The following is a 230,686-nucleotide window of genomic DNA, read 5'->3' on the forward strand; positions in this document are numbered from 1 at the left end:
GACACGGGCGGCACGGGCGTCATCCTCGCCGGTGAGCGGGCGGAGGGCCCGCTCTGGCCGGGCGTGCACGCCGGGCAGGCCGTGCCCGGCCGCGCCAAGCTCGTGCGCCGCGGCCAGCCGCCCCGCCTCGTGCAGATCGCCCACCGGCAGGAGTCCCCGCCGCAGCAGGACGGGGCTGAAGCCGCGCTCGATGCGCTGGCGGAGACGACCGTGGTGGCGGGCTAGGCGGTCGGCAGCGCGACGACGACGTCGATCTCGACCAGGATGTTGGCGAGGTCGCTGCCGACGGTGGTGCGCACGGGGTACGGCTCGCTGAAGAAGCCGGCGTATGCCACGTTGTACTCGGCGAAATCGCGGTGCAGGTGCTGCAGGTGCGCGGTGGTCTTGACGACGTCGTCCATCGTGGCGCCGACCTCGTTCAGCACGGCCTGGATGTTGCGCAGCACCTGGGCGGTCTGCTCGGCGACGCCGCCGGGCACGACCTCGCCGGTGGCCGGGTCCTGCGGGCCGAAGCCGGCGGTGAACAGGAAGCCGTTGGCGACGACACCGTGGCTGTAGGGCCCGGCGGGCTTCGGGGCGTTCGGGATGGTGATGGCCTGCTTGGTCATGAGGATTCCTTGCTGTGAGTGAGTGCGAACCAGTATGAGCGCGGATGCCGTCGCACACGGCATCCGCTCGGGACTAGCCCAGTTGCGCGCTGATGCGAGCGGTCGTGTCGAGCAGGTCGGGCAGGTGGCGCCGGAGTGCGTCCAGGTCGTTGACGACCTTGATAGAGCTGATGGAGAGGGCGCCGAGCACGGTGCCGGTGGAGTTGGCGATGGGGGCGGCGATGCAGTTCATGAAGTCCTCGAACTCGCTGTCGTCGACGCCCCACCCGCGGCCGGAGATCGTGGCGAGATCGGCGTCGAGGCTGGCGCGGGAGGTGTGCGTGGTGCCGGTGAACGCCGTCCACTCGGTGCCGGCCAGCAGCTCGTCGCGGCGTTGGCTCGGCAGCTGCGCCAGGATCACCTTGCCGACCCCGGTGGCCTGCGGCAACACCGGCAGGCCGATCCGCGAGTACATGCGCACACTGGAATCTCCCTCGACCTTGTCGATGTAGACGACGCTGCGCTCCAGCAGCTGGGCCAGGTGCACGGTCGTGCCGACGCGGCGCTGCAGGGCCCGCAGCTCCTCGTGGGCGACGCGGCGCAGGTCGAAGTTGTCGAGCGCCTGCTGCGCGATCGCGATGATGCGGGTGCCGATGGCGTACTGCCCGTCGGCTCGGTGCATCACGAAACCGGCGCGCTCGAGCGTCTGCAGCTGGCGGAACACGGTCGTGCGGTGCACCTCGAAGTGGGTGGCGACCTCGTTCAGGCTGCGCGGGCTGGCGGCGAGCAACTCGATGATCTCGGTCGCACGGTGGATTGTCTGTGACACGGCGATCTCCCCTAGAGTGAACTCACTAGCCATTCTTGCACAGGCTGTTGCAGCATATGCACACCGCGCCGGCGTGGGTGGACAGGCAACGACCGGCCGAGCGCCGAGAAACCGAGGAATGGTGCCCGACTGGATCCTGCGCGGCGGCGAGGTGATCGACGGACTCGGCGGTGCGCGCTTCCGCGCCGACGTGCACATCAGCGCCGGCCGGATCAGCGCGATCGTGCCTGTCGAATCGGCCTCAAGGGTTGAGCCGGTCGTAACCCAGGCCCGCATCCTCGACGTCGCCGGGCTGATCGTCGCCCCGGGCTTCATCGACATGCACGCCCACTCCGACCTCGCCGTGCTCGCCGACCCGGCCCACCTCGCCAAGGTGCAGCAGGGCGTCACCCTCGAGGTCGTCGGCCAGGACGGCCTCGGCTACTCGCCCGTCACCGACGCCACCATGGCGGCGACGCGCGCCCAGCTCGCCGGCTGGAACGGCGCCCCCGAGCTCGACTACGCCTGGCGAAGCGTCGCCGACTACCTCGACCGCGTCGACGGGGGAGCGGCGACGAACGTCGCCGTGCTCGTGCCGCACGGCACCGCGCGCATGAACGTGATGGGCATGGATGCGGCATCCGCGAGCCCGGAGCAGCTCGACCAGATCCGCGCATATGTCGATCAGGGCATGCGCGACGGGGCCGTCGGGATGTCGACCGGGCTGACGTATGCGCCCGGCATGTACGCCAGCGACGCCGAGCTCGCGCACGCCCTCGCGGCGGTGCGCGCACACGGCGGCTACTACTGCCCGCACCACCGGAACTACGGCGCCGAGGTCGTGCAGGGCTACGCCGACTGCCTCGAGCTGGCCGCCCGCGCCGGGGTGCCTCTGCACCTGGCGCACTGCCACGTGAACTTCCCGCTGAACCGCGGCCGCGCCCCCGAGGTGCTCGCCGCGATCGACGCGGCCATCGCCGCCGGCGGCGACGTCACCCTTGACGCCTACCCGTACCTCTCCAGCGCCACCTACCTCTCCTCCATGCTGCCCGGCTGGGCGCAGTCCGACGGCGCCGACGCCACCCTGGCGCTGCTCGCCGACCCGGCCACCCGCGCAGCCATCCTGCACGAGCTCGAGGTCACCGGCTCCGACGGCCAGCACGGCGTGCCCGTCGACTGGCAGACGATCTCGATCTCGGCCGTCGCCGACCCGGCCAACGCCTGGGCCGTCGGCCACACCATCGCGGAGCTCGCCACAGCACGGGGCATCGCCCCCGGCGAGCTCTTCGCCGAGCTGCTCATCGCCGACCGGCTGGGCCCCGGCTGCCTGATGGCGGTCGGCAACGCCGAGAACATGGAGGCGGTGATGCTGCACGGCGCGCACACCGTCGGCACCGACGGCATCCTCGTCGGCGAGAAGCCGCACCCGCGCGGCTGGGGCTCCTTCCCGCTCTGGCTCGGCCACTTCGCCCGGGACAGGGGGCTGCTCAGCCTCGAAGAAGCCGTGCTGCACGCCACCTCGCGCCCGGCCGCCCGCCTCGGCCTCCTCGATCGCGGTGTCGTCGCGGTCGGCAACTGGGCAGACCTCGTCCTGCTTGACCCGGATGCCGTCGGCTCCCCGGCCAGCTATGACGAGCCGACGTTGCCGCCGACCGGCATCCCGCACGTGTTCGTCAACGGCGTGCCCACCCTGCTGGACGGCCGCCGCACCGCCGAGCTGCCCGGCCGCGCCATCCGCGGCGCCGGGGCGCAGACCGCGCGCGGCGACCTGTCAAACCACCCGGGCACCGCGCCCGCGCACCGAGGAGACACGCATGACTGAGCTGCCGACCACCGCCCGGGGCGCCGCGCCCGAGGCCCTCTGCATCGGCGAGACGATGGTGATGCTCGTGCCGGAGCCGGGGGAGCCGTTGGCGCACGCGGAATCCGTCGCCACGCACATCGGCGGCGCCGAGTCCAACGTCGCCTCTGGCCTGGCCAGCCTCGGCATCGGCGCCGAGTGGTTCAGCCGCCTCGGCGCCGACCCGCTGGCCGCGCGCATCCTCGGCGAGCTGCAGGCACGCGGCGTCGACACCCGCGGCGTCACGACCGATCCCAGCCGGCCCACCGGCCTCTACCTCAAAGACCACGGTTCCGGCTCCAGCCGGGTGTACTACTACCGTGCGGGCTCCGCGGCCTCGGCCCTCGGCCCCGCCGACCTCGACGCCCTCGCCCTGGAGAGCCGCCGCCTCGTGCACGTCTCCGGCATCACCGCTGCCCTCTCCGACAGCTGCGACGCGCTGCTGCAGCGCATCCTCGTCGAGCGGGCCGCTGCCATCACCGCCGCCGTCAGCTTCGACGTCAACTATCGCCCGGCGCTGTGGGGCATCGCCGAGGCGGCGCCGCGCCTGCTCGAGCTGGCCCGCGCCGCCGACCTCGTCATCGTCGGCCGCGACGAGGCCGAGACGCTCTGGGGAACGACCGACGCCGCCAGCGTGCGGGCGCTGATCCCGGATGCCGCGCAGCTCGTCGTGAAGGACGCGGAGTTCGGCGCCACCCAGTTCGACGCGCACGGCGCCAGCTACGTGCCCGCGCTGCGCGTGGACGTGGTCGAGGCCGTCGGCGCCGGCGATGCCTTCGCGGCCGGCTACCTCGCCGCCTGGCTGAGCGGCACCGACACGGCGACGGCGCTCCGGCTCGGCCACATCATGGCCGGGTACACCCTCGGCGCGGTCAGCGACATCGTCGACCTGCCGTCCCCCGAGCTGCTGTTCGCGCTCGCCCAGACTCCCGACGACGAGTGGCAGGCGCTGCGGCTGCCCGCCCCCTCCGTCGTCTCCCACCGCTCCCAGCCCACCACGTAGAAAGAGGCCACCATGGCGAACGACATCGAAACCCTGCTCGGCGAATCGCCGATCATGGCCATCCTCCGCAATATGACACCGGACGCGGCCGTCGCCCTCGCTCACCGCGCCTGGGACCTCGGCATCGACCTCGTCGAGGTGCCGATCCAGACCCCGGATGCCGTGCCCAGCCTGGAGGCCGTCATCCGCGCCGGAGCCGAGCGCGGCAAGCTCGTCGGCTCCGGCACGATCGTCACGGTGGAGCAGGTGGAGGTGAGCAAGCGCCTCGGCGCCGCGTTCTCGGTGGCGCCCGGCCTGAACCGGGACGTGGCCGAGGCCAGCACGCGCCTCGCCGTGCCGCACCTGCCCGGCATCGCGACCGCCACCGAGATCCAGGACGCCGTCGGCATGGGCTTCACCTGGGTGAAGGCGTTCCCGGCCGCGGTGCTCGGCACAAGTTGGTTCGCCACCATGCGAGGGCCGTTCCCGAACGTGCGCTTCGTGGCCACCGGTGGAATGGATGCCGGCAACGCCCGCGCCTTCCTCGCGGCCGGCGTCTCGACCGTCGCCGTCGGCGCGGCCCTCGCCGACCCGAACCAGGTCGACCTCCTCGCCGAGATCCTCGCGGAACCGCGCTCATGAGCCACCCGCTGGACATCGCGCCGAGCTGGGCGGACAAGGGCATCTGGCGGCCGGAGGGGGAACCCAGCGCCGATCTCGAGGGCCATCTGGCCGAGCGGCCCGCACTTTTCGGAGGCAGCAGCGCCTGGCCGGTCATGGTTCTGCGCGAGGAGGAACTCGCCCACAACCTCGCCGCCCTCGCCGCATTCTCTGAACGGCATGAGCTGCTGTTCGCGCCGCACGGCAAGACCTCGATGGCGCCACAGCTCTGGCAGCGCCAGATCGACGCGGGCGCCTGGGGCATCACCGTGGCGACCCCGGCACAGCTCCTCATCGCGCGCCGGGCCGGTATCGCCCGGGTGCTGCTGGCCAACGAGGTTCTCGACACGACCGCGCTCGACTGGATCGCCGCCGAGCTGGCCACGGAGCCCGGCTTCGAGTTCGCCTGCCTCGTGGACTCCGCGGCCGGCGTGCGCGCGGCGGCGGCGGCCGGCCTCGCACACGGCCTGGACTCCGCGCGCGGCGGGTTCCCGGTGCTCATCGACCTCGGCTTCCCCGGCGGGCGCACAGGGTTGCGCAGTGTCGCCGAGGCGCGCGAGCTCGCCGGGCTGGTCGCCGCCACCCCCGGCATCCGGATCGCGGGCGTCTCCTCCTACGAGGGAGGGCTGCCCACCGTCGAGGAGGTGCAGGACTACTTCGCCCGCGTGCGCACCCTCGTCGAGGAGCTCGCCGCCGCCGGCCAGCTGCCCGCCGACGCGATCGTCACCGCCGGAGGCAGCGCCTACTTCGATCAGGTCGCCAGTGAGCTCTCGATCGGCTGGGCACGCGGGGTGCTGCCCGGCGCCCGGGTCGTGCTGCGCAGCGGCGCCTACGTCAGCCACGACCACGGCACATACGTGCGCAAGACGGCATACAACCGCATCCCCGCCGAGGGCGCCCTCGCCGGCGCGCTCCAGGTGTGGGCGCAGGTGCTCTCGGCACCCGAACCCGGGCTCGCCCTCGTCGGCATGGGCAAGCGCGACGCCCCCTACGACTCGGGGCTGCCCGTCCCGCTGCTGCTGCGCCGCGCGGATGCCGCAGGCCGGCTGGCCGAGTCGGTGAACGAGTCGATCGCCGGCGCCGAGATCACGGCGCTCGACGATCACCACGGCTACCTGAAACTGCCAGAGGGGGTTACGGTGCAGCCCGGCGACCTCGTCGCCTTCGGCATCTCGCACCCGTGCACGGCGTTCGACAAGTGGCGCAACATCCCCGTGGTCGACGCCAACGATACGATCGTCGACGTCGTGCGCACCTATCTCTAACGCACGACCCCGCCAGCTCCAAAGCATTCCCTGAAAGGCATACTCATGAACGCAACGCTCCTTGTCGGCGGATACACCGGTGATTCCGGAGCCGGGGTCGGCATCGAGACGGTGCGGGCGCGGAGCGCCGCCGGGCTCGAGGCGGTCGGTACCGCCGTGCCGGCCGACTCGCCGTCTTACCTCGCGCGACACCCGCGCCTCGACGTCGTCTACGCCGCGTGCGAGCAGATCGCCGAGGTGCGGGCGTTCACCGTGCGCGACGGCGGCCAGGTGCTCGAGCCGCTCGGCGCGGCCTGGGGGGCGGGCAGCCTGGTCTGTCACGTCGCCGTGGACCCGCACGGCCGCTGGCTCGTCGCGAGCAGCTACGGCGACGGCGTCGTGCACCTGTACACCCTCGACGAGAACGGGGCGATTACAGCCAGCTTCGAGGGCCCGGCCGCGATCGACCGCGCAGCTGCCGCGGCCGGCACCCCGCCCCGCCCGAGTCGGGCGCACGCCGCCCTCGCCCTCCCGGACGGCCGCATTGCCACGACCGACCTCGGGCATGATCTGCTGCGCATCTGGAGCGTGGTCGAGGGCGCCGGCGGGCTCGCGCTCGCGTTGGAGCAGGAGCTGGCGCTGCCCGCCGGGAGCGGGCCGCGCCTGTTGGACCTGCACCCGAACGGCTGCATCTACATCATCACCGAGTACTCCATCGAGATCCTCGTCGTCGCTCCGAACCCCGCGGACGACACATATTCACTCGCAGGCATATTCCCGATCCTGACCGACGGCGAGGCGCCGGCCGAGGGCGACGCGGGCGGACACATCAGCATCGACGCGGACGCCGCCCGCGTCTACCTGACGGTGCGCCGGCGCAACACGCTGCACACCTTCGGAATCGCGGATGACGGCCGCACGCCGCACCCGCTGGCCGAGACCGCCAGCGGCGGCAGCTGGCCGCGGCACCACCTGCAGCAGGGCGACCAGCTCCACGTCACGAACCAGCTCTCGAACATCGTCACCACCTTCCAGCTCGACGCCGACGGCATCCCGCGCTCCGTGCTCGGCGAGCTCGCCACCGGCTCGCCCAGCTGCCTCCTCCCGCTCTAGGCGCCCGTCGGTCACCAACCCCGCACGCAGCCCGCCCGCCCCGTCGGCTCGAGGGCGCGCCAGCGACCGAAGCCAACCCTCGCCCCCGCCCCAATCCGCCATTCCCCGAACTCCCTCAGATCGGCCTGCCCGTTCCGCGACGAACGAACATAGACTGGCGACGAGGGAGCTCGTCGGAATCGGGGTCGTTTCACTCGGGGTCGGCACTTGGCTCTCGAACTGTGGAGCGACGATGGGGAGTTACACGTGCAGCACACCGACATTCCGAGCAGAGACAGCATCCTGAGCCTCGCCACCGCGCGAGATCCACTGAGCGTGTCGATCTATCTGCCGACCAGCCCATTGCCGCAGGAGTCCGAAGCCTCCCGCATCGCCCTGCGCAACCAGGTCGATGAGGCGCAACGCCAGCTGCTTGCGGTCGGGGCCGACAAACGCGAGGTGGCCGCGATCACCGAGCAGATCGGCGACTTCATCGCCGACCGCGCGTTCTGGACCCACCTCTCCAACAGCCTCGCGATCTTCGTGACGCCGACCTCGTTGAAGACCTACCGCCTGCCGAACCGCCTCGAGGCGGCCGTCGAGGTGGCCGACCGCTTCTACGTGAAGCCGTTGATGCGGGCGGCGACCTTCCCGCAGACCGCCTACGTGCTCGCCCTCGCCCAGAACTCCGTGCGGCTGCTGGAGATCAGCGCCGACGACGTCCCGCACCGCATCACGGTGGACGGCATGCCGGAGAACGTCGCAGACGGCGCCGGGCTCGACCCGATCGCGGGTCGTTCACCGGTCGGCCACCAGACGGGAGGGCGCGCGGGCGGTGGCAATACCCCCGCCGGGCGGGTTCAGGGTGCAGAGGGGCAGAAGGTGCGCATGGCCGAGTACTCGCGCGCGATCGTGCGCGCGCTCCGGCCGCTGTTCAACGGCCTGAACGTGCCGCTGATCATCGCCGGGGCCGAGCCGCTCGTCAGCATCTTCCGCAGCGTCGCCACCTACCCGCACCTGGCTAGCCAGACGATCACGGGCAATCCGGAGGAGATTCCGGATGCCGATCTGGCGGCATCCGCCCGGCTGATCCTCGACGAGATCTACGCGGCCCAGCTGGCTGCGCTGCGCGACAACTTCGCCGACAGGCACGCGAACGGGCGGGCGTCCACCGACCTCAGCGACGTCGCACGCGCGGCCACCTTCGGCGCGATCGAGACGCTGTTCGTCGACATCGACCGCTCCATCCCCGGCCGGATCGACTCGGAGTCCGGGGCCGTGACCGTCGCGGATGAGGACAACGCCGTCAACTACGGCGTCGTCGACGAGATCCTGCGGCGCGCGCTGCTCAGCGGCTCGCAGATCTTCGCGGTGCGCGCGGAGGACGTGCCGGGCGGCGGCGCCTTCGCCGCCACCCTGCGCTTCGCGGCGTAGCCCAGGCGACGACGAAAACAACACGGCGGCGGCGCGACTCCATTGGGGTCGCGCCGCTTCCCCGTCGACGGTGCCCGGCGTTTCCCGAACAAGTCATTGTCAGGAATCCTAACTAACCGCTACGCTGGCATCGTTCGCGCCGATCGGGGGACGGCAAGCATCACAGAGGACCGCGCCCCGTGGCACACGCGTGAACATCTCACCCCGTGCTGACCACGCGAGACGAAGGCGTCCATGACTGAGAGCAACCGAACCCCCGGTGCAGACGGAGCGGCACCCGGCGCCGCTCCGAGCCCTGCGCCCACAGACCCGACCGCGCACGAGGGCGAAGAGCACGCGCGGCGACACTTCACCCTCGTACTCACCTCGCTGCTCGTGCTCGTCGTGCTGGTGGCCGCGGTGGCGGTCGTGATCGCCGCGATCGTCCTGGCGCGCGGCGGGCCGGTCGGGGGCGCGGATGCCGACGACGCCGGCGCCGCAGACGGGGCCGCGCTGGGAGACGGCGTCGCAGCGGCGAGCGGGCCCGGCAGCCTGGCCTGGGCCAGCCCGCTCGGCGCCGAGAGCTGGGGCACCCCGGCCGTCGCCGGTGACCTCGTGCTCGCCGGCGCCAACAACGGTGTGCTCTCCGCCTTCACCCATGCGGACGGCGAGAAGGCGTGGGAGTTCGACACCGGCGGCCAGGTCCGCAGCGCGGCGCTCGTGGGAGGCGACGCCGTCTACGTCACCAGCGACAGCGGAATGGTCTTCGCACTCGCCGTCGACGGCTCAGAGCTCTGGCGCGTCGACACCGGCGCCGGGCCGGTGCGGAGGGTCTGGGACGACTTCGGCTCGCGCCCGGCGCTCCTCGGGGATGCGCTCTTCGTCGGCACCGCGGACGGCCGGCTGCTCGCCCTCGCGGCCTCCGACGGGAGCCAGCTCTGGGAGTACGCCACCGGCGCCCCGATGCGCTCCGACCTCACGACGGGCGACGGCCGGGTCTACGCCATCGGCCGCGACGGCGTGGTGCACGCCGTCGACGCGGCATCCGGCACAGCGGTCTGGACCAAGCCACTCCGCGGGGACGGCACCACCTCGCCCGGATTCAGCGACGGCGTGCTCGTCGTCGGCAGCCGGGCGCTCCAGGTTCTCGGGCTCGATGCGGCGACGGGCGAGGAGCTGTGGAGCTCGTCCTACGGGGCATCCTGGGTGCAGTCCGGCGCCACGATCGTGGGCGACCGGGTGACGATCGGCAGCTCAGACATCGGCGAGGTGCGACAGCTCGACCTCGCCACGGGCGCCCCGGCGTGGGTGGCCACGATCGGCGGCTGGCCGTGGGGGATCCCGGCGCATGCCGGCGGCGTCTTCTACGCCAGCAACATCTCGACCGAGGGCATGCAGCCGTGGGAGGCCTCTCTGTTCGCCCTCGACGGCGCCAGCGGCGACGTGCTCTGGAGCGCGGCGACGGGCCCGGCGGCGGAGTGGGCGGTCGACGGCCAGGCCATGTTCGGCATCGCCGGATCTCCCGTCGTCGCTGACGACCTCGTGATCGTGGCCGGCCTCGACGGCGTGCTCTCGGCGTTCCGCCGCTAGGCGCCGCCGGACACGAGAGGGGCCCGGCCGCGAATGCGACCGGGCCCCTCTGTTCCTGCGGGAGTGGCTAGTAGCCGACCACCGGGCCGAACGCGTCGGCCAGCGGCGAGCGGTGCGCGGTGCGCAGCTCGTCGAGGGTCGCGGCGAACTCGCCCTGGATGTCGAGGCCGGAGGTCTCGGAATCCGTCACACCGATGCGGATCACCTCGTACTCGCGACCCTCGCAGAGGCCGCGGAACTTGACGTCGTCCTCGCGCGGGACGCTGACGATCACGCGACCGGTCGACTCCGAGAAGAGGGCCGTCGCTGCGTCGATGCCGTCGCGCTCCATCAGGTCGCCGAGCCAGACGCGGGCGCCGACGCCGAAACGCAGAACAGACTCCACCAGCGCCTGGCCGAGGCCGCCGTCGGAGAGGTCGTGGGCGCTGTCGATGAGGCCCTCGACGGAGGCCGCGTGCAGCAGCCCGGCGAGGCGCTTCTCGGCTGCCAGGTCCACGGCCGGCGGGCGCCCGCCGAGGTGGTCGTGCACGACGCCGGCCCACGCCGAGCCGTCGAGCTCCAGCGCGGTGGTGCCGAGCAGGTAGATGTTGTGTCCGTCGTCCTGCCAGCCGGACGGGATGCGGCGGGCGACGTCGTCGATCACGCCGAGCACGGCGACAACCGGCGTCGGGTGGATCGGGGCGTCGCCGGTCTGGTTGTAGAACGAGACGTTGCCGCCGGTGACGGGAACCTCCAGCTCGAGGCATCCGTCGGAGAGGCCCTCGACGGCCTGGCTGAACTGCCACATGACCTCGGGGTTCTCGGGGGAGCCGAAGTTCAGGCAGTCCGAGATGGCGACCGGCACGGCGCCGGTGGCGGCGACGTTGCGGTAGGCCTCGGCCAGCGCCAGGCGCGCACCCTGCTTCGGGTCGAGCTGGCAGAAGCGGCCGTTCGCGTCGGTGGCGACGGCGAAGCCGAGCCCGCTCTCCTCGTCGATGCGCACCATGCCGCCGTCGTCGGGGAAGGCGAGGGCGGTGTTGCCGCCGACGTAGTGGTCGTACTGGCTGGTGATCCAGCTCTTGTCGGCCAGGTTGGGGCTGCCGACCAGCTGCAGAAGCTGGGCGCGGAGCTCCGCGGCATCCGTCGGGCGGGCCAGCTTCGAGGCGCTGTCGGCCTGCAGGGCGTCGATCCACGTCGGGTAAGCAACGGGGCGGTCGTAGACCGGGCCGTCGACGGCGACCGTGTTCGGGTCGACGTTGACGATCTCCTCGCCGTGCCAGTTGATGACGAGGCGGCCGGTGTCGGTCACCTCGCCGAGCACGCTGGTCTCGACATCCCACTTCTTGACGACCTCGAGGAAGCCGGCGAGTTTCTCCGGGGTGACGATCGCCATCATGCGCTCCTGGCTCTCCGACATGAGGATCTCCTCAGCGGTGAGCGACGGGTCGCGCAGCAGCACGTTCTCGAGGGCGATGACCATGCCGCCGTCGCCGTTGGCCGCGAGCTCGCTGGTCGCACAGCTGATGCCGGCGGCGCCCAGGTCCTGGATGCCCTCGACGAGCTCGTTCTTGAACAGCTCGAGGCAGCACTCGATGAGCACCTTCTCGGCGAAGGGGTCGCCGACCTGCACGGCGGGGCGCTTGGTGGGGCCGCCCTCGTCGAAGCTGTCGGAGGCCAGGATCGACGCGCCGCCGATGCCGTCGCCACCGGTGCGCGCACCGAACAGCACGACCTTGTTGCCGACGCCGCGGGCGTTGGCCAGGTGCAGGTCCTCGTGGCGCAGCACGCCGACGGCGAGGGCGTTCACGAGCGGGTTGGCCTGGTAGACCGAGTCGAAATAGGTCTCGCCGCCGATGTTCGGCAGTCCGAGGCAGTTGCCGTAGAAGCTGATGCCGCTGACGACGCCGTGCACGACGCGGGCGGTGTCGGGGTGGTTGATGTCGCCGAAGCGGAGGGCGTCCATCACGGCGACCGGGCGGGCGCCCATCGAGATGATGTCGCGGACGATGCCGCCGACGCCGGTGGCCGCGCCCTGGAACGGCTCGATGTAGCTGGGGTGGTTGTGGCTCTCGATCTTGAAGGTGACCGCCCAGCCCTCGCCCACGTCGACGACGCCGGCGTTCTCGCCCATGCCGACCATGAGGTTCTTCTTCATGGCGGGGGAGACCTTCTGGCCGAACTGGCGCAGGTAGTTCTTCGAGCTCTTGTAGGAGCAGTGCTCGCTCCACATGACCGAGTACATGGCGAGCTCGCCGCTGGTGGGGCGACGGCCGAGGATCTTCTTGATCTGCTCGTACTCGTCGGGCTTGAGGCCGAGAGCGCCGTAGGGCTGCTCCTTCTCGGGCGTCGCGGCGGCATTCTGAACGGTGTCGGCGACACCGCGGCCCGCAGAAGCAGGCGCAGAAGTAGTGGCAGGGTTTTCGGTCACGAGTGGCGCTCTCCCAAAGCAATGGCACGGCCCGGGATGGCGGGCACGGCTGGCGGATGCTGGCTTCGCCCAGTCTATCGTTCAGCTCTGGGTCCTCCGCCCTCGTGCCCCCGGCCGCCGCGCCTAGGCTGGATGGGCCGATTCCCGGCGCACAGAAGGAGCACAATGGTCAACGCACACGCCGGATTCACGACGTCGGGAGGCGCTGCCGGCGCCGTCTCCGCTGGGAGCGGGGCCGAGCGGATGCCGCGGGCCCGCCGCACCGCGCTGACCCTCGCCGCCGCGCTTCTCAGCGTGCTGCTCGTCGTGCTGCTGAGCGGCTGCTCGAGCAAGCCGCCCGTCGTCGCCTCTGCCGACGCGGCATCCGTCGACGTCGCCGCGACCATCACGGTCAAGGACATGGCGTTCAGCCCGGCCGAGGTCACGATCAAGCTCGGCCAGGCGGTGACCTGGGTCTTCGACGACGGCGTCGTCAAGCACGACGTGGTCGCCGCCGACGGCAGCTTCGTCAGCGAGCTGATGACGCAGGGCAGCTACACGCACGTCTTCACCGAGGCCGGCAGCTTCGACTACGGGTGCAGCCCGCACCCGCGCATGCTCGGCGTCGTCACCGTCGAGTAGCGCCCCCCGCCGACGCCGGTTGATTTCGACAAGCTCAATCAGCGGGAACCCGCCCCGCCCGCGGGTCGACCCCCACCCGCCGTTCGAGCCCCCGCTGGTCGAGCGACCCCCGCTGGTCGAGTAGCGAGGAACGAGCGTATCGAGACCTCGCACCCTGCACAGTTTCCAGCCGTGTCGGCCGTCGATGCGGCCCCGCGCTGGCCTACTCGACCGACGGGATGGGCGCGCCAGCCTGAGCAGCGCCCGCCGCGAATGCCGTCGCGTGCGTGTGCCCGCCGGCCGGCTCGTCGACGAGGTGCGGGCGCCCGCCGGCATCCCGTCGCCAGCGATCGCCGCGCGCATCCGTGAAGCGCAGGCACGGAACGGCCCGCGTCGCGTGCTCGCCCGGTGCGGCAACGCGGGTGAGCCCGGGCTCGACATGCGCGAGGCGCAGCGTGACGCCATCGTCAAGCTCCACGCCCACGTCGAGAATCAGGTGGTGCGACTGGTTCGAGACGACGAGCTCCTTGTCGGCCACCCATGCGGTGACCCGGTCGGCGTGCTCGCGCTTGGCCAGCAGCCAGTCGTGCAGTTCGCGCCGGTGCCGGGCGGCCCGCTCGCGGTGGATCTGCCAGAACGCGGTGCCGAAGGCGGCGATGGTGCCGATCGAGCCGGCCCAGGTGGCGAAGTCGCCGTATCGCTGGGGCATCGTTCCTCCTCCTGCCCGCGAGGGGCGAACGGGGTGAACGATCCATCCTCACGCAGAAGCGCGCCCGGCGCCAGAGGGCCGGGCGCGCTTCGGAGCGTGCGGGTGTGAGGCTACTTCCAGCCGCCGGGAGGGCCGACGATCAGCAGCACCGTCATGATGCCGGCGATGCCGACGACGAAGATGCCGATGAGTGCGGCCGGGTGGTTGAGGAACCAGCGCATGGTGCGGTCGATCCAGTGCTTGTCGCGCGGGTCGTCGCTCAGCTCGCGGCGCCACGGGCCGTTCAGGCGGCCGGTGCGGTCGGCCCAGATGTCGAACGGCACGGTGGCGTATGGCACGATCGCGGTCGCGACGCCGAGCACGATCAGCGGGATCGACCAGCGCTGGTTCACGCCGACGAGCACGGCCGTGAAGGCGTAGGTGAGGAACACCAGACCGTGGATCGACCCGGCGATGAGCACGGGCAATCCGCCGGCATCGAAGCCGTACTTGAGGATCATGGCGCCGATCAGGCCGGTCCAGGTGATGGCCTCGGCTATGGCAAGCGTGCGGTAAAAAAGGCGTGGTGACACGGGGTAAGCACTCCAAAGTGGTGGGGGGTAATCCATCCTCTCAGCCGCGGCATCCATTTGGCATACGTCAAAAGGTTGAACATCGCCGAGGCTCACTCAGTTGTTTTGATTATATCAAAACAACTGCTAGCGTTGAGTTATGACCACGGATGCCGCACACGAGAGCACAGAGGGGCGCCTGCGCTCCGCCGGGCTCAAGGTCACGGCGCCGCGTCTCGCGGTGCTCGACGCCTTCCCGGCCGACCCCATCCACCTGAGCGCCGACGAGGTCTACGCCCGGGTCGCCCCCGCGCTGCCGAGCACCTCGCTGCAGGCCGTCTACGGCGTGCTCGCCGCGCTGGTCGCGTCCGGCCTGTTGCGCAAAATCGAGCCGGCCGGCTCGGCCGCCCGCTACGAGAAGCGCATCGGCGACAACCACCACCACCTCATCTGCCGTGGCTGCAACGCCATCGAGGATGTCGACTGCGTCATCGGCGAGGCGCCCTGCCTCACGCCGAGCGACACGCACGGCTTCCGGCTGCAGGCCGCCGACGTCACCTTCTGGGGCCTCTGCCCCAGCTGCCAGGCCGCGCTCGCCGAGTAAGCCGGCATCCGCTCACCGCAGGCACTGCGCCCAACCACCGCTGGTTGAGCCTGCCGAAGCCTGCCCACACGCCTCTTCGACCCACCGAACACCAACAGAGAAGGAAGCCATGTCGGAATTCACGACCACGCAAACCGGAACCCCCGTCGCCAGCGACGAGCACTCGCTCACCGCCGGAGCGAACGGGGCCACCGCGCTGCACGACCGTTACCTCGTCGAGAAGCTCGCGCAGTTCGCCCGTGAGCGCACCCCCGAGCGCGTCGTGCACGCCAAGGGCGGCGGAGCATTCGGCACCTTCGAGGTGACCGGTGACGTGTCGGCGTACACCCGTGCCGCCGTGTTCCAGCCGGGCGCGAGCAGCGAGACGCTGCAGCGCTTCTCCAGCGTCGCCGGCGAGCAGGGCTCGCCCGACACCTGGCGCGACGTCCGCGGCTTCTCGGTGAAGTTCTACACCACCGAGGGCAACTACGACATCGTCGGCAACAACACCCCGGTGTTCTTCATCCGCGACGGCATCAAGTTCCCCGACTTCATCCACTCGCAGAAGCGCCTCCCGGGCTCCGGCCTGCGCGACGCCGACATGCAGTGGGACTTCTGGAGCCTCTCGCCCGAGAGCGCCCACCAGGTCACCTACCTCATGGGCGACCGCGGCCTGCCGCGCTCGTGGCGCGAAATGCCCGGCTTCGGCTCGCACACCTACCAGTGGATCAACGCCGCCGGTGAGCGCTTCTGGGTCAAGTACCACTTCACCTCCAACCAGGGCAACATCGAGATCGACGCCGCCGAGGCCGAGATCATCGCCGGTGCGGACGCCGACCACTACCGCCGCGACCTCTACGAGGCCATCGAGGCCGGCAACTTCCCGTCGTGGGACCTGCACGTGCAGATCATGCCCTACGAGGACGCGAAGTCGTACCGCTTCAACCCGTTCGACCTCACCAAGGTGTGGCCGCACGCGGACTACCCGCTGATCAAGGTGGGCACGCACACCCTGAACCGCAACCCGCAGAACTTCTTCGCCGAGATCGAGCAGGCCGCCTTCTCGCCCGCGAACACCGTTCCCGGCATCGACATCAGCCCCGACAAGATGCTGATGGCCCGCGTGTTCAGCTACCCGGACGCCCAGCGCTACCGCGTCGGCACCAACTACAACCAGATCCCCGTGAACGCGCCGCACGCGGCCCCCGTGCACAACTACTCGCAGGACGGCGCCCAGCGCCACGGCTTCAACTCGCCGTCGACGCCGGTGTACGCACCGAACTCGTTCGGCGGCCCGGCGGCCTCCGTCGAGGCGGCCGGCATGGGCACCTGGGAGAGCGACGGCGAGCTCGTGCGCGCCGCAGCCACCCTGCACTCGGAGGACAGCGACTTCGGCCAGGCCGGAACGCTCTACCGCTCGGTCTTCGACGATGCAGCCAAGGCTCGCTTCGTCGATACCCTCACCGGCCAGGGCTCCTCGATCACAATCGACGAGATCCGCGAGCGCTTCTTCCAGTACTGGACCAACGTCGACGCCGAGCTCGGCGCCACGCTCCGCGTGACCGTCGCGGCGGTCCTCGCGGCCTAAGTCACACCCCGTACCGTCCGGGCGCTCCCCACGGGGCGCCCGGGCGGAACACCAGGGCATTCGGTAGCCCACCAGCCACTGGGTGCCCAACCGACGCCGTCCAAAGAAGCTCTGCGTTCACATATGAACCCGCATGCGACTCGCGTGTGGACAAGGAGAAGAAATGAACTCGTACGTCACCACCAGCAACACCGCCTGCCGCCTCTCGAGCGGCTACGTCAGCACGGATGCCGCGGCGCCCGTGGCCGCCGGCTACGTCTCGCTGCCGGCATCCGCCGCCGCCCCGGCCGTGGGCAGCTACGTGAAGAGCGAGCTCGGCCGCGCGTCCCGCTACGTGCTGGCCAGCTAGCAGCTAGCAGCTAGCAGCTAGCAGCCAGCAGCTCGCAGCTCGTGCTCGTCGAAGCGCCCCGACCCCGCGTGGGTCGGGGCGCTTCCGCGTATCCGCCCGGCCGCCCATCGACTACGCGAAAAGTGCGCCACCCGGCGTGCGGAGGCGCACTTTTCGCGTAGTCGATGCGGCGAGCGTGGGCGGATGCGGCGGGCGCGCGCGGCTAGCCGGGCCAGCCCGCCTCGCGCAGCGCCGACCGCACCCTCGCGACGGTCGCGTCCTGGCGCACGAAGAGCCCGTGGGTACGCACCTGGATCACCGCCCAGCCGGCGCGGCGCAGTGCGTCGAGGCGCGTCTGGTCGCGCTCGTACTGTCGTGTGCTGGTGCGGTGCTGGTCGCCGTCATACTCGACGATGACGCGCCACTCGGGGTACGCCATGTCGACGCGTCCGATCAGCAGCCCCAACCGGTCGCGCACGGCGTGGTTGAGCAACGGCTCCGGTAGCCCCGCATCGAGCAGCAGCAGGCGGAGCAGCGTCTCGGGGCGCGACTCCGCGCCGACGCGCACCCGGGCGAGCGCCCGCAGCGCGGCCCGCTTGGCGCGCCCGCGGTAGAGCTCCAGCCGGGCGGCCAGCTCGGTGATGCTGGTGAACGGTCGCGGGTCGCCCGGGTCGCGCTGCTGCGGGTCGAGAACGAGATGGTCGCCGACGACCACGAGCTCCTCTGGCGCGAGCACAGCAGCCAGCGTCACCCAGCTTGCGGCGGGGTCGGTGACCGGCAGGCCGAATCGCCGGATGGGCGCAAGACCCGTCGCGGGGAGCTGATGGCTGATGATCCCGCGTGTCTGGGGCGGCCGCTGCGGCGCGGAGACCGAAATGTGCAGCGGCTCGCCTGCCGTGAACGGCACCGGGAGCGGCGCTCCCCAGAGGCGTGCCGCGGTCAGGTGGCTGAACACCTGGCCGGGGCGCATGCGCTCGGCGTATGCGGCGCACATCTCGAGCACGCCGGGTTCGGGCATGAGCGAACTCTCATACGGGGAATCCCCTGGAACGCTCGTGCCGGCGGCGGCGCGAACCCCGTGGAACGGGCTCACCAGATCGGCGCTGCGCAGCCGGGCGACACTGATCCCGGCGGAGCGCGCCTCGCGCACCGAGAATGCGCGCCCGGAGAACTCGGGAGGCAGGGGTACGAGCCTGGGCATGCCCACATGATCGCGCACCGCGCAGGCGCCTGCAGAAGTTATCCACAGGCGCCGCCGTCCTGCGGCGCGCGTCTGAGCGCCCCAGCGCCATCCGCCTCATCGACTACGCGAAAAGTGCGCCAAACGCTCCGGCTTGGCGCACTTTTCGCGTAGTCGATGCGCCGCGCGCGCACGCAGAAGCGCCCGGCCCCGCGGATGCGGGAGCCGGGCGCTTCGTGAAGCGGGTGGCGCGAGGCGCGAGGCCTACGCGTTGACCAGTGCCTGCTTGATCACCGAGGTGAAGAAGGCGAGGCCGTCGACGCCGGAGCGCATGGCGACATCCGTGTCGGGGCCGAAGCCGGCCTCGACGGCGTGCTCGGGGTGCGGCATCAGGCCGACCACGTTGCCGCGGGCGTTGCGCACGCCGGCGATGTCGTTGAGCGAGCCGTTCGGGTTCACGTCCGCGTAGCGGAACATGACCTGGCCCTCGCCCTCGAGACGCGCGAGCGTCTCGGCATCGGCGATGAATCCGCCCTCGCCGTTCTTCAGCGGGATGGTGATCTCCTGGCCGACGGCGAAGTCGCTGGTCCAGGCGGAGTCGGTGTTCTCGACGCGCAGCTTCTGGTCGCGGCAGACGAAGTTGCCGTGGTCGTTGCGGATCAGGCCGCCGTCGACGAGGTGCGCCTCGGCGAGCATCTGGAAGCCATTGCAGATGCCGAGAACGGGCATGCCCTTGTTTGCGGCGTCGATGACCTCGGTCATGATCGGCGAGAGGCTGGCGATCGCGCCGCAGCGCAGGTAGTCGCCGTAGCTGAAGCCGCCGGGCAGCACGAGGGCGTCGACGCCCTCGAGGCTGTGCGAGCCGTGCCAGAGGGCAACGGGCTCGGCGCCGGCCAGACGCACGGCGCGCTGGGCGTCGCGGTCGTCGAGCGAGCCGGGGAAGGTGACGACGCCGATCTTCATCAGTGCGTCTCTCCGGCGGGGGTCTCGTAGTGGATGCCCACCACGTCTTCAATCACCGAGTTGGAGAGGATCTCCGCGGCGATCTGCTCGACCTCGGCGCGCACGGCGTCGGTGATCGGTCCGTCAACGGTGATCTCGAAGCGCTTTCCGATGCGCACGGAGCTGATTCCGTCCTTACCGATTCGGGCGAGGGCGCCGGCTACGGCCTTGCCCTGCGGGTCCAGCAGTTCGGCCTTCGGCATTACTTCGACGACGATCGTGGGCACCGTGATTCTCCATCCGGAGTTGAGAGGGGTGGGGTCGAGTCCAATTCTAGCCCGCGCCCCGACACCGCTCCGGACCGCCCGACCGCCCGGCCGCAAGCTGGGCAGCACCCGAGCACCGGCGCCCAAGCCTTGCCGCCTCGGGGGCGCGCGACTACCGTGCACTAGGTGAGCTTTATTCAGATCGAGGGTCTGGTGAAGATCTACCGGCCCAAGGGCGCCGACCCGGTGCATGCACTCGACGGCGTCGACCTCGACGTGCGGCAGGGCACCGTGCGTGCGCTGCTCGGCCCGAACGGCGCGGGCAAGACCACCATGGTCAAGGCGCTGACGACGCTGATCAGGCCGGATGCCGGCCGCGCCACGATCGACGGCATCGACGTGGTGCGTGACGCGCACCGCATCCGCCCGATCATCGGCGTCTCCGGCCAGTACGCCGCCGTCGACGAGAACCTCACCGGATTCGAGAACCTCGAGATGGTCGGCCGGCTCTACCACCTGGGCGCGAAGGCCTCCAAGCGCCGGGCGCAGGAGCTGATCGACGCCTTCGAGCTGACCGAGGCGCAGAACCGCCCGGTCAAGGGCTTCTCGGGCGGCATGCGGCGGCGCATCGACCTGGCCGGCGCCATCTTCTCCCGCCCGCCGGTGCTGTTCCTCGACGAGCCGACGACGGGCCTGGACCCGCGCAGTCGGCTCGGCATGTGGGACGTCATCACGTCGCTGGTGAGCGAGGGCACGACGGTGCTGCTGACCACGCAGTACCTCGAGGAGGCCGACCGCCTGGCCGACGACATCTCGGTGATCGACGGAGGCAAGCTGATCGCTGAGGGCACCGCCGACGAGCTCAAGGCGCAGATCGGCGGCCAGCAGATCGAGCTGACGCTGATGGACGCCGCCGACGGCGGCGTGGCCGGCGAGATCCTGCGCCGGCACGGCGAGGCCCAGCCGCACGTGGGCGGCGACGGCCGGGAGCTCTCCGTCGGGGTGCGCGAGGGCCCGATCGCGCTGGAGCGGGTGCTCGGCGAGCTGAACGCCGCCGGCATCCGTCTGCACGATGCCGGCATGCGCCGGCCAACCCTCGACGATGTGTTCCTCAAACTCACCGGGCATTCCGCCGGCGGCGAGGAGGAGCAAGACGCGGAGGTGAAGTCATGAGCGGCCAGCGCACCGAATCGACCGGCTCGGCCGATTCAACCGACTCGCTCGCGGCGACCGAGGTCAAGGAGGCCGTCGTCGGCACCGGGCTGCCGAATGCCGCCAGCATTCCGACATCCGTCGGCACCTGGATCAGCGACGGCTGGATCACGACCCGGCGCAACCTCATCAAGATCAAGCGGGTGCCGGACATCCTGGTCTTCACGACCCTGCAACCGATCATGTTCGTGCTGTTGTTCACCTACATCTACTCGGGCGTCATCACGATCCCCGGCAGCAGCTACACCGAGTTCATCATGGCCGGCATCTTCGCCCAGACCGTGGTGTTCGGCTCCACCTACTCCGGCTCGGCGATGGCGCAGGACCTGAAGGACGGCATCATCGACCGCTTCCGCACCCTGCCGATGAGCCCGTCGGCCGTGCTGATCGGGCGCACGAACGGCGACCTCTGCATCAACGGGCTCTCGATGGTCGTGATGATGCTCACCGGCCTGATCGTCGGCTGGCGCATCAACTCCAGCTTCTGGGAGGGCGTCGCCGGCGTCGCCCTGCTCCTGCTGTTCGCCTACGCCTTCTCCTGGGTGATGGCGTTCGTCGGCATGAGCGTGCGCAGCCCCGAGGTGATCAACAACGTGGCGTTCCTGATCCTATTCCCGCTGACGTTCATCTCCAACGCGTTCGTGCCGGCCGAGACGCTGCCGCCGGTGCTGCAGACCATCGCCGAGTACAACCCGGTGTCGGCGCTGGTGCAGGCGGCCCGCGAGCTGTTCGGCAACGTGCCGCCGGGCGCCCCGGTCGGCGACGCCTGGACCCAGCAGAACCCGATCGCGACGGTGCTGATCGGCGTCGCCGTGATGCTCGGGGTGTTCGTGCCGCTGTGCATCCGCAAGTTCGTGCGGATCAGCTCGCACTGACGGCGGATGCCGGGCCCGGACGGCGCTGGCCGCCTACTGCTTCTCGGCGAGCACCGCCACGAGCGTGTCGCGGGCGGCGGCCAGGCCGCGGTAGACCTCGTCGAAGCTCGTCGACAGCGGGGCCAGGCCGATGCGGAGGCCGCCCGGGTCGCGGTAGTCGGGGATCACTTCCTGCGTCCAGAGCCGGGCGTTCACCTCGCGCATCGCGGGGTGGTGCAGGGTGACGTGCCCGCCGCGCTCGGCCGGGTCGGCCGGCGTCGCCAGGGTCGCGCCGAGCGGCGCCAGCCACGCCTCGTGCAGGCAGATCGCATACGCCGTCAGCGCCTCCGACTTCGCGCGGATGGCGGCCATGCCCGCCTCCTCGATCATCTCCAGCGTGTCCTGCATCGCGAGCATGCCCACGATGGAGGCGGTGCCGCTGACGAAGCGCTGCATGCCGGGCGCCGGCTCATACCGGGGCCCCATCGCGAACATGTCGCTGGTGCCCCACCAGCCCTGGATCGGCTGGGACAGCTCGCCCTGCAGCCCCTCTCGCACGTAGGCGAAGGCGGGGGAGCCCGGGCCGCCGTTCAAGTACTTGTAGGTGCAGCCGACGGCCAGGTCGAAGCCCCAGGCGTCCGCCTCCACCGCGGTCGCGCCGGCCGAGTGGCAGAGGTCCCAGAGGATGAGCGCGCCGGCCTCGTGCGCGATGCGGGTGAGCTCGGCGGCATCCGCCAGATGGGCGGAGCGGTAGGCGACGTGCGAGAGCACGACGAGCGCCGTCTTCGGGCCGACGACGCCGGAAAGCTGCTCGGCGGTCACGCCGGCGCTCGTGTCGACCTCGATCCAGCGCAGGGTGAGGCCGCGCTCCTTCGCGATGCCGTCGAGCACGTAGCGGTCGGTCGGGAAGTTGTCGGTGTCGAGCACGATCTCGGTGCGCTCCGGGTCGCGCGCCACCTGGGCGTCGACAGCGGCGCGGGAGAGCTTGTACAGCAGCACCGTGGTGGAATCGCCGATGACGGTCTGACCAGCGGCCGCGCCGATCACGGAGGCGCCGATCCGGTCGCCGATCTCGTAGGGCAGGCGCAGCCAGTTCTCGTCCCAGCCGCGGATCAGCCGGCCGGCCCACTCCTCGCGGAGGAAGGTCTCGACCCGCTCGATCGCCGAAACCGGCGGGCGCCCGAGCGAGTTGCCGTCGAAGTAGACCAGGTCGCTGTCGGCCCCGGCGAAGCGGGCGCGGTAGTGGGCGAGCGGGTCTGCGGCATCCGCCTGCCGGGCAAAGGCGAGCAGGGCGTCGCTGCCGGTGCTGTCGGTGCCGGCGCTGACACTGCCTGCGCTGACGGTGCCCGCCGCCGTGGTGCCCGGTGCGCCGTTGAGCGGTGAGTCGGATGCGCCGGCGGCGCGGTGCAGGCCGGGGCCCGGCTTCGGGAACGGGGTCATGGCAGGGTCTCCTCGAGCTGGGCGGTCGTGGTGCCGCGGGCTCCGGCGAGCCAGCGGGCGGTGTCAGAACTGTAGCCGGTGGTGGGCGGGGTTCCGGGGACCCAAGCCAGGCGCGGCCCGATCGCGGCCTGCGGTGCGGGGTCGCCGCCGGCGATGCTGGCGACGAGGGCATCCGGGGTCAGCCCGGCCGCGGCCAGGGCGAGCAGCTCGCGCTCGTTCACCCCCTTCGGCAGCGGACCGTTGCCGAGGTCGGTGCCGTACAGCACGCGCCCGCCGGCCGCGGCGAAGCGGCGCACGTTGTCGATGGCGGTCAGGCGCTCGGGCGTCTCCGCGCCCCAGCCGTGGATGTCGAGCGTGGAGATCCAGGCCAGCCCGGCGCCGGCCATGCGCTCGAGCAGGGCGTCGCCGAGCCGCTCGGTGAATGGGGCGTGGGCGAGGGTGGACACCCCGGCGGTCAGCGCCCGCTCGGCCTGCCCGGCGCCCTCGGTGTGCGCGACGACGGGGAGGCCGTTCGCGCGGGCGGCTGCCACGACGGCGAAGGCCACGGCGTCGGCCGGGACCGGCCCGGCGACGCTGTTGAACATGAGCTTGATCACGCTGGCGCCGGCTGCTGCCTGGGCGGCGACGGCATCCGCTGCCGCCCCGGATTCGGCGGCGTCGGCGGCGAGCTCGACCGTGGCGCCGGCCGGCGCCCAGCCGGAGGCGCTCGGGTAGCCGCCCGCGCAGCTGAGGAAGGCGCCGGCGATGCGCACCTCGGGCAGCGTCGAGCCCGCGGCCGCGCCGGCGGCGAGCCAGGCGGCGGCGTCGGCGGGGATCCAGCCGAGGTCGGTGACGCTCGTGATGCCGCCGGGCAGCAGCAGCTCCGGCTCGCCCAGGCCGAGGTGCACGTGGTGATCGGTGAGGGTCGGGAACAGCGTGCCGGGCAGCTCGAGATCGACGGGCGCCGCGGCGCGGCCAGAGCCGGGCAGCGGATGCAGCAGACGGCCCCTTTTGGATTCGCGCAGTGCGAACACGGCCGGCCCGCGCCATCCGCCCGACCACCACTGCTGCACGCCGAGGTGGAGCACGGCCGGGCGCACGGTCAGCGGCCGATTTCGGTGCGCACCGCGTAGAGCTCGGGGAAGAAGGTGAGCTCCAGCGCCTTCTGCAGGAACGCGGCGCCGGTCGATCCGCCGGTGCCGGTCTTCATGCCGATGGTGCGCTGCACAGTCTTCAGGTGCCGGAACCGCCAGAGCTGGAAGTTCTCCTCCAGGTCGACGAACTCCTCGCACGCCTCGTACGCCGACCAGTTCTCGCTGGCATGCTCGTAGATGTTCGTGAACACGGGCACCAGCTCCGGGTCGAGCACCCACGCCTCGGTCACGTCGCGCTCCAGCACGGATACCGGCACGGCATGCCCGGCCCGGTGCAGGTAGCGCAGGAACTCGTCGTAGATGCTGGGCGCCTCGAGCAGTTCGCTGAGCAGGGCGGAAGCCGCGGCATCCGCCTGGAACACGCTCAACATGCGCCGGTTCTTGTTGCCGAGCACGAACTCGACCGCGCGGTACTGCCACGACTGGAAGCCGCTGGAGTTGCCGAGGAAGCCGCGGAACTCGGCGTACTCGGTGGGGGTGAGGGTGGCCAGCACCGACCACTGCTCGGTGAGCGTGCGCTGGATGTGCTTGACCCGGGCGATGCGCTTGAGCGCGGGGGCGAGCTGGTCGGCGCGGAGCAGGTCGCGGGCGCTGGCCAGCTCGTGCAGCACGAGCTTGAGCCAGAGCTCGGTGGTCTGGTGCTGCACGATGAAGAGCAGCTCGTCGTGGTGCTCCGGCGTGCTCACCGGCAGCTGGGCCGAGAGCAGGGTGTCCAGCTGCAGGTAGCCGCCGTAGCTCATCCGCTCGCTGAAGTCGGTCACGATGCCGGGATCGAAATCACGGGTGTTCTTCTCGACCGACACAGTTCTCCTCGCACGACACGTCTCGCAGCCCAGCGGCTGCTCTGTGTATTTTCCCGCCGAACGGGGCCGCGGCGCAATGTGACCGGCCGCCGGCCGGTGCGCGGTCGCTTGGGCTGGAGAGCGTCCTAGGTATCGAAATCGGCACGCGCGTATGCTGGAAACATGAGCTCTTCCGACGGAGCCGCACGCGCGCGCCGTCCCGGCAGCGCACCGCCGGGACGGCGTAAAGACGCACAGCGCAACTACGACCGCCTGCTGCTGGAGGCGCGCCGCGTCGTGGCCGAGCAGGGCAGCGCGGCGTCGCTCGAGGAGATCGCGCGGCGCGCGGAACTCGGCATCGCGACCCTCTACCGGCACTTCCCGAATCGCACGGAACTGCTGCGGGCGCTCTACGAGCAGGCGCTCGCCGAGGTGGAGGCCGCGGCATCCGATGCCCGCGCCGCCCCGAACGCCTGGCAGGGCCTCGCGGGCTACGTGGAGCGGCTGGCCGCCTGGCTGATCGAGGACCCTGGTCTGCTCCCGATCATCGAGCACCTGGGCGCGGCCGAGCCCGATTACCGCCCGGGCGGCACCCTGGAGCGGCCACTGGCCGAGCTCATCGCCCGGGCGCAGGCGGCCGGCGAGCTGCGTCCCGACGTCGACGTGGCCGACCTGGCCCGCCTGATCACGATGCTCGGCGGGCTGTCGCGCGGCCGCGGACCGGCCGTGGCACGCAGCTGGCGCCGCGAGCTGGGGATCGTGCTGGACGGGCTGCGCGCCGAGAACGTGCGCAACCCGCTGCCGGGCGAACCTGCCGGCTAGGCCGTGCGCACCCGGATGACGTTCGCCCACGGGTCGTCGAAGCTGAGCGTCTGACCGTCGTTGCGCACGCCCACCTTGTGGTGCGTCATCCGCTCCTCCAGGGCGCCGAGGGAGTCGGCATCCGGCACCAGGATCTCGACCTGGCCGAGGCCGAGGGCCAGCTGGCGGCGGCCGGCGCCGCGGCTGTTCCACGTGTTCATGGCCATGTGGTGGTGGTAGCCGCCGGCCGAGACGAAGAGGGCGCTGCCGCCCATCTCGGCGGTGGAGTCGAAGCCGAGCGTGTCCACGTAGAAATCGCGGGCGCTGGCCACGTCGCCGACCGAGAGGTGCACGTGCCCGACGACGGCGCCGCCGACAACGGGGTCGGCCACGCCGGCCTCGGTGAGGTGGGCCTGCAGGTAGGCGTTGGGGTCGAGGGCGAGGGTGGCCATCTCGATGGAGCCGTGGGTCCAGCTCCACTCGGTGCGGCTGCGGTCCCAGTACAGCTCGATGCCGTTGCCCTCCGGGTCGTTGAAGTAGAACGCCTCGCTGACGAGGTGGTCGGCGCTGCCGGTGAAGGTGTTCGGGTGGCGGCTGGCGACCGAGTAGACGGCGGCGGCGAGGGCGGCCTGGGTCTCGAACAGGATCGCGGTGTGGAACAGCCCGGCGGCGCGCGGCTCGGGGTTCGCGAGCTCGGGGGCGTGCTGCAGGATGACGATCGGGGTGGTGCCGCGGCCGAGCACGGCGACGCTGCCCTCGTGGCTGAGCAGCTGCAGGGTGACCGCATCGCGGTAGTACGCGATCATGGCGTCGAGGTTGCCGACGCGGAGGGTCACCGCTCCCATCCCGGTGTCGGGGGCGAGCAGGTCGGCGGCGCTACGTGCAGGAGTTGGTGCGGTCATGCAGTGTGCAACGGATGCCGCCGCCGCCATATTCCGCGAGGCTGCCTCCGCCGCTGGCTCCGGGGCTTCGGGGGCTGCGCTGCTCCTTCGTCGCGGCGCGGCCCCCTCCAGCCGGCGTGAATCTCCCGTCGGCTCGAGGGAGCGCCCACATCCGTTGGTCGAGTAGCGAGGAACGAGCGTATCGAGACCTCGCACGTGGAACGGTTTTCCGCCGGATACCGGGTCTCGATACGGCCCTGGCGGGCCTACTCGACCAGCGGTGCGGAATTGGCGGGCCCGCTCGACCGGCGGTGGCCGCCCGCATCCGTTGGTCGAGTAGCGAGGAACGAGCGTATCGAGACCTCGCACGTGGCACGGTGTCCCGTTGGCTCCGGGGCTTCGGGGGCTGCGCTGCTCCTTCGTCGCGGCGCGGCCCCCTCCAGCCGGCGTGAATCTCCCGTTGGCTCGAGGGAGCTTGCGACCGAAGCCAACCTCGCCCCGTGCGAACCCGTTGGTCGAGTAGCGAGGAACGAGCGTATCGAGACCTCGCACGTGGTGCGCGGGCGACGGGCCCGGGCCGCTAGAGCGCAGTCAGCCGCCCGAGCAGCTCGCGGTAGCGGGCCGCCGTCTGCTCGACGATCTCGGCCGGAAGCTCGGGCGGGGTGCCCTGCTGGTCCCAGTTGGCGGCGAGCCAGTCGCGCACGATCTGCTTGTCGAAGCTGGCCATGCGCGCCTCCGGGGTGGTGCCGGCGGCGTACGCCTCGCCGTCCCAGTAGCGGCTGGAGTCGCTCGTGAGCACCTCGTCGCCGAGGCGGATCACGCCGGTCTCGCGGTCGGCGCCGAACTCGAACTTGGTGTCGGCCAGGATCAGCCCGTGCGCCTCGGCGATGGCGGAGGCGTCGGCGAAGATCTGCAGCGACAGCGCGCGGAGCTCGGCCGCGACATCCGGGCCCACCAGCTCGACCGTGCGCTCGTAGCTGATGTTCTCGTCGTGCTCGCCCATCGGGGCCTTCCACGCCGGGGTGTAGATCGGCTCGGGCAGGCGGTCGCCGTTCTGCAGGCCGGCGGGCAGCGGGATGCCGCACACCGTCTGCGAGGTCTGGTATTCCTTCCAGCCGCTGCCGGTCAGGTAACCGCGGACGACGCACTCGACCGGGAACATGTCCAGGGTGCGCACCAGCATCGAGCGGCCGGCGACGGCGGCGGGGATGCGGCTGGCGCCGTCCAGGCCGTGGTCGGCGATGAGGTGGTTGGGCACGCGCAGCTGGTCGAACCACCAGAGGCTGAGGGTGGTGAGCAGCTCGCCCTTGCCGGGGATGCCGGGCTCGAGCACGTGGTCGAAGGCGCTCACCCGGTCGCTGGCGACAACGAGCACCTCGGGGCTGGCGGCGAGCGGGTCGCCCGTCCAGGTGTCGTCGTCGGTCATCGTCGCGCTCGGCACGTAGAGGTCGCGCACCTTGCCTGAGTACACGTGGGTCCAGCCCGGGAGGTCGACGGCGGACGATGCTGAGGGCTGGGTCTCGTTGGTCACGGAACCATTCTCGCGCACATCCGCGGACGCCCCGACGACATCCGCACGCGCCCGAGTCGCTGGCGGGGGAGCGCGGGAGCGGCAGGATGGGCGCTACTCTTCCGAGTGCATCCTGCGTTTCCACCGAGAAGGGCGGTCTCCCGGTCCATGACGATCAACTGGTTCACCGACACGCTGGGCACCGAGATGGTGCTGCTCGGCCTGGCGTTCGTGCTCTCCGCCGTGATCGGCCTCGAGCGGCTCTGGCATCGCAAGAGCACCGGGCTGCGCACGCACACGCTCGTCGGCGTCGGCTCGGCCCTGTTCACCCTCGTCTCGGCCTACGGCTTCAGCCAGGTGACCGACCCGAACGCGGTCGTCGACCCCTCGCGCATCGCGGCACAGGTGGTCTCCGGCATCGGCTTCCTCGGCGCGGGCGTAATCTTCGTGCGGCAGAACGTCGTCAACGGCCTGACGACCGCCGCGTCGATCTGGATGACGGCCGCCGTCGGCATGGCCTGCGGCGCCGGCATGCCGGTGCTCGCCAGCGCCGCCACCGTCATGCACCTGTTCACGACCACGCTGCTCTCGCGCTTCGGCCGGCGCCTGCGCCCTGTCCCCGAGGACACCGTCGTCGTGCAGTACAAGGGCGGCCGGGAGGTGCTGAGCGAGGTCCTCGCCGCGGCGACCTCGCTCGGGCTGCGCACCTCGCTGACGAGCACGAAGGCCATCGAGACGCCGAGCGGGGCCGAGCGGATCGAGGCGGTGCTCACCTTCGACAGCGCGGGGCGCCGGGCGCAGCAGCAGCTGCTCCAGGACCTCTCCGGCATCCGCGGCGTCGTCTCGGTGGCGCTCGCCGACGAGGACTCGGACTAGCCGGCCGCGCGCCGCAGCACACGCCGCCGCCAGAAATGTTTACGTTGACACAATTTCGATGTTTACGTTGACATTTCAGTCAGGGCGGCCCTACTCTGGCGGTGTCAGGCACCCGAACCGGCGTTGTCCTTCGACGCACGGCGGTGCGCGAAAGACGAACAGAGAGGTTCGCAGAATGCAACGTCGCACCGTGCGGCTCATCACCGCGATCGCGACGGCCGCCTTGGCCGTGTCGATCGCCACCCCCGTGTACGCAGAGACCCCGACACCCGTCCCGCCGATCCCCGTGCTCACCGGGGCCGAGCTCTCCGCGTCCTGGGCCGCCCCGCTCAGCACCCGCGGCCGCTACGTCGTCGACGCCAACGGCAACCGCTTCAAGCTGAAGTCGGCGAACTGGGACGGCGCCCAAGGGCACTGGAACGGCACGCAGCCGAAGTCCGACCCGGCCAACCACAACAACGGGCTCACCTACGACATCCCGTTGGGGCTCGACCGGGTGCCGCTGAACACGCTCATGGCCGACTTCCACGCGGTCGGCATCAACAGCATCCGCCTGCCGTTCTCCAACGAGATGCTGGGCATGACGGCGCCGGTCCCGGATGCCGCCGTGCTGGCGAACCCGCAGCTAAAGGGCAAGACACCGCTGCAGATCTTCGACGCGGCGGTGGCCGCGCTCACCGCCGACGGCTTCGCCGTCATCCTGAACAACCACAGCACGACCTCGCGCTGGTGTTGCGGCGAGAACGACGGCAACTCCAAGCCGCACAGCAGCCAGACCCTCGACAAGTTCGTCAGCGACTGGGCGTTCCTGGCCGCGCGCTACGCCGACAACCCGCGCGTGGTCGGCATGGACCTCCGCAACGAGGTGCGCCGCGACATCACGGACGACCCCAACTGGGGCATGGGCGACGCCAACGACCTGTACAAGGCGTACCAGCTGGCGGCGATCGCCATCCAGAAGGTGAACCCGAACACGCTGATCGTGATGGAGGGCATCAACTGGCAGGGCATCCCGCTCGACGGCTTCTTCCACGAGCGGCCCAACCTGCGCCCCGTCGCGACGACGTCGAACACGATCCTGTTCCCCGACAAGCTCGTGTACTCCTCGCACGTCTACGGCTTCACCGGCCCGAAGCACACCGGGGCCACCGGCCTGGGCGAGACCCACGACCCGCGCTACCGCGACATGACCGCCACCGAGCTCTCCACGGCGCTGAAGGCGGAGTCGCTGTTCGTGACGACCACGGGCCAGCACTACACGGCCCCGGTCTGGGTGAGCGAGTTCGGCACCACCGGCGCCGGCCAGGACAACCCCAAGGAGATCGCCTGGTGGGGCAACCTCATCGACGTGTTCGTCGCCAACGACACCGACTTCGCCGTCTGGCCGCTCGTCACCCACGCCACCGACGCGGGCGTGTTCAGCGACAAGTTCGCGCTGATCGGCTACTCGGCCAGCGGCACCAAGTTCAGCATCGCGGATGACTGGCGCTACCCGGCGTGGAGCAAGCTCGTCACCGCGAACGGCAAGACGGGCCCCGTCGCCGTCGAGGCCCGCTGGAACATGCTCGGCAGCGACAGCCACCAGCCAGACACCAACGCCTCGCTGCGCATGCAGACCCAGCCCGACTGGGACACCGGCAAGTGGAAGGGCAGCTGCCCCGACTCGGAGCGGCTGGTCGGCGTCTCGCGCAGCGCGAACCGCGCGCTGTGCACCGACAACGCGCAGCCGGCCCTGGGCAACGCGTACACCGCGGTGAGCAATGAGTCCACGGTGACGCACGACTGGGCGGGCGGATACAGCAAGCTGCAGTGCCCGAGCGGCCAGATCGCCACCGGCCTCAGCCTGAACAACACCACGACGAACAAGTGGGCGACGTCCAAGCTGCTCTGCACGCAGAGCAGCGACGCCCTGCCCGCCAGCCAGGGCCGCACGCTGTGGTTCGACAAGGCCGACAACCGCCCGGCCGGTGTCGGCTCACGGGCGAGCGACTGGGCGCCCGGCAAGTTCAAGGGCCAGTGCAACAACAACGAGTACATCGCCGGTGTCGCGTACACCTACCGCTGGAACAACGGCGGCGTGCCGAGCGCGCTGCTCTGCAAGCCGCTGAGCTAGCGGCACGCCAACGCCAGCCGAAACGGCTGAGGGCCGGACTGCCATGCGGCGGTCCGGCCCTCAGTTCGTGTGTGCTGCGTGCCCCTAGCCGGCGACGCGGGCGGCGATGTCCGTGCGGAACTGCGCCCCCTCGAGGCCGATCAGCGCGAGCGCCTCGTAGGCGCGGGCGCGGGCGGCGGCGAAGTCGGGTGCGGTCGCCACGACGTTGAGCACGCGGCCGCCGGTCGAGACCAGGGCGCCGTCGCGGAAGGCGGTCGCCGCGTGGGCGATGTGCACGCCGGGCACGGCCGCTGCGGCATCCAGCCCGCTGATCTCGCGACCGGTCGCGGGCGTTTCCGGGTAGTTCTCGCTGGCCAGCACCACGGTGACGGCCACGTCGGCGGCGAACTCGGGGTTCTCGCGGGAGCCTAGGGCACCGGTCGCGGCGTCGAACAGCAGGCCGGAGAGCGGCGTGACGAGGCGGGGCAGCACGACCTGCGTCTCCGGGTCGCCGAAGCGGGCGTTGAACTCGATCACGCGGATGCCGCGGGCGGTCAGGATCAGGCCGCAGTAGAGCAGGCCGATGAACGGCGTCTGCTCGGTGGCCAGCTGGCGCACGGTGGGCAGCGCGATGGTGGCCTGCACCTCGGCGACGAACTCCGCCTCGCTGCCGAACTCGGCGTCGAGCCAGGGCAGCGGCGAGTACGCGCCCATGCCGCCGGTGTTGGGGCCGGCGTCGCCGTCGGCGAGGCGCTTGTAGTCCTGGGCGGGGGAGAGCGGCAGCACGTTGTGGCCGTCGCTGAGGAAGAAGAGGGAGACCTCCTGGCCGTCGAGGAACTCCTCGACCAGCACGCTGCCGTGCTCCAGCCAGTGCGCGGCGTGGTTGATGGCGGCGTCGCGGGCCTCGGTGACGAGCACGCCCTTGCCTGCGGCCAGGCCGTCGGCCTTGATCACGTAGGGCGAGCCGAACTCGTCGATGGCGGCGGTGGCCTCGGCGAGGGTGCCTGCGCGCACGGCGCGGCCGGTGGGAACGCCGGCCTCGTCCATGATGCGCTTGGCGAAGGTCTTGGAGCCCTCGAGCTGGGCCGCGGCCTGCGCCGGGCCGAAGACGGGGATGCCGCGGGTGCGCAGGGCGTCGGCGACGCCGGCGACGAGCGGGGCCTCCGGGCCGATGACGACGAGCTGCACATTGTTGTCCATCGCGAAGTCGGCGACGGCGGCGGGGTCGTTGGCGTCGAGGGCGACGGTGCTCACCGAGCCGGCGCCTTCCGCACCGGCATCCGCGGCGATCCCGGCATTGCCGGGCGCGGCGATGATCTCGTGGGCGTCGCCGCCACGAGTCTCCTCTGCCAGGAGGGCGGTGATGATGGCGTGCTCGCGGGCACCGGAACCAAGGACCAGAATTCTCACCGGTTCAGGCTACCGGATGCCGGATGCGCCCGCGCCCGGCCGGCGCCCACGGCTCGCGCCCACGGCTCGCGCCTGTCGAAACCCCACGCTGGCTCGAGGGCGCCTGCGACCGCAGCGCACACGCTCGCGGCCCTCGTTTCGGCTCGCGGCCCCGGACATACCGAGGGCCGCGAGCGCAAACGAGGGCCGCGACGGCGGTTGCCGCTCACGCCCGCCGGCTGAGCCCGCCGGCTGAGCCCGCCGGAGCCCACCCCGCGCGATACCGTTGACCCATGGCACGAGCACGCATCGACGACGCACAGGGCCGGGCGGCCGTCGCCGCCTGGCGGGCCGATTCCACGGGCGCCAGCCGCGACATCCGCGCCCTCGCCGTGCGCTACACCCTGCAGCTGCTCGCCGAGCTCGCCCCCGGCAACACCCTCGAGGTGCGCGTGCCGCCGTTCGGCGCCGTGCAGTGCATCGAGGGCCCCCGGCACACCCGCGGCACCCCGCCGAACGTGATCGAGACGGATGCCGCCACCTGGCTGTCCCTCGCCACGGGCGAGCGTCCGTGGGCCGAGGCGCTCGACTCCGGGGCCGTGCACGCCTCCGGTCAGCGCGCCGACCTCGCCGAGCAGCTGCCGCTGCTGCAATAGTCGCTCCGCTCGGAACTCACGCTGGCTCGAAGGAGCAGCCGAGGAACGAGGCCGCGACTGAAGCCAAGCTCCTGCCGCACACCGTGTGCGGCGTGCACGGGCTTCGCTCGTTCCTCGCTCAGCCGACGGGGGATGCCGGCGTCAGCGCAGCGGGACGATCAGCGGAGCCCCCGTGCGCGGGTGCTCGAACACCTCGACCGCCTGGCCGTAGACCTCGCCGATGCGCTCGGCGGTGAGCACATCGCGGGGCGTGCCCGTGGCCACGACGCGGCCGTGCTGCAGCAGCGTCACCCGGTCGGCGTAGGCGGCGGCCAGGCTGAGGTCGTGCACGACGACGATCACGGTGGCGCCGGATGTCGCGCGCTCCCGCACCAGGCGCAGCACGTCCTCCTGGTGCTTGAGGTCGAGGGCGGCGGTCGGCTCGTCCAGCATCAGCAGCGACGCGCCCTGCGCGAGCACCCGCGCCAGGGCTGCCCGGGCACGCTCGCCGCCGGACAGCGACGGCACGGTGCGCCCGGCCAGCGCCTCGATGTCGCAGAGCGCCATGGCCTCCGCGACGAGGCGCTCGTCGTCGTCCTCCGCGGCGGTGCCCTGCCAGGGCGACCGGCCCATCTCGACGACCTGGCGCACGGTGAACGGGAAGTACACGTCGTGTTGCTGCAGCAACACGGCCCGCTCGCGGGCCAGCTCGCGCAGCTTCCAGTCGCCGAGCGGGCGGCCGTCGAGGCTCACGCCGCCGGCGCTCGGCCGCACGTCGCCTGCCAGGGCGCCGAGCAGCGTCGACTTGCCTGCGCCGTTCGGGCCGAGCAGTGCGTGCAGCTCACCGGGGCGGGCCGTGAAGTCGACGCCGTCCAGCAGGCGGGCGCCGTCGACGGTCACGCCGAGTCCGGTGGCGTTCAGGCGCGCGGAGACGGGCGCCGCGGCATCCGTCGGTGCGGTGAAGGTGGCGGTGTCGCTCATGCCCAGCCTCCCGAACGGCGCCGGGTGCGCCGCAGCAGCCAGAAGAAGAACGGGCCGCCGACGAGCGAGGTGAGCATGCCGATCGGCAGGTCGGCCATCGGCACCGCGGTGCGGGCGACCAGGTCGGCGCCGGCCATCAGCAGTGCGCCGCCGAGCACGCTGGCGATCAGCAGCGGACGGTGAGCCGGGCCGAGCACCATGCGCATGAGGTGCGGGATGACGAGGCCGACGAAGGCGATGATGCCGGCGAAGGCGACGGCGGCCGACACGAGCACGGCGACGACCACGATGACAAGGATGCGCACGAACTCGACGTTGACGCCGAGGTGGCGGGCGCCGCGCTCGCCGAGCGAGAACAGGTCGAGCGTGCGAGCCAGGCCGAAGGCGATGATCAGGCCGATCAGCACGAGCGGCGCGATGATCGCGATCTGCTCCCAGCGGGCGCCGTTCAGGCTGCCGAGCTGCCAGAAGATGATCTGCTCGCGCGAGGCGCTGTCGCCGAGGAAGGTGAGCAGGGCGAGGGCCGAGCCCGCGAAGGCGTTGATCGCGATGCCGGTCAGCACCAGGGTCACCACCTCGGTCTTGCCGCGGGTGCGGCTGGCGAAGTAGACGAACAGCGTGGTGGCGAGGCCGGCGACGAAGGCGGCCGCGGCCACGCTCCACTCGCCGAGGAAGGTCCAGCCGAACACGATCGCGGTGGCGGCGCCGAGCGCGGCACCGGCCGACACCCCGACGACGCTCGGCTCGGCGAGCGGGTTGGAGAACACGGCCTGCATGAGGGTTCCGGATGCCGCCAGGGCCGCACCGATCAGCAGGGCGAGCACGATCCGCGGGAAGCGGATCGTCCAGAGCGCCACGTCGTGCGTCGGGCTCGCGGCGGGGCCGACGTCGAAGCCCATCGCCCGCAGCACGGAGCCGATGACCTCGCCGGGCGCGATCGAGAGTTGCCCGCTGCCGGCGGAGACCAGGAACACCACGACGAGCGCGACCGAGAGGGCGGCGAACAGGATGCCGGCCCGCTTCGCGCTGGGCGCGCCCTTCTTCGCTGCTGGCGTGGTCTCGACGCGCTCAACCGGCGGGCTGAGCTGCTCCTCCGAAACCGTGGCGCTACTCACCGATCGGGCCAGACTGCTCCGGCGCGTATACGGCGCGGGCCAGGGCGTCGAGCACCTGCGGGGTGCGCGGGCCGAAACTCAGGATCTCGGTGTCGCTCATGTCCACGAAGCGCCGGTTCTGCCCGGCCGGCGTGCTGGCCAGCGCGGGGATGCTCTCCAGCAGCCCGTCGACGCCGTTCACAGAGTCGAGTCCCTTGGTCATCAGCAGCACAAGGTCGGGCGCCGCCTCGACGAGCGCCTCGGCGGTGACGGGGCGCATGCCCTGCCAGCCGATCTCCCCGGCGACGTCGCGTCCGCCGATGCTCGTGATCAGGGCGTCGGCCCCGGACTCCTCGCCGAACAGGTAGTAGACCCCGGCACTGCCGCGCAGGTAGAGGAACAGCATGCGCGGGCGCTCGGCGGGGTCGGTCGGGGCGATCGCCTCGACGTCGGCCTGCACCGCTGCGAGGTCCGCGTGCAGCTGCGCGGTGAGGCGCTCGCCAGCATCCGGCACCCCGAGGGCGGCGGCGACCTGCTCGATGACGGTGCCGATCGTGTCGATGTTGCGCTTGGAGGTGGTGATCACGACCGGGATGCCGGCATCGCGCAGCTGCTCGATGACGGCGGGCGGGCCGAGCGTCGTGTCGGTGAGGATCACGGTCGGGGCGAGCCCGAGGATCGGCTCGGCCGAGAGCTGGTGGCCGCCCGTGGTGACGAGGGGGAGGCCGGCCGCCTCCGCGAAACCCGTGGAGCTGTCGCGGCCGACGACGCGGTCGCCCAGGCCGAGGCCGAACACGGTGGCGGCGAGGGAGCCGGAGACGTCGACGGCCAGGATGCGCGACGCGTCGGTCACGGTGACCTCGGTGCCCTTGTCATCGATGACGGTGACGGGCAGCTGCGGCTCGTCGGGGGAGTCGATCGCGGTGATCCCGGCGTCGGCCAGGCAGGCGGTCGACGGCCCGACCCAGTCACGCGGGGCGTCGAGCACGGCCAGCTCGGTGAGCGGGATCTCGGATGCCACGCACTCACGCTGCGCGCTCTCTGCGGTGCCGGGGCCGGCGGTGGGGCCGGCACACCCCGTCAGCATCAGCAGGGTCAGCGTTGCACCGATGAACGCGGGGGTTCCGAACCGGAACGGGCGCCGTCCGGCACGGGAAGAGAGGGGGGAGCTCATAAGAATTTAGCTTAGCCTAACCTAAGAGTTGACAGTCTCCTGTGAATCTGACTACGGTTAGGCAAGCCTTAGCTAACCATGCTCCGGCGTCAAAAACCAATCCAGCCCACGCGAACGATGACCGTTCCCTACGTGGGCTCCTTCTTGCCTGGAGAAGCCGCGTCGTGAAGACACTGCAGCAGCATCGTGCCCGCCCACAGAGATGGCTAGCCACACTCACAATCGCGGTTCTCGCGCTCGGGGCCCCGCTGGCCACCGCCGCACCCGCCTTCGCGGACACGGCGCTGCCCGCCGTCGAGCAGGTGCTCCCCGAGCAGACGCCGGCTGAGCAGCCCCCCGCCGCGGCAACTCCGGCGGATGAGTCCCGTGCAGAGGAGGCGCCCGCAGAGGAGGCGCCCGAGAGCTGGGACGCGGTCCAGAACGCTCCCGTCTCCACGTTGAGCGCTGAGGCGCCCGCTCCGGCTCCGGCCGTTGCAGCCACCCCGGTGGTCACGCTCTCCGAAGCGCCGCACGATGGCGGCGCCGTCGTCGTGCGTGGCACCGGCTTCGCCGCAGCCACCCCCGGCGTCTACCTCGGTGTCGGCATCGCCGGGTCCGACGGCTTCTACAGCCCGGGCCTGGTGGCATCCGAGACCGTCTGGATTTCGATCGAGAACATCGCCGGGTCCTCCGACGCCGGCAAGACCGCGCCGATGAACTCGGACGGCAGCTTCGAGGTCACCGTCACCGTTCCCGCGGTGAGCGACGCCGTTCCGAGTTACGCCGTGTACACCTCCAAGGCGCACGGCCAGGGCTTCATGGACAAGAGCCAGAACACGGCAACAGTCGTGAGCTACGCCGCGGCGCCGCCTGCTGTGGTCGCCCCGGTGCTGACGCTGTCGAAGTCGACGGGTCTGCTCGCTGAGGGCGAGACGGTGACGGTGACGGGCACCGGGTATGACCCGGCCGTGCCGATGTACCTGATCGTGTGCTCGGACGTTCCGGTCGAGGATGTGAACTTCACGTTCGCGTCGAAGTGCACGACGGGTGCGAAGTTGATCAAGCCGAACCCGTCGGCGTCTCCGAACCAGGTCAAGCTGGAGGAGGACGGTTCGTTCACGACTGAGTTCCTGGTGACCGACAAGGGTGCCTCCGGCACCGCGGTGTACACGGTCGCTGATCACACGGCGATGCAGAACCGCACCCAGGACGTGAAGGTCGCTGTGAGCTTTGCCCCGCCGGTCCCGCAGGGGCCGGTGCTGACGCTGTCGAAGTCGACGGGTCTGCTCGCTGAGGGTGAGACGGTGACGGTGACGGGCACCGGGTACGACCCGGCCGTGCCGATGTACCTGATCGTGTGCTCGGACGTTCCGGTCGAGGATGTGAACTTCACGTTCGCGTCGAAGTGCACGACGGGTGCGAAGTTGATCAAGCCGAACCCGTCGGCGTCTCCGAACCAGGTCAAGCTGGAGGAGGACGGTTCGTTCACGACTGAGTTCCTGGTGACCGACAAGGGTGCCTCGGGCACCGCGGTGTACACGGTCGCTGATCACACGGCGATGCAGAACCGCACCCAGGACGTGAAGGTCGCTGTGAGCTTCGCCCCGAAGGTCGTCGGCCCCGCCGTCACCGCATCTGTCGCGTCGGCGTCGGCGTCGAGCGGACTCTCGGTGCGCCTCGTCGGTTCCGACTTCGGCGTTACGAAGTCCGTGTACGCGGCGATCATCGAGAAGGGCACCGAGTCGTCGGTGACCGCCGATTCCGGCTTTGCCGTGATGGAGTACTGGCCGGAAGCGGTTGTGGGTGGTGTCTTCGACAAGAAGCTCGTCGCGCCGACAGCAGTGCTGGATCGCAGCAAGCAGTACGAGGTGCTGGTCTGGAGACAGCACTCGCTCCCGAACGCCGACACCATCTACGCTCGTGCCGATGTGACCCCGACGTCCGGCCAGTGGGACGCACTGTTCCCGGCTCCGCAGCCGGGCGCAGAGGCGACCACGACGACGCTGAGCGTCGACAAGACGGCCGTCGTCGAGGGCGCCACCGTCACGGCCACCGCCGTGATCGCGCCGGTCACGGCATCCGGAACCGTCAGCTTCCTCAACGGCTCCACCGTCGTGGCGAAGGATGTCGCCGTCACCGGCGGCACCGCGACCGCATCGCTGAAGCTCGCCAAGATCGGCACAGCCTCGCTGACCGCCGTCTTCACGCCCGCCAAGAACGCGCTCTTCCTCACCAGCACCTCGGCCGCCGTCTCGGTGGCGGTCGCGGCCAAGCCCGTCACCCCGCCGGCCGCCCAGACCGGTGAGCTCTCCTGGGGCATCTACGGCGCGTTCCGTGACTACATCACCGGGCCCATCGCGAAGGGCGAGGTCGCGCTGAGCGACGGCGCCTCCGCGTCGGGCAGCGGCTACCTGTTCGCGCAGACCGGCGGCACCGTCGACCTGCAGGCAGGCAAGGGCGCCGCGGACTACAGCGGCGCCGTGCGCTTCACCGGCCATCACGGTGCGCTCGACGTGACCATCGGCTCCCCGACGCTGCGCCTCGACAGCAAGACGACGGCAACGCTCCGCGTCGTCGTCAACGGCACCCGCGTCGACTTCGCAACCGTCAACCTGGCGGCTGCCGGCACCAGCACCGACAAGGACAAGACCCTCTTCGTCGACGCCCCCGTGACCCTCAGCGAGGCCGGAGCAGTCGCCTTCCTGGGCAACTACCCCGCCGGAACCGTGATCGACCCGATCACCGTCGCCTTCAGCACCGGCGCAACTGAGCCGGTCGAGACCGTCGGCACCCGCACGGCCCTCAGCGTCGACAAGGACACCGTCGTCGTCGGCGGCTCCGTCAAGCTGAGCGCCACCGTCACGCCGGCCAGCGCCCAGGGCAGCGTCATCTTCGCCGCCAACGGCAGCCAGCTCGGCGCCGCGGTGCGCGTTGCCGACGGCCAGGCCTCGGCCGACGCCGTTCTGCGCACCGTGGGCAGCATCGCGCTGACCGCGCGCTTCGTGCCGGATGCCGGTTTCGGCGCGAGCAGCTCTGCTGCGAGCACCGTGAAGGTGACGAGCTCCGTGCTGCCGCCGGTCAAGCCCCCGGTGATCACCCCGCCGACGACGCCCGTCGTTCCCCCCGTTGTCGCCCCGACCGTGCAGGGCGGATCGCTCAGCTGGGGACTCGGAAGCGTCTTCCGCAACTACATCACCGGACCCATCGCCAAGGGCTCGATCAGCGTCGGCAGCGGCGCCACCTCCTCCGGCGGCGTGTTCCAGTTCGGCCAGAGCGGCGGAAGCTTCGACCAGGGCAGCGGAACGGGCACGGCCGACTACGCCGGCAGCGTGCGCTTCACCGGGCACGGCGGCATCCTCGACCTGACCTTCGCCAACCCGACGCTCAGCGTGACGAGCGCCACCAGCGCACTGCTCTCGCTCTCCGTGAACGGCGGCCGCGTCGACTTCGCCACGGTCAACCTGGGCTCGGCAGCGCGCTCCAGCCTGAACGGTGCGACCGTCTTCAGCGGTGCCCCGGTCACGCTGACCGCCGCCGGCGCGAGCGCCTTCCAGGGCTACTACAGCGCTGGTGAGGTCCTCGACCCGATGACCGTGACCATCGGCGCCGCAGCCGCAGCGCCGTCCGGCACCACCGGGACGATCGCCACGGCATCCGTCAACACGCCCGCCCAGGGCGCCGTCCCGGCCAGCCCGCCGGCCACCACCGGCATCACGCTCACACCGGAGGTGCTCGGCTCGATCGCAGCCGGCGGCCAGATCTCCTTCGAGGCCGACGGCTTCCAGCCCAACGAGACCGGCATCCGCGTCGTGATCTACTCGACGCCGACCGTTCTGGCCGAGAACCTCACCGCCGACGCCAACGGCGTCGTGCGCTGGAGCGGCACGCTGCCGGCCACGCTGACCGGCGAGCACACGCTCACCGTGCAGGGCTCGATCAGCAAGGGTGTCGTCATCACGATCCCCGAGCGCGCCGTGGTCGGCTTCTGCCCGGTCGAGGGCGCGACGCTGGACTGGGGCTTCAAGCAGAGCTTCCTCGCCTACATCAGCAGCGGCATCGCCAACGGCGGCTGGGAGCTCGCCGGCGGCACCACCGAGGCCGACGGACTGTTCCACTGGGCAGACGGCACCGGCAGCATCGACCAGAAGAGCGGCGCAGGGCTCGTGTCCTACCTCGGCAGCATCCGGTTCACGGGCCACGACGGCGCACTGGACACCACCGTCGCCAACCCGCGCATCGAGCTGGTCAGCGAGACCGAGGGCTACCTCGTGCTCGACGTCACCGGCACCACCCAGCAGGGCGAGCCGATCGACGGCCAGGCATTGCGCTTCGGCCAGCTGACGCTCGGCGCCGGCAGCCTCGAGGTGACGGAGGCCGGTATCACCGGCACCGACATCGAGGCCGTGCTGACGGATGCCGGGGCCGCAGCCTTCGGCACCTACCCCGCCGGGGACGCCCTCGACCCGATCAGCTTCACGCTGCCGACCGCCGACTGCGCAGTCGTGGCCGCAGAGGCCGAGTCGAGCGAGGCCGGCCCGAGCGACAAGACGGTGACCGCCATCAGCGCGGACGTCGCCGAGCAGGGCGTCAGCTGGATCGTCTGGGTTCTGGCCGCGGTGCTCGCCGCTGCCCTGGCTGTGATCGTGGTGCTGCTGGCCAAGCGGCGTCGAGCGGGGGCTGACGCCTCGGCCGAGTAACACGGCGATTGCATGATGCGGGGCCCTCACCGAGATCGGTGGGGGCCCCGTTCGTGTGCCCGGGATCTGGCCCCCCGCTCTCGCCGGGTGCGCCCGCACACAGAATGGTGCGCGACAATAGAAGTGTGAGTGAAACCGCCGCGTCAGAACCCGTCCAGCCCCGGCCCGAGACCGAGCCGGCTCAGGGTGCGCCTGTGCCGCACGAGCCGGTGGAGACCGTCGTCGCGCACGAGACGCTGCGCGTGCGCCGCGCCCCCAAGGTCACCCGGTTCCTCGCGATCGGCGTCGGCGTCGGCGTCGTGGCCGCGCTGATCCTCACCATGATCTTCCCCGAGAACGACGACTACGACCGCGGTCAGGTCTTCGGTTTCCTGCTGCTCTTCTGCGGTGCGGTGGGCCTCGGCCTGGGCGCACTGACCGCCCTGATTCTCGACCGCCGCGCTGCCCGTCGATCCGTCACTGTCGTGGCCGATAGAATTGACGCGCACTCGGGCGACAACTCACAGTAAGGGGCCTCGACTTGGCCAGCGGCGACGGACTTCTCAACCATGATCTGCTCCCCGGCGAGAAGGGACCACAGGATGCCTGCGGTGTCTTCGGCGTCTGGGCTCCCGGCGAGGAGGTGGCCAAGCTCAGCTACTTCGGGCTCTACGCGCTGCAACACCGCGGCCAGGAGTCAGCCGGCATCGCGACCAGCGATGGCAGCAAGATCCTCATCTACAAGGACATGGGCCTTGTCTCGCAGGTCTTCAACGAGACCGCGCTGAACACCCTCACCGGCCACATCGCCGTCGGGCACACGCGCTACTCGACCACCGGGTCCTCCAGCTGGCAGAACGCGCAGCCGACGCTCGGCCGCACCTCGACCGGCACCGTCGCCCTCGGCCACAACGGCAACCTCACCAACACGGCCGAGCTGCTCGAACTGGTGCACGAGCGCTACCCGGAGACGGATGGCGAGCTGCGCCGCGGCAACACGACCGACACCGCCGTCGTCACCGCGCTGCTGACCGGCGACACGAACCACACGCTCGAGCAGACCGCCCTCGAGGTGCTGCCGCGCCTGCGCGGCGCCTACTGCCTCGTCTTCATGGACGAGCACACCCTCTACGCCGCCCGCGACCCGCAGGGCGTGCGCCCGCTGGTGCTCGGCCGTCTCGACCGCGGCTGGGTCGTGGCATCCGAGACCGCCGCCCTCGACATCGTCGGCGCCGCCTTCGTGCGCGAGGTGGAGCCGGGCGAGCTGATCACCATCGACGAGGACGGCCTGCGCTCGCAGCGCTTCGCCGAGTCCAAGCCGGCCGGATGCGTGTTCGAGTACGTCTACCTGGCGCGCCCCGACACCGCGATCGCCGGCCGCGGCGTGCACGAGGCCCGCGTCGAGATGGGCCGCCGCCTCGCCGCGGAGCACCCCGTCGAGGCCGACCTCGTCATCCCCACCCCCGAGTCGGGTACCCCCGCCGCCATCGGCTACGCCCAGGCCAGCGGCATCCCGTTCGGCCAGGGCCTGGTCAAGAACTCCTACGTCGGCCGCACCTTCATCCAGCCGTCGCAGACCATTCGCCAGCGCGGCATCAAGCTCAAGCTGAACCCGCTGAAAGAGGTCATCAAGGGCAAGCGCCTCATCGTGGTGGACGACTCGATCGTGCGCGGCAACACGCAGCGCGCCCTCGTCTCGATGCTGCGCGAGGCCGGCGCCGCCGAGGTGCACGTGCGCATCTCCAGCCCGCCCATCACCTGGCCCTGCTTCTACGGAATCGACTTCGCCACCAAGGCCGAGCTCGTCGCCTCCGGCCTCGGCGTCGACGAGGTGCGCCAGTCGATCGGCGCCGACTCGCTCGGCTACCTCTCCGAGGACGGCATGATCGAGGCCACCGAGCAGCCGCGCGAGCGCCTCTGCACCGCCTGCTTCACCGGCAAGTACCCGATCCCGCTGCCCCAGTCGCAGCACCTCGGCAAGAACCTGCTCGAGCGCCCCGTCGCCTCGAACGGCTGCGAGCCGGGCCCGGATGCCGAGTTCGAGAGCGTGCTCGAGGTGGGCATGCCCCTCGTCATCGGCGACCCCGGCCGCCAGGAATAGTAGTCCTTCACGTCGGCTGAAGGAGCGCCCCATCACGTCGGCTGAAGGAGCGCCACATCACGTCGGCTGAAGGAGCGCCAGCGACTGAAGCCCGGTTTCCGGCGTGAGAGATCGTTTCGCGAAGCCGCTCAGGGCTTCGCTCGTTCCTCGCTCAGCCGACGGGGGAGGCGGCTCTGCCGGCCGGAGAGCGATCAGGCGAGCTCGGCGATGATGGGCCGCAGCGCGTCGGTGAACCCGGTCGGGTCGGTGCGCAGCGTGTCGGTGATGGCGACGCTCGTGCGCCCGATCCACCAGGCACCGGATGCCGCAAGCGGCAGCAGCTGCACGGTGAGCTCGAACACGCGCGCCCGCCGGCCGTGCACCCGCTCGTTCTCGGCGATCAACCCCGCGTAGGCGAGCTTCAGCGAGCCGCGCGGTTCGTGCTGGTAGTCGGCGAATCGTCGCGCCGCGGCATCCGACCACGCCACCGCCGCCTCGGCGTACGGGGTGATCGCCTCGAGCAGCAGCTCGGCGCCCCGCACGGGGAGGGCGACCAGGTCGCCGAAACCCGGTGCCAGCTCCAGCGGGATCGGTGACGGATAGCGCTCGGGCTCGACGGTGCTCGCCCACCACAGCAGCCACTGCGTCTCAAGCTGGCTGCGCTCTGGCTCCGGGATCAGCTCGAAGGGCAGCGGCGCGGCCGGCTGGGCGTCGGCGGGCGGGGGAGTGAGCGCTGAGTGCTGGGGCTGCCTGAGCAGCGCGTGGTGCAGCGGGTGGCGCAGCTCACGCAACGCGGTTCCGTCGGAGACCCCGATCACGCCCTGCAGCCGGGGCAGCTCCACCGGGGCTTCGATGCCGATGCGGTCGCGCAGGTAGAGGGCGAGCAACACCTGACGGTTCGCCTCTTCACGAACCGACCACCATGCCGCGCCGGAGCCCCACATAGGGTCAGTGTAGCCCGCGCGCCCGCGCCCGGCTCCGGAGATTTCCGTGGATTTCCGGGGATTGTCGGGGCAGGGTGAAGCCGGGGCGGCGCCGTCGAAATCTGGCGCCCGCGCGCCCGGTACCCTATAAGGGTGACCGAGAATTCTTACGCCGCAGCAGGCGTCGACACAGCAGCCGGCGACCTTGCGGTCGAACTCATGAAGGCGGCCGTCTCCAAGACGCACGGCCCGAACGTCCTGGGTGGTGTCGGCGGCTTCGCCGGCCTCTTCGACGTGTCATTCCTCACCGCGTACAAGCGGCCCCTGCTGGCCACCTCGACCGACGGCGTCGGCACCAAGGTCGCCATCGCGCAGGCCCTCGACAAGCACGACACCATCGGCCAGGACCTGGTCGGCATGGTCGTCGACGACATCATCGTGGTGGGTGCCAAGCCCATCTTCATGACCGACTACATCGCCTGCGGCAAGGTCGTCCCCGCCCGCATCGCCTCGATCGTCGAGGGCATTGCCAAGGCCTGCTCCGCCACCGGCACCGCGCTCGTCGGCGGCGAGACCGCCGAGCACCCCGGCCTCCTCGGCCCGGACGACTACGACGTGGCCGGCGCCGCCGTCGGCGTCGTCGAGGGTGACGCCGTGCTCGGCGCCGACCGGGTGCAGCACGGCGACGTCGTCATCGCCATGGCCTCCTCCGGCATCCACTCCAACGGCTTCTCGCTGGTGCGCCACATCCTCGCCCAGAACAAGATCGGCTACACCGACCACTCCAACGAGTTCGGCGGCGTCGTCGGCGAGGTGCTCCTCGAGCCGACCCGCCTCTACACCGGCCCGCTCGTCAGCGTGCTCGAAGACCCGGCCCTCGCCGGCAGCGTGCACTCCCTCAGCCACGTCACCGGCGGTGGCATCGCCGCCAACCTCGCCCGCGTGCTGCCGGTCGGCTCCTGGGTCGAGGTGGACCGCGCCAGCTGGTCGCCGAACAGCGTGTTCCGCGTGCTGAGCGACCTCGCCGGCACCAGCCTGGAGAGCGCCGAGGGCACCTGGAACCTCGGCATCGGCATGTTCGCCGTCGTGGCCGCGGATTCCGCCTCCAGCGTCATCGCCAAGCTCGAGTCCGAGGGCATCCACTCCTGGGTCGCCGGCCGTGTCTCGACGACGCCGCGTGACTTCACCGGTTTCGAGCAGGGCGCCAAGGGCGTCGACGGCGGCGCCGTGCGCCTGGTCGGCAGCTACGCCGCCTAGTCAGCTCGCTCCAGAAGAGCCCGCCCCAGACGAACCCGTCGGTCACACCGTGGCCGGCGGGTTCTTTCTGTGCGCGGCCCGTGGCAGCCCGAAAAATGGCATGCGAAAAGCCGTGAGCTCAGCGTTGAAACGCTGAGCTCACGGCATCCAGTGCGGAGAAAAGACTAAGCGCGCTTCTGCTCGTCTTCGGTCGCGTAGGTGTCCTCGTACGGTGTGGCCTCATACTCAGGCCACTTGGCGAGGTCTTCGTCGAGACGATCCCCACCAGGTCGAACATCACCACTATGCGTGAGTTCGCGTTCGAGAGCACCGTAGTTGGTGTCGGGGCTGAAGTACTTCAGCTCACGGGCTACCTTGGTGTGCTTTGCTTTTTGACGGCCGCGCCCCATGCGAGACCCCCTTACGATGACAGGCCGGTTGCTAATGATGCGCCCGGGATTTACCGATAAAAAGTATGAAAACTAACTGCCAGTTTAGCATGTAGGGTGCACAGTGCCGGTGGCCGCTTCAGAGACAGAGAATGGGACGAGGTTTGATGAGATTCGACCGTGATGTGCCGGTCGTTGTCATCGGATCTGGGCAGGCCGGGCTGGCCGTTTCCTACTACCTGCGCCGCTTCGATTTGGTGGCCGGGCAGGACTTCGTGGTCCTGGACCGGGGGCCAGACGCCGGCGGCGCCTGGCAGCACCGGTGGCCAAGCCTGCGGCTCGGCTCCGCCCACCGTGTTCACGATCTGCCCGGGATGGCCGAGCTCGACCTGAGCTTCGACACCGCCGCGCGGGACGTGCCGGCCCGCGATATCGTCGCCGACTACTACCGGCGCTACGAGGAGCACTTCCAGCTGCACGTCGAGCGGCCCGTCACCGTGCGCTCGGTCGTGAACAGCGGGGCGGACCTAGTGGTGCACACCGACAGGGGCTCCATCGGCACGCGCTTCGTCGTGAACGCGACGGGCACCTGGGGTGCCCCATTCATCCCGCACTACCCGGGGGTGATGGATTTCGCCGGGCGCCATCTGCACACCGCGGACTACGTCTCGGCCGAGGACTTCCGCGACAAGAACGTCATCGTCGTCGGCGGCGGCACCTCGGCGATCGGATTCATGCTCGAGCTGGAGGGTGTGGCGTCCGGCCTCACCTGGGTGGCGCGCCGGCCGATCGACTGGCTCGACAGCGAGCAGCTCGACGTGGAGGGGGCGGCCGAGGCGGTCGCCGCGCAAGACAGGGCGGCGCGGGCGGGGCAGGCGCTGCCGAGCATCGTCAGCGGCACCGGCGTGCCCAAGACCCGGCGCATCGCGGCCGGCATCCACCGCGGCCTGCTCGTGGCCAAGCCGATGTTCAGCGTGCTCGAGCCCGGCGGCGCCCGCTGGGCCGACGGCAGCGTCGTCCCGGCCGACGCGATCATCTGGGCGACGGGCTTCCGGCCGGAGCTGCGTCACCTCGCGCCGCTGAAGCTGCGCGAGGCCGCGGGCGGCGTGACCGTGGGCTCCGGGGCCTCGTGGACCGACCCGCGCATCTTCCTCGCCGGCTACGGCCCGCAGGCGTCCACGATCGGCGCCAGCAGGGCGGGCCGCACGATCGCCCGCCAGATCATGGCGCTGCTCTAGCCGTTCCCGTTGGCTCACGCTCCCCGTTGGCTCGAGGGAGCGTGCGACTGAAGCCAACAGGCGGCCACCGCCCAAACCCGCTGGTCGAGTAGCGAGGAACGAGCGTATCGAGACCTTGTGCGTGGAACTGTTTCGAGTCGTGTCAGGGTCTCGATACGGCCCTGGCGGGCCTACTCGACCAGCGGGCGGGGGCCGCCGCTGGCGGGCCTACTCGACCAGCGGGTGCTGGCGGGCCTAATCGACCAGCGGGTGCTGGCGGGCCTACTCGACCAGCGGGTGGGGGACCGTCACCGGCCGGGCCGCGCCTACCGCTTGTTGCGGGGCGGCCGGTTGCGCGTCGTGGTGCCGGAGGCCGGGGCGATCGGCTTGCGCTGCACCGGGCGCACGGGGCGCACTGGCTCGCCGCGGCGGTCCTGGCCGGGGACCGGGCGCGAGCGGCGTCCGTAGATCAGCTCGCTGGAGTCCAGCAGCCACGGCACCAGAGCAATCGTCACGCCGTGCACCAGCATCAGTTTCTGCCGCACCCGGCGCGCCTTGTGGTTGTGCAGCAGCCCCTCCCACCAGTGCCCGACGATGTACTGCGGCATGTAGATCGTGGTCACCTCGGAGCCGTGCTCCTCCCGCCGCGACTTCACGTACTGGATCAACGGGTGGCTGATGTCGCGGTACGGCGAGCTGATCACCCGCAGCGGCACCTGGATGTTCATGCGCACCCAGTCCTTCTTCAACTGCCTGGTCTGCTCGTCGTCGATCGAGACGTGCACCGCCTCCAGCGACTCGTGCCGCGCGGCGATCGCATAGTCGAGGGCCTTGAGCACGGGCTTCTGCATGTTGCCGACGAGCACGATGGCGTGGTCGCCCTGCGAGCCGAACATCGTGGTCGGATCCACCTCGATCTCCCGCGCCACGTCGCGGTAGTAGCGATTCACGCCGAGCATCAGCAGGAACAGCACCGGCATCATCAGGAAGACGAGCCAGGCGCCGTGGGTGAACTTGGTGATGGTCACGACCAGCAGCACCACCGCGGTCATCACGGCGCCGAGCGCATTGATGGTGAGGCCGCGCCAGATGGCGCCGCGGTCCGGTTTCGGTTGTTTCAGTGCGCGCAGCCAGTGCACCACCATGCCGGTCTGGCCGAGGGTGAACGAGACGAAGACGCCGATGATGTAGAGCTGGATCAGCACGGTGAGGTTCGCCTGGAACACGGCGAGGATGACGATCGCCGCCAGCGCCAGTAGCAGCACGCCGTTCGAGTAGATTAGGCGGTCGCCGCGGGTGCTCAGCGACTTCGGCGCGTAGCCGTCCTTGGCGAGCACCGAGCCGAGCAGTGGGAAGCCGTTGAAGGCCGTGTTGGCGGCGAGCAGCAGCACGAGTGCGGTGGCGGCCTGGATGATGAAGAACAGGATCGTGTTGTTGCCGAAGGTCGCGGCGGCCACCTGCGCCATCAGGCTGCGCTGCGGCTTGGTCTCGCAGTCGACGAAGCCGATCAGATTGCAGGCACTCTCGGCGTAATGCACCTGGGTGATCAGGGCGAGGGTGGTGAGGCCGGCGAACAGCGCGATCGCGATGCCGCCCATCAACACGAGCGTGCGCTGGGCGTTCTTGATCTTGGGCGCCCGGAACGCCGGCACGCCGTTCGAGATGGCCTCCACGCCGGTGAGCGCACTGCATCCGCTGGCGAAGGAGCGCAGCAGCAGCAGGATGACGGCGGCCTGGGTCAGCTGCTCGGCCTGCACGGCATAGCCGGCCGACTCGGCGACCGGGGCATCGCCGAGCAGGGTGCGGGCGAGGCCAACGACGATCATCAACGCGACACTGCTGATGAAGAGGTAGGTGGGGATGGCGAACGCCTTGCTCGACTCGCTGACACCGCGCAGGTTGACCGCGGCGAGGATGATGACGAAGACGACCGCCAGCTCGACGCGGAACGGGTTGAGCTCTGGAATGGCCGAGATGATGTTGTCGACGCCGGAGGCCACCGAGACGACGACGGTCATGACGTAGTCGACGAGCAGGGCGGATGCCACGACGAGGCCGGACTTCTCGCCGAGGTTGCGGCTGGCCACCTCGTAGTCGCCGCCGCCGGACGGGTACGCCTTGATCAGCTGGCGGTAGCTGGCGACGACGGTGACGAGCAGCACGACGACGGCGAGGGCCACCCAGGGGGCGAAGCTGAGGAAGGCGAGGCCACCGATCATCAGGATCATCAGCAGCTCCTGCGGCGCGTACGCCACGGAGGAGAGCGGGTCGCTGGCAAAGATCGGCAGGGCGAGGTGCTTGGGCAGCAGCTGTCCTTCGAGCTTCTCGCTGGGGAGAGGATCCCCGATGATCCAGTGTTTTGCGGAACGCGGTTCCGCAGGTATTGAGGGGAGGTCTTTCGTCACGGCTGGTCAGCCTACGCCTGCGCGCGGGAAAGGCAAGCGGTCCTCACGGAATCCTCACGGTCGCCGGCCCCTGCGGTGATTTCGTGCGTGCGGGGCGGGATCTGCGCCGAACTGAGCGCCGAGCTGAGCGCCGATCTATGCGCTGAGTGCGCGGGCGGCGATGATGTGGCGGTACTCCGAGCCGCTCCGCTTGAGTGTGCGCCGGCCGGACTGGTCCAGGTGCACGAGCCCCGAGCAGCCCTCGGCGCTCTGCACCGCCTCGGCCGTGTCGAGCAGCGAGCAATAGAAGTAGCCCCGCACGTCGACGCCGGTGGCTTCGGCATCCAGCACGGCGCCGAGGTGCGCGCGCAGGAACGCGGTGCGCTCGGCATCGTCCACGACGCCGTCGGGCTCGACGGTGTCGTCGGTGACGGCCCCGTTCTCGGTGACGAACAGCTCGACGTGGGCGGGACCGGTGTACTCGGCCTCGACCTGGACGAGGGTCTCCCGCAGTCCGTCTGGCCGCACCGCCCAGTCGATCGCGGTGAGCGGCGACCACGGCAGCGGGGGCGACGGCATCCGGGTCGGGTCGCCGACGCCGGGGGTGGGCGGCGCGCCCGCCGGCTCGCTCGCGGTCGCGCCGAGGTAGTAGTTGACGCCGAGCAGGTCGATCGGCTGCGCGATCTTCTCGAGGTCGCCGGCGTGCACATGCTGCTGCAGGCGGATGCCGGCGGCATCCTCGAGGAAGTCCTCCGGGTAGCTGGCGCGGAAGATCGGGTCGAGGCTGGCCCGGTTGAACTGGGCGTCGACACGGCGGGCGGCGTCGAGGTCGCCTGCGCTGCGTGGATCGGCCGGCAGTGCGGCGGTCAGGTTCAGCGTCACGCCCAGCCGGATCTCGGAATCCTGCTCGCGCAGCGCCTCGGCAGCCAGGCCATGGGCGAGCAGCCGGTGGTGTGGCGCGGCCGGACCCTCGGCGAGGTCGAGCCCGCCGGGCCCCCACGGTTCGCCCAGCGTCAGCCAGACGGGCACCCGGTCGCCGAGCGCCGCGTGCAGGCCGGACGCATAGTCGGCGAAGCGGTGGGCGGTGTCGCGGTTCGCCCAGCCGCCCCGCTCCGCGAGCGGCTGTGGCAGCTCGCCGCGGTACAGGGTCAGCCAGGGCATGACGCCGGCACTCAGCAGTTCGTCGACCAGCCGCGAGTAGGCGTCGATGTGGCGGGGCTCCGGCGGCCCGCCGCTGGGGCAGACGCGCGCCCACGAGCTGGAGAAGCGGTAGGCCTGCAGGCCGATCTCGCTCATCAGCGCAACGTCGTCGGCCGCGCCGTCGCTCTGCCCGGCGGCGGTCGCCGCGCCGAACAGGAAGTCGGCGGGGAAGTGGCGAGCCGAGCCGGCATCGCCCTGGGGAGCCCGGAGATTGCTCATGCCCTCATTGTTCGCCTGTTCCGGCGATTCGTACACCGCCTGGCTCGGATTGCATGCCCGAGCCGCGCGCTGCTCTGTGCGTTACTCCGCGCCGACGGCGGCGATCACGCGGGAGAGGGTGGTGCGCAGTTCGGCGAGCTCGTCCAGGCTCATGCCGAGGCGGGCGATGATCTGCGGCGGGATCTGCAGCGCCTGCTCGCGGAGGGCCAGGCCGGCATCCGTCAACGACACGTCGAGGGCGCGCTCGTCGTGCGGATTGCGGGCGCGGGTGACGTAGCCGATGCCCTCCAGCCGCTTGAGCAGGGGCGAGAGGGTGGCCGGCTCCAGCTGCAGCGCCTCGCCGAGCTCGCGCACGGTGCGCGGGCTCGCCTGCCAGAGGGCGAGCATCACGAGATACTGCGGGTGGGTGAGGCCGAGCGGCTCGAGGATGGGGCGGTAGGCGCCGATCACGCCGCGCGCGGCCACGGCCAAGCCGAAGCAGACCTGGCTCTCGAGCGCGAGCAGGTCGACGGGGGCCGTCTCATCCTGAGTCTTCGCCGGTGTGCTGCTCACTCGTGTCGCCTGCCTTCGCATCTCCTGTGTGCCTGTCCCCACGGTTTGGGGACCCGGGAATCAGTTAGTACACTAACCATTATGGCACGAAGCAAAAATGACGGCGCGGGCGGAAAGCTCGCAGGGCTCTTCGATCGACTCAACCGGAAGCTCGTGCCCTACATCGGCCCGCCCCCGCTCGGGCCGTACAACGAGACCCCGCCGGCCGTGCCGGCGCCGCGGCTCTGCCCGCTCTGCGGCATCCCGATGGACGAGCACGAGATCGACCGCTCGGGCGAGCGCACCCAGCTGTACTGCCCGCGCCCCGAGTAGCCGCACCCCGCACTTCGCGCGCACTCCGCGCTCGCGCACCTCGCACCTCGCACGCGCACCCCGCACCGCACACCCCGCGCTCGCGCGTCACGCGCACTCTGCGCCACTTCGTCGGGCTCCGCGCCACATCATGTGGCGCGGAGCCCGACGAAGTGGCGCAGGGCGCGTGCCGAGGGTCGCGGTCGGAGGCTGCGGCGACCGCTGCCGCTGCGGCGACCGCTGCCGCTGCGACGACCGCTGCCGCTGCGGCGACCGCTGCCGCTACGGGGCCCGCAGCAGGCCGAGTACCTCCGCGCGCACGGCGTCCAGCCGCTCGCGCAGCACGGTCGCCGCCTCGATCGGCACGTTGGCCCGGGCCGCCTGCGTGCGCAGCTCCGTGCGCATCTCCTGCCGGAACTGGTTCAGCGTCAGCTCGGCGTCGTGCATGGCCCTGGCCGACTCCTGCATCGCCTGCGCGTTCGCTCCCGCTGAAGCCGCGGCCTTCGCCGACTCCGTCTTGCCGGCCTGCTTGGCGCTCCGCGCGGCGCTCGCCAGATCGGCGCGGAGGCTCCGCATTGCGTCGTTGACTCCGGCCCGCACCTCGTCGGCGATGCGTCGCACCGAGTCAGTCATCGCCTCCTCGATCGAGTCGAGCTCGCCGCGGCGGGCCTCCAGTTCGGCCCGGCCGGCATCCGTGATCGAGTAGGTCGTCTTGCGCCCGTCGGTCTCCTTGCTGACCAGCCCCTCCTCCTCGAGCTTGGCCAGGCGCGGGTAGATCGTGCCGGCGCTCGGGATGTAGCTGCCGCCGAAGCGGTCGCTCAGAGCCTGGATCAGCTCGTAGCCGTGCCGCGGCTGCTCGGCGAGGAGGGCGAGCAGGTACAGTCGCAGGCTGCCGTGGGCGAACACCGGCGGGGTCATGCCGACGCCTCGCCGTCGTGGGTGACCGTGAAGCCGGTGTCGGAGTCGGGTGTGGAGGCCCCGTGCCGGCGCACGATCGAGATGTTGCCGGAGACCGAGTTCGCCTGCAGGTCGAGCCAGCTGCCGGAGAGCTCGCCGATGACGCGCTCGAAGCCCTTGCCGAGGGTGCCCTTGAAGTTGGTGTCGTCGAGGAAGACGGTGCCGGCGACCGTGTTCACCCGGTAGCGCTCGCCGCGGCCGGCGTCCATGCGCACGGTGAGGTCGCCCGAGACGGTGTTGGTGTTGACCTCCGCCGGGGTTCCGACGACGTCGAGGATCATGTTGCCGGAGACGCCGTCGGCGCTGAATCGGGTGATCGCGCCGCTGGCGACGACATCGCCGGAGACGGTGTTGATGTCGATGCGCCCGGTGTGGTGGCCGACCGAGATCTCGCCGTTGACCGTGTTGACGTCGAGGTCGCCGATCAGGTGGTCGACGACGACGTCGCCGGTCACCGTGCTGAGCTTGGCGTCGGAGACGAAGCCGGAGACGAGCGCGGATGCCGAGACGACGCCGAGCTTGATGGCGACGTCGCGCGGAAGGAGCACGCTCACCTCGGCCTTGGCGCTGCCGGTGAACCCCTTAAACACGTCCAGGAAGTTGTCCCAGCGCAGCTGGGGGTGGTCGATCTCGAGGCGGTCGCCGTCGATCTCCACCCTGAGCTCCTTGCCGGTCACCGAGTTCACCTCGACGCGGGCGCCGGGCTCGTCGTGGGCGAGCACGTCGATCTTTCCGCCGATCATGCCGACCTTGAGTTTGCGCACGAGTTCCAGGTCGATGACCTTGCTGTCGCCGGGCTGAATGAGCCACTTCTCGATTGCCATTGCGTTCTCCTTGTGTGGGCGGCGGGTGCCGAACCGGTGCACACGCGATATATCGCGTGTTACTGAAATTCACGATATATCGCGTTTCCGCGGGCGTCAAGTGAAAGTTGCCGGGAGTTGTTGACATTGACGCAACGTCAACTTCTAGGCTCGAGTCATGCGGAGGTCTTACCGGCATCCGTCTGGGGAACCCGACACGGAAGGGGGGCGCACATGGACTGGTCGATCCAGGAGATCGCCAAGCTGGCCGGCACGACGAGCCGCACGCTGCGGCACTACGACGAGACCGGCCTGCTGGCGCCGAGCCGCGTCGGTGCCAACGGATACCGCCACTACGACCAGGCCGCGCTCGTGCGGCTGCAGCGCATCCTGCTGCTGCGCGAGCTCGGCCTGGGGCTGCCCGCCATCGCCGAGGTGCTCGCCAACGAGCGCGACGAGGGGCAGGCGCTGCGCGGCCACTTGGACTGGCTGCAGCAGGAGCAGCACCGGCTGGCGCGGCAGATCGCCTCGGTGCGGCACACGATTCACACTCTGGAAGAAGGGAAGCAGCTCATGGCTGAGAACATGTTCGACGGCTTCGACAACTCGCAGTACAAAGACGAGGTCGAAGAGCGATGGGGACAGGCGGCGTACGCGACAGGCGACGCCTGGTGGAGCTCGATGAGCGACGCCGAGAAGGGCGACTGGCAGGCGCGGCAGAAGCAACTCGCCGCCGACTGGGCGGCTGCCGCGGCGCGCGGCGTCGACCCGGGCAGCGACGAGGCGCAGGCGCTCGCCCTCCGGCACTTCGAGTGGCTGCGGGGGATCCCGGGCACGCCGGGCGGCGGCACGAGCGGCCCGCCCCGCGACTACCTGCTCGGGCTGGCCGAGATGTACGTGGCCGACGAGCGCTTCGCCGCGAACTACGGCGGCACCACCGGCGCCGAGTTCGTGCGGGCCGCCCTGACCGTCTTCGCCGACCGCCAGCTCTAGCCGCCTGGTTCAGCCCCGGCCGCCCGCGCCCGCTGGCTCGAGGGAGCGTGCGACCGAGGCCACCACCCCGTCGGCTCCGGGGGATTGCCCCCGTGACGGTTCCGCGCGGCCCGCGTAACGTTGCACACGACGGACCGCGGCTCCCGCATGGGTCGCCGCCACAGAGGAGAACGATCATGCGCACCACAGTTCGAGCAGTCACGGCCGCGGCCGGCATCGCCATCGCGGCGCTGGCCCTCAGCGGATGCTCCCTGCTGCCCGCCCACAAGACGACGGACACCGCGACGCTCACCGACTCGGTCAGCACGATCCACTTCGAGGCGAGCAGCGGCAGCATCTCGGTGCACGGCGTGGCGGGAGCCACCGACATCCGCATCGAGCGCGAGATCAACTACTGGGGCAATAAGCGAGAGTTCGGCGCGACGTACGAGGTCGGCAGCGGCGAGCTGCTGCTGAGCGGGTGCGGCAACCGCTGCAGCATCGACTACACGGTCGAACTGCCTATCGGCGTCGACGTGAGCGGGGTCACCGAGAACGGGTCGATCGAATTGGAGGGCGTGAACGACGTCGACGTGGCGACCAGCAACGGCCGCATCTCGCTCGAGGAGGTGGCCGGCAAGGTGGAGGCCTCCACCAGCAACGGTCGGATCGAGGGCAGCGAGCTGAATGGCTCGGGCATCCGGGTCAAGACCTCGAACGGCTCGATCGAGCTGGAACTCGAGAAGGCGCAGAACGTGCGTGCGAACACCTCCAACGGCTCCATCACGGTGCACGTGCCGAGCGGCTCGTTCCAGGTCGAGGCCGAGACATCGCTCGGCTCCAGGAACATCAACATCCCCACCGATCCGAACGGCGACTTCCTGCTCGAGCTCGGCACCTCCAACGGTTCCATCACGGTCCAGCCGCTGGACGCCGGCAACTAGTCGCGTCTCCCCGCTGGTCCAGCACGTCGAGACTCCGCTGGTCGATCCCGTCGAGACTCCGCTGGTCGAGTAGCGAGGAACGAGCGTATCGAGACCTCGTGCGTGGCACGGTTCCGGCTTGGATGCCGGGTCTCGATACGGCCCTGGCGGGCCTACTCGACCAGCGGGGAGGGGCTGTTGGCCGTCCCGCCAGCGGGGAGGGGCCGTTGGCCGTCCTGCCAGCGGGGGAGGTGCTGTCGGCCGTCCTGCCAGCGGGGAGGGGCTGTTGGCCGTCCCGCCAGCGGGGAGCTGCGGTCGGCCGTTCGAGAACTCAGGACCACAGCGCCGCTGGCCTCGCCGACGACGTGTCGTGCCGCTGGTCCTGAGTTTGTGTCTGCCGTGCCCGCGGAACCGCTCGGTCACCGGGCACGGGGCCGGCGCCGTGCCACTATGGTCCCTGTGAGCCGCCCCGACCAGCCCGACGTGCCGCTCATCCTGCCGCGCCTCGAAGGCCCCGCTCTCAGCATGCGGGCGTTTCGGGGCGACGACGTCGATGCCATCCGAGAAGCCGGCCGCGACCGACTGGTCCCGCTGATCACCACGGTGCCGGAAGACGCCGACCAGGAGCAGGCGCTGGCCTTCATCCGACGGCAGCATGATCGGCTGCGACGACGTGCGGGCTACTCCTTCGCCATCGCGGATGCCGACGACGTGGCCATCGGGCAGATCGGCCTCTGGCTGCGCGACGAGCGTCACGGGCGGGCCAGCATCGGCTACTGGCTCCGCCCATCAGCACGCGGGCGCGGCCTTGCCGCCGCCGCCCTCGCGGTGCTCTGCGACTGGGCGTGCACGCTGCCCCAGCTGAACCGCCTCGAGCTCTACGTCGAACCGTGGAACGAGGCATCCTGGCGCACCGCCGAGCGCGCCGGCTTCGTGCGCGAGGGGCTGATGCGCTCGTGGCAGATCGTGGATGGAACGCCGCGAGACATGTACATGTACTCGCTGCTCACGGCCACGCAGCGCTAGCGGGCGGCGCGAAGCTCCGGGTGCCGGTCGGGCACCGCGCGGTAGCCGTCGCGAGCGGCGGTCACCACCGCCGCGATGACGGCCCAGGCGGCGAGGAGTGCGAGTGCGATCATGAGGAGAAGCATGACGAGTGGTTCCTTTCTGTGCGTTGGATTCCGGTGGCAGAGCCCCGGATGCCGCTAACCCGCGGCCGGGTCGAGCACGGGCGCCGCGGCATCCGTGGCCCGCGGCTTGATGGCGAAGAACGGGATGGCCCACTGGCAGAGCGGTCCGACGAGCACGGCGAACGCGGCGGTGCCGAGCCCGACGTTGCCGCCGAGGATCCAGCCGAGCGTGACGACCGTCAGCTCGATGCCGGTGCGCACCTTCCAGATCGCCCAGCCGGTGCGGGCGTTCAGCCCTGTCATCAGCCCGTCGCGCGGGCCGGGGCCGAAATGCGCGCCGATGTACAGCCCGGTCGCGACCGCCAGCACGAGCAGCCCGGCCACGAACAGCAGGATGCGCACCCAGAGGTCGAGCCCGGTCGGGATCAGCGCCAGGCCAATGTCGGCTGCGGGGCCGACGAGCAGGGCGTTCAGCACCGTGCCGATGCCGGGCTTCTGCCGCAACGGGATCCAGACCAACAGCACGACAGCGCTGGTCAGCACGGTGATGAGGCCGAAGCTCAGGCCGGTGTGCTTCGCGATGCCCTGCGTCAGCACGTCCCAGGGGGCGGCGCCGATCTCGCCGCGCACGATGAGCGCGATCCCGATCCCGTAGAGGAACAGGCCGACGAGCAGCTGGGCGAAGCGCAGCGGGAGCCGGCCGGTGACGGGGGGCAGGGAGTGAGTCGAAGAAGCCACCTTGCAATCCAATTGCATAAGTGGCCTTCCCTCCAATAGCCAATTCGCCTAAAGTGGCCTCATGGTCACCGCCTTGTCCACCGTGCTCAGCAGCGGCGCGCGCACCCTCAGCGCCCGTGCCCTGGCCCCGCTGCTCGGCGAGTGGCGGGATGCCGGCCCCGCCTACGGCGCGCTCGCCGACCGCATCCGCCTGCTCGTCATCGACGGCCGCATCCCCGTCGAGACCCGGCTGCCCGCCGAGCGCGAGCTCGCCGAGCACCTCGAGCTCAGCCGCACCACCGTCACCGCCGCCTACCGGCAGCTGCGCGAGCTCGGGTTCCTGCAGAGCGTGCGCGGCTCCGGCAGCATCACCTGCCTGAACGGCAGCCCCGGCATGCTCTCCGTTCCCGGCGACCGCGGCTACCTCGACCTCAGCAAGGCGGCCATGCCGGCGCTGCCCTGGCTCACCGACGCCAGCCGCCGCGCCGTCGACGAGCTGCCGCGCCACCTCGGCGACGCCGGCTACGACCCCGTCGGCATCCCCGAGCTGCGCGCCGCCATCGCCGAGCGCTACACCGCACGCGGGCTGCCCACCCGGCCAGAGCAGATCATGGTCACGATCGGCGCCCAGCACGCCATCGCCCTGCTCTCCCGGGCGCTCATCGGCCGCGGCGACCGCGCCCTGATCGAGCAACCGACCTACCCGCACGCCTACGAGGCGCTGCGGGCCGCCGGCGCGCGGCTGGTGCCGGTGAGCGCCACACCGCAGTCGCCGAGACCGGATGCCGGCGAGCGCGGCGTGGAGACCGCCGGCTTCGAGCAGGCGATCCGGCAGTCCAACCCCGCCATGGGCTACCTCATGCCCGACTTCCACAACCCGACCGGGCGCTCCCTCGACGCCGTCCAGCGGGAGCGGATCCTGGCCGCCGCCGCCAAGCAGGGCACCGTCATCGTGGCCGATGAGACCACGGCCGAACTCGACATCGACCGGCCTGACGCCCCGCTGCCGATGGCCGCCTACGGCGACGCCGTGCTCGTCGGCTCGCTCGGCAAGACGGTGTGGGGCGGCATCCGCATCGGCTGGATCCGCGCCGAGAAGCCGCTGATCCGCAAGCTCATCGGGCTGCGCGCGCCGGGCGACCTGGGCACCCCGATTCTGGAGCAGCTCATCGCGACCGAGCTGCTGCCTGACATGCCGCGCATCCTCGAGTTGCGCAGCGCCCAGCTCCGCGCGGGACGCGACCACCTCGAGCAGCTGCTCGCCGAGCGGTTCCCGCAGTGGACCGTGCCGCACGTGCACGGCGGCCTGGCCACCTGGGTGAACCTCGGCTCCCCGGTCAGCTCGCAGCTCGCCCTCGCCGCCCGCAACCACGGGCTGCTCATCGCGGCCGGGCCGCGCTTCGGCATCGACGGTGCGTTCGAGCGCTTCCTCCGGCTGCCGATCAGCTACTCGGCCGAGGAGACGACGCGGGCCGTCGACGCGCTCGGCCTCGCCTGGGGCTCGCTGCTGCGGCATCCGGTGCCGGATGCCGGCTACCTCGCCGACGTCGTCTAACGCGCGGAAGCCCCGGCCGAACAACACCATCCAGCGGATGACGCCGCGCCCGCCGCGCCCTGCAAGAATGGCGCAATGCACCTTCTCGCTGCGCTCTCCATGAAGAACCGCGCGCTGATCGCACTGACCACGGTGGTCGTGATGATCTTCGGCGGTCTCGCCCTCACCAGCCTCAAGCAGGAGCTCGCGCCGTCGATCGCCTTCCCGCAGCTGGCGATCATGACGACGTACCCCGGCGCATCGCCCGACGTAGTGAACACCGACGTGTCCACGCCGATCGAGACCGCGATCCAGGGCGTCACCGGCCTGGAGTCCACGTCGACCACCAGCGAGACGGGCGTCTCCATCGTCAGCGCCTCCTTCACCTACGGCACCGACATGGCCTTCGCCGAGCAGAAGCTGCTCAGCGCGATCAACCGCATCTCCAGCCAGCTGCCCTCCGGCGCCGAGCCGCAGGTGCTCGCGCTCAGCCTCGACGACTTCCCCGTCATCCAGGTGGCCGTCACCGGCGCGGATGACGTCAGCGCGCTCTCCGACGAGATCTCCCGCACCACCCTGGGCGAGCTGCAGGACATCGACGGCGTGCGCGAGGCGAGCATCGTCGGCAAGGTCGGCCAGCGCGTCACGATCACCCCGAACATGGCCGAGCTCACCGCCCGCGGCATCTCGGTCACCGCCATCACCGACGCCCTCTCGCAGAACGGCGTGCTGCTGCCCGGCGGCACGATCACCGAGGACGACAAGACCTTCTCCGTGCAGACCGGCACGCGCATCACCACCCTCGACGAGCTCGCCGCGCTGCCCGTGCTGGGCGCGACCCAGGCCGCCCCGGTCGACGCCGATGCCTTCCCGGATGCCGACAGCGGCGCGCTCGGCGGCGATGCGGGAGCGCAGGCGCAGGCCCAGGGCCAGGCGCAGGCGCAGGCCGCCGCCCAGGCCGCGCGCACCCCGCTGCCCACGACGATCTCCGACGTGGCGACCGTCGCCCTCGAGAACAACCCGGCCACGAGCATCTCCCGCGTCGACGGCCAGCCGGCGCTGACCATCGCGATCACCAAGCTGCCCGCGGCCAACACCGTCGACGTGTCCAACGCCGTGCGCGACCTGCTGCCGTCGCTGCAGAGCTCGCTGGACACCACGAACCCCGGAGCCACCTTCACGGTCGTCTTCGACCAGGCGCCGTTCATCGAGCAGTCGATCGAGTCGCTCGCCGTCGAGGGCGCGCTCGGCCTCGTCTTCGCCGTGCTCGTCATCCTGCTGTTCCTGCTCTCGGTGCGGGCCACCTTGGTCACCGCGATCTCCATCCCGACCTCGGTGATGATCACCTTCATCGGGCTGCAGGCCGCCGACTACACCCTCAACATCCTCACCCTCGGTGCGCTCACCATCGCGATCGGGCGCGTCGTCGACGACTCCATCGTCGTCATCGAGAACATCAAGCGGCACCTCGTCGCCGGGCCGGACAAGGCCGCGACCATCGTCAGGGCCGTCAAGGAGGTGGCCGGCGCCATCACCGCGTCGACCATCACCACGGTGGCCGTGTTCGTGCCGATTGCGCTCGTCGAGGGCGTCACCGGCGAGCTGTTCCGGCCGTTCTCGCTCACCGTGACGATCGCCCTGCTCGCCTCCCTGCTCGTCTCCCTCACGATCGTGCCGGTGCTCGCCTACTGGCTCCTCAAGCCCTCCGAGGCGCACAAGCACTCGGGCACCTCGACAGAGGCGCTGGCCGAGGAGACCGGCATCGATGAGCTGGAGCACCCCTCCCGCCTGCAGAAGGGCTACCTGCCCATCATCCGCTGGACCCTGAACCACGGCGTCGCCACCCTGCTGGTGGCCGTGCTCATCCTCGGCGGCACCATCGCAATGCTGCCGCTGATGAAGACGAACTTCCTCGGCGACTCCGGCCAGAACACCTTCCAGGTCAGCCAGGAACTGCCAGTCGGCACCAGCCTGGCCGCGCTCGACTCCGCCTCGACCGAGGTCGAGCAGGTACTGCGCGACACCGACGGCGTCGAGATCGTGCAGACCTCGATCGGCGGCGGCACCGGGCTGCGGGCCGTCTTCGGCGGCGGCAGCTCCACCATCACCTACTCGATCACCACCGCCGACGGTGCAGACAACGCGGCGATCCAGGCCGAGGTGCGCACAGAGCTGGACAAGCTGACGGATGTCGGCGACGTGACCATCGCCGCCTCGAGCGGCTTCGGCGCCTCCAGCGACATCGAGGTCGACATCACCGCCTCCAACGCGGCCGACCTCCAGCAGGCGACGGACACCATCGAGTCCGCGCTCAGCAAGCTGGACGCCGTCTCGCAGACCAGCACCAACCTCTCCGAGTCGCGCACCTACATCGCGGTGCAGGTCGACCGCGACGAGGCGGCCGCGGCCGGCTACAGCGAGGTCGCGCTCGGCAGCGTGGTGTCCCAGGCGATGCAGCCGCGCCAGGCCGGCTCGATCGTGATCGACGAGAACACGCTCACCATCTACATCGCCTCGGCGAACCCGCCGAGCACGATCGAGGCGCTGGCCGCGCTCGAGATCCCGACGGTGACGGGGCCGGTGCGCCTGGACTCGCTGGCGAGCGTCGCCCAGGCGGAGGGGCCGGCATCCATCACCACCGTGCGGGGCCTGCGCAGCGCGACCGTCACCGCCACCCCGAACAGCGACGACCTCGGCACCGCCAGCGCCGAGGTCTCCCAGGCTGTCGACGCGGCCGACATCCCGGCCGGCACGACGGCGTCGATCGGCGGCGTGACGGCCGACCAGGCCGACGCCTTCTCGCAGCTCGGCCTGGCGCTGCTCGTGGCGATCCTGATCGTCTACATCGTCATGGTGGCGACGTTCCGCTCGCTGCTGCAGCCGCTGCTGCTGCTCGTGTCCGTGCCGTTCGCGGCGACCGGCGCGATCGCGCTGCAGGTGATCTCCGGTGTGCCGCTCGGCGTCGCCTCGCTGATCGGCGTGCTCATGCTGATCGGCATCGTCGTCACCAACGCCATCGTGCTCGTCGACCTCGTGAACCAGTACCGCGACCGGGGCATGCGTGTGCGCGACGCCCTCGAGCACGGTGCCTCCCGGCGTCTGCGCCCGATCCTGATGACCGCGCTGGCCACGATCTTCGCGCTGCTGCCGATGGCGCTCGGCATCACCGGCCACGGCGGCTTCATCTCGCAGCCGCTCGCGATCGTCGTCATCGGCGGTCTCGTCTCGTCGACCCTGCTGACGCTCGTGGTGCTGCCCGTGCTCTACTCGCTCGTCGAGGGCGGGCGCGAGAAGCGCAGGCTGCGCAAGGCCGAGGCGGATGCCGCGGCCGAGGGCCCCGCCGCGGAGCCGGAGCCGGTCCCCGCCGCCTAGCTGTACTGCCCAGGGACGTTGGTTGAATCGGTGTGACGACTCGCTGTAGTCCTTCGGGAATGAGTGAGGACCTCCTGCTGCAGAGTGGAGCTGCTTAGAAACCAGTTCTGCGAGACCAGGAGGCCCTCATGTCCCACGCTAACGCTGCGCTGACTCCACGCCAAAGGCTGCGCATGGCGCGCCTGATCGTGGACGACCGTTGGCCGATCTCGCAGGCCGCGAGACAGTTCAACTGCTCCTGGCCGACCGCCAAGCGGTGGGCTGAACGTTACGCGGCGATGGGTGAGGACGGCATGCAGGACCGCTCCTCCCGGCCGCACCGGAACCCGAACAGGACCCCGCAGCGGCTGGTGCGGAAGATCGTGCATCTGCGGTGGAAGAAGCGTTTGGGGCCGGTCGCGATCGGCGCGAAAGTGGGCATGCCCGCGTCGACCGTGCACGCCGTGTTGACCCGGTGCCGGCTGAACCGGTTGAGTCACGTCGACAAGCGCACCGGGGAAGTCGTGCGGCGCTACGAGCACGACAAGCCGGGGGCGATGATCCACGTCGACGTGAAGAAGCTCGGCAACATCCCCGATGGCGGCGGCTGGCGTTACCTGGGCAAGCAGCAGGGCGGCAAGAACCGGGCCGCGACCGTTGGCGCGGGCCGGAGCAAGCGCCGGCAGCCGCTGGTCGGGACGGCGTTCGTGCACACCGTCATCGACGACCACTCCCGCGTCGCCTACGCCGAGATCCACGCCGACGAGCAAGCGGTCACCGCCGTGGGTGTGCTCCGCCGGGCCGTGTCCTGGTTCGCCGCCCGAGGCATCACGGTCGAACGGGTCCTCTCCGACAACGGCTCTGCCTACAAGTCCCACCTCTGGCGCGACACCTGCACCGAGTTGAACATCACACCCAAGAAGACCCGCCCCTACCGGCCACAGACCAACGGGAAGATCGAACGCTTCCACCGCACCCTCGCCGACGGCTGGGCATTCTCACGGTTCTACGCGTCCGAGTCAGCCCGCCGGAACGCCCTCCCGGCCTGGCTCCACGAATACAATCACCACAGGCCCCACACGGCCATCGGGAGCAAACCACCCATCAGCCGGTTAACCAACCTTGCTGGGCAGTACACCTAGCCCGCGCCGCGGGCAGACGACGGCAGCGATACTGGAGGGATGACGCACGACTTCGACAAGGCGTACTGGGAGCAGAAGCACCAGGACGAGAGCCACGCCAGCGAGTCGGCCGGCACCGGCGAGACGCCGCCGCATCCCTACCTCGCGGCGGAGACCGCCGGCCTGACCCCCGGCACGGCGCTGGACGCAGGGTGTGGCACCGGCGCCGAGGCGGTCTGGCTGGCCGCCAACGGCTGGCAGGTCACCGGCGCCGACATCTCGGACACGGCGCTCGCCCGGGCGGCGGCGCGGGCGGATGCCGCGGGCGTCACCGACACGGTGCGCTGGGTCCTGGCCGACCTCACCGCGTGGGAGCCGGAGCGGACGTTCGAGCTGATCACCAGCAGCTACACCCACCCGAACATCCCGCAGCTCGACTTCTACGAGCACATCGCCCGCTGGGTCGCGCCCGGCGGCACGCTGTTGATCATCGGGCACCTGCACGACGACGCCGCTGGACACGGGCACGGGCATGGCACTGAGCCCGCCGGCCACGAACACGGCGTCCACGAACACGGCGGCCACGACGAGAACCCGCCCGCCAAGGCGACGGTCACCCTCGCCGACATCCGGGAGCGCCTGGCATCCGCCGGCTGGGTCATCGAGACTGCCGAGGAGCACGACCGCACGCTGACGAGCCCGGGCGGCCGGGCGGTCTCGCTGCGCGATGTCGTGGTGCGCGCCCGCCGCGGCTGAACACTCGCGCGGCATCCGCTGCGGGGCAATACTGGGAGCATGACGCTCGCACGCAGCACCAAACTCACCGTTGTCGGAGCCGGCAGTGTCGGCTCCTCGCTGGCCTACGCGGCCCTCATCCGCGGCTCGGCCCGCGAGGTCGTGCTCTACGACATCGCCACCGCTCGGGTCGAGGCCGAGGTGCTCGACCTCGCGCACGGCACGCCGTTCACGGGCGCCTCCCGCATCACGGGGGGCAGCGACATCGAGGTGACCGCAGAGTCGGATGTCGTCGTCATCACCGCCGGCGCCAAGCAGCGGCCGGGGCAGACCCGGCTCGAGCTGGCCGGCGTCAACGTCGGGATCCTCGCGCAGATGATGCCGCGGCTGGCCGAGCTCTCCCCGAACGCGGTGTTCGTGCTGGTGACCAACCCGTGCGACGTGCTGACCGCCGTCGCCGAGCGCATCACTGACCTGCCGCCCGGGCGCATCTTCAGCTCGGGCACCGTGCTCGACTCCGCCCGGCTGCGCTGGCTCGTGGCCGAGTCGGCGGGCGTGGCCCCGCAGAGCGTGCACGCGCTGATCGTCGGCGAGCACGGTGACACCGAGTTCCCGCTGTGGTCCACGGCGACCATCGGGCAGACCCCGCTGAGCGAATGGACGGATGCCGCGGGCGCCCTGCTGTTCCCGCGCGAGCGGCTCGAGACTCTCACCCACGATGTCGTCAACGCCGCGTACAAGATCATCGAGGGCAAGGGCGCGACGAACTACGCCATCGGCCTCTCCGGCGCCCGCATCGTGGAGGCCGTGCTCAAGGACGAGCGCCGCATCCTCCCCGTCTCCAGCGTGCTGCACGGCTTCCGGGGCATCGACGGCGTCGCCCTCAGCCTGCCGTCCATCGTCGGGGCGGGCGGCGTGCACCGGGTGCTCGACATGCCGCTCGACGCCCGCGAGGAGCAGCTGCTGCAGAACTCGGCGGAGGCCCTGCGCGCCTCCATCGCGCTCTTCTCCTAGGCTGCTGGGCATGGCCACCCCCGACTTCGTGCTCACCCTCCGCGAGAAGATCGGCACCGCGCCGCTCTGGTTGAGCGGGGCGACCGCCGTCGTGCTGCGCGGCGACCCGGCATCCGGCAGCCAGCAGGTGCTGCTCGTGCGCCGCGCCGACAACGGCGCCTGGACGCCGGTGACCGGCATCATCGACCCCGCTGAGGAGCCGGCGGATGCCGCGGCGCGCGAGGTGCTCGAGGAGGCGGGCGTCGTCGCCGAGGTGGAGCGGCTCGCCTGGGTGCAGGCGCTGCCGGAGCGCGCCTACACGAACGGCGACCGGGCGGCCTACCTCGACCTGGTGTTCCGCTGCCGCTGGGTGAGCGGCGAGCCGCACCCCGCCGACGGCGAGAACACCGAGGCGGCCTGGTTCGCGCTCGACGCTCTGCCGGAGATCTCGGCGAACATGCGGCAGCGCATCGCCGAGGCGCTGCAGCCCGACGGCCCCACCCGCTTCAACCGCAGCTAGCCCGGCCGACAGGGGGACCCGATGCGCATCTTGATTCTGGGCGGCACCGCCTGGCTCGGCCGCGAGATCGCCGGGCAGGCCCTGGCGCGCGGGCACGCGGTGGCCTGCCTGGCTCGCGGCGAATCCGGCGAGGTGCCTTCCGGTGCGGAGCTGATCGCGACCGATCGCGCTCTGCCCGACGCGTACGCGCCCGCCGCGACCCGGCAGTGGGACGCCGTGGTCGAGCTCTCCTGGCAGCCCGGTTTCGTGCGCTCCGCCCTGGCCGCGCTGGGCGGGCAGGCCGGCCACTGGACGCTCATCTCCTCGACCAGCGTCTACGCCACGGCCGCCGAGCCCGGCGCCGACGAGTCGGCCGAGCCGCTGGCGGCGCTCGACGGGGATCACGCCACCCGGGCCGAGTACGGCGAGGCCAAGGCGGCGGCGGAACTCGCCTCCCGTGCCGTGCTGGAGGACCGCCTGCTCATCGTGCGGCCGGGGGTGATCGGCGGCCCCGGCGACGAGACCGGGCGCAGCGGCGCCTGGGCGGCCCGTGCGGCGCGGGCGCCGGACGAGCCGATGCTGGTCGCCGCCGAGGCGTCGCTGCCGACCCAGGTCGTCGACGTGCGCGACCTCGCCGCGTTCGTCCTCGACTCGGCAGAGCGCGGGAGCGTCGGAACCGTCAACGCGGTGGGCCCGGTCGTGCCGCTGGGGGAGTGGATCGACCTCAGCCGTCGGGCCGGCGGGCACCGCGCCGGCACGGTCGCGGCGTCATCAGCGTGGCTCCGCGCGCAGGGCGTCGAGCAGTTCATGGGCGAGGAATCGCTGGCACTCTGGCTGGCCGACCCCGACTTCGCCGGCTTCTCTGCCCGCTCCGGCCACGCGGCCGTCTCCGCCGGGCTCCGCCATCGCCCCCGCGCCGCGCTGCTGGCCGACGTGTTGAGCTGGGAGCGCGCGCAGGGGCTCGACCGCCCACGGAGGGCCGGGCTGAGCGCCGCGCGCGAATCCGAGCTGCTGCGCCTGCTCGCCGCCGAACACTGAGGTTCCGCGCCTCCCGCGCCTTATCGACTACGCGAAAAGTGCGCCACGATGCGGGCCTTGGCGCACTTTTCGCGCAGTCGATTCCCGCATCCCCCGCCCGCGCGCCGTGGCGGTCCGGCGTCTGGCCGCACAGACTGCGCGCCGCGCGGATGCCTGTCGCGCCGGCATCCGGATTGCTAACGTCGAGGCTGTGACGACGTTGACACCACACCCCGACCACCAGCCCGTTCTGCCGCACGACCCGCTCTGGCCGCGCCTGGGCGGCTGGCCGGCGCCGGAGGCGCTCATGCCCGGCGCCCACATCGACCTGGCGATCGTCGGGCTGCCGGCCTGGCGCACCTCGCTGTCCACCACGAACGCGGGGGAGACGCCCGACGCGATCCGCGCCGTGCTGCCGCGCTACTCCGACGCGCTCATCGCCGACCGGGGCGTGCGCGGGGAGCCCCGCAGCATCGCCGACCTCACGATCGTCGACCTGGGCAACGTGCACGAGCCGGACGGCCCGGCGGGGGAGAAGCGCGCGCTCGCCGCCCTCGCCCGGGCCGCCGGGCTGGCCGACATGGTGGTCGCCCTCGGCGGCGACAACTCCGTGACCGTCTCCGCCGCGCTCGGCGTCTGGGGTGAGCAGCTGCCGAGCGCCGGGCTCATCACACTGGACGCCCACTACGACCTGCGCGACGGCGTGAACAACGGCTCGCCCGTGCGGCGGCTGGTGGAGGCGGGCCTGGCCGGCACCCGGATCGTGCAGATCGGCATCGCCGACTTCGCGAACTCGCGCCGCTACGCCGAGAGGGCCCGCGACTACGGCATCACCGTCGTGCACCGCGACGAGTTGCACCGCCGCCCGATGGCCGACGTCATGGCCGAGGCTCTCGACATCGCCGGCGCGGCCGGCGGCCCCGTGCACGTCGACCTGGACGTGGACGTCTGCGACCGCTCCGTGGCGCCGGGCTGCCCGGCCTCCGTGCCCGGAGGCATCTCGGCGTACGAGCTGCGCCAAGCGGCCCGCGCGGCCGGCGCCGACGCCCGGGTGCGTTCCCTCGACATCGCCGAGGTCGACGCGACGGCGGATGCCGCGGACGGCCGCACCGTGCGCCTGGCCGCGCTCTGCGTGCTCGAAGTCGCAGCCGGGCTCGCCCTGCGCTGATTCGCCCTGCGGCCAAGAGGCCGCGCTCTGGCGCCCCGTTGCTCGACGCCCCGCACGCCGGCGCCGCTCACGCCGATCACCCCCGTGCGCCGCGCACGGGGGTGATCGGTGTGACTGCGGCCGCTATTTGACACCAGCGAGGTTTTCGGTGAAACTCGGATTTGATAGATCCTATTGGATCTTTACTTTCTCAGAGTGGAGGGAACCGGATGTTTTTTCGCACCAAGACCGTTCGAGGGCTGTTTGCAGCCACCGCAATCGCAGCGCTCGCGCTTTCAACCGCGGGATGCACCAGCAAGTCCGACGGCAGCACTGACCCAGGAGCCGCAGCCGGTGGTGAGCTGAGCTCCATCAAGGTCGCGCTGGTTCCCGGCGGCTCGCACCCCTACTTCCAGCCGTGGGCCGAGGCGGGCGAACAGGCCGCCACTGACTTCGGTCTGGGCGGCGCGACGGTCAACGAGACCGCCGAGTGGGACCAGGCCAAGCAGAACGAGGTGCTGAACTCGCTGGCGGCGCAGGGCTACAACTCCTTCGGAATCTTCGGCGTCTCGCCCACCGACATCAACACGACCTTCGCCTCCCTCAAGAAGCAGGGCTTCGCCGTCGGATCGCTCGGCTCCTGCCCGGCCGGCGACACGAACGAGGCCGACTTCTGCCTCTCCACCGACACCGAGGTCGCCGCATACAAGGCCGCCCAGGCCGCGATCGAGGCGATGGGCAACACCGGCACGCTGGTGCACCTCACCGGAAACAACGTTGACGCGAACACCCAGCGTCGCATCAAGGGCGTCGAGAAGGCCGTCGCCGAGACGAACGGCGCTGTCACGCTGTTCCCCGCCGTCACCGACATCGACAAGGACCTCTCCACCGCGCAGAAGGCCGTCGCCGACCTGCTCGCCGCCAAGGGCAGTGAGATCAACGGCTTCGTCTCGACGGCGTACAACCCGGCCGTCGCCTCGGCCTCGGCCGTCAAGGCCTCCGGCCTGCCGATCGTCGTCGTGGCGATCGATGACGACAAGGCCATCCTCGACGGGATCAAGGACGGCTCCGTCTCGGCGACCGTCGTACAGAACCCCGTCGGCCAGGCCTACGTCGGCTCCTGGGTGCTCGCCCAGCTGCAGACGGGCACCTGCACCATGAAGACGCCCGGCGTCACGGTCGACTCCGGCTCCTTCGTCGTGACCTCGGCGAATGCGGCCACGTACGCGGAGGAACAGTCCGCTGCCTCGGACCAGATCATGGACGCCTTCGCCAACGACCTGCTCACCTGCAACTAAGAATCAAGAAACACGGGTATTCGACACCATGACAACGATTGCTGCCGCACGCGCCTGGCTCATTGACCTCGAGGTCGAGACGCTGCGTACCGACGCCGTGCAGAGTTTCATCAAGCAAGAGACGATCTTCGTAGAGATCGATGACGCCGATGGGCGCACCGGTGTCGGATACTCGTACACGATCGGGACGGGTGGTCGCGCAGTGCTTTCGATGCTGCGCGACCACCTCATCCCGCGCCTGGTCGGGCTCGACAGCCGCAACATCGAGGCCATCTGGGGCTCGTTGTTCTGGTCGACGCACTCGACCACCGTCGGCGCCATCACGTCGCTCGCGCTGGCCGCGGTCGACACCGCGCTGTGGGACCTCAAGGGCAAGCGCACCAGCGAGCCGCTCTGGCGCATGGCCGGCGGCTTCCGCCGCGAGGTGCCGCTCTACGACACCGAGGGCGGCTGGCTGCACCTCAGCACCGACGACCTCGTCGCCGGCGCACTCGAATCGAAGAGCAAGGGCCTGCGCGGCGTCAAGCTCAAGGTGGGCAAGCCCTCCATCGCCGAGGACCGCGACCGGCTGCTCGCGGTGCGCGCCGCCGTTGGCCCCGAGATGCACATCATGGTCGACGCCAACCAGTCGATGACCGCCTCCGAGGCCATCCGTCGGGCGGCGGCCTTCACCGACGCCGACCTGTTCTGGCTCGAGGAGCCCCTGCCCGCAGACGACGTCAGCGGGCACGCCCGGCTGGCCGCCTCGACCAGCATCCCCATCGCTGTCGGCGAGTCGATGTACTCCGTGGCCCAGTTCCGCGACTACCTGCACCGCGGTGCAGCCGGCATCGTGCAGGTCGACGTCGCGAGGATCGGCGGAATCACGCCGTGGCTCAAGGTGGCGCACCTGGCCGAGGCCTACAACACCGTGGTCTGCCCGCACTTCCTCATGGAGCTGCACGTGAGCCTCGTCGCCGCGATCCCGAACGGCGAGTACGTCGAGCACATCCCTCAGCTGCGCGGCATCACCCACAGCCCGATGCAGATCGTGGACGGTCTCGCCGTCGCCCCAGAGACGCCGGGCCTCGGCATCGACTGGAACCGGGACGAGATCGACAACCGGAGGGTGTCATGAGCGGCCGCACGCGTGTGACCCGGCTGGCGGCCGACCAGCGCGTCGGCCTCATCGTGCTCATCCTCGTGCTCGTCGCGGCGATCGGCACGGCGAAGCCGATGTTCTTCTCCACCCAGTTCATCATCGCCCCGATGCTCACGAGCATCGCGATCTTCACCGTCGTCGGGCTCGCCCAGATGATGGTGCTCTCGGTCGGCCAGATGAACCTCGCGGTCGGCGGCATGGCGGCGGCCGGCGCAATGGTCGCCGGCATCGCCTACCAGGCGCTCGGCGTCCCGCTCATCGTCGGCCTCGTCATCGGCCTCGCCGCGAGCGGACTGATCGGCGCGGTGTGCGGGCTCCTGGTCGCCAAGGCCGGGGTCAACTCCTTCGTCGTCACGCTGGCGATGAGCTTCGCGCTGCTCGGGCTCGTCCCCAGCACCTATGCCTGGGTGAGCCCGGGCGCGGCGATCACGGTCGACACCCCGGGCCTGGCCGAGCTGGGCCGCGCGACGACCGCCGATCTCTGCATCGGCGACGTCTGCGGGCCGGAGGGCATCCCGCTCATCCTGTTCATCGCGCTGGCCGCGATGGCCGTCATCTGGTTCCTGTTCGCCCGCATGCGCGTCGGGCGGGAGACCCTGCTCACCGGATCGAGCGAGAAGGCGGCACTGCTCTCGTCGATCCCGGTGGCTCGGCGCATCGTCACCGTGCACACCCTCTCCGGCGTGCTGGCAGGCCTGGCCGGCTTCATGCTCGGCGCGAGCACGGGCTCCTTCACGCCGGGCATCGGCCAGGAGTTCATGCTGCAGTCCTTCCTCGGCCCGATCCTGGGCGGAACCCTGCTGGCCGGCGGCTACGTCTCGGTCATCGGCACGTTCTTGGGCATCGCGCTCACCGTGGTGATCCGGCAGGGGCTCCTGCTCTTCGGCGTGGGCATCGAGGGCCTGAACATCCTGCTCGGGTCGATCCTCTTGATCGCACTGTCCTTTGACCGAGTTCGGGATGCCGTCGGCAAACGCTCCGCACTCGGCGCCGCTCGGCGGCCAGAACCTGTTATTGAGGAGGAGGCACGATGAACAACGCCAGCCTTGCGCGCGTCCTGCACAGCCCCAACACCCCCCTGGCCATCGTCGTCGTCCTCGGCGTGGCCGTGCTCACGGTGCAGTCCGGCGGGAGCTTCCTCTCGCCGATCTCCGTGCAGACCTTCTTCCAGTTCCTCGCGATCCCCATCGTGATCGGGCTGGCCCAGATGGCCACGCTCGCCGTCGGCCAGCTCAACCTCGCGGTGGGGGCGATCGGCGGGTTCTCCGCCTGCCTCGCGGCGATCTTCATGGCGGACTTCGGCCTGCCCGGCTGGCTCGGCGGCATCGCCGCGATCCTCATAGGCCTGGCCTGCGGTTTCGCCAACGGCCTGCTGGTCGTCTTCACCCGCATCAACGGCTTCGTCGTGACGCTGGCCACGATGACGATCCTGAGCGGTGCCCAGTACGCGCTCGTCGGAACCCGCACCATCACCGCGGATGCCTGGCCAGAGCTCCAGGCCATCGGCCGGGCGCAGCCGCTCGGCATCCCGCTGATCTTCTGGATCGCCGTGGCCATCGCCGTGGTGCTCGCCATCGTCTACCGGCACGCCCTGCTCGCCCGCGACATGCTGGCCAGCGGCGGCAACCCGCTCGCGGCCACCCTGAGCGGAATCTCGAACAACCGCAGCCTCGTTGCGGCGCACGCCCTGTCCGGTCTGCTCTGCGGCTTCGCGGCGCTCATCGTGCTCGCCTCGCTGCCCGGGGCCAACAAGTCCGTCGGCGGTGACTGGCTGCTCTCGAGCTTCGCCGCCCCGATCATCGGCGGCGTGTCGCTGGTCGGCGGGACCGTCGCGGTGCTCGGCACCGTGCTCGCGGCGACAATCGTCCGCCTCGTCGACAGCGCCCGCGCCGCCTTCCAGCTCGACCCGAGCTGGGTGAACTTCGTGATCGGCGCCGTCGTGCTGGGGACCGTGGCGTTCGACCGAGTTCGCGCCCGCCGTCAGTCCGGTGCGCAGCGTCGCCAGAGCAAGACCCCGGATGCGCCGCCCACCGCCGCCGTCCGTGCCGTTGAAGGAGCATGACCATGGCTACGAGCCCATACGCCCTTGAGGTCAGAGGGATCACGAAGAGCTTCCCCGGCGTTCGCGCCCTCGACAACGTCAATCTGCGCCTGAAGCCCGGCGAGGTGCACGCCCTCCTCGGCGAGAACGGGGCAGGCAAGTCCACGCTGATCAAGATCCTGACCGGCATCCAGCCCGCCGACTCCGGATCAATCCTTGTCCGCGGCCAGGAGCGCACCTTCCAGTCCGCCCACGCGGCCACGATGGCCGGCATCGGGGTCGTGCACCAGGAGCGCAACGTCATCGCCGACTTCACCGTCGCCGAGAACATCGTGCTCGGCAACACCCCCCGGCTCCGCGGCGGGCGGGTCGACTGGAAGGCCGTCGACTCCGGCGCCAAGCGCGTGCTGGACATGCTCGACTTCCCGATCGATCCCAGCATGCCGACACGCCTGCTCTCCTCCGCCCAGACGCAACTGGTTGAGATCGCGCGCGGCCTGTACGCGGACAGCGCCGTGCTCCTGCTCGACGAGCCGACCGCCTCCATCAGCGAGGCGGAGTCGACGCTGCTGTTCGACGTCGTGCACCGCCTCACCGCGCAGGGGCGGGCGATCCTCTTCGTCAGCCACAAGCTCGAAGAGGTCTTCGCGCACTGTGACACTGTCACGGTGTTCCGGGATGGCCGGTCGGTCGCCGAGTCGGAACCGCTCTCGGCGTACACCCGCGACAGCATCGTCGACCTGCTCGTCGGGCGCACGCTCAGCAAGCTCGACGTGCCGGAGCGCTCGCCCGATGTTTCGGGAACGCCGGCCCTGGAACTCGTCGGCGTCGACACGGCGACGGGGCACCACGGCATCGACCTGAACGTGCACTCCGGCGAGATCCTCGGGCTCTACGGCCTCGTTGGCGCAGGGCGGACGGAGCTGGCCCGGGCCGTTCTCGGCCTCGACCAGATCACCTCCGGTGACCTCAAGGTCAACGGCACGCCCGCTGTCATCCGCTCGGTTGGGGATGCCCTCGAACGATTCGGGATCGGCTACGTCACCGAGGACCGCAAAGCCGAGGGGCTCTTCCTCGACCAGACGGTGGCCAAGAACCTCACGGTGACGATTCTGAAGAAGCTCTCCAACGGGCTGGGCGTCGTGCGGGAGAAGGCGGCGCGCCAGGCCGCCGACGACTACATTTCGTCGCTCGACATCAAGGTGGCCTCGCGCGACCAACTCGTCGGAACGCTCTCTGGCGGAAACCAGCAGAAGGTCTCGCTGGGCAAGTGGCTGGCCGCGAAGACCGAGATTCTCATCATCGACGAGCCGACCGTCGGCATCGACGTGCGCACGAAGGGCGCCTTCTACACGCTGATCTGGCAGCTGGCCCTCGAGGGCAAGGCCGTCATCGTGATCTCGAGTGACCTGGCCGAGATGGTCACCCTCGTCGACCGCATCGCAGTGATGCAGGACTTCGCGATCACGGGAGAGGTCGTCAACACCCACGACTACGAGCAGATGAGCAAGGCCGTCATCCGGCTCATCCACGAGGAACAGCCCGCTCCGGCCGGTGGGCGATGAGTGTCGCGGCCCGCCAGCCCCGTCTGGCACACTGATGAGCATGCCAGCCCCTGGACCGAACCGCATCGCGCGCAGCGTCTTGTCTGACGAGACATATTTTGTGATCCGCGACATGCTGCTCGACCATCGCATCGCACCGGGGCAACGCGTCAACATCGAGGCGCTCGCCGCCGATCTCGGCGTCTCGCCCACGCCCGTTCGGGAGGCGCTCGCCCGGCTGGAATCGGACGGCCTCGTCGTCAAGACGCCGTTGCGCGGGTACTCATCGACCCAGCTGCTCGGGGTGCGCGAGTTCACCGAGCTGTCGCAGTTCCGCGACCTCATCGAGCCGTGGACGGCCGCGCAGGCTGCCCGCAGCATCGACGAGGCCGGCATCGAGGCCATCCGCGACGAGCTCGCGAATGCGCGCGCCGCCATCCTGCGCGAAGCGGATGGGGCGGGCAGCTACGCCGCGCTGACCGAGCACGACGCGCGATTCCACTCGCTGATCGCGCGGCTGGCCGGCAACGAGCTCATGGTCCAGGCCTTCGAGCGCACCCACTTCCACCTGCACTTCCTGCGGCTCTACATGGCCTCCCTCGCGCAGACCTCCAGGCCGGAGGACGAGGCGCGGCTCATAGCGAATGCGTTCGGCGACTACTACCGCAGCGACGGTGGTTCGCTGGCCCTCGACGAGCACACCGCCATCGCAGAGGCGATCATCGAACATCGGGCCGAGGATGCCGCCCGGCTCATCCGTGAGCACATCGAGTCATCGCAGCGGCGCTTCGAACCCGTCGTCGCGCTGCTCGAGCGCGAGGGATGACGGCGCGCTGAGGGCCCCGGCCCTCAGCCGCCCGCGGGCGTGAGGCGCTCGCGCAGGAACGCGACGACCCGCTCCCGGGCGAGCAGCGCCGGGTGGCCCGGCGTCTCGCGCAGCTCGGTGGTGAGCACCGAGTGCGCGCCGCTCGGGAATCCGGTGGGGTTGCCCGGCGAGGAGTCCAGGGTGATCACCTCGAAGGCGTCGCCGAGGCGCTGCTTCAGCGTGCGGAATCGGGCGCCGCGCGAGACGGCGTCGTTGCTGAAGCGCAGGCCCAGGGCGCAGAGCTCGCCGGATGCCGCGCGCTCGGCCACCCGGTCGAACTCGGCCGCGCTCATCCCCGGGTCGGCGCGCCGCCGCGCGCCGAGGGGGAACGGCACAGACGGCTGGCTGGCGACCGCGGCCAGCACGGTGTCGTCGACGGCGGCGGCCAGCGCGAAGCCCCCGCTGAAGCACATGCCGATCACGCCGACCCCGCTGCCCGGGGTCCGGGCCGCGAGCTCGGCCGCCACCGCGCGCAGGTAGCCGGTGATCGGGCGCCGGGCGTTCACCGCGAACGCGCGGAACTCGGCAGAGACGCACAGCCGCGCCACGATCGGAAGCACGGTGCCCGTCGTCGCGGCCCGGCCCGGCTCGCCGAACGGCGACGGCACGACGACCGTGAAACCCTCGCCGACGAGGTGCTCGGCCAGGCCCAGCACCTCGGGGGTGATGCCGGGAATCTCGGGGATCAGCACGACCCCCGGGCCGGCACCCTTCTCGAAGCAGTCGTGGCTGAGGCCGGCGCCCGAGAACGGGCGTTTCACCCAGCCGTCGAGCGTGGCGGTCGGTGCATGCTGTGACGTCATCGGGCTCCTCGGCAGGACGGGACGGGCGGGGCAGGGCGGGGCAGGGCGGGCAGCGGCAGGCTGCGCCGCTCCGACACAGTCTGGCCCGCCCTGGCCTGCAGAACGACGAGTGACGCGGTGCCGGCAGAAAAAACAGGAGCAGACGGGAGCGGCGCGGATATGCGGCCCCGCTCCGCTCTCCTCCTGTTTTTTCGCGGCACCTATTCACAGCAGAGCGCGCCGATTATGGGGTGACGGGGCGGGGCTGGCTGTGTAGTCTCGGCGGTGGAAGCGGGGCCATCATGAAGACGCTCATACTTGTTCGACACGCCAAATCGAGCTGGGACGAACCCAGCCTCGTCGATGAGGCCCGCCCGTTGAACAAACGGGGCCGCCACGACGCACCGGAGATGGGCCGCCGCCTGCTCGCCCGGGGCGTCGTCCCCGAGACCATCCTGGCCAGCCCCGCCGTCCGCGCCCGCACGACCGCCGAGCTGATCGCCCTCGAGATCGGCGCCGAGGACGCCGTCGTCATCGACCACCGGCTCTACGCGACGAGCGCCTCCGGCATGCTCGCGGTCATCCGCGAGCAGGATGACGCGATCGACAGCCTGATGGTGGTCGGCCACGATCCGGAGATGAGCGATCTGGCCCACCGCTTCTCGCCGCTGTCACCGCCGATGGTCACCTGCGCCGTGCTCGAGCTGCAGTTCGACCGGGACAGCTGGACGGGCATCGAGCCGTCCGGCCTCAGCTCCAAGCACTTCGACTCACCGAAGGCGGGCGAGAAGGCCGGGGTGGGCGCAGAGGCACACGCCGGGGCGGGTGCCGAGCAGGCGCCGCGGCCCGGCTCGCGCGCCGACTAGGCGACGAGCACGCCGTCCTTCCACACCCGCTCGACCAGCGGGACCCCGGGCCGGTAGGCGAGGTGCACGTAGCTCGGCGCGCGCAGTTGCACCAGGTCGGCCCGCGCGCCGACGCCGAGCCGGCCGACATCCGTGCGCCGCAGGGCCGCGGCCCCGCCGGCCGTCGCCGCCCACAGCGCCTCGGCCGGGGTCAGGCCCATGTCGCGCACGGCGACCGCGATGCAGAACGGCATCGAGGAGGTGAAGCTCGAGCCGGGGTTGGTGTCGCAGGCGATGGCGACCGTCACGCCGGCGTCGAGCAGCCGGCGGCCGCTCGGGTACGGCTGCCTGGTCGAGAACTCGACGCCGGGCAGCAGGGTCGCGACCGTGCCGGAGCCGGCCAGTGCGGCGACATCCTCGTCGCTCAGGTAGGTGCAGTGGTCGACGGATGCCGCCCCCAGCTCGACCGCGAGCCGCACCCCGTCGCCCGGCCCCAGCTGGCTGGCGTGCACCCGCGGCAGCAGCCCGGCGGCGATGCCGGCCGAGAGGACGCGGCGGCTCTGCTCCACCGTGAACGCGCCCGTCTCGCAGAACACGTCCACCCACTTCGCGTTCGGCGCGCAGGCGGTCAGCATCGGGCCGACGACCAGGTCCACGTACTCGTCGGAGCGGCCGGCGTACTCGGCAGGCACGACGTGCGCGCCGAGGAAGGTGACCTCGTCGGTGGCCTCGGCGGCCAACCGGACGAGCCGTTCCTCGCTCTCGACCGAGAGGCCGTAGCCGCTCTTGATCTCCACGGTGGTCGTGCCCTGCGCCCGCAGCTCGGCGATGAACCCGGCCAGGCGGGCGCGCAGCTCCTCGTCTGTGGCTGCCCGGGTCGCGGCGACCGTCGAGCGGATGCCGCCGGCCTCATAGCTCCGGCCGGCCATCCGAGCCTCGAACTCGGCGGCCCGGTCCCCGCCGAACACGAGGTGGCTGTGGCTGTCGACGAACCCCGGGATCACGCAGGCGCCGCCCGCGCTCAGCCGTGCGAGCGCCGACAGCGGGCCGAGGCCGAGCTCGGCGATGGCGGCGGCCGCGTCCACGGCCGCCCCGACCCAGGCCACCCGGCCGTCGGTCACGAGCAGGGCGGCATCCGTCAGCTCGCCGGTCGCGCCAGTGCCGAGGCTCGGGTCGTTCGTGACCAGCAGGCCGATGTCGCTGAGCAGTGTCGTCGTCATGGCCCTAGCCTTCCAGCATGGGCACGCGGAGGCCCCGCTCCGCGGCCACCTCGACGGCGCGCGGGTAGCCGGCGTCGACGTGGCGCATCACCCCGGTGCCCGGGTCGTTCACCAGCACGCGGGCGATCTTCTCCGCGGCGAGGTCGGTGCCATCGGCGACGATCACCTGGCCGGCGTGGATGGAGCGGCCGATGCCGACGCCGCCGCCGTGGTGGATGGACACCCAGGTGGCCCCGGACGCCGTGTTCAGCAGCGCGTTCAGCAGGGGCCAGTCTGCGATGGCGTCCGAGCCGTCGGCCATGGCCTCGGTCTCGCGATACGGCGAGGCGACGGAACCGGAGTCGAGGTGGTCGCGGCCGATCACGATCGGTGCGCTCAGCTCGCCCGAGGCGACCATCTCGTTGAACTTGAGCCCGGCCAGGTGCCTCTCCTTGTAGCCGAGCCAGCAGATGCGGGCGGGCAGGCCCTCGAACTGCACCTTCTCTCCGGCGGCGGTGATCCAGCGCTTGAGGTGCTCGTCCGCCGGGAACAGCTCGAGGATCGCCTTGTCGGTCGCGGCGATGTCGGCCGGGTCGCCGGAGAGCGCCGCCCAGCGGAATGGCCCCTTGCCCTCGGCGAACAGCGGGCGGATGTAGGCGGGCACGAATCCGGGGAAGGCGAAGGCGCGCTCGTAGCCGCCGAGCTCGGCCTCCGCGCGGATCGAGTTGCCGTAGTCGAAGACCTCGGCGCCGGCATCCTGGAACTCGACCATCGCCTGCACCTGCTTGGCCATCGACGCCCGGGCGCGGGTGGTGAACTCCTCGGGTGCGGATGCCGCCAGCTCCCGCCAGTCGTCGACGGAGACGCCCTCTGGCAGGTAGGCGAGCGGGTCGTGCGCACTGGTCTGGTCGGTGACGATGTCGATCGGCACCCTGCGCGCCAGCAGCTCGGTGAACACGGTCGCCGCATTGCCGACGAGGCCGACGCTCAGCGCGCGGCGCTCGGACTTGGCGGCGAGCACCCGGGCGATGGCATCGTCGATGTCGGCGGTCATCTCGTCGAGGTAGCCCTTGGCGACGCGGCGCTGCAGCCGGGTGGCGTCGACGTCCACGATCAGCACGACGCCCTCGTTCATGGTGACGGCGAGCGGCTGTGCGCCGCCCATCCCTCCGCAGCCCCCGGTCAGGGTGAGCGTGCCGGCGAGGCTGCTGGTGTGCGGGTCGTCGCCGCGGGCCGTCGCGAGCTTGGCCGCGATCGCCGCGAACGTCTCGTAGGTGCCCTGCAGGATGCCCTGGGTGCCGATGTAGATCCAGGAACCGGCCGTCATCTGTCCGTACATGGTCAGGCCGAGCGCCTCGAGCCGGCGGAACTCCGGCCACGTCGCCCAGTCTCCGACGAGGTTGGAGTTGGCGATGAGCACTCTCGGGGCCCACTCGTGCGTGCGGAACACCCCGACCGGCTTGCCGGACTGCACCAGCAGCGTCTCGTCGGAGTCGAGGCTCTCAAGCGTGCGGACGATGGCGTCGTAGGCCTCCCAGCTGCGCGCCGCCTTGCCGGTGCCGCCGTAGACGACGAGCTCGTCCGGGTGCTCGGCGACCTCGGGGTCGAGGTTGTTCATCAGCATCCGCAGCGGCCCCTCGGTCTGCCAGCTCTTGGCGCTGAGGGCCGTGCCGCGGGCGGCGCGGACGATACGGGGTCCTGACATGGTGCACTCCTTCGTGGTGGGGCGGCCGTGGTTGAGCCGGTCCGTCCCGTTGCCTGGGCCGGGCTCTCCCGCTGGTTGAGCCTGTCGAAACCCCTCACTACCGATTCGACACCGAACGGATGCCGCGTACAACGCGCACCGGCTAGCCTGTGTCTGTAATCACAGACGTGTTGCGACGCAGACGCGCGGGCCCCGGCCCACGGAAGGAGCCCGATGGTCTCGAGCAAGGTGCCCGCCGCCGACCACACGCTGCGGATCCTCTCGTTCCTCTCGACGCAGCGCGGCCCCGTCGCCGCGGCGACGATCGCCGCCGCCCTCGACATCCCGCGCTCGAGCATCTACCACCTGCTGGCGGTGCTCACCCAGCACGGCTTCGTGCTGCACCTGCCGGAGGCCAAGCGCTACGGGCTCGGGCCGGCCGCGTTCGAGCTGAGCGGCGGCTTCTCTCGCCAGGAACCACTCACCCGCATCGGCCAGCCGCTGCTCGCCGGTCTCGTCGACCGGGTGGGCGAGAGCGGGCACCTCGTCGTGCTGCACGGCCGCGACGTGCTCTACATCGCCGAGGAGCGCGCGCCGCGCCGCCCGCGACTCGTCACCGACGTCGGCATCCGCCTGCCCGCCCACCTCACCGCCAGCGGGCGGGCCATGCTGGCCACCCTGCCGCCGGCGCAGCTGCGCGCCCTGTACCCGGATGCCGCGGCTTTCGTCGACCGCAACGGGCAGCCGCCGCACAGCTACGGCGAGCTCAAGCAGTTGCTGCACGCCGTGCGCGAGCGCGGCTACGCCATCGAGGACAGCGCCGTCACCCAGGACTTCGCCTCGATCGCCGTCGCCGTGCGTGACCACGTCGGCTGGCCTGCAGCCGGGATCGCGCTCACCTTTCCAGAAGATGCCGTCGCGCCGGGGCGCTGGCCGAAACTCGCCGCGCAGATCGGCGAGGTCGCGGAGGAGCTGGCCCGCCGCATCCGCGGCTCCGCCCGCTGACCCCGGGCACTGACCCCGCCCGCTGACCCCGGGCGCTGGCGCCTGGGTCAGCCGACGGTGACGCCGCGAGCGGCGAGGAACGGGATGGGGTCGGTGCGCACGCCGTCGATGGCGACCTCGAAGTGCAGGTGGCAGCCGGTGGAGACTCCCGTGCTGCCGGACAATCCGATCGCCTCTCCGGCCGCAACGGCCTGGCCGACGACCACGGCGATGCCGCCGTCGACGAGGTGCGCGTAGCTGGTGGTGACGCCGTTGCCGTGGTCGATCACGATGCGGTTGCCGAGCCCTGAGAACGCGCCAGCGGCGCTGACCGTGCCAGCGGATGCCGCCACGATCCACGCGTTGCAGCCGGTGCCGATGTCGACGGCGTAGTGGAACGGGCCAGCGCCGGCCGGCCTCTCGGGCCGCGGGCCGAAGGTGTCGGTGATCGGGCCTGAGCCCGGCGCTGTCCATGCCGCGTCGATCAGCCGGCCGTCGTCGAGGGGAGCCGGCGGCAGTGCAGCGACCTGCGTGGCCGCGGCTCCGGCCACCCGGAGTGCGGCGACGGCGGCCGTCGCGGCCGTGACCGCGGCCTCGGCCGCCTCCAGCTCGGTGCGCGCCTCGTCGAGCGGGAGCTGCCCAGCGGCAGTGAAGGCCTGGTCTGCGTGGGCGCGGGCGGCCACGGCGCGGTCATGGTCGCGGTCAGCGCGGGCCGCGAGCACCTCGGGGTCTACGCTCTGGCTGTTGAGCCGTTCGACCGTCGAGAGTTCGCCCAGGAGTGCCTCTTCCGACGAGTCACCGAAGAGCACATCGAGCGGGCTCACGCCCTGCCGCGGGGAGCCGGTCGGCCGCATCGCCTGCACCAGGAGCCGGGTGGAGGTGTCTGCCACGGCCTCCGCCGTGGTCGCGGCATCGGCCAGAGCGGTGGCGGCCAGCAGCGCGGCGTCGTACTCGGACTGCACGAAGTTGTAGCGGGCCTGGGCCCTCGTCAGCTCCGACTTGCTCTTCGCGAGCACCAGCGAGGCGCGGCTCATCGCGGCCGAATTGCGTGTCGCCGCGAGGCGGGCGACGGCCAGGCCGGTGTTCGCGGGCGTCGTCACGGTGAGCCGGGGCGGTGTCGGTCGAACGCCGGGCACCGGGCGCGGGGTCGTTGTCGGGGTCGTCGTCGGGGTCGCCGTGGGCGTGGGCGTCGGCGTCACCGTGGGTGTGGGCGTCGGCGTCGGCGTCGGCGTCACGGTGGGCGTGGGCGTCGGCGTGGGAATGGGAGTGGGCGACGGCGTCGGAGTGGGAGTGGGGGTCGGCGTCGGCGTCGGCGTCGGCGTCGACGTGGGTGTCGGAGTCGCGGTCGGTGTCGGCACGGGCGTCACCGCCGGCGCGGGCGTCACGGTCGGAGTCGTGACCGGAGTCGGTGCCGGCGTGGCTGTCGGGTCCGGCGTGGCTGCTGGAGGGGGCGTGGCCGCTGGTGTCGCCGTCGGATCCACCGCCGTGGGCGTGGGCCCTGGATCTGTCGGGGCCGGGCCGGCCGGGTCGCTGACCGCGGCGCTCTCCTGGCTGGCCGCGAGGTCGGCAGCCTCCAGGGACTGGTCGTCGGCACTCGCGGTGGACGTCGCGCCGGCGATCGCGAGGGCCATCGTCAGCGTGAGCGCGATGGCTGACCGGTTCCGCCGCCCAGGGCGGCCCGGGTCCAATCCAGGGTCGTTCGCGAAGCGCAGTGTCATGACAGAAACCATCCATATTCGGGTTATGGACAGCCGGCCGAGAGGTCAGCCCCGTCAGTCTGTCACCCAGATGGGGCGCGCACAATGGCTTGGCGCAATTGTGGTCGTGCGCGGGTGGGCGGGCGCGGGCCCCGCCAGCATGCCGATCTAGGCGAGCGGGCCGGTCACCGCGCTCGCGGAATCCAGCACGCGCCCGCTCTGCACCAGCTCGACGACGGCCTCGATCTCGGGGGACAGGTAACGGTCCTGGCCGGGGCCGCCCGATGCGGCGTTGACGAGCAGGGTCACGGCGCCGGTCGCGGCACCGGGGGTGAGCGGGGCGCGCAGGGCGAGGCCGCGCGCCGCGGTGAGCAGTTCGATGGCGAGCACCCGGCCGAGCCCGTCGATGGAACGTCGCAGCTTGCGGGCGGCGGCCCAGCCCATCGACACGTGGTCCTCCTGCATGGCCGAGCTCGGGATCGAGTCCACGGATGCCGGCACGGCCAGCCTCTTCATCTCGCTCACGATGCCGGCCGCCGTGTACTGGGCGATCATGAGGCCGGAGTCGACGCCGACCTCGTGTGCGAGGAACGGCGGCAGGCCCTGGTTGCGGGCCCGGTCGAGGAAGCGGTCGGTGCGGCGCTCGCTCATGCTGGCCACGTCGGCGGCCGCGATGGCGAGGAAATCGAGCACATAGGCGACGGGGGCGCCGTGGAAGTTGCCGTTGGACTCCACCCGGCCGTCGAGGGTGAGCACCGGGTTGTCCACGGCGCTGGCCAGCTCGGCGTGCGCGACGTTCGTGGCGTGGGCGACGGTGTCGCGGGCCGCGCCGTGCACGATGGGGGCGCAGCGCAGCGAGTAGGCGTCCTGCACGCGCGTGCACTCCGGCCCCTTGTGGCTCGCGACGATCGGCGAGCCGGCCAGGATCGTGCGGAAGTTCGCGGCGGAGAGGGCCTGCCCGGCCTGCGGCCGGAGCTTGTGCAGATCGGCGGCGAAGACGGCGTCCGTGCCCATCAGCCCCTCGACACTCATCGAGGCGGCGATGTCGGCGGTCTGCAACAGCGCGCCGAGATCGTGGATCGCGAGCGAGAGCATGCCGAGCATGCCGTCGGTGCCGTTGATGAGGGCCAGGCCCTCCTTCTCGCCCAGCTGCAGCGGGGCGATGCCGGCCTGGGAGAGGGCGGATGCCGCGCTCATCAGAATTTCGTCGTCTGAGTCGTTGCCGGCCGACGCGATGGTTGGGTCCGGGATTCCCGTTGTCGAGAGTGCCTGGTTCTGGGCTGCCGCCTTGCGAAGGCCAGATTCGCTGGCGCGAATCTCACCTTCGCCCATGGCCACCAGCGCGCAGTGCGCGAGCGGGGCGAGGTCGCCAGAGCAGCCGAGCGAGCCGTACTCGCGCACGACCGGGGTGATGCCGGCGTTCAGGACGGCGGCGTAGGTCTCGGCGGTGACCCGGCGCACACCGGTGCGGCCGGTCATCAGGGTGCTGAGGCGCAGCAGCATGAGCGCTCGCACGACCTCCCGCTCGACCTCGGCGCCGGAGCCGGCCGCGTGCGAGCGGACGAGGCTGACCTGCAGCTGGGCACGCCGGTCGGCCTCGATGTACGTCGTGGCGAGGGCGCCGAAGCCTGTCGAGATGCCGTAGTGCGCGGCCGGGTCGGCGGCCAGGTCGTCGATGATGGCGCGGCTGGCGGCGACGGCGTCCAGCGCGGCCGGGTCGAGCACGATCTGCGCGTTGTGCCGGGCGACGGCCACGACCTCCGCGATGCTGAGCGGCCCCTGGCCGACGGTCACGGTGCTGGCGGCGGAGGGTGCTGAGATGCTCATGATTCCAGTGCACAGCACGCCGGTCGGCCCGGCAACGCGAGACGGGGTTCTGCCGTCTGTAATGCCAGACAGGCGCGCGCTCTAGCGCCGCGGCTCCAGCCAAGGCCGGAGCAGCCGGGTCACGGCCGGGAGCATCAGGTACGTCATGATCGGCGTGAGGCAGAGCGTCGTGATGAGCGCGCGCAGTGCAAGGGGGAGGTCGTCCCAGCCGGGAACCAGCCAGGCGGTCAGATAGGCGAAGACGACGTTCAGCGGGAAGAAGCCGAGCCAGATGGTCGTGGCCTGCTTCCAACGCGGCGGCACGGGCGTGCTGCCGCCCGAGTGCTCGACGGTGACCACGGTGGGCTCGTCGAACCAGCCCTCGATGCCGGTGCGCCGCTCGGTCTTCTGCTCGTGCGCGAAGCCGCTGCCGCTCTCCAGCCACCAGGCACGCTCGGGGGATTGTTCCCAGCGCAGCAGCGCGGCGTCATCCGCGAATCGGTAGAGCATGTGCCAGGTCGTGGAGCTCGCTCCGGCGCGCACCCAGCCGGAGCCGAGGAAGCCGGGGTACTGGGTGGCGAGATTGATGCCGGTCTGCATCCACGCCGTCGCCTCCGCGATGCGCGCCGGGTCGACGGTGCGCTCGATCGAGACGGTGATGGGGGTTGTCGTCATGAGTCAAGCTCAACACACTCATGTGTCGGCAATGTGACGGGGCGGCGCGTTGGGCGCCGGCTCCGGCGACGCCGGTGGCGGGTGAAAACGGCCGCAGGCGTGGGAGGCCTCAGGCGGGGACGATCTCTGCCGTCGGGTCGAGCGCGGGGTAGAGGGCGTCGAGCGCGTCGACGAGCGGCGCGAGCTCCGGCACCTGCCTGGCCTCCTCGACGGCGGCGTGGAGGGTCGCCTCGTGGGTGGGGCGTGCCTTCTCGAGCAGCGCCTGGCCGGCCGCGGTGAGCTCGGTGTAGATGCCGCGGCGGTCGTCGGCGCAGAGGATCCGCGTGAGCAGCCCGCGGTCTTCGAGGCGGGTGACCAGCCGGGTGGTCGCACTGCTGGAGAGCGCGGTCGCTCGGGCGAGCTGCTGCATGCGCATGTGCCAGCCATCCTGGCGGCTCAGTGCGTCGAGCACGGTGAACTCGACGACCGAGAGCTGGTGCTCACCCTGGAGCGCCTTCTCGAGAGCGGATTCAATGATTCCGTGCACCGCGGCGAGCGCGCGCCACCCCTGGGCTCGGATCTCAACGGCGTCGTCGGCGATGCCCATCGGTGCTCCTTCCTGGTGCGGTCACTGCGTATGCGAAAACCATACCAGCTTGCGCAGATATAACGCGTGTGCAAGCATTTAGGGAGCGTCTGCAACTACTGCGCACGCAGATAGTTGCAGACGCATCAAACAATGAAGGAGAACCACCTCGTGCCCCTCGCGCTGTATGCACTGGCCATCGGCGGCTTCGCCATCGGGCTCACCGAGTTCGTGATCATGGGGCTCCTGCCCGAGGTCGCCGCGGACTTCGCCGTGTCCGAGACGGCCGCCGGATACCTCATCTCGGGCTACGCGCTGAGCGTGGCGCTCGGCGCCATCGCCCTCACCGCCATGCTGACCAGGGTCGACCGCAAGAAGGCCCTCCTCGGACTGATGGTCCTGTTCATCGCCGGCAACCTACTGTCGGCGCTCGCCCCCGACTACACCACGATGATGATCGGGCGCATCGTCGCCGCGCTCTGCCATGGGGCGTTCTTCGGAATCGGCGCGGTCGTCGCCGCGCAGCTCGTCGCCCCGAACAAGCGGGCGGCCGCCCTCTCGATCATGTTCGCCGGCCTCACCATCGCCAACGTCATGGGCGTGCCGCTCGGCACCCTGCTCGGTCAGGCGGCCGGCTGGCGGTCGACGTTCTGGGCCATCACGCTCATGGGCGTCCTCTCCTTCGCCGCGATCGCTCTGCTCGTGCCCGCGCGGACAGGGGCGGATGCCGCACGCAACCCCGACGGGCTGCGCGGGGAGTTCCGGGTGTTCCGCAGCCCGCAGGTCTGGCTGTCCATCGGCATCACCGTGCTCGGCTACGGCGGAATGTTCGGCGCGTTCACCTACATCGCCTTCACCCTCACCGAGGTGAGCGGATTCGTCGCTGCCAGCGTGCCCTGGCTGCTGATGCTCTTCGGCGCCGGACTCTTCGTCGGCAACATCATCGGGGGCCGCCTGGCAGACAAGAGCCTCGGGCTCACCCTGCTCGTCCTGCTCGTCGCGCTCACCGCGGTGCTCGCCGTCTTCGCCCTGACGGCCGGCAACCAGGCCATGACGCTGCTCTCGCTCGTGCTGATGGGCGGCTTCGGCTTCGCCACCGTCCCCGGGCTGCAGATGCGCGTCATGGCGCACGCCGCCGAGGCCCCGACGCTGGCGTCCTCCGCGAACATCGCCGCCTTCAACGTGGGCAACGCGCTCGGCGCCTGGGTCGGCGGGCTGACCCTCGCGGCCGGCCTCGGCTTCACCTCGCCCATCTGGGCCGGTGCCGTCGTGACCGTCGGCGGGCTCGCCGTCCTCCTCGTCGCGGCCTTCGCACCGGGTGGCGAGTTCAGGCGGCCGGCACGCACGCCCCGCGGCACCCCCACCCTGACCACCCCCGTTCCCACCCACTAGGAGAAACCATGCCCGCAACGACAACACTCGTGCCCACGCTCACGCTGAACAACGGCGTCGAAATTCCGCAGATCGGCTTCGGCGTCTTCCAGGTGCCGGATGACGCCACAGAGGCCGCGGTCAGCGCCGCGCTCGAGGCCGGCTACCGCAGCATCGACACCGCCTCGATCTACGGCAACGAGAAGGGCGTGGGGCGGGCGCTCGCCGCATCCGGAATCGCCCGCGACGAGCTCTTCGTCACCAGCAAGCTCTGGAACAGCGATCAGGGCGCCCCGGCCGCCGCGGCATTCGAGCGGAGCCTGGACGCGCTCGGCCTCGACCGGCTCGACCTCTTCCTCATTCACTGGCCGGCCCCCGCCAACGACCTCTATCTGCAGAGCTGGGAGGCCCTCGAGCTTCTGGCGGCGAGCGGCCGGAGCCGCGCGATCGGCGTCTCCAACTTCCTGCCGGAGCACCTCGAGCGCGTGATCGCGCTCGGCGGCACCGTGCCGGCCGTCAACCAGATCGAGCTGCACCCCGCGCTCCGACAGCGGGAGACCGCGGCGTTCAACACGGCGCACGGAATCGCAACGGAGGCGTGGAGCCCACTCGCCCAGGGCGGGATGCTCGCAGACCCGGAGATCGTCGGGCTCGCCCGGGCGCTCGGGCGCACCCCGGCGCAGCTCATCCTGCGCTGGCACCTGCAGCAGGGGCGGATCGCCATCCCCAAGTCGGTGACGCCCGCGCGTATCGCCGAGAACCTCGCCGTGTTCGACTTCGAGCTGGATGACGCGGCCATGGGCGCGATCGACGCGCTCGAGCCGGAGGGCGGTGCCGGCCGCGTCGGGCCGCACCCGGCCGAGTTCAACGGCTAGACCCCGGGCCGGCCCCACCGCTGAGCGCAGCTCGCTGGGGCGCGGCCCCGGCGAGCGCGTCGTGGAAGAACGCCGCGACGCGCTCGCGCATCGCAGCGTCGAGGATGCCGATGGAGTGGTCGTCGCCGGGAGCGGTGACGAGCTCCACGCCGACGCCGGCGGCAGCGAGGGCGGCGGCGAAGTTCTGCGACTGGGCCAGCGGGATGAACTCCGCGTCGGCGTGACCGATGAGGAACGGCGGGTCGCTCTGGTCGATGAACGTCGAGGGGGAGGCGTCCTCCGCCTGCGGGCAGAGCGCCCACTCCGCGCAGCCGAGGTACCGGCTGATGATGTCCTGCACGAGCGCGTTGCCGCCATCGCGCACCACGGCGGCCCGGCGCAGGTCGATCGGCGCCGAGAGCTCGGCGACCGCCGCGACCCGGCTGCCGCGGTCGAGCGGCCCGGTGCCGCGGGTGCCGAGCAGCGCGGCCAGGTTGCCGCCGGCCGAGCCGCCGAAGGCGCCCAGCCGTGCCGGGTCGATGCCGAAGCGCTCCGCATTGGCGGGGGCGCGCACCCAGCGGGCGGCGAGCTCGACGTCGTCGATCGCGGCGGGGAACAGGCTCTCCGGCACCAGCCGGTAGTTCAGCGAGTAGGCCACGAAGCCTTCGCTGGCCAGCCACTGGCAGACCGCGCGCCAGTCGGCGTTGGCCTTGTCGCCGCGCGCCCAGCTGCCGCCGTGAATGGAGAGCACCGCCGGCCGCTCGGTGCCGGCCTCGGCCGGCGCGCAGACGTCGAGGGTGAGCAGGGTGCCGTCGGCCCGCGTGCCGTACACCACGTCCTCGGTGACACGGATGTCGGTCGGGGCCGCGAAGGTGCGGATCCCGATGATCTCCGGCGTGACGAGCTCCGACGTCGTCGTGCCCGATTCCGGCTGGATCTCGTGCACCCCGATGTGGAAACCGCTGAGCAGGGCGGTGGCGAGCAGCCCGGTGCAGGCCGCGGCGAGCACGGCAAACGCCCGTGTGCGGCGCGAGCGGCCGACGAGGGCGGGCTTCGATTTCACTGATGCTCCGGGTGCGCAACGGTGCGAGGGGTGGTGGTGCGAGTGAGACGAGCGTAGGGCACCGGCGGGGGCGGCGCGAATCGGCCGCCGGGCCCGTCGTTTCGTCTACTCCCCGGCAAGCGGCTTCGCCAGGCAGATGCTGTGCGCCTCGCCGATGTATTGCCCGAACTGCGGGATCTCCCGGTAGCCGTGCTTGCCGTAGAGCGCGAGGGCGGAGGCGTGCAGATCGCCCGTCTCCAGCACCAGGCGGCGGATGCCGCGCTCCGCTGCATCCGCCTCGATCCGGCGCAGCAGGGCGCCGGCCACGCCCAGGCCGCGGGCGCGCTCGCCGACGAACATGCGCTTCAGCTCGGCGTCGCCGGGCCGGCCGCCGTCGGCATCCGGCTCCAGCGCGACGAGCGCCGCGAGGCCGAGCGCACGGCCGCCCTCGTCGCGGGCGACATAGACGCGCACACTCGAGCGCTCCAGTGCGTCGACGTCGAGCAGGAAGTTGCTCTCCGGCGGGTAGCCGAGGCTCCGGGCGTAGACCGTGCTCTGCTCGAGCAGCGCCAGCAGCTCGTCTTGGCGCGGTGCCTCGACGTCGATGCTCAGGGCGGGCCTGGGTGCGGTCGGGCGGAGTTCTGCTGTCGTCATGGCGCGAGCCTACGGGCGAGACGTTTCGGCGGGGTTTCGGGGCGATTGCTGGGCGCCCCGGGCCCGGCCCGGTCGGAGGGGTGCGCCGTTCAGGGCGACTTCTCAGCCGGCATCCGGTAATGTAGACAAGTCGGCTCTAGACACCGCATGTGTAATGCGGATGGGTTTGTAAGTCTGGTGGGCCGGTTTCGCAACAATTCTGTTGGCGAAAAATCACAATGTATGTGAACGGCCCCGGTCATTACTCCCCGGGTTCTCAGTTGCGGTGCGCTCAGTGAAGCGCAGCGCTGTTCTGCCATGTACTCGAACAAAACCCAGGAAATCTCTATGTCGAATAACCACAATTCTTCGGGTCGCACGGCCAAGAACTACGATCCTTCCTACGCCAAGGGCGGCAGCAAGGGCGGGCCCAAGGGCGCCGGCTCTCGCGCACCCGGCCACCGCGGCCACCGTCCGGAAGAGGGCGGCCCCAAGAAGGCTCGCTGGAACGCCGACGAGCGCGCAGCCCGCGCCGGCGGAAACGACCGGCCCGCATACGGCAACGACCGCCCGGCCCGCGGCAACGACCGCCCGTCCTACGGCAGCGACCGTGGCGCGCGCTCCGAGCGCCCGTCCTACGGCGACCGCGCCCCGCGCACCGACCGCCCGGCCTACAACAACGACCGCGGCAACGACCGCGGCAACGACCGCGGCGAGCGTCCCTCCTACGGCGCCCGCTCCGAGCGCCCCTCATACGGCGCCGACCGCGGCGCACGCAGCGAGCGCCCCTCCTACGGCGACCGCCCGCAGCGCGGCAACGACCGCCCGTCCTACGGCAGCGACCGCGGCGCGCGTTCCGAGCGTCCCTCCTACAACAACGACCGCGGCAACGACCGTGGCGCACGCCCGGCCTACGGCCAGGGCAGCGAGCGTCCCGCCTACGGTGACCGCCCGCAGCGTGGCAACGACCGCCCGTCCTACGGCAGCGACCGCGGCGCGCGTTCCGAGCGTCCCTCCTACAACAACGACCGCGGCAATGACCGTGGCGCACGCCCGGCCTACGGCCAGGGCAGCGAGCGTCCCGCTTACGGCGACCGCCCGCAGCGCGGCAACGACCGCCCGTCCTACGGCAGCGACCGCGGTGCACGCTCCGAGCGCCCCGCATACGACGCCAACCGCAACGACCGCGGCGACCGCCCGGCCTACGGCCAGCGCCCGTCGTACAACGACCGCCCGCAGCGTCCGGAGCGCACCGAGCGCCCCGCCTACAACGCCGACCGCGCCCCGCGCAAGGACTTCGCCGACCGGGCCGACCGCCCGCGTCGCAACTTCGACGAGCGCCCCCCGCGCCGCGACAACTTCGACCGTCCCGGCTTCCAGAAGTCGGACCGCAGCGACTCGAGCTTCTACCCGAAGCGCGACTTCTCCGGAACCGCGGGCAAGGGCCACTTCACCCCGCAGGATGACGTCGTGCTCGAGCGCCTCGAGGCCGAGGCCATTCAGGCCTCCGATGTCGTCGGCATGAGCTTCGGCGATCTGGGCCTCGGCGGCAACATCGTTGCTGCCCTTGCCGAGCTCGGCGCACCGAGCCCGTTCCCGATCCAGGCTGCGACCATCCCCGACGTTCTCGCCGGCAAGGATGTACTCGGCCGCGGCAAGACCGGCTCGGGCAAGACCATCGCCTTCGGCGCACCGCTCGTCGAGAAGCTGATGGAGAACGGCGGCGGCAAGAAGCGCGCCATGTCGCGCAAGCCCCGCGCCCTGATCCTCGCCCCGACCCGCGAGCTCGCCCTGCAGATCGACCGCACGGTGCAGCCCATCGCGCGCTCCGTCGGCCTGTTCACCACGCAGATCTACGGCGGCGTGCCGCAGCACCGCCAGGTGGGCGCGCTGCAGCGCGGCGTCGACATCATCGTCGGCACCCCCGGCCGCATCGAGGACCTGATCAACCAGGGCCGCCTCGACCTCAGCCAGGTCACCATCACGGTGCTCGACGAGGCCGACCACATGTGCGACCTCGGCTTCCTGGAGCCGGTGCAGCGCATCCTCCGCGAGACCGCCGACGGCGGCCAGAAGCTGCTGTTCTCGGCCACGCTCGACAAGGGCGTCGCCGCCCTCGTCAAGGAGTTCCTGCCCTCCCCGTCGGTGCACGAGGTTGCCGGTGAAGACCAGGCCTCCTCGACCATCGACCACCGCGTGCTCCTCATCGAGCAGCGCGACAAGACCCGCATCATCGAGCAGCTGGCCGACCGCGACGGCAAGACCCTGGTCTTCGCCCGCACCCGCGCCTTCGCCGAGCAGCTCGCCGACCAGCTCGACGACGCCGGCATCCCGGCCGTCTCGCTGCACGGCGACCTCAACCAGGCCCGCCGCACCCGCAACCTGGCGCAGCTGACCAGCGGCCGCGTCAGCGTGCTGGTGGCCACGGATGTCGCGGCTCGCGGCATCCACGTCGACGACATCGACCTGGTGATCCAGGCCGACGCCCCCGACGAGTACAAGACGTACCTGCACCGCGCCGGCCGCACCGGCCGCGCCGGCAAGCAGGGCACCGTCGTGACGCTCATCCCCAAGCAGCGCCAGCGCCGCATGGCCGAGCTGCTCGAGCGCGCCGAGATCGAGGCCGACTTCGTCCAGGCCTTCCCCGGCGACGCACTCGTGTCGCAGATCGCCGGCCACGCGCCGGCCAACGCGTAGTCACACGCAGAACCCCTGGGCCCGCTCGACCTTCCGGTCGGGCGGGCCCTTCTACATACCCGGGGCACCATCGGATGCGGGCCGCACCCCGAACGGGCGGGCCCAATGCGCGCTCGCCTCTCGCACTCGGCCGGTGCGCGCCGCTAAGCTCTGCGGCAACCGCGTGCGAAGGAGCCCACCGTGACCGAAGCCAACGATCGACCCGACTCCGCCTCTGACCCCGTGCCCGTCGGCACCCCGGGGTCGGCGCCTGTCGGAGCGCCCGCCGGCGACCCGGGAGGCAAGCCGGCTGCGGCGGTCACCAGGGCCACGCTGCTCTGGATCGGGGCCGGCGTCGTGCTGCTCGCCTTCGTCGCCTCCTTCCTCGGATCCAGCATGGCCGCGGCGACGGCGGAGCCCGCCCCGGCGCCCACCGTCTATGTGACGGCGACGCCCGAGCCGAGCGCGCCGGCGCCCGAGCCGAGCGAGCCGCCGCTGGACCAGGCTGCGCTCGACGCGATGATCGCCGAGTTGATGCCAACCGGCTCGATCGTGCGGGCCGGCGTCGGGGCCCCGTCGGTGGACGCCGGCTTCGACGGCGACCTCTACATCGACCTGCAGAGCGCCAACGTGTACCTGCGTCAGGACGGCGTGTGGACCTCCGTCGGCAACATCAAGCAGAACGCCGCGGAGAACCTGGCCGGCGAGCAGGGCGAGCAGGGGGAGACAGGCGCGACCGGCGCCCAGGGCGAGCCGGGCAAGCCAGGCAAGCCGGGCGAGCCCGGGGTCGCCGGCACGCAGGTGTCGCTCGGCACGGGCAGCCCGGACCCGGCGGCCGCGTGCGGCGCGGACGGCGACATCTACCTCGACACCGCCAGCATGGCCTTCTACACCTGCTCCGCGGGGGCGTGGGTCGCGCAGCAGTAACGCGGTGGGCGGCCCGGCGCGGAGGGAATGCCAGCGGCATCCGCCGTGTTATGTCAACAGCGGATCGGGACAGTCACGGCGTGGGCGCAGCCAACACGCAGCGTGCACGCAGCGGCGGGTGTTCTGATCGCAGGGAAGTGCCAACGATGTCGAGCCGCGCCGGCCAGGCCGCGCGCGGGTCGAGATCGATCCGGTGGAGCAGAGAGGGGCCGCGATGAGCACCAACTACGTGGACATTGAAGACAGCGCCGGCGTGCTGCGCCGTTACCGTCACCACGCGAACGGCCGCGGCTTCGTCTCGGCCGAGGCCACGGTGCACCGCACCGCCTACATCGCGCGGGGGAGCTACGTCGACCCCGGGGCCGAGGTCCATGCCGAGGCTCAGATCGGCCCGGACAGCTGGATCGAGCCGGGCGCGATCGTCGGAGCCGAGGCACGCCTGGGGGCGCGGGCCCACCTCGCGCCACACGCCGTCGTCGGGGTGCGGGCGCGGCTCGGCAACCGGGTCACCGTCGGCAAGGGTGCTCGCATCGGCGAAGGCGCCCGCGTGGGCGACGATGAGACGATCCCGGCCGGGGCCACCATCCCGGGCACCCGACCGGTCGCACCGAGCCGAGCCCACCTGGGGCTCGCCGCCTAGCCGAGCCCGTGTACCGCTAGCCGACTTCCTGGCTGATCGTGCTCCAGCCCTGTTCGCTGACGGCCACCTGCAGCGAGGCGTGAATCTGCTCCTTCATCGCCTCGACGTGGCTGATCAGCCCGATGGTGCGGCCTCCCGTGCGCAGCCCGTCGAGTGTCGTCATCGCGATCTCGAGCGTCTCGGCGTCCAACGACCCGAATCCCTCGTCGATGAAGAGGGTGTCGAGAGTGATGCCGCCGGCCCGTCCGGTGACGACCTCGGCCAGGCCGAGAGCCAGGGCGAGGGACGCCAGGAACGTCTCGCCGCCCGAGAGCGAGTGCGTCGGCCGCTGCGCCCCGGTGTGGCTGTCGAGGATCGCCAGGCCGAGACCGGACTGCGTGGAGCGGTAGCCGACGGCGTCGTCGTGCTCGAGCAGGTAGCGGCCGCCGCTCATCTGGTGCAGTCGGGCGTTCGCCGCTGCCACGATCTCCTCGAGCTCCGCGGCGAGCACGAAGCTCTCCAAGCGCATCCTCCGGTCGTTCGGCGCGTCACCTTTGACCGTCGCGGCCAGGCGCGCCACGACCTCGTGACGGTCGATCAGCTCCGCGGATGCCGCCAACGCCGTCTCGACGGTGTCGACGAGCTCACTCAGGCTGGCCGCGTGCGCGGTGAGCGTCGCCCGCCGGGCGAGGGCCTCGTCGCGGGCCGAGCGGGCGAGCCGCACGGCCTCCTCCGACTCCTCGAGCTCGACCTCTTCGCTCGGCAGCCCGGCGAGTTCGGGCTCGGCGAGCGTCGCCTTTGCCGCCGCGACCGCGTCATCGTGCGCCCGGAGGCCCGCCCCCAGCTCCGCGCGCCGCTCGGCGTCGAGGTGCGCCGCCACGACGGCCGCGGCACTCTCGAAGCCCTGCTTGTCCAGCCGCGCGCGCTGTTCGGAGTCGGCGGAGGTGGCGGCAGAACCGGCCACCGAGACGGCGTTCTGGGCTGCGGCGAGGGCACGCGCCGCCGTCAAGGTGAGGGCGAGCGCCTCGCTGCGGGCCGCGATCGTGACATAGCCGGCGCGCTGCTCCGCCACGCGCTGCTCGGCCGCCTCGCTGCGGGTGCGCGCCGCGGTTGAGGCGGCGGCGGCGCGGGCGAGGGTCTCGCGGCACGCGGCCACCGCCGCGGTGAGCGTCGCGAGTTCGGCATGGTGCTCGCCGAGTGTGGCGGCCAGCTCGTCGGACTCGGCGGCTGCGGCCGCGGCCAGCGCCACCGAGGTCTCGGCGAGCAGGATCTTGGCCTCGAGCAGCTGGGTGGGCAGCGTGCCGGCGAGGGCCGTCGCCGCGGCGAGCTCGGAGTCCAGGGCGTGGGCGGCCTCGCGTGCCGTGTCGGCGACGGCGCGGCACGCGGCCAGCTCGGCCTCGGCGGCGGCGATGTCGTCCGGGCCCACCGCGTCGGCGGAGGCGGCGGCCGGGTGCGGGTGCTCGTGGGCGCCGCAGACGGCGCAGGGCTCGCCGAAGCGCAGCTCGAGGGCGAGCTCGGCGGCATGCCCGCTCAGGCGTCGTGCCCGCAGCCGGTCGAGCCTGGCGGATGCCGCCGTGCTCTCCTGGCCGGCCCCGAACTCCCGCGCGCGGGCCTCCGCGAGCTCGGGCTGCAGTGCGGCCACCCGCTGGGCCTGGGCGAGCGTCGCCGCCAGGCGGTCCCGCTCGGCGGACTCCGGGTCGAGCCGCGCCGCCGCCAACCGCAGCTCGCCCAGGCGCGCCGTGTCGGCCGCGATCAACGCCGGCAGCGCGGTGGAGCGCTCGACGGCCTCGGCCAGGGCCGTCTCGGCCGCCGTGTGCTCCCGGGCGTGCTGCTCCTGGGCGTTGTGCAGCGCCGGAAGCTCGCGCTCCAGAGCCAGCGTCTCGTTGACGGCGCCCTGTTCCTGCGTCGCCGACTCGATGAGCCTGGCCAGTTCTGCCGGGGCGGTGCTGTCCGGGGCGCCGGGCAGGACCACGAACGCGGACTGCGCCTGCGCGACCGCGTCCTCGGCGGCCCGCAGTGCCGCGCGGGCGCGCTCGGCGGCCGTCACGGCTCCGAGGGCCACATCGGCGCGGGCGGCCGCGGCCAACGCGGCGCGCTCGGCGTCGATCGTCTCCGTTGCCGCGCGCAGCTCGGCCAGGCGCGCCTCCGCGGCGGCCCGGCGCTGCTGCGCGGTGCGCAGCGCGATGCGGGCGTCGTGGGCGGCGTCGGCGGCGGCGAACTGCGCGTCGGCCGTCTCGGCCGCGTCCATCGCCTGCCGGACGAGCAGCTGGCCGTCATCCGTCAGCGCCGCCAGCCACGGGGTGAGCTGCTCGGCCGTGTGGGACTCGGGCACCGCGGCGGCCTCAGCGGAGACGCCCAGGGCTCGCGCCGCCGATGACGCCTGCTCCACCAGCTGCTCGAGGGCGGCCCGCCGCGCGCCGAGCTCGCCGTCGAGCTGCTTGCGCCGCTCGGTGAGCGTGGCCTCGTAGTCCTGGAACCGCCGGGTGCCGAAGAGCGAGCGCAGCACCTCTTGGCGGGCCTCGCTCTTGGCCAGCAGGAACTGCTGGAACCGGTTTTGTGCCAGCAGGATCACCTGCAAGAACTGGTCTTTGTTCAGGCCGACGAGCTCGGCGATCCGCGGGCCCACCTCGCGCGGCTGTGCCTCGATGCCGTGCCACTCGGTGCCGCGCAGCTCGAACAGCTCCGCGGTCGCCTTCTGCTTGGTGGTGCCGGTGCCGCGTGCCTTCTGCCGCTCGAACTCGGGCGCCCGCTCCACCCGGTACCGGGTGTCGCCCGCCGTGAACTCGAGCGTGACGAGGCTCGGGTCGTCCGGGCCGGCGTGGTCGCTGCGGAGCCGGGCCTTGGTGCCGTCGTAGCGCGGCACGCTGTCGTACAGCGCGAAGCAGATCGCGTCGAGGATGCTCGACTTGCCGGCCCCGGTCTTGCCGCCCATCAGGAAGATTCCGTCGTCGGCGAAGGCGTCGAAGTCGACGTGCTGCAGCGACTTGTACGGCCCGAAGCCCTGCACGCTCAGCTTGTTGATCCTCATGCCGCGCCCCCTGCCGGTGCGCCGGCCAACTCGCCGGCCAGTTCGCCGGACCGGGCCGCCTCGTTCGTGGCGATCACCTCGGCCAGGATCTCCCGTTCGGCGTCGCTGGCACCGTCGCCGTTCCGCACGTGCTCGAGGAACCCGGCGACGATCTCGGCGTCGCTCTTGGCCTTGACCCGCTCGGCGTAGCTGGCCTCGGATGCCGCGGCCACCACGCTCGGCTGGTGGCTGAGGTCGGCGCACCAGCGGTAGCGCTGCTGCAGTTTGCGCATGGCGTCCAGCGGCCGGGACTGGTCGGTGAGTATCGCGCGCACCCAGTCGCCCTCGGCGGGGGTGTGCACGGCATCCGTCAGCAGCTCCTCCAGCGTGCCGGTGAGCACGCTGAGCGCGCGCGGCACGGGCAGCGGCAGCCACTCCACCGCGTCCAGGCCGTCGGGGCCGAGCTCGACCAGCCAGCCGCCGCGCTGCTTGCCCGCCTCACTGAACGAGTAGTGCACCGGGGCGCCAGAGTAGCGGGCCCGCTCGCTCAGCGTCGAGCGGCCGTGGATGTGCCCGAGGGCGACGTAGTCCGGACCGTCGAAGGTGCGAAGCGGCACCAGGTCGAGGCCGCCTGCGGTGATGTCGCGCACGACGTCGTCGACGAAGGGTGCCGCGCTGGTGTCGTCGGCAGGGCCGACGTTCACCGCGAAGCAGTGCGAGATCGCGACGCTGCGCCCGCCGCGCTCGGCCAGGTCGGCGCGGACCCGGTCCATGGCGAAGCCGAGGGTCTGCGCGTGCGTGCGCAGCTCGGCCTCCGGGTACCGGCCGCGCACCAGCGCCGGCTCCAGATAGGGGATGCCGTAGAAGTGCACAGGCCCGTGCTCGTCCGCCAGCGTCACCGGCCGGTCGTGCTGCTCCGGCCGGGCGATCACGTGCACCCCGCCGAAGGAGGCGAACTCGGACTGGAAGCCGAGCCGGGTCGCCGAGTCATGATTGCCGCTGGTGAGGATGACGGTGGCGCCCGCCGCGCGGATGGCGCCGAGTGCGCGCGTCAACAGCTCGTAGCTGTCGCGCGACGGCACCGCCGAGTCGAACACATCGCCCGCGACGATGACCACGTCGATGTCGCGTTGCCGCACCTCGACCGAGAGCGCGGCCAGCACCTGATCGAGCGCCGCGAGGGTGGAGTGCCCATGGAAGGTGCGCCCGACGTGCCAATCCGAGGTGTGCAGAATCCGCATGACTACAAGCTAGCGCCGACCGCTGACAGAACAGCGGAAACGCGTTCCGGCTCGCTGGCTAGCTGGCCAGCAGTCGCAGCGTCTGCTCGCGGCCCGGCGTGCGGTCCAGCGGCTCGTCGGCGAAGCTGCCGCCGATGGCCGACACCATGACCTCGTCGACGCCGTGCTCGGCGGCGAACGCCGCCAGCTCTGCCCGGGCGGTCTCCGGCGTGCCGATCAGCCAGCGCGACTCTGCCGCAGCGATGAACGCCGCGCGAGCGGCATCCGGGGCCTCGATCTCTGCGGCCTGGGCCTGCTCCACCGTCTCCAGTGCGGTGAGCCGCTGGCCGGAGCGCAGCCTGGCCATCATGCGCAACTGCGGAAGGGCGCGGGCCCGCGCCTCCTCGAGCGTCGGCGCCACCGAGGCGTTCAGGGTGAGGAAGCTCTGCGGCGTCGGGTGCGCCTCGCTCGGCTGGTACTCGGTGCGGTAGAGGCGCATCGCTGCGGCCAGCCCCTCGCCGCTGAAGTGGTTGGCGAAGACGTAGGGCAGGCCGAGCCGGGCGGCGAGCCTGGCCGAGTAGTCGCTGGAGCCGAGCAGCCAGATCGTCGGGGCGCCGGATGCCGCAGGCGTCGCGTGCACGACGTACTCCTGCCCGCTGGTGAGTGTGAACGCGGCACCGCCCGGCTGCAGCAGCGCCTGGATCTCGCCGATGTTCTCGGGGAACCGCGACACCTCGCTGGTCGCGCCGCTCTGGTTCAGCAGCGCGGTGATCACCGGGTCGCTGCCGGGGGCGCGGCCGAGGCCCAGGTCGATGCGGCCCGGCGCGATCGCCTCGAGCGCGGCGAACTGCTCCGCCACGACGAGCGGGGCGTGGTTGGGCAGCATCACGCCGCCGGAGCCGACCCGGATCCGCTCCGTGCGGCTCGCGATCGCGGCGATCAGCACCGGGGGAGTGGTCGAGGCCACGGCGGGCATGTTGTGGTGCTCGGCCAGCCAGTAGCGCTCGAAGCCGAGCTCGTCGGCGGTCTGGGCGAGTGAGACGGATGCCGCCACGGCCTGGGCGCTGCTCTGCCCGCTGCGCACAGGCACCAGGTCGAGCACGGAGAGGCGGGGCAGGGCGGGCGCGGGGGTGTGTGCTGCGGTAGTCATCGCTCGGTCAAACCGGCGGGGCCGTTCCGGTATTCCAATCGGAAACCGCGCGGCCAGCTTTCAGGCAAGCCCAAGGCCGAAGTGACAGACTCGACAAGGCCCTTGAGCGGAATACGCCGAGTGGCCGCCCCTGCGGCGATCCCCTGCAGCCGCTCCCGACGCGAATCGAGAACCTCACCAGCATGAAAAAGACATCACCGCTCGGCCGCCTGGCGCCGCTGGCGCTCCTGGCCGCCTCCGCGCTCGTCCTCACCGGTTGTGCATCCGGTGAGAGTAACTCCACTGCCTCCCCCTCGTCCTCGGCCGAGGCCTGTGGCGAGTACACCTCGGGCTCGCAAAGCAAGTCCGTCAAGGTCACCGGTGACCACGGCAGCGAAGTCACCGCCGAGTTCAAGACCCCGTTCACCGCGACGGAACTGCAGCGCACGATCGTGGAGGAGGGCGACGGCGAGGTCACCGCCCCCGGCCAGACCGTCGAGCTGCGCATCAACGTCTTCGGTGGCAACACCGGCGAGCTCGCGATCTCGGAGACCTCCGAGTTCATCGCCGGCGACCCGCAGATCTTCCCGGCCTTCATCGCCGGCATCGACTGCGTCCCGGTCGGCTCCCGCGTCGTCACCACCGTGCCGGCCGATGAGCTGTTCGGGGATGCCGGCAGCGAGGGCCTCGGCATTGCCGGCGGCGAGAGCGTCGTCATCGTCACCGACGTGCTCAGCATCGTTCCGCCGCTGACGCCCGCCGCCTGGACCGAGAACCCGCCGACGGTTCAGTTCAACGGCGACGAGCCGCCCGTGCTCACCCTGCCAGAGGGCGGACCGCGCCCCGAGCTGCTCATCGACGTCATTGAAGAAGGCGACGGCGCGACCGTCAAGGCCGGCGACTCCGTCACCGTGAACTACCAGGGCACGAACTGGGACACCGGTGAGATCTTCGACCAGAGCTACGGCAAGCAGCCGGCCACGTTCGCCACCACCGGCGTCGTGAAGGGCTTCGGCGCCGCACTGGTCGGCCAGAAGGTCGGCACCAAGCTCGTCGTGTCGATCCCGCCGGAGTACGGCTACGGCGTCGCGGGCAGCAGCGAGCACGAGCTCGCCGGCCAGACCCTCGTCTTCGTGATCGAGATCCTCGACGTGGCCTCGACGCCAGCACAGTAAGCAGAACTGCAACGCACGAAGGCCCGCTCCTCTCGGAGCGGGCCTTCGTGCGTATCCGCGTTGCTCTGCGTTCAGCGCGCGGCGAGAGCGCGCTTAGATCGCGGCGAGCTCGGTGAGCTTGGCGTGCAGCTCGGAGTCGCGGGGCTCCACCATGTGGCTGGCATCCGGGAACACGATCACGGGGATGTTCGTGCGGCCGCTGATGGCCTTGGCGCGGTCGGCGCCCTCGATCTCGACCTCGAGGTCGACGTAGTCGTAGTCGACGCCCAAGGTGTCGAGCAGCGACTTCGAGCGGCGGCAGTCGCTGCACCAGGTCGCACCGAACATGGTGATGCGGTCGAAGGTCTCGGCGGGAGCAGAAGATTCAGTCATGGCCATCATGCTAAGGGGTCGGAGCTGAGCGATACTCTGGAGAGGGCCGCATGTGCGGTCGACACCGGGCTCGAAGACGGCAGGGCAGAGATGGCGCGGCGCAGGCGGAGGGACTTCACGCCGTTCAACGATGAGGCGCTGCCCCGGCGCGAGGAGGCCAGCCTCGCCGAGCAGGTCGAGGAGGGCGTGATGCTCGCCGAGTTCGGCGCGCGCATGGCCCTGAAGAACCAGATCATCGTCGGCGTGCTCACCGAGCCGGATGACTTCGGGACGGAGCAGATCCGGGCCGCAGCCCGCGCCGCCCTCTATGAGGAGGTGCAGCAGGAGGACGAGTCCGCGTCGATCGCCGAGGAGGAGCGCGACTCGGCAGCGAACCGCGAGGGCAAGGCGCTGCACCACCACGACTACCGCACCGACGACGTGGCGAACCTGCGCCGCCGCGAGAAGATGCACGCCGCCGTCGCGGAGCGGCTCTGGCGTCTGCGTGAGGACCGCGAGTACCTCGACGGCTTCATCGCCCGGGCGCAGGCGGATGCCTGGGGCGAGATCTCGGCGGCGATCGAGGCGAAGCTCGACGCGGTCTGGCCGGAGCTCGTGGTTGAGGACAAGGCGACCGGCACGGCCGAGAGGCGGCTCAAGGAGCTGCGCAAGCAGATCCGCCGCGAGGCCCGGCGCTCCCGCCGCGGCTGGTAGCCCACCGCTCCCGTTCTGCGTTCTAGGAGACGAAGCCAGTCATCTCGACGAGCCGGAGCCGCACAGCTGCCGCTAGGCGGTTGCCGCCGCGCCCCGCGCCTTCGTCAGCGTGCTGCCCACCCAACCGAGCAGAACCGACACGACGCCGACGCCGATCGCGAACAGCGCGATGCCGAAGGAGATCACCGAGGTGAACAGCGACGCGCGCAGGAACGACGCGTTCATCACGACGGCGCGCCGCGGGTCGTCCTGGGCGAGCTGCGCATACGTCTGCCCGTCGCTCATGGCGAGGGCGTGCGTGTTGATGATGTCGGCCTGGGCATATGCGGTCAACGGCCCGGCGACCGGCCATCCTTGGAGGAATGCGGCATCGTCGCTCACCGTGATGCCCTCCGCGCGGAGCTTCATGCTCACCGCGATCCAGGCGATGACGCCGACCACAATGAAGACGAAGCCGAGGACGACGACGGCGACGCTCGCTGTGTGCGCCAGGCGCAGCTTCTGGTCAAGGGTGCTGGTGGTTCCGGACATCTGTGATCCTCCCCGAATCGAATGATGCTCGCAGCGTATCGACCCTGACCGCCCGCGCAACAGGGGCTGAGCGATCGGCGTCTCCGAGTGGGCTGCCCTGAACGCTACGCAATTGGTCGCCCGAGCCGCGGTGGCGCCGCCGGCTGTGCCAGATTGGCAGACATGACCGACACCGATGCCGACACCGCCGCGCCCCGTCCCGAAGCCGCGCCACTGCCCGCCGCGCTCGCCGCAGTACTCGACCACCTCGTGCTGGCCGGCCCCGATCTCGGAGCCGCCGTCGCGCACGTCGCCCGACTCACCGGCGTCACCGCCGCGCCGGGCGGTCGACACGCCATCGGCACCGCGAACGCCCTCATCGCCTTCACCGTCGCAGGCGCCCGCGGCCCGCACTACCTCGAGATCATTGGCCCCGACCCCGAGGGGGAGCAGCCGGCATCCGCAATCGCCACCTTCGGCATCGACACTCTGCAGGCGCCGACTCTCAGCAGCTACGCCGTGCATTCGGATGCCGCCGCACCCGCGGACATCGCAGAGCTGGCGGCGCGCGGCACCGACGCCGGCCTGCCACTCGGCGAGGTCGCGGCGCAGTCGCGCACGAAGCCTGACGGCAGCGTGCTCGCGTGGAGCTACACGGCCCCGCCGAGCCGGGTATCGCCGGTCGTGCCCTTCCTGATCGACTGGGGCAGCACCGCCCACCCCGGGCTGAGCGACCTGCCCACGCTCGAGCTCGTCGCGCTGCGCGGCGAGCACCCGGCGGCGGGATCGCTGCGCGCGCAGCTCGACGCGCTCGGCGTTCCGCTCGACCTCGTGCCCGGTGCGGTTCCGGCGCTGGTTGCCACGGTGCGCGGACCACTCGGGGAGGCCGAACTGCGCTGAACGCTGGCCCCCGCATCCGCCCGATCAGCGGCGTGCCCGGAGCGTCGCCGCGGCAGCGCCAGGAGCGGCCGTGCCGGCGCTCGAACCGGAACCGGTAGATTTCATTCGGGGCCCGGAGTCGGCCGCCGACCCCGAATGAGGAGCAGAACCGCATGAATGCAGACGTCGGCGGCGTCGCCACCGGCTTCGCAGTGATTGCACTGCCGATCCTGCTCGGCTACCTCGTCGGCCGCACCGGGGTGCTCGGTCCGGGCGCTCGTCCGGTGCTGAGCAAGATCGTGTTCTACGTGCTCTCGCCGCTGCTCTTGTTCTCCGTGCTCTCCGGGGCGGATGTCGCCACCCTCTTCTCCGCGCTGCTGCCCGTCTCGGCGCTCGCCGCGGGGCTCATGATGCTCGTCTTCGCCGCACTCTCGCTGCTCGTCTGGCGGCGCCCGCTCGCTGAGACGGTGATCGGATCGCTCAGCTCCGGCTACGTCAACGCCAACAACGTGGGAATCCCGCTGGCGCTGTACATGCTGGGCAGCGCGGCCTACGCGGCGCCCATCGTGCTGCTGCAGCTGTTGCTCTTCGCGCCGATCGGGCTCGCGATCCTCGATGCGCGCAGCACGGGCACCACCTCGCTGCCGCGCATCCTCGGCCGCACCCTGCGCAACCCGATCATCGTCGGCTCCCTCGCCGGCCTGTTGGTCTCGCTGGCCGGGATCACCCTGCCCCCGATCGTGCACGACCCCATCGCCCGCGTCGGCGAGGCCGCGATTCCGCTGATGCTGATCAGCTTCGGCCTGTCGCTGGCGGGGCAGCGCATGCTCAGCCCGGGCAGTGGGCGCGCACTCGTCGTGCTGGCATCCGCCCTCAAGCTCCTGGTCATGCCGGCCACCGCCTGGCTGTTGGCCTCCTTCGTGTTCGGCCTGGACGGCGAGGCGCTGTACGCGGTCGTCGTGTTGGCCGCGCTGCCCACGGCGCAAAACGTGTTCAACTATGCGCAGCGCTACGAGACGGCCGAGATCATGGCGCGCGACACCGTCTTCGTCACCACGCTGGGCTGCATTCCGGTGCTGTTCGGCATCTCGCTGCTGCTCTCCTGACCCGGCAGGAAGAAACCCTTGACAGGGTGATCGGTGCGGCGTAGCTTGTAATCAATTAAATAGTTGATCAAGCAAAAGGTTGAATAAAAACGTGAGCACACTGGTGTCAGCATGATCGATGAGAACCCCGCCGACGCGCGCCTCGACCGGGCCTTCATGGCCCTGGCCGACCCGGTGCGGCGGGAGATCATCGCCAGGCTCAGCCGCGGGCCGGCCACGGTGAACGAACTCGCCGAGCCGTTCGACATCAGCAAGCAGGCCGTGTCGAAGCACATCCAGGTGCTCGAGCACGCGGGGCTCGTCACGCGCAGCCGTGACGCCCAGCGCCGCCCGGTGCACCTGGACGCGGCCGCCCTCGAAGCCCTCACCGCCTGGATCGACGGGTACCGCCTCATCCACGAGCAACAGTTCCGCCGACTCGACTCACTGCTTGGATCGCTGACCAGCACCACCGAATCATGAGGAGAAAGAACAATGAGCACCACCACCAACGCTCTCACCGTCACCGCTCCGGCCGGTGTGCAGTACGTCGACTTCGAGCGTGAGTTCGACGCCCCCATCGAGGCCGTCTTCCGCGCCCACACCGAGCCGGGGTTGATCAAGCAGTGGCTCGGGCCGAACGGCTACGAGATGCGCATCGAGCGCTACGACTTCGTCACCGGCGGCGGCTACCGCTACATCCACATCGGGCCGGACGGCGAGGAGTACGCGTTCAACGGCGTCTTCCACGTCGTGCGCCCGAACGAGTTCGCCATCCAGACGTTTGAGTACGAGGGCTATCCAGACACCGTCAGCATCGAGGCGCTCCGCTTCGAGGACCTGGGCGGCGGGCGCAGCCGGCTCTCCGGCCACTCCGTCTACCCCAACCTGGAGGCGCGCGACGGCATGATCGCCAGCGACATGGAGATGGGCATGCGCGAGGGCTACGAGCGCCTCGACGCCCTGCTGCCCTCGCTGTAGAACGGGACGGATGCCGCGGGCGCCGGCCCGCGGCATCCGCCACCAACACCGCACCCACGAATCGCAAGGAGAAGCATCATGGATTGGACACTCGAAGTCGTCATCCTGCCGGTCAGCGACATCGACCGCGCGATCGAGTTCTACCGCGACAAGGTCGGGTTCCACCTCGACCACAACACCCAGACCGAGCAGATGCACGTCGTGCAGCTGACCCCGCAGGGCTCCGGCTGCTCGATCGTGTTCGGCAACCTGCCCTCGCAGAACGAGATGGCGCCCGGCTCGATGCGCGGGCTGCAGCTCGTCGTCTCGGACGCCCAGGCCGCCAGGGCCGAGCTCGTCGGGCGCGGGGTGGAGGCCGGCGAGATCATGGTCATCGACCCCCGCGACGGCGGCACGTTCTTCGGCTTCAGTGACCCCGACGGCAACAGCTGGGCGGTGCAGGAGCTGAAGGTGCGCGCAGAGAAGCCCCTCATCCCGGTGGAGGCGCGCGGCCGCTTCGGCGCCGACATGTGATCCGGCGCCGGGGCGGTGCCGCGCGCCCGCGCCGAGCGCCTAGAGTGCAGGGATGCCGATCCTCAACAAAGACATGACGCTGTGCATCTCGCTCTCCGGGCGACCGAGCAACATCGGCACCCGCTTCCACAACTACCTGTACGACGCCCTCGGGCTGAACTACATCTACAAGGCGTTCAGCACCGACGACCTGCCCGCCGCCATCGCCGGTGTGCGCGGCCTCGGCATCCGCGGCTGCGCCGTCTCGATGCCGTTCAAGGAGGCCGTGATCCCGCTCGTCGACGAGCTGGATGCCTCGGCGTCGGCGATCGAGTCGATCAACACGATCGTCAACACCGACGGGCGCCTGGTCGCCTACAACACCGACTACCTGGCGATCCAGCGTCTCCTCGACCGGCACGCGGTCGACCCCTGCAGTGTGGTCGTGCGCGGCAGCGGCGGCATGGCCAAGGCGGTCGTCGCTGCGCTGCGCGATGCCGGGTTCCAGAACGGCACCGTGCTGGCCCGCAATGCGGCGGCTGGCCGGGCGCTGGCCGCCCAGTACGGCTGGCGGGCGACGGATGACGAGTCGGCGGTGCACGCGGAGCTGATCGTCAACGTCACACCGCTCGGCATGGCCGGCGGGCCGGAGGCGGGGGAGCAGTCGTTCTCGGACGCGGCCATCGCCGCGGCGTCCGTCGTCTGGGACGTGGTCGCCCTGCCCAGCGAGACGCCGCTCATCCGGGCCGCCCGGGCCGCGGGCAAGCCGGTGATCACCGGCGCCGAGGTGATCGCGATCCAGGCCGAGGAACAGTTCGTGCTCTACACCGGCGTGCGCCCGAGCCCGGAGCTCGTCGCCGAGGCGTCGGCCTTCTCGCTCCGCCAGGACTAGGCGCTCCGGGCCGGGCCACGCTCCGGCCAAGCCCGCGCAACGGGCGGCTCGGCCGGGCGTCGGTGCCGCTAGGGGTGGACGATGATCTTGACGGCGGTCTCGTTGTGGTTGATCAGGGTGTCGAAGCCCTCGTCGATCAGATTCTCCAGCGCGATGCGGCCGGTGATGAACGGCTCGAGGTTCACCTTGCCCTGCTGCACCAGCTCGATGGTCGCCGCGTGGTCGCGCACGTAGGCGATCGTCCCGCGCAGGTCGATCTCCTTGAGCACGAGCTTCTGCATGTCGATGCTGGCCGGCTTGCCCCAGATGGAGACGTTGACGATCACGCCGGCGGGCTTGACCGCGTCGAAGAGCTGGTTCAGCACGACGTTGACGCTGGTGCACTCGAAGGCGACGTCCACGCCGATGCCGTCGGTGATCTCCAGCACGCGCGCCTGCAGGTCCTCGGTGCTCGGGTCGACCACGAAGTCGGCCACGCCCGTGTCGATGGCCTTCTGCTTGCGGGCGGCGCTCAGCTCGGACATGATCACGGTCACGCCGATGGCCTTGAGCACGGCGGCGGTCAACAGCCCGATCGGCCCTGCGCCGCCGATCAGTGCGATGTCGCCGGCCTGGGCGCCGCTGCGCATGACGGCGTGGTGGCCGACGGAGAGCGGTTCGATGAGGGCGGCCTGGTCGAGCGGGATGTCGCCGACGGGGTGCACCCAGCGTCGATCGACGACAACCTTCTCGCTGAGCCCTCCGCCGCCGCCGGCGAGCCCGATGAAGCCCATCTTGGTGCACAGGTGGTAGTTGCCGGCCAGGCACGGCGCACACTCGTTGCAGACGAAGTACGGCTCGACGACGACGGCTTCGCCGACGGTGAGGTCGGTGACGCCGTCGCCCAGCGCGCTCACCGTGCCGGAGAACTCGTGGCCGAGCGTGACCGGGGCGGTCTCGTGCGAGAGCGGGTGCGGGTGTCCCTCCGGCGAGATGAAGATCGGGCCCTCGAGGTACTCGTGCAGGTCGGTGCCGCAGATGCCGCACCAGGCGACGTCGATGGCCACGGCGCCGGGGCGCAGCTCCGGCTCGGGGATGTCTTCGATGCGGATGTCTTTCTGGGCGTGGAAGCGTGCAGCCTTCATGCTCGGTTCTCCTTTGTCGTGGTGCGAGCGTTCAACCGTCGGGCCCCAGCCTCGTAGGCACGGGCCCGGCCCCTCCATCGTTTCACCGTGCGGCGGATCCCGCCATTCCGGGCGGCCGGCCCGCGGCCCGGTTCCGCACGGCCGGGCGGCGGTCGGGCGGCGGCCTAGGCGAGCGCGAGCAGGCCGGCGGCGGCCTAGGCGAGCGCGAGCAGACCGGCGGCGGTCAGCGCCAGCGCCAGGCCCACCCACTGCACGGGGGCGATGCGCTCGCGCAGCACGAGCGCAGCGAGCAGGATCGTCCCGGCCGGGTACATGGCGACGAGCACGCTCATCACGCTGAGCTCGCCGAGCCGCAGCCCGATCAGGATGAGCACGTTGGCGCAGGCGTCGCAGAGCCCGCCGAGCATGGCGAGCAGCAGCCCCGCGCGCACGGTCGGCGACAGCGTCCGCGGCCGCACCGGCAGAGCGCGGGCGGCGCCGACCCCGGCCCCGACCCGGCGCACCCCGATGCGCCAGATCAGCACAGCGGCGGTGCCCATGATGAGCGCGTTCACGAAGCGACCGACGATGAGCGGGTTGATGCCGCTCTCCTCCGGGGTGAGGTCGATCAGGATCAGGAACACGCCGATGGCCGCGCCGCTGCCGATCGCCATCAGCACGCCGCGCAGGCTCGGCCGCACCGCCCCCTTCTCCGGCACGAAGCCAACGAGCACCACGGCGATGAGCGCGAGGCCGAGCGCCCCGTAGCCGAGGGGGGAGAGCGACTCGCCGCGGGCCAGGCCGACGCTCATCGGAACCAGCGCGGAGACCACCGCCGTCAGCGGCGACAGGATGCTCATCGGCCCGAGGGCCAGACAGGCGTAGAGGAGCGGGAGCGCGACGGCGCCGGCCAGGCCGGCGAGCACCCCGAGGCCGATCGCGGATGCCGACCACTCCCCGCCCAGCCAGGGCAGGGTCAGTGCGAGCGCGGTCAGGCCCGCCGCAGCCGCGATGGCCGAGGTCGGCAGTGCCGTGATGCGCCGAGAGGCGAGCCCGCCGAAGAAGTCGGCGGTGCCGTACGCCAGCGCGCCGGCCAGGCCGAGGATCGAGAGGAGCATGAGAGCTTCAGAATAGCCTGCGCAGGCCCCTGCTCAGATGAGCAGGAAAGGGAACAATCTGCTTAAGTGCAGAAGAAAAATCGAGGTTCCCTCTTGGCACGACTCACAGGGAACCCTAAGCTGCCGATGACCCCCATCAGAGGGCCAGTCTGCCGTCCCGATCGGCTCGCCAGCGCGGTCACACCGCGGTATTCGGCGCGCCTGAACGCGGCACCACTAGGACAGGAGATCTCGTGCACCAGAAACACAGCTCTCGGCCCCGGAGGCTTGGAGTGCTCGCCGTCACCACGACGGCCGCGCTCGCCTTCACGGCCTTCGGCGCCGCACCGGCCTTCGCGGCCGACCCCGCCGCCCTCGCCACCCACACCATCGCCGACGTGCAGGGCACCGGCGCGGCCACCCCGATTCCCGGCCAGACCGTCACCGTCGACGGCATCGTCACGGCCGACCACCGCACGGGCGGCTACCGCGGCATCTACGTGCAGACGCCCGGCGTCGGCGGCGACGTCGACCCGAGCCCCGGGGCATCCGACGGCATCTTCGTGTTCCTCGGCAACAACCAGGCCGCCGGCATCGCAATCGGCGACCAGGTCAGCGTCACCGGAGCGGTCAGCGAATTCAACGCGGTCACCCAGATCACCGCGAGCGCGGCCGGGGCCGTCGCACTGGTCACGGCCGGCGTCGGCCTGCCCGCTCCCGTCCCGCTGCCAGACAGCGTGCGCGGCGACGCGCGCGAGGCGTATGAGGGCATGCTGGTCGCCCCGACCGGCAGCTACTCGCTGGCGTCGAGCCACAGCCTGTTCTCCTTCGGCGAGCTCTGGCTGAACGCCGGGGCAGCCCCCGCGATCAAGAACACCGAGCTCGTCGGCCCGGGTGACGAGGCCACCGCCATCGCCGCGGCCAACAAGGGCGCCCGCCTGCTCGTCGACGACGGCTACAGCGCCCGCGTCGATGCCGCGACGCACGTCGGCGAGCAGCCCTACTTCACCAAGGACACCGTCGTCCGCAACGGCGACACCGCCGTCTTCCCGGACGCCGGCATGGTGCTCAGCTACGCCTTCAACGAGTGGCGCCTGCAGCCCCAGCTCCCGCTGACCGACAGCAGCGACGCCGCGCTCAAGGTGTCGTTCACCCCGGTGAACGTCCGGCAGGATGCCCCGCCCGCGGTCGGCGGCGACGTGAAGCTCGCCTCCTTCAACGTGTTCAACTACTTCACGACGCTCTCCTCCGTGAACTCCGGCGCCCGCGGCGCCGCGACGCAGGCCGAGTTCGACATCCAGAAGTCCAAGATCGTCGCGGCCATCAACGGCCTGGACGCCGACGTCGTCGCCCTGATGGAGATCGAGAACTCGGTCAAGCTGGCCACGCCGGCCGACATCGACCACGCGCTGAACGACCTGGTCGCCGGCCTCAACGCCGCGACCGGCTCCGAGGTGTGGGCGGCGGTCCCGACGCCGGCCGCGCTGAACGACGCGGCCATCACCGACTTCATCACGAGCGCCATCATCTACAAGAAGGACGCCGCGACGCCGGTCGGCGCGAGCAAGACCGTCATCGACGAGACCGTGTGGGACATCGCGCGCGAGCCGATCGCCCAGACCTTCACCCTCGGCGCTCGGACCGTCACAGTCGTGGCGAACCACTTCAAGTCGAAGTCGGCGCCGAGCGGAAACACGGCGCCGGAGCCGGCCGACGGGCAGGGCTTCTTCAACGCCGAGCGCACCGAGCAGGCGCAGGCCCTGCTCGCCTTCAGCCAGCAGCTGCAGGCGGACTCGGGCAGCGATGACGTGTTCCTGATCGGCGACTTCAACGCCTACGCGCACGAGGACCCGATCAACGTGTTCACCGCCGCCGGCTGGAGCGACCTCGTCCCGGCGAAGGCACCCGGCCAGTACACCTACACCTTCAGCGGGGAGCTCGGCTCGCTCGACCACGTGCTGGCCTCGCCGTCCGTCGCCCCCCGGGTGACCGGTGCCGGCGTCTGGGGCATCAACTCGCCCGAGTGGGGAGATCGCGGCTACGAGTTCGCGGCGACGGAGGCCGGAACGCCGTTCCGCTCCAGCGACCACGACCCGATCGTGGTCGGCCTGAACAGTGAGGCCGTTCCCGTCGACATCAACGTCGTCACGGTGAACGACTTCCACGGCCGGATCGAGCAGCTCGCCCCCTCCGGCGGTGCGGCGGTGCTCGCCGGCGCGGTTAAGCAGATCCGCGACGCGAACCCGAACACGGTGTTCGCCGCGGCGGGCGACCTGATCGGCGCCTCCACCTTCACCTCGTTCATCCAGCAGGACAACCCGACGATCGACGCGCTGAACGCCGCCGGGCTCGATGTGAGCTCCGTCGGCAACCACGAGTTCGACCAGGGCTTCGCCGACCTCACCGACCGGGTGATCCCGCGGGCCAACTGGGAGTACCTCGTGGCCAACGTCTACGACAAGACCACGGGCAAACCCGCGCTGGACGAGTACTACACCGAGACGTTCGACGGCGTCACCATCGGATTCATCGGTGCGGTCACCGAAGAACTGCCCTCGCTCGTCAGCCCGGCCGGCATCGCCAACCTCGAGGTGCGCGACACCGTGACCGAGGTGAACCGGGTGGCCGACCAGCTGCGCGACGGCGACCCGTCCAACGGTGAGGCGGATGTCGTCATCCTGCTGATCCACGAGGGTGCCGCGACCACGGCAATCAGCTCGGCCACCGACCCCAACTCGGCGTTCGGCAAGGTCGTCACCGGCGTGGACGGCGACGTCAACGCGATCGTCTCCGGGCACACACACCTCGCCTACAACCACGTGATCGACGGGCGACCGGTGATCTCCAGCGGGCAGTACGGCGAGAAGTTCGGCCTGATGGACATCTCGGTGAACCCGCAGACGAAGGAGCTGCTGGAGATCAGCAACCAGACGCTGCCGCTGATGACCGACCCGATCCCGGCGACGCCGACGACGCCGGCTGTGCCGGCGAAGCCGCTCTACCCGGCCGTGCCGGAGGTGCAGACCATCGTCGACGACGCCGTGGCGGTCGCCGCGGTGCTCGGCGCGAAGAAGCTGGGCGACATCACCGCCCCGTTCAACCGCGCCAAGCTCGCCAACGGCACAACGGAGAACCGCGGCGGCGAGTCGACGCTCGGCAACTTCGTGGCCGACGTGCAGCTCTGGGCGACGCAGAGCGCCAACGCCCAGATCGCCTTCATGAACCCGGGCGGGCTGCGCACTGACATGCCGTACGCGAGCTCGGGGCCGACCGACCCCGACGGCAACGTCACCTACCGCGAAGCCGCCATCGTCCAGCCGTTCGCCAACACCCTGGTGGCGATGGACCTGACCGGTGCCCAGCTGCGCGCGGTGCTGGAGCAGCAGTGGCAGCCGGCGGGCGCGTCGCGGCCGTTCCTCAAGCTCGGCGTCTCGGAGGGGCTGGTCTACGACTACAACCCCGCCGGCGCCAGCGGGGCACGGATCGGCACGATCACGCTGAACGGGGCGGTCATCGACCCGGCCGCGAGCTACCGGGTGACGGTGAACTCGTTCCTGGCATCCGGCGGCGACAACTTCACGATTCTCGCATCCGGCACCAACCGGGCCGACACCGGCAAGGTCGACCTGGCCGCGATGGTGGACTACCTCGCCGCCAACTCGCCGGCAGCGCCCGACTACGCCCAGCGGGCCGTCGGCGTGGTGCTGACGCCGCCCGCTGCGGCGGCCGGCTATGTCGCCGGGGAGAGCGTGACCGTCACGCTCAGCTCGCTGGCATTCGGCGACGCGTCCACCCCGGCCCCCGGCACGGTCAACCTCTCGCTCGGCGGGGCGGTGCTCGCATCCGCCCCTGTCGACGCCACGGTCGGTACCGCGGTGTTCGACGAGACCGGCACCGCGACCGCCCAGATCACGATCCCCGCCGGCATCGACGGTGTGCAGCAACTCGCTGTCACGGTCGCCGCCACAGGGACCGCGGTCAACGTGCCGATCACGATCCAGAAGGTCGTCGCGCCGGTCAAGGTGTCCAGCCTCACGGTCGGGGCGCCGAGCAAGCTGCTCGCCAAGGCGGGATCGACGGTCCAGTACACGGTGAGCGTGCTCGCCGTCTCCGGTCCGCGGCCGACCGGAACGGTCGAAGTGCTGGACGGCAACAAGGTCATCGCGACCATCCAGCTGACCGCGAAGGACAAGGGCCAGGCGAAGGTGAACCTGCCGAAGCTCAGCTCGGGCGTCCACCTGTTGAAGGCCCGCTACCTCGGCTCCGACACGGTGAAGGCCTCGACCGGCCTGACCCTGCCGCTGATCCTCTGGTAGTAGGCGCAGCAACGAGGAGGCCCCTCCCGGTCGACGACCGGGAGGGGCCTCCTCATTCCCGTGGGCGCCGGCCGCGGGTCGTGCCGGTGAGCGGCGCCGGCCCTGGCGTGGGTTGCGCGCGCGATAAGGTTGAGGCATGACGAGCACACGCTGGGCGCGGTTCACGCGCGGGTGGCTCGTCGCCCTGTTCTCGGTTTTCGTCGCGGCGCTCTCGCACAGCTTCGCCGGCGGCGTCACGCCGGGCTGGCTGGCCATCGTGCTCTCGCTGGCGTTCGCCGCCATGCTCAGCATCGGCCTGTCCGGCCCGAAGTGCCCGGCGCCCGGCCGCACCGGCCCGGCTCCGTGGCGGGTCGTGCTCTCCGTCGCCGGCAGCCAGATCGTCTTCCACGGGCTGTTCAGCCTGTTCGGCGGCCAGCTGGCGGCCACCCCGCTCGCCGGGACCGGGCACGCCGGCCACCACCTGAGCTCCGCCGAGATCGCCGCCCAGCTGTCGGCGATCGCGCCGGCTGGCATCGCTCCGGTCCTCGGCAGCGCGCACCACGACGTCTGGATGCTGCTCGGCCACACCATCGCCGGACTGCTCACCGTCGCCGCGATCCTGCGGGGCGAGTACGCCCTGCGCGGCCTGTTGCGCACCGCCGGCCTCGCGCTGAGCGCCCTGGCCGTGCGCCCGATCGTCCTCGCCCCGATCCCGGATGCCGCACCGGCCCGCCCCGCCGTGGCCGCCGTGTGGATCCCGCGCCCGCTGGACGTCGTGCAGTCCGCGCTGCGGCACCGTGGACCGCCGGTGCTCGCGCGCGCCTAGCGCCCCACCGCGTCATCCATACTCTCTTCGCCGAACTCTGACCGGCCGCGCGCCGTGCGCTCTGCACTGCGCGGCGGCCCTCGGCACCACACCAAGGATTCTCATGACCAGCCGTACCCGCTCCACCCGCACCCTCGCATTCGCCGGCCTCGCCGCCGGAGCCCTGCTCGCCGTCGGCGCGCCCCTGGCGGCATCCGCCCACGTCGGCGTCACCCCGAGTGACACCGCCGCCGGCTCCTACTCGCTGCTGACCTTCTCGGTCGGCCACGGCTGCGACGGCGCCGCGACCACCCGCATCGCCATCGACATCCCCGAGAGCATCGTCAGCGTCACCCCGACGGTCAACCCCAACTGGACCATCGAGAAGGTGAAGACGGGCGACGGGGATGCCGCCCGCACCTCGCAGGTCGTCTACACCGCCATCGCGCCGCTGGAGGACGGCCTGCGCGACACCTTCGTGCTCTCGGCCAAGCTGCCGGCGGAGGCCGCTGGGGACACGCTCGAGTTCCCGGTGCTGCAGACCTGCACGGTCGGCGAGACCAACTGGAACGAGACGACCGTCGCCGGAGAGGCCGAGCCGGACGCCCCCGCGCCCGCCTTCACGCTGACCGAGGCGTCTGCGGAGGGTGACGGCCACGGCCACGGCGGCGCGACGACCGAGAGCACGAGCGGCGACGCGTCCGCGACTGCGGCAGGCGACAGCTCCGTGGCCCCGGCCGCGCCGAGCGCCGACATCGTCGCCCGCGTGCTGGGCGTCGTCGGCCTCGTCGTCGGTGCCGTCGGCATCGCGCTGGCCGTCATCACCCGCCGTTCAGCAGCCTCGAAGTAGGCGGTGGCAGCATGCTCGGCATGAAGAACCGTCGCACCGGCGCCTCGATCGCGCTCGCCCTGGCACTGGGAGTCGTGCTGTTCGGCGCCGCCGCGCCCGCCTCCGCGCACAACCAGGTGCTCGACACCGTTCCGGCCGCCGACTCGGTGGTGACCGAGCAGCCGGGCACCTTCTCGGTGACCACGAGTGACGCCCTGTTGCAGGCGGAGTCTGGCAACGCCATGGTCGTCAGCGGGCCGGCATCCGACCCGCGCTACTACGGGGAGGGCTGCGGCGTCGTCACCGGCGGAACGCTCGCGCTCGACGCGCAGCTCGGCGAGCCCGGCATCTACACGGTGACCTGGCGGGGCATCTCGGTCGACTCGCACGTGATCTCGGACTCCTACGAGTTCGAGTGGGCGCCGGGCGCCGGCGTCGAGCTCGCCGAGGGCACCGTCGAGCCGAGCTGCGCTGCTGCGAGCTCGGGGGATGGCCAGGCCACAACCGCGCCGGATGCCGGCAACAGCGGTAGCGAGCCGGCCGTCGCCCTCGGCGACGTGCTCTGGATCGGCGGCAGCATCGTCGCGGCGCTGCTCGCCGTCCTGCTCACTGTGGTGTTGGTGCGCCGCAAGAGCTAGCACGCGCAGCACGCGCGAAGCGGCCCGGGTTCTGTGGAACCCGGGCCGCTTTCGCGTCGGTCGCTCGGCCGACGGTGTGCACTCAGTTGCTCGGCATCAGCACCGAGTCGATCAGGTACACGGTCGCGTTGGCCGTGTGCACCCCGCCGCAGATCACGGTGGCGTCGTTGACCTTGAGGTTCTCGCCGCTGCCGGTCACCTCGACCGTGCCGCCCTGCACTGTCGTGTGCGTGCCGACGATGGCATCCGGAGCGATCTGGCCGGGCACCACGTGGTAGGTCAGGATGCTGGTCAACAGGGCCGAGTCGGTCTTCAGCGTGTCGATGGTGGCCGGGTCGATCATCGCGAACGCGTCATCGACGGGGGCGAACACGGTGAACTCCGAGCCGTTGAGCGTGTCGACCAGGTTGACGTCGGGGTTCAGCTGGCCGGAGACCGCGGCGGTCAGCGTGGTCAGCATCGGGTTGTTCGACGCGGCCACGGCGACGGGGTCCGCCGACATGCCCATGATCGAGCCGTCGCCGGAGGGGACGGCCTCTGCGTACGCCGCGCAGCCGGGGCCGACGAGGTCGGCGGCCGGGTCAGCGGTCATCGCCTGCGGGGTGCTGCTCTGCGAGGTTTCCGGGCTGCTCGAGTCGGAGCTGCCGGAGCCGGCCGTCGAGGCGCCCATGGAACAGCCGGCCAGGGCGAGCGTCGCGACGGCCGCGACCGAGAGGGTGGTGAGCGTGCTGCGGGTGAAGTGTCGCATGGAAGATCTCCTTCGATAGTTCGGCGGATGCCGGGGCCCACGCGCTGTGAGGGGCTCGACAGGGGATTCGGCGGCATCCGCGAATCGGATTGGTCGAATGCGCAGAAAAGTCCGGGCAATCTCTTCCGGGCGCCGCACCGAACCCCTGGCAGCCGAATTCTCGGCCACCGTTTCGAGAGGAAATCGTGCTCACCCTCGCACTCATCGGCTTCGCCGGAGGCCTCATCACCGGCATCTCGCCGTGCATCCTGCCCGTGCTGCCCGTCATCTTCCTGTCGGGCGGCGTGCAGAGCGCGCGCACCCAGGCGGGCGCAACGGATGCCGCGCCCGCCACCCCCTCCCGCTGGCGGCCCTACCTCGTGATCCTCGGCCTCGTCGTCAGCTTCAGCGTGTTCACGCTGATCGGCTCGCTGATCCTGGCCCTGCTCGGGCTGCCGCAGGACGTGCTGCGCTGGGCCGGCCTCGTCGTGCTGGTGCTGATCGGCGTCGGGCTGATCGTGCCCCGCTTCGAGGCGATCCTCGAGAAGCCGTTCGCCTGGATTCCGAAGAGGGACGTGGGCACGGAGCGCGGCGGCTTCGTGCTCGGCCTCGCCCTCGGCGCCGTCTACGTGCCGTGCGCCGGGCCGGTGCTGGCCGCCATCACCGTCGCCGGCTCGACGGGGCGCATCGGCCTGGAGACCGTCGTGCTGACCGCGAGCTTCGCCGTCGGCGCCGCGCTGCCGCTGCTGGTGTTCGCGCTCGCCGGGCGCCGGGTCGCCGAGCGGGTGCGCAGCTTCCGCACCCATCAGCGCGGCATCCGCATCACCGGCGGAATCGTGATGATCGCCCTCGCCATCGGCCTGGTCTTCAACGTGCCGCAGCTGCTGCAGCGGCTCGTGCCCGACTACACGAGCGCGCTGCAGGACCAATTCGGCAACTCGGAGCAGGTCGACCAGGCTCTCGACCTCGGCGGGCTGGTGAACGAGCAGAACAAGGACCTCGACCAGTGCACGAACGGGGCGAGCACCCTGCAGAGCTGCGGCACCGCTCCAGATCTCACCGGCATCCAGCAGTGGTTCAACACCCCGGGAGACGCGCCGCTCGCACTCGACCAGCTGCGCGGCAAGGTCGTCCTGATCGACTTCTGGGCCTACTCCTGCATCAACTGCCAGCGCTCGGTCCCGCACGTCGTCGCCTGGGACAAGGCCTACCGGGCGGCCGGGCTTGAGGTGATCGGCGTGCACTCGCCCGAGTATGCCTTCGAGAAGGAGCCCCGCAACGTGGTGGCCGGGGCCGCGGCCCTCGGCATCGACTACCCGGTCGCCCTCGACAACAGCCTCTCGACCTGGACCAACTACCGGAACCGCTACTGGCCGGCGCACTACCTGATCGACGCCGACGGCACCGTGCGGCACATCCGCTTCGGCGAGGGCGGCTACGCCGACACCGAGAAGCTGATCCGCGAGCTGCTCGTCGCGGCCAACCCGGATGTGCAGCTGCCCCCGGCCACCGAGGTAGCCGACACCACGCCGAGCGCCGGGGCGACGACCCCCGAGACGTACCTCGGAACCACCAAGGCCGTGAACTTCGGCGGGGCCGAGAAGTACTCGGCGTCCACGAGCCGGTTCAGCCTGCCGGCCGAGCAGCCGAAGGACAGCTTCGCCCTCGCGGGCGAGTGGGCCCTCGGGACCCAGTCGATCGAGCCGGCCGCCGCCGGGGCCGCGATCCGGCTGAACTACAGCGGCAGCGAGGTGCGCATGGTCCTCGGAGGCAGCGGGACGCTGACGGTCACGGTCGACGGCGTCGACCACGCCATCGAGGTGAGCGGCGTGCCGCGCTCCTACGAGCTGCTGAAGACGGATGCCGCGGCATCCGGCACCCTCACCGTCGCAGCGGGTCCGGGCGTGCAGGCCTTCTCCTTCACCTTCGGCTAGACCACGGCACCCCGGCCCGCTGGTCGAGTAGGCGCGCCAGCGTCGTATCGAGACCCGGTTTCCAGCGAGAAACCGAGCATCGCGCCAGGCGGCTCTGACACCTCTCGCCGGAGCTGTCAGGGCCGCCGGTTACACTCAACGGGTGACTTTTCTAGCGGAACCAGACTGGGCTGACGAGGGCTTCCCGCCTCCCCCCGAAGACGACTGGGCGCCGCCGGAAGACGGCTGGGTGCCGCCGGAGGACCCGTACTTCGCGCAGGCGCAGGCCCCCGCAAGGGCCTACGCGGCCGCCGCGTCGACCCCCGCTCGCCCGGCCCCGGCGAAGTTTGCCAGTGCTGCAGAGGCGCTGCACACGGTGTTCGGGTACGAGTCCTTCCGCGGCGAGCAGGCCGCCATCATCGAGCAGCTCGCGGGCGGCGGCGACGCCGTCGTGCTGATGCCCACCGGCGGCGGCAAGAGCCTCTGCTACCAGATCCCGTCGCTGCTGCGCGAGGGGACGGGCATCGTCGTCTCGCCGCTGATCGCCCTGATGCAAGACCAGGTCGACGCGCTGAACGCCGTCGGCGTGCGCGCCGCCTACCTGAACTCCACCCAGGACCCCGGCACCCGGGCATCCGTGGAGCAGGCCTACCTCGCCGGTGAGCTCGACCTGCTCTACATCGCCCCGGAGCGGCTCGGCACCGAGCAGGCCAAGCAGTTCCTGGCCCGCGGCCATGTGGCCCTGTTCGCGATCGACGAGGCGCACTGTGTCTCGCAGTGGGGGCACGACTTCCGCCCCGACTACCTCGCCCTCGGCGAGCTGGCCGAGCGCTGGCCCGACGTGCCGCGCATCGCGCTCACCGCGACGGCGACGGATGCCACGCACAAGGAGATCACCTCCCGGCTGCACCTGCAGCGGGCCGCGCACTTCGTCTCCAGCTTCGACCGGCCGAACATCCAGTACCGCATCGTGGAGAAGAACGAGGTGCGCAAGCAGCTGCTCGACTTCATCCGCACCGAGCACGCCGGCGACGCCGGCATCGTCTACGCCCTCTCCCGGGCGACGACCGAGAAGACGGCGGCCTTCCTGCAGGCCAACGGCGTGAACGCGCTGCCCTACCACGCGGGCCTCGACGCCGGCGTGCGCGCCCGCACCCAGTCCCGCTTCCTGCGCGAGGACGGCATCGTCGTCGTCGCGACGATCGCCTTCGGCATGGGCATCGACAAGCCCGATGTGCGCTTCGTTGCCCACATCGACCTGCCGAAGTCCGTCGAGGGCTACTACCAGGAGACCGGCCGCGCCGGCCGCGACGGCGACCCGTCGACGGCCTGGCTGGCCTACGGACTGCAAGACGTCGTGCAACAGCGGCGCATGATCGACTCCTCGCCGGGCGACCTCGCGCACAAGCGACGCATGGCCGCGCACCTCGACGCCATGCTCGCGCTCTGCGAGACGGTGGAGTGCCGCCGCGTCAACCTGCTCAGTTACTTCGGCCAGTCGAGCGCGCCCTGCGGCAACTGCGACACCTGCCTGGCCCCGCCCGCCTCCTGGGACGGCACCGTGCCCGCCCAGAAGCTGCTCTCGACCGTCGTGCGGCTGCGCCGCGAGCGCAACCAGAGCTTCGGAGCCGGCCAGATCGTCGACATCCTGCGCGGCAAGCAGACGCCCCGCACCAGCCAGCACAAGCACGAGGCCCTGGCCACCTGGGGCATCGGCGCCGACCTCAGCGACCAGCAGTGGCGCGGCGTCGTGCGCCAGTTGCTGGCGCAGGGCCTGCTGGCCTCGACCGGCGACTACGGCACCCTGGCGATGACGGATGCCGGTGCGGAGGTGCTCTCCGGCAACCGCGCCGTCTCGCTCCGCACGGAGCCGGAGCGCACCGCGTCGCGCAGCACCCGCTCGAGCAAGCAGGCCGCGGCGCTGTCCGACCTCAGCCCGGCCGGCGTCGAGCTGTTCGAGGCGCTGCGCGCCTGGCGCTCCGAGACCGCCAAAGAGCTCGGCGTGCCCGCCTACATCGTGTTCGGCGATGCGACGCTGCGCGCCGTGGCGTCGGCGACGCCGCGCTCGCTGGCCGCGCTCGACGGCATCACCGGCATCGGCGCCAAGAAGCTGGAGGCCTACGGCGACGCCCTCGTCACGGTCGTCTCCGCCTTCGCCCCCGCCGGCTAGCCCCACACCGTTGGCTCGAGGGAGCGCCCACCTCGTTGGCTAGAGGGAGCGCCAGCGACCGAAGCCAACACCGCCTCGTATGCACCCGTTGGTCGAGTAGCGAGGAACGAGCGTATCGAGACCTCGCACGAGGCCCGTTTCCGCGCTGGAAACCGGGTCTCGATACGGCCCTGGCGGGCCTACTCGACCAGCGGGTGTCTCGCCACCCACACTCCCCGTTGGCTGCCCCCACCCGCTGGTCGAGTAGCGAGGAACGAGCGTATCGAGACCTCGCACGAGGCCCGGTTCCCCGCGGGAAACCGGGTCTCGATACGGCCCTGGCGGGCCCACTCGACCAGCGGGTGGGGACGCAACCGGCGCGGCTGAGGAGCCGGCCGAGGCGGATCGGGAGGCCGGCGGGGGATGGGGAGGCGGCTTTCGGTCGAAAGTTGCCTCCCGATCTCCGGGTTGCCTCCGCATCCGGCGTCTCTCCCGTCGGCTGGCGGGAGCGCAAGTGCAACTCCCGTTGGCTCGAGGGAGCCTGCGACCGAAGCCAACGCCGCCGCCCTCCTTGCCCCGTGTCAGTGCCCGGTCGTAGCCTCGTCGCATGGACGAGACGATCACGCTCCGCCCCTGGAGCGACAACGACTTCCCCGTGTTGGAGCGCAGCAACACCCCCGCGATGACGGTCTTCCTCGGCGGCCCGGAATCCGAGGAGGCGCTGCGCAACCGGCACGCCCGCTTCCTGCGGCTCTGGCAGGAGGGCGAGGCGCGCATGTTCGTCGTCGAGAGCTCCCGCGAGCCGGAGCCGGTCGGCTCGATCGGCTACTGGAAGAAGCAGTGGCAGGGCGAGGACGTCTATGAGACGGGCTGGAGCATCGCGACCGCCCACCAAGGGCGCGGACTTGCCGCACGCGCCCTCGCCCTGTGCGTCGCGGATGCCGTGCAGCAGGGTGATCGCCCGCTGCTCCTGGCGTTCCCCCGAATCGACAATGTCGCGTCCAACGCCCTCTGCCGCAGGGGCGGCTTCACGCTGCGCGGCGAAGTCGACTTCGAGTACCCGAAGGGCAACCCCATCCGCTCGAACATCTGGGCCCACGAGCTCGCGGCCGCGGCGTCGGCGCACCGACTCTAGTCGAGCCTCTTGCTCATGTTCACGGCCGCGATCGCGTAGCCGAGCGACTCGTAGAGCGCCTGCGCACCGGTGTTGTAGCCGAACACGTTGAGGCCGATCGACTGGGCGCCGAGCGCGCGCGCCTCTGCCTCGCCGAGCTGCAGTGCCTCCCGGGCGTAGCCGTTGCGGCGGTGCGCCTCGGCGATCTCCACGTCCCACACCCACCAGTCCGTCGTGCTGCCGAACTGCGGCCCAATCCAGAGGTGGCCGACGACGGTGCAGCCGGCATCCGGGAGCACCACGTCGAAGACCTGGTGCAGGGGCAGCGGACGGCCGGTGCCGAAGTAGCGCTCCGTCGACTCGGCTGCGCGGAGGCCCGCCAGCTCCGCCGACTCACCGGCCTCGATGCGGGACAGGCGAAACTCCTCCTGTGAGGCACGGATCCACGTTGCGAGTCGATCTTCAGGCATGGGTTTCAGCTGCACGCTCATCCCTCGATGATCGCACGTGCCCGGTGCCGGCCCACAGGCAGCCCACGCGAATTCCCCGAACCCACTCGAAAACCGAATCACATTCGGGTTATGCTGCGTGGAGCGCAGCGCTGCGCGCCCGATCGACTTCGGAGAAGTCGCCGAGAGAGGACACCATGCCTGAGTCGTCTGAGACCATGACCGCGGATGCCGCGGCATCCGCCCCCATCGACCCGAGCTTCCGCGATGCGAGCCTGCCCATCGACGAGCGGGTCGAGCGGCTGCTCGGCCAGATGACGCTGGAGGAGAAGGCCGGCCTGTTCTTCCAGACCATGATCACCATGGGCGAGGACGGCCAGCTGGCCGGGGCGGACGCCACCTTCGGCCTGCCCTCGACCGACGACTACATCAACGGCCTGCAGATGACGCACTTCAACCTGCTCGGCTCGGCGCCGAGCGCCGAGCTCATGGCGGAGTGGCACAACCGCCTGCAGGGGCTCGCGGCGAAGACGCGCCTGGGCATCCCCGTCACGCTGTCCTCCGACCCGCGCCACTCCTTCAGCGACAACCCCGGCGTCGCCATGAACGCCGGCCCGTTCTCGGAATGGCCGGAGACCCTCGGCCTCGCAGCCATCGGCGACACCGAACTGGTCGAGCGCTTCGGCGACATTGCCCGCCAGGAATACCTCGCCGTCGGCCTGCGCGTCGCCCTGCACCCGCAGATCGACCTCGCCACCGAGCCGCGCTGGTCGCGCCAGGTGAACACCTTCGGTGAGAGCGCCGAGCTGAGCGGCGCCCTGGGCGCCGCCTACATCCGCGGCTTCCAGGGCCCGGAGATCGGCCCGGAGTCCGTCTCCACCATGACCAAGCACTTCCCGGGCGGCGGCCCGCAGAAAGACGGCGAGGACCCCCACTTCGCGCACGGCCGCGAACAGGTCTACCCCGGCGACAACTTTGAGCACCACCTCAAGCCTTTCGAGGATGCCTTCGAGGCCGGCACCAGCCAGATCATGCCCTACTACGGCATGCCCATCGGCACCGAGTACGAAGAGGTCGGCTTCGGCTTCAACAAGAGCGTCATCACCGGCCTGCTGCGTGAGCGGTACAAGTTCGACGGCATCGTCTGCACCGACTGGGGCCTGATCACCGACGCCGAGATCATGGGCCAGCCGTTCCCGGCCCGCGCCTGGGGCGTCGAACACCTCAGCCCGCGCGAGCGCATGGTCAAGGTGCTGGAGGCCGGTGCCGACCAGTTCGGCGGCGAGGACGTGCCGGAGCTGCTCATCGAGATCGTCCGCTCCGGCGACGTCAGCGAGGCGCGCATCGACGAGTCCGCGCGCCGCCTGCTGCGCGAGAAGTTCCGCCTCGGGCTGTTCGACGCGCCCCTCGTCGACGTCGCCAACGCGGTGCGCACCGTCGGCAACGAGGAATTCCGCGCCGCCGGCGCTGCCGCCCAGCGCGCGGCGATCACGGTGCTGACCAACAGCACCTCGGATGCCGGCGCGCCCACGCTTCCGCTGGCCCGCGGCATCCGCGTCTACGTGGAGGGCGTCGACGCCGAGGTCGCGGCCGGCTATGGCACCGTCGTCGGCACCCCGGCCGAGGCAGACGTCGCGATCGTGCGCCTGCAGGCCCCATTCACCCCGCGGGAGAACCACTTCGAGAATTTCTTCCACCAGGGCTCGCTCGACTTCGACGCCGAGACCGTCAACCACGTCCGGGCGCTGGCGGCGGTCGTCCCGACCGTGGTGGACGTGTTCCTGGACCGTCCGGCGATCCTCACCCCGATCGTCGGCGACGTCGCCGCGATCGTCGGCAACTTCGGCGCCAGCGGCGCCGCGTTGCTCGACGTGCTGTTCGGTGAGTTCACGCCGCGGGGCAAGCTGCCGATGGAGCTGCCGAGCAGCATGGCCGCCGTCGAGGCGAACCGCCCCGATGTGCCCTTCGACACGAAGGACCCGTTGTTCCGCTTCGGCCACGGCCTGAGCTACTAGCGGCTGCAGCCGGCGGCAGCAGGCTGAAACGGCATGAGCCGCACGCGGAACGGGACGTACCCACTGGGGCGGCCCGTTCTGCGTGCGCGCCCTAGGGCCGCAGGATCCGGGTCCGGCTCAGGGCGTACGCCCCATAGCCGAAGAGGATCGTCACCGCCGCGATGAGCAGGCAGTACACGCCAACGGAGGGGTAGCCGGTGGCCGGGTCGAGGAAGGGGTAGGGCACCCAGCCGTCGTTCGCGCCACGGATCAGCACGACGACGAGCCAGATCGCCGGGTAGATCAGCATCACCCAGAGCTTGTCGAAGGGCAGCTTCACCTTGTCGCCGAACAACACCCAGTCGAGAACGGCGTAGATCGGGATCCAGACGTGGAGGATGTCGTTGGACCACGGCACATTGAACGAGCCGTCGAGGCCGGCATCCGCCAGAAGCGTGTTGTAGACGAGGCCGACGATGGCCATCACCACCGTGGCGAGGGCCCGCAGATACGAGAGCCAGCTGGGCTGGGCGCGTTCACGAAAAATGAAGAACGCCGAGAGCGCGAACGCGGCGGCGGCGATGATGTTGCTCTGCATCGTGAAGTAGCCGAAGAAGTTGAACGGATTGACCTCTGTTCCGGCGGCCGTGCTCTGGAACTGTGCAACGATCGCGATCACGATCGCCAGCGCCGCCGCCGTTCGAAGTGTTGCGAACACGTACTTCACGAATACCCCCGTCTCACGGTGGGGCGCGAAGCTCGCGCGCCACGGGCTTGAGCGTAGCGAATGTGCGCGGAGCGGCGCGACGTCCAACACCCCCGCGGCCACACCGCGCCTTGTGGAGAGCGGGTGCCGCCCGCCACGCTGTGCGCAGCGGGCTCACCTCTGCCCGCCCGACGAAGGGCAACGCTCTGGCCAACAGATCCCTCAACCGTCGCCCCGGTGGCGTCACGGCGGCAGCGGTACTCGCCTGAATCTCGGGTGTGCTCGACATTGTGGGTGGCGTTCTTCTGCTCTTCATGCAGCACGAGCCTGAGATCGTGCTCTCTGTCGGCGGAACCGCTCCGATTCTCACCACAGCGATCGTCAGCATTGTGGTCGGCGTGGTTGTGGTGGCGGTGGCCAACGGCCTCCTCCGCGGCAAGAGCGGTTCCCGCCTCGTCGTCACGATTGTCGAAATGCTCTCGCTCAGCGCGAGCATCTTCACCGCTTTCGTCGCTCCAGCGCCTTTCTGATCCGAACTCGTGAGCATTCCGGTTGCGGTGCTCGTGCTGGCGCTGCTGTAGTCGCGTTCGGCCAACGCGTTCTTCCGCGGCTGATCGCTCCGGGTGCCGCGGATGCCTGACGCCTGAAGTGGTGAAGGGCGTGTCTCGTCGAGACACGCCCTTCAGCGCAGGCACGCCCGCTAGCGTGCGGCGTCGGCCTTGCGCCTGCGCAGGAGCAGAGCTGCACCGCCGAGGGCGAGCAGCAGGAACGCTGCGATGCCGACCGGGAGCACGTCACTTCCCGTGCTCGCCAGGGGCATCGTTGGCGTCGTCGTGGTTGGAACAGCCGGAGCCGGAGCCGGAGCCGGAGCCGGACTCGGCGTTGGCGTTGGAGTCGGCGTCGGCGTTGGCGTGGGAGTTGGCGTCGGCGTTGGAGTCGGTGTGGGTGTCGCGGAAGCCGCGACCGTGACCGTGAGCATGGCCGACTCCGAGGGCGTGTTCCTCGCGTCACCGCTGTAACGGGCCGTGATCGAGTGGCTGCCGACCTCCAGGGCCGAGAGGGCCAGGGTGGCGACGCCGGAGCTGACGGCGGAGGTGCCGAGCGAGGTGCTGCCGTTGAAGAATTCGACGGTTCCGCTGGGGGCGATGGTCCTGGAAGGGGCGATGGCAGCGCCGGTGACGGTCGCGGTGAGCTCGACGGCGGTGCCGACGGCTACCGAAGCCGGCGCGGCGGTGAGTGCTGTGCTGCTGGCGGCTTTGGTGATCGTGACGGTGCTGGCTGCTGAGGTTGAACCGGTGTTGTTGGCGTCATCTGCGTACACGGCGGTGACCGAGTAGTCCCCAGCCGGGAGTGCCGAGGTGGTGAGTGTGGCGACGCCCGAGCTGTTGAGAAGTGCGGTGCCGATGGACGTTCCGCTGGCGAAAATTTCGACGTTGCCGCCGACGTCGTGACCGGTGACGGTTGCGGTGAATGTCACGGCCGAACCGACAGTGTGGGTGCCCGGCGCGGCGGTGAGAGTTGTGCCGCTGGCGGCTTTGGCGACCGTGATGATGGTGGCCACGGACGTTGAGGTGTTATTGCTCGCGTCGCCCACATACACGGCTGTGATCGACCGCGAACCAACGTCGATGCTCGACGTCGTGAGTTGTGCGAGAGCGGAGCTGTCGAGCGCCACGGCACCGAGCAAGACGCCGTTGTCGAAGAACTCCACGTTGCCACCAGGGGTGAATCCGGCAACAGTTGCGGTGAGCGTGACATCCGATCCAACTGTGGTCGATGCATGGCTGGCGGCGAGAGTTGTGCTGCTGGCGCCTTCGGTAACGGTGACGGTGCTGGCTGCTGAGGGTGAGCTGGAGTTGTTGGCGTCGCCTGCGTAGACGGCGGTAACCGAGTAGTCCCCAGCCGGGAGCGCCGAGGTGGTGAGGGTGGCAACGCCCGAGCTGTTGAGCGGTGCGGTGCCGAGGGAGGTGTCGCTGGCGAGGATTTCGACGTTGCCGCCGACATTGTGGCCGGTGACGGTTGCGATGAATGTCATGGCCGAACCGGCGCTGGGGGTGCTCGGGGAGGCGGTGAGCGTGGTGTTGCTGGTGGCCTTTCCGACTGCGACGGCGATGGGGTCCGAGTCCGAAGCCTTGTTGTTGTCGTCGCCGCTGTAGTGAGCGGTGATGGTGTGTGTGCCGGCGGTGGGGAACGAGATGCCGACCCCGAGAATACTGGCCTGAGCGTCCGGCGTGCTCGTGAATGCGAGACTGCCGATGACGGTGCTGCCACTGCGCACCTCGACAGTGCCCGTTGGACCATTCCCGTTGACGACCACGATAATCTGGCTGGGAATTCCTGCGACCGCTGGGCGCGGTTCGCCGAAGAGCGTGGTTGTGTTCGCCTTCGTGCTCAAGGTGGCGGTTGCGGCGTTCGAAAGTGGTGAGGGTGCGTTGTTCCCATCACCGAGGTATTTGGCGGTGAACGTGACGCTGCCTTCCTGAAGGCCGCTTATGGTCATGGACGTTGCGCCGTTGGCGAGGAGCGCTCTAACTAATTCGGCACCATTTTGGTAGATCTGCACGTAGCCAGTGGGGTCGTCGCCACTCACGGTTGCGGCGACAGTGATGACCGCCCCGGGGCGCGCTGAGGCCGGGGTGACGGTCAGCGTGGTGGTGGTTGGCGCAAGCGCTGGGTCCGCGTGGGCGGGCGCCGCGATTCCGATGCTGAGAATTGCCGCTAGGGCGATGGTCGCGATCACGGGTAGGCGCATTTGACTGATCATACGTGTGTCGGGGACGTGGAGCAGCCGATGCGTATCCCAAAGAGAAGGGGTCGCTCCGATAATTGTGCCCGGGCCTGCCCCGAGTCTCTTGTCGAAGACCTCCGGATGCCGCGCGCAGTTCTTGTGGGATTAACACAGCGCCTCTGCATCCGCTCTTCGGGTTCTTTGTAGCCCGCTGACGCATCATTGGCCCCCGCCGGCTGTACCTCATAGCGTGGGGGCAGATTCGTTTCCACGCGAAGAATGAGGACCAACGATGGTTGACACCGCCCGCAGCACCGCCCCAGCAGACGACGTCGTGGCGCAGACCGCCCCGGCCCCCGCGGCCGCGACGGACACCGGCCCGATCCAGATCGCCGGCGCCCCCGGCGCCCCGCGGGTCGACACCGCCAAGCTCGGCCGGCAGCTGCTCGGCAGCTGGCCGGAGCAGCGCCTCGCCTCCCGCGAGCTGGCCGGCCGCCCCGAGATGCAGCGCATCGAGGGGCAGAGCAAGGAGGAGCACCGCGAGCGCGTGCTCGGCCAGCTCAAGCTGCTGGTGGAGAACGGGCAGGTGCTCCGGGCGTTCCCGGAGGCCCAGGGCGGCCACGACGACCACGGCGGCAACATCGCCGGCTTCGAGGAGCTCGTGCTGGCCGACCCGAGCCTGCAGATCAAGTCCGGCGTGCAGTGGGGCCTCTTCGCCGCGGCGATCCTGCACCTCGGCACCACCTACCACCACGAGACCTTCCTCCCCGGCGCCATGAACCTCGAGGTGCCCGGCGCGTTCGCCATGACCGAGATCGGCCACGGCTCCGACGTCGCCAGCGTCGCCACCACGGCCACCTACGACGAGGCCACGCAGGAGTTCGTCATCCACACCCCGTTCCGCGCGGCGTGGAAGGAATACCTCGGCAACGCGGCCGTGCACGGCAAGGCCGCGACGGTGTTCGCCCAGCTCATCACGAAGGGCGTCAACCACGGCGTGCACGCGCTCTACGTGCCCATCCGCGACGACAACGGCGAGTTCCTGCCCGGCATCGGCGGCGAGGATGACGGCCTCAAGGGCGGCCTGAACGGCATCGACAACGGCCGGCTGCACTTCACGAACGTGCGCGTGCCGCGCGTCAACCTGCTCAACCGCTACGGCGACGTCGCAGAGGACGGCACCTACACGAGCCCGATCGCAAGCCCCGGCCGCCGCTTCTTCACGATGCTCGGCACCCTCGTGCAGGGCCGCGTCTCGCTCGACGGGGCCGCCGCCGCGGCATCCGCCATGGGCCTGGCCATCGCCATCAAGTACGGTGCGGAGCGCCGCCAGTTCACGGCGGGCAGCGACACCGACGAAGAGGTGATCCTCGACTACCAGCGGCACCAGCGCCGCCTGCTGCCGCTCCTGGCCACCACCTATGCCGCGTTCTTCGCGCACGACGAGTTCCTGGTGAAGTTCGACGCCGTCTTCAGCGGCAGGGCAGACAGCGACGCCGACCGCGAAGACCTGGAGACCCTGGCCGCCGCGCTCAAGCCGCTCAGCACCTGGCACGCGCTGGAGGCCCTGCAGGAGTCCCGTGAGGCCTGCGGCGGGGCAGGCTTCATGGCCAGCAACCGCCTCGTCGGCCTGCGCCAGGACCTCGACGTCTACGTCACCTTCGAGGGCGACAACAATGTGCTGCTGCAGCTGGTGGCCAAGCGCCTGCTCACCGACTACGCCAAGAAGTTCGCCAAGGCGGATGCCGCGACCGTCGCCCGGCTGGTCGCCAGCCAGGCCGCCGACCGCGCCTACCACGGCAGCGGGCTGCGGAGCCTGGCCCAGACCGTCGCCGACTTCGGCTCGACGGCCCGCTCCGTCGACCACCTGCGCGACGCGGGCTCCCAGCGGGAGCTGCTCACCGACCGGGTCGAGACGATGATCGCCGGCGTGGCCGGCGTGCTGCGCGAGGCCAAGGGCATGAGCAAGGCGGATGCCGCCGCGCTGTTCAACTCCCAGCAGAACGAGCTCATCGAGGCCGCCCGCGCCCACGGCGAGCTGCTGCAGTGGGAGGCGTTCACCCGCGCCCTCGACACCTGGAACGCCTCCACCGACCCGGGCACCACCCAGGTGCTCACCTGGCTGCGCGACCTGTTCGGCCTCGGCCTGATCGAGAAGCACGCCGCCTGGTACCTGATCAACGGGCGCCTCTCTCCGCAGCGCGCCCAGTCGGTCAGTGCCTACATCGATCGCCTGCTCGGGCGCCTGCGCCCGCACGCCGTCGACCTTGTCGACGCCTTCGGCTACGGCCCTGAGCACCTGCGGGCCACCATCGCCACGGGCATCGAGAAGGAGCGCCAGGACGAGGCGCGCGAGTACTACGCCCAGCAGCGGGCGTCCGGAACGGCGCCGCTGGACGAGAAGGTGCTCGCCAAGGCGGCGGCGAAGGCGGCCAAGGACGCGGCCAAGGTCGCGCAGAAGGAGGCGGCCAAGGCCGCGCCGAAGCCCACTGCCCGGGTTGAGAAGTAGCCGGCCGTGCGGTTCGGCTACAGCCTCGGCTATTGGCGGCAGGGCCCGCCGGCCGGCGCGCTCGAGGCGGTGCGGGAGGCCGAACGGCTCGGCTTCGACTCCGTCTGGACCAGTGAGGCGTACGGCTCCGACGCGCTGACCCCCCTGGCCTGGTGGGGCGCACAGACGGAGCGGCTGAAGCTCGGCACCGCGATCATGCAGATGTCGGCGCGCGCGGCCACGGCCACGGCGATGGCCGCCATCACCATGGACCACCTGAGCGGCGGCCGATTCATCCTCGGCCTCGGCGCCTCCGGGCCGCAGGTGGTCGAGGGCTGGTACGGCCAGCCGTACCCGAAGCCGCTGGCGCGCACCCGCGAGTACGTCGACATCGTGCGTCAGGTGCTGGCCCGCGAGGCGCCGGTCACGAGCGAGGGCCCGTTCTACCCGCTGCCGTACAGCGGCGCGGACGGCTCCGGGCTCGGTAAGCCGCTCGTCTCCACCGTGCACCCACTGCGCCGTGACCTGCCGATCTATCTGGCGGCAGAGGGGCCGAAGAATGTGGCGCTCTCCGCAGAGATCGCCGACGGCTGGCTGCCGTTCCTGTTCTCGCCGCAGCAGAGCGCGGAGGCCGAGGCGCAGCTGGCCGCCGGCTTCGCGCTCCGCTCCGGCGAGCGCTCGCCGGCATCCGCCTTCGAGGTGGCCGTCACGGTGCCGGTCGAGCTGAACGACGACGTCGAGAAGGCGGCGGATGCGGTGCGCCCGACGATCGCGCTCTATGTCGGCGGCATGGGCGCCAAGGGGGCCAACTTCCACCGCGACGTGGTGGCCCGCATGGGCTACGAGGCCGAGTGCGACACCATCCAGGAGCTGTTCCTCGCCGGGCGCAAGGCCGAGGCCGTCGCGGCCGTCCCGACCCGCCTGGTCGAGGAGATCGCCCTGATCGGGCCGGCCGCGAAGATCCGCGACGAGCTGGCCCGCTGGGAGGAGTCGGTCGTCACGACGATCCTCGTGCAGGGAGACATCCGCACGGTGCGCGGCGTGGCCGAGCTACTCGGCTAGCGCGTGCCCTCCGCGCGGGGGCGGCGCAGGCCGAGCATGTAGGGCAGGCCGAGCCCGGCCGCCGCGAACGTCCGCCCGAGCCGGTTGGACCAGCGCGGTGCCGGCAGCGGGGCGGCCGCGGCGAGCTCCCCGCCGCCGAGATCCCCGATGTCCAGCACGAAGGCGCGTGCGGTGCCGATCCCCTCGAGCTCGTCGGAGATCTCCTGCACAGGGGCGGAGGGCAGGTGGTCGCCCGCGCCGTAGAGCTCCTCGGAGAGGAGCACGTACTCGGGGATCGTGACCGGGTTCTTCAACCAGCGGTGGGCGAGGATGACGTCGATCCCGACGAGCTTCTGCCGCTGCCGGATCGTCTGGGTCGCCACATCGCCGATGTGGGCGACGAACTTGAGCTTGAGGTTGGCGGCGCCCTTGCAGCCGGTGCACGGGCAGAGGTTCGCCGCGACATTCTGGCGTTCCAGGTGGAAGGCGCGGTGCATGGCGAGGGCGACCTGGAGGAGCGCCAGGACGGTGCCGTCCGTCTCGGGTGCGACGGCCGGCCGCGAGAGGAAGGCGGCGTCCCCCTCGATCTCGATGAGCTCGTAGCCCGGGGCGGCGTCGATCATCTTGTCGAGCATGCGCGCGGTGTTCACCTCGGCGTGCGCGAGACTCATCCGATGGGTGCTCATGTAGTCGGTGTACCCGCCGATGTCGGCAATCAGCAGGACCGCACGCCCAGATTCCATGGGCCAAGGATGCCACCAGCACCCGCGATCCTCAATCGGCAATCCGCACCAATTCCTGCGGTCACGGGCTGGCCGGCGGTTCCTCGTGCGGTTCCCTCGGCTCATAGCGCTGCAGCATGTCGTCGACGTTGCTCGTCGCCTGCCGTGCGCTCGGCGTGTAGCCGAGCACGACGGAGAGGAATCGGCCGGAGTCGAGCGCACGCAGGCGCAGCTCGCCCCTGGCCAGCACGGACGCCGTGCGGCGCGTGCTGCGGAGCAGTGCGATCTCGCCGAAGCCCTCCCCGGGGCCGAGCGTCGCGATGAGCCGGCCGTCGCCCACCACCTCGGCCTGTCCCGCTTGGATCAGGTAGTACCTGTCCCCGACGTCGCCCTGCTGGAACACCCACTGGCCAGGGGGCACGACGACGGGCTCCAGGCCGCGGGCGAGCCGTTCGACGGCGGGCAGGGGCAGGGCGGCGAACATGGGCACGCGCCGGAGCAGTGCGGCATCCGCGTCGAGCATGTCGACGGACCGGTCCAGGCCCCGCAGTCGGCGCCAGGCGGCCGTGGCGAGCAGCGGGCAGAGCAGCCCGATCGCGATGAGCGTGGTCTGCACGCCCGCCCACTCCACGAGCAGGGAGGCGGCGATGGCCCCGATCCCGATGAACACGGTGACGAGGGCCTCCAGCACGCCGAAGACGCGGGCCAGCACCTCGTCGGGGGCCCGCCGGGCGATCAGGGTGAAGCCGGCGACGTCGATCAGGGCGTTGCCCACGCCGACGAAGGCCAGCAGCCCCAGCGCCGCGGACTGCTGCGGCACGAGCCCCACGAGGGTGAGCGGGAGCCCCCAGAGCGCGACCCCGACGGCGAACCAGGCGCCGAGGCGCCCGGTGCCGACCAGCAGGGAGGCCGCGAGCGAGCCGAGCACCGCGCCGACTCCGACGGCGGCCATCAGGGCGCCGACGCCGGGCTCGCCGGTGCCCAGCAACTCGATCGCCACGACGACCGAGAGCACGGTGAGCGCACCTCGGGTGAGGGCCTGTGCGGCGGCGAGTCCGAGGATCAGCGTGAGGTCGCGGTCGTGGGCCACCACACGGATGCCCTCGGCTGCCTCCCCGAGCAGGTTCGGGCGCCGCACGGCGGGCGGACGGGGCGGGGCCTCGTAGCGGAGCCGCACGAGCAGCGCGGCCGCCCAGAACGAGGAGGCGGCGGCGACCGCGAACACGACGGACACCCCGGTGAACTGCAGCAGCAGCGCAGCCAGCAGGGGGCCGACGAGCGTCGCCGCGGAGTCGAGCAGCCCGCGCACCATGTTGGCGCTGGCGAGTTCGTAGCCGGTGCGGCAGAGTGATGGCAGCAGTGCAGAGTGCGCGGGCCGGTAGAGGGTGGCGGCGATGGTCGAGAGCACGGCGAGCACGTAGATGACCAGCGGCGGGCCGGCCAGGGCGGCGACGAGCGCGGCTCCGGCCGTCGCGACGCCGCGCACCGTGGAGACCAGGATCAGCACCCGCTCGCGGCGCCCGCGGTCGGCGAGCGGCGAGAGCAGCGGGGCGAGGATCGCCGACGGCACCATGCGGAGCAGCCCGACCAGGCCGAGGGCGGCCGCGCCGCCGTCACGGTAGGCGACGATGCCGAGCGCGACGGTGAAGGCCCACTCGGCGGTCCACGCCCCGAGGAAGCTCAGCTGGGCTCGGCGCAGGTCGGGGTTGCGCACGTTGCTGGTGAAGGCGGCGGCCGCCTGGCCGAGCCTGTTCCGGCGTCCGTCGCCTCCCATGAGTGGAGTCTAGAACTCGGATGCCGCCGCGCTCCACGCCCGCGGGGGCTCGCATTGTCCGCTGGCTCGTGGGGGCGCCAGTTCCCCGTTGGCTCGAGGGAGCGTGCGACCGAAGCCGACATCGCTCTCACGTTGGCTCGAGGGAGCGTGCGACCGAAGCCGACCCCGAAACCCGGTAACCATCGGTGGCGGTTTCGCGGGTTTCCGTGGGCTGGGCTGCCGCCTTTCGCGACGCTACGCCTTCTTCGCCGCCGCCTTGGCCGCCTTCTTCGCCTCGCGCACCCGGGCGAGCGTCTCGGCATCCGTGATGTCGGCGACCGAGTGGCAGGAGCCCTCCTCGCCGTACGGCCCGGCCGCCTCCCGCCAACCGGCGGCCTGCAGCCCGCGCTGCTTGCCGAGCAGCGCCAGGAAGATGCGGGCCTTCTGGTCGCCGAAGCCGGGCAGCTGCTTCAGCCGCTTGAGCACCTCGGCCCCGCTCGGGGCGCTGCCGTCGGCGGTCGGGGCCGTCCAGATCGCCTCGGCGTCGCCGCCCCAGTCTCGCTCGATGATGCCGCACAGCTCCTGCATCCTGGCCGCCATCGAACCGGGGAAGCGGTGCACGGCCGGGGTCTGCCGACAGATCTCGACGAACGCCTCCGGGTCGTAGTGGGCGATCGTCGCGGCGTCCAGCGTGCCGAGTCGCTGCCGCAGCTTCTCCGGCCCGGCGAACGCCGTCTCCATGGTCACCTGCTGGTCGAGCTGCATGCCGAGCAGCAGTGCCAACGGGCTGGAGTCCAGCAGTGCGTCGCTGGCCGCATCCCCGGTCAAGTACATGTTCATCTCATTCCACTTCGGTCATTGTCGTCGAGACTGCTCGACTTGTAGTTCGGACGCCTCCCAACTACAAGTCGAGCAGTCTCGACGAGGGGGCGAGGGGGCGAGGGAGCGAGGGGCGGGGAGGGGAGAGGGCGAGGGAGGGCGGTCAGAGCAGGCCGAGGGCGCGGACGGCGTCACGCTCGCCGGCGAGCTCGGCGACCGAGGCGTCGATGCGCGCGCGGGAGAACTTCGAGACCGCCAGGCCCTGCACGATGCGCAGCTGCCCGTCGACCGACTCGACGGGGAACGAGCTGATCAGCCCCTCCGGTACGCCGTAGGAGCCGTCGGAGGGCAGCGCGACCGAGGTCCAGCCGGCGCCGGGGGAGGTGCCGCCCACCCAGTCGCGGACATGGTCGATCGTGGCCGAGGCGGCCGAGCCCACAGACGAGGAGCCGCGCACCTCGATGATCTCCGCGCCGCGCTTCGCCACCCGCGGGATGAACTCCTCGGCCAGCCAGCGCTCTGCGGCATCCGCCCCGCCGAGGCGCTCCGCGAGCAGGGGGAGCACGGGCGCCCCGTCGAGCGTCGCATGCGAGACGTCGGGGTACTGCGACGCCGAGTGGTTGCCCCAGATGGTGACATCGCGGAGGCCGCCGACCGGCGCGTCCAGTGCGGCGGCGAGCTGCCCGAGCGCCCGGTTGTGGTCCAGTCGGGTGAGCGCCGTGAAGCGCTCGGCCGGCACGTCCGGCGCGTGCGCGCTCGCGATGAGCGCGTTCGTGTTCGCCGGGTTGCCGACCACGACGACCCGGACGTCGTCGGCGGCGCCGGCGTTGATCGCGGCGCCCTGTGGCCCGAAGATGCCGCCGTTGGCCGCCAGCAGGTCTGCCCGCTCCATCCCGGGGCCGCGCGGGCGCGCGCCGACGAGCAGAGCGACGTTCACCCCGTCGAAGGCGGCCGTGGCGTCATCCGTCACGTCGACGCCGGCCAGCAGCGGGAAGGCGGCGTCCTGCAGTTCGAGCGCCGCGCCCTCCGCCGCCTTCAGACCCTGCGGGATCTCGAGCAGCCTGAGCCGCACCGGCACATCGGCGCCGAGCATCTGCCCGGACGCGATGCGGAACAGCAGCGCGTAGCCGATCTGGCCGCCGGCCCCGGTGAGTGTGACGGTAACGGGAGTCTGTGAGTTCGCCATAGTCCACACTAACCACGCCGGCGCAAGCCGAGAAAGATCTGCCGGACACCACGCATCAGGGATGCGCAGTTCGCGGACCCGGGAGGGCAGAGCCGAGCCAACTCCGGGCTCGGCGCGGGTGCGCCGGCGCCCGGCGTTTCCACGCAGCCGGCGCATGTGCGCCCCGTTCGGGGGGTGGACAGTCCTCCTGCGTGGTGGAAGTGTCGCCATCGTGAGCAAAGCTCAAGGCTTCGCAGTTCCCGAATGCGAGCCGTTCTCCCGCACACAGCAGAGAGCGGCGACCTGTCGCGCCGACCGGACACAACCGTTCGGTCTTCGCCGGCGAACTCACTCCTCTGTGTGGCGTTCCCTACGACAACCACCCCGGCTCCTTTGCGACCTCTTGAGGGATGTGACCGTTACCCGAACGGCAACATCGTCGACGAACAGACAGGGGGAGAACAGTGAGTTCTGCATTGCGAGTAGCGGTGATCGGCGCCGGATACTGGGGCCCCAACCTGGCGCGCAACTTCCATAACAGCGCGGATTGGGAGCTTGCGGCCATCTGCGATCTGGATGCCGGCCGCGCCGAGGCCCTGGCCAGGCGTTTCACCGGCACGGCAGCGGTCAGCGAGTTGAGCGCCGTGCTCGAGGACCCGGACATCGACGCGGTGGCGATTGCCACCCCGGCGCGCACGCACCACGCCATTGCGACGGCGGCGCTGACCGCCGGCAAGCACGTGCTGGTCGAGAAGCCACTCGCGGACAGCGGCCTCCACGGACGCAGCATGGCCGAGATGGCGGAGCGCTGCGGCCTCGTTCTGATGGCCGACCACACCTACTGCTACACGCCGGCTGTGATGAAGATCCGCGAGCTGATCGAGGCGGGCGAGCTCGGCGACATCCTGTTCATCGACTCGGTGCGCATCAACCTGGGCCTGATCCAGCCGGACGTCGACGTGTTGTGGGATCTGGCCCCGCACGACCTGTCGATCATCGACTTCATCCTGCCGGGCGGGCTCCGCCCGCTCAGCGTCTCGGCGCAGGGCGCCGACCCCTTGGGCGCCGGAAAGGCGTGCATCGGCTATCTCACCCTGCCGTTGGCGAACGGCGCCGTCGCCCACGTGCACGTCAACTGGCTCAGCCCGACGAAGATCCGCACGATGATCATCGGCGGTTCCAAGAGGACCCTCGTCTGGGACGACCTGAACCCGCAGCAGCGGGTCAGCGTGTACGACCGCGGCGTCGACCTGCAGACGCAGCGCGTCGGCGGGGTCGACCGCAGGGCGGCGATGGTCTCCTACCGTCTGGGCGACACCTGGTCGCCCGCCCTCGTCGAGCGGGAACCGCTCGACGCAATGGCCGCGGAGTTCGCGGCGAGCATCCGCGAGGGGCGCGCCCCGCGCACTGATGCGGGGTCAGGGCTGCGCGTGCTCGAGGTGCTGGAGGCCGCCAGCCGCAGCCTGGCGGAGGCGGCAGCGCCACCCCGGGGCCCCGAGGACCCCGCGGCGCGGGCACTGGTCGGCGAGCTGGCATGACCAGGCTCGAGGGCGCCCGTGTCTTGGTCACGGGCGGGGCCGGCACCATCGGCTCGACGATCGTCGACCAGCTGATCGAGGCAGGCGCCGCCCATGTCGACGTGCTCGACAATTTTGTGCGCGGGCGTCTGGCGAACCTGGAGCCCGCGCTGCAGAGCGGCCGCGTCTCGGTGATCGACGGCGACATCCGCGACGCCGAGCTGCTGCACAAGGCGACCGCCGGCAAGCAGCTGGTGTTCCACCAGGCAGCGATCCGCATCACGCAGTGTGCGGAGGAGCCCCGCCTCGCCCATGATGTGCTCTCGACCGGCACCTTCAACGTGCTCGAGGCCGCCGTGGCAGCCGGGGTCGAGAAGGTGGTGTCGGCGTCGAGCGCCTCGGTGTACGGCCTGGCCGAGGAGTTCCCCACCACAGAGCGCCACCACCACCACAACAACGACACCATCTACGGCGCGGCCAAGTCCTACGGCGAGGGGCTGCTGCGCAGCTTCCGGGCGATGTCCGGGCTGAACTACGTTGCCCTGCGCTACTTCAACGTGTACGGGCCGCGGATGGATGTGCACGGCCTGTACACCGAGGTGCTGGTGCGGTGGATGGAGCGCATCGCCGACGGCAAACCGCCGCTGATCTTCGGCGACGGCCTGCAAACGATGGACTTCGTCTTCACCACGGACATCGCCAGGGCGAACCTCGCCGCTGCCGCGAGCCCCAGCGTGGAGGGTGTGTTCAACGTGGCGAGCGGGACCGAGACCACCCTGCTCGGCCTGGCCGAGGCGCTGCTGGACGTCATGGGGTCGGAGCTGTCGGTTGAGCACGGGCCGGAGCGGGCCGTCAACGGCGTCTCGCGCCGCCTCGCCGACACCAGCTCCGCGCGCGATCAGCTCGGCTTCGAGGCGCGCGTCGACCTGCACGATGGGCTGCGGCAACTGGTGGAGTGGTGGGAGCCGCAGCGCGAGGAGATCGCCGCGGGGCGGGTAGGTGCACCATGAGCCGCATCAACGTGATGAAGCCGTGGATGGGCAGCGAGGAGGTGCTCGCGCTCGCCGAGGTCATCGCATCGGGCTGGGTCGCCCAGGGTCCCCGGGTGGCCGAGTTCGAGGCGCAGTTCGCCGAGGCCATGGATGCCGCGCATGCCGTCGCGACCTCGAACTGCACCACGGCGCTCCACCTGGCACTGCTCGTTGCCGGCGTCGGGCAGGGCGACGAGGTGGTCGTGCCCTCCTTCTCCTTCATCGCCACGGCAAACGCCCCCAGCTATGTGGGCGCCCGGCCGGTCTTCATCGATGTCGACCCGCTCACGGGCTGTGTCACCGCGGAGGGCGTCGCGGCCGCGATCACCCCGCGCACCCGCGCGGTCATCGTTGTCGACCAGGGCGGCGTTCCGGTGGACATCGACCCGATTCGCGCGCTGTGCGACCCGCTCGGCATCGTCGTGATCGAGGATGCCGCCTGCGGGGCCGGCTCGAATTACAAGGGGCGTCCCGTCGGAGCGGGCGCCGTGCTCACGACATGGTCGTTCCACCCCCGCAAGCTGCTGACGACCGGCGAGGGCGGCATGCTCACGACCTCGAACCCGGAGTGGGCCGCGCGGGCCAGGCGGCTGCGCGAGCACGCGATGAGCGTCTCGGCCGCCGACCGGCAGGCCAGCCTGCTGGCGCCGGCGGAGGAGTACGTCGAGATCGGCTTCAACTATCGGATGACGGACCTCCAGGCCGCCGTCGGCATCGTCCAGCTGGGGCGGCTGCCCGAGATCGTGCGGCGGCGGAGGGAACTCGCGCGCGCCTACACGGAGGCGCTGGCCGACATCGACGGGCTCCGCCCCGTCGCCGACCCCGAGTGGGGAACATCGAACTTCCAGTCCTATTGGGTCGAGGTCGAGGAGGGCTTCCCGCTCGGCCGCGAGGAGCTGCTCGAGGCGCTGGCCTCTGCCGGGATATCGGCCAGGCGCGGCATCATGGCCGCACACCGCCAGCCCGCATACCAGGGGGTCGAGGTGGGCGCGGAATCGCTGCGGGTGACCGAACGCCTGACCGACAACACGCTCATCCTGCCGCTCTTCCACCAGCTCGAAGACGAGGAGCAGAGCCGGGTGCTCGCGGTGCTGAGCGATTCCGCGCGCGGGGAGTTCTCGTGATCGACCTCGTGTTGTTGGCGGCGAGCGGCCTCGCCAGGGAGCTCGCGGCGGCCGATCTGGGCGAGGCGCGCATCATCGGCGTGCTCGACGACGACGCCGACCTGCACGGAACAGAATGCGCCGGCCTGCCCATCCTCGGGGGCCTCGACCGCGCCCAGGAGCTGGACGCGCAGTTCGTGCTGTGCATCGGCTCGGGTCGGGCCCGCCGGGAGGTGCTGTCCCGGCTCGGGCGGCTCGGCATTGGCGAGGAGCGCTTCGCGCGCGCCGTTGACGGCTCCGTGCGTGTGCCGCCGAGCTGCCGGATCGGGGCAGGAAGCATCGTGCTCGCCGGCACCGTGCTCACCACGGATGCCGCAGTGGGCAGCCACGTCGTGATCATGCCCAACGTCACCCTCACCCACGACACCATCGTGGAGGACTTCGCCACGCTCGCCGCCGGGGTGACACTCGGCGGCGCCGTGCGCGTGGGCGAGGCGGCCTACCTCGGCATGAACGCGTCGGTGCGGCAGGGCGTGAGCATCGGCCGCGACGCCGTCGTCGGGATGGGCGCCGCGGTGCTGCAGTCCGTTCCGGCCGGTCAGGTGTGGGCCGGTGTGCCCGCGCGGCCCATTGGACACAAGGGGGGAGAGTCATGAACGGTGAACTGACGAGGGTCCCGATGTTGGACCTGGCGTGGCAGAGCGCACAGATCGCGCAGGCCGTGCAGACCGGATTCGAGCGGGTGATCGCTGCATCCGCGTTCATCCAGGGCCCGGATGTCGCAGAGTTCGAGCGCGAGTTCGCCGAGTACTGCGGCACCGGGCACGTCATCGGCGTCGCCAACGGCACCGATGCCCTCGAACTGGCACTGCGCGCGGCGGGAGTGGGAGGCGGCGACGAGGTGATCGTGCCAGCCAACAGCTTCGTCGCCACCGCGGAGGCCGTGCTGCGCGCCGGGGCGCGTCCCGTGTTCGCCGACTGCGACGACAACTACCTGCTCGACCCGGCCAGCGTGGCCGGGGCACTCAACCCGCGCACCCGTGCCATCGCCGCCGTGCACCTGTACGGCCAGGCCGCCCCCGTCGAGCAGCTGCGCGCCCTCGTCGGCGATGACGTTGTCCTCCTCGAAGACGCCGCGCAGGCGCAGGGCGCGACACGCCTGGGGCGTCGGGCCGGCGCGCTCGGCGACGTGGCCGGCACGAGTTTCTACCCAGGCAAGAACCTCGGCGCCTACGGCGACGCGGGGGCGGTCATGACGGCATCCGACGAAGTGGCCGGCCGGGTGCGGGCCCTCGCCAACCACGGCGGGCTGCGCAAGTACGAGCACACCCTCCCCGGCACCAACTCGCGGCTCGACACCCTGCAGGCCGTCGTGCTCCGGGCCAAGCTCGCCCTCCTCGACGGCTGGAACGCCGACCGGCGCAGGCTGGCCGCGCGCTACGACGAGCTGCTCGCCGCGGCGGAGCGGGTGCGCACGCCCGGCACCGCGGAGGGCAATGTGCACGTGTTCCACCAGTACGTGGTGCGTGTGCCCGAGCGCGATCGCGTCGTGGCCGAGCTCAACGCCCTCGGCATCGGCGTCGGGGTGCACTACCCCCTGCCCATCCACCAGCTGCCGGCATTCAGCGCCTTCGCCCCGCGCCCCGGAGCAGTTCCCTCCGCCGAGGCGGGCGCGCCTGAGCTCATGTCGCTTCCGATCTACCCCGGCCTCAGCGAGCAGCAACAGGACGCCGTCGTCGACGGCCTCCTGTCTGTGCTCCGGCACTAGCAAGGCGCGCACGATGGCTGCGTCGGTCACAATCATCGGGGGCGGGATCGTCGGGCTTGCGCTCGCCGAGCGGATGTCGCGCACGATGGCGGTGACGCTGCTGGAGAAGGAGCCCGAGTGGGCCGCCCACCAGACCGGCCACAACTCCGGGGTGATCCACGGCGGCCCCTACTATGCGCCGGGCAGTCTCAAAGCCCGGCTGTGCGTCGCGGGCAACCGCTCGATGGTGGCGTTCGCCGCCGAGAATGACATCGCCCACGCGGTCACAGGCAAGCTGATCGTGGCAACGGATGCCGCGGAGCTGCCTCGACTGCGGTCGCTCGCCGAACGAGCGCACGCCAACGGCGTGCCCGCACGCATGATCAGTGCCGCCGAGGCGCTCGAGCGCGAGCCGCACGTGAACGCCGTCGGCGCGCTGCACGTGCTGAGCACCGGGATCATCGACTATGCGGCCGTCAGTCGCGCCCTCGCCCGGCGGGCGGAGGCGGCGGGCGCCCAGTTGATCCGCTCGGCGCGGGCCGTGGCGATCCGCACCTCGGCGACGGGCGCCGTGGTGGAGCACAGCAAGGGCGAGGCGGTGTCGGAGCTACTGATCAACTGCGCCGGCCTGCATGCCGACCGGGTGGCGCGCCTGGCCGGCATCAACCCGCCGGTGCGCATCGTGCCTTTCCGGGGCGAGTACTACGAGCTCGCCCCCGAGCGGCGATCCCTCGTCAACGGCCTCATCTACCCCGTGCCCGCCCCGGAGCTGCCGTTCCTCGGCGTGCACCTCACCCGCATGATCGACGGAACGGTGCACGCCGGGCCGAACGCGGTGCTGGCCCTCGCCCGCGAGGGCTACTCGTGGGCGCGCGTCAATCCGCGGGACGTCGTCGAGACTCTCGGGTATCCGGGCTTCCTGCGGATGGCTGGCCGCAACCTCGGCACCGGTGCGGGAGAGATCGCCCGCTCGCTGTCCGTGCGCCGCTTCGCCCGCAGCCTCGCCCGGCTGGTTCCCGAGATCGGTCCGTCCGACATCGTGCGGGCCGGCTCCGGCGTCCGCGCCCAGGCGGTGCGCCGCGACGGCTCCATGGTCGACGACTTCGTGCTGCACCGGGCCCCCCGGCAGTTGCACGTGCTCAACGCGCCGTCGCCGGCGGCGACGAGCGCCTTGGAGATCGCCCGGTTGATCATGGCAGAGGTGGTGCCCTCGTGACGGCGAGAGCCGCCCCCATTCGGGGGAGTGCAGGCACTGTGCGACTATGGGACAGTTGCATCTGTGAGAAAATCTCACAGTCTGCACGGCTTGAATTGCGAGCAGAACGCGCGTTGCGCCACATGACGCGCTGTGCCTTACGCCATGACCCGACATGAGCAGCAGGAACAGATGACATCTTCAACGACCGTCAACAAGCGCTGGACCAGCCTCCGGCGGCGCGTCAATCTTGCCGCCGCGGTGATCGCCAGTGCGGCTCTCATCGTCACGGCGCTCAGCGCGGCGCCACCGCCGGCGAACGCCGCAACCGGTTGCAGGGCCGCAGCCAACCCCGTCGCCTGCGAGAACGCGAAGACGGGGGCGGACCCGGCCGTCTGGAACATCGATGGGGCCGGCGACCCGAGCATTCAGGGCTTCGGAACCGACATCTCGGTTCAGAATGGCGCCACGATCGGATTCAAGATCGACACGGACGCCGCGAGCTACTCGATCGACATCTATCGCACCGGCTGGTACCAAGGGCTGGGCGCCCGCAAGGTGGCGTCCGTCACGCCGTCGGCGACTCTCCCGCAGACACAACCGCAGTGCATCTCGGAGCTGAGCACGGAGCTTTATGACTGCGGCAACTGGAGTCTCTCAGCGAGCTGGGCGGTGCCGGATGACGCCGTCTCCGGTGTGTACGTAGCGCTGCTGCACCGCAACGACACGGGCGGCGAAAGCCACATCATCTTCATCGTGCGCGACCAGGCGTCGACCTCCGACGTCGTCTTCCAGACGTCCGATCCCACCTGGCAGGCGTACAACAGCTACGGCGGGTCCGACTTCTACCAAGGTGCAGCCAACGGGCGCGCGTACAAGGTCAGCTACAACCGACCCTTCGCAACGCGAGAGGGAACCACCCAGCGAGACTTCTACTTCAGCAGCGAGTACGCCCAGGTGCGCTTCATGGAGCGCAACGGCTACAACGTCAGCTACCTGAGCGGGATAGACAGCGATCGCTTCGGTTCGCTGCTGCGCAACCACAAGGTCCTCCTCTCTGTCGGGCATGACGAATACTGGTCGGGCGCCCAACGGGCCAACCTCTTTGCGGCCAGAGACGCTGGCGTCAATATCCAGTTCCTCACGGGTAACACCGGCTACTGGCGCACCCGATACGAGCCGTCGCTCGCGAGCGGCACGTCGACGGCCTACCGCACGCTCGTCTCCTACAAGGAGACGTGGAACAACGCGAAGATCGACCCGTCCGCCGAATGGACGGGCACGTGGCGCGACCCTCGCTTCACGTCGCAACAGGCCGGGGGCGGGTTGCCGGAGAACGCATTGACCGGGACGCTCTACCAGGCCAATCACGACGATCTCCCGGTTACGGTGTCGGCTCAGGAGGGCAAGCTCAGACTGTGGCGCAACACCGCTCTCACCTCCCTGGCACCGGGAACGACGGCGGCGCTGGCGCCGCACACTGTCGGGTACGAATCGGACGAGGACGTCGACAACGGGTACCGCCCGGCCGGGCTCGTCCGGCTCTCGACCACTCTCGGCCCCACCCCGGAGTACCTGCGCGACTACGGAAACACCGTGAGCCCTGGCATGACGACCCACAACCTGACTCTCTACCGCGCTCCGAGCGGAGCGCTGGTCTTCTCGGCGGGAAGCGTCCAATGGGCGTGGGGCCTCGACCAGCAGCACGACGGCGATGGGGCGCCCGCAGATCCGCGGATGCAGCAGGCTCAACTGAACCTCCTCGCCGATATGGGCGCACTGCCGAGCACCCTGATGAGCGGCATGTCGAGCCCCCAGAAGAGCACGGACGCGACGCCGCCGGCCGTCAGCGTCACGTCGCCGGCAAATAACTCGACGATTGCCAACGGCACGCTGGTCACCGTGACCGGTACGGCAAGCGATGTGGGCGGCGTCGTGGCTGGGGTGGAATACTCCGTCGACGATGGAGCTTCCTGGCGGCTCGCGACCGGAACGACGGCCTGGTCCTTCGACTACATCCAGAGTGGCATCGCGGCCTCGAAGATCCTGGTGCGCGCCATCGACGACAGCGCAAACTATCCCGCGAATCCACAGGCCGTGCAGATCGTCGTCACCGGCGCCCACAGCGTGTTCGGCCAGCAGGTGCCGGCTGTCCAGGATGCCGGCGACACCTCCGCGGTCGAATTGGGCATGCGCTTCACCCCCGAGGTGAACGGCTTCGTCTCCGGCGTGAGATTCTTCAAGAGCCTGGGTAACATCGGCGCCCACACGGGGACCCTGTGGGACGCCGCGGGAACCCGGCTCGCGACCGTGGCATTCAGCGCCGAGACCGCGAGCGGCTGGCAGAGCGCGAGCTTCTCCTCCGCGGTGCCGGTGGTCGCGGGGCAGGGGTACCTCGTCTCGTACACCGCGCCCGCAGGCCACTACTCCGCGGCACCGTACTATTGGCCCTACTCGGCGAGAAAGAGCACGCCGATCGCCGTCCCCAGCGGGTTCGGCAACCCGGATCCCGGAGTCTACGGGGAGCCGGGCACATTCCCGACAAGCACGTTCAACGGAACCAACTACTTCGTCGACGTCGTCTTCGACATCGTCGACACGACACCGCTCACGGCCGCCGAGCACTGGCCCTCGGTTGACGCGACCGACGTCCCGCGAAGCACCACCGTGAGTGCACGGCTGTCCTCACCGGTTGTGCCGGGCTCTGTCACACTGTCCGTTCGAACTGCCGGGGGGCAGGCCGTCGACGGGACGGTGAGCTACGACACGGAGAGCAGGGTCGCCCGCTTCACACCGGCCACGCTCCTGCCGCCCGAGACGTCCTTCATCGCCACGCTCGACGCGACCGCGATAGCGGGCGGCGTCGTGAGTGCGGGGCGGAGCTGGGCCTTCGGCACAGTCGCGGCGGCCCAAGAAGTCACGTGCCCCTGCTCGATATTCGCCCCGACACTCACTCCGACCACGCTCGAGGCGATCGACAGCGGTCCGGTCACGCTGGGGGTGAAGTTCACCGCGCGAGCCACCGGCGCCATCGCGGGAATCAAGTTCTACAAAGGCGTGAACAACGTCGGAGCGCATGTCGGGACGTTGTGGAGTGCCTCGGGCGAATCCCTCGCCTCCGCGACGTTTGTGGCCGAGTCGGCGACGGGATGGCAAACGGTCTATTTCGCAGAGCCGATCCCCGTGCAGGCGGGATCCCAGTATGTGGCCTCGTACCGCGCGAACAGCGGGATCTACTCCGCGACGGCCGGGGCCTTCAGCAGCAGCGGAGTAGAGAACGGCCCGTTGGGCGTCAACCCGGGCGCCGGTCGGTTCGGCTACGCGCAGGGATTCCCGAGCTCAACATCCTCAGCCAACTACTTCGTCGACGTGGTGTTCGTGACTGATGGCCAGATCCCCGCTGCGCCGCTCTCGGTGAGCATTCCGAGCCCGGCGCACGATCAGGTGAACGTGCCCACAGCATCGCTCGTCACGGCCGTGCTCTCTGCTGCGCCGCCGCAGGGCGTCGTCCCATCGATAGGCCTGACCGCGGCCGGAGCACCGGTCCCCGGGGCCTCCAGCTATGACCCGTCGTCCCGAACCGTTACCTTCACGCCGGCCGCGGCGCTTGCCCGCTCGACGGCCTACACCGCAACGGTGGTGGTCGAGGGAGCGGTTCCCGCCGGCGGGGTGTGGTCGTTCACCACCGAGGCCGCGGCCCCGTACTCGGGCGAGTTCACCCTGCTGGGTGGTGGAACCCCAGAGGCGGCGTCGGCAACGAGCGAGACCGCCGCCGTGGAGCTGGGGATGTCGTTTGCGGCGTCCCAGAGCGGATCAGTGACCGGCATCCGGTTCTACAAGGAGGCAGGCAACACGGGCACGCACAGCGGGTCGCTCTGGTCGTCCACGGGCCAGCGCCTCGCTACCGTCACATTTGCGGGGGAGTCGGCCAGTGGATGGCAGACGGCGTCCCTGGCGACTCCGTATGAACTCGTGCCGGGCCAACGATACGTCGTGTCGTATTTCGCGCCCAGGGGCCGATACTCGTTCACTCCCGACTACTTCTCCCTGCTGCGCACGAACGGCCCTCTCGTTGCCGACACCGCAGTGAACGGTCGCTTCGTCTACGGGGCCGAAGGCGGGTTCCCGACCGGAAGCTGGAACGCCAGCAACTACCTCGTTGATGTGGTCTTCCAGGCCGGCGCGGTCGGTCCGGCGGCGCCCGTGAGCGTGGCCTCGACCGTGCCGGCGAATGGCGCTTCGGCAGTACTCCCGTCTGCGGCTCTGACGGCGGTGCTCTCGAGCGGAGCCATCGCCACGCAGCCGCTCATCACGCTCAGCGGTCCGAACGGCGACGTTGCCGGAGTGACGGCCTACGACTCCGCAAGCCGGACGGTTTCCTTCACCCCCGACGCGCTCCTGGACTGGGCGACGCAATACACCGCCACAGTGTCGCTGCAGGGTGCCGCGCTCGCCGCAGGGTCCTGGACGTTCGGCACGGCAGCAGCGCCCGCACCCAGCGGATCCTTCAACCTGCTCGGAGACTCCATGCCCGCCGTCACGGCAGCGGATGACGACTCTGCGGTCGAAGTGGGCATGGCATTCTCCGTGGCACAGCCAGGTTCGGTCACGGCCATCCGTTTCTACAAGGGGAGCGGCAACACAGGAACACATGTCGGATCGCTCTGGACGGACGCCGGGGTTCGGCTGGCCCAGGTCACGTTCTCCGGTGAGACGGCGGACGGGTGGCAAAGCGCGACGTTGGACACTCCGTATCCGCTGACGCCCGGCGAGCGCTACGTCGTGTCCTACCACGCCCCCAACGGCCGCTACTCGAGTACGGCGGGGTACTTCCAGTCGCAGCGCTCGAACGGTCCGATCAGCGCAGATCTCGTCGGCAACGGGCGGTATCGCTACGGCTCGGGCGGGGTGATGCCGACTTCGAGCTGGAACGCGAGCAGCTACAGCGTGGACGTCACCTTCGTCACGAGCGACGCGGCCCCGCTCACCGCCCCGACACCGACACCGACACCGACGCCGTCTCCGACCCCGTCTCCGACACCGACGCCGTCTCCGACACCGTCGCCGTCTCCGACCCCGTCTCCGTCTCCGACCCCGTCTCCGACACCGACCCCGTCGCCGACCCCGTCGCCGACCCCGACTCCGTCGCCGACCCCGACTCCGTCGCCGACACCGTCGCCGACTCCGTCTCCGTCGCCGTCGCCGACACCGACACCGTCTCCGTCTCCGTCTCCGACGCCCAGCGCAACGCTTCCGGAAGGCGCTGTGTCAGGAGCTCGGGATGTCGCACCGACCGCCCTGGTGGTGGCGAAGGTCGCGGGAGCAGGTGCGGAATTCACGGCGATCACGCTCGAAGGACCGAACGGCCTGATCGCAGGGACGTCGGCATACGACTCCGCAACCGGAAGCTTGTCGTTCGAGCCCACAGCCCCGCTGGGCTGGGCGACCGAGTATCGAGCGGCGGTTGTGGCGGGTGATCCGCTTGTTGCGCTGCTGAGTTGGACCTTCACAACCGCCCAGGAGCCGATTGTCGTCGTCGCATCGTCGATACTGCCGCCCGATGCCGTTCCGCTGAACGAAGCGTGGGACGATACTGCGGCCGTGCAGGTTGGAGTGCGGTTCAGCGCGAGCACCCCCGGTACCGTGACTGCCATCCGGTTCTACAAGGGCGCGGCGAACACGGGCGCTCACACCTGTTACCTCTGGTCTCCGGACGGCGTGCTCCTGGCCTCCATCGCGCTGGAGAACGAGACAGGCGTCGGCTGGCAGCTGGCTACGCTGAGCGAGCCTGTTCTCCTGCAGGCAGGACTCGAATACCGGGCCACGGTGCACAGCACCACCGGTCGCTACGCCGTCGACCTGAACGGCCTGGCGCAGCCGACAAGCTCTGGGCCACTCAGCACGCCCGCACAGGGATCCACATACCGCTACGGGATCGAATACCCGGAGGCAACCTCCTCCCACAACTACTGGGTCGACGTGCTGTTCCAGGCACAGGGCTGAGGCGAACGATGGCCTTGCGGAAGCACGAGGGGAGTCGATCATGAGGATCACACGGCCGCGCACTGACAGCGAGAGGGCCGCCGTGACGGTCGTCGTCCCCTGTTACAACTACGGCAGATTCCTCGGCCCCCTGGTCGCGAGCATCTTGGACCAAAACGATGTCGAATCACATGTCATCATCGTCGATGACGCATCGCCGGACGGCTCTGCCGACGTCGCTGCGGCCCTCGCCGAAGCACATCCGTCCCGTGTCACTGCTGTGCTGCATGATGTCAATCGCGGCCACATCCAGACCTACAACGACGGGCTCGCCGCCGCACGAACGGAGTTCGTTGCTCTCGTTTCGGCCGACGACATCGTGGCTCCAGGGGCGCTGGGGCGAGCGACCAGGCTCATGCAAGCGAATCCCCGCGTCGGGATGGTCTACGGCCATACTGTGGCATTCACGCACGGCGTTCAGCCTGCCGCGCCGCATGCGTCACTCCCTGAGACGTGGAGCATCTGGGGAGGGCGCAAGTGGCTGGCGTGGGCCGCCAAACGCGGGCGCAACTTCATCGTCTCGCCGGAAGCCGTCATGCGCACGAGCGCGATCAAACAGATCGGCGGCTACAACGCCGGGCTGCCCCATTCCGGCGACCTCGAGTACTGGCTGCGCACGGCCGCCACGTGGGACATCGCCCGGGTGAATGGTCGGCCGCAGGCCTACTACCGAATGCACGGTGCCAACATGCACGTCACGAGCTACGCGGGGCTGGCAGTGGATCTGCGGCACCGCATGGCAGCGTTCGAATCGCTCACCGGCCCGGAGCTTGCACCGTCTGTCCCCGGGGCAGATCGGATGGTGGCCCGAGCGCGCGCCGCGATAGCTCGGGAGGCTGTGTCGCTCGCGTTGCGAGATCTTGACCGCGGCATGCGGACCGACGAGGTCCGCCCGTTGCTGGAGCTTGCCGACGAACTGGACCCGGGTGCCTCGTCACAGCGCAAGGTCAGATGGCGTCTGGCCAGGGCGCGCCGCGGCCGATCTCCGGCGATCTCCCAACGTGCTCTCGAGCAACTGCGTCGGCAGGCGGATCGTTTGCGCGCGGTGCTGTACGAGGTTGCCGGGATCGCATGAGAGACGCAGCGGCCGGCATCGAAACTCCGAGCCTCGCAACGCGGGTCAAGGGCGGCTCTGCGTGGGGCGCGCTGAACATCGCGCTTTCGCGGATCCTGCAATTTGTGACGATGCTCGTCGTCGCTCGCCTCGTCGCCCCCGATCAGTTCGGTGCGCTTGCCGTCGCGCTCGTGGCACAGAGTATCGCCATCAACATCACCGAGCTGGGCACCACTGCCTCCTTGGCCCGGGGCGATCGAGATCCCGATGCAATTGCGCCAACCGTCTTCAGCCTGTCGCTGATGGCCGGCACCGTGCTGACGATTGTGATGATCGTGACGGCGCCGCTGCTCGCAGCAGCGCTCGGCGACCCGTCGGCGGCACCCGTGGTGCAGGTGATGGCACTCACGGTCTTCCTTGCCGCGTTCGCCTCTGTCCCGACGGCACTGGTCTGGCGGGACTTCCTGCAGAAGCGCAGGCTGTTCGTCGATATCGGTGCCATCGTCATCACGGGGCTCGTCGTGATCCCGCTCGCAGTGATCGGGATGGGAGCGATGGCATTGGCGTGGTCGAGGGTCGTGGGGCAAGCGGCCTCGACGATCGGGTACTGGTTGATCGTTCCCAAGCGATATCTCCCCGGCTGGAACCGTGCGGAGCTTGGCCCGCTGCTCCGGCTCGGTCTGCCCCTTGCCGCATCCAACATCGTGGCATTCGTCATGCTGAACGTCGACTACATCGTTGTCGGCCGTGAACTCGGCCCGGAGCAGCTCGGGCTCTACCTGCTGGCGTTCAACCTCGCGGCGCTGCCGAGCAGCGTGCTCACCACGATCCTGCGGACGGTCGCGGTTCCGACTTTCGGTCGCTTGTTCGCCGCGGGGACGCTGGCCGAACTCGTGCCCCGGTTCGTGGCCGGCGTCGCCTGGATCGCTTTCCCGATCGCGCTGCTGATCGGTGCTCTCGGCCTGCCGCTGATGACCGCGCTCTATGGCGACGAATGGGCGCCGGGCGCGATCGCACTCCTGGGACTCGGCGCTTTCGGAGCGGCGCGGGTCCTCTCCGAGCTCTTTGCCGACCTCTGTGTGGGCGCGGGCAAGACGATCGGCCTGATGTGGGTCCAGCTCATCTGGCTGGCTGTGCTCGTGCCGTCGATGATTCTCGGCGTGCAGCAGTTCGGCATCGCCGGGGCGGGTTGGGCGCATGCCGCCGTGTGCTGGTTTGTGGTGGTCCCGCTCTACCTCGTCACGCTCGCACGCGTTCTCCACGTCAGCTGGCTGAAACAGTTGATCGCATTCCTGCCCGCCATGGCTGCATCCGTTCTCGCAGCCCTCGCGGCCGCGTGGCTGGCCTCAACCGTCGACAATCCGTGGTTGGCGCTCCTCGTCGGAGGCTGTGGCGGTGTGCTCGTCTACGGGCTGCTGACCGTTCGCACGTGGCGTGGTTTGATGAGAACGATACGGCTGCTTCGATGAAGGGGACATTCGTGGGCGCTTGGGAACGGCTTGTGGTCACCGCGAAGGCGCGGGCGAGGCAGACGCAGAGGATTCTGGCCGCTGACGGAGTGAACGGCATCCTGCGCCGGGTTGCGGGCCGGATGGAGCGGCGTTTTGGCGTGCAGGGCCAGTCGATCCCGCTCCACCCGGCCGACATCGCCGATTCGACGCGTCTGATCGCGCCCGCCGCTGCTCCGGACGTGGCGGACCGACCGCTGCGCATCGCGTGGGTGACGACGCCACCGAGCGCCGGTTCAGGCGGGCACACCACGATGTTCCGGATGATTGAGGGGCTGGAGGCTGCTGGCCATTCGACAACCCTCTGCCTGTACGACATCTACCGCGGCGATGTCGCGCTGCACGAGAATACTGTGCGGGAGAGCTGGCCACGTGTGCGCTCCTCGGTGCGCGACTCAGCACAGGGATTCGGCGAGGCGGATGTCTGGATCGCCACCTCCTGGCAGACTGCCCACGTCCTGGCAAGCCACCCGGAGCTGCCGGGCACTCGCATGTACTTCGTGCAGGACTACGAACCCTACTTCTACCCGCACGGTGCGCTCGCTGCGCTTGCGGAGGACAGCTACAGATTCGGGTTCACCGGCATCACCGCTGGCGCCTGGCTGTCGGGCGAGCTGGGCGAGCGCTTCGGCATGGAGTGCGCACATTTCGAGTTTGGTGCGGATGCCAACGTCTACTCGCTGCGGGACGCCGCGCCCCGCGCCGGTGTCGTGCTCTATACCAAGCCGGGAGTCGCCAGACGCGGGCACGAGCTCGGGGTGCTCGCCCTGCAACGATTCGTCGAACAAGTCCCGGAGGCGCCGGTCCACCTGTTCGGCGACCCCCCGGGCACGCTGCCCTTTTCCGCCGTCAGCCACGGCCGCCTGACTCCGGCTGAGCTCAACGAGCTGTACAACTCCTGCAGAGTCGGACTCAGCCTCTCATTCACCAACGTCTCGCTCATCCCCTGGGAACTTCAGGCCTGCGGGGTGGTGCCCGTTGTCAACGACGCCCGGCACAACCGGGCCGTTTTGCGCAATTCGGAGGTGCACTGGGCGGCGCCGACCCCAGGCGCGCTGGCAGAGGCCATGGTTGCCGCCTGGCGGGGCTATGACCCCAGCTCGACGCCGACGCGCCAGGCCGCGGCGGTAGCGGGCGACAGCTGGGACGAGTCTGCACGTGTCGTCACCGAGTTCATCGAGAACACGGTGCGCACCGGCCGCCGTGATCTGCTCGACGGGGCGCGGCACTCGTCCTAGGCGGCCCGGAATCAGCGTGGAGGGTGGGGCCGAGTGCGGGCAGCGATCGCCGACTTCAGGCGATCCATGCCGTCTTTGCCGAGAACGCTGAGCGCCAGCCATTTGACGGACCCACGTGCGGATTCGGACACCGCCCGGGCCGGAGCGAGCAGTACGCGATCACGGGCGATCTGAGCGCGGCCGGGCACCCTGACGCCGGCGAGATCGTCGGCGAAGCGTGAGCGCCATTGGTCCGGCGACACGAGTCTGCCACGCACCCTGTTGCTCACGTTCTCGCCATGAACCACCTGCAACCAACCGGGTGCTCCCTCGAGCTCGATCGCGGGCATGCTGCGACGGAGCATCATGTGCCAGTCTGACCAGCAGGTGGTCGGATCGTCCCACGACTCGATCACGGTGCAGAACGCATTGTCGCGATCGATTCGCAGGTAGAGCCCGGCAGGACTGGCGATCAGGCCGTGGGTGATGAACACGGCGGTTCTCTCCTCCGGGAGCGGCACGGCCTGAATCCGAGCGACGAAGTCGCGAGCGAGCGCATCGTCATTGTCGAGGTTGGATGTCACCAAACGTTGGCCGGTTCCCTGCGCGACACCGCGGATGTCGCCGAGCAGTTGTTCGCGAGAGACGGACGCGCGATAGATCGGTGTGAACAAGCCGTTCCGGCTGATCTCGGTCACCTTGTCGACCAGCCAACGGGGACTCTCGGGGTCGAAGTAGATGATCCACGAGAAGTTCTTCTCGCTCTGCGAGGACACCGAGGGGGCGCAGTAGCGTTCGAAAAGCATCCACCGATTGCTGAGCCAGTGCTCGCTGGCCCTGATCGTTGCCTCAACGCCGCCGGACGGCAGGTTGAAACGGGTCAACAGCACATGGTCGACGCTGCTCATACCTGGTCGCTCTGGCGCACGGATGCGGCGGGCGCGCAGCGCTCCCGGACGAAGCGCGCGAACTCGGCCTCATCGAGCAGATCGACAGGGCGCGGTTCGTTCTCGCCGCGGGCGCCCAGCGCTGCAGCCGAATGCGGCCAGCGGCCGAGTCGGTCGTCACCGGCCGGGTTGTTCAACAGGTCATCGAAGACGCCGACGTAGGCCTGCGCCTGGGGTTTCCAGTCGAGCTCCTCGACGACCCGGCGGCGGGCGGCGATACCGAGCTCAACGCGGCGTTCCGGGTTGTCGAGCAACGATTCCAGAGCGTCGGCGAAGGCAGCAATGTCGCCGCTGGGCACGAGCACGCCGGTGTCGCCGACCGAGACACGAGTCTCGACGAGGTCGACCGACACGGACGGGAGCGCGTACGCCATGTACTCCATCGTCTTGTTCATCGTCGAGATGTCGTTGAGCGGGGTCTTCTGATCGGGCCCCACTCCCAGATCGGAGGCGCTGAGATACTGTGCGATCTCGGCAGGGCCAACGCGACCGGTGAATCGCACGTTGGAATCAAGGCCGAGCGCTGTGCAGCGGGCCTTGAGGTCATCGAGACAGTCTCCGAAACCGAGCAGGACTGCATGCACCCCAGTGCGCCCGCGCCGGTGCACCAGCTCTTCCATGACATCCAGCAGCGTGTCGACGCCGTCCTGGGGCCCCATGATTCCGAGGTAGCAGATCAGGTGCTCTGCGCCGCCGCGGATCCCGGCGTCGGGATACACCGGTCGCATGAGCCGTGTGTCCGGCCCGCTGCGCACGACGGTGACGGAGCTCGGATCGCGGCGGCCACGGCGCTCAGCAACCGCCTTGTACGAGGCGTTCGTGGAAATCACCCGATCCGCCACCCGGTACGTCATCCGTTCCAACCAGAGCAGCCCGCGGTACTGCACCCGCATCGCCGCGCTGCGCGGCTCGCCGAAGCGCGAGAGGAACAGTTCTGGGTTGAGATCGTGCTGGTCAAACACGAACCGCACGCCTCGAACACGCCAGAGTGCGGCAAGCAGCCAGTACGTGTCTGGCGGGTTGCAGGCTTGGATGACGTCGAAACCACGTTCGCGGCGCACGCGAATGCTGAGCCCCGCGGTGAGCAGCCAAGACCAGATGAACTCGACAGCGAATCCGAGCACCCCCTGGGCCTCGGGGGCCGGGCGGTACTTGTAGATTCCAATGCCGTCGAGCAGCTGGTAGCTGGGATCGCCAGGGCCTTTTGGGCAGATGACCGACACGGAATAACCCTGATCAGCGAGAGCTTTGCACTCGAGCCAGACCCGTCGGTCTAGGGGGACCGGCAGGTTTTGAACAATGATCAGAACACGTAGGGATGACAAGGCTGAGCACCTCCGCTGAGCGCGCTCCGGTGCACGCGAACTCAGGCTAGCGAACCTTGCCGCTCGGCACCAGAGTCACGGTATGCTCCCCTCATGTGCGGGATCGCAGGAGTGCGGCAGTTCGAGAGCACGGGGGTGTCCACCGACGTCCTCAGGGCGATGGCAGCGGCCCTGCAGCATCGCGGGCCAGACGACTCTGGAACCTGGAGCGAAGGTGGCGTCGGCTTCGCGCACACACGGCTTTCCATCATCGACCTTGCTGCATCCCGCCAACCGATGGAGAGCGTCGACGGCCGGTGGGTCCTGGTGTTCAACGGCGAGATATTCAACTATCGACAGCTGCGCGAAGAGCTCGACTACCCCTTCCACACCAACGGAGACACAGAGACAATCCTCGCCGGAGTCTCCATACATGGCCTCGACTTCGTGAACGAGCTGGTCGGCCAATTCGCGCTCGCGCTCTTCGACAGGGCCACCGGGTCGGTCCACCTCGTGAGGGACCGACTGGGTGTGCTCCCGTTGTACTACAGCCTGAAGCCTGATTCGCTGGTGTTCGGGTCAGAGGTCAAAGCTCTGTTGGCCGCCTCACCGAACAGGCCCGATGTCGATCTTGCAAGCCTGGACGCCTACCTGAGCGCGCGTTCCGTCGCTTCGCCCCACACGCTCTTCGCGGGCGTCTCCAAGCTCCCGCCTGGCCACCGGGCAGAGTTCAGCGCAGACGGATCGGTCGTGCTGACCCGGTACTGGCAGCTTCCGCCCCCGGACGACGATGGCGCATGGAACGAGCAGCGAGTCGTCGACGAGGTCGATCGGGCGGTGACCTCGGCGGTGGAATCGGCGCTCGTCGCGGACGTTCCGGTCGGGTCCTACCTCAGCGGAGGGATCGACTCCAGTCTGATCGTGGCGAAAGCGGCCGCGCTCCGGCCCGGGCGCACGCTGCACACCTTCGCGGCGGGTTTCGGCGACCCGCGCCACGACGAGTTGGGCTGGGCGAGGCGTGTCAGCGAGATCGTCGGCTCTGAGCACCATGCGGTCCAGGTGGACGCCGAAGACTTCGAGCGGCTGTGGCCGAAACTGACCTGGCATCGGGACGCACCGATGTCAGAACCGGCGGATATCGCGGTGTTCCGTCTCGCGGAGGCAGCGCGACAGCATGTGCGCGTCGTGCTCTCTGGCGAAGGCGGCGACGAGCTCTTCGCGGGGTACCCAAAGTACCGGGCGGCCGCGGTGATGTCTGCTGCAGCGCGGCTGCCCGCTGGCGTGCGTGCCGGGGCAGCGGGGCTGGTTGAGCGCCGATTGCCCGAGCGCTACGCCCGGCAGCGAATTGCGCTCCGCGTATGGGGTGCCCGCACCCCGAGCGAGCAGTACCGCACCTGGTTCGCCCCCTTCACCGCGTCGGAGCGCCGCGCCCTGCTCGCGGGGCTACCGGGCCGGCCGCTGGGCGGCGAAGGCGTCGGCCGCGACCCGATTCGCGAGATGCTGGTGCATGACCTGGGCTCCTGGCTGCCGGACAACCTCTTGGAGCGGGGCGACCGGATGTCGATGGCTGCATCGCTCGAGCTCCGACCGCCCCTGCTCGACCACCGGTTGGTCGAGCTCGCATTCCGAATCCCGTCTTCCTACAAGGTGCGCGACGGCAACACGAAGTGGGCGCTGAAAGCGGTTGCCCGGCGCTCATTGCCCTCGGAGATCGTCGACCGGCGCAAAGTCGGGTTCCGCGTTCCACTTGACTCATGGTTCCGCTCCGGGCTGCGTGACTCGATGTGGGACAGGCTGACGGGGACGGACTCCTTCGTGGCCCAGACTCTGGACCGCCAGGCGATCCGCAGCTTGCTTGAACGCCACGAGAGCGGAAAGTTCGATGAGTCGAGCAGGATCTGGACGCTCATGTCGCTCGAAGTCTGGCACGAGACGTTCTTCCGCGTGCCCCAGACGACCCGAGTCGACTGACAGCGTGTGCGGCTTGTGCTGGCCGCACGACGACGAGGTTTCCGAGTCAGAGCGTTTCGCGGGAGCTGCTGTCCCTCTCCCATGCGCTTCCTCGTGCGGTCTTGGCGCGCAGACGGGAGTAGCTCACGATCGTCAGGTAGACGCCCACGTCGACGAGTCGAAGGGGTTGTTGCCGCAACAGGCGTCGCAGGTCGTTGAGCTGCCCGCGCTGCCCCTCTGAGACGGCCAGGCCGGGGCGCGCCACCTCGGTTTGGGTGCGGTAGCTGCGCTGGAGGATGCGAACGAGGTCTGCCGTGCGGCGGGGTGTGGTCACGATCACGGGATCGGTCGAGACAATCGCGATCTCCTCGCGTGCGAACAATGCGTCGATGAACAGGTCATCCGAGACGATTTCGGGGAACTCCCCAAAACGGGCACGGCCGTTCGTGGAGAGCGCGTAGCAGCCGGCCCCCCAGAGTGCACCCGCAATCGATGGCAGCCGTGCGCGGACCCAATACCATCGGCGCACAGGCCAAGAGGCGCGGCTCGTGTCGAAATGATGAGGGGGGCGGCCTGCAAGCGTCTCGCCGGCGAGCGCATCGAACACGGCGCGGGCCGCACGGCTGCTGAGCACGACGTCGGCGTCGAGGTAGATGCGAGGGCCGGTTTGCGCGAGCCTGTCGCCCTCGCGCAGTGCGGCGGTCTTGGACGCGACGTCGAGCTCGATGACGTGCGCGAATGCGAAGCCGCGGCTGATGGCGGCCGTCTGATCGGTGCACCCATTGCAGACCACGAAGACCTCGACATCCGCTGCGGCCGCGAACTGTTCGAGGGCCTGCAGCGTCCGCCCGATGACGGCCTGCTCGTTGTGTGCGGCGATGATGATGCTGCCGCGGTGCGCGGTCATCGTCGCCCGCCGGGGAGCTCCGTGCGCGCGCGTGCCGAAAGCAGCGCCCTCAGGGCCGCGCGGGAGCCTGCACGATGTGGCCGGACAACGTTGTGCATGACCAGCACGGTCGCGAAGATGCTTGAGGCGAGGGGGCCGTGCCACTTGCGAAAGTAGCGCAGCTTGTTGATCTCAATGAGAGCGTCGAGTTGTGGCGAGGAGCCAGAGCCGGAACCGCGATGCCGAACAACCGCGGCGGGCGTGAATCGGAGCGTCATCCCCTGTTCTCGGATGCGCCGGGAGTAGTCCGTCTCCTCCGAGTACAGGAAGAAGCGCTGCTCGTCCCACGCTCCGACGAGTTCCGGCACGTCCGCACGAACGAGGAGGGCCGCTCCCGTCGCCCAGTCCACCGTCCGCGCCGACAGGTAGTGGTGGTCGGTGCGCACCATCTCGGCGAACCAGTGCGGCCTGCTTGGCCAGCGATCGCCGAACAGAGCTTCGCCGAGCGAGCGGGCGATGCTCGGCTCGCGCCGCTGGGAACGTTGGGTGAGACCGTCGGCGTCGAGGATCAGGGGGACGGCGGCGGACACGGATTCGTCGATCTCCGCCGCGAGCGCAGGGAGTGCTCCGGGCAGGAGGACGAGGTCCGGATTGAGGAAGACCGTGTACCGACCGGGAGGCGAGGCGGCGAGGCCCCGGTTGAGCCCGCCCGAGTAACCAAGATTGGCCCCAGCTTCGACGATGGTCACGTGACCACCATCGGCCAGGGCCAATGGGAGGGTGCTGCCGGGATCGTTGTTGACGATGACTGCATGCCAGCTGTGGCCGGCGGCAGCGGCGGGGAGAGAGGCCAGCAGTTCGAGGAGGTCGTCGTTGCTGCGGTAGGCGACAACTATGACCGTGAAGTCCAGCATCCGTCCCCCTCACTCACTGGCGGCAGCAGCAACGCTACGCTGTTGCCGCCAGCAAGTACAGGGATGTGCCTAGGAAGAAGGAACCGGGACCTTGGCGCCATTCTGCATCACATTGCCGGTCCACTCGTTGCCGACCCCGCGGGAGTCCCACGCGACGGCGCTGCCGTAGTAGCCACACTTCGGGTTGGCGTCGGTGCCGAAGGTGTTGTCGATGAACTTGACGTTCGAGGACGGGTACTGGCTGTTGTGAGCGGCTTCACCGCCGGCGTAGACGCAGTAGCCGCCGCCGTTGAACAGGTTGCCCTTCACCAGTGTGTTCGTGAAGGAGTTCCACTGGTTGAGGAAGGCGAGCGATGCCGTGAAGTTGCCGGCCGAACCGGAGTCCAGTCGGTTGTTCACGATGGTGTAGTTGGGGCCACCCAGGCTCAGGATCGCCTCGTTGTGCGAGCCGTTGGAGACGGGCATGTCGTGGATCCACGAGTTCGAGATGGTCACGTTGGCGTCGAGCATCGCGCCCTTGCCCCAGCCATGGATGTTGCAGGACTCGCAGGTGAAGTTGGCGTAACCGATGCCCTCGGTCTTCGATGCCCACTCGCCACCGGGGCCAGCGATCTCCGTGCGCTGCACGGTGAGGCCCTTGTACGGCGGGCGGATCTGAACGCGCCCGTTCACCTTGGAGTTGCGGATGGTCACGTTGTCAGCGTTGATGATGACGTCACCGTTGAACTCGACACCGTCGTAGACGGCCCCTGCGGTCTTGACCGTCAGCCCGTTCATCGGCTTCAGGACGGTCCCAGCCGGGTAGCCAGTGGTCTTGGCGCTGGGCCACGTGCCTGCGGGCAGCGGGTTCTCCGGCGTGACCGGCGGGGTCACCGGCGGCGTGACCGGCGGGGTCACGGGTGGGGTCACGGGCGGCGTGACCGGAGGGGTCACGGGCGGGGTGACCGGCGGCGTCACGGGCGGGGTCACCGGCGGCGTGACGGGCGGGCGGGTTGCGCTGTCGGACGGGGTGAAGAGCGCGTCAACCCAGTAATTCGAGGAATTCCACGTCTTGGTGGGGAACGCGGCCTTCGAGGTGTACTTGAAGACGCCGCTGTTGCGCTTGGCAACGCTCAGGTACTCCGAGCTGGCAGACGTGAACGTGTAGTTCTCGGTGGTGGCGTAGCGGCCCTTGGGCGCCAGGTAAGACACGGTGTAGCTCTTGCCCGCGGACAGCTTCACCGGCTCGCTGAACTGTGCGACCTGCCAGCCGGAGGCCGTGCCCGTCGGGAAGGTAGCGCTTGCGAGCAGCTTCCCCGAGCTTGTCCACAAGTGGCCGACCTGGGTGCCCGTGGTCGCTGCCGTCTTCCAGAACCGGACGCCGCTGACGGCGCCATCCGTCTTCGCAGTGAACTTGGTACCGAGCTCAACGCTCTGGCGATCGCTGTCGGTCTTGACACCGCTCGGAGCAGACGTGCCCCAGATGCCCATCGACTTCGACGTGGCGGTGGCGGTGGCGGTGGCGGAGGCGGGTGCCTGCGAGACTTCGGCCGCATTCGCGGACAGAGCGATGCTCCCCGCCAGGACTCCGGCCAGAATTCCTGCAGTCACCGTGACAGGTGAGAGTGCTCTTCGACGCCATGTTGACGCACTTCTGCGCTTCATGCTTCTCCAATGGATTGTGAAACGATCAATCAGGAACCGGGATCGGACATCCTTCGGTCGCTATCGAAACGCCGTGACGGATCCTGACGAAGTCTCAACTTTCACATAGGTTCGTGTGCTGGATCAAATTGGTTTGCATCTTTGCAGAGAGCTTGGAGGTTTGCGTGCATGACACGCCCCCCAATTATGGGTACATTCTCAGTGTACTGCTGCCGCCCGCCAGAAGTGAGGCCGCAGGCTCGGCGGGGGTGACGAGTCGACGGTACGCGCCGCTCAGCCCGATCACGAGAAAGAGCGTGCCTGCGGCTTGCGGGAAGGAGAGGGCGTCGAAGAGCGCGAGGAGCGAGGCGCCAGCGAGAAGTGAAGCCGTCAGCGCCACGCCGATGTCATTCATGAGCGGAGTGTGCGAGCGTCGACGAGCCCCCAGCGGGGTGAATGCCGAGGCCGCGAGGAGGCCGATCAGCGTCAACAATCCGAGCGCGCCCGTCTCGACGAGGAAGAGCAGGTACTGATTGTCCAGAATCCGATAGGCGGGCAACAACGTGCTGAAGCCACGGCCCGTCACGGGGAAGTTCGCGAACATGGATTCGACGAGGGCGTAGCTGGACGTGCGGGAGGCGGCACTTGCGTCATTGCCAATCGATTCGAAGAGAAACCTCAGATTGGTGATCACCCTCGGCACGATCAGGTACGTGAGTCCCCCCAGCGCGAGAATGAGGGTGAGTATCAGGCGCCTGGCACCGGGGCCGAGCGCCAGGAGAAGTGGAGCGAGCGCCGCAGCGAGCCCGATGTAGGCGGAGCGAGAGCTGGACAGGAGCACTCCAACGAGGATCAGCGCGCTCATTGTCCAGAGCAGCACTGCACGGGACCCACGGGAATGCAGCGCGTAGACGATGGCCAGGGGGAGCGTCATCGAGAGGATGACGGCATACTCCAGCGGGTGGGCAGACGTCGCGGCTGGTCGCGCGAAGCCGCCACGAAGATCCAGGCTCGAATAGTCGCTGTTTGCGGAGAGCCCCGGCAGGGTGATCTGATCCACGAGGGGAAGATTCGTCATGAACTGCGCGATTCCGAGGAGTGCGATGAGCCCGCCCGCTAACGCAAAGCGGCGGATGATCGCGAGAAACCGATCCTCTGTCGGCGGGCCGTCGAGGGCGATGACCGCGATTCCAACCATCGCACCGACTCGCAGGAGGCCCGTGTCGGCGGGGCTGATCTCAGCGACGGGGAGGGCGCGGGTCATCGCGGCGATGTAGCTGAGCAGCATGGCGCCGGTGAAGAGGAGCAATCCGAGCCGAATGGGGTTGCGTGGTGCCTCATCGATGGGGTGACCGAGCTGCGCGCGAAACCAGAACCACCAGACGAGTGCGCCGAGCCCAAAGATCGTTCCGAGCGAGCCAAGCGTGCCGAGCGCGCCGATCCGGAGGGTGGAGGGAATGGCGTAGAGCACGATGAAGTACAGGGTGAGGATTGTCACCCCGTCGGGGAGGATCTTGAATGCCGCCGCGCTGAGCTGGCGCGCGCGACTCGCCACGAGGCTCATCGGCTACGTCGGCATCGCGCGGTGTTTCACGGTCATGACTTGAGGCTCTCCCTGTGCGGCGCGGTGCTCGCGTTCTCCTGTGCCCACACCGCCAACGACTCAGCGGTCTCGGCATGTTCGGGGGACTTCGATCGCTTGCGACGCTTGTTGACGAGTCCATCAACGATTCCCGCCAGCAACACCGTGAGCGCGAGACCACCCGCGGCCACGAGCCCAGTGAGCTGGATGCGGCGCTTGTTGTCGCTCTCGGCGTTCACGTCGACGGTGATGTCCGAAGCCGTGATGAGGGCGTTGCGTGGAACGTTGAGGTCTGCCTGCATTCCGAGAAGTTCCTGCGGGATCTGCGAATGGATGCTCTTGACGAGTGCGAGGGCATCGGGGCCGGCTTCCGCCTCCGCCTCGATCAGCAGGATCGGCCCGGTCGAGTTCCCGTCAACCGTGACTGTGTACTCCGCATCGGGATACGTGTCTTCCAGTGGGCCACGAACCGCCTCGGCATCCAAGCGTCGTGTGAGCACGTCCAAGGCCTGCCCGAGCCCGCCCAAATACAGGTAGGGGTTCCCGTCTTCGCCCACGACTGTGGGCGGCGGGACCAAGAGCACGCTGGCCTTGGCTGTCCACGTTTGCGGGACGTTCATGTAGGCACCGACGGCGAGTGCGGCGGTAAGGAGAAGCCCGACGAGTACGACTGGCCACCGTCGGAGTAGGCTCGCGCCGAGGTCTCGAAGATACACTGCGCCTCACTCTCACGATTCTGTGAACATGATGTCTCACCTAGACTAGGGGCTCATTTCCCTGCAATGGCGAGGGAGGCCAGAGATGACCGTGTGGCGAGCGCTTGGGATCCTCGCGCGCCGTTGGTACGTGGTGCTTGCTGTGGCGCTGATCGCCGCACTGGCGGGTTTCTTCGCCCTGCGCGGCGCAGGTGTGTACACAGCTCAGGTTTCTGTGCGCCTGCTCACACCGGCCGCGCTCACAAGCGACGAGAACTCGCTGGGGGTGCGGCCCGAGGGGCTCGCCAAGTTCGCGGCGCTGATCGAGAAGCAGTTCAACGGCAATGACGAGATCATCAGGTTCGGCTCTCCGGATGCCACGCTGGCGGGAGCCGGAGTGCGCTCCGGAGTCAGCGTCCGCCTGCTGAACTCCGGCAGCCAGTGGAACCAGAGCTTTCGGGAGCCACTGCTGATCGTCGACGTCGTCGGGACGAGCGCCGCTGGCGTGACCAGCCAGGTCGACTCGACTGTGGCCGAATTGACGCGCATCATCAGCGAGAGGCAGGACGACGCCGGCATTGACCCGCGATACTCGGTGACGACCCTGGTCTCGCCGGATCCGCCGGCCGTGAACTACATCAATGGCAACCGCTCGCGCGCGCTCGCGGCGATTGGGATCCTCGGACTGGGGATTGCCGTGCTTGCCGCGATAGAGACCGACCGTCTGCTCCTGCGGCGCAGCGCGCGAAATCTCCTCAGCGCAGCACAGAAGGCGACCACGCGTGCTCGATGAACAGTTGTGCCGCGCCGGCCCCGTCGGCGCTGATCGCCCACACGTCATAGTCGCCAGGGCTGCCATCCCGGGGCATCCCATAAAGAAGCATCCGGTTGTCGAGCCACTCGATCTGATCGTCCACGCTGCGTGCCTCTGGAAGCACGATTTCCTCGCCTGTTGAGACGCTGCGAACAGCGATCGCCCAGAACGGGCTCGGGGTGTCGGACACCCTCTTCTTGTAGGCGATGCTGGCGCCGTCTGGCGAGAGGGACGGGCACTCGGCGGTCTTCGCGATCGCTGTCATGGTGCGGGTCGTGAGGTTGCCCAGTGCCAACCACGTTGCCCCACCGGACGCAACGGTTGCGTAGAAAGTATTGTTGTCCGCTGAGAACGTGACCCCCCAAATGTTGCGGTCTGCGGCAAGCAGTGGGGCGTCGTTCACGACGATGTCAAAGTTCTCGAGATTGCCCAGATCCTCGCCGGCAACGGTGTGAATCGTGGTTTGAGTCGAAAAGCCGACGGTCGCGTAATTGTGCCCGGTGACGAAGGCCGTCGTGGCGACGAGGGTGCCGTCCGGGGAGAGGCGTGTCCGACTCGGAATGCCGGCCAGGGGTGACTCGCGGAGGCGTTGCAGAGACGCATCGTAGAGGGCGGCACCGAATGTCGTGGTGATGCCGCGGTCCGTGTGCAGGCAGCTCACAACGTCCGTGTTCGCCGCAACGCGGTCGCACGCGATGTCCGTCAGGTTCCGCGGCCCGCTTGGCGCATCGACCGGGACGAAGGCGAGGAGCCCGTACCCTTGGCCCGATGCCGTGTTCCGGAACGCAATGTGCTGACCGTCCGGAATCCCCAGCGGCGCATCGGTGGCGTCGACTGCGCTGGGGGCCGAGGATCGTTGCTGATAGTCCTGATATGCAAGCACTCCATACGTGCCTGCACCGCCAAAGAGCAGCACGCCGACGGCTGCAACGATCAGCACGCGCCCGCGCGCTCTCACAGGCCCTCCGACCCTTCGGCAGTAGAAGCGATGCCCCGCACCAGCACACCGGCGACAACGATGGCGACGGCGAGGGCCGACGCGACGATGAGCACGGCGATGCTCTGGCCCACGGCGAACCAGAGCACGCCGAACCCGACCGACGCGACGAGTCGCGTCAGCGCGACCACGGTTTGCGCGGCAGCAATCCCGGTTGCGCGCGCGGCCACCGGGGTGTTCACCGCCGCAAGGGCCGCCAGAACGCCATCTGTGGACGCATAGAACGCGCCGAGGAGGAGCAGGCAGAAGATCGTGGTCACCGCACCCAGACTCGGCGCAGCTGCGCACAGGTAGGCGCCCAGCAACGCGAGGTGTCCCATCACGAAGACCCTGCCGCTCCCCAAACGATCAGCCAAGCGCCCACACGGAATCGCCAAGAGCAAGAATGCGATGTTGGTTCCCACATAGAGCAGCGGGAACCACAGCGCGGCGAAGCCGTCACGACTTTGTAGAAGCAGGTAGATGAACCCGTCACCGATGGTGACCAAGCCGAGGATGCCGGCGACCACGAGCACGCGCCGCAGCCGAGGGTCGGCGAGAAGGCGCAGACGGACGCGGCGCTCGACCGGTGATGACTCTGTGCCCTGCGCGCCACCTCTACCAGCGCGCCGCCGCGCTTGCGGGCGAAGGTTGGGCACGAGGACCACGAGCAGCACAACGCCGAGCACGGCAAACGCGAGCGAAACCAGGAAGACAGTGTGGTAGCCGTCCGGGATGAGGAGCAGGATCACGAAGGCCAGCAGCGGCCCGGCAGCTGCGCCGATTGTGTCGAGCATGCGGTGGGTGCCGAATGCGCGGCCAATGCTCTGTCTCTGAGACGCGGCGGAGATCAAAGCATCCCGGGGTGCGGTGCGCAGACCCTTGCCCAGGCGGTCGGCCGTAACGACGGCGATTATGGAGGCGAACCCCGTGGCGAAGAGCAACCCAATGCGGGCAACTGCAGACAGCCCGTATCCGGCGAAGGCGACCCATTTGGGGTGATCCCCCCGGTCAGCGGCCCACCCGCCCGCTATGCGCACGAGCGCGCTGACCCCTTGGTAGAGGCCATCGATGAAGCCGTAGGCAATGGTCGAGAGCCCCAAGGCGCCTGTGATGTACAGCGGGAGAATCGCAGCGGTGGATTCCGACGAGATGTCAGTGAGCATGCTCACGATGCCCAACGTGATGACGACGGAGGACACGCGCCCTGAGCGCGAATGGCCTGTCGGCGTCTCGGCGCCGGGGAGGTCGTCTGAGGGCTCCGGAGGCGAGGACGAGAGGGAGATGTACAACGCCGGCGCCGCTCAGGGCTCGATGGGGAGGAGTCTGCCGCTGCTCTCGGAGTAGAGCTCGCCGGTTTCCGGACACTTCCAGATGCTCTCAGCGGAGCGCTGCAGGGGTATGCCCGCGCGGCCGACCCAGCCGACCTGTCGCGCGGGTACTCCCGCGACAATGGCGAACGCGGGCACGTCCCGGGTCACCACGGCGCCGGCGGCGACGAGCGCCCAGCGCCCGATCTCGAGCGGAGCGATGCACACGGCTCGCGCGCCGATTGACGCCCCCGTGCGCACCGTCACGCCGACCGCGTTCCAGTCCTCGGCACCCTTTCGCGAGCCGTCGGGGTTGACCGCCCGCGGGAACTCGTCGTTCGTGAAGACGACCGCCGGCCCGACGAAGACTCCGTCTTCGAGCACGGCCGGCTCGTAGACCAACGCGTGGTTCTGCACCTTGCAGTTGTCGCCCAGCGTGACACCCGGCCCGATGTACGCCCCGCGGCCGATCACGCAGCCGGAGCCGATGCTCGCGAGCTCACGCAACTGAGCCAGGTGCCACACCGCTGATCCTGCGCCGATGTGCGCGCTCGCGTCGACATCGGCGGTCGCGGCAATGAGCGCGGCCGGCGGGCTCGGGGGCACCCTCTTGCGTGCCGGGTCATCCATGGTCGTCCTTCGTGTGCCGAAGGGCGCAGCGCGCCGTGGCGAGAGCTGGATGGCGGGGCCTAGGCATGGCCGCACCGCAATCCGGTGCGGAGGGGTGATGCCGAGAGAATCCCGAGGCTGGGTCGGCCGGCGCCAACAGGCGCAGCAGGTGGGGGACCTAACTGCCAATGTGGTGGTCGGCACGCTTTCACAGCGATCACGGTTGCTCCTGCATTTCGGGCCTACAGGTACGGCGGCGGGCGAGCCGCCGAAGTTGACAACGCCTCAACTCTTGTCGTTCCCGAGCCTACGCCTGGCCCTGTCGAGCCCAATGCCCCAATTCGGGGGCCGACTTTCCGCGGCGCGTTGCGGGTGAGCGCACCCAATCTCGACCGCGTCCAGCGCCCGGCGCAGTGCACTGCTGGCGGTGGTGATCGTGTAGGGGAAGTAGACCACCTCGACTCCGATGTCGGCGAAGGTGAATTCCAGTGCGTGCCCCCGCTCGGTGCCCTTCCAGTCATCGCCCTTGAAGTAGATGTCGAAGCCGACGCGCTGCCACGTTTCCAGCTTGTCGAGGGCGGTTTCGGCGACGGCCTCATCGACAAAGGAGATGTGTCGAACGATCTCCAGCCTCTCCGCGAGCGGAACCACGGCAGCGGAGCCACGAGTGTGGAGGAGCACCTCATCCGACACGACTCCGGCGATGAGGTAGTCGCACTGACTCTTGGCGTGGCGAAGGATGTTCAGGTGGCCGACGTGGAACATGTCGAATGCGCCGCCGGCATAGCCCACGCGGTGGCGGATCCGCTCACCGGCAGTGGAGCGGCTCTCCATCAGTAGGCCCCGCGGGGGCTGATGACGGTCCTGAACGTGCGCCAGATGATCATCACGTCTCCGGTCAGCGACCAATTCTCAACGTAATAGAGGTCGAGCCGGATGCTCTCCTCCCAGCTCAGGTCAGAGCGGCCGCTGATCTGCCAGAGACCCGTGATCCCCGGCTTGATGAACAGCCGGCGGTGCGCGCTGCCCTCGTAGGACTCGACCTCGGTGGCCAGAGGGGGCCGCGGCCCCACGACACTCATGTCGCCGACCAGGGCGTTCCAGATCTGCGGCAGCTCGTCCAGCGAGTACTTGCGCAGAACGCGCCCGGCGCGGGTTACCCGCGGATCATTGCGCAGTTTGAACAGCACACCGGCGCCCTCGTTCTGGTCGAGCAGCCCGGCGAGGTCGTCCTCGGCGGTCTGCACCATCGAACGGAACTTGAGCATCTGGAAGCTGCGCCCGTTGCGGCCACAGCGCTCCTGTCGAAACAGGACGGGCCCGGGGCTGTCGAGCTTGACGACGACGGCGATTGCAACCATCAGCGGGAACAGCGCGACGAGCGCGAGGGCCGCCAGCGTGACGTCCAGGGTGCGCTTGAGGATGTGCTTGCCGCCCTCGAAGCTCGGGATCTCGACGTGGATGAGTGGGAGGCCCTCGACTGGCCGGAAGTGGATGCGCGGGCCAGCCACATCAGTGAGTCGAGAGGAGAGCACCAGCTCAGCCGCGGTGCCTTCCAAATCCCAGCCGAGGTTTCGGATGAACTCGCTGCCGCCGTCTGGGTTGCCGGCGACGATGACGGTGTCTGCGTAGACGGCTTCGGCCGCCTGGGCGATGCCGGCGAGGCCGGACACAACCGGCACGCTCTGCGTGCCGACGTTGAGGAACTCGCTGGCGCCGTCCTGGAGTGAGACGCCGACCACATGGAAGGCAGCACCGGACTTCGACTCGATCTGCGAGATGACGTAGCTGACATCCTCGCGCTTGCCGACGACTATGGCCCGGGCCAGGTAGTGCCCGAAAGATCGCTGGTGCAGCAGCCACTTGCGCCACAGCCAGCGATCGAGCACGAGGCAGGCGATGCCGATTGGCAGCGCGATGATGAAGTAGCCCCGGGCGACGTTGACTTGGAGCACCAGGAACGTGATCGCCAGCAGCCCGAAGGCGAGCGCACTGGCGTTGACGACTCGCTTGTACTCGAGCGCTCCGACGCCGACGACGTGGGGGGCCCGCGTGTGGAAGGCGGCCAGGGTCAGCAGCCAGGCACCGAGGACGAGGGCGGTCACGGTGGCGTACTCCGCGGCCAGGAGCTCGGACCGCCTGAGAGCGTCGCTGGAGAAGAAGCCGACGAGGCCGACGGCGACGACGACCGAGAAGATGATGCTGACATCGGTCAGTCGCAACCGGTCCCGATAGCGACGGGCCCAGCGCAGGCCGGAGGCGGGGTAGTCGGCGGCCAGAGCCTGAGCTTGCGGCTTCAGCGTCGGTGCACCGACCAGCTTCAGCCGGCGCGGCAGCGGAGGTGTGTTGGGCTCCACAGAGCGGAACTCACTCATGGTCCCACCGCAGAACAGCGCGAGATGCGAGCGGTGCGAACAGCGACCGGAGGGGCGCGGGGGTGCTGGATTCTTGAACTAGAGGTTGACGATTGGGTCGACAAAAAATTAGAGCGGTCACAAATATCCCTGCATTTCGGGTCTACAGGTACTGCGTCGGGTGAACTCAAGATCAGCTTTGACAAGGTCGCTAGGACGACCGAATCAAGAAGTGAAAACCTCTCAGCTAATCTCGTGCATGACCTTACGCCCCGTCGGCCAGCCCGGTATACCCCAATTTGGGGGCCATCGCCGGGGCTGCTGCTCGGAGCGCTCCGCTCAACGAAAAAACGGCCCCGCCGAAGCGGGGCCGTTCAATGACCTTGGAGGTCTAGCGCACGGCCCGAGGGCGGTGCGCGGTACTCAGACTAGAGCGGGCGGATGTTCTCAGCCTGCAGGCCCTTGGGGCCACGGGCGGTCTCGAACTCGACCTTCTGGTTCTCGTCGAGGCTGCGGTAGCCATCGGTTGCGATTGCGGAGAAGTGCGCGAACACGTCGGCGCTTCCGTCGTCGGGGGTGATGAAGCCGAAGCCCTTTTCAGCGTTGAACCACTTCACGGTGCCGGTTGCCATTTTTGTCTCTCATTCATGAGGTCTCGATCGAATTCGACCTTCGAATCCGAGCGTCGCGTGTCTTGATTCGCCCTCAGAAAAGCGACCATGAACCGGGTTAGTTCGTGGTTGCTTGAAATACAATGCGCAACACAACAACTTGAGCGTCAACACTAGCTCATGAAGGCGTGATAATGGTGAACTTTTTTTGAAGCGTGATACGGATCGTTACAAAAGTGCCGAAAACCGCGTGATTTCGCGCCGATCTCCCGCTCCCTGTGAAGTCCCGTCATGCGGAGGGCGCGGGTGTGGCACGAGCCGTTTTGACTCTCAGGCGGCCTTGCGCAGTTCGTGGCCGTGCACGGTGAGCGCGTAGATCACGAGCACGTCGAGGGCGATGACGATGAGTGACCACCAGGGTTGGACCGGCAACAGGAAAAGCTGCCCGACGGCGTTGATGATGACGAGGATGACGGCGACGATGCGGGCCCAGGTTGCTCCGGCGAGCATTGCCAGCGCGACGACGATGAGGGCGAGGCCGCTGATCATGTGCCACCACCCCCACCCCTGCACGTCGAGGAGGAAGAGGGACCCATTTGACGTCGCGAAGTACGCGCTGTCGGGCCCGATGATGGCCATGAGGCCGTAGAACGCGTCGAAGATTCCCGCCGTCATGAGCACGAACCCCGCGAACCAACCCCAACCGACCCAGCCTGTGGTTTCAGTCTTCGATGCAGTCTCGGACATCTCTCAACCTCCCGGACAATGCCGACGCACGCACGGCCGTTGCAGTGCGCTTCGACGGGTTTCCGTCACGGTACTGAGGCTGTGAGCGGGCGGGCATCACGCAGGTCGGGTGATCTTGCCGGGTGCCGGCGTGGCCGGGCGGCGGTGCGTGGGCAACAAAAAAGCCCCCGCAGAACCGAAGTTCTGCGGGGGCTTGTCTTGTGGCTCCGACCGGCGTCGATCCGGTGACCTTTCGATTTTCAGTCGAACGCTCTACCAACTGAGCTACAGAGCCCGGAGCATTCGAAAATGCTGCCGAGAAGGAGAAAGCCCCAACTTTCGAAGGGGCTTGTCGCCTGAGCGACCCTGACGGGACTTGAACCCGCGACCTCCGCCGTGACAGGGCGGCACGCTAACCAACTGCGCTACAGGGCCTCGTGAGAAGCTATTCAATTATATATGTTGCGGTGTTTCTATTATGACCTATTCAGTTATGTGACCCCAACGGGATTCGAACCCGTGCTGCCGCCGTGAAAGGGCGGTGTCCTAGGCCACTAAACGATGGGGCCGGATTGTCTTGAAGTGCAGGACAACCGAGGCATAAGCATACGTGGATTTCGGGCCGGCGCAAAAACGGCTGCGCCCGGGCGTGTCTCACGCGCGTCGAAGTTGCCGCCACGGCCTCAAATCTCCCCAGTTTCGGCCCTTCTCCGGGCTAGTCTCGCCGTGACTGCGCAGTGTGCGCTTCCGCACGCTCGCCGAACCGAGTTGTTACTGTTGTCAGAGTTGCCAGTGCTACCGCTGTGACGGAAGTTACTTGTCGAGGGTTTCGGGACTCTCGAACGGGGGAGAGATGAAGCGCACAGACCAGGACCACGATCGCGGCCGCGCCGCACGAGGACGGGGCCGCACGCGGCACGCTCTCCGCTCCAAGATCGGCGCGGGCCTCGCGGTCGCCCTCGCTGCGACGCTGGCCCTCGGCGGGCCCGCCGCCGCGGCGGGCTTCCCGAGCTGGGAGGACGTCCAGGCGGCCAAGGCCAATTCGGCCTCCGCGCAGCAGGCGGTCGACAACATCCGCTCGCTGATCGTTGAGCTGGACGCCGCGGCGCAGACCGCCCAGGCGGAGTCGGACAAGCGCAGCGAGGAGTTGCTCGCCGCCAAGAACAAGTACGACGATGCGGCCGAGCGCGCCGCTGCTCTGCAGGAGCAGGCCGACGCCAGCAAGGCCACCGCCGATGCCGCGACGAAGCAGGCCGGCCTGCTGGCCGCGCAGCTCTACCGCTCCGGCGGGGGAGACCTGAGCGTCAACCTGTTCCTCGACGGCGGCCAGGGCGGCGCCGACGCCGCGGACGGCCTGCTGTCGCGCCTCGGCAGCATGAGCAAGATGGTCGAGCGCAGCACGGACATCTACGCCAGCGCGCAGACCACCACGAACACGGCCGCCTCACTCGGCGACCAGGCCAAGATCGCGACCGCCGAGCGGGAGAAGCTCCGCGTCGAGGCCGAGGCTGCACTCGCCGTCGCCGTCGCCGCGCAGCAGGCGGCAGACGCCGCGCTGCAGGAGTCGCAGGACCGCAGCGTCGTGCTGGACGCACAGCTCGCTTTCATGCTGGACACGCAGGCCAAGACGGCGGCTGCCTACGAGGAGGGCGAGCGCCAGCGCATCGCCGCCGAGGCTGCGGCTGCCGCGGCGGCCGCAGCGGCAGCGGCGGCAGGCGGAGGGGGCGGTGGCGGCGGTGGCAGCGGCCCCGGGCCCGGGCTCGGCGGCGGCTACATCAACAACGGCTGGGCCGTGCCGGCATCCGGACGCATCACCGACAACTTCGGCCCTCGCCCGAGCATCTGCACGAGCGGCGGCTGCTCGAACAGCACCCACCGTGGAACTGACCTCGGCACCGGCTGCTCCGCCCCGATCTACGCGGCGGCCTCCGGAACCGTCACCTACTCTGGCCGCAACGGCACCTACGGCAACTGGATCGAGATCGACCACGGCGGCGGCGTGAGCACCGGCTACGCCCACATCCGCGACGGCGGCCGCTTCGTCGGCGTCGGCGAATGGGTCGAGGTCGGCCAGAACATCGCCAGCTCGGGCACGACAGGGGCATCGACCGGATGCCATCTGCATTTCGAGGTCTACATCGGAGGAAACAGAGTGAACCCTGTTCCGTTCATGGCCGACCGGGGGGTTCCCCTTGGCTGACCCGCGCACCAGACCGCTGTCGAGGGTGAAGCCCGCGACGATCTTCTCCGCCGTCACGATCGGCGCCGTCGCGGCGACGGTCGGCCTGGTCGGACCCGTCTCCGCCGCCCCCGACTACCCGTCGTGGAGCGACGTGCAGAACGCGAAGAACAACGAGGCCACCAAGAAGGCCGAGATCGCCAAGCTGACCGGCTTCCTCGACGCGTTGCGCGCGACGGCGGATGCCGCGATGAAGGACTCGATGGTCGCCGCCGAGGCGTGGCGGGTCAACCAGGAGCAGCTGACCGCCGCGACGGAGCGCGAGAAGACGCTCAAGTCGCAGCAGGCGGCCGCGGCCAAGAAGGCCGAGACGTCGAAGATGCGGGCCGGGCTGCTGGCCTCGCACCTGGCACGCAGCGGCGGCCAGGACATGTCGGTCAACCTGTTCCTGCAGGGCGACGGCGCCGACGACCTGCTGCGCCAGCTCGGCGTCGCCAGCAAGCTGAGCGAGCAGTCCCGCGAGATCTACAGCGAGGCGATCCAGGACAGCAACACCGCGGCCTCCCTCGCCGACCAGGCCGCGGCGGCCACAGTGGAGCGCCAGCGGCTCAGCGCCGAGGCGCAGAGCCGGCTCGACACTGCCAACAGCACGGCCCAGGTGGCGGTCAACGCCTACGACGCCGAGCAGCGGAAGTCCGACGAGCTCTACGCCCAGCTCGCGCTGCTGCGGGACAGCACCGCCGAGCTCGAGCGCGCCAGGGTCGAGGGTGAGCGCGCCGAGGAGGCCGCGAAGAACCCGCCGCCCGTCGCGCCCCCGATCACGCCGCCGGCCGGTGGCTCAAACGGCGGCACCGGCAGCGGGGGAGGCTCGACGCCCAAGCCGACCACCCCGCCCACGACCCCGGTCACGCCGCCGACAACTCCGGTCACCCCGCCAGTGAACCCGCCGGTGAACCCGCCCGTCGAGCAGCCGGTGGTGCCCCCGGTGGTGCCGCCGCCCGTGTCGCCGCCGAGCAACACCAGCGCGGTCGAGCAGGCGATCTCCTTCGCCCTCAGCCAGACCGGCAAGCGCTACCAGCTGGGCGGTGCGGGCCCGGACGTCTGGGACTGCTCCGGCCTCACCATGAAGGTCTACGGCTCCGCCGGCATCGGCATCGGGTCACACGGTGCGACCGCCCAGTACAACACGATGCGCAACCAGGGGCGGCTCGTGCCGTTCAGCGAGCGGCAGCGCGGCGACCTGATCTTCTGGGAGGGGCGCCCGGGCGATGTCTACCACGTGGCCATCTACCTGGGCAACGGCCGCATCGTCGAGGCGCCGAACGAGAACGCGCCGGTGCGCGAGTACTTCATCTGGGGCATGGGCGACGTGGTGTCGTACGTGGGGCGCCCGGGCTAGAGCCAGACGCCGGGCGGATGCCGCGGCATCCGCCCGTCCCAGAGCAGTCAGCCCGGCCCGTCGGGCTGGGACGCAAGAAGGGGCACGCCATGTGGCGTGCCCCTTCTGCGTTCAGCAGCGAGTGCTGGCGGTGATCAGTGGCCGGGGAAGGCGACGATTCCGGCCTCGATGATCGCGGTGGCCTCGGCGGCGTCGCCCCAGCCCTCGGTCTTGACCCACTTGCCGGGCTCGAGGTCCTTGTAGTGCTCGAAGAAGTGCTCGATCTCCTTGCGCTGGAACTCGGGGATGTCGGTGACGTCCTGGATGTGGTTCCAGCGCGGGTCGCCGGCCGGGACGGCGATGACCTTGGCGTCGCTGCCGCCGTCATCGGTCATGTTGAAGACGCCGACCGGGCGAACCTTGACGCCGACGCCCGGGAACAGCGGGTAGTCGAGCAGCACGAGCACGTCGACGGGGTCGCCGTCCAGGCCCAGCGTGTTCTCGAAGTAGCCGTAGTCGGTCGGGTAGACGAAGGTCGTGTAGAGCACGCGGTCGAGGAAGACGCGACCGGTCTCGTGGTCGACCTCGTACTTGTTGCGGCTTCCCTTGGGAATCTCGATAACGGCGAGGTACTCAGCCATGGTGGGGTCTCCTTGAATCCATGAAATGGGTGTGGATGCAGCGCAAACCCCGAGTGGGGAAAGTCCGGAATAAGGTTACTTGATGGAATCCCTGCGCCGACCCCGTTTGACCCCGGCCATTGCCGACGTCCGCAGGGCGGTGCGCGAGGGGCTGCTCGCCGCGTTTGAGGCGCCGGATGCCGCCGATTCCCCGCTCGTGCTGGTCGCCCTGAGCGGCGGCGCCGACTCGCTGGCGCTGGCCGCCGCGACCGCTTTCGAGGCGCCGCGGGCCGGGCTCCGCGCCGGCGCCGTCGTGATCGACCACGGGCTGCAGGACGGCTCCGCCGCGATCGCTGCCCGGGCCGCCGAGCAGGCGCGCGGGCTCGGGCTCGACCCCGTGCACGTCGTCACGGTCGCCGTTGGCGAGGATGGGGGCATGGAGGCCGCGGCCCGCACTGCCCGCTACGCCGCGTTCGCCCGGCTGCAGGCCGAGGCCGGCGCCAGCGGCATCCTGCTCGGGCACACCCTGGACGACCAAGCCGAGACGGTGCTGCTCGGGTTGGCGCGCGGCTCCGGGCCGACGAGCATGCACGGCATGGCCACGCAGACCGGCCCGTACCTGCGCCCGCTGCTCGGCATCCGCCGTGCCGACACCGTGCAGTTCTGCGCGGATGCCGGTCTGGAGCCGTGGCGGGACCCGCACAACGCCGACCCCGCCTACGCCAGGGTGCGGGTGCGCGACACCGTCCTGCCTGTGCTGGAGGCCGAGCTCGGCCCCGGGATCGCCGAGGCGCTGGCCCGCACCGCCGAGCAGCTGCGCGAGGATTCCGCCGCGCTCGACGAGATGGTGCTCGAGTTCATCGAGGAGATCTGCGAGCCGGCGGAGGCGGGCATCGCCGTCTCGGCCGCGGCGCTGGCGGCCAATCCGGCTGCCCTGCGGCAGCGCGTCATCCGCTTCGTGGTGCAGAGCGAGTTCGGCGTCACGCTCGAACGCGTGCACACGCTGGCGGTGGCCAGGCTGGTCACCGACTGGCACGGTCAGAAGGCTCTCAACTTGCCAGGCGTTAGGGTTGAGAGGAGCGCTGGGCTGCTCGTGTTCACGGCCGCCTAGCCAGACCTCCAAGCCACACGGCACTACTCCCCGCATGACAGAGCAGCAGGGCCTCGGCGCAGCCGAAGCCAGAACGGATCGAACGTCCATGGAATCGCACAACATCGCCGGTGACCTCGAGGAAGTCCTGCTGACCGAGGAGCAGATCCAGGGCCGCCTGGCCGAGCTGGCCCGCCAGATCGAGGCCGACTACGCCGGCGAGAACGTGCTGTTGGTCGGCGTCCTGAAGGGCGCCGTCATGGTGATGGCCGACCTCGCCCGCGAGCTGAACATGCAGGTCACCATGGACTGGATGGCCGTCTCCTCGTACGGCTCCGGCACCACCTCCAGCGGTGTCGTGCGCATCCTCAAGGACCTCGACAGCGACCTGACCGGCCGCAAGGTGCTCATCGTCGAGGACATCATTGACTCCGGCCTGACCCTCAGCTGGCTGATCTCCAACCTCAAGTCGCGCGGCCCGGAGTCGGTCGAGATCTGCGCCCTGCTGCGCAAGCCGGAGGCCGCCCGCGTCGACATCGACGTCAAGTACCTCGGCTTCGACATCCCGAACAAGTTCGTCGTCGGCTACGGCCTCGACTACAACGAGCAGTACCGCAACATGCGCAGCGTCGGCATCCTCGCCCCGCACATCTACAGCTAGCGCCTTCGCCCACTCCGTGGGCGCGAGGCCCCGGGCCCCGGACGCCGCATCGCGCGGCATCCGGGGCCTGTCGCTTTCCCCCGACTCTGGTGGGGTGTCGACCCGCCGCCGGGGGCCGCAGAGGCCGCCGCGCAGGGCACAGGGTGAGCCTGCAGCGAACATGCGGCAATCGTGCAGCGCGGTCGCGGTAGCCTTGCAGCACCATGAACGTCAAGAAGCTTCTTCGCGGTCCGCTGCTCTACATCGTGCTCGCGGTTGTTGCCGTGTGGATCGGGTCCAGCCTGATCACTATGTCCGGGTTCCGAGAGGTCTCCACGCAGGAGGGCCTCGCGTTCCTGAAGGACGGCAAGGTCGCCAGCGCCAAGATCGTCGACGGCGAGCAACGCGTCGACCTCACGCTGAGCAAGGCCGACCCGAAGCTCGGCGACCAGGTGCAGTTCTACTACGTCGCCCCGCGCGGCACCGAGGTCATCGACGCGGTCACCGCGGCGGACCCGCCGCAGGGCTTCGACGACGAGGTCCCGCAGCCCAACTGGCTGCTCTCCCTGCTCGGCATCCTGCTGCCCGTCCTGCTCATCGGCCTGTTCTTCTGGTGGATGCTCTCCAGCATGCAGGGCGGCGGCAACAAGGTCATGCAGTTCGGCAAGTCCAAGGCCAAACTCGTCACCAAGGAGAGCCCGAAGGTCACCTTCGAGGACGTCGCGGGCGCCGATGAGGCGATCGAGGAGCTCGAGGAGATCAAGGACTTCCTCAAGGACCCGGCCCGCTTCCAGGCCGTCGGCGCGCGCATCCCCAAGGGTGTGCTGCTCTACGGCCCTCCCGGCACCGGCAAGACCCTGCTCGCCCGCGCCGTCGCGGGTGAGGCCGGCGTGCCGTTCTACTCGATCTCCGGTTCTGACTTCGTCGAGATGTTCGTCGGTGTCGGCGCCAGCCGTGTGCGCGACCTGTTCCAGCAGGCGAAGGAGAACGCCCCGGCCATCATCTTCGTCGACGAGATCGACGCCGTCGGACGCCACCGCGGCGCCGGCATGGGCGGCGGCCACGACGAGCGCGAGCAGACGCTGAACCAGCTGCTCGTCGAGATGGACGGCTTCGACCCCAAGGCGAACGTCATCCTGATCGCGGCCACGAACCGCCCCGACATCCTGGACCCGGCGCTGCTGCGCCCCGGACGCTTCGACCGCCAGATCGGCGTCGACGCCCCCGACATGCTCGGCCGCAAGAAGATCCTCGAGGTGCACGGCAAGGGCAAGCCGCTCGCGAAGGGCGTCGACCTCGAGGTCGTCGCGCGCAAGACGCCCGGCTTCACCGGTGCAGACCTCGCCAACGTGCTGAACGAGGCCGCGCTGCTCACCGCGCGCTCGCACGCCCAGCTGATCGACAACCGCGCCCTCGACGAGGCGATCGACCGCGTCGTGGCCGGCCCGCAGCGCCGCACTCGCGTCATGAAGGACAAGGAAAAGCTGATCACGGCCTACCACGAGGGCGGGCACGCCCTCGCCGCCGCGGCCATGAACTACACGGACCCGGTCACCAAGATCACGATCCTGCCGCGCGGCCGCGCCCTCGGCTACACGATGGTGATGCCGCTCGAGGACAAGTACTCGATCACCCGCAACGAGCTGCTCGACCAGCTGACCTACGCCATGGGCGGCCGCGTCGCCGAGGAGATCGTCTTCCACGACCCGACGACGGGTGCCTCCAACGACATCGAGAAGGCCACCGCCACCGCGCGCAAGATGGTCACCGAGTACGGCATGAGCACCGACGTCGGAGCGGTCAAGCTCGGCCAGTCGAGCGGCGAGATGTTCCTCGGCCGTGACATGGGTCACCAGCGCGACTACTCCGAGCGCATCGCAGAGCGTGTCGACCAGGAGGTGCGCGCGCTCATCGAGCAGGCGCACGACGAGGCCTGGGAGGTTCTGAACGAGAACCGCGACATCCTGGACCGCCTGGCCGCCGAGCTGCTGGAGAAGGAGACGCTCGACCACAACCAGATCGCCGAGATCTTCAAGGACGTGAAGAAGCTGGCCGAGCGCCCGCAGTGGCTCTCCAGCGACAAGCGGCCGCTTTCCGAGCGCCCCCCGATCGACTTCCCCGTGCTCACCTCCCCGGTGAACCCCGGGGCGACCGACGGCGGCGTTGAGTCGGGCGACGTGGGCCCGGAGCCCGCTCCCGGGCGCACCCCGACGATCAACCCCCGCCCGGCCACGGCGTAGGCGGCGCTCGTGAGCGGAGTCGACCGGGCTCGCATCGAGGCAGCCGTGAACGAGATCATCCTCGCGATCGGTGAGGACCCGGCCCGCCCGGGCCTGGCCAGGACGCCGGCCCGCGTGGCCGACGCCTACGCGGAGTTCTTCGGCGGCCTGACCCAGGACCCGCTGGAGCACCTGCGGGACTCGGTGCCGATCGGCGCCGACGTGGACGGGGCGCCCCAGACCAGCGACGCCGTGCTGCTGCGCGGCATCGACTTCCGCTCGGTCTGCGAGCACCACCTGCTGCCCTTCGTCGGCGTCGTGCACATCGCCTACCTGCCGAGCGACCGCGTCGTCGGCCTCGGCAGGCTGCCGGCCGTCGTCGACACCCTCTCCGCCCGGCCACAGCTGCAGGAGCGGCTGACCGAGGAGATCGCCGACGCGCTGCAGGAGGGGCTCGACCCCCGCGGCGTGCTCGTCGTGCTCGACGCCGTGCACCGCTGCGTCGTCGCCCGCGGCTCCCGGCAGGCCTCCAGCTCCACGGTCACGATCGCCAGCCGCGGCGAGCTCGCAGAGCCCGCCGCCCGCGCCGAGCTGATGGCGCTGATCGCATCGGGCGGGCACGGTGTCTGACCCGGCGCTCCCCGCCAGCACGCCTTCCAGCCACGCCTTGTTTGACCGGCCGGATGCCGCACCGCTCGTCATGGGCATCGTCAACGTCACACCGGACTCCTTCAGCGACGGCGGGCGCTGGGCCGAGCCGAGCGCGGCCGTCGCCCACGCGCGGCAGCTGGTGGCATCCGGCGCCGACATCATCGACGTCGGCGGGGAGTCGACGAGGCCGGGCGCCCCGCGCGTTGACCCGGGGGCAGAGCAGGAGCGCGTCGTCCCCGTCGTTGCCGCCCTGGCCGCCGCCGGCATCGCGGTGAGCGTCGACACCATGAACGCCTCGACCGCGCTCGCCTCCGCGGCCGCTGGCGCGCTGATCATCAACGACGTCTCGGGCGGGCTGGCCGACCCGGCGATGGCCGACGCCGTTGCCGCGAGCGGCCTGCACTACGTCGCCATGCACTGGCGCGCACACGCCGACACCATGCAGCAGCTCGCGCAGTACGGCGACGTGGTCGCCGAGGTCTGCGCCGAGCTCACCGCGCGCGTCGACGTGATGAAGGCGGCCGGCGTCGCCGCCGACAAGCTGATCCTCGACCCCGGGCTCGGCTTCGCCAAGACCGCCGCGCACAACTGGGCGCTGCTCGGCCGACTCGGCGAGCTGCGGGCACTCGGCTACCCCGTGCTGGTCGGCGCCTCGCGCAAGCGGTTCCTCGGGGAGCTGCTGCCGGACGGCACCGCGCCCGCCGAGCGCGACCTGGCGACCGCCGTGGTGAGCGCGCTTTCCGCGCAGCAGGGGGCGTGGGCGTTGCGCGTGCACGACGTGGCGGGCACGCGGGTTGCCCTCGACGTGCTCGCTTCGTGGCAAGGTGGAGCACGTGCCTGATCTCAATTCGGTTCGCCAGAGCCCTGACGCCCCCACCGCCGTCGTGGACTGGGCGGCGCGCGACCACATCACGCTGACCGGGCTGCGCGTGCAGGCCCACCACGGCGTCTTTGACTTCGAGCGGGAGAACGGCCAGGCCTTCGTTGCCGACGTGACCGTGTGGCTGGACTTCGCCGCGGCCGCCGCCGGCGACGAGCTTGCCGCCACCATCCACTACGGCGTGCTCGCCGAGGAGGTCGCCGCCGCGGTGCAGCGCGACCCCGTCGACCTCATCGAGACGGTTGTCGAGCGCATCGCCGCGACCGTGCTCGCCCACCCGGCCGCCCAGCGCGTGCGGGTGACCCTGCACAAACCAGACGCACCGATCACGGTGCCCTTCGACGACGTCTCCGTCACGATCACCCGGGAGCGCTCATGAGCACCGCCGACCAGTCCATGCAGCCGGCCGTCATCGCCCTCGGCGCCAACCTCGGCGACCGCGACGAGACGTTGAGCCAAGCCGTCGTGGCCATCGCCGAGCTCCCCGGCACCGAGCTCACCGGCGTCTCCGCTCTGATCGAGACCCCCGCGCTCAAGCCGCACGGTGTCGACCACGACGCCCCCGCCTACCTCAACGGCGTGGTGACGGTGCTCACCAGCCTCACCCCGCACGCTCTGCTCGACGCCCTCAACGCCATCGAGAACGAGCACGGCCGCCAGCGCACGGAGCACTGGGGCGACCGCACCCTCGACCTCGACCTGATCAGCTATGGCGAGCTGGAGCAGAGCGACGAGCGCCTCACCCTGCCGCACCCGCGCGCGGCGGAGCGCGACTTCGTGCTGGTGCCCTGGCTCGAGCTCGACCCGGACGCCACCCTGCCCGGCCACGGCCGAGTCGACGCACTGCCCGCCTCGCAGGCCGACGGCCAGGCGCCCGACTCCGGGGCCCCGCGATGAGACGCACCGCCCCGGCGACGCTGGCGTTGCTGGCGCTCGGCGGCACGGTGCTCGCCTTCCTGGCCGAGCTGGCGATCGCGTCATCCGGTCGCCCGATCATCGTGCCCCCGATCACGCTGGCCCTGACGCTCGTCGCCCTCGGCGTGGTCGTCGTCGCGCTGGCCTGGCCGATCCGCCGAGCCGTCAAGGCCACCGTCAGCACCCACGTCGACCCGTTCCGGGCACTGCGCGTGGCGGTGCTGGCCAAGGCCTCCAGCCTCTCCGGCGCGCTGCTCGGCGGGGCGGGGCTCGGCCTGCTCGTCTACCTGCTCAGCAGGCAGAGCACGCCGCCTGCCGCGACCCTCTGGATGGCGATCGCCACCGCGGCGGGCGGCACCCTGCTGCTCGTCGCCGGGCTCGTCGCCGAGCACTTCTGCACGCTGCCGCCAGACAAGCACGACCCCGACACCGAGAAAGCGTAGGGCCGCCATGCCCGCGTCCGATGAGAGAGATGCCATGACCGAGCCGATGACGGATGCCGCCCCCACGACACCCGCCGGAGCGCCGGCCGCACCGGTTGCCCCGGCCCCGGAGCCGGATGCCGCCGCGGACGCCGCCCCGGCCCCCGGCCGCCTCGACCTCGGCGACCCCACCGTGTGGCACCGGGTCTCGCCGAAGTACCTCCTCGTCGAGGTCGTCGGCACGCTGTTCGGCGGACTGCTGTTCTGTGCGGGAGCCGCCGCCGTGTGGATCCTCGGGGGCCAGCAGTGGGCGCTCTGGGTGCTCATCGGCCTCATCGTGATCTTCCTGGTCACGCTCGTGATCGAGCCGCGCCGGGTGCGCTCCATCGGCTACCAGCTGCGGGCCGACGACCTGCTGTTCCGCCGCGGCATCATGTTCCAGCGCTTCGTGTCGGTGCCCTACGGGCGCATGCAGCTCGTCGACATCACGCGAAGCCCCATCGCCCGCGCGCTCGGTCTGGCCGAGCTCAAGTTCGTCACCGCGGCCGCCGCCACCGGCGTCGTGATCCCCGGCCTGCCCCTGGAGGAGGCGGAGGAGCTGCGCGACCGGCTGGTCGCGTTGGCCGAGAGCCGCCGGGCGGGGCTGTGAGCATGACCCAGGGCCCGGCGCAGGGTCCGCTGCAGGACCCGCTGCCCGGCCAACCCGGGGCGGTGCGAGCTGTGGAGACGAGCCTCGCCGACGGGGAGTGGCACCGGCTGCACCCGGCCACCCCGCTGCTGAAGGGCGGCGTCGCGCTGATCGCGATCACGGGAATCGTGATCGCCAACCTGCGCGAGCGCCTGCTGGAGCTGTTCTTCAGCGTGCCCACCTACGGCGGCGACCCCCTCGACGAGATCTATCGCCGCGGCATGGTCGGCTGGGCGCTGCTGGCCGTGCTCGGCGTGCTGCTGCTCGTGATGGCCGGCTTCTACCTGTCCTGGCGGATGCACAGCTTCCGGGTGACGCCGGAGGCCGTCGAGGTGCGCAGCGGCATCCTGTTCCGCACGAACCGCAAGGCCCGCCTCGACCGGATCCAGGGCGTCAACATCAACCGGCCGGTGCTGCCGCGCATCTTCGGCGCCGCCAAGCTCGAGGTCGGCGTCGCCGGCCAGGACGCGAACGTCCAGCTGGCCTACCTCGGATCCGGCCACACCGACGCTCTGCGCCGCGACATCCTGCGGCTCGCCTCTGGCGCGCGTCAGGGTGCCGGTGCCGGCGCGCAGGCGGTGGCACCGGCGGGGACAGCGGCCGTTCCCGCCGTTGCTGATGCGCACCCCGACACGGCGCCGCACGCGGGGCCAGACGGCGAGGCGGGGGCCCACGGCGGGCACCGGCTCGCGGCATCCGTCGGCGCCCTCGTCACCCAGCGCGCCAACGAGTTCCTCGCCCCCGAACTGGACCCGGACGCCGCGCCGCCGGAGTCGGTGGTGCACATCCCGCCGCTGCGCCTGATCGCCTCCATCGTGGTCAGCGGCTTCAGCGTCGTGGTCATCGCCCTGTTCATCGTGGTGCCGATCGGCGTCGCGAACCAGCAGTACTGGATGCTCTTCAGCTTCATCCCCGCCCTGATCGGTGTCGCCAGCTTCTACATCAACCGCTTCACCAAGGGGCTGCGCTACACGATCGCCGGAACGCCGGACGGCGTGCGGGTCGGCTTCGGCCTGCTCTCCACCAGCAACGAGACGATCCCGCCCGGCCGCGTGCACGCCATCGCCGTCACCCAGCCGCTGCTCTGGCGGCCGTTCGGCTGGTGGACGATCCGCATCAACACCGCCGGGCGCTCCCAGCAGAACGGGCAGAACGCCTCCAACACCACGGTGCTGCCGGTCGGCCGCATCGACGACGTCGAGCGCGTGCTGGCCCTGCTGCTGCCCGGGGCCGGGCTGCAGCCCGAGCCGGCGGATGCCGCGGCGCCCGCGCTCGCGGTGACGGCGGGTACGGTGCCGCCCGCTGGAGTCGGTGCACCCGACGGTGCACCCCACGGTGCGCCCGGCGGCGCACCAGACGGTGTCCCCGACGGCCTGCCCGGCGCCGCGCCCGTCGCCCCGGTGGCGGCGACGCCGTCGCTCATCGAGCGCGGCCTCACCTCGAAGGGCGGCGCCGACGGCTACACGAACGCGCCGAGCCGGGCCGCCTGGCTGCGGCCGTTCTCCTGGCGCCGCACCGGCTTCGCACTCACCGCGAGCACCGTGCTGCTGCGCCGCGGAGTGATCTCCCGCGAGCTCACCCTCGTGCCCTTCGCCCGGGTGCAGAGCGTCGGAGCCTCGCAGGGGCCGATCCAGCGCCGGCTGGGCCTTGGCGGCGTGCAGCTGCACACCGTTGCCGGGCCGGTCTCCGCCCGGCTCGGCGTCATCGACCGCGCCGTCTCGGCCGAATTGTTCGAACAGCTCGCGGCCGGCGCCGTGGCATCCGGTGCCAGCGACACCAGCCACCACTGGGGCACCCCACAGGAGGCTTTCTGATGACCGGGCAACGTGCGGGCCGACTCGGCGTCGGCATCGTCGGCGCGGGCAAGGTCGGGCCGATCCTCGGCGCCGCCCTCGCCGGAGCCGGGCACGCGATCGTCGGCATCTCGGCGATCTCCGCCGAGAGCAAGGAGCGGGCGGAGACCATCCTGCCCGGGGCGCCGATCCTGGACGTCGACGTGCTTGTCGAGCGCAGCGAACTCGTGATCCTGGCGGTGCCGGATGCCGAGCTCGAGCCGCTCGTCGCCGGCCTCGCCGCCCGCGGCGCCTGGCAGCCGGGCCAGCTCGTGCTGCACACGGCAGCCCGGTACGGCATCGGCGTGCTGCGCCCGGCCCTCGCCGCCGGCGCGATCCCGCTCGCCCTGCACCCGGCGATGACCTTCACCGGCACCAGCCTCGACCTCGCCCGGCTGGCCGGCACCTGGTTCGCGGTGACCGCGCCTGCCCCCGTGCTCCCGATCGGGCAGGCCCTCGTCGTCGAGATGGGCGGCGAGCCGCTCGTGATCGCCGAGGCGGACCGCGCCGGCTACGCCGAGGCCATCGACACCGCCGTGTCATTCTCCACCGCCATCGTCGAGCAGGCCGCCGGCATCCTGGCCGGAATCGGCGTCGAGGCACCGGGCGCCGTGCTCGCGCCGCTCGTGCGCTCGGCCGTCGAGCGCGCTCTGGCGCAAAGCGGGGGCGCCGAGCCGTCCCGCGAGCTGCTCGACGAGGCATTCCCGAGCAGCCAGTACTACGAAAACGACGACCCAGAGGAGCAGGCGTGACCGCCCCGCAGCTGTTGACCACCGTCTGCGCCACCCGCGCGGCACTCGAGCGGAAGCGGGCGGGGGGATTGACCGTCGCCCTCGTGCCCACGATGGGCGCCCTGCACGAGGGGCACCTCACCCTGGTGCGCCGCGCCCGCGAGCTGGCCGATGTCGTGGTCGTGTCGATCTTCGTCAACCCACTGCAGTTCGGCGCGGGGGAGGACCTCGACGCCTACCCGCGCACGCTCGACGCCGACAGGGAACTGCTCGCCGCCGAGGGCGTCGACTTCGTCTTCGCCCCCGCTGCACGCGAGATGTACCCGAGCGGCGAGAGCGAGACCCGGGTGACCGCCGGCCACGTCGGCACCCTGCTCGAGGGCGCGACCCGGCCCGGCCACTTCGACGGCATGCTCACCGTGGTGGCGAAGCTGTTCAACATCGTCGGCCCCGACGTGGCGCTGTTCGGCCAGAAGGACGCCCAGCAGGTCTTCCTCGTGCGCCGCATGCTCGCCGACCTCAACCTGCCGCTCGACCTCGAGGTCGTCCCGACCGTGCGCGAGGCCGACGGGCTGGCCCTCTCCAGCCGCAACCGCTTCCTCGACGCGGGCGCCCGGCAGGCCGCGCTGTCGCTGAGCGCGGCGCTGCAGGCCGCGGATGCCGCGGCGGGCGAGGGCCTCGTCGAACTGCTCGCCGAGGCGACGGCCAGCTTCGGCGACCACGACGAGGTCACGCTGGACTACCTCGTCGTCGTCGACCCGGACACGTTCCTGCCCGTCGACGAGCACTACCGCGGGCGGGCGCTCGCCCTCATCGCGGCCCGCGTCGGCGCCACGCGGCTGATCGACAACGCCGCCATCACGATCGGCTAGATCCCCACACTCCGCGCGCCCGCCGCGCCAGCCGGCACCGGCGTCCGGAGAGCTCGGGCGCTGGGTCGCCCGGCTGCCCTCACACGCTCAGCGGGGCAACGGTCCTCAGCTTTCTGGGACCGCTCAACGATGTTGGCTTCGGTCGCTGGCGCTCCCTCCAGCCAGCGTGCGGCTCCCGTGCCCCTCTCTCCACGTCGGCCGAGCTTCTGTCTCCACGTCGGCTGAACTTCTTTCCCCACGTCGGCCGAGCTTCTCTCTCCACGTCGGCTGAGGGAGCGAGGAACGAGCGACCGAAGCCCGGTTTCCAGCCCGAACGCGGCGCCACTTCCGACGCTACCGCACCCCACCGACATTCCGCGGAAAGTTATCCACATCAGGCATTTTTCTCGGGAATTGCTTGCATTCCGCCGTAGAATAGGAGCATGGAATACGCGGCGGGGCAGCTGGCAGAGGCACAGTCCCTCCTGGCCCGCGCACTCGCCGATTCCGACGAGCGGATGCTGCGCGACGATGCCCTGCTCGAGCTCACCGCGACGGCCGAGGCCGTCGGCCGGCTCGCTGATGCGCTTCGCATCCGGGCGGCTGGCGAGGTCGCGTTCCGCTCCCGCCGCGAGCTCGGCGAGGACCGCCTGTCGGCCAAAAAGGGTTGCCGCAACGCCGTCGAGCTCCTCGCCCGGACCACGCTGGCCTCCGAGCGCACTCTCACCCAGCGGATGCGACTCGGCGCGGCCACGAGGCCGCGCACCGCCCTGACCGGCGACACCCTCCCGGCCGCGTTCCCCGAAGCTGCCGCAGCGCTCCGGTCCGGCGCGCTCGGCTACGACAGTGCTCTGGCCATCATCGACACGCTCGACCCGATCCGCGGCCGGGTCGGCGACCTCAACGTCGAACTCGCCGAGACCGCGCTCGTCGCCGCCGCCACCGGGCCCACCGTCGAGTCCGCGCTGCCGTTCGCCGCCGACGAGGTGCGCGGCCAGGCCCGCGTCTGGGAGAGCGTGCTGGACGAGGACGGCACCGTCCCGGCCGAGGAGCGCGCCATGGCCGCCCGCGGCATCAGCGGAGGCCTCACCCGCGACGGCCTCGTGCACCGGAAGATGGCGCTGCTGCCCGAGGTCGACGCGAAGTTCGAGACCCTGCTGAACGCCTACCTGAGCCCGCGCTCGAAGCCCACCTTCGCTGACCCCGACCAGCCGAAGGACCCGCGGGCGACCGCGCAGGCCCGGCACGACGTCTTCGCCAGCCTGATCGACGGGGCCGCCCGCAGCGCGGACGCCCCGACGATGGGCGGCGCCGCGCCGACGGTGCTGGTCTCGGTGCGGCAGGCCGACCTGGCCGCCGGCAGCGGCGCCGGGTTCATCGAGGGCTGCGAGACCCCAATCTCCCTGCAGGCAGTCGAGCAGTTCATCTGCGCAGGCGGGCAGCAGCACGTGGTGATCGGCGACGACGGGCGCCTGGTCAGCCTGAGCACGTCCGACCGGGTGTTCAACGCCGCCCAGCGGCGGGCGATCAGCCTCCGCGACGGCGGCTGCATCATCCCCGGCTGCAGCATCCCGGCCGCCTGGAGCGAGATCCACCACGTCATCGCCTACCGCGACGGCGGCGAGACCGAGACCTGCAACGGAGTCCTCCTCTGCTGGTTCCACCACCGCACCATCGAGACGAGCGGCTGGCGGATACTGATGATCGACGGCGTCCCGCACGTGAAGCCGCCGCCCTGGCTGCGGAACGGCCGCAGCGAGGCAGACACCCCGTGGCGAAGATCCACCAGATCCCGCACCCAACTCGCCGACCTCCTCGAACAGCAGCGCAAACGTGAGCCCGTCCTGGTCGAGTAGACGCCGCGGCCACAACGAAACCCGTCCAACCCGATCGAGCACGCGCTCAGGGCTTCGGTCGCTGGCACTCTCTCCAGCCAGCGGGGAGGGCGGCAGCCCGGGTGCGGGACGGCAGCGGCGGCGCCGAAGTGCACCGCCGAATTAGCCGGGCAGATGCCCAGTCCACTGCCGGTACTCTTGAAGGTGCGTGTGTATACGTCTTGATACCCCGCATCCAGCCCCAGTTCACGGAGTAGACATGGCCGACGCCCCCACCTCGCCCGAGCCCACAGCCGAAGAGATTGCAGCAGACGTCTCTGAGCAGAAGGCCGTGCGATTGGCCAAGCGCGAGCGGCTCATCGCAGCCGCGGCCGACCTCGGTGGCGGTGCCTACCCGGTGAGTGTTCCCGTCAGCACGACGATCCCCGAGCTGCGCGCCCGCTTCGGCGAGCTTGAGCCGGACACCGCCACCGGCGAGATCGTCGGCGTGGCCGGCCGCGTCATGTACCTGCGCAACACCGGCAAGCTCTGCTTCGCCACGCTGCAGGCCGGCGACGGCAGCCGCATTCAGGCCATGGTCAGCCTCGCCGAGGTCGGCGAGGAGAGCCTGGCCGAGTGGAAGGACCTCGTCGACCTCGGCGACCACGTCTTCGTGCACGGCGAGGTCATCGCCAGCCGCCGCGGCGAGCTGTCGATCATGGCCGACAGCTGGCAGATCGCGTCCAAGACGCTGCTGCCGATGCCGAACCTGCACAACGAGCTGAGCGAGGAGAACCGGGTGCGCAGCCGCTACCTCGACCTCATCGCGCGCGAACAGGCCCGCACCAACGTCATCGCCCGCGCCAAGGCTGTCGCCAGCCTCCGCCGCACCTTCGACGAGCTCGGCTTCATCGAGGTCGAGACGCCGATGCTGCAGGTCATGCACGGCGGCGCCTCCGCCCGCCCCTTCGTCACCCACTCCAACGCCTTCGACACCGAGCTGTTCCTGCGCATCGCGCCTGAGCTTTACCTCAAGCGCGCCGTCGTCGGCGGCATCGACCACGTCTTCGAGATCAACCGCAACTTCCGCAACGAGGGCGCCGACTCCACGCACAGCCCCGAGTTCGCCATGCTGGAGGCCTACCAGGGCTACGGCGACTACAACTCGATCGCCGACCTCACCCAGAAGCTGATCCAGGACGCCGCCACCTCCATCGCCGGCGGCCACGTCGTGACCTGGGCCGACGGCACCGAGTTCGACCTCGGCGGCCAGTGGGACCGCATCTCGATGTACGACAGCCTGAACGCCGCCGCCGGCACCAGCTTCACGCCGGAGACCCCGATCGCCGAGCTCAAGGCCCTGGCCGAGCGCGAGGGCATCGAGATCGACCACCCGATCCACGGCAAGTACGTCGAAGAGCTCTGGGAGCACTTCGTCAAGGGCGACCTCGTGCGGCCCACCTTCGTGATGGACTTCCCCGTCGACACCAGCCCCCTCGTGCGCGGCCACCGCTCCATCCCGGGCGTCGTCGAGAAGTGGGACCTCTACATCCGCGGCTTCGAGCTGGCCACCGGCTACTCCGAGCTCGTCGACCCCGTCATCCAGCGCGAGCGCTTCGTCGAGCAGGCGACGCTGGCCGCCGGCGGCGACCCCGAGGCGATGCGCCTGGACGAAGAGTTCCTGCGCGCCCTCGAGTTCGGCATGCCGCCGACCGGCGGCATGGGCATGGGCATCGACCGCCTGCTGATGGCCCTCACCGGCCTCGGCATCCGCGAAACCATCCTGTTCCCGCTGGTCAAGTAGAACGAGGGCACGCCATGAGCAACGAGTTCCTGCCGAAGAGCGAGACGGACCCGCCGAAGGACCCCAAGCGGATCTCGAACAACCGGCTCGCCTTCTGGATCATCGCCGGCGGCATCGGCGTGTACATGCTGGGCAGCGGCATCTGGGGAATCGTCACCGGCGGATCCTGATGTGAGGGTGCGGATGCCGGTGCAGCCGGCATCCGCCCCGCAATCAGCGCGTGCGCCCACGGCGGCGCCGAAAGCAACGTATTCTGGAGTGGCTATGGATAACTTTTGGGTGAACGCGGTCTTCTCGCTGGTGCCGACGCTGCTCGTCGGAGCCATCTTCTGGCTCGTCATGCGCTCGATCATCCGCATGGACCGCACCGAGCGTAAGGTGTACGCCCGCATCGAGGCCGAAGAGCGCGCCCGGCTGGGCCTCGACAAGCCGGCTCACTGAGCTCCATGCTGATTGACTTCACGGATCCATCGGACACGTCGCTCGTCATCATCTTCCTTCTGCTGTTCGTGGACCTCGCGGTCCGCGTTGCGGCGATCATCATCATCCCGCGCAACCGCCGTCCAACGGCCGGCATGGCCTGGCTGCTCGCGGTCTTCTTCATCCCGTACATCGGGATCCTGCTGTTCCTGCTGATCGGCAACCCCAAGCTGCCGCGCAAGCGAATGGCCAAGCAACGCCGGATGGACGCGTTCATCCGCGCCAACTCCGATGTGCCGGGCGGCCGGCCGCACAACGAGGAGTGGCCGGAGTGGTTCGCCTCGGTGGCCCAGCTGAACCGCAACCTCACCTCGATGCCGATGGTCGACGGCAACTCTGCGACGCTGCTCGAGGACTACGACGGCACGATCCAGGCGATGGCCGACGAGGTCGACCGCGCCACGAAGTACGTGCACGTCGAGTTCTACATCCTCTCCTGCGACCAGACCACGGCTGTCTTCTTCGACGCACTCGAGCGGGCCGTCGCGCGCGGCGTGACCGTGCGCGTCTTGTTCGACCACTGGGCGTCCTGGCGGAGCAAGGGCTTCAAGCACACGGTGCGCCGCCTCACCGAGATGGGCGCGACGTGGCATCAGATGCTGCCCGTGCAGCCGTTCCGCGGCCACTTCCAGCGCCCGGACCTGCGCAACCACCGCAAGATCCTCGTCGTCGACGGCAAGTCCGCGTTCATGGGATCGCTCAACCTGATCGACCGCAGCTACAACAAGCGCACCAACATCAAGCGCGGCCTCAAGTGGCAGGAGCTGGTCACCCGCGTCGAGGGGCCCGTCGTCGATGCCCTCAACCTCATCTTCATCACCGACTGGTACATCGAGTCGGAGGAGCTGCTCGAGAACGAGGCGCGGGTGCTCGAGTCGATCGACGACCCCGCCCTGCTGGAGTGCCAGGTGGTGCCGAGCGGGCCCGGCTTCGAGGGCGAGAACAACCTGCGCCTGTTCCTCGCGCTGCTCTACGGCGCGCAGCACCGCATCGTCATCACCAGCCCGTACTTCGTGCCGGACGAGTCGATGCTCTACGCCATCACCACGGCGGTCGAGCGCGGCGTCCCGGTCGACCTGTTCGTGTCGGAGATCGGCGACCAGGCCCTGGTCTGGCATGCGCAGCGCTCCTACTACGAGGCCCTGCTGCGGGCCGGCGTGCGCATCTACCAGTACAAGTCGCCGTACATCCTGCACTCCAAGCACTTCACGATCGACGACGACGTGGCCGTGATCGGCTCCAGCAACATGGACATGCGCTCCTTCGGCCTCAACATGGAGGTCTCGATGCTCGTGCGCGGGGAGAGCTTCGTGCGCGACATGCGCGCCGTCGAGGACCACTACCGCTCCGTGAGCAAGGAGCTCACCCTGGACGAGTGGATGAAGCAGCCGCTCCGCTCCACCGTGCTCGACGGGCTGGCCCGCCTCACCTCGGCGCTCCAGTAGCCCCTCGCCCCCGCCCCGCCCGCCCCGCCCGCTCCTCGTACCCCGCGCCCCGCGTCGAGACTGCGCGACTTGTCCTTCGGGGCGCCCTGAACTACAAGTCGCGCAGTCTCGGCGAGGGGGGTGGAGCGAGGGGTGTGGAGCGAGGGACGGGGCGGGGACGGGGTCAGCCGCGGGGCTTGAGGCGGACGGTCGGCAGCGCCGGGGCTGGCAGCGCCGGGCCGGGGTAGTCGGCGACGGTGCCGAAGCGGCCGGATGCGGCAGCGCCCGCGATCACGTCATGCTGCCAGTCGTGGCGGTACTCGACGACCTCGTCGTGGCTGCGCCCGATGAAGTTCCACCACATCACGATCTGCTCGGGGAACGGCTCGCCGCCGAGCAGCACGAGGCGCACGGGGGAGTCGCCGGCGCGCAGCGTGACGGATGCCCGGCCGGGGGCCAGGTAGCCGAGCTCTGACCGGGCCAGCAGCGTGCCGCCGTTGCCGGCGTCGTCGTCGAGCGTGACCGGCCCGGCGTCCACCAGCAGGCCGTGCTCGAAGCCCGGGTCGAGCGCGAGCGTCAGCGTGCCGCCGGCCGGCAGGTCGAGCTGCGCGCCGAGCAGGGCGGAGAAGACGGTGGGCGCCGCCGCGTCGGGGCCGACGGCCGGGGCGGGCTCGTCAGCGAGGGCGCCCACGAACACCTGCGCCGTCGCGTCGCCGCGCTGCAGGCGGCGGGCGTCGTGCCGCTCGAAGAATGGCTGCACGCTGCGCGCGGCATCCGGCAGCACGATCCAGAGCTGCACGCCGTGCAGCACCGTCGTGCCCGGGGTGGACACCTCCGAGTGCGAGATGCCGCGCCCGGCCGTCATCAGGTTGAGCTCGCCCGGCCGCACCATGGCGTGGCTGCCGACGCTGTCGCGGTGCTCGATCTCGCCCTTGAACAGCCAGCTGGCCGTCTGCAGGCCGGTGTGCGGATGCGGCGGCACCACCATCCCGCCGGTGGCGGCGACGTCGTCCGGGCCGTAGTGGTCGGCGAAGCACCAGGCGCCGATCGTGGTGCGCCCGCGCTGGGGCAGGGTGCGCCGCACCGGCATGGCGCGCGGCCCGCCGAGGGGCACGTCGCGCGGCAGCAACACCTCGACCGGTGGCGGCCCGGCATCCGTCACCGCCGCGATGTACTCGCAGACGAGCTCGGCCGGGTCGCGTTCGAGGTTGCTCATGGCTCCAGCCTAGGCCTGCGCCGAGCCGGTAGTCTGGCCGCATGAAGAGCTTTCGTGCCGTTGCCGCGCTGCTTCTCGCGGCCACCGTCGTCGTCGGAATCAGCGCCTGTGCGAGCACGCCGGGCGCCGGTTCGGGCGGCTCGCTCAGCGCCGTCGAGGACTACTCCGGCCTGCCAGAGGGCATGGTCGGGCTGCCGCAGAACCCGAGCGGCGAGCCGCAGCTGTACTGGTTGCAGGACGGCGCGCAGATCGGCATCACTCTGTGGGGCAGCTCGACCTGCCCGCCGATCGTTGAGTCGCTGACGCAGACCTCGTCGAACGCGTTCACCGCGACGCAGGCCGAGCTGCCGGCGAAGCCGTGCACGCGCGACCTCGTGCCGCACACCACGGTCTTCACGACTCCGAGCGACACGGCGACGAGCTCCGACGTCACGATCGTGCTCGACGGCACCAGCCTGACCCTGCCCGGGCGCCGTTAGCCACGCCCAGCAAGATGCTGGTGACGCCGGCGCCGCCGCCACTAGAGTGGCGGCATGGCTACTACCCTGCGTACCCGTCGTCTCGTGCTCGCAACCGTGGTTGCGGCGTCCGCCTTGCTGCTCACCGGCTGTGCCCCGATCGGCAACACGCCGACGGGCAACTTCCCCGGTTTCCCCGAGGGAACTGAGCCGAGCGGCGACGTGACCGGCGAGCCGCACGCCGCCTGGGTTTCGGAGGGCGACAAGATCGCCATCACTCTCTTCGGCAGCTCGACCTGCCCCTACATCGCCAGCACCATCAACGTGGTGAAGAAGGCCGACGAGGGCAACGCGGTGAGCATCGAGGTTCCGCCGCTGCCCGACCAGCCCTGCACCATGGACCTGGTGCCGCACACGACCGAGTTCTGGACCCCGCAGGACGTCACCACCACGAAGCCGCTGCAGATCACGGTGCTCGACCAGACCATCGAGCTGCCGATCAAGTCGTATAACCCGGGCCAGGACACCAGCCACTAGGCCGCCGCCGAGCGCGCCGGTCGGATCAGCGCTGGTCGGATCAGCGCTGTGCGCGCACGAGCAGCTCGCCGACCTCGCAGTCGAGTGCGTCGCAGATCGCCTGCAGGGTCGAGAAGCGGATCGCCCGCGCCCGGTCGTTCTTCAGCACGCTGAGGTTTACGACGCTGACGCCGACCAGCTCGCTCAGCCGGGTGAGGGTCATGCCGCGCTCGGCGAGCAGCTCGTCGAGTCGGCAACGGATGCCGTCGTCGCCGGTGTCTGCCGGGGCCATCAGACCAGCCCCACGGTGTCGCGCTGCATCCGCTCACTCTGCCGGAACGCCGCCGCGACGGCCAGCAGGGCCAGGCCGAGGAAGATCGGCCAGAACTCGATGCTCGCGTCCATCGTCGGCTGCGGCAGCCCGGTCGTCAGCGGATCGAAGGTGCCGAACGGGACCCCGCCGATGCCCGTGTCGGGGCCGAGGGTGCTGCCGGCGACGCTGATCTGCTCGGAGCTCCACGCGGTGATCAAAAGCGCCTGCTCTGCGGCCTGATAGCCCGCGGTCTCGAAACAGATCTGCCAGCCGATGCCGCCCACCATCAGCGCGACGGCGCCCACGATGAAGCTGCGGGCCACGATCGGGCGGAACGGCTCGTTGGCGAGAAGCCGGTGGCAGAGCACGGCCACCGCGGCGGCGAGCACGGCAACCGTCGCGCCCTGCAGCAAGTGGCCGCCGGCCAGGAGCACGCGGGTGCCGGCATCCAGTCCCTCGATGTCGACGGTCGCGCTCGAGAAGCCGCCCCCGGTGACCGTGGCGGTCGGGCCCTGCTGGATCTGCACCCAGGGGTAGACGCCCGGCCAGAAGGTCTGCACCGGGATGGTGACGCTCACCGCCTGCGCGGTGAGCGTCTGCAGGACGAGGGCGAGCGCGGTGACGGCGGCGATGCCGGCGGCAGCGGTCGCGCCGAAGCGGGTGAGCACGAGGACGGCCGGGCGGGCGGTGGCCGGCATCCGCTCATCGAGGGGGATGTCGTCTCCGCGTCTGCGCAGCAGCCAGTACCCGACGGCGACGCCGAGGAGAACGACGACGGAGCCGAGCACGATGATGTTCCAGGCGAGCATCAGATGAGTCCTTCCGTGTCACGCTGCATTCGCTCGCCGATCTCGAAGGCCGCCGCGACGACGCCGAGCACGACGCCCACGAACACGATCGTCAGATCGAAGCCGCCGGCGAACGGGAAGACGCTGCCGACGGGGTCGGGATTGAGCTCGGCGGCGATGGTGAATTGGGCGGCAGTGCCGAGCGCGTAGCCGAGCAGGCCGCCGGCGATCAGGGTGATGGATGCCGTCGCCAGCAGCCAGGTCATGCGGCGCCCGAACGGGCGGCCGCGCACCAGCCCGACGCTGGTGAACACGATCGTGCCGGCGATGAGCACCTGGGCGAGGCCGAGCGCCAGGGCCGACCCGGCCAGCAGCAGACGGGCGGTCGTCGAGACGTCGGCGAGCACGAGCTGCGCGCTGTCGAAGCTGCCGGACACGAGAGTGGCGGCGCCCGTGACGGCGCTCGCGGGAACAGCGAACACCGCGCTCATCTGTGCCTCCACGGTCGGGGCGCTGAGCACCGAGACGATGCGGGCCGCGCTGCCGACGGCGACCAGGATGCCGTAGGCCGCGGCGACGACGGTGAAGAACAGCAGCGAGCCGCGCTCCGACCTGCGCAGCTGGAAGCCGGCTGTGTGAGTGCTCATCGCGTCCCCTAACGATTGTCGATAATAACGATAATCGTTAAGGTAGGGGCGGCCCCGGCGGCTGTCAAGGGGAGGGCGCCCGTGCCCTGGCATCCACAAGCTTCCGTTGCGGGTCAGATCCGCGGCGGGCGCTACCGGCATCCGCCCGTCACATCGTCATGCTCTGGGCGAACACTGGCATAACAGCCCCGCGCGCTCGTTACTCTCTATGTATCGGTGCTGTATCCGGTACGGCATTGCGAGGAGTAGAAGATGTTTGAGAGATTTACCGACAGAGCCCGCCGTGTCGTCGTCTTGGCCCAAGAAGAAGCCAAGATGCTCAACCACAACTACATCGGAACCGAGCACATCCTGCTCGGTCTGATTCACGAGGGTGAGGGCGTCGCAGCCAAGGCGCTCGAGTCGTTGGGTATCTCGCTCGACGCCGTGCGCGAGCAGGTGCAGGACATTATCGGCCAGGGTCAGCAGCAGCCGACCGGCCACATCCCGTTCACCCCGCGCGCCAAGAAGGTGCTCGAGCTCTCGCTGCGCGAGGCGCTGCAGCTCGGCCACAACTACATCGGCACCGAGCACATCCTGCTCGGCCTCATCCGCGAGGGCGAGGGCGTCGCCGCCCAGGTGCTCGTGAAGCTGGGCGCCGACCTCAACCGCGTGCGCCAGCAGGTCATCCAGCTGCTCTCCGGTTACCAGGGCAAGGAGCAGGTCGCCGTCGGCGCGAACGAGCAGGCGACCCCCCAGGGCGGCTCGCAGATTCTCGACCAGTTCGGCCGCAACCTGACCCAGGCTGCCCGCGACGGCAAGCTCGACCCCGTGATCGGGCGCGAGAAGGAGATCGAGCGGGTCATGCAGATCCTCTCCCGTCGCTCCAAGAACAACCCGGTGCTGATCGGTGAGCCCGGCGTCGGCAAGACCGCCGTCGTCGAGGGCCTCGCCCAGGCCATCGTCAAGGGCGATGTGCCCGAGACCCTCAAGGACAAGCAGCTCTACTCGCTCGACCTCGGCTCGCTCATCGCCGGCAGCCGCTACCGCGGAGACTTCGAGGAGCGCCTGAAGAAGGTCACCAAGGAGATCCGCACCCGCGGCGACATCATCATCTTCATCGACGAGATCCACACCCTCGTCGGTGCCGGTGCGGCAGAGGGCGCCATCGACGCGGCCTCGATCCTGAAGCCGCTGCTCGCCCGCGGCGAGCTGCAGACCATCGGCGCGACCACGCTCGACGAGTACCGCAAGCACTTCGAGAAGGATGCCGCGCTCGAGCGCCGCTTCCAGTCGATCCAGGTCGCGGAGCCGTCGCTGCCGCACACCATCAACATCCTCAAGGGCCTGCGCGACCGCTACGAGGCGCACCACAAGGTGTCCATCACCGACGGTGCCATCGTCGCCGCGGCCAACCTGGCCGACCGCTACATCGCCGACCGCTTCCTGCCGGACAAGGCCATCGACCTGATCGACGAGGCCGGCGCCCGCCTGCGCCTCTCGATCCTCTCGAGCCCGCCCGAGCTGCGCGAGTTCGACGAGAAGATCGCCGTCGTGCGCTCCGCCAAGGAGGCCGCGATCGAGGACCAGGACTTCGAGAAGGCCGCCAGCCTGCGCGACGAGGAGAAGAACCTCCTCGGCGAGCGTCTGCGCCTCGAGAAGCAGTGGAAGTCCGGCGATGTCAAGACCACCGCGGTGGTCGACGAGGGCCTGATCGCCGAGGTGCTTGCACAGGCCACCGGCATCCCCGTGTTCAAGCTCACCGAGGAGGAGTCCTCGCGGCTCGTCTTCATGGAGAAAGCACTGCACGAGCGCGTCATCGGCCAGGAGGAGGCCATCTCGGCCCTGTCCAAGACGATCCGCCGCACCCGTGCCGGCCTCAAGGACCCGAAGCGCCCCTCTGGCTCGTTCATCTTCGCCGGCCCGACCGGCGTCGGCAAGACGGAGCTGGCCAAGGCGCTCGCCGAGTTCCTGTTCGACGATGAGGACGCCATCATCTCGCTCGACATGAGCGAGTACGGCGAGAAGCACACCGTCTCTCGTCTGTTCGGTGCCCCTCCCGGATTCGTCGGCTTCGAAGAGGGCGGCCAGCTCACCGAGAAGGTGCGCCGCAAGCCGTTCTCCGTCGTGCTGTTCGACGAGATCGAGAAGGCACACCCCGACATCTTCAACTCGCTGTTGCAGGTGCTCGAGGAGGGTCGTCTCACCGACGGCCAGGGCCGAGTCGTCGACTTCAAGAACACCGTCATCATCATGACCACGAACCTCGGTTCGAAGGGCATCTCCGGCGGGCCAGTCGGCTTCCAGCTCGAGGGCGACAGCGCCGTGGGCTACGACATCATGAAGGGCAAGGTCGTTGAGGAGCTGAAGAAGCACTTCAAGCCCGAGTTCCTCAACCGTGTCGACGAGACGATCGTCTTCCCGCAGCTCTCCAAGAGCGAGCTGCTGCAGATCGTCGACCTGTTCATCAAGCGCCTGAGCGAGCGGATGCTCGACCGTGACATGACGGTGGAGCTCACCCAGGCCGCGAAGGAGCGCCTCATCGAGGTTGGCTTCGACCCCGCTCTCGGCGCCCGGCCGCTGCGTCGTGCCGTGCAGCACGAGGTGGAGGACCTGCTCTCGGAGAAGATCCTGCAGGGCTCGCTCAACGCCGGCGACCACGTGCACGTGGACTTCGTGGACGGCAAGTTCGTCTTCACGACCACGCAGCGCGAGCTGGCCGCGACCTCGAACGTGAACGCCAACGCCGCCCTCGGCACCGGCTCGGTCACGCCCGACATCGCGATCACCGGCTAGCCAGCACGAACGATCTGAAGGGCCCGGCAGCTTCGGCTGCCGGGCCCTTCTGCGTTCCCGGCCCGGCGCCGCGCCCTGCCCGGCCGTGCGGGGGCTGGTGCGCGGCACCCCCGGGGCACCGCAGTACGCTGGAATCCACGCAAACAGGAAGGTGCCAGGGTGGCCCAGGAATTCACGGTGCGCCGGGCGCGCACGAGCGATGTACGCGGCATCCAGGCCCTGATCGAACCGCTCGTGCAGGAGCGCATCCTGCTCGGCAAGGACCTCGTGGTCTTCTACGAGGCGGTGCAGGAGTTCCGGGTCGCCGAGAGCGCCGACGGCGAGATCATCGGATGCGGCGCGCTGCACGTGATGTGGGAGGACCTCGCCGAGGTGCGCACGCTGGCCGTGTCCGACGACTGGCGCGGCACCGGCGTCGGGCACGCCCTGCTCGACCGGCTGCTCGAGGATGCCGCTGAGCTCGGCCTCTCCCGCGTCTTCTGCCTCACCTTCGAGGTGCCGTTCTTCGAACGGCACGGCTTCGCCGACATGGGCGAGGAGACCGTGGCGCCCGACGTGTACGCCGAGCTCGTGCGCTCGCCCGACGAGGGCGTCGCTGAGTTCCTGGACCTGGCCAGGGTCAAGCCGAACACCCTCGGCAACACCCGCATGCTCAGACGGCTCTGAGCTGCGGCTGAGCTGCGTCTGAGCTCCCACTGTGGGGCTGCCGCGCCGCAGCGGGCCAAAGCGCGGAATCACCGGCCAAATGCCGGGCAAAGCGGGGTGGGCTGGCTAGCCTGAAGGCATGTCGACGATCAAGCACCCCGTCGGGCCACAGCCGAACAAGGTTTACTGGCGCCGCAGGCTCGTTGTGTTGCTCGGCCTGCTCGCCGTGATCGTCATCGTCGTGCTGATCATCGTCGGCCCCGGGCGCAGCGCGGAGGCCGAGAAACCGACCGCCGACCCGGGCACCAGCTCGACGCCCGACGCGGGCAGCACCCCGGCGGCGGCTGTTGCAGGCGGCGCCTGCGCACCGGGCAGCGTCAGCGTGGAAGCCGTCACCGACGCCAGCGACTACTCCGGCGAGCAGGAGCCCGCGCTCTCGCTCGTCGTGACGAACACCGGCGCGACCGCCTGCTCGCTCAATGTCGGAACGGCCGCCCAGGTGTTCACCGTCAAGAGCGGCGAGGACGTCTATTGGACGTCGACCGACTGCCAGACGGAATCCAGCGACATCCCGTTCGAGCTGCAGCCCGGCGTGCCCGTCAAGTCCTCCGCCCCGATCGTGTGGGACCGCACCCGCTCGGCGCCGGACACCTGCGACTCGGACGAGCGCGAGGCCGCTGCGGCCGGCGGCGCGTCGTACCACCTCGTCGTGAGCCTCGATGGGAACACCTCGACGACCTCGAAGCAGTTCATCCTCAACTAGCCAGCAGCCAGCAGCCAGCAGCCAGCAGCCAGCAGCCAGCAGCGAACAGCCCGGCCGGAGCCGTGGAGCCTCGGTAGGCTGGAGCAATGGCATCCGGAGCTCAGAAGAAGTCCAAGCGCGTCGGCGGGCACCCCGCGACCAAGGCCGCGAAGGCGGGCAAGGGCGGCCCGACCGCTGAGGAGTTCCGCTCGCAGGCGCTGGCCGAGGCACTGGAGCGCCAGGACATGGCGGCCGTCGCCCTGGCGCTGCGCAACGGGAACACCGTCGTGCCGCTGATGAAAGCCGGCGACCGCGACCGGCCGTTGGAGTCCGGCGAGGTCTGGACGTACCGCGACCCGAACACGGGCGAGATCGCGCTGCTGCTGTTCAGTGATGCGCGCAACAAGCCGGCCAACCTGCCGCCGGCGGTCGGCCTGCAGGGGCCGGAGTGGCTGAAGGTGTTCCTCGGCCGCTACGGCGAGCAGATCACCACCGTCTTCCTCGACATCGCCGGGCCGCACCCGATGCAGGCGTCACCCGCCGATCTGCTGGCCGCCCTCGAACTGTAGCGCGGACCGGCCGCGGAGGAGGCCGGAACGGGTGACGAACGCCGGGGCGCCTAGAAGACCCGGTCCAGCTCGCGCTCCCGGGCCTCCACGCGCCGCTCGCGCTGCTCGGCCGGCGTGCCGGGCCCGGCCAGGCGCAGACGCTCGAGCGCGGCGGTAACGCTGCCGAGCTCGGCATCCAGAATCTTGTTGAAGCCCAGCCGCCTGGCCTCCGCCCCGCGGTGCTTGCCGGCGTTGACCGGTCGCACCTCGCCGGCGAGGCTGATCTCACCGTAGGCGGCCATGTCGTGCGGCACGGGCCGGTCGTGCATCGCGGAGGCGATGGCCACGGCGATCGCGAGGTCGGCGGCGGGCTCGGTTAGGCGCACCCCGCCGACCGTGGAGATGTAGACGTCCAGCTGGCCGACGCCGGAGAGCTTCGCGCGCCGCTCCAGCACGGCCAGGATCATCGCGACGCGGGACGGGTCGACGCCGTTGACGACGCGGCGCGGCTGCGGGCCGGTGGACTTGACGAGCAGCGCCTGAACCTCAACCGGCAGGGCGCGCCGGCCCTCGAGCGCCACGGTGACACAGGTGCCGCTGACGCCAGTGGCGCCGCGGCTGAGGAAGAGCCCGCTCGGGTCGGGCACCTCGGCGATGCCGTCGCCGGTCATCTCGAAGCAGCCGACCTCGTCGGTCGGGCCGAAGCGGTTCTTCAGGGCGCGCACGAAGCGCAGCGCCGTCTGGCGGTCGCCCTCGAACTGGCAGACGACGTCGACCAGGTGCTCCAGCAGCCGGGGGCCGGCGATCGAGCCGTCCTTGGTGACATGGCCGACCAGCAGCACGGGCAGGTGCCGGTCCTTCGCCACCCGGATCAGGGTCGACGCGACCTCGCGCACCTGGCTGGGCTGGCCGGCCAGGCTGTCGGAGTTGGAGCTGGCGACGGTCTGCACCGAGTCGACGATGAGCAGCTGCGGCCCGACGGCGTCGATCTGGCCGAGGATGGTGGCCAGATCGGTCTCGGCGGCGAGGAACAGCGTGGGCACGAGGGCGTTGGTGCGCTCGGCGCGCAGGCGCACCTGCTGCACCGACTCCTCGGCGCTGACGTACAGAACCTTCTGCCCGGTGGCCGCCGCGCGCGCCGCCACCTCCAGCAGCAGGGTGGACTTGCCGACGCCGGGCTCGCCACTCAAGAGGATCGCGGCACCCGGAACGATGCCGCCGCCGAGGACGCGGTCGAACTCGTTGATGCCGCTCGGCCAGTGTTGCACCGACTCGGTCGTGACGGCGGTGATGGGGCGGGCGGCACGGGCGTCGGACACCTGCACCGGCTTCAGCGCCCGGGCCGAGGCGCCCTGGTCTGCGGTGTCGAGCACGGTTCCCCACTGCTGGCATTCGCCGCATCGGCCGACCCAGCGGATGCTGGTCCAGCCGCACTCGACGCAGCGGAAGGAACTCACGGATTTGGCCATGATCCGAGGGTAGCTTGACCCTCCGACACCGGGCCCGACACGGGGTCCGACACGCGCTCGGGTGCTCGATTCGCGCTGCGGGCCGCTGGCTACTAAACTTGTCCTCGGTACCGTGTCCGAGCGGCCGAAGGTACAACTCTCGAAAAGTTGTGTGGGTGAAAGTCCACCGTGGGTTCAAATCCCACCGGTACCGCCAGAAAGACCCCCTGAATCTCAGTGAAAACTGCAGAGGCAGGGGGTCTTCTTTGTTGTCGGCCGCGTTTGCCCTCCTGGGCGCGGCCCCGATGCCCATACACGGTTTTTGCCGCCGCCACAAGGGTGTGCGCGGAGCGAAGCGACTTCGGTAGCGTCTCGCGAGAGGTTCTGCGGTCACCGCAGTTCCGGCCATTCCGAAAGGAGTATCAGAGTGAATATCCTGCTTGTCATCATCATTGTCGTGGCGATCGTGCTCGCGATCACCGGAGGTTTCGTTCAGTCGCTGAACTTCCTCCTCTGGGTGGGCATCGTGCTGCTCATCGTGGCGGTCATCGCCTGGTTGATTCGGTCTCTCTCGGGGCGGAGGAACGGCTGATGAGCATCGGACTGGGGATCGCGCTGATCGCGATCGGGGCCATCTTGGTCTACGCGCTCAACTTCACCGTCGACTGGATCGACATCGACATGGTCGGCTACATCCTGATGGGAGCTGGCGCCGTCATCGTGATCATCGGCATCGTCCTGCTCGCACGCCGTCGGCGCAGCGTCGCCACGACGCACACCCAGGTAGACCCGGCCAGCGGCGAACGGCTCACGCGCAGCGAGAACTCCACGCCCGACCTCTGAGCGCTGTTGCCACCCGGCACCGCAGGTTCTCCGCGCCTGCAACGCGCACACAGCCGTTTCACAGGATGCCGGACCCAGGCCAGTGTTTCAGCGCAAATGCTTCGGCCCGCAAGCGGAGGATGTCCCCCGAATGGGTTGCATTCGGCGCTGCAGGGTGGGACGGTGGAATCCGCTCGTCGTTCATCGACGGGCAGGGAACGGGCCTGAACCGCCCGACTCCCAACGAGAAGGGACATGACCATGGGGTTCTTTGCATTTCTTCTCCTCGGCTTGCTTGCCGGGGCCATCGCCAAGCTGATTCTGCCCGGCGATCAGGGCGGCGGCTGGTTCGCCACGTTGCTGCTCGGCGTGCTCGGCGCGATGCTCGGCGGATGGCTGGGCGGGCTGCTGTTCAACGCCAACCTCGAAGACTTCTGGTCGATCCAGACCTGGCTTCTTGCGATCGGAGGAGCGATAGTCGTGCTCCTGGTTTGGGGACTCATTGTCGGTCGCAAGAAGGCTGCGTAGCCGCAGCCTGTAGCGGCCCCCGCCGGCCCGGGGCTCTCCGGGCCGGCGGGTGCCGCCGCACACACCTCGAAGCGGGCGCGGGCCGGCATCCGCCCGCGAGAAACCCCCTGTCTCGATCAGAGGCAGGGGGTTTTGCGTGCCGTGGGAAGCGCCGCCCAGGCGTCGATTCAGTCGCCGGGCGAGGTCATCACCACGGTGCCAGATTCCAGGGCGGCGAGCACGCAATCGGCCACGCGCTGTCGGTCAGCGGGCAGTGCGCCGAGCACGAAGGGGGCACGCAGGTAGGGGAACGGCTCGTCGACTCGGACGATCGCGGCCTCGTCAACAGCGGGGTCGGCGATGCACGCGATCGGCTCCTCGGCGGGCGCCCAGTCGGCCAACTCGAGCACGAACTCGCCACCGTATCTCCAGGTCTCGATCCCGACGGCGTCCGGGGGCCCGACGTCGTCCAGGTCGGGCAGGCCCGTGGTGTTCCAGTACTCGACGCTGGCGGCGAACTCGATGACTTGGTTGGCCCCGGTGGCCATGATGTCCGCGGCCGTAATGTCGGCCACGCTGGTGCCCACGGTGCGGCCGACGGTGACGTTCCCCTCCCACGGGGCGTTCCACTCCGCTGGTCGGAACTCGTAGGAGACGACCCTAAACGCAACCGGGCCTTCGTGCCCGCCGGCGCTGGGTGTCACGATCTCTGCGTCCTGTCGCACGGGCGGGTACACCGACATCACGTCTCGAACCATGCCGCCGGGGGAGAACGGGAGGTCCGTTGCGCCCATCTCGGCGTCGACGGCCGCCGCGGTCTCGTGCGGCGTCCGGGCGTCGGGGATGACTGCGATGGCCGTCCATGCCGACTCGCAGCGGTAGCCGAGGTCTCTGGTGTCGTCGAACCACCAGTTCTCCGCGGTGTCGCAGTTGTCCTGTTGCACGTCACCCAGCACGATGACGCGGTCGGAGAGCACGAGCCGGGTCCGCATCTCCGCAAGCTGGGCTGCGGCCACGGCGCGCGCCTCGGGGATGCCCGGATCGGTCGGCGTCTGGTGCGGTTGGGGCGAGAAGATGCACCCGGAGAGCAGCAGCGCGAGCGCCACAGCTGCTGTGGTCGCGACCAGCGACCTTCGAACGGAAGTGTGCGTCACCCGGTCACTGTACCGAGGGGCCGTTGCCCCGGCCGGTATTTCGCCGAGGCAGTCCGGGCCACGGCCTGTCGCACGCTCGGAGGGACCAATGGGCCTATCGGGGCGTCGGGGCGGCCGGCGGCGCCCCGACGGCGGGGAGGGTGACCGTCACGGTGAGGCCGACGCCCGGGCTGTTCTCCAGCGCGATGGTGCCGCCCGCGTTCGTGACGATGGCCGCGACGATGGCCAGCCCCAGTCCGGTGCCGCGGCCGGCGGCGCGGGAGGCGTCGCCGCGGCTGAACCGCTCCAGGGCGTGCGCCTCGAAGCCGGGCTCCAGGCCGCCGCCGGTGTCTGCCACGCGCAGCACCAGGGCGCCGCGGGCGAGCGCGAGCGTCACGGTGAGCGCACCGCCGCCCGGCATCGCCGTCACCGCGTTGCTGGCCAGATTGTCGATGATCCGACCGAAGTCCTCCGCCTTGATCGCGAACTGCGCACCGGCGCCGGGCCCCGCGAGGCCCTCGTAGCTGAGCTCGATGGCGGCGGACCCGAACCGGAAGCGGGCCCGCTCCACGGCGTCGCGGGCCTCCCGCTCGAGCTCGGCGGCATCCGAGAGCCCGCCCTCCTCGCGCGCGGCGAGCCCCTCCAGCGTCGAGAGCTCGAGCAACGAGTTCACCAGCGCCGTCAGCCGGGCCACATTGCGGCGGGCCCCCGCCACATCCTCGAGGAGCTGCTCGACCGACGACGCCTCGGCCTCGGCCAGCTGCAACTGCATGGTGAGAATCGCCAGCGGAGTGCGCAGCTCGTGGCTGGCATCCGAGACCAGCTGCCGCTCGCGCGATGCCGAGGCGCGCAGCCGCACGATCAGCTCGTTGAGCGTCTCGGCGAGCTCCGCGATCTCATCGCGGGCGGATGCCACCGGCAACAGCTCCGTGCCGGGGCTCGCGCTCAGCTCCTCCGCGCTGGCGCGCAGCCGTTTCACCGGGGCGAGCGCCGCCGAGGTGAGCAGCCAAGCGGTGGCCGCCGTGCCCAGCACGATGAGGGCGAGGCCGACGAACAACAGCAGCCGCATCTCGTCGAGCACGGTCGACTCCTCGTGCCCGCTGCGCGCCGCGACGACATGCCACTCGCCGCCCGCGGTGGTGATCGGCGTCGAGAGCACCAGGTAGCTGATGCCGGCGGACTGGGCGCTCTCCGGCGTCACCGAGCGCGGCGTGTGCGCCGCGACGAGATTCGGCAGCATGTCGCGCAGCGCGCTCGGCAGGGTATTCACCGGGGTGCTGCCGTCGGGCGCGACCACGGCGATGTGCTGGCCGAGCCCCGGCGGGTCCAGCGGGCCGCCGTCCTGGTTCTGCAACGCGCTCACGTAGGCCGCGCTGTCGCTCTGCAGCACCGCAATCGAGCCGTCGCGCAGGATCCGCTCGATCTGCGCGTTGAACACGATGCCGGCGGCGAGGGAGATGAGCAGGGCGATCACGAGGCTGCCGCCGGCGATCCTGTTGCGGATCGTCAGCACCCGCGGAAGCGGACGGGGCGCCCCCGGGCGGGCGGCAGCCGGCATCAGGGCTCCGCGGCGACGAGCCGGAATCCGACGCCGCGCTCGGTCACGATCTGCGCCCCACTCTCGCTGTGCTCGAGCTTGCGGCGCAGGTAGCTCACGTACTGGTCCACGACGTTCGGGTCGATGTGCTCGTTGGTCTCCCAGACCTGGGCGAGCAGCTCGGAACGGCTCACCGTCTCTCCGGCCTGCGCGGCGAGGGCGCGGAGCACGTCGAACTCGGTGCGGCTGAGCGCCAGCTCGCGGTCGCCGGCCTTGGCACGGTGGCGCAACAGGTCGATGGTGAGCGTGCCAACCGTCAGCGCGCGTGGCGCCGTGAGCGCATCGCGACGGCGCACCGCCCGGATCCGCGCCGAGAGCTCGGCGATGTCGAAGGGCTTGATCATGTAGTCGTCGGCACCGGCGTCGAGGCCGCGGATGCGGTCGCCGACGGCATCCCGCGCCGTCAGCAGGATGACGCCCATGGTCGGGTCGTGCGCCTTCAGCCGCCGGCTGAGCTCGAACCCGGACATGCCGGGCAGCATGACGTCGACGACGGCCAGCTCGAAGTCCTCTGCGGCCAACAGCGCCATGGCGGCGATGCCGTCGTGGGCCTCGGCCACCTGGTGCCCGTCGGCGCCGAGGCCGCGGCGCAGCAGCGCGGTGAGCTCTGGCTCGTCATCGACCACCAGGATCCTCACGGCACTCCCTCCGTCGGCTTGCACACATCCTAGGACCGGAATCGCTCGGCCAGACCGGGCGGGCACCCCCTCTCTGAAAGGGCTCTCACGAAACGTTCATCAGAAATCATGCGCGGTCCAGTCGGCACTCAGACGATGAGAAATGTCCGAAGCCCGCAGCGGGAGGAGCGCCGACATGATCGATGTGCGCTCAGCTGTGGCCATGCGGATGCCGCACGCGGCGGCCCGCGCGCACCCGGCGCGTACCGCGGCAATGCTCGGCGCCGGCGCGGCACTGCTCTCCTTCGCGGGCAGCGGGATCCCCTCCTATTGGGGCGACGAGGCGGCCAGCGTGCTCTCGGCGGAACGCACCCTGCCCGGACTGTTCGGGCTGCTCGGGCAGATCGACGCCGTGCACGGCGCCTACTACCTGTTCCTGCACTTCTGGGTGCAGCTGCTCGGCACGGGTGAGTGGGCGGTCAGGGCGCCGAGCGCCGTCGCCATCGGGGTCGCCGCCGCCGGCTGCTGCGTGCTCGGCCGCCGGCTGTTCGGGCCCGCGACCGGGCTCCTGGCCGGCATCCTCTTCGCCGTGCTGCCGCAGGCCACCCACATGGGCGCGGAGGCGCGCTCGTACGCCTTCACCATGGCGGCCGCCACCTGGCTGCTGATCTGGCTGCTCATGTTGCTCGACCGGCAGGAGCAGCGCCCCCGGGTGTGGGCCGGCTACGGGGTGGCGACCGCCGGCTCGATCTACCTCTTCCTCTACCTCGGGCTGATGCTGCCCGTCGGGGCGGTCGTGCTGGTGATCCTGCGCGCACCGAGGCGCACCTGGGCGGGTTGGGCGCGCGCGGCCGCGCTGGCGCTGCTGCTCGCACTGCCCATCCTCGTCGCCGCCGTGCTGCAGCGGGCGCAGATCAGCTTCCTCGCCGAGCGCGGATATGCGACGCCCGATGCGGTGCTCGTGTCGCAATGGTTCGGCTGGCCGGGCCTCGCGCTCCTCGCCTGGGCGCTTATCGTGATCGCGCTGCTGGGCGCGGTGCGAGCTCTCCCCGCGTCGCACGGCGCCGCGGCGCAGCGCGCCGAGCGGATACCGGCCGCAATGGGAGCCGCACTGCCGCACCGCGACGCGGTGCTCATAGTCACTGCGTGGCTGGTGCTGCCGACCGCCGCGGTGTTGCTCGTGAACGCGGTCGCGCTGCCGGTCTACAGCGTGCGCTACCTCGCCTTCAGTGCGCCGGCCGCCGCCCTGCTGATGGCGGTTGGGCTGCGCGCCGTCGCCACGTGGGCGCTCGGCCCCTGGCGAGCCTCGGCGCGTAGGCAGCAGCTCGGGCTGCTGGCCGGCACGCTCGTCATCGCGGCGCTCGCCGCACCCAGCTACCTCGGGCAGCGCACCCCCTTCGCCCAGGGCGGCAGCGACCTGCGCCAACTGGCCGAAACCGTCGCCGCCAACGGGCAGCGCGGCGATGCGGTCGTCTTCGACGAATCCGTGCGGCCCTCGCTCCGCCCGCGCCTGGCGCTCGACCTCTACCCCGCACACTTCGCCGACTACGACGACGTGATGCTCGACACTCGCTACGTGCAGCGAACCCGGTTGTGGGACACGGTGCGACCGCTCGCCGAGCTCGGCGCCCGGGTACAGGGCCACAGTACGGTGTGGGCCGTCGAGCGCGGCGCGGACCGCCCAGATGTCACCGCGCTCGAGGCACTCGGCTACCGCGTGGACGCGGCCATGCCGATCAACACCACCACAGTCTTCAAACTCACGAAGGAGCAGCCATGACCCGCACAATCGTCGTGATTCCGACGTACAACGAGATCGAGAACCTCGAAGCCGTCGCCCGGCGCCTGCTGGAGGCCGTACCGGAGGTCGAGCTGCTCGTCGTCGACGACAACTCGCCTGACGGCACAGGGCGCCTGGCGGAGGACCTGGCCGCCGCCGATGCGCGCATCCATGTGCTGCACCGACCGGGCAAGGGCGGCCTCGGCGCCGCCTACCGGGCCGGTTTCGCCTGGGCGCTGGGGCACGGCGCCGACGTCGTTGTCGAGATGGACGCCGACGGCTCGCACCTGCCGGAGCAGTTGCCGCGCCTGCTGGACGGGCTCCGTGCGGCCGACGTCGTGATCGGCTCCCGCTGGGTGCCGGGCGGCGCGGTGCGCGGCTGGCCCGCCCACCGCAAGCTGATCTCCCTGGCCGGCAGCGAGTATGCGCGCCTCGCCCTCGGGGTGACGCAGCGTGATGCCACGGGCGGATTCCGGGCCTTCACCGCCCCCGCACTGGCGCGGATCGGGGCCGAACGCTCCACCAGTCAGGGCTATGGCTTCCAGATCGAGACGCTCTGGCAGGCGGTCGGGCAGGGGCTGCGCGTGATCGAGGTGCCGATCACCTTCGTGGAACGGGTCAACGGCAGCTCGAAGATGAGCGCCGGCATCGTGGTGGAGGCGATGCTGCGGGTCACCGTGTGGGGGCTCGCCGCGCTGCCGGCGCGGGTGCGCCGGCGCCGGCCGGCCGTGGCCGTGAGCGCGGCCCCCGTGCACCGCTAGCCGGCATCCCCGGTAGCAGGAAATCATCCCCGGCGCCGCGACGTAGGCTGGGGGAACGCCCACCGGGAGGGGGTGCAGCATGGCTCAGACACGTCGCAGCACCGGCAACACCCAGACCAAGGCGCCCCGCCTCGACCGGGTAGACCCGCAGAACCTCGGCGCCGGCTACGCGGGCGATCTCGGCGCGAATTCCACCGTGGACGGCCTCTCCTTCGGGGCGCTCGAGCTCGACACCTTCGCGCTGGACTACGCCACCGTGAGCGAGAGCGTCTTCGCCGGCGTCACCGCCGACGAGGCCGAGCTGCGCAGCGTCCGCATCGTCGACTCGCTGCTGGAGTCGGTGAACGTGCCCGTGCTCCGGGCCGCCCGCTCCACGTGGCGGGACGTCGTCGTGCGCGGTTCCCGGATCGGCTCCGCCGAGCTGTACGAGACCGGACTGCGGGCTCTGCGCTTCGAGAACTGCAAGCTCGGCTATGTGAACCTCCGGGGCGCGAGCCTCAACGACGTGCTCTTCGTCGACTGCACCATCGACGAACTCGACCTCGGTCAGGCCACGGCGGCGAGGGTCGCCTTCGACGGCTGCTCGGTGCGGGCGCTCGACTTGCAACGGGCCACCCTGAGCGACTTCGACCTGCGCGGAGCCGACGTGCAAGAGATCGCCGGCATCCGCAACCTCGCCGGGGTCACCATCAACGGGCTGCAGCTCGGCATGCTCGCCCCGGCGCTCGCCGAGAGCATCGGTATCCGCGTCGAGGGCTGAGCGCCGGCTCACGCGCTCCGCGCACCCCGCGCGATGACCCCCAAAAGGGTTGCATTGTCGACCCGTGCGTGCCAAATTGGGAACGCACGCCGTTCGCGGACTGGTGGGGTCCGGTGACCGGCGTCGAGTTCACGCGGTGATGCTCGCACGGTGAAGGGAGTACGACGATGGGGTTCTTTGCTTTTCTCCTTCTAGGCCTGATTGCGGGCGCCATTGCCAAGATGATCATGCCCGGCAATCAGGGCGGCGGCTGGTTCGCCACCCTGCTGCTCGGAGTGGTCGGCGCGATGCTGGGCGGCTGGCTCGGCGGCCTGCTGTTCGGCGCCGACCTCGAGAACTTCTGGTCGATCCAGTCGTGGCTGCTCGCGATCGGCGGCGCCTTCATCGTCCTCCTGATCTGGGGCCTGATCTTCGGTCGAAAGAAGGCCGCGTAGCCACAGCCGGGAGCGGCGGTGGGCTCGACCCGCGAGCACGGATGACGCACCGCTCGACGACTCACGCCAAGCGGCTCTGCGCCGGCACGGTCGACCACAGTGCTCGCAGCGCCGGCCTGGGATCCGAGCGACCAATCGGGTTCTCGTCCCAGACCTGTGTGTGGCGGGACCCTTCGCGATACGTCGCCCAGCTGCCAGGGCGCCCGGTGCGGGCGAATGCCGCCCACGCCGTCATCATCCGCGAGCTCAGCTCCGGGGGCGGCTGCGTGCCGACAAAGAACGCGGCCGCGGGTCGGTCAAGTGTGCCGAAAACGAATGGCAACTCCGCACCGTGGCAGGCGCCGAGACGACCGTTCATGGCCGGACTCGCCCAATCGAAGAGGTAACTGAAATTGAGCCCCTCACCTCCCAGACGCGCCTCGAGGAGTCGATTGCTTGGCTGACGGTAGCTGCGATCACTCAGATACGCCTCCAGGGCCTCGGCCTCCGACGGGCGCTGGCCGACATCCGACTGCACTGCCCGCACGTACTGCTCCGGGCCGAGTACGCCGCCCAGATCGGCGGCGATCTCCCCGCGCAACGTGCGGGCCAGTTCCTTCGGGTCGCGCGGTGGGCCGAAGGCGAGGCTGAGGGACGCCTCGTTCCGGTTCGTGCCGATGAGGAGGTCGACGGTGCTATTCAAGCCGGCGCGGACGGCGTCCAGCGGCGAGGCAGGCAGCAGCGTGCCGTCGACGACCGGTTGGAACGGAACCGAGAGCCCCACCGTCCGCGACTCGTACTCGAGGCAGACGGCGGACTGCGCTGCGAGAAGTTCGCTGGTCGGCCGGTCGAACACTGTGCTCGCCTCCGAACCATCGATGCCGAGGTGCCGCAGGATGTCGCAGGTCACCGCAGACGCTTCAGCAGGGGAGTGCACCCGTTCGGCGGTCCCGCTCTGCATGATCGCTCGATGGAAGAGCCCGGTCGCCGTCGGCACCCCGAGCAGGGTGCCGACGAGCGCCGCCCCAGCCGATTGCCCGCCGATGGTCACGTTCGAGGGATCGCCGCCGAACTGAGCGATCTCGTCGCGGACCCACCTCAGAGCGGTGATGAGGTCGTGCACGGCCCCGTTGCTGAGCCCGCTGCCGTGCGTGGCCCGCTCCAGGTGGAGGAAGCCGAAGACACCCAGCCGGTAGTTGACCGCGACAACGACGAGGTCACCGTCGGCAGCGAGCGCAGCGCCGTCGTGCAGGGGCTCGGCGTTGGAACCGATGATGTTGGCGCCCCCGTGGACCCAGACCAGCACCGGCCGGCCCCGTTTCGCACCCGCCGGTGCCCAGATGTTCAGGTTGAGCCCGTGCAGGTCGTCCTGATGGCTGCTCGGTGAATCCGCGCCGCTGCCGAACGGGCTGGGGTTCTGTGGCACTGCGGGCCCCGGCCGACTGCAGTCACGCACTCCCGCCCACCCGTCGGGTGCCCGGCCGGGAGCGAACCGCAGCCGGCCGGGCCCCAGAGTGGCGTAGGGAACGCCGAGGAAGGCCTCCACCGGGCCGTGCGGAGTGGTGAGGCGGATGCCGGAGAGCGCCCCGGCGGACGTATTGGCGTGCGGAACCTGCATGGCGCTCGGCATGTGCTCTCCTTCGGACGATGTGCGGCCCTCCCACCGTAGAGAGCCGCCGCCGTGCGGAGCGGGGTGGCTGCCGGGCAATGGAAACGGGGAGCCAAACCACGGCTGCCGCGCCGGCCGGCAGCTCCGGGGTCGAAGTTCCATCCAATGAAAAGCGGGTACCTCAGAACCCTGCCGTTCGCCCACGCTGAACTCAGCCGGATCGCACCGATCCGGCCGAAAGCAGTAGGGACACGACATGAAGTTCATGGGCATCGCCGCCGATGACAGCAACGACACTCGCATCGGCGTCGTCCAGGGCGACTCAGTCGCACCGCTCACCACGCTCGTCGAGTTCTGGCAAGACCCCTTCGCCTGGCAGCAGCGCGCAGCGGCCGGCGCCGCGGGTGCCGCGCTGCCGCTCAGCAGCGTCCGCGAGGTGCCACTGGTGCCCGCGTCCGCCCGCGTGCTCTGCGTCGGCCTGAACTACAAGGCGCATGCGGCCGAGGGCAACTTCGAGGTGCCGGAGTACCCGACGATCTTCGGCCGGTGGACGGCCTCGCTCAGCGTCGGCGGCGTGCCGGCCCCCGTCCCCACCGGCGAGGCCGGCCTGGACTGGGAGGGCGAGATCGCCGCCGTCGTGGGAGCCCGCATCCAGTCAGCGGATGCCGCGACGGCCGAGTCGGCCGTGTTCGGCTACTCCGTGTTCAACGACCTCACCTCGCGCCGCGCGCAGAAGCTCACCGCGCAGTGGACGCTCGGCAAGAACGGCGACTTCTCCGGCCCGATGGGGCCGCTCGTCAGCCGCGACGAGGTCGGCGACCTGCGAGACGGCCTGCAGCTGCGCACCCGCGTCAACGGCATCGAGGTGCAGAACGGCAACACCCGCGACATGATCTTCTCCGTCGGCGACATCCTCGCCCTCGTCAGCCAGACGCTCACCCTCCACCCGGGCGACGTGCTCGTCTCCGGCACGCCGGAGGGCGTCGGCTACGTGCGCACCCCGCCGTGGCTGCTGCAGCCGGGGGACAGCGTCGAGGTCGAGGTGGACCGGCTGGGAACGCTGACAACGCCGATCGTCAACGCGTCGGCCCGAGACCGTGCCTGAGGGCCTGATGTCCGCAACGGCCAAGCCCGGCCCGAGCGCCCTCGCGGCGCTGCCCGACTTCGTGCCGGTGCTGATCGTCGGCGGGGGCCGAGCGGCCTGTTCCTGGCGGCCGACCTCGACCGGCGCGGCGTGCAGAGCCTCGTCATCGAGCCGCGGGACGCAGTGGACCATACCCGCCCGAAGGCGAAGACCACCAACGCCCGCACCATGAGTCACCTGCGCCGGCTCGGCCTGGCCGCGCCGCTGCGGAGCGCCGCCCCGCTCACGGCCGACTACTCAGAAGACGTCATCTTCTGCTCGAGCCTGACCGGTCACGAGCTGGCCCGCTTCCGCAACGCGTTCCAGCTGGCGCGGGGTCGCTACGAGCTGCAGCCCGAGTGCGGGCAGCAGGTCTCGCAGCCGATCGTCGAGGAGGTGTTGCGCGCCGGCGTCGACGCCTCGCCGCTGGCCGAGCTCGCGACCACCCTGCGGGTCGAGCGCATCGACGCCGCACCGGGGCGCCGGCCGCGCGCCCTCGTCGTCGACGAGGACGGCGCCTCCCGCTGGGTCGAGTGCGAGCACCTCGTCGGCGCGGACGGCGGCTCCTCGCTGGCGCGGCACGAGCTCGGCATCGCCATGGAGGGCGGCTCGGCCGCCAAGTCCAACTTCAACTTCCTGTTCCGCTCGGAGCGCTTGGCCGAGGCGATCGCGCTGGAGCCTGCCGTGCAGTACTGGGTGCTCCGGCCGTCGGCGGCCGGCATGATCGGCCGGATGGACCTCGAGTCGACCTGGTGGGTCATCATCCAGAACATCGAGCCCGACGCGCACCCCGACCCCGCAGCGTTGGTGACGGAACTCGTCGGCACCGACGTCGACATCGAGGTGATCGCGACCGACCGCTGGACGGCCAGGATGCTCCTCGCCGCCAGCTACGGCCGCGACGGCGTCTACCTGGTGGGCGATTCCGCACACCTCAACCCGCCGTGGGGCGGCCACGGCTTCAACACCTGCGTCGGTGACGCGGCCAACCTCTCCTGGAAGCTCGCGGCCAGCCTGGCAGGCTGGGCAGGCGAAGGCCTGCTGGCCAGCTACGAGCACGAGCGCCGCCCGATCGCGGCGCGCACCATCGCGGATGCCGCATCGAACGGCCGCAGCCTGGCCTCCGACTTCGCCCACAGCGTGCTCGACGACGACACGGATGCCGGGGCCGAGGCCCGCCGGCTGATGGCGCAAGACCTCGAGGTCAAGCGCAGCGAGTTCAGCTCGCTCGGGCTCGTGCTCGGCTACCAGTACCCCGGCTCGCCCATCGTCGTCGACGACGGCTCGGAGCAGATTCCCGAGCACCCGATCCACTACACCCCGTCGACCCGGCCCGGCAGCCTGCTTCCGCACGTCTGGGTCGGCGAGGAGTCGCTCTACGACGCCATCGGCCAGTGGTTCACGCTGTTGGTGGACGCTGCCGAGCCTCGCCTGGCCGAGTTCGCGCAGGCCGTGGACGCGGTGCGGGGGCAGACCGGGGTGCCGCTCACGCTGCTGCCGCTGGACTTCTCCGCCCACCCCGAGATCCCGTGGCAGGCGGCCGCCATCCTCGTGCGTCCGGATCAGCACGTCGCCTGGCGCGGCGACGAGCCGGCAGCGGTGGCGGAGGCAGTCGCGGTCGCCGTCGGACGCGCCTCGGCGGCATCCGACACCCTGGACGAGCTGGAGGGCACCCACCGTGGCCGATGACGACTTCCGCGCACACCTCTTCCCCGTTGACGACCCCCGGATCAGCGCGTTCCGCGGGCTCAGCTATCGCGAGTACGCGGAGGCGGTCAAGAGCGACCCGTTCGCCGGGCCGATGATCGTGGACTGGGCCACCCGCTACCCGGTGCCCTACCGCGGCGTGAGCCACGACGGCAACATCACCTCGCAGCCGCTGGCTGAGCTGCGCGCCGGCGAGGCCGCCCCCAACGCGGCCATGGTCGCGGCCGCCGAGCTGCTGCTGGCCGGGCTCTCCGCGCGGCAACGGGCCGACATCGGCTACCCGCTGCGCGCCAGCCAGTGGCGCAGCTGGGCCAACCCGGAGTTCCTGCAGCACGACACCGGCCTGCGCCTGGAAGACCTCGACCAGGTCTCGCGGCACCGCGCGCTCGAGCTCGTGCGCGCCAGCCTCAGCGAGCAGGGCTTCGAGTCCGTGAAGACCCTGATGTGGGTCAACGGCTACCTGGGCGAGACGATCGACCTCGCCAACGTCATGAACGACGCCAGTTACAACGTGGCCATCTATGGGACGCCCTCGACGAGCGAGCCGTGGGGGTGGCAGCTCTTCGGCCACCACCTGGCGCTCAACTGCGTCGTCGACGGCGAGCGGATGACGGTCTCGCCCGCGTTCCTTGGAGCGGAGCCCTCGCTGATCCTGGAGAGCCCGATCGGGCCCGTCGACGTCTTCGGGGCGCGCATCGCCCACGCCAGGGCGCTGATGGCCGGCCTGACACCGGCCGAGCAGGCCGAGGTGCTCAGCTACCCCGAGATGGTCGACCCGGCGATGCCGCTCGGCCGGCTGCACCCTGGCGATGAACGCCACCTCGGCGGCTGCTTCCAGGACAACCGCATCGTGCCGTTCGAGGGGATCCTCGTCGGCGACCTCGACGAGCCGACGCGCGCGGAGGTGAGCGCGGTCGCCGCCGCATTCCTCGACCACCTGCCCGCCGGCGTCGCCGCGGCCCGGCTGCGCGAGATCGAGTCGCGCTACGACGAGACCTGGTTCTCCTGGATCGGCGGCTGGGGCGCTGAGGACGCGTTCTACTTCCGGATCCAGAGCCCCGTCGTGATGCTGGAACTGGACCACCACTGCGGCGTCTTCCTCAGCAACCGCACCCCGGCGCAGTTCCACGTGCACACCGGCATCCGCACGCCCAACGGCGGCGACTACGGCGGGCTCCTACGCGCGCCAGAGGCCGGCGCCTCGTGAGCGGGCAGGCCGGTGCGCTCGCCGGCACGGTCGTGCTCGACCTCAGCCGTGCCCTCGCCGGGCCGCACGCCGGCATGATGCTCGGCGACCTCGGCGCCCGGGTGATCAAGGTGGAGGCCCCGGGCAGCGGCGACGACACCCGCGGCTGGGGGCCGCCGTTCCTCGGCGAGCCCGACGCGGAGGAGTCGAGCTACTTCCTCTCCTGCAACCGCAACAAGGAGTCGATCGCGCTCGACCTCAAACACCCGGACGACCGCCGCGTGCTGGACGGCCTGATCCTCGAGGCTGACGTGCTGATCGAGAACTTCCGCACCGGGGTGATGGACCGCCTCGGATACTCGAGCGCCCGGCTGCTCGAGCTGAACCCGCGCCTCGTCATCCTCTCGATCACCGGCTTCGGGCACGACGGTCCGGAGGGCGGCCGCGCCGGCTACGACCAGATCGCCCAGGGCGAGGCCGGGCTCATGTCGATGACGGGCTCCGGCCCCGACGACCCGCAGCGGGTCGGCGTGCCGATCGGCGACCTGCTGAGCGGCATCTACGGCGCCTATGGGGTCGTCGCCGCGCTGCTCGAACGCGCAGAGACGGGCGCCGGCGGCGTCGTGCGCACCTCCCTGCTCTCCGCACTCGTCGGCGTCCACGCCTTCCAGGGCACCAGGCAGACGGTCGCCGGGGAGACCCCGCTGGCCCAGGGCAACCACCATCCGTCGATCGCCCCCTACGGGCTGTTCCGCTGTGCGGGCGGCGCCGTGCAGATCAGCGTCGGCAGCACGGCGCTCTGGGAGCGCTTCTGCGGGCGCTTCGGGCTGGATGCCGGCGCGCCCCGCTTCGCCACCAACGCCCTGCGGGTGGCGAACCGCGACGCGCTGATCGAGATCGTGGAGGCGGCGTTCGCGCCCTTCGAGGCGACGGATCTGCTCGGCCAGCTCGAGGCGGCCGGGATCCCCGCCGGCCGGGTGCGCACCCTCGACGAGGTCTACGCCTGGGACCAGGTCGCCTCGCAGGGCCTGCTGCTGGATGTCGAGCACTCGAGCCTCGGACCGCTCACCCTGCCCGGCCCGCCGCTGCGCTTCTTCGGCACCGACGACGAGGTGACGTTCCGCGGGCACCGCGCGCCGCCCACGCTCGACCAGCACGGCCCGGCGATCCGCGCCTGGATCGCGGAGCGCCAGCTCCCCGAAAAGCAGAGCGCCGGCATTCTGTGAGTTCCACGCGCACCCGTTTGCCCTCCCTCAGCGCCGGCGAGCTGCTCGAGCTCGTCGCCGACGCGGGCAGCTTCCGCTCCTGGGACGCGGCCGTGCCGCCCCGGCACGTGCAGCCCGGCTACGCCGCCGACCTGGAGCGGGCCCGCGCCCGGAGCGGATGCGACGAGTCGGTGCTGACCGGTGAGCTGCGCATCGACGGGCGCCGCGTCGCCGTGCTGGTCAGCGAGTTCGGCTTCCTCGGCGGCTCGATCGGCGTCGACGCCGCGGGCAGGCTCATCGCCGCCATCGAGCGGGCGACGCGGGAGCGGCTGCCGCTGCTGGCCGGACCGGCATCCGGCGGCACCCGGATGCAGGAGGGCACGGCCGCGTTCGTGGCCATGGTCGGCATTGCCGCGGCGATCGCCGAGCACAAGAGTGCCGGCCTGCCGTACCTGGTCTACCTGCGGCATCCGACCACGGGCGGGGTGATGGCGAGCTGGGGCTCGCTCGGTCACGTGACCGTGGCGGAGCCCGGGGCGCTGCTCGGCTTCCTCGGCCCACGCGTCTACGCGGCCCTCTACGGCGAGCCGTTCCCCGACGGGGTGCAGACGGCCGAGAACCTCTACCGCAACGGCGTGATCGACGGCGTGATCGCGCCCGCCCAGCTGCCCCGGCTGGTCGCCCGGCTGCTCTCGGTGGTCGCGCCGCCAGAGGGCGCAGGTAGCCTCGGGGGAGACAGCGGGCAGTGCGACGGTCAGTACGACGGTCCCGCCATCAGCGCCTCGGCCTCCATCGCCGCCTCGCGGGCGCGGGCGCGCCCCGGCGCACGCACCATCCTGCGCCACGCCGCGCGAGACATCGTGCCGCTGAGCGGCACCGGGCAGGGCGAGGCCAGCGAGGGCCTGCTCCTGGCCATCGCCCGCTTCGGCGCCGTGCCCTGCGTCGTGATCGCACAGGACCGCTATGCCCAGCGCGCGGGCGCGCCGTGGGGCCCGGCCGCACTGCGACAAGCCCAGCGCGGCCAGCGGCTCTCGGCCGAGCTCGGCCTGCCCCTGGTGACGATCATCGACACCCCGGGCGCCGCCCTCTCCCGGGAGGCGGAGGAGGGCGGGCTCGCGGGCGAGATTGCGCGCACCCTGGAGAGCCTGGTCGGGCACGAGCAGGCCACGGTCGCCGTGCTGCTCGGCGAGGGAACCGGCGGCGGCGCGCTCGCCCTGCTGCCAAGCGACGTGACGATCGCCGCCCAGCACGCCTGGCTGGCCCCGCTGCCGCCAGAGGGCGCCAGCGTCATCATGCACGGCGACACGGCGCACGCCTCCGCCATGGCCGAAGCCCAGGGCATCGGAGCGGTGGCGCTGCGCACGGCCGGGATCGTGGACTGGGTGGTGCCGGAACGCCCGGATGCCGCGCTGGAGCCCACCGAGTTCAGTCGGAGGATCGGCCGGGTGATCGAACGGCAGCTGCTCGAACTGGCCGCGGCCACGCCCGCCGAGCGGCTGCGCCGACGCCGGGGCCGCTACCGCGCGTTGGTGCGGCTGCCCGGGCAGGCGGCAGACTCAGGACGGGACACCGTCGGTGAATAGCAACAACAGACGCATCAGCCACAGCAGCACCAGCGGCACCAATGGCACCAGCAACGTGAACGTCAGCACCGGCGTGGATTTCAGCACCAGAGAGAGTGGAGGCCAGCAGATGGCACCGGAGAAAGTCAGCGCCCCGCACACCGACGGCCAGGCCCTGCGCGAGCAGCCGGGCATCGAGTTCGCCCCCGGACTGCTGCTGGACATCGTGCGCCCCGCCGACGACCGGGCCCTGCCGGCGATCATCTGGCTGCACGGCGGCGCCTGGCGGATGGGCGACCGCAGCTGGCGGCCCGACTTCGCCCGGTACTTCGCCCGCTCCGGCTTCGTCATGGTGAGCATCGACTACACACTCTCCGGCGACGCCGTCTTCCCGCAGCAGCTCCTCGACGTGCGCGCCGGCATCCGCTGGGTGCGCGAGAACGCGGAAGCGTACGGCATTCTGGCCGACTCGATCGGGCTCTGGGGCTCCTCGGCCGGCGGGCACCTCGCCGCCCTGGCCGGGCTGCACGGCGGGGCCCCGGCAATCTTCGGTGAGCCGGAGGGCGCGGGCAGCGCCGCCGTGCAGGCGGTCATGGACGGCTACGGCGCCGGCGACCTGCTTGCGCCCGACCAGGACAACCCGCCTACAGCCGGCCTGCTCGGCGGCTCGCCCGGCGAACGGCGCGAGCTGGCAACGCTGGCGAGCCCGGCGCGCACCGCGGTGACGGGCGCCCCGCCGTTCCTCATCATGCACGGCGCCGCAGACGACCTGGTGCCGGCCAGCCAGAGCATCGCGCTCTACAAGGCGCTCGCCGCGGGCGGGACGGACGCCACCCTCTACCTGATCGACGGCTTCGGCCACGGCTTCCTCAACCCGGCCGGCCTCGACGAGGTGGCGCCCGGCCCCCGCCTGGACTCCGGCCGGCTCGAGGCCGACCCCACGGCCACGGCCGAGCTGCGCAGCACGAGCGGCCGGGCCTGGCCGGTGTCGGCCACGTTCGAGGTCATCGAGCAGTTCTTCCGTGAGCACCTCGACAGCACCTCGAACACGACCACCGGGGCCGAGGCGTGAGCACGGTGAGCACGGCGGATGCCCTGACCGCAGCCCTGGCATCCGCGCAGTGGATCTCGCCGTATGAGCCCGTGCCGCACCCCGCCGGGCAAAGGCCGGCCCACGAGCTGGCCGGCCGGTTCCACTGGGACGGCGCGGCCCCAGAGACAGGCGCAGACGCCGGCGCAGAGGCCGTCGTCTACGCGACCGCGCACGGCGTCTACGAGCTCTTCGTCAACGGCGTCCGCGTCGGCGACGAGGAGCTCTCGCCCGGCTTCAGCTCCTACCGCAGTCGGCTGCAGGTGCAGCGCTGGGAGATCACGGCGCTGCTGCAGCCCGGCGAGAACTCGGTCACGGTGCTGCTCTCCGACGGCTGGTTCCGTGGCCGGCACGGCTTCGTGCGGCGGGCGGACGGCTTCGGCACCGACACCGCGTTCCTGGCCGCCGTGCTGCTGGAGCCGAGCACGGGCGCGGCCCGGCCGCTGCTGGCGACCGGCGCCCACTGGGAGTCCCGCCCGAGCCACATCACCCGTGCCGACCTGATGGACGGGCAGCGCATCGACCTCCGGTTGGAGGGACCGGACGCGCCGGGGCGGCCCCAAGGCGCGGTGCTCTCGACCGACCCGCTCTGCGACGACCGCACCCGGCTCGTCCCGGCCGAGGCCCCCGCGGTGCGCCGCATCCAGGAGCTGAGCCCGACACAGATCAGCACGCCCGGCGAGGGCATCACCGTCGTCGACTTCGGACAGAACATCAACGGCTGGGTGCGCCTGCACGAACTCGGCCCGGCCGGCACCCGCACGGTGCTCCGCCACGGCGAGGCCCTGGACGATGCGGGCCTGTTGCTCGTGGAGAACATCCGGGCCTTCGACTTCGCCACCCGCGCGGTGCTGCCGGCCGGCCAGGTCGACGAGGTCATCTCGGCCGGCCGGGCGGGCGACATGTTCGAGCCCCGGCACACGACCCACGGCTTCCGCTACGTGCAGATCGAGGGCGCCGCCGGCCCGATCGGCATGGGCGACATCCTGGCCATCGTCGTGCACAGCGAGCTGGCGCGCACCGGTACATTCACCGCCAGCGACCCGCTGCTGAACACGCTGCACGACGTCGTCGACTGGAGCTTCCGCGGCAACGCCTGCGCGGTGCCGACCGACTGTCCGCAGCGGGAGCGCTCCGGCTTCACCGGCGACTGGCAGGTCTTCGCCGACACCGCCGCCCTGCTCTATGACGTGGCCGCGTTCAGCGAGAGCTGGTCGACCGACCTGGCCGCCGACCAGTGGGCCGACGGCCGGGTGCCCACCGTGGTGCCCAACCCGGCGGGTAACAGGCCATCCGGCAGCGCGTTCGAGGACATGGCGGCCGGCTCGGCCGGGTGGGGGGATGCCGCGGTGCTCGTGCCGTGGTCGATGTGGCGCGCCTACGGCGACCGGGTCGCCCTGGCGCGCGCACTGCCGTCGATGCGGGTCTGGGTCGAATACGCCGCCCGCTCGGCCGCCGCCGGCCGGCACCCCGACCGGGCAGCGGAGCGCCCGCTCGAACGGCCGCACGAGCGCTACCTCTGGGACACTGGATTCCACTTCGGCGAGTGGCTGGAGCCAGACACCCCGCCCGCGCCGGACCCCACCGTCGACCACGGCATCGTCGCGACCGCATTCCTGCATCGATCGGCCCACACGCTCGCGCTGGCCGAGGCCGCCGTCGGCCGGCCCGCCGATGCCGAGCACTACAGCCGGCTCGCCGAGAACGTGCGCGCGGCCTGGTGCGCCGAGTACCTGGCCGCCGACAACACGCTCAGCGAGGAATCGCAGGGCCACTACGTGCGCGCGCTCGCTTTCGGCCTCGTTCCGGAGGAGCGCCGGCAGGCCGTCGCCGACCGGCTGGCCGCCCTGATCCGCGAGAATGGCACCCGGCTCGGCACCGGGTTCCTCGCGACCGGCTTGCTGCTGCCCACCCTGGCGGATGCCGGACACCTCGACCTCGCCTACGAGCTGCTCTTCGCCCGCGACATCCCGTCCTGGCTCGGCATGATCGATCACGGTGCCACCACGATGTGGGAGTGGTGGGATGGCGTGACCCCGAGCGGGGTGCGCGGTTCTCTCAACCATTACAGCAAGGGGGCCGTCGCTTCCTTCCTCTACACGCACGTCGCCGGCATCCGCCTGGCCGAGAACCCGGAGCCCGGCGCGGAGGCGTACGGCACGGTCGTCATCGCCCCGCAGCCGGGCGGCGGCCTGAGCTCCGCCGCCGCGAGCGTGCACACCCGGCGGGGAACCATCGGCGCCGAGTGGCGGATCGAGGGCGGCACGTTCCGGCTCACCGCCACGATCCCCGCCGGCGTCACCGCCGAGGTGCGGCTGCCGGACGGATCGCGCGTGAGCGGGGTCGGCGGCGGAACCCACAGTTACACCGTCGCCGCCGCCGGCCGCTGACGCCCGAGCACCGGAAGGCACTTCAGCATGGCGAGTTACACGAACCCCGTCGTCAGGGGCAACGCCCCAGACCCCTCGGCGATTCGAGTGGGCGACGACTACTACCTGGCCACCTCCACATTCGGGCTTCTGCCGGGAATCGTCATCCGACACTCGACCGACCTCGTGAACTGGCGCATCATCGGCCATGCCGTCACCCGGCCGGCGCAGTACCGCCGCGACGGCCAGCCCGGCCCCATCGTGTTGTTCGCGCCGACGCTGCGCCACCACGACGGCCGCTTCTACCTGGCCACGACGAACGTCGCTGACCGACAGGGGAACTTCTACGTCACCACGGAGGACCCGGCCGGCGAGTGGTCGGACGCGATCTGGATCGACGAGGCGGACTTCGGATTCGACCCGTCGCTCTTCCGCGACGACGATGGCGTCTGGTACTACACCCGGCGCACGCTGGAGTTCCGCGAGGATGGCAACCTCGGGGCCATCGTGCAGACGACGATCGACATCGACACGGGAGTCATCGGCGAGTTCCAGCCGATCACGGCCGACCACCGCGGTTTCGTGACCAATGACATCGAGGGCCCGCACCTCTACAAGATCGACGGACGGTACTACCTGAGCGCCGCGGAGGGCAGCAGCTGGAAGGGGCACATGCAGACGATCGGTCGCTCCGACTCGCCGTGGGGTCCGTTCGAGCCCGCCCCGCACAACCCGATCCTCTCGCACCGCGACCGCGTCGCCCACCCGATCCAGTCCCTCGGTCACGCCGAGCTCGTCGACACGGCGGACGGCGACTGGTGGGCGCTCAGCCTCGGCACCCGGCATGCCGGGATCGCCCTGCACCACAACCTCGGCCGCGAGACCTTCCTCACCCCAGTGCGCTGGGTGGACGGCTGGCCGGTCGTCGGCACAGCCGACGGCACGACCGGCGGTTCAGAGTTGGAATTCGACGGCCTGACGCTGCCGGCCGGCCAGGGCAGCGTGGATCGGGGCAGCGTGGACCAAGCAAGCGTCGGCCAGATCGCCGACACCCTGTGGACGCGCGGCTGGAGCACCCTCGGCGTGCCGGCGGCCGGGCTCGATGAGCACGCCGGGGACGCGCGGATCGAACTCCCCGCCGGCGCGCGGCTCGAGGGCGCGGATGCCGGACCGATCGGCGCCCTGCTGCTGCCGCAGACCGAGGACAGGCAACGCTTCAGCGCCACGGTGGCGGCCGACTCCACCGCGGTGGCCGGCGTCGCCGCGTTCGCGACGCGCGGGCACCTCTACTCTGCTGTCGTCGAACAGGGAGAAAGTGGCAGACGAATTGTCTTCAGTCGGGCCGTCGACGACCTGCGCACAGAGACGGTGACGCCGATCGCACCGGACGGCGACGTCGTGCTCCGCATCGACGCCGGCGAGAGCACCTATTCCTTCAGCGCCGAGGTCGACGGCGTCACCAGTGAGCTCGGGGCCGGCTCCGCGCGGCTGCTGTCCGCCGAGACTGCATCCTGGTTCGTCGGCGTGCACTTCGCGCTCGTGGCGATCGCGGATGCCGCCGCGGGTGCAGGCACGGGGCACACCGATGCCGCCGCGGTGTTCCTCGACGTGATCGTCAGCGACACCCCGGGGGAGGCGCCCAGCCTGCACATGGAGTTCTGACCCGGCGCGAAACCCGGGCAACGAAGAACGCCGTTGCGGATTCCGCAGCGGCGTTCGTCGTTGCCCGGCCAGCGCAGCCGGACGAGGGCTAGATGTCGAGCCCGGCGACGCGCTCGGGCGGCGGGCCGACGACCACCAGGTCGAGCTCGGCCTGGGCGCGGCCGAAGCCGGGGCCGTTGAAGCCGGGCACTGCGCCCTCCGTGTAGATCGACTCCTCGGTGGGACTGAAGACGTACTCGAAGAACGGCTCGAAGATCGAGGGGGCCAGCACGCCCACCATCCGCGCGTAGGCGGTTTCGTAGGCGTAGGAGTGGATCGTGCCCGCCGGGGCGTGCACGAAGTCGCCCTTGCTGAGCAGCACCTCGCGCCCGTTCACGTGCAGGCGCACGCGGCCGTCCAGGCAGATGAAATTCTCGGTGTGCTGCTGGTGGAAGTGCAGCGGGATGTAGCCGGAGCGCGCGCCGCTGGACTCCACCGCGAAGTAGCGCCCGCCGGTGTTGGCCCCGCGGGACATGTAGCTGTGCATCTCGTCGGCTCCGAGGTAGCGCTCGCCCTCGCCGGCGCTCAGGAAGAACGCCTCCTCCGTGCGAGGCAGGCCGGCGTGGCGGGCGCCGGCAGCCGGCTGCCGCGCGGCGTCGAAGAGCGGCACCGCGGTGACGTCGACGCCGAACTCCTCGCCGACCGCGCGGAACTCGTCGAGCGAGACGAGCCGCTCGGCCCGGGCCGGGCGCACGTGCGAGGCCGTCGGGGTGCCGAGGCGGCTGAGCAGCTCGAGCGAGTGACCGGGCGAGGACCAGAGCAGCAGGCGGTTCTCGCCGGCAAGCATCCGGTAGGCGAAGGAGGTGCCGGCCGGGATGACGACCTCGTCGCCCGGGGAGAGCAGGCTCGTCTCGGAGCCGAGCCAGACCTGCACGAGGCCGTCGAACACGATGACGGTGCGGTGCTCGGCGGCATCCGTCGTCGCGGGCAGCTCCGCCCCGCGCCCGCCGGAGAGGTACGCGGCACCGAAGAGGTCGCCGGTGTCGACCGGGCGGGCGATCACCGTGAGCAGCTGCCCGTTGAGCAGGAACCGATCGCCGTGCCCCGCCGCCATGACATACGGCAGCTGCGCCCCCGGGAGCGCGTTGGCGATCGGGACGTGGGCCCCAGGCTCGAGCAGGGTGGATGCCATCGATGTCTCCTCATTGAGTCGTGTGTGCGCCCCCACCAGAGAGGGCAGCAGCCTTCATTGTTCCCGAGACGGGCCGCACAGAATACGTTCCTTCCACTGAATGGAAGTGCGTTTCATGCTCAGCGGCTCTCGCGGTCCGGCTGCGAGCGGATGCCGTCGATGCCCGGCGGGTGGTAGCCGAGGGCGCGGGAGATCGACCGCGCCGTCGCCCGCAGCGCGGGCAGCGCGACATCCGGTGTGAACGCGCCGTCCGGGGCCAGGATCGACACCGCGGCGGCCACCTGGCGATTGGCGCCGAAGACGGGCGCGGCCAGCGAGATGGTGTGCGAGGGCTGGGTGCGGCGCACGACGGAGTAGCCGAGCCGGGCGACATCCTTCAGCTCGAGCCGCAGCGCCTCGATGGAGCCCAGATTCTCGACCTGGAAGTCCTCGTCGAGCGGCAGCGCGAGGGTCGCCTCGCGCTCCGGCGTCGGCTGCGCGGCCAGCAGCACCCGGCCGACCGCAGTGCTGCGCAGCGGCAGCCGACCTCCCAGCCGGTAGGCCACAGCCGGCGCGCGCCGGGAGGAGAGCCGCTCGATCAGGATCGCCTCCCGCCCGTCCTGCACGGCCAATAGCACGTGGTGGCGGCTGACCTCGTAGAGGTCCTCGAGGAAGGGCAGCGCGATCTCGCGCACGCCGTGCCCGCGGGGCGCGAGCGAGGCCACCTCCCAGAGGCGCACCCCGATGACGAAGTCGCCGCCGGGCAGTCGTTCGAGGGCGCCCCACTTGAGCAGTCCCTGGGCCAGCCGGAGCGTCGAGGAGAGCGGAATCCCGGAGCGGGCGGAGAGCTCGCCGAGGCTGAGCTCGCGGCGGTCATCGCTGAAACAGTTGAGCAGCGAGAGCGCGCGATCGATCACGGGCTCGCCGCGCGGCGGCCGCTTGCCGCGGGTGGGGGCGGGGCGGGGCGGCTGCACTTCGGCGGGCATGTCCATGCCGCCGATCCTGTCGGAACCGGCCCAATATGTCCAATCAATGGAATTGTCTTGGATTCGAGGTCGGGGTTCAGCGCACAGTGGGCCGAGCGATGGCGCTCCGGCGCCCGCTGAAACGTCTCACAGCACCAAGCCAATGCAGTCAGAACACGAACACCAACAAAGCAGTCAGTGCAATCAATCAGCGTAGATGGAGGCCGAACGTGAACAAATCAACTTTCGACTGGGTGCGACGGGCGGCTGCAGTCGCCGTCACGGGAACACTCGTCGTCGCACTCGCCGGGTGCAGCGCAGCGGGCGGGGCCGGCACAGCCGCTGGCTCCAGCACGCTGACGATCGCGCAAGAGGCAGACATGGCGCCGAGCGGCTTCGACCCGATCGCCTACTCGGCCGGCCAGCAGCAGATGTTCTCTGCCGCGTACAACTCGCTCCTGTCGATCCAGCCCGACGGCTCGGTCGGCCCTGGACTGGCATCCGCCTGGGAGTTCAACGAGGACGGCACCGTGCTCACCCTCACACTGGCAGAGGGCGTGACCTTCAGCGACGAGAGCGCGCTGACGGCCGACCTCGTCGTGGCCAACTTCGAGCGGCGCACCGACCCCGCCCTGCAGGCATACAGCGGCTTCGCCGCCGGCGGCGACGCCGAGATGGTCTCGGTCGAGGCCCCGGATGCCGGCACCGTCGTCATCACCTTCGCCGCCCCGCAGTTCGCCGTCGTCTCGACGCTCGCCAACGTGCCGGGAATGATCCTCGGCCAGAGCGCCCTCGACGACCCGACACTGCTCAAGGCTGCCCCGGTCGGCTCCGGCCCGTACGTGCTCGACACCGCCAAGACGGTCAAGGCCAGCACCTACACCTTCGTGCGCAACGAGGCGAGCACCGAGACCGCCGACTACCCGTTCGACACGATCGTGTTCCGCCCGATCCTCGACCCGCAGGCCCGCGCCAACGCCCTGATCTCCGGCCAGGTGGATGCCGGCGTGATGAAGTCCTCCAGCGTCGACCTGCTCGAGTCCAAGGACATCGGCGTCGCGCAGATCGGCGGCACGATGGTCTCGCTGATCCAGTTCGACAAGAACGGCACCTCCGTTCCCGAGATGGCCGACGAGCGCGTGCGCCAGGCGATCCAGCTCTCCATCGACCGCGACCGCTTGGTCGAGCTGCTGCACGTCGGCGACACCGCCCAGCGCAACGCGCTGCCGTCGGCATCCGCCGGCTGGTCGAAGGACGTGGACGCCGCGTGGAAGCGCGACGTGCCGAAGGCCAAGGCACTCCTCGCGGAGGCCGGCTACCCCAACGGCTTCAGCTTCGAGATCCTCTCCAGCCCCGACACCCAGGCCGACCTGGAGACCATCCAGACCGACCTCGCCGAGGCTGGGATCACGCTGGAGATCCGCCCGGCCGCCTCGACCCAGGAGGCATTCGACGCGGTGAAGACCACCGCCATGGGCCACATCCCGATCGACTGGTCCAACCCGCTCGGCATCATGTACGGCGTCGTCCTCGGCTTCGCCAACTCCCAGGGCGGCGACGACGAGCAGCTGCGCGCGGCCACCGGTGCACTGGCCGGGGCACAGACGGACGACGCCCGCGACGAGGCCCTGCAGGCGCTGAACGCCCGCCTGGTCGAGGCCGGCTGGCTCTATCCGCTCTACGAGCCGCTGCTGAACATCGGCTACAACCCCAAGAAGCTGAACCCGGTCGAGTTCCCGGGCCAGCAGAGCATCCCGCTGCTCTCCGCGTTCACCCCGGTGACCGCAGCTCAGTAACACCAGGGGGTGGCGGCCGCTCGCGGCCGCCACCCCCTCCATCTTTTCCACCATCAGCCCCCTGGAGGCGACATGGCCGGCTTCATCACGAAGCGCATACTGTTCGGCATCCTGACGATCTTCGTCGTATCCGTTGTCGCCTTCCTCCTCGTGCGCCTCATGCCGGGCAGCCCAGGGACCATCGTGCTGGGGATCGGGGCCAGCGACGAGGACATCCTCGCCTACGACACCTCGATCGGCTGGCACGACCCGCTCGCCGTGCAGTACCTCGCCTGGCTCAGCGAAGCCGTGCGCGGCAACTTCGGGGTCAGCCTGCTGGACGGCCGCCAGGTCAACGCCGACATCGCCGCCCGCCTGCCCGTGACCTTCTCGCTGGCGCTCGTCGGCACGCTGATGAGCGCCCTGATCGGCGTTCTGCTCGGCGTCATCGCCGCGGTGCGCGGCGGGCTCGTCGACCGCATCGTCAACGCGTTCTCCGCCCTCGGCGCCGCCATCCCCGCGTTCTGGATCGGCATCGTCTTCGTCTTCGTCTTCTCGGTGCAGACCGGGCTTCTCCCCGCCACCGGGTTCGTGCCGTTCGAGCAGGACCCGGCGCTCTGGCTGCAGTCGCTGATCCTCCCCGTCGCCACCCTCGCCCTCGGCGGCGCCGCCTTCGTCGCCCGTCAGACGCGCGCCTCGATGATCGACGCGCTCTCCCAGGACCACATGCGCACGCTGCGCGCCACCGCGATGCCGGAATGGCGCATCCGTTACGTGCACGCGCTCCGCTACGCCAGCCTGCCCATCGTCGCCGGCGTCGGCCTGCAGTTCATCGCCCTGTTCGGCGGCTCGGTCATCATCGAGCAGATCTTCGCGATGCCGGGCCTCGGCCAGTCGATCCAGGGCGCGGCGGCCTCCAACGATGCGCCGCTCGTGCTCGGGATCGTGGTGACGACGACCGTGGTCGTCGTCATCGTCAACCTCCTGCTGGAGCTCTCCAACCGCTTCCTCGACCCCAAGCTGAGGACCTCATGACCACTCGAAACGACTCGACCGTCGCCATCGCGACCGCGCCGCCGCGCACCGTGCGCCCGTCCCGGCTGCGCGCCATCCGGCAGTCGCTCTCCACCCCTGGCGCACTCTTCGGCATCAGCTGGCTGCTGCTGATCGTCGTCGCCTCCTTCACCGCCCCGCTCTGGTCGCCGTACGGGCCGAACGAGCAGACCGGCAGCGGGGCGCTGACCGGCCCGAGCGCCGCGCACTGGCTCGGCACCGACGACCTCGGCCGCGACGTGCTCACCCGCATCTTCACTGCCGGTGCGGATGCCATCGCCACCTCGGCCCTCGGCGCCGTCGTCGCACTGACCGTCGCCATCCCGCTCGCCCTCTGGGCCGCCTCGCGCGGACGAGGCACCGAGACCGTGATCAACCGGGTCACGGAGATCGCCATGTCGATCCCCGTCATCATCATCATGCTGACCGTGGTCGGGATCGTCGGCACCAACCTGCCGCTGATCATGGTGATCCTCGGCCTGGTGATCTCCACCGGCATGTACCGCGTGCTGCTCGGGCAGGCGAAGTCGTTGCAGTCCCAGCTCTACGTCGACGCGGCCTTCGTCGACGGCCTCACCGCACCCCGGGTGAGCGGGCGGCATGTGCTCCCAGGGCTCACGACCACGATCATGGTGCAGTTTGCCCTGGTCTTCTCCATCGGGCTGATGATCCAGACCGGGCTCGCGTTCATCGGCTTCGGGCCGCCCGTTCCCGCCCCGAGCTGGGGTGGCATGATCCAGAACGCCTCAACGCACATCTACGACGCCCCCTGGCTGATGGTGCCGACCGGCGTGGTGCTGATCCTCACGGTGTTCGCCGCCAACTCGATCGGCGACGCGCTGAGCGGGCCGCGGGAGAAGGCGCCGGTGCGCGCGAGCACGCGCAGCCCGCGCGCCCGGCGGGCCGCGGCATCCGCCGGCAACACGGAACCCACAGGCGGCGCCCCCGCCGCCGCATCGTCTGCGACGGAACCCGCGCTGCGCGTGCAGGGCCTGCACGTGGGGCTGGACGACGGGACGACCCTTGTCAGCGATGTGTCGTTCGCAGTCGGTGCCGGGCGGGTGCTCGGCCTGGTCGGGGAGTCCGGCTGCGGCAAGACGCTCACCTCGCTCTCGCTGATCGGCCTGCTGCCGACCGCGGTGGCCACCACGGCCGGCTCGATCCTGTGGAACGGCCGCGACATCGCCGCCCTCAGCGAGCAGGAGCTGCTCCGGGTGCGCGGGCGCGAGATCGCGTTCATCGCCCAGGAGCCGATGCGCGCCCTCGACCCGATGTTCTCCATCGGCTCGCAGCTGACCGGGGCCGTGCAGCGCCTGCGCTCCGTTCCCAAGCGGGAGGCCGGGGCCATCGCGACCGCGCTGCTCGAACAGGTCGGCATCGTCGACGCCGCGCGCGTGCTCACCTCCTACCCGCACGAGATCTCGGGCGGAATGGCGCAGCGCGTCGCCATCGCCCTGGCCCTGGCCGGCCGGCCGCGTCTGCTCATCGCCGACGAGCCAACCACCTCGCTCGATGTCACGGTGCAGGCCGAGATCCTCTCCCTGCTGCGCCAGATCATCGCAGAGGAGGGCATGACGATGGTCATGGTCACGCACGACCTCGGCGTCGTCGCCGACATCTGCGACGACGTCGCGGTGATGTACGCCGGGCAGATCGTGGAGACCGGGGCCGTGCGCTCCGTGCTGCTCGAACCGGCGCACCCGTACACGAAGGCGCTGCTCGGCGCCGACCCGCACGCCACAGTGAACGGCGGCCCGAAGCGCCGGCTGGTGTCGATTCCCGGACAGGTTCCCGCGCCCCGCGACTGGCCGAGCTCGTGCCGCTTCGCCCAGCGCTGCGAATTCGCCACGGCGGCCTGCTCTGGCAGCGTGCCGCTAACCCCGCGGCCCAGCGGGGCCGGCCTCAGCCGCTGCATCCGCGCCGAGGAGCTCTTCGCCCGCCCAACCTCCAGCCTCCCGGCGCACGCCGCCGCCTTGAAAGAGCAGGTCGACCGATGACTCTCCTCAGCCCGCAGAGCCTCGCGTCGGATGCCGCGGCCCAGCCCGTCCTCGAGGTCGAGAATCTCGTCATCCGCTATGGCCGCGCGACCCGCCGCCCGACCGGACCGGCGGCCGTCGACGGCGTCAGCTTCACTATCCGGCCCGGCGAGACCCTCGGCCTGGTCGGCGAATCGGGGTCGGGCAAGACGACGATCGGCAAGGCCATCCTCGGCCTGCAAGCCGTCACCTCCGGCTCGATCCGCTTCGAGGGCCAGCAGATCGACGGGCTGAAACCGCGTGCCCGCCGCGTGCTCGCCACCAAGCTCCGAGCCGTCTTCCAAGATCCGTACTCTTCGCTGAACCCCCGGCTGTCCATCGGCGACTCGCTGGCCGAGCCGCTGCTGGTCAGCGGGGTGCGCCGAGAGGAGGCGCAGCTGCGCGCCGAGGACATGCTCGAGCAGGTCGGGCTGCCGCGGGACGCGGTCACCCGTCTGCCGCGCCAGTTCTCCGGCGGCCAGCGCCAGCGCATCGCCGTCGCCCGCGCCCTGATCACCCGGCCCAGCCTCGTCGTCTGCGACGAGCCGGTCAGCGCCCTGGACCTCTCCACGCAGGCGCAGGTGTTGAACCTGCTCGCCGACCTCCGCGACGAGCTCGGCCTCAGCTACCTGTTCATCGCCCACGACATGGCGGTCGTGCGCATGCTCGCGCAACGCGTGATCGTGCTGTACCGCGGACAGGTGATGGAGGAAGGTTCCACGGCCGCCGTGATGGATGACGCGCGCCACCCCTTCACCCAGGCGCTCCTGGCCGCCTCGCCTGTGCCCGACCCGATCGCGCAGGCCGAGCGCCGCCGGCTGCGGGAGTCCCGCCTGGTCGACGGTGCCTCGGCGTCATCCATCTCGGCGACCGGCTGCCCGTTCGCGGCGCGCTGCCCGATGGCGACCGAGCTGTGCCGCACGGAACGCCCCGCACTGCGGCCGGCCGCCACGTCGCTGGCGGCCTGCCACTACGCGTGACCGGCGCAGCGCCACACCGACCACACACCATGCAACGCCAAGGAGCCCCAGTGTCACTTTCGCCATCGACAACCGTCGCGAGCCTCACCGCCGACCTCGCACCGAGCGGTCCCTTCGTCGGCGGAGCGACCCCGAGGCTTTCCTGGCGCACAGAGAGCGACGCCGCCGACTGGCTGCAGCGCAGCGCGGAACTGGAGATCCAGCGGGGCCGCGAGACACACCTGGCTGTGCAGGAGAGTGGCGACTCGAGTCTCGTCAACTGGCCGTTCGCACCCATCGAGCCCAGGGAGCAGGTGATCGTGCGGGTGCGTGTGACCGGCACCGACGGCGTCAGCTCGCCGTGGAGCAGCCCACTCGAGCTCGTCGGCGGGTTCCTGTCGGCGGGGGAGTGGCGCGCGCAGATGATCGGCGCAGCGGATGCCGCAGAGCCGGGCGCCCCGTTCCTCGCCCGCCGCACGCTCAGCGTGACGGGCGCCGTCGCGCGCGCCACGCTCTACGCGGCCGGCCACGGTGTCTACCAGGCCGCCGTCAACGGCCGCGACGTCGACGACCACGTGATGAAGCCGGGCTGGACCGGCTACGCCCGTCGGCTGACCCACGAGACGAGCGACGTGACGGCGCTGCTCCTGCCGGGCGCCAACGAGATCACCGTGCGGGTGGCCGCCGGCTGGTACGCGGAGCGGCTGCGGCTGTTCGGCCCGCCGAAGGCCTTCTACGGAGAGCAGCCGGCCGTCGCGGCACAGCTCGTCATCGAGTACACCGACGGGCGCACGGAGACGCTCGCCACCGACGGTTCCTGGGAGTCCACCCTCGACGGGCCGCTGCGCGCCAGCGGCCTCTACGCGGGCGAGCACGTCGACTCCCGGCGTGCACATGCATTCGGCGTGGAGACGGGCTGGCTGCCCGTGCGGGTGGACGGTGCGAGCATCGTGCCACGGATGAGCACGCAGCCGCCGGTGCGGGCCATCGAGGAGGTGCCGGTGCAGCAGGTCATCACCGCGCCGAGCGGCGCCGTCATCCTGGACTTCGGCCAGAACCTCGTCGGGGTGCTCCGCATCAGCGTGAACGGCGCGGCCGGCGACACCGTCACGCTGCGCCATGCGGAGGTGTTGGAGAACGGCGAGCTGGGCACCCGCCCGCTGCGCGAGGCGCAGGCGACGGACAGCTTCGTCTGCGACGGCTCCGGCCCACAGACGTGGCAGCCCGAGTTCACGTTCCACGGCTTCCGCTACGCCGAGGTGAGCGGGTGGCCGGGCGAGCTCGACCCCTCCGACGTCGTGGCCGTCGTGCTGCACACCGACATGACCCGCACCGGCTGGTTCCACAGCTCGGATGCCACCCTCGACCGCTTCCATGAGAACGTGGTGTGGGGCATGCGCGGCAACTTCCTCTCCATCCCGACCGACTGCCCGCAGCGCAATGAGCGCCTCGGCTGGACGGGCGACATCGGGGTCTTCGCCCCCACCGCGAGCTACCTCTACGACTGCCGGTCGATGCTGGCATCCTGGCTCGAGGACCTCGCCATCGAGCAGCAGGCCTCCAACGGCGTCGTGCCGTTCTTCGTGCCCTCCTACGACCCGGCCATCGCCGCGGCGGCCGGGTGGGGCGACGCGGCGACGGTCGTGCCGTGGGCCCTGTACGAGCGCTTCGGCGACGCCGGCGTGCTGGCCGAGCAATACCAGAGCATGGCGTCCTGGGTGGACACCATCGCGGCGCTCGCCGGGCGGCGCCACCTCTGGGAGGGCGGCTTCCAGTTCGGTGACTGGCTCGACCCTGACGCCCCGCCGGAGAGCCCCGCGAAGGCGAAGGCCGACCCCGACGTCGTCGCGACCGCGTACCTCTGGCGCAGCTCCGACATCCTGGCCAAGGCCGCGGCCGTGCTCGGGCACACCGCGGACGCCACACGCTACCGCGAGCTCGCCGAGCGGGTCCGCACGGCCTTCCTGCGGGAGTACGCGACGGATGCCGGCCGTCTCGTCTCGGACTCCGCGACACCCTACGGCCTCGCGATCGTCTTCGGCCTGGCCAGAGACGAAGCCCAGCGGCAGCAGTTCGGCGATCGGCTCGCCGCACTCGTGCGCTCCTCCGGCTATCTGATCAGCACCGGCTTCCTGGGCACACCGCTCATCACCGATGCCCTGACCAGCACCGGCCACCACGACGCAGCCGCCCGGCTGCTGTTCCAGACGCAGTGCCCGTCCTGGCTCTACCAGGTGCGGATGGGGGCCACGACGGTCTGGGAGCGCTGGGACAGCATGCTCGAGGACGGCTCGATCAACCCGGGCCAGATGACCAGCTTCAACCACTACTCGCTGGGATCCGTCGCCGACTGGATGCACCGTGAGCTCGGCGGGCTCTCGCCCATCGAGCCCGGCTACCGGCGGATCCGGATCGCACCGCGGCCGGTGCCGCAGTTGCAGCACGCGCAGACGGAGCACGACACGCCATACGGGCGGGCGGCATCCGGCTGGGAGCGCACCGCGGCCGGCCTCGTCGTGACCGCGGTCATCCCGCCGAACACGCGCGCCGAGGTGCTCCTGCCCGGGGCCGCCAGCCCGTTCGAGGTCGGGTCCGGGCGGCACGAGTGGCGGCTGGACGGGCACGAGGAGTCCGGGCAGCTGCCGAACCACGAGCTCGGTTCGCAGACGCCGCTGGCCGAGCTCATCGATGACGAGCAGGCGTTCAGCGCCATCATCGAGGCCATCGAGTCCGTGGACGTGGACCGGGCGCGGGCGTTCCACCGCGAGACGAAATGGCGCGGGGACACCAGCCTCGGCGACGTCTCCTTCTTCCTGCAGGGCCCGGTCGGGCAGAGCGTAACCGCGGCCATCGCAGCGCTCAATGCGGCGCGCGCGCGGGCGAGGGCGGGCAATTGAGCCGTCCAATCCTGCCGGGCTTCCACCCGGATCCCACGATCTGCCGCGTCGGG

At 70.4% G+C, this 230,686-nt stretch carries 201 protein-coding genes and 4 tRNA genes (2 of these 205 only partly in view); 126 read left to right on the top strand and 79 right to left on the bottom strand.

All coding sequences use genetic code 11. The features are described 5' to 3' along the window. A protein-coding gene (gene eccCa, locus BLT62_RS03400) for a type VII secretion protein EccCa (RefSeq protein ID WP_231919328.1) crosses the window boundary here: on the top strand, positions 1-225 show its 3' portion. 3,801 nt of this gene lie to the left of the window's left edge; 225 of the gene's 4,026 nt are visible here — the last part of the coding sequence; the start codon falls outside the window, past its left edge; the stop codon is at positions 223-225. Here eccCa and BLT62_RS03405 read toward each other — a convergent pair. Further along, complete coding sequence (locus BLT62_RS03405; RefSeq protein WP_083362795.1) at positions 222-608, bottom strand: RidA family protein; 387 nt, start codon at positions 606-608, stop codon at positions 222-224. The genes eccCa and BLT62_RS03405 overlap by 4 nt on opposite strands. Positions 609-681: 73 nt before the next feature. Next, on the bottom strand, positions 682-1,416 hold the full coding sequence (locus BLT62_RS03410) for an IclR family transcriptional regulator (protein ID WP_172829621.1): 735 nt from the start codon (positions 1,414-1,416) through the stop codon (positions 682-684). A gap of 118 nt (positions 1,417-1,534) precedes the next feature. Here BLT62_RS03410 and BLT62_RS03415 point away from each other — a divergent pair, with 118 nt between their 5' ends. The 7 genes from BLT62_RS03415 to BLT62_RS03445 all read left to right on the top strand — a co-directional run bounded on the left by BLT62_RS03415 (position 1,535) and on the right by BLT62_RS03445 (position 10,216). Further along, on the top strand, positions 1,535-3,217 hold the full coding sequence (locus BLT62_RS03415) for an N-acyl-D-amino-acid deacylase family protein (RefSeq protein ID WP_083365288.1): 1,683 nt from the start codon (positions 1,535-1,537) through the stop codon (positions 3,215-3,217). Further along, positions 3,210-4,238 carry a sugar kinase gene (locus BLT62_RS03420; protein ID WP_083362797.1) on the top strand — a complete coding sequence of 343 codons (1,029 nt, stop codon included), beginning with the start codon at positions 3,210-3,212 and terminating at the stop codon, positions 4,236-4,238. The genes BLT62_RS03415 and BLT62_RS03420 overlap by 8 nt, the downstream gene beginning before the upstream one ends. A gap of 12 nt (positions 4,239-4,250) precedes the next feature. Next, positions 4,251-4,859: a bifunctional 4-hydroxy-2-oxoglutarate aldolase/2-dehydro-3-deoxy-phosphogluconate aldolase gene (locus BLT62_RS03425; protein WP_083362798.1), complete on the top strand. Its 609-nt coding sequence runs from the start codon at positions 4,251-4,253 to the stop codon at positions 4,857-4,859. Next, a complete protein-coding gene (locus tag BLT62_RS03430) occupies positions 4,856-6,142 on the top strand; it encodes an alanine racemase (protein WP_083362799.1) in 1,287 nt (428 codons plus the stop codon). Before BLT62_RS03425 ends, BLT62_RS03430 begins: the two co-directional genes overlap by 4 nt. Before the next feature lie 45 nt (positions 6,143-6,187). Next, positions 6,188-7,234 carry a lactonase family protein gene (locus tag BLT62_RS03435; protein WP_083362800.1) on the top strand — a complete coding sequence of 349 codons (1,047 nt, stop codon included), beginning with the start codon at positions 6,188-6,190 and terminating at the stop codon, positions 7,232-7,234. 246 nt (positions 7,235-7,480) lie between these two features. After that, positions 7,481-8,647, top strand: coding sequence for a baeRF11 domain-containing protein (locus BLT62_RS03440; RefSeq protein ID WP_083362801.1), 1,167 nt, complete (start codon positions 7,481-7,483; stop codon positions 8,645-8,647). Between the two features lie 234 nt (positions 8,648-8,881). Next, positions 8,882-10,216: an outer membrane protein assembly factor BamB family protein gene (locus BLT62_RS03445; protein ID WP_083362802.1), complete on the top strand. Its 1,335-nt coding sequence runs from the start codon at positions 8,882-8,884 to the stop codon at positions 10,214-10,216. Positions 10,217-10,283: 67 nt separating this feature from the next. Here BLT62_RS03445 and purL read toward each other — a convergent pair whose 3' ends face one another. Next, positions 10,284-12,623: a phosphoribosylformylglycinamidine synthase subunit PurL gene (purL, locus tag BLT62_RS03450; protein WP_083362803.1), complete on the bottom strand. Its 2,340-nt coding sequence runs from the start codon at positions 12,621-12,623 to the stop codon at positions 10,284-10,286. A 165-nt stretch (positions 12,624-12,788) separates the two neighbouring features. On the opposite strand from purL, the gene BLT62_RS03455 reads away from it, so the two are divergent. Further along, positions 12,789-13,244, top strand: a complete 456-nt coding sequence (locus BLT62_RS03455; RefSeq protein ID WP_231919329.1) for a plastocyanin/azurin family copper-binding protein — start codon at positions 12,789-12,791, stop codon at positions 13,242-13,244. Between the two features lie 202 nt (positions 13,245-13,446). On the opposite strand, the gene BLT62_RS03460 is transcribed toward BLT62_RS03455, so the two are convergent. Both BLT62_RS03460 and BLT62_RS03465 read right to left on the bottom strand, forming a co-directional pair. Continuing rightward, positions 13,447-13,932 carry a hypothetical protein gene (locus tag BLT62_RS03460; protein ID WP_083362804.1) on the bottom strand — a complete coding sequence of 162 codons (486 nt, stop codon included), beginning with the start codon at positions 13,930-13,932 and terminating at the stop codon, positions 13,447-13,449. Positions 13,933-14,042: 110 nt separating this feature from the next. After that, positions 14,043-14,504: a DUF3817 domain-containing protein gene (locus BLT62_RS03465; protein WP_104477541.1), complete on the bottom strand. Its 462-nt coding sequence runs from the start codon at positions 14,502-14,504 to the stop codon at positions 14,043-14,045. Positions 14,505-14,643: 139 nt separating this feature from the next. Here BLT62_RS03465 and BLT62_RS03470 point away from each other — a divergent pair, with 139 nt between their 5' ends. From BLT62_RS03470 to BLT62_RS03480, 3 genes are all read left to right on the top strand, one after another. Then, a complete protein-coding gene (locus BLT62_RS03470) occupies positions 14,644-15,087 on the top strand; it encodes a Fur family transcriptional regulator (protein WP_083362806.1) in 444 nt (147 codons plus the stop codon). Positions 15,088-15,196: 109 nt separating this feature from the next. Then, on the top strand, positions 15,197-16,654 hold the full coding sequence (locus BLT62_RS03475; RefSeq protein WP_083362807.1) for a catalase: 1,458 nt from the start codon (positions 15,197-15,199) through the stop codon (positions 16,652-16,654). Positions 16,655-16,817: 163 nt separating this feature from the next. Then, entirely contained in the window at positions 16,818-17,003 is a 186-nt protein-coding gene (locus BLT62_RS03480; protein ID WP_083362808.1) for a hypothetical protein, read from the top strand. Positions 17,004-17,205: 202 nt separating this feature from the next. Here the strand turns inward: BLT62_RS03480 and BLT62_RS03485 are convergent, their stop codons facing one another. The 3 genes from BLT62_RS03485 to purS all read right to left on the bottom strand — a co-directional run bounded on the left by BLT62_RS03485 (position 17,206) and on the right by purS (position 19,391). After that, positions 17,206-18,183: a DUF559 domain-containing protein gene (locus BLT62_RS03485; protein ID WP_156786225.1), complete on the bottom strand. Its 978-nt coding sequence runs from the start codon at positions 18,181-18,183 to the stop codon at positions 17,206-17,208. Between the two features lie 243 nt (positions 18,184-18,426). Further along, a complete protein-coding gene (gene purQ / locus BLT62_RS03490) occupies positions 18,427-19,125 on the bottom strand; it encodes a phosphoribosylformylglycinamidine synthase subunit PurQ (RefSeq protein ID WP_083362810.1) in 699 nt (232 codons plus the stop codon). Further along, on the bottom strand, positions 19,125-19,391 hold the full coding sequence (gene purS / locus BLT62_RS03495; RefSeq protein WP_162842941.1) for a phosphoribosylformylglycinamidine synthase subunit PurS: 267 nt from the start codon (positions 19,389-19,391) through the stop codon (positions 19,125-19,127). Before purS ends, purQ begins: the two co-directional genes overlap by 1 nt. Before the next feature lie 165 nt (positions 19,392-19,556). Between purS and BLT62_RS03500 the strand changes: the two genes are divergently transcribed. After that, positions 19,557-20,543: an ATP-binding cassette domain-containing protein gene (locus BLT62_RS03500; RefSeq protein ID WP_083362812.1), complete on the top strand. Its 987-nt coding sequence runs from the start codon at positions 19,557-19,559 to the stop codon at positions 20,541-20,543. Continuing rightward, complete coding sequence (locus BLT62_RS03505; RefSeq protein ID WP_083362813.1) at positions 20,540-21,457, top strand: ABC transporter permease; 918 nt, start codon at positions 20,540-20,542, stop codon at positions 21,455-21,457. Before BLT62_RS03500 ends, BLT62_RS03505 begins: the two co-directional genes overlap by 4 nt. 33 nt (positions 21,458-21,490) lie before the next feature. Here the strand turns inward: BLT62_RS03505 and BLT62_RS03510 are convergent, their stop codons facing one another. The 3 genes from BLT62_RS03510 to BLT62_RS03520 are packed head-to-tail and all read right to left on the bottom strand — an operon-like array spanning position 21,491 to position 24,812. Further along, a complete protein-coding gene (locus BLT62_RS03510; RefSeq protein ID WP_083362814.1) occupies positions 21,491-22,876 on the bottom strand; it encodes a kynureninase in 1,386 nt (461 codons plus the stop codon). Then, positions 22,873-23,943: an amidohydrolase family protein gene (locus BLT62_RS03515; protein WP_156786226.1), complete on the bottom strand. Its 1,071-nt coding sequence runs from the start codon at positions 23,941-23,943 to the stop codon at positions 22,873-22,875. The genes BLT62_RS03510 and BLT62_RS03515 overlap by 4 nt, the downstream gene beginning before the upstream one ends. 14 nt (positions 23,944-23,957) lie before the next feature. Next, positions 23,958-24,812, bottom strand: a complete 855-nt coding sequence (locus BLT62_RS03520; RefSeq protein WP_083362816.1) for a tryptophan 2,3-dioxygenase — start codon at positions 24,810-24,812, stop codon at positions 23,958-23,960. 162 nt (positions 24,813-24,974) lie between these two features. Between BLT62_RS03520 and BLT62_RS03525 the strand changes: the two genes are divergently transcribed. Further along, positions 24,975-25,613: a TetR/AcrR family transcriptional regulator gene (locus tag BLT62_RS03525; RefSeq protein ID WP_083362817.1), complete on the top strand. Its 639-nt coding sequence runs from the start codon at positions 24,975-24,977 to the stop codon at positions 25,611-25,613. On the opposite strand, the gene BLT62_RS03530 is transcribed toward BLT62_RS03525, so the two are convergent. Together BLT62_RS03530 and BLT62_RS03535 are read right to left on the bottom strand one after the other, a co-directional pair. Next, positions 25,610-26,494 carry a VOC family protein gene (locus tag BLT62_RS03530; RefSeq protein WP_083362818.1) on the bottom strand — a complete coding sequence of 295 codons (885 nt, stop codon included), beginning with the start codon at positions 26,492-26,494 and terminating at the stop codon, positions 25,610-25,612. The genes BLT62_RS03525 and BLT62_RS03530 overlap by 4 nt on opposite strands. A 559-nt stretch (positions 26,495-27,053) precedes the next feature. Next, the gene (locus BLT62_RS03535) at positions 27,054-28,004 is read right to left on the bottom strand and encodes a phosphoribosylaminoimidazolesuccinocarboxamide synthase (protein ID WP_083362819.1); all 951 of its coding nucleotides are present in this window, start codon (positions 28,002-28,004) and stop codon (positions 27,054-27,056) included. A 147-nt stretch (positions 28,005-28,151) separates the two neighbouring features. Here BLT62_RS03535 and BLT62_RS03540 point away from each other — a divergent pair, with 147 nt between their 5' ends. Then, on the top strand, positions 28,152-28,859 hold the full coding sequence (locus tag BLT62_RS03540; RefSeq protein WP_083362820.1) for an MgtC/SapB family protein: 708 nt from the start codon (positions 28,152-28,154) through the stop codon (positions 28,857-28,859). 175 nt (positions 28,860-29,034) lie between these two features. Beyond that, positions 29,035-30,972: a glycoside hydrolase family 5 protein gene (locus BLT62_RS03545; RefSeq protein ID WP_083362821.1), complete on the top strand. Its 1,938-nt coding sequence runs from the start codon at positions 29,035-29,037 to the stop codon at positions 30,970-30,972. An 84-nt stretch (positions 30,973-31,056) separates the two neighbouring features. Here BLT62_RS03545 and purD read toward each other — a convergent pair whose 3' ends face one another. Beyond that, positions 31,057-32,361, bottom strand: a complete 1,305-nt coding sequence (purD, locus tag BLT62_RS03550) for a phosphoribosylamine--glycine ligase (protein WP_083362822.1) — start codon at positions 32,359-32,361, stop codon at positions 31,057-31,059. Positions 32,362-32,633: 272 nt separating this feature from the next. Here purD and BLT62_RS03555 point away from each other — a divergent pair, with 272 nt between their 5' ends. Beyond that, positions 32,634-32,996: a sterol carrier family protein gene (locus tag BLT62_RS03555; RefSeq protein ID WP_083362823.1), complete on the top strand. Its 363-nt coding sequence runs from the start codon at positions 32,634-32,636 to the stop codon at positions 32,994-32,996. Between the two features lie 141 nt (positions 32,997-33,137). Here BLT62_RS03555 and BLT62_RS03560 read toward each other — a convergent pair whose 3' ends face one another. The 3 genes from BLT62_RS03560 to BLT62_RS03570 are packed head-to-tail and all read right to left on the bottom strand — an operon-like array spanning position 33,138 to position 36,224. After that, positions 33,138-33,956, bottom strand: a complete 819-nt coding sequence (locus tag BLT62_RS03560) for a heme ABC transporter ATP-binding protein (RefSeq protein WP_083362824.1) — start codon at positions 33,954-33,956, stop codon at positions 33,138-33,140. Further along, positions 33,953-35,071 carry a FecCD family ABC transporter permease gene (locus tag BLT62_RS03565; RefSeq protein ID WP_083362825.1) on the bottom strand — a complete coding sequence of 373 codons (1,119 nt, stop codon included), beginning with the start codon at positions 35,069-35,071 and terminating at the stop codon, positions 33,953-33,955. The genes BLT62_RS03560 and BLT62_RS03565 overlap by 4 nt, the downstream gene beginning before the upstream one ends. After that, positions 35,064-36,224 (bottom strand): heme/hemin ABC transporter substrate-binding protein, encoded by a 1,161-nt coding sequence (locus BLT62_RS03570; protein WP_083362826.1) that lies wholly within the window; start codon positions 36,222-36,224, stop codon positions 35,064-35,066. Before BLT62_RS03570 ends, BLT62_RS03565 begins: the two co-directional genes overlap by 8 nt. Before the next feature lie 164 nt (positions 36,225-36,388). Between BLT62_RS03570 and BLT62_RS03575 the strand changes: the two genes are divergently transcribed. The 3 genes from BLT62_RS03575 (at position 36,389) to purF (ending at position 42,980) form a co-directional block, all read left to right on the top strand. Beyond that, entirely contained in the window at positions 36,389-40,900 is a 4,512-nt protein-coding gene (locus tag BLT62_RS03575; protein ID WP_083362827.1) for an HtaA domain-containing protein, read from the top strand. A 125-nt stretch (positions 40,901-41,025) separates the two neighbouring features. Next, complete coding sequence (locus BLT62_RS03580) at positions 41,026-41,409, top strand: hypothetical protein (protein WP_133161146.1); 384 nt, start codon at positions 41,026-41,028, stop codon at positions 41,407-41,409. An 11-nt stretch (positions 41,410-41,420) separates the two neighbouring features. Further along, positions 41,421-42,980, top strand: coding sequence for an amidophosphoribosyltransferase (gene purF, locus BLT62_RS03585; protein WP_083362829.1), 1,560 nt, complete (start codon positions 41,421-41,423; stop codon positions 42,978-42,980). Between the two features lie 191 nt (positions 42,981-43,171). Here purF and BLT62_RS03590 read toward each other — a convergent pair whose 3' ends face one another. Continuing rightward, entirely contained in the window at positions 43,172-43,903 is a 732-nt protein-coding gene (locus BLT62_RS03590) for a hypothetical protein (RefSeq protein ID WP_083362830.1), read from the bottom strand. Positions 43,904-44,035: 132 nt separating this feature from the next. Here BLT62_RS03590 and purM point away from each other — a divergent pair, with 132 nt between their 5' ends. Beyond that, the gene (purM, locus tag BLT62_RS03595; RefSeq protein ID WP_083362831.1) at positions 44,036-45,139 is read left to right on the top strand and encodes a phosphoribosylformylglycinamidine cyclo-ligase; all 1,104 of its coding nucleotides are present in this window, start codon (positions 44,036-44,038) and stop codon (positions 45,137-45,139) included. A gap of 164 nt (positions 45,140-45,303) precedes the next feature. On the opposite strand, the gene BLT62_RS03600 is transcribed toward purM, so the two are convergent. Continuing rightward, on the bottom strand, positions 45,304-45,528 hold the full coding sequence (locus tag BLT62_RS03600) for a DUF3073 domain-containing protein (protein WP_083362832.1): 225 nt from the start codon (positions 45,526-45,528) through the stop codon (positions 45,304-45,306). 146 nt (positions 45,529-45,674) lie between these two features. Here BLT62_RS03600 and BLT62_RS03605 point away from each other — a divergent pair, with 146 nt between their 5' ends. Continuing rightward, complete coding sequence (locus BLT62_RS03605; protein ID WP_156786227.1) at positions 45,675-46,745, top strand: NAD(P)-binding domain-containing protein; 1,071 nt, start codon at positions 45,675-45,677, stop codon at positions 46,743-46,745. A gap of 305 nt (positions 46,746-47,050) precedes the next feature. Here BLT62_RS03605 and BLT62_RS03610 read toward each other — a convergent pair whose 3' ends face one another. The 3 genes from BLT62_RS03610 to BLT62_RS03620 all read right to left on the bottom strand — a co-directional run bounded on the left by BLT62_RS03610 (position 47,051) and on the right by BLT62_RS03620 (position 51,079). Then, positions 47,051-49,129, bottom strand: coding sequence for an APC family permease (locus BLT62_RS03610; RefSeq protein WP_083362834.1), 2,079 nt, complete (start codon positions 49,127-49,129; stop codon positions 47,051-47,053). A gap of 135 nt (positions 49,130-49,264) precedes the next feature. After that, complete coding sequence (locus tag BLT62_RS03615; protein ID WP_083365290.1) at positions 49,265-50,527, bottom strand: glycoside hydrolase family 1 protein; 1,263 nt, start codon at positions 50,525-50,527, stop codon at positions 49,265-49,267. 81 nt (positions 50,528-50,608) lie between these two features. Then, positions 50,609-51,079 carry a MarR family winged helix-turn-helix transcriptional regulator gene (locus tag BLT62_RS03620; RefSeq protein ID WP_231919330.1) on the bottom strand — a complete coding sequence of 157 codons (471 nt, stop codon included), beginning with the start codon at positions 51,077-51,079 and terminating at the stop codon, positions 50,609-50,611. An 81-nt stretch (positions 51,080-51,160) separates the two neighbouring features. Between BLT62_RS03620 and BLT62_RS03625 the strand changes: the two genes are divergently transcribed. Continuing rightward, entirely contained in the window at positions 51,161-51,391 is a 231-nt protein-coding gene (locus BLT62_RS03625) for a hypothetical protein (RefSeq protein ID WP_083362836.1), read from the top strand. A gap of 261 nt (positions 51,392-51,652) precedes the next feature. Here the strand turns inward: BLT62_RS03625 and BLT62_RS03630 are convergent, their stop codons facing one another. Beyond that, on the bottom strand, positions 51,653-52,288 hold the full coding sequence (locus BLT62_RS03630; protein WP_083362837.1) for a PadR family transcriptional regulator: 636 nt from the start codon (positions 52,286-52,288) through the stop codon (positions 51,653-51,655). Further along, a complete protein-coding gene (locus BLT62_RS03635) occupies positions 52,285-53,151 on the bottom strand; it encodes a DUF4097 family beta strand repeat-containing protein (protein WP_083362838.1) in 867 nt (288 codons plus the stop codon). The genes BLT62_RS03630 and BLT62_RS03635 overlap by 4 nt, the downstream gene beginning before the upstream one ends. Positions 53,152-53,364: 213 nt before the next feature. On the opposite strand from BLT62_RS03635, the gene BLT62_RS03640 reads away from it, so the two are divergent. The 3 genes from BLT62_RS03640 to BLT62_RS03650 all read left to right on the top strand — a co-directional run bounded on the left by BLT62_RS03640 (position 53,365) and on the right by BLT62_RS03650 (position 56,051). After that, the gene (locus tag BLT62_RS03640; protein ID WP_083362839.1) at positions 53,365-54,123 is read left to right on the top strand and encodes a MerR family transcriptional regulator; all 759 of its coding nucleotides are present in this window, start codon (positions 53,365-53,367) and stop codon (positions 54,121-54,123) included. Positions 54,124-54,299: 176 nt separating this feature from the next. Continuing rightward, positions 54,300-55,046, top strand: a complete 747-nt coding sequence (locus tag BLT62_RS03645; RefSeq protein WP_083362840.1) for a DUF4097 family beta strand repeat-containing protein — start codon at positions 54,300-54,302, stop codon at positions 55,044-55,046. A gap of 438 nt (positions 55,047-55,484) precedes the next feature. Continuing rightward, positions 55,485-56,051, top strand: coding sequence for a GNAT family N-acetyltransferase (locus BLT62_RS03650; RefSeq protein WP_231919331.1), 567 nt, complete (start codon positions 55,485-55,487; stop codon positions 56,049-56,051). Here the strand turns inward: BLT62_RS03650 and BLT62_RS18280 are convergent. Beyond that, positions 56,048-56,176 carry a hypothetical protein gene (locus BLT62_RS18280; protein WP_269457796.1) on the bottom strand — a complete coding sequence of 43 codons (129 nt, stop codon included), beginning with the start codon at positions 56,174-56,176 and terminating at the stop codon, positions 56,048-56,050. The genes BLT62_RS03650 and BLT62_RS18280 overlap by 4 nt on opposite strands. A 54-nt stretch (positions 56,177-56,230) precedes the next feature. Next, positions 56,231-56,893 carry a membrane protein YczE gene (gene yczE / locus BLT62_RS03655; RefSeq protein WP_197675162.1) on the bottom strand — a complete coding sequence of 221 codons (663 nt, stop codon included), beginning with the start codon at positions 56,891-56,893 and terminating at the stop codon, positions 56,231-56,233. A gap of 61 nt (positions 56,894-56,954) precedes the next feature. Between yczE and yczR the strand changes: the two genes are divergently transcribed. The 14 genes from yczR (at position 56,955) to BLT62_RS03725 (ending at position 74,119) form a co-directional block, all read left to right on the top strand. Next, positions 56,955-58,427, top strand: a complete 1,473-nt coding sequence (yczR, locus tag BLT62_RS03660; RefSeq protein ID WP_083362843.1) for a MocR-like transcription factor YczR — start codon at positions 56,955-56,957, stop codon at positions 58,425-58,427. A gap of 75 nt (positions 58,428-58,502) precedes the next feature. Next, a complete protein-coding gene (locus BLT62_RS03665) occupies positions 58,503-61,778 on the top strand; it encodes an efflux RND transporter permease subunit (RefSeq protein ID WP_083362844.1) in 3,276 nt (1,091 codons plus the stop codon). A gap of 128 nt (positions 61,779-61,906) precedes the next feature. Further along, positions 61,907-62,899: an IS481 family transposase gene (locus tag BLT62_RS03670; protein ID WP_083362845.1), complete on the top strand. Its 993-nt coding sequence runs from the start codon at positions 61,907-61,909 to the stop codon at positions 62,897-62,899. Between the two features lie 39 nt (positions 62,900-62,938). Then, the gene (locus BLT62_RS03675; RefSeq protein WP_083362846.1) at positions 62,939-63,634 is read left to right on the top strand and encodes an SAM-dependent methyltransferase; all 696 of its coding nucleotides are present in this window, start codon (positions 62,939-62,941) and stop codon (positions 63,632-63,634) included. 39 nt (positions 63,635-63,673) lie between these two features. Continuing rightward, positions 63,674-64,627: an L-lactate dehydrogenase gene (locus BLT62_RS03680; RefSeq protein ID WP_083362847.1), complete on the top strand. Its 954-nt coding sequence runs from the start codon at positions 63,674-63,676 to the stop codon at positions 64,625-64,627. Positions 64,628-64,637: 10 nt separating this feature from the next. After that, positions 64,638-65,126 carry an NUDIX hydrolase gene (locus tag BLT62_RS03685; RefSeq protein WP_083362848.1) on the top strand — a complete coding sequence of 163 codons (489 nt, stop codon included), beginning with the start codon at positions 64,638-64,640 and terminating at the stop codon, positions 65,124-65,126. 21 nt (positions 65,127-65,147) lie between these two features. Then, a complete protein-coding gene (locus tag BLT62_RS03690) occupies positions 65,148-66,143 on the top strand; it encodes an NAD-dependent epimerase/dehydratase family protein (RefSeq protein WP_083362849.1) in 996 nt (331 codons plus the stop codon). A gap of 286 nt (positions 66,144-66,429) precedes the next feature. Next, positions 66,430-67,290: an arginase family protein gene (locus BLT62_RS03695; RefSeq protein WP_083365291.1), complete on the top strand. Its 861-nt coding sequence runs from the start codon at positions 66,430-66,432 to the stop codon at positions 67,288-67,290. 209 nt (positions 67,291-67,499) lie between these two features. Beyond that, a complete protein-coding gene (locus BLT62_RS03700) occupies positions 67,500-68,567 on the top strand; it encodes a substrate-binding domain-containing protein (protein WP_083362850.1) in 1,068 nt (355 codons plus the stop codon). A gap of 28 nt (positions 68,568-68,595) precedes the next feature. Next, on the top strand, positions 68,596-69,684 hold the full coding sequence (locus tag BLT62_RS03705; protein WP_083362851.1) for a mandelate racemase/muconate lactonizing enzyme family protein: 1,089 nt from the start codon (positions 68,596-68,598) through the stop codon (positions 69,682-69,684). Beyond that, positions 69,681-70,742 (top strand): ABC transporter permease, encoded by a 1,062-nt coding sequence (locus tag BLT62_RS03710; RefSeq protein WP_083362852.1) that lies wholly within the window; start codon positions 69,681-69,683, stop codon positions 70,740-70,742. Before BLT62_RS03705 ends, BLT62_RS03710 begins: the two co-directional genes overlap by 4 nt. Next, positions 70,739-71,770 carry an ABC transporter permease gene (locus BLT62_RS03715; RefSeq protein ID WP_083362853.1) on the top strand — a complete coding sequence of 344 codons (1,032 nt, stop codon included), beginning with the start codon at positions 70,739-70,741 and terminating at the stop codon, positions 71,768-71,770. Before BLT62_RS03710 ends, BLT62_RS03715 begins: the two co-directional genes overlap by 4 nt. A 2-nt stretch (positions 71,771-71,772) precedes the next feature. Next, a complete protein-coding gene (locus BLT62_RS03720) occupies positions 71,773-73,314 on the top strand; it encodes a sugar ABC transporter ATP-binding protein (RefSeq protein ID WP_156786228.1) in 1,542 nt (513 codons plus the stop codon). A gap of 40 nt (positions 73,315-73,354) precedes the next feature. Continuing rightward, positions 73,355-74,119, top strand: coding sequence for a GntR family transcriptional regulator (locus BLT62_RS03725; protein WP_172829622.1), 765 nt, complete (start codon positions 73,355-73,357; stop codon positions 74,117-74,119). 23 nt (positions 74,120-74,142) lie between these two features. Here BLT62_RS03725 and BLT62_RS03730 read toward each other — a convergent pair whose 3' ends face one another. Then, positions 74,143-74,961 carry a dienelactone hydrolase family protein gene (locus BLT62_RS03730; protein WP_083362856.1) on the bottom strand — a complete coding sequence of 273 codons (819 nt, stop codon included), beginning with the start codon at positions 74,959-74,961 and terminating at the stop codon, positions 74,143-74,145. A 281-nt stretch (positions 74,962-75,242) separates the two neighbouring features. Between BLT62_RS03730 and BLT62_RS03735 the strand changes: the two genes are divergently transcribed. Further along, positions 75,243-75,806: a SixA phosphatase family protein gene (locus BLT62_RS03735; RefSeq protein ID WP_083362857.1), complete on the top strand. Its 564-nt coding sequence runs from the start codon at positions 75,243-75,245 to the stop codon at positions 75,804-75,806. Here the strand turns inward: BLT62_RS03735 and hutI are convergent. Both hutI and hutU read right to left on the bottom strand, forming a co-directional pair. Further along, complete coding sequence (gene hutI, locus BLT62_RS03740; RefSeq protein ID WP_083362858.1) at positions 75,803-77,005, bottom strand: imidazolonepropionase; 1,203 nt, start codon at positions 77,003-77,005, stop codon at positions 75,803-75,805. The two genes, BLT62_RS03735 and hutI, sit on opposite strands and share 4 nt — an antisense overlap. A gap of 4 nt (positions 77,006-77,009) precedes the next feature. Continuing rightward, on the bottom strand, positions 77,010-78,689 hold the full coding sequence (hutU, locus tag BLT62_RS03745; RefSeq protein WP_083362859.1) for a urocanate hydratase: 1,680 nt from the start codon (positions 78,687-78,689) through the stop codon (positions 77,010-77,012). Positions 78,690-78,902: 213 nt separating this feature from the next. On the opposite strand from hutU, the gene BLT62_RS03750 reads away from it, so the two are divergent. Then, entirely contained in the window at positions 78,903-79,673 is a 771-nt protein-coding gene (locus tag BLT62_RS03750; protein WP_083362860.1) for an IclR family transcriptional regulator, read from the top strand. Positions 79,674-79,720: 47 nt separating this feature from the next. Here BLT62_RS03750 and BLT62_RS03755 read toward each other — a convergent pair whose 3' ends face one another. From BLT62_RS03755 to BLT62_RS03770, 4 genes are all read right to left on the bottom strand, one after another. Beyond that, complete coding sequence (locus BLT62_RS03755) at positions 79,721-81,370, bottom strand: M23 family metallopeptidase (RefSeq protein WP_156786229.1); 1,650 nt, start codon at positions 81,368-81,370, stop codon at positions 79,721-79,723. Between the two features lie 147 nt (positions 81,371-81,517). Continuing rightward, positions 81,518-83,176, bottom strand: coding sequence for a histidine ammonia-lyase (hutH, locus tag BLT62_RS03760; protein WP_083362862.1), 1,659 nt, complete (start codon positions 83,174-83,176; stop codon positions 81,518-81,520). Between the two features lie 81 nt (positions 83,177-83,257). Then, positions 83,258-83,830 (bottom strand): antibiotic biosynthesis monooxygenase, encoded by a 573-nt coding sequence (locus tag BLT62_RS03765; RefSeq protein WP_083362863.1) that lies wholly within the window; start codon positions 83,828-83,830, stop codon positions 83,258-83,260. Positions 83,831-83,939: 109 nt separating this feature from the next. Beyond that, on the bottom strand, positions 83,940-84,416 hold the full coding sequence (locus BLT62_RS03770) for a MarR family winged helix-turn-helix transcriptional regulator (protein WP_083362864.1): 477 nt from the start codon (positions 84,414-84,416) through the stop codon (positions 83,940-83,942). 150 nt (positions 84,417-84,566) lie between these two features. On the opposite strand from BLT62_RS03770, the gene BLT62_RS03775 reads away from it, so the two are divergent. Both BLT62_RS03775 and BLT62_RS03780 read left to right on the top strand, forming a co-directional pair. After that, positions 84,567-85,787: an MFS transporter gene (locus BLT62_RS03775; RefSeq protein WP_083365292.1), complete on the top strand. Its 1,221-nt coding sequence runs from the start codon at positions 84,567-84,569 to the stop codon at positions 85,785-85,787. Positions 85,788-85,795: 8 nt separating this feature from the next. After that, positions 85,796-86,641 carry an aldo/keto reductase gene (locus tag BLT62_RS03780; protein ID WP_083362865.1) on the top strand — a complete coding sequence of 282 codons (846 nt, stop codon included), beginning with the start codon at positions 85,796-85,798 and terminating at the stop codon, positions 86,639-86,641. Here the strand turns inward: BLT62_RS03780 and BLT62_RS03785 are convergent. Both BLT62_RS03785 and BLT62_RS03790 read right to left on the bottom strand, forming a co-directional pair. After that, the gene (locus BLT62_RS03785; protein WP_172829623.1) at positions 86,631-87,683 is read right to left on the bottom strand and encodes an alpha/beta hydrolase; all 1,053 of its coding nucleotides are present in this window, start codon (positions 87,681-87,683) and stop codon (positions 86,631-86,633) included. The genes BLT62_RS03780 and BLT62_RS03785 overlap by 11 nt on opposite strands. Positions 87,684-87,788: 105 nt before the next feature. Then, positions 87,789-88,316, bottom strand: coding sequence for a GNAT family N-acetyltransferase (locus BLT62_RS03790; RefSeq protein WP_083362867.1), 528 nt, complete (start codon positions 88,314-88,316; stop codon positions 87,789-87,791). A gap of 327 nt (positions 88,317-88,643) precedes the next feature. On the opposite strand from BLT62_RS03790, the gene BLT62_RS03795 reads away from it, so the two are divergent. The 3 genes from BLT62_RS03795 (at position 88,644) to BLT62_RS03805 (ending at position 92,538) form a co-directional block, all read left to right on the top strand. Then, positions 88,644-90,992, top strand: coding sequence for a DEAD/DEAH box helicase (locus BLT62_RS03795; RefSeq protein WP_083362868.1), 2,349 nt, complete (start codon positions 88,644-88,646; stop codon positions 90,990-90,992). 180 nt (positions 90,993-91,172) lie between these two features. Then, positions 91,173-91,898: a collagen-like triple helix repeat-containing protein gene (locus BLT62_RS03800; protein ID WP_083362869.1), complete on the top strand. Its 726-nt coding sequence runs from the start codon at positions 91,173-91,175 to the stop codon at positions 91,896-91,898. Positions 91,899-92,112: 214 nt separating this feature from the next. Next, positions 92,113-92,538, top strand: a complete 426-nt coding sequence (locus BLT62_RS03805; protein ID WP_083362870.1) for an LbetaH domain-containing protein — start codon at positions 92,113-92,115, stop codon at positions 92,536-92,538. Positions 92,539-92,554: 16 nt separating this feature from the next. Here BLT62_RS03805 and BLT62_RS03810 read toward each other — a convergent pair whose 3' ends face one another. From BLT62_RS03810 to BLT62_RS03820, 3 genes are read right to left on the bottom strand one after another with little or no spacing between them, the layout of a single operon-like run. After that, positions 92,555-95,545, bottom strand: a complete 2,991-nt coding sequence (locus BLT62_RS03810; RefSeq protein ID WP_083362871.1) for an AAA family ATPase — start codon at positions 95,543-95,545, stop codon at positions 92,555-92,557. Next, on the bottom strand, positions 95,542-96,765 hold the full coding sequence (locus BLT62_RS03815; RefSeq protein ID WP_083362872.1) for an exonuclease SbcCD subunit D: 1,224 nt from the start codon (positions 96,763-96,765) through the stop codon (positions 95,542-95,544). The genes BLT62_RS03810 and BLT62_RS03815 overlap by 4 nt, the downstream gene beginning before the upstream one ends. A 58-nt stretch (positions 96,766-96,823) precedes the next feature. Then, the gene (locus tag BLT62_RS03820) at positions 96,824-97,894 is read right to left on the bottom strand and encodes an LLM class flavin-dependent oxidoreductase (RefSeq protein WP_083362873.1); all 1,071 of its coding nucleotides are present in this window, start codon (positions 97,892-97,894) and stop codon (positions 96,824-96,826) included. Between the two features lie 182 nt (positions 97,895-98,076). Here BLT62_RS03820 and BLT62_RS03825 point away from each other — a divergent pair, with 182 nt between their 5' ends. Next, positions 98,077-99,048, top strand: coding sequence for an FKBP-type peptidyl-prolyl cis-trans isomerase (locus BLT62_RS03825; RefSeq protein WP_083362874.1), 972 nt, complete (start codon positions 98,077-98,079; stop codon positions 99,046-99,048). Between the two features lie 93 nt (positions 99,049-99,141). On the opposite strand, the gene BLT62_RS03830 is transcribed toward BLT62_RS03825, so the two are convergent. Next, positions 99,142-99,420 carry a glutaredoxin family protein gene (locus BLT62_RS03830; RefSeq protein ID WP_083362875.1) on the bottom strand — a complete coding sequence of 93 codons (279 nt, stop codon included), beginning with the start codon at positions 99,418-99,420 and terminating at the stop codon, positions 99,142-99,144. A gap of 90 nt (positions 99,421-99,510) precedes the next feature. Here BLT62_RS03830 and BLT62_RS03835 point away from each other — a divergent pair, with 90 nt between their 5' ends. Further along, positions 99,511-100,113, top strand: a complete 603-nt coding sequence (locus BLT62_RS03835) for a hypothetical protein (RefSeq protein WP_083362876.1) — start codon at positions 99,511-99,513, stop codon at positions 100,111-100,113. 72 nt (positions 100,114-100,185) lie between these two features. On the opposite strand, the gene BLT62_RS03840 is transcribed toward BLT62_RS03835, so the two are convergent. Continuing rightward, entirely contained in the window at positions 100,186-100,644 is a 459-nt protein-coding gene (locus tag BLT62_RS03840) for a hypothetical protein (RefSeq protein ID WP_083362877.1), read from the bottom strand. Between the two features lie 162 nt (positions 100,645-100,806). Here BLT62_RS03840 and BLT62_RS03845 point away from each other — a divergent pair, with 162 nt between their 5' ends. The 6 genes from BLT62_RS03845 to BLT62_RS03870 all read left to right on the top strand — a co-directional run bounded on the left by BLT62_RS03845 (position 100,807) and on the right by BLT62_RS03870 (position 104,952). Next, on the top strand, positions 100,807-101,523 hold the full coding sequence (locus BLT62_RS03845) for a VOC family protein (protein ID WP_083362878.1): 717 nt from the start codon (positions 100,807-100,809) through the stop codon (positions 101,521-101,523). Positions 101,524-101,675: 152 nt separating this feature from the next. Continuing rightward, positions 101,676-102,608 (top strand): AEC family transporter, encoded by a 933-nt coding sequence (locus BLT62_RS03850; protein ID WP_083362879.1) that lies wholly within the window; start codon positions 101,676-101,678, stop codon positions 102,606-102,608. 111 nt (positions 102,609-102,719) lie between these two features. Further along, the gene (locus BLT62_RS03855) at positions 102,720-103,070 is read left to right on the top strand and encodes an ArsR/SmtB family transcription factor (RefSeq protein WP_083362880.1); all 351 of its coding nucleotides are present in this window, start codon (positions 102,720-102,722) and stop codon (positions 103,068-103,070) included. 12 nt (positions 103,071-103,082) lie between these two features. Then, on the top strand, positions 103,083-103,568 hold the full coding sequence (locus BLT62_RS03860) for an SRPBCC family protein (RefSeq protein ID WP_083362881.1): 486 nt from the start codon (positions 103,083-103,085) through the stop codon (positions 103,566-103,568). 78 nt (positions 103,569-103,646) lie between these two features. Beyond that, a complete protein-coding gene (locus BLT62_RS03865; protein ID WP_083362882.1) occupies positions 103,647-104,081 on the top strand; it encodes a VOC family protein in 435 nt (144 codons plus the stop codon). 52 nt (positions 104,082-104,133) lie between these two features. Continuing rightward, the gene (locus BLT62_RS03870; RefSeq protein ID WP_083362883.1) at positions 104,134-104,952 is read left to right on the top strand and encodes a shikimate 5-dehydrogenase; all 819 of its coding nucleotides are present in this window, start codon (positions 104,134-104,136) and stop codon (positions 104,950-104,952) included. Positions 104,953-105,020: 68 nt separating this feature from the next. Here the strand turns inward: BLT62_RS03870 and BLT62_RS03875 are convergent, their stop codons facing one another. Both BLT62_RS03875 and BLT62_RS03880 read right to left on the bottom strand, forming a co-directional pair. Beyond that, on the bottom strand, positions 105,021-106,076 hold the full coding sequence (locus BLT62_RS03875) for a 2,3-butanediol dehydrogenase (RefSeq protein ID WP_083362884.1): 1,056 nt from the start codon (positions 106,074-106,076) through the stop codon (positions 105,021-105,023). A 194-nt stretch (positions 106,077-106,270) separates the two neighbouring features. Further along, positions 106,271-107,173, bottom strand: a complete 903-nt coding sequence (locus tag BLT62_RS03880) for an EamA family transporter (protein WP_083362885.1) — start codon at positions 107,171-107,173, stop codon at positions 106,271-106,273. A gap of 272 nt (positions 107,174-107,445) precedes the next feature. On the opposite strand from BLT62_RS03880, the gene BLT62_RS03885 reads away from it, so the two are divergent. The 4 genes from BLT62_RS03885 (at position 107,446) to BLT62_RS03900 (ending at position 113,719) form a co-directional block, all read left to right on the top strand. Beyond that, on the top strand, positions 107,446-111,468 hold the full coding sequence (locus BLT62_RS03885) for an ExeM/NucH family extracellular endonuclease (RefSeq protein ID WP_231919332.1): 4,023 nt from the start codon (positions 107,446-107,448) through the stop codon (positions 111,466-111,468). A gap of 136 nt (positions 111,469-111,604) precedes the next feature. Next, complete coding sequence (locus BLT62_RS03890) at positions 111,605-112,273, top strand: hypothetical protein (protein WP_083362887.1); 669 nt, start codon at positions 111,605-111,607, stop codon at positions 112,271-112,273. 103 nt (positions 112,274-112,376) lie between these two features. Then, the gene (locus BLT62_RS03895; RefSeq protein ID WP_083362888.1) at positions 112,377-113,102 is read left to right on the top strand and encodes a YcnI family copper-binding membrane protein; all 726 of its coding nucleotides are present in this window, start codon (positions 112,377-112,379) and stop codon (positions 113,100-113,102) included. 20 nt (positions 113,103-113,122) lie between these two features. Further along, positions 113,123-113,719: a copper resistance CopC family protein gene (locus BLT62_RS03900; RefSeq protein ID WP_172829624.1), complete on the top strand. Its 597-nt coding sequence runs from the start codon at positions 113,123-113,125 to the stop codon at positions 113,717-113,719. A gap of 82 nt (positions 113,720-113,801) precedes the next feature. Here the strand turns inward: BLT62_RS03900 and BLT62_RS03905 are convergent, their stop codons facing one another. Beyond that, complete coding sequence (locus tag BLT62_RS03905) at positions 113,802-114,467, bottom strand: fasciclin domain-containing protein (RefSeq protein WP_083362890.1); 666 nt, start codon at positions 114,465-114,467, stop codon at positions 113,802-113,804. 185 nt (positions 114,468-114,652) lie between these two features. Between BLT62_RS03905 and BLT62_RS03910 the strand changes: the two genes are divergently transcribed. The 3 genes from BLT62_RS03910 to BLT62_RS03920 all read left to right on the top strand — a co-directional run bounded on the left by BLT62_RS03910 (position 114,653) and on the right by BLT62_RS03920 (position 119,643). Next, positions 114,653-116,380: a cytochrome c biogenesis protein DipZ gene (locus BLT62_RS03910; RefSeq protein WP_083362891.1), complete on the top strand. Its 1,728-nt coding sequence runs from the start codon at positions 114,653-114,655 to the stop codon at positions 116,378-116,380. A 142-nt stretch (positions 116,381-116,522) separates the two neighbouring features. Continuing rightward, positions 116,523-118,529: a DNA helicase RecQ gene (recQ, locus tag BLT62_RS03915; protein ID WP_083362892.1), complete on the top strand. Its 2,007-nt coding sequence runs from the start codon at positions 116,523-116,525 to the stop codon at positions 118,527-118,529. A 586-nt stretch (positions 118,530-119,115) separates the two neighbouring features. Continuing rightward, positions 119,116-119,643 (top strand): GNAT family N-acetyltransferase, encoded by a 528-nt coding sequence (locus BLT62_RS03920; RefSeq protein ID WP_083362893.1) that lies wholly within the window; start codon positions 119,116-119,118, stop codon positions 119,641-119,643. Here the strand turns inward: BLT62_RS03920 and BLT62_RS03925 are convergent. Beyond that, positions 119,640-120,092, bottom strand: a complete 453-nt coding sequence (locus BLT62_RS03925) for a GNAT family N-acetyltransferase (RefSeq protein ID WP_197675163.1) — start codon at positions 120,090-120,092, stop codon at positions 119,640-119,642. The genes BLT62_RS03920 and BLT62_RS03925 overlap by 4 nt on opposite strands. A gap of 197 nt (positions 120,093-120,289) precedes the next feature. On the opposite strand from BLT62_RS03925, the gene BLT62_RS03930 reads away from it, so the two are divergent. Continuing rightward, positions 120,290-122,086: a glycoside hydrolase family 3 protein gene (locus BLT62_RS03930; protein ID WP_156786444.1), complete on the top strand. Its 1,797-nt coding sequence runs from the start codon at positions 120,290-120,292 to the stop codon at positions 122,084-122,086. Between the two features lie 91 nt (positions 122,087-122,177). Here the strand turns inward: BLT62_RS03930 and BLT62_RS03935 are convergent, their stop codons facing one another. Continuing rightward, entirely contained in the window at positions 122,178-122,792 is a 615-nt protein-coding gene (locus tag BLT62_RS03935; protein WP_083362895.1) for a Pr6Pr family membrane protein, read from the bottom strand. A 257-nt stretch (positions 122,793-123,049) separates the two neighbouring features. Between BLT62_RS03935 and BLT62_RS03940 the strand changes: the two genes are divergently transcribed. Next, positions 123,050-123,301: a hypothetical protein gene (locus BLT62_RS03940; RefSeq protein ID WP_083362896.1), complete on the top strand. Its 252-nt coding sequence runs from the start codon at positions 123,050-123,052 to the stop codon at positions 123,299-123,301. Between the two features lie 170 nt (positions 123,302-123,471). On the opposite strand, the gene BLT62_RS03945 is transcribed toward BLT62_RS03940, so the two are convergent. Beyond that, positions 123,472-125,523, bottom strand: coding sequence for an Ig-like domain-containing protein (locus BLT62_RS03945; RefSeq protein WP_172829625.1), 2,052 nt, complete (start codon positions 125,521-125,523; stop codon positions 123,472-123,474). 268 nt (positions 125,524-125,791) lie between these two features. Here BLT62_RS03945 and BLT62_RS03950 point away from each other — a divergent pair, with 268 nt between their 5' ends. Then, positions 125,792-128,008 (top strand): acyl-CoA dehydrogenase family protein, encoded by a 2,217-nt coding sequence (locus tag BLT62_RS03950; RefSeq protein ID WP_083362898.1) that lies wholly within the window; start codon positions 125,792-125,794, stop codon positions 128,006-128,008. 6 nt (positions 128,009-128,014) lie between these two features. Next, complete coding sequence (locus BLT62_RS03955; protein ID WP_083362899.1) at positions 128,015-129,049, top strand: LLM class F420-dependent oxidoreductase; 1,035 nt, start codon at positions 128,015-128,017, stop codon at positions 129,047-129,049. Here BLT62_RS03955 and BLT62_RS03960 read toward each other — a convergent pair. The 4 genes from BLT62_RS03960 to BLT62_RS03975 form a co-directional block, all read right to left on the bottom strand. Then, a complete protein-coding gene (locus tag BLT62_RS03960; protein WP_083362900.1) occupies positions 129,046-129,771 on the bottom strand; it encodes a DUF2652 domain-containing protein in 726 nt (241 codons plus the stop codon). The two genes, BLT62_RS03955 and BLT62_RS03960, sit on opposite strands and share 4 nt — an antisense overlap. 61 nt (positions 129,772-129,832) lie before the next feature. Further along, positions 129,833-131,524 carry an MFS transporter gene (locus BLT62_RS03965; protein ID WP_083362901.1) on the bottom strand — a complete coding sequence of 564 codons (1,692 nt, stop codon included), beginning with the start codon at positions 131,522-131,524 and terminating at the stop codon, positions 129,833-129,835. Between the two features lie 234 nt (positions 131,525-131,758). Next, a complete protein-coding gene (locus BLT62_RS03970; protein ID WP_083362902.1) occupies positions 131,759-132,343 on the bottom strand; it encodes an HhH-GPD-type base excision DNA repair protein in 585 nt (194 codons plus the stop codon). Positions 132,344-132,485: 142 nt separating this feature from the next. Then, entirely contained in the window at positions 132,486-133,508 is a 1,023-nt protein-coding gene (locus BLT62_RS03975; protein ID WP_083362903.1) for a malate dehydrogenase, read from the bottom strand. Positions 133,509-133,951: 443 nt separating this feature from the next. Between BLT62_RS03975 and BLT62_RS03980 the strand changes: the two genes are divergently transcribed. The 10 genes from BLT62_RS03980 (at position 133,952) to BLT62_RS04025 (ending at position 149,922) form a co-directional block, all read left to right on the top strand. Then, the gene (locus tag BLT62_RS03980; protein ID WP_083362904.1) at positions 133,952-135,025 is read left to right on the top strand and encodes a Gfo/Idh/MocA family protein; all 1,074 of its coding nucleotides are present in this window, start codon (positions 133,952-133,954) and stop codon (positions 135,023-135,025) included. Beyond that, positions 135,022-136,014, top strand: coding sequence for an NAD-dependent epimerase/dehydratase family protein (locus BLT62_RS03985; protein ID WP_083362905.1), 993 nt, complete (start codon positions 135,022-135,024; stop codon positions 136,012-136,014). The genes BLT62_RS03980 and BLT62_RS03985 overlap by 4 nt, the downstream gene beginning before the upstream one ends. Beyond that, entirely contained in the window at positions 136,011-137,159 is a 1,149-nt protein-coding gene (locus BLT62_RS03990; protein ID WP_083362906.1) for a DegT/DnrJ/EryC1/StrS family aminotransferase, read from the top strand. The genes BLT62_RS03985 and BLT62_RS03990 overlap by 4 nt, the downstream gene beginning before the upstream one ends. Next, a complete protein-coding gene (locus tag BLT62_RS03995) occupies positions 137,156-137,794 on the top strand; it encodes an acetyltransferase (protein WP_083362907.1) in 639 nt (212 codons plus the stop codon). Before BLT62_RS03990 ends, BLT62_RS03995 begins: the two co-directional genes overlap by 4 nt. Further along, on the top strand, positions 137,791-138,906 hold the full coding sequence (locus BLT62_RS04000; protein WP_197675164.1) for a DegT/DnrJ/EryC1/StrS family aminotransferase: 1,116 nt from the start codon (positions 137,791-137,793) through the stop codon (positions 138,904-138,906). Before BLT62_RS03995 ends, BLT62_RS04000 begins: the two co-directional genes overlap by 4 nt. A gap of 13 nt (positions 138,907-138,919) precedes the next feature. Further along, positions 138,920-140,101, top strand: a complete 1,182-nt coding sequence (gene lhgO / locus BLT62_RS04005) for an L-2-hydroxyglutarate oxidase (protein WP_083362909.1) — start codon at positions 138,920-138,922, stop codon at positions 140,099-140,101. A gap of 171 nt (positions 140,102-140,272) precedes the next feature. Then, the gene (locus BLT62_RS04010) at positions 140,273-146,083 is read left to right on the top strand and encodes a DUF4082 domain-containing protein (RefSeq protein ID WP_083362910.1); all 5,811 of its coding nucleotides are present in this window, start codon (positions 140,273-140,275) and stop codon (positions 146,081-146,083) included. Positions 146,084-146,165: 82 nt separating this feature from the next. Then, positions 146,166-147,197, top strand: a complete 1,032-nt coding sequence (locus BLT62_RS04015) for a glycosyltransferase family 2 protein (protein WP_172829626.1) — start codon at positions 146,166-146,168, stop codon at positions 147,195-147,197. Further along, positions 147,194-148,645 (top strand): oligosaccharide flippase family protein, encoded by a 1,452-nt coding sequence (locus BLT62_RS04020; RefSeq protein WP_172829627.1) that lies wholly within the window; start codon positions 147,194-147,196, stop codon positions 148,643-148,645. Before BLT62_RS04015 ends, BLT62_RS04020 begins: the two co-directional genes overlap by 4 nt. Beyond that, complete coding sequence (locus tag BLT62_RS04025) at positions 148,606-149,922, top strand: rhamnosyltransferase WsaF family glycosyltransferase (protein ID WP_172829628.1); 1,317 nt, start codon at positions 148,606-148,608, stop codon at positions 149,920-149,922. The genes BLT62_RS04020 and BLT62_RS04025 overlap by 40 nt, the downstream gene beginning before the upstream one ends. Positions 149,923-149,933: 11 nt before the next feature. Here the strand turns inward: BLT62_RS04025 and BLT62_RS04030 are convergent, their stop codons facing one another. Together BLT62_RS04030 and BLT62_RS04035 are read right to left on the bottom strand one after the other, a co-directional pair. Next, on the bottom strand, positions 149,934-150,809 hold the full coding sequence (locus BLT62_RS04030; protein ID WP_083362914.1) for a glycosyltransferase: 876 nt from the start codon (positions 150,807-150,809) through the stop codon (positions 149,934-149,936). Next, complete coding sequence (locus BLT62_RS04035) at positions 150,806-152,173, bottom strand: glycosyltransferase family 4 protein (protein WP_083362915.1); 1,368 nt, start codon at positions 152,171-152,173, stop codon at positions 150,806-150,808. The genes BLT62_RS04030 and BLT62_RS04035 overlap by 4 nt, the downstream gene beginning before the upstream one ends. A gap of 93 nt (positions 152,174-152,266) precedes the next feature. Between BLT62_RS04035 and asnB the strand changes: the two genes are divergently transcribed. Then, positions 152,267-154,123: an asparagine synthase (glutamine-hydrolyzing) gene (gene asnB, locus BLT62_RS04040; protein WP_083362916.1), complete on the top strand. Its 1,857-nt coding sequence runs from the start codon at positions 152,267-152,269 to the stop codon at positions 154,121-154,123. Between the two features lie 46 nt (positions 154,124-154,169). Here asnB and BLT62_RS04045 read toward each other — a convergent pair whose 3' ends face one another. The 5 genes from BLT62_RS04045 to BLT62_RS04065 all read right to left on the bottom strand — a co-directional run bounded on the left by BLT62_RS04045 (position 154,170) and on the right by BLT62_RS04065 (position 159,823). Then, entirely contained in the window at positions 154,170-155,009 is an 840-nt protein-coding gene (locus BLT62_RS04045) for a glycosyltransferase (protein WP_083362917.1), read from the bottom strand. Beyond that, a complete protein-coding gene (locus BLT62_RS04050) occupies positions 155,006-155,902 on the bottom strand; it encodes a glycosyltransferase family 2 protein (RefSeq protein ID WP_083362918.1) in 897 nt (298 codons plus the stop codon). The genes BLT62_RS04045 and BLT62_RS04050 overlap by 4 nt, the downstream gene beginning before the upstream one ends. Positions 155,903-155,971: 69 nt before the next feature. Further along, positions 155,972-157,492: a DUF4082 domain-containing protein gene (locus BLT62_RS04055; protein ID WP_172829629.1), complete on the bottom strand. Its 1,521-nt coding sequence runs from the start codon at positions 157,490-157,492 to the stop codon at positions 155,972-155,974. A gap of 238 nt (positions 157,493-157,730) precedes the next feature. Beyond that, complete coding sequence (locus tag BLT62_RS04060; protein WP_172829630.1) at positions 157,731-158,996, bottom strand: O-antigen ligase family protein; 1,266 nt, start codon at positions 158,994-158,996, stop codon at positions 157,731-157,733. Positions 158,997-159,121: 125 nt separating this feature from the next. After that, positions 159,122-159,823, bottom strand: a complete 702-nt coding sequence (locus BLT62_RS04065; protein WP_156786233.1) for a YveK family protein — start codon at positions 159,821-159,823, stop codon at positions 159,122-159,124. Positions 159,824-159,908: 85 nt separating this feature from the next. On the opposite strand from BLT62_RS04065, the gene BLT62_RS04070 reads away from it, so the two are divergent. Further along, positions 159,909-160,595, top strand: coding sequence for a hypothetical protein (locus BLT62_RS04070; RefSeq protein WP_156786234.1), 687 nt, complete (start codon positions 159,909-159,911; stop codon positions 160,593-160,595). Here the strand turns inward: BLT62_RS04070 and BLT62_RS04075 are convergent. The 10 genes from BLT62_RS04075 to BLT62_RS04120 form a co-directional block, all read right to left on the bottom strand. After that, on the bottom strand, positions 160,558-161,556 hold the full coding sequence (locus BLT62_RS04075) for a TolB family protein (RefSeq protein WP_231919334.1): 999 nt from the start codon (positions 161,554-161,556) through the stop codon (positions 160,558-160,560). The two genes, BLT62_RS04070 and BLT62_RS04075, sit on opposite strands and share 38 nt — an antisense overlap. Before the next feature lie 14 nt (positions 161,557-161,570). After that, positions 161,571-162,884, bottom strand: a complete 1,314-nt coding sequence (locus BLT62_RS04080; RefSeq protein WP_407937555.1) for an MFS transporter — start codon at positions 162,882-162,884, stop codon at positions 161,571-161,573. 12 nt (positions 162,885-162,896) lie between these two features. Then, positions 162,897-163,532 (bottom strand): acyltransferase, encoded by a 636-nt coding sequence (locus BLT62_RS04085; RefSeq protein WP_083362924.1) that lies wholly within the window; start codon positions 163,530-163,532, stop codon positions 162,897-162,899. 264 nt (positions 163,533-163,796) lie between these two features. After that, positions 163,797-164,345, bottom strand: coding sequence for an adenylyltransferase/cytidyltransferase family protein (locus tag BLT62_RS04090; protein ID WP_083362925.1), 549 nt, complete (start codon positions 164,343-164,345; stop codon positions 163,797-163,799). Then, complete coding sequence (locus tag BLT62_RS04095; protein WP_083362926.1) at positions 164,345-165,886, bottom strand: sugar transferase; 1,542 nt, start codon at positions 165,884-165,886, stop codon at positions 164,345-164,347. The genes BLT62_RS04090 and BLT62_RS04095 overlap by 1 nt, the downstream gene beginning before the upstream one ends. A gap of 407 nt (positions 165,887-166,293) precedes the next feature. After that, positions 166,294-166,497: a cold-shock protein gene (locus tag BLT62_RS04100; protein ID WP_047405211.1), complete on the bottom strand. Its 204-nt coding sequence runs from the start codon at positions 166,495-166,497 to the stop codon at positions 166,294-166,296. A gap of 309 nt (positions 166,498-166,806) precedes the next feature. After that, a complete protein-coding gene (locus BLT62_RS04105; RefSeq protein ID WP_083362927.1) occupies positions 166,807-167,223 on the bottom strand; it encodes a DUF7144 family membrane protein in 417 nt (138 codons plus the stop codon). A 201-nt stretch (positions 167,224-167,424) separates the two neighbouring features. Continuing rightward, positions 167,425-167,497 (bottom strand) — tRNA-Phe (locus BLT62_RS04110). Positions 167,498-167,563: 66 nt separating this feature from the next. Continuing rightward, positions 167,564-167,637: transfer RNA gene (locus BLT62_RS04115), tRNA-Asp, on the bottom strand. 61 nt (positions 167,638-167,698) lie between these two features. Next, positions 167,699-167,771: transfer RNA gene (locus BLT62_RS04120), tRNA-Glu, on the bottom strand. A 284-nt stretch (positions 167,772-168,055) separates the two neighbouring features. Between BLT62_RS04120 and BLT62_RS04125 the strand changes: the two genes are divergently transcribed. Both BLT62_RS04125 and BLT62_RS04130 read left to right on the top strand, forming a co-directional pair. Further along, positions 168,056-169,402, top strand: coding sequence for a M23 family metallopeptidase (locus BLT62_RS04125; RefSeq protein ID WP_083362928.1), 1,347 nt, complete (start codon positions 168,056-168,058; stop codon positions 169,400-169,402). After that, the gene (locus BLT62_RS04130; RefSeq protein WP_156786235.1) at positions 169,395-170,780 is read left to right on the top strand and encodes a C40 family peptidase; all 1,386 of its coding nucleotides are present in this window, start codon (positions 169,395-169,397) and stop codon (positions 170,778-170,780) included. Before BLT62_RS04125 ends, BLT62_RS04130 begins: the two co-directional genes overlap by 8 nt. 134 nt (positions 170,781-170,914) lie before the next feature. Here BLT62_RS04130 and ppa read toward each other — a convergent pair whose 3' ends face one another. Next, a complete protein-coding gene (gene ppa, locus BLT62_RS04135) occupies positions 170,915-171,400 on the bottom strand; it encodes an inorganic diphosphatase (protein WP_067225426.1) in 486 nt (161 codons plus the stop codon). An 82-nt stretch (positions 171,401-171,482) separates the two neighbouring features. On the opposite strand from ppa, the gene tilS reads away from it, so the two are divergent. The 17 genes from tilS (at position 171,483) to cls (ending at position 187,841) form a co-directional block, all read left to right on the top strand. Beyond that, a complete protein-coding gene (gene tilS / locus BLT62_RS04140; protein WP_083362930.1) occupies positions 171,483-172,490 on the top strand; it encodes a tRNA lysidine(34) synthetase TilS in 1,008 nt (335 codons plus the stop codon). An 88-nt stretch (positions 172,491-172,578) separates the two neighbouring features. After that, positions 172,579-173,130, top strand: a complete 552-nt coding sequence (hpt, locus tag BLT62_RS04145) for a hypoxanthine phosphoribosyltransferase (protein WP_083362931.1) — start codon at positions 172,579-172,581, stop codon at positions 173,128-173,130. 203 nt (positions 173,131-173,333) lie between these two features. Continuing rightward, the gene (gene ftsH, locus BLT62_RS04150; RefSeq protein ID WP_083362932.1) at positions 173,334-175,349 is read left to right on the top strand and encodes an ATP-dependent zinc metalloprotease FtsH; all 2,016 of its coding nucleotides are present in this window, start codon (positions 173,334-173,336) and stop codon (positions 175,347-175,349) included. Between the two features lie 9 nt (positions 175,350-175,358). After that, positions 175,359-175,958, top strand: a complete 600-nt coding sequence (gene folE / locus BLT62_RS04155; RefSeq protein ID WP_083362933.1) for a GTP cyclohydrolase I — start codon at positions 175,359-175,361, stop codon at positions 175,956-175,958. 70 nt (positions 175,959-176,028) lie between these two features. Next, positions 176,029-176,820 carry a dihydropteroate synthase gene (gene folP / locus BLT62_RS04160; RefSeq protein WP_083362934.1) on the top strand — a complete coding sequence of 264 codons (792 nt, stop codon included), beginning with the start codon at positions 176,029-176,031 and terminating at the stop codon, positions 176,818-176,820. After that, positions 176,813-177,238, top strand: a complete 426-nt coding sequence (gene folB / locus BLT62_RS04165; RefSeq protein ID WP_231919335.1) for a dihydroneopterin aldolase — start codon at positions 176,813-176,815, stop codon at positions 177,236-177,238. The genes folP and folB overlap by 8 nt, the downstream gene beginning before the upstream one ends. Beyond that, positions 177,235-177,756, top strand: a complete 522-nt coding sequence (gene folK / locus BLT62_RS04170) for a 2-amino-4-hydroxy-6-hydroxymethyldihydropteridine diphosphokinase (RefSeq protein WP_083362935.1) — start codon at positions 177,235-177,237, stop codon at positions 177,754-177,756. Before folB ends, folK begins: the two co-directional genes overlap by 4 nt. Further along, positions 177,753-178,217, top strand: a complete 465-nt coding sequence (locus BLT62_RS04175) for a DUF3180 family protein (protein ID WP_083362936.1) — start codon at positions 177,753-177,755, stop codon at positions 178,215-178,217. Before folK ends, BLT62_RS04175 begins: the two co-directional genes overlap by 4 nt. A gap of 34 nt (positions 178,218-178,251) precedes the next feature. Continuing rightward, positions 178,252-178,845, top strand: coding sequence for a PH domain-containing protein (locus tag BLT62_RS04180; protein WP_231919336.1), 594 nt, complete (start codon positions 178,252-178,254; stop codon positions 178,843-178,845). 2 nt (positions 178,846-178,847) lie between these two features. Further along, positions 178,848-180,698 carry a PH domain-containing protein gene (locus BLT62_RS04185; RefSeq protein ID WP_083362937.1) on the top strand — a complete coding sequence of 617 codons (1,851 nt, stop codon included), beginning with the start codon at positions 178,848-178,850 and terminating at the stop codon, positions 180,696-180,698. Beyond that, positions 180,698-181,468 carry a Rossmann-like and DUF2520 domain-containing protein gene (locus tag BLT62_RS04190; RefSeq protein ID WP_083362938.1) on the top strand — a complete coding sequence of 257 codons (771 nt, stop codon included), beginning with the start codon at positions 180,698-180,700 and terminating at the stop codon, positions 181,466-181,468. The genes BLT62_RS04185 and BLT62_RS04190 overlap by 1 nt, the downstream gene beginning before the upstream one ends. Next, a complete protein-coding gene (panC, locus tag BLT62_RS04195) occupies positions 181,465-182,319 on the top strand; it encodes a pantoate--beta-alanine ligase (RefSeq protein ID WP_083362939.1) in 855 nt (284 codons plus the stop codon). Before BLT62_RS04190 ends, panC begins: the two co-directional genes overlap by 4 nt. A gap of 422 nt (positions 182,320-182,741) precedes the next feature. Further along, a complete protein-coding gene (locus BLT62_RS04200) occupies positions 182,742-184,154 on the top strand; it encodes an HNH endonuclease signature motif containing protein (protein WP_083362940.1) in 1,413 nt (470 codons plus the stop codon). A gap of 238 nt (positions 184,155-184,392) precedes the next feature. Further along, positions 184,393-185,916, top strand: a complete 1,524-nt coding sequence (gene lysS / locus BLT62_RS04205) for a lysine--tRNA ligase (RefSeq protein ID WP_083362941.1) — start codon at positions 184,393-184,395, stop codon at positions 185,914-185,916. 14 nt (positions 185,917-185,930) lie between these two features. Next, positions 185,931-186,086: a hypothetical protein gene (locus BLT62_RS17590; protein WP_156786236.1), complete on the top strand. Its 156-nt coding sequence runs from the start codon at positions 185,931-185,933 to the stop codon at positions 186,084-186,086. Between the two features lie 94 nt (positions 186,087-186,180). After that, complete coding sequence (locus BLT62_RS17840; protein WP_172829631.1) at positions 186,181-186,357, top strand: hypothetical protein; 177 nt, start codon at positions 186,181-186,183, stop codon at positions 186,355-186,357. A gap of 5 nt (positions 186,358-186,362) precedes the next feature. Next, positions 186,363-187,841, top strand: a complete 1,479-nt coding sequence (cls, locus tag BLT62_RS04210) for a cardiolipin synthase (protein WP_083362942.1) — start codon at positions 186,363-186,365, stop codon at positions 187,839-187,841. A 163-nt stretch (positions 187,842-188,004) separates the two neighbouring features. Here cls and BLT62_RS04215 read toward each other — a convergent pair whose 3' ends face one another. Then, a complete protein-coding gene (locus tag BLT62_RS04215; protein ID WP_083362943.1) occupies positions 188,005-189,036 on the bottom strand; it encodes a pirin family protein in 1,032 nt (343 codons plus the stop codon). A gap of 41 nt (positions 189,037-189,077) precedes the next feature. On the opposite strand from BLT62_RS04215, the gene BLT62_RS04220 reads away from it, so the two are divergent. Both BLT62_RS04220 and BLT62_RS04225 read left to right on the top strand, forming a co-directional pair. Continuing rightward, positions 189,078-189,515, top strand: a complete 438-nt coding sequence (locus BLT62_RS04220) for a hypothetical protein (protein ID WP_083362944.1) — start codon at positions 189,078-189,080, stop codon at positions 189,513-189,515. Positions 189,516-189,569: 54 nt separating this feature from the next. Next, a complete protein-coding gene (locus BLT62_RS04225; RefSeq protein WP_156786237.1) occupies positions 189,570-190,031 on the top strand; it encodes a hypothetical protein in 462 nt (153 codons plus the stop codon). A gap of 40 nt (positions 190,032-190,071) precedes the next feature. Here BLT62_RS04225 and BLT62_RS04230 read toward each other — a convergent pair whose 3' ends face one another. The 3 genes from BLT62_RS04230 to BLT62_RS04240 are packed head-to-tail and all read right to left on the bottom strand — an operon-like array spanning position 190,072 to position 191,758. Next, positions 190,072-190,302, bottom strand: a complete 231-nt coding sequence (locus BLT62_RS04230; RefSeq protein WP_083362946.1) for a helix-turn-helix domain-containing protein — start codon at positions 190,300-190,302, stop codon at positions 190,072-190,074. Further along, positions 190,302-191,132 carry a hypothetical protein gene (locus tag BLT62_RS04235; protein WP_083362947.1) on the bottom strand — a complete coding sequence of 277 codons (831 nt, stop codon included), beginning with the start codon at positions 191,130-191,132 and terminating at the stop codon, positions 190,302-190,304. The genes BLT62_RS04230 and BLT62_RS04235 overlap by 1 nt, the downstream gene beginning before the upstream one ends. Beyond that, positions 191,132-191,758, bottom strand: a complete 627-nt coding sequence (locus BLT62_RS04240; protein WP_083362948.1) for a hypothetical protein — start codon at positions 191,756-191,758, stop codon at positions 191,132-191,134. The genes BLT62_RS04235 and BLT62_RS04240 overlap by 1 nt, the downstream gene beginning before the upstream one ends. A 252-nt stretch (positions 191,759-192,010) precedes the next feature. Here BLT62_RS04240 and BLT62_RS04245 point away from each other — a divergent pair, with 252 nt between their 5' ends. From BLT62_RS04245 to BLT62_RS04260, 4 genes are all read left to right on the top strand, one after another. Beyond that, entirely contained in the window at positions 192,011-194,533 is a 2,523-nt protein-coding gene (locus BLT62_RS04245) for an ATP-dependent Clp protease ATP-binding subunit (RefSeq protein ID WP_083362949.1), read from the top strand. Between the two features lie 159 nt (positions 194,534-194,692). Next, positions 194,693-195,199, top strand: a complete 507-nt coding sequence (locus tag BLT62_RS04250; protein ID WP_083362950.1) for an amino-acid N-acetyltransferase — start codon at positions 194,693-194,695, stop codon at positions 195,197-195,199. 118 nt (positions 195,200-195,317) lie between these two features. Then, positions 195,318-195,941 (top strand): hypothetical protein, encoded by a 624-nt coding sequence (locus tag BLT62_RS04255; RefSeq protein WP_083362951.1) that lies wholly within the window; start codon positions 195,318-195,320, stop codon positions 195,939-195,941. Between the two features lie 86 nt (positions 195,942-196,027). Further along, complete coding sequence (locus BLT62_RS04260) at positions 196,028-196,489, top strand: dehydrogenase (RefSeq protein WP_231919337.1); 462 nt, start codon at positions 196,028-196,030, stop codon at positions 196,487-196,489. 50 nt (positions 196,490-196,539) lie between these two features. On the opposite strand, the gene radA is transcribed toward BLT62_RS04260, so the two are convergent. Next, positions 196,540-197,937, bottom strand: a complete 1,398-nt coding sequence (radA, locus tag BLT62_RS04265; RefSeq protein WP_083362952.1) for a DNA repair protein RadA — start codon at positions 197,935-197,937, stop codon at positions 196,540-196,542. Positions 197,938-198,043: 106 nt separating this feature from the next. On the opposite strand from radA, the gene BLT62_RS04270 reads away from it, so the two are divergent. The 4 genes from BLT62_RS04270 to BLT62_RS04280 all read left to right on the top strand — a co-directional run bounded on the left by BLT62_RS04270 (position 198,044) and on the right by BLT62_RS04280 (position 199,266). After that, positions 198,044-198,133 (top strand) — tRNA-Ser (locus BLT62_RS04270). 210 nt (positions 198,134-198,343) lie between these two features. Next, positions 198,344-198,508, top strand: a complete 165-nt coding sequence (locus BLT62_RS17845; RefSeq protein WP_172829632.1) for a hypothetical protein — start codon at positions 198,344-198,346, stop codon at positions 198,506-198,508. Continuing rightward, entirely contained in the window at positions 198,508-198,759 is a 252-nt protein-coding gene (locus BLT62_RS04275; RefSeq protein WP_083362953.1) for a DUF6458 family protein, read from the top strand. The genes BLT62_RS17845 and BLT62_RS04275 overlap by 1 nt, the downstream gene beginning before the upstream one ends. Positions 198,760-198,999: 240 nt before the next feature. Further along, complete coding sequence (locus BLT62_RS04280; RefSeq protein WP_067231803.1) at positions 199,000-199,266, top strand: GlsB/YeaQ/YmgE family stress response membrane protein; 267 nt, start codon at positions 199,000-199,002, stop codon at positions 199,264-199,266. A gap of 167 nt (positions 199,267-199,433) precedes the next feature. Here the strand turns inward: BLT62_RS04280 and BLT62_RS04285 are convergent, their stop codons facing one another. The 3 genes from BLT62_RS04285 to BLT62_RS04295 form a co-directional block, all read right to left on the bottom strand. Then, entirely contained in the window at positions 199,434-200,399 is a 966-nt protein-coding gene (locus tag BLT62_RS04285) for a hypothetical protein (RefSeq protein ID WP_156786238.1), read from the bottom strand. 94 nt (positions 200,400-200,493) lie between these two features. Continuing rightward, positions 200,494-201,891, bottom strand: coding sequence for a sensor histidine kinase (locus BLT62_RS04290; RefSeq protein ID WP_172829633.1), 1,398 nt, complete (start codon positions 201,889-201,891; stop codon positions 200,494-200,496). A gap of 44 nt (positions 201,892-201,935) precedes the next feature. Further along, the gene (locus BLT62_RS04295) at positions 201,936-202,601 is read right to left on the bottom strand and encodes a response regulator transcription factor (RefSeq protein ID WP_231919338.1); all 666 of its coding nucleotides are present in this window, start codon (positions 202,599-202,601) and stop codon (positions 201,936-201,938) included. Between the two features lie 187 nt (positions 202,602-202,788). Here BLT62_RS04295 and BLT62_RS04300 point away from each other — a divergent pair, with 187 nt between their 5' ends. From BLT62_RS04300 to BLT62_RS04315, 4 genes are all read left to right on the top strand, one after another. After that, positions 202,789-204,372: a glycosyltransferase family 39 protein gene (locus BLT62_RS04300; RefSeq protein WP_172829634.1), complete on the top strand. Its 1,584-nt coding sequence runs from the start codon at positions 202,789-202,791 to the stop codon at positions 204,370-204,372. After that, on the top strand, positions 204,369-205,133 hold the full coding sequence (locus BLT62_RS04305) for a polyprenol monophosphomannose synthase (protein ID WP_083362958.1): 765 nt from the start codon (positions 204,369-204,371) through the stop codon (positions 205,131-205,133). Before BLT62_RS04300 ends, BLT62_RS04305 begins: the two co-directional genes overlap by 4 nt. Before the next feature lie 79 nt (positions 205,134-205,212). Then, positions 205,213-205,893 carry a pentapeptide repeat-containing protein gene (locus BLT62_RS04310; protein ID WP_083362959.1) on the top strand — a complete coding sequence of 227 codons (681 nt, stop codon included), beginning with the start codon at positions 205,213-205,215 and terminating at the stop codon, positions 205,891-205,893. A 167-nt stretch (positions 205,894-206,060) separates the two neighbouring features. Continuing rightward, complete coding sequence (locus BLT62_RS04315) at positions 206,061-206,327, top strand: GlsB/YeaQ/YmgE family stress response membrane protein (RefSeq protein WP_083362960.1); 267 nt, start codon at positions 206,061-206,063, stop codon at positions 206,325-206,327. Between the two features lie 61 nt (positions 206,328-206,388). Here BLT62_RS04315 and BLT62_RS04320 read toward each other — a convergent pair whose 3' ends face one another. Then, positions 206,389-208,014, bottom strand: a complete 1,626-nt coding sequence (locus tag BLT62_RS04320) for a carboxylesterase/lipase family protein (protein ID WP_172829635.1) — start codon at positions 208,012-208,014, stop codon at positions 206,389-206,391. Positions 208,015-208,171: 157 nt separating this feature from the next. Here BLT62_RS04320 and BLT62_RS04325 point away from each other — a divergent pair, with 157 nt between their 5' ends. The 8 genes from BLT62_RS04325 to BLT62_RS04360 all read left to right on the top strand — a co-directional run bounded on the left by BLT62_RS04325 (position 208,172) and on the right by BLT62_RS04360 (position 219,819). Then, positions 208,172-209,020 carry a fumarylacetoacetate hydrolase family protein gene (locus BLT62_RS04325; RefSeq protein ID WP_083362961.1) on the top strand — a complete coding sequence of 283 codons (849 nt, stop codon included), beginning with the start codon at positions 208,172-208,174 and terminating at the stop codon, positions 209,018-209,020. Between the two features lie 129 nt (positions 209,021-209,149). Continuing rightward, positions 209,150-210,727 (top strand): FAD-dependent monooxygenase, encoded by a 1,578-nt coding sequence (locus tag BLT62_RS04330; RefSeq protein WP_231919339.1) that lies wholly within the window; start codon positions 209,150-209,152, stop codon positions 210,725-210,727. Beyond that, positions 210,717-211,952 carry a DUF3500 domain-containing protein gene (locus BLT62_RS04335; RefSeq protein WP_083362962.1) on the top strand — a complete coding sequence of 412 codons (1,236 nt, stop codon included), beginning with the start codon at positions 210,717-210,719 and terminating at the stop codon, positions 211,950-211,952. The genes BLT62_RS04330 and BLT62_RS04335 overlap by 11 nt, the downstream gene beginning before the upstream one ends. After that, positions 211,949-213,157, top strand: a complete 1,209-nt coding sequence (locus BLT62_RS04340; protein WP_083362963.1) for a CaiB/BaiF CoA transferase family protein — start codon at positions 211,949-211,951, stop codon at positions 213,155-213,157. Before BLT62_RS04335 ends, BLT62_RS04340 begins: the two co-directional genes overlap by 4 nt. Then, positions 213,154-214,719, top strand: coding sequence for a carboxyl transferase domain-containing protein (locus BLT62_RS04345; protein WP_197675165.1), 1,566 nt, complete (start codon positions 213,154-213,156; stop codon positions 214,717-214,719). The genes BLT62_RS04340 and BLT62_RS04345 overlap by 4 nt, the downstream gene beginning before the upstream one ends. Before the next feature lie 109 nt (positions 214,720-214,828). Beyond that, positions 214,829-215,770, top strand: a complete 942-nt coding sequence (locus BLT62_RS04350; protein WP_083365300.1) for an alpha/beta hydrolase — start codon at positions 214,829-214,831, stop codon at positions 215,768-215,770. After that, a complete protein-coding gene (locus BLT62_RS04355; protein ID WP_156786239.1) occupies positions 215,767-218,178 on the top strand; it encodes an alpha-L-rhamnosidase in 2,412 nt (803 codons plus the stop codon). Before BLT62_RS04350 ends, BLT62_RS04355 begins: the two co-directional genes overlap by 4 nt. Before the next feature lie 27 nt (positions 218,179-218,205). After that, complete coding sequence (locus BLT62_RS04360; RefSeq protein ID WP_083362964.1) at positions 218,206-219,819, top strand: glycoside hydrolase family 43 protein; 1,614 nt, start codon at positions 218,206-218,208, stop codon at positions 219,817-219,819. An 88-nt stretch (positions 219,820-219,907) separates the two neighbouring features. Here the strand turns inward: BLT62_RS04360 and BLT62_RS04365 are convergent, their stop codons facing one another. Together BLT62_RS04365 and BLT62_RS04370 are read right to left on the bottom strand one after the other, a co-directional pair. Beyond that, positions 219,908-220,990 (bottom strand): quercetin 2,3-dioxygenase, encoded by a 1,083-nt coding sequence (locus BLT62_RS04365; protein ID WP_083362965.1) that lies wholly within the window; start codon positions 220,988-220,990, stop codon positions 219,908-219,910. A 119-nt stretch (positions 220,991-221,109) separates the two neighbouring features. Further along, positions 221,110-221,961 (bottom strand): IclR family transcriptional regulator, encoded by an 852-nt coding sequence (locus BLT62_RS04370; RefSeq protein ID WP_083362966.1) that lies wholly within the window; start codon positions 221,959-221,961, stop codon positions 221,110-221,112. Between the two features lie 203 nt (positions 221,962-222,164). On the opposite strand from BLT62_RS04370, the gene BLT62_RS04375 reads away from it, so the two are divergent. From BLT62_RS04375 to BLT62_RS04400, 6 genes are all read left to right on the top strand, one after another. Then, positions 222,165-223,730, top strand: coding sequence for an ABC transporter substrate-binding protein (locus BLT62_RS04375; protein WP_172829636.1), 1,566 nt, complete (start codon positions 222,165-222,167; stop codon positions 223,728-223,730). A 72-nt stretch (positions 223,731-223,802) separates the two neighbouring features. Then, entirely contained in the window at positions 223,803-224,744 is a 942-nt protein-coding gene (locus BLT62_RS04380) for an ABC transporter permease (RefSeq protein ID WP_083362968.1), read from the top strand. Next, positions 224,741-226,759 (top strand): dipeptide/oligopeptide/nickel ABC transporter permease/ATP-binding protein, encoded by a 2,019-nt coding sequence (locus BLT62_RS04385; protein ID WP_083362969.1) that lies wholly within the window; start codon positions 224,741-224,743, stop codon positions 226,757-226,759. The genes BLT62_RS04380 and BLT62_RS04385 overlap by 4 nt, the downstream gene beginning before the upstream one ends. Next, complete coding sequence (locus BLT62_RS04390; RefSeq protein ID WP_083362970.1) at positions 226,756-227,757, top strand: oligopeptide/dipeptide ABC transporter ATP-binding protein; 1,002 nt, start codon at positions 226,756-226,758, stop codon at positions 227,755-227,757. Before BLT62_RS04385 ends, BLT62_RS04390 begins: the two co-directional genes overlap by 4 nt. A 50-nt stretch (positions 227,758-227,807) precedes the next feature. Next, complete coding sequence (locus tag BLT62_RS04395; protein WP_231919340.1) at positions 227,808-230,633, top strand: family 78 glycoside hydrolase catalytic domain; 2,826 nt, start codon at positions 227,808-227,810, stop codon at positions 230,631-230,633. After that, positions 230,630-230,686, top strand: the start of a protein-coding gene (locus BLT62_RS04400) for a glycoside hydrolase family 43 protein (RefSeq protein ID WP_083362972.1). It continues 1,401 nt past the right edge of the window; the window shows 57 of its 1,458 coding nt (coding positions 1-57); it begins with the start codon at positions 230,630-230,632; its stop codon lies beyond the right edge, outside the window. The genes BLT62_RS04395 and BLT62_RS04400 overlap by 4 nt, the downstream gene beginning before the upstream one ends.

Source organism: Microterricola viridarii (genome assembly GCF_900104895.1).
GTDB classification, from domain to species: Bacteria; Actinomycetota; Actinomycetes; order Actinomycetales; family Microbacteriaceae; genus Microterricola; species Microterricola viridarii.

Coding starts and splice junctions, on each gene's coding strand:
- BLT62_RS03405 (WP_083362795.1), bottom strand. CDS start 608: ATGACCAAGCAGGCCATCACCATCCCGAACGCCCCGAAGCCCGCCGGG.
- BLT62_RS03415 (WP_083365288.1), top strand. CDS start 1,535: ATGGTGCCCGACTGGATCCTGCGCGGCGGCGAGGTGATCGACGGACTC.
- BLT62_RS03420 (WP_083362797.1), top strand. CDS start 3,210: ATGACTGAGCTGCCGACCACCGCCCGGGGCGCCGCGCCCGAGGCCCTC.
- BLT62_RS03425 (WP_083362798.1), top strand. CDS start 4,251: ATGGCGAACGACATCGAAACCCTGCTCGGCGAATCGCCGATCATGGCC.
- BLT62_RS03430 (WP_083362799.1), top strand. CDS start 4,856: ATGAGCCACCCGCTGGACATCGCGCCGAGCTGGGCGGACAAGGGCATC.
- BLT62_RS03435 (WP_083362800.1), top strand. CDS start 6,188: ATGAACGCAACGCTCCTTGTCGGCGGATACACCGGTGATTCCGGAGCC.
- BLT62_RS03445 (WP_083362802.1), top strand. CDS start 8,882: ATGACTGAGAGCAACCGAACCCCCGGTGCAGACGGAGCGGCACCCGGC.
- BLT62_RS03455 (WP_231919329.1), top strand. CDS start 12,789: ATGGTCAACGCACACGCCGGATTCACGACGTCGGGAGGCGCTGCCGGC.
- BLT62_RS03460 (WP_083362804.1), bottom strand. CDS start 13,932: ATGCCCCAGCGATACGGCGACTTCGCCACCTGGGCCGGCTCGATCGGC.
- BLT62_RS03470 (WP_083362806.1), top strand. CDS start 14,644: ATGACCACGGATGCCGCACACGAGAGCACAGAGGGGCGCCTGCGCTCC.
- BLT62_RS03475 (WP_083362807.1), top strand. CDS start 15,197: ATGTCGGAATTCACGACCACGCAAACCGGAACCCCCGTCGCCAGCGAC.
- BLT62_RS03480 (WP_083362808.1), top strand. CDS start 16,818: ATGAACTCGTACGTCACCACCAGCAACACCGCCTGCCGCCTCTCGAGC.
- BLT62_RS03485 (WP_156786225.1), bottom strand. CDS start 18,183: ATGCCCAGGCTCGTACCCCTGCCTCCCGAGTTCTCCGGGCGCGCATTC.
- purQ (WP_083362810.1), bottom strand. CDS start 19,125: ATGAAGATCGGCGTCGTCACCTTCCCCGGCTCGCTCGACGACCGCGAC.
- BLT62_RS03505 (WP_083362813.1), top strand. CDS start 20,540: ATGAGCGGCCAGCGCACCGAATCGACCGGCTCGGCCGATTCAACCGAC.
- BLT62_RS03510 (WP_083362814.1), bottom strand. CDS start 22,876: ATGACCCCGTTCCCGAAGCCGGGCCCCGGCCTGCACCGCGCCGCCGGC.
- BLT62_RS03525 (WP_083362817.1), top strand. CDS start 24,975: ATGAGCTCTTCCGACGGAGCCGCACGCGCGCGCCGTCCCGGCAGCGCA.
- BLT62_RS03530 (WP_083362818.1), bottom strand. CDS start 26,494: ATGACCGCACCAACTCCTGCACGTAGCGCCGCCGACCTGCTCGCCCCC.
- BLT62_RS03540 (WP_083362820.1), top strand. CDS start 28,152: ATGACGATCAACTGGTTCACCGACACGCTGGGCACCGAGATGGTGCTG.
- BLT62_RS03545 (WP_083362821.1), top strand. CDS start 29,035: ATGCAACGTCGCACCGTGCGGCTCATCACCGCGATCGCGACGGCCGCC.
- BLT62_RS03555 (WP_083362823.1), top strand. CDS start 32,634: ATGGCACGAGCACGCATCGACGACGCACAGGGCCGGGCGGCCGTCGCC.
- BLT62_RS03560 (WP_083362824.1), bottom strand. CDS start 33,956: ATGAGCGACACCGCCACCTTCACCGCACCGACGGATGCCGCGGCGCCC.
- BLT62_RS03570 (WP_083362826.1), bottom strand. CDS start 36,224: ATGAGCTCCCCCCTCTCTTCCCGTGCCGGACGGCGCCCGTTCCGGTTC.
- BLT62_RS03590 (WP_083362830.1), bottom strand. CDS start 43,903: ATGTGGGGCTCCGGCGCGGCATGGTGGTCGGTTCGTGAAGAGGCGAAC.
- BLT62_RS03600 (WP_083362832.1), bottom strand. CDS start 45,528: ATGGGGCGCGGCCGTCAAAAAGCAAAGCACACCAAGGTAGCCCGTGAG.
- BLT62_RS03605 (WP_156786227.1), top strand. CDS start 45,675: ATGAGATTCGACCGTGATGTGCCGGTCGTTGTCATCGGATCTGGGCAG.
- BLT62_RS03615 (WP_083365290.1), bottom strand. CDS start 50,527: ATGAGCAATCTCCGGGCTCCCCAGGGCGATGCCGGCTCGGCTCGCCAC.
- BLT62_RS03625 (WP_083362836.1), top strand. CDS start 51,161: ATGGCACGAAGCAAAAATGACGGCGCGGGCGGAAAGCTCGCAGGGCTC.
- BLT62_RS03630 (WP_083362837.1), bottom strand. CDS start 52,288: ATGACCCCGCCGGTGTTCGCCCACGGCAGCCTGCGACTGTACCTGCTC.
- BLT62_RS03635 (WP_083362838.1), bottom strand. CDS start 53,151: ATGGCAATCGAGAAGTGGCTCATTCAGCCCGGCGACAGCAAGGTCATC.
- BLT62_RS03640 (WP_083362839.1), top strand. CDS start 53,365: ATGGACTGGTCGATCCAGGAGATCGCCAAGCTGGCCGGCACGACGAGC.
- BLT62_RS03645 (WP_083362840.1), top strand. CDS start 54,300: ATGCGCACCACAGTTCGAGCAGTCACGGCCGCGGCCGGCATCGCCATC.
- BLT62_RS18280 (WP_269457796.1), bottom strand. CDS start 56,176: ATGCTTCTCCTCATGATCGCACTCGCACTCCTCGCCGCCTGGGCCGTC.
- yczR (WP_083362843.1), top strand. CDS start 56,955: ATGGTCACCGCCTTGTCCACCGTGCTCAGCAGCGGCGCGCGCACCCTC.
- BLT62_RS03665 (WP_083362844.1), top strand. CDS start 58,503: ATGCACCTTCTCGCTGCGCTCTCCATGAAGAACCGCGCGCTGATCGCA.
- BLT62_RS03670 (WP_083362845.1), top strand. CDS start 61,907: ATGTCCCACGCTAACGCTGCGCTGACTCCACGCCAAAGGCTGCGCATG.
- BLT62_RS03675 (WP_083362846.1), top strand. CDS start 62,939: ATGACGCACGACTTCGACAAGGCGTACTGGGAGCAGAAGCACCAGGAC.
- BLT62_RS03680 (WP_083362847.1), top strand. CDS start 63,674: ATGACGCTCGCACGCAGCACCAAACTCACCGTTGTCGGAGCCGGCAGT.
- BLT62_RS03685 (WP_083362848.1), top strand. CDS start 64,638: ATGGCCACCCCCGACTTCGTGCTCACCCTCCGCGAGAAGATCGGCACC.
- BLT62_RS03690 (WP_083362849.1), top strand. CDS start 65,148: ATGCGCATCTTGATTCTGGGCGGCACCGCCTGGCTCGGCCGCGAGATC.
- BLT62_RS03695 (WP_083365291.1), top strand. CDS start 66,430: ATGCCCGGCGCCCACATCGACCTGGCGATCGTCGGGCTGCCGGCCTGG.
- BLT62_RS03700 (WP_083362850.1), top strand. CDS start 67,500: ATGTTTTTTCGCACCAAGACCGTTCGAGGGCTGTTTGCAGCCACCGCA.
- BLT62_RS03705 (WP_083362851.1), top strand. CDS start 68,596: ATGACAACGATTGCTGCCGCACGCGCCTGGCTCATTGACCTCGAGGTC.
- BLT62_RS03710 (WP_083362852.1), top strand. CDS start 69,681: ATGAGCGGCCGCACGCGTGTGACCCGGCTGGCGGCCGACCAGCGCGTC.
- BLT62_RS03715 (WP_083362853.1), top strand. CDS start 70,739: ATGAACAACGCCAGCCTTGCGCGCGTCCTGCACAGCCCCAACACCCCC.
- BLT62_RS03720 (WP_156786228.1), top strand. CDS start 71,773: ATGGCTACGAGCCCATACGCCCTTGAGGTCAGAGGGATCACGAAGAGC.
- BLT62_RS03725 (WP_172829622.1), top strand. CDS start 73,355: ATGCCAGCCCCTGGACCGAACCGCATCGCGCGCAGCGTCTTGTCTGAC.
- BLT62_RS03730 (WP_083362856.1), bottom strand. CDS start 74,961: ATGACGTCACAGCATGCACCGACCGCCACGCTCGACGGCTGGGTGAAA.
- BLT62_RS03735 (WP_083362857.1), top strand. CDS start 75,243: ATGAAGACGCTCATACTTGTTCGACACGCCAAATCGAGCTGGGACGAA.
- hutI (WP_083362858.1), bottom strand. CDS start 77,005: ATGACGACGACACTGCTCAGCGACATCGGCCTGCTGGTCACGAACGAC.
- hutU (WP_083362859.1), bottom strand. CDS start 78,689: ATGTCAGGACCCCGTATCGTCCGCGCCGCCCGCGGCACGGCCCTCAGC.
- BLT62_RS03750 (WP_083362860.1), top strand. CDS start 78,903: ATGGTCTCGAGCAAGGTGCCCGCCGCCGACCACACGCTGCGGATCCTC.
- BLT62_RS03755 (WP_156786229.1), bottom strand. CDS start 81,370: ATGACACTGCGCTTCGCGAACGACCCTGGATTGGACCCGGGCCGCCCT.
- hutH (WP_083362862.1), bottom strand. CDS start 83,176: ATGAGCATCTCAGCACCCTCCGCCGCCAGCACCGTGACCGTCGGCCAG.
- BLT62_RS03765 (WP_083362863.1), bottom strand. CDS start 83,830: ATGACGACAACCCCCATCACCGTCTCGATCGAGCGCACCGTCGACCCG.
- BLT62_RS03770 (WP_083362864.1), bottom strand. CDS start 84,416: ATGGGCATCGCCGACGACGCCGTTGAGATCCGAGCCCAGGGGTGGCGC.
- BLT62_RS03780 (WP_083362865.1), top strand. CDS start 85,796: ATGCCCGCAACGACAACACTCGTGCCCACGCTCACGCTGAACAACGGC.
- BLT62_RS03790 (WP_083362867.1), bottom strand. CDS start 88,316: ATGACGACAGCAGAACTCCGCCCGACCGCACCCAGGCCCGCCCTGAGC.
- BLT62_RS03795 (WP_083362868.1), top strand. CDS start 88,644: ATGTCGAATAACCACAATTCTTCGGGTCGCACGGCCAAGAACTACGAT.
- BLT62_RS03805 (WP_083362870.1), top strand. CDS start 92,113: ATGAGCACCAACTACGTGGACATTGAAGACAGCGCCGGCGTGCTGCGC.
- BLT62_RS03810 (WP_083362871.1), bottom strand. CDS start 95,545: ATGAGGATCAACAAGCTGAGCGTGCAGGGCTTCGGGCCGTACAAGTCG.
- BLT62_RS03815 (WP_083362872.1), bottom strand. CDS start 96,765: ATGCGGATTCTGCACACCTCGGATTGGCACGTCGGGCGCACCTTCCAT.
- BLT62_RS03820 (WP_083362873.1), bottom strand. CDS start 97,894: ATGACTACCGCAGCACACACCCCCGCGCCCGCCCTGCCCCGCCTCTCC.
- BLT62_RS03825 (WP_083362874.1), top strand. CDS start 98,077: ATGAAAAAGACATCACCGCTCGGCCGCCTGGCGCCGCTGGCGCTCCTG.
- BLT62_RS03830 (WP_083362875.1), bottom strand. CDS start 99,420: ATGACTGAATCTTCTGCTCCCGCCGAGACCTTCGACCGCATCACCATG.
- BLT62_RS03835 (WP_083362876.1), top strand. CDS start 99,511: ATGGCGCGGCGCAGGCGGAGGGACTTCACGCCGTTCAACGATGAGGCG.
- BLT62_RS03840 (WP_083362877.1), bottom strand. CDS start 100,644: ATGTCCGGAACCACCAGCACCCTTGACCAGAAGCTGCGCCTGGCGCAC.
- BLT62_RS03845 (WP_083362878.1), top strand. CDS start 100,807: ATGACCGACACCGATGCCGACACCGCCGCGCCCCGTCCCGAAGCCGCG.
- BLT62_RS03850 (WP_083362879.1), top strand. CDS start 101,676: ATGAATGCAGACGTCGGCGGCGTCGCCACCGGCTTCGCAGTGATTGCA.
- BLT62_RS03855 (WP_083362880.1), top strand. CDS start 102,720: ATGATCGATGAGAACCCCGCCGACGCGCGCCTCGACCGGGCCTTCATG.
- BLT62_RS03860 (WP_083362881.1), top strand. CDS start 103,083: ATGAGCACCACCACCAACGCTCTCACCGTCACCGCTCCGGCCGGTGTG.
- BLT62_RS03865 (WP_083362882.1), top strand. CDS start 103,647: ATGGATTGGACACTCGAAGTCGTCATCCTGCCGGTCAGCGACATCGAC.
- BLT62_RS03870 (WP_083362883.1), top strand. CDS start 104,134: ATGCCGATCCTCAACAAAGACATGACGCTGTGCATCTCGCTCTCCGGG.
- BLT62_RS03875 (WP_083362884.1), bottom strand. CDS start 106,076: ATGAAGGCTGCACGCTTCCACGCCCAGAAAGACATCCGCATCGAAGAC.
- BLT62_RS03880 (WP_083362885.1), bottom strand. CDS start 107,173: ATGCTCCTCTCGATCCTCGGCCTGGCCGGCGCGCTGGCGTACGGCACC.
- BLT62_RS03890 (WP_083362887.1), top strand. CDS start 111,605: ATGACGAGCACACGCTGGGCGCGGTTCACGCGCGGGTGGCTCGTCGCC.
- BLT62_RS03895 (WP_083362888.1), top strand. CDS start 112,377: ATGACCAGCCGTACCCGCTCCACCCGCACCCTCGCATTCGCCGGCCTC.
- BLT62_RS03900 (WP_172829624.1), top strand. CDS start 113,123: ATGAAGAACCGTCGCACCGGCGCCTCGATCGCGCTCGCCCTGGCACTG.
- BLT62_RS03905 (WP_083362890.1), bottom strand. CDS start 114,467: ATGCGACACTTCACCCGCAGCACGCTCACCACCCTCTCGGTCGCGGCC.
- BLT62_RS03920 (WP_083362893.1), top strand. CDS start 119,116: ATGGACGAGACGATCACGCTCCGCCCCTGGAGCGACAACGACTTCCCC.
- BLT62_RS03925 (WP_197675163.1), bottom strand. CDS start 120,092: ATGCCTGAAGATCGACTCGCAACGTGGATCCGTGCCTCACAGGAGGAG.
- BLT62_RS03930 (WP_156786444.1), top strand. CDS start 120,290: ATGACCGCGGATGCCGCGGCATCCGCCCCCATCGACCCGAGCTTCCGC.
- BLT62_RS03945 (WP_172829625.1), bottom strand. CDS start 125,523: ATGCGCCTACCCGTGATCGCGACCATCGCCCTAGCGGCAATTCTCAGC.
- BLT62_RS03950 (WP_083362898.1), top strand. CDS start 125,792: ATGGTTGACACCGCCCGCAGCACCGCCCCAGCAGACGACGTCGTGGCG.
- BLT62_RS03960 (WP_083362900.1), bottom strand. CDS start 129,771: ATGGAATCTGGGCGTGCGGTCCTGCTGATTGCCGACATCGGCGGGTAC.
- BLT62_RS03965 (WP_083362901.1), bottom strand. CDS start 131,524: ATGGGAGGCGACGGACGCCGGAACAGGCTCGGCCAGGCGGCCGCCGCC.
- BLT62_RS03970 (WP_083362902.1), bottom strand. CDS start 132,343: ATGAACATGTACTTGACCGGGGATGCGGCCAGCGACGCACTGCTGGAC.
- BLT62_RS03975 (WP_083362903.1), bottom strand. CDS start 133,508: ATGGCGAACTCACAGACTCCCGTTACCGTCACACTCACCGGGGCCGGC.
- BLT62_RS03985 (WP_083362905.1), top strand. CDS start 135,022: ATGACCAGGCTCGAGGGCGCCCGTGTCTTGGTCACGGGCGGGGCCGGC.
- BLT62_RS03990 (WP_083362906.1), top strand. CDS start 136,011: ATGAGCCGCATCAACGTGATGAAGCCGTGGATGGGCAGCGAGGAGGTG.
- BLT62_RS04000 (WP_197675164.1), top strand. CDS start 137,791: ATGAACGGTGAACTGACGAGGGTCCCGATGTTGGACCTGGCGTGGCAG.
- lhgO (WP_083362909.1), top strand. CDS start 138,920: ATGGCTGCGTCGGTCACAATCATCGGGGGCGGGATCGTCGGGCTTGCG.
- BLT62_RS04010 (WP_083362910.1), top strand. CDS start 140,273: ATGACATCTTCAACGACCGTCAACAAGCGCTGGACCAGCCTCCGGCGG.
- BLT62_RS04020 (WP_172829627.1), top strand. CDS start 147,194: ATGAGAGACGCAGCGGCCGGCATCGAAACTCCGAGCCTCGCAACGCGG.
- BLT62_RS04030 (WP_083362914.1), bottom strand. CDS start 150,809: ATGAGCAGCGTCGACCATGTGCTGTTGACCCGTTTCAACCTGCCGTCC.
- asnB (WP_083362916.1), top strand. CDS start 152,267: ATGTGCGGGATCGCAGGAGTGCGGCAGTTCGAGAGCACGGGGGTGTCC.
- BLT62_RS04045 (WP_083362917.1), bottom strand. CDS start 155,009: ATGACCGCGCACCGCGGCAGCATCATCATCGCCGCACACAACGAGCAG.
- BLT62_RS04050 (WP_083362918.1), bottom strand. CDS start 155,902: ATGCTGGACTTCACGGTCATAGTTGTCGCCTACCGCAGCAACGACGAC.
- BLT62_RS04070 (WP_156786234.1), top strand. CDS start 159,909: ATGACCGTGTGGCGAGCGCTTGGGATCCTCGCGCGCCGTTGGTACGTG.
- BLT62_RS04085 (WP_083362924.1), bottom strand. CDS start 163,532: ATGGATGACCCGGCACGCAAGAGGGTGCCCCCGAGCCCGCCGGCCGCG.
- BLT62_RS04090 (WP_083362925.1), bottom strand. CDS start 164,345: ATGGAGAGCCGCTCCACTGCCGGTGAGCGGATCCGCCACCGCGTGGGC.
- BLT62_RS04095 (WP_083362926.1), bottom strand. CDS start 165,886: ATGAGTGAGTTCCGCTCTGTGGAGCCCAACACACCTCCGCTGCCGCGC.
- BLT62_RS04100 (WP_047405211.1), bottom strand. CDS start 166,497: ATGGCAACCGGCACCGTGAAGTGGTTCAACGCTGAAAAGGGCTTCGGC.
- BLT62_RS04105 (WP_083362927.1), bottom strand. CDS start 167,223: ATGTCCGAGACTGCATCGAAGACTGAAACCACAGGCTGGGTCGGTTGG.
- BLT62_RS04125 (WP_083362928.1), top strand. CDS start 168,056: ATGAAGCGCACAGACCAGGACCACGATCGCGGCCGCGCCGCACGAGGA.
- ppa (WP_067225426.1), bottom strand. CDS start 171,400: ATGGCTGAGTACCTCGCCGTTATCGAGATTCCCAAGGGAAGCCGCAAC.
- tilS (WP_083362930.1), top strand. CDS start 171,483: ATGGAATCCCTGCGCCGACCCCGTTTGACCCCGGCCATTGCCGACGTC.
- hpt (WP_083362931.1), top strand. CDS start 172,579: ATGGAATCGCACAACATCGCCGGTGACCTCGAGGAAGTCCTGCTGACC.
- ftsH (WP_083362932.1), top strand. CDS start 173,334: ATGAACGTCAAGAAGCTTCTTCGCGGTCCGCTGCTCTACATCGTGCTC.
- folP (WP_083362934.1), top strand. CDS start 176,029: ATGGGCATCGTCAACGTCACACCGGACTCCTTCAGCGACGGCGGGCGC.
- folK (WP_083362935.1), top strand. CDS start 177,235: ATGAGCACCGCCGACCAGTCCATGCAGCCGGCCGTCATCGCCCTCGGC.
- BLT62_RS04175 (WP_083362936.1), top strand. CDS start 177,753: ATGAGACGCACCGCCCCGGCGACGCTGGCGTTGCTGGCGCTCGGCGGC.
- BLT62_RS04180 (WP_231919336.1), top strand. CDS start 178,252: ATGACCGAGCCGATGACGGATGCCGCCCCCACGACACCCGCCGGAGCG.
- BLT62_RS04185 (WP_083362937.1), top strand. CDS start 178,848: ATGACCCAGGGCCCGGCGCAGGGTCCGCTGCAGGACCCGCTGCCCGGC.
- BLT62_RS04190 (WP_083362938.1), top strand. CDS start 180,698: ATGACCGGGCAACGTGCGGGCCGACTCGGCGTCGGCATCGTCGGCGCG.
- BLT62_RS04200 (WP_083362940.1), top strand. CDS start 182,742: ATGGAATACGCGGCGGGGCAGCTGGCAGAGGCACAGTCCCTCCTGGCC.
- lysS (WP_083362941.1), top strand. CDS start 184,393: ATGGCCGACGCCCCCACCTCGCCCGAGCCCACAGCCGAAGAGATTGCA.
- BLT62_RS17590 (WP_156786236.1), top strand. CDS start 185,931: ATGAGCAACGAGTTCCTGCCGAAGAGCGAGACGGACCCGCCGAAGGAC.
- BLT62_RS17840 (WP_172829631.1), top strand. CDS start 186,181: ATGGATAACTTTTGGGTGAACGCGGTCTTCTCGCTGGTGCCGACGCTG.
- cls (WP_083362942.1), top strand. CDS start 186,363: ATGCTGATTGACTTCACGGATCCATCGGACACGTCGCTCGTCATCATC.
- BLT62_RS04215 (WP_083362943.1), bottom strand. CDS start 189,036: ATGAGCAACCTCGAACGCGACCCGGCCGAGCTCGTCTGCGAGTACATC.
- BLT62_RS04220 (WP_083362944.1), top strand. CDS start 189,078: ATGAAGAGCTTTCGTGCCGTTGCCGCGCTGCTTCTCGCGGCCACCGTC.
- BLT62_RS04225 (WP_156786237.1), top strand. CDS start 189,570: ATGGCTACTACCCTGCGTACCCGTCGTCTCGTGCTCGCAACCGTGGTT.
- BLT62_RS04230 (WP_083362946.1), bottom strand. CDS start 190,302: ATGGCCCCGGCAGACACCGGCGACGACGGCATCCGTTGCCGACTCGAC.
- BLT62_RS04235 (WP_083362947.1), bottom strand. CDS start 191,132: ATGCTCGCCTGGAACATCATCGTGCTCGGCTCCGTCGTCGTTCTCCTC.
- BLT62_RS04240 (WP_083362948.1), bottom strand. CDS start 191,758: ATGAGCACTCACACAGCCGGCTTCCAGCTGCGCAGGTCGGAGCGCGGC.
- BLT62_RS04245 (WP_083362949.1), top strand. CDS start 192,011: ATGTTTGAGAGATTTACCGACAGAGCCCGCCGTGTCGTCGTCTTGGCC.
- BLT62_RS04255 (WP_083362951.1), top strand. CDS start 195,318: ATGTCGACGATCAAGCACCCCGTCGGGCCACAGCCGAACAAGGTTTAC.
- BLT62_RS04260 (WP_231919337.1), top strand. CDS start 196,028: ATGGCATCCGGAGCTCAGAAGAAGTCCAAGCGCGTCGGCGGGCACCCC.
- radA (WP_083362952.1), bottom strand. CDS start 197,937: ATGGCCAAATCCGTGAGTTCCTTCCGCTGCGTCGAGTGCGGCTGGACC.
- BLT62_RS04275 (WP_083362953.1), top strand. CDS start 198,508: ATGAGCATCGGACTGGGGATCGCGCTGATCGCGATCGGGGCCATCTTG.
- BLT62_RS04280 (WP_067231803.1), top strand. CDS start 199,000: ATGGGGTTCTTTGCATTTCTTCTCCTCGGCTTGCTTGCCGGGGCCATC.
- BLT62_RS04300 (WP_172829634.1), top strand. CDS start 202,789: ATGATCGATGTGCGCTCAGCTGTGGCCATGCGGATGCCGCACGCGGCG.
- BLT62_RS04305 (WP_083362958.1), top strand. CDS start 204,369: ATGACCCGCACAATCGTCGTGATTCCGACGTACAACGAGATCGAGAAC.
- BLT62_RS04310 (WP_083362959.1), top strand. CDS start 205,213: ATGGCTCAGACACGTCGCAGCACCGGCAACACCCAGACCAAGGCGCCC.
- BLT62_RS04315 (WP_083362960.1), top strand. CDS start 206,061: ATGGGGTTCTTTGCTTTTCTCCTTCTAGGCCTGATTGCGGGCGCCATT.
- BLT62_RS04325 (WP_083362961.1), top strand. CDS start 208,172: ATGAAGTTCATGGGCATCGCCGCCGATGACAGCAACGACACTCGCATC.
- BLT62_RS04350 (WP_083365300.1), top strand. CDS start 214,829: ATGGCACCGGAGAAAGTCAGCGCCCCGCACACCGACGGCCAGGCCCTG.
- BLT62_RS04360 (WP_083362964.1), top strand. CDS start 218,206: ATGGCGAGTTACACGAACCCCGTCGTCAGGGGCAACGCCCCAGACCCC.
- BLT62_RS04365 (WP_083362965.1), bottom strand. CDS start 220,990: ATGGCATCCACCCTGCTCGAGCCTGGGGCCCACGTCCCGATCGCCAAC.
- BLT62_RS04370 (WP_083362966.1), bottom strand. CDS start 221,961: ATGGACATGCCCGCCGAAGTGCAGCCGCCCCGCCCCGCCCCCACCCGC.
- BLT62_RS04380 (WP_083362968.1), top strand. CDS start 223,803: ATGGCCGGCTTCATCACGAAGCGCATACTGTTCGGCATCCTGACGATC.
- BLT62_RS04385 (WP_083362969.1), top strand. CDS start 224,741: ATGACCACTCGAAACGACTCGACCGTCGCCATCGCGACCGCGCCGCCG.
- BLT62_RS04390 (WP_083362970.1), top strand. CDS start 226,756: ATGACTCTCCTCAGCCCGCAGAGCCTCGCGTCGGATGCCGCGGCCCAG.